This is a genomic window from Flavobacterium salmonis (genome assembly GCF_903819435.1).
Lineage (GTDB): Bacteria > Bacteroidota > Bacteroidia > Flavobacteriales > Flavobacteriaceae > Flavobacterium > Flavobacterium chungangense.
Window position 1 is genome coordinate 346,029 of record NZ_CAIJDP010000060.1, and the last position, 230,686, is coordinate 576,714.

The window sequence follows — 230,686 nt, forward strand, 5'->3', positions numbered from 1 at the left end:
TTACGTCAAAAATTAGACAGCTATTTAGAAGGAAGCGATAAATACACCAAGGCTTCTTCCGGGAAATGTACGTATACTTTCGATTCTACTTTAAACAGAACTTTCAATCGTGGTTATACCGATTATTTCGTAAATGAAAGACACAGCTCAATTGGTTCCTGGGAAAGTCCAAAATCAAAAGGGCAATATATTGGTAAATTAATCCGAACTGTCGGAAACGCTTACGAAATCGAAAATGGTGAATTGCTAAACAATGGTGACGGACTTTGTTTCATCAACGAGAACAACGAAGCGGACGGAATTTATGTAAACAAAGCAGAGAACGGAAAAGTATATCCAAACGTTCTAAAAGAAATTGAAGACGGGACTTTTATTTACCGTAACAACGATATTGCTTTCATCAAAATTGTTGAAAGAGAAGACAGCGCCATCCGTAAAATCGGAACTACTTTATTGCTTACTGAAAATGAAAACGGTTTTGAATTAATTGCAACCGACGAAGATGGAAATGTAAGTACCGTAAAATTAGAGCACGCAAAAGAGCAGACTAAAACCGGTGAATCAATCGAAGAAAACATTAAAACTCAATTGGCAAAAACGGGTTTTACACCTTACAGCGCCGATGAAATCAATGTAATGTTCACTCAAAACTGGTTCCTTCCTATTTCAAAAATCAACGAAATGCGAAGAAATGTTTTCGATCAGTTATCAGAAATTCGTCTGGCAAATTACGTTCGCGAAGAACACCAACTGGTAAAAACGTCACATCCGTATCCGGAAACCAAACTGGATTTTATGTACAACGTTTCAAACAAAACCGCTCGTAAATTCTACGAACGCCACGGTGTTACCGAAATTGAAAAAGCATTCGAATTACAATGGGATCCGGGAAAATCCCGTGTAATGACCACAAAATATTGCATCAAATACGAATTAAAAAAATGTCCGATACACCAAAAAGATATTGTAGGTGTTAAGGTAAAAGAGCCATTAGTTTTAAAACAGGGCGAGTTAGAATACAAACTAAAATTTAACTGTAAGCCCTGCGAAATGGAAATCTGGGAAAAAGATGCTGAATTTGAGATTGAAGAAGACCATTTTCATTAATATACAAACCGATACTTTTTAAAAGAAGTATCGGTTTTTTATTTTGGACGTGTCCCTTCGGGTCGGGCTTTCCGCTACAATCTTTTGTTCCATTTCATTACACAAAAGGATTTCCACTACAATCCCTCACGCAAACGGGTTTACAAGAACTTTTACGTTTATAATTTCATTTCGTACTACCCACAATCTTGTCATTTCGAGGAACGAGAAATCTTCACTTGGAACTCTACAAAGATTGGCGACATTCTGTACGGAGCTACTTGCGGAGATTTCTCGTTCCTCGAAATGACAAACGTATGGTTACTTTATCTAAAACTTAAATTCACAGTTAAATTAAATCCGCCAAATCTGTAAAATCTGCGTGAGAATAATTTCCATTTTATTTATCTTTACTTTCAAAATAAATTTAAATGGAATCAAAAAACAACATTCAAAAATACTCAATAATTGCAGGTATTTTTGTGAGCGCTTTTTTTCCACTTTTAATATTTCGTGAAAGTCTTTTCATCGATTTATGTATTCAGATATGTGACTTCGGTCTGTTTTGGAATCCTATATTTTGGGGCCTTATGTTTCCACTATTTATTATTTTTCTTTTTTGGAACACCACAAAAAAAATCAGTTTTTCATTAAATAAAATAACTTATTTTCAAGCTTGTTCTCAATTTTCTTTTAGAATAAGCCTAAAACTTATTATAGCTTTTTTTACCATTTATATAATCGGGAAATTTATAAATGGATTTTCTGCTCCTTTGCAATCTCAATTTTTAGATCAAATTGTATTTTCATTATTGATGATTTTGTTTTTATCATTCATTTTAATGATTCTAACTTTTTTGAGCAGTTTAATACTTATTAAAGCAAGCCAAAATACCCAAACTTTAAATCAAACAAAATGAAAATATTACTCCTCGGTTCAGGCGAATTAGGTAAAGAATTTGTCATTGCCGCGCAACGAATCGGACAAACTATAATCGCTGTTGACAGCTACGAAAATGCCCCGGCAATGCAGCTTGCACACGGTTTTGAAGTCATCAATATGCTTGACGGTGAAGCGCTTGACCGAATTGTAGCCAAACACAAACCGGATTTCATTGTTCCCGAAATAGAAGCCATTCGTACCGAACGTTTTTATGATTACGAAAAGCAAGGGATTACCGTTGTTCCTTCGGCGAAAGCGGCAAACTTTACCATGAATCGTAAAGCAATCCGGGATTTGGCTGCAAAAGAACTTGGATTAAAAACCGCTAAATATCAATACGCAACTTCTGCCGAAGAACTGCAAAAAGCTGTTCAGGAAGTTGGAATTCCGTGTGTGGTAAAACCTTTAATGTCTTCATCCGGAAAAGGACAATCGACTATAAAATCTCAGGAAGATATTTTAAAAGCATGGGAATATGCCGTTGCTGGTTCACGTGGCGATGTAATTGAAGTTATTGTAGAAGCTTTTGTAGATTTCCATTCTGAAATTACCCTTTTAACGATTACTCAAAATAATAATCCAACTCTATTCTGTTCGCCAATTGGCCACAGACAGGAAAGAGGAGATTATCAGGAAAGCTGGCAGCCTGCTAAGATTTCAGAAAAAGATTTGTATGAAGCGCAGGATATGGCCGAAAAAATTACAGAAGCCCTTGGCGGAGCAGGACTTTTTGGTGTTGAATTTTTTCTGACGAATGAAGGCGTTTATTTCTCGGAACTTTCACCTCGCCCGCATGACACGGGAATGGTAACTTTAGCAGGAACACAAAATTTCAACGAATTCGAATTGCATTTACGAGCCATTTTAAGTCTTCCAATTTTCGAAATCACTTTAGAAAAAGCCGGAGCAAGCGCTGTAATTTTAGCATCCGAAGATTCTACTAATCCAACTTTTAGCGGAATCGAAAAAGTAGCAGCTTTACCGAAAACCGATTTCAGAATTTTCGGAAAACCAACTTCAAGACCTTATCGAAGAATGGGTGTAGTTTTAAGTCACGATACACTTTCAACTCCAATAAACGAAGTAACAGAACGTGCCAAAGAAACAGCAAAATTAATAACTGTAAATTCTTAACTATGAAAAATATATTATTGGCGACATTCCTTTTCATTGGAATTGCTGTTCAGGCTCAAAGTAAAAAGAAATTTGACAAACCAACCATTGTAGAAGCTTCCTGCGGTGAATGTCAATTTGGAATGAAAGGCAAAAGCTGTGATTTAGCAGTTCGCATTGACGGAAAAAGCTATTTTGTGGATGGAACAACGATTCACGATCACGGAGATGCGCATTCAGAAAAAGGTTTTTGCAATGCGATCAGCAAAGCTGCTGTTACCGGAGAAATAGTGGGTGACAGATTTAAAGCAACTTCATTTAAGCTAATAGAAGATAAAAAATAATGGCATTGATTCTTGAAAATATTGCCAAACATGTTTCACTGACTCAGGAAGAACAGGAACTTTTTTTATCTAAATTAGAAACGAACACTTACAAAGCCAAAACGATTTTACTGAACGCCGGAGAAGTCTGCAAACATTCGTATTTTGTCAATTCGGGAATTTTAAGAAGCTTCAATATCAACGATAATATTGTAGAACATGTGCTTTCCTTTGCTTGCGAAGGCTGGTGGATGAGTGATATGTATAGTTATTTTTCGCAAAAACCGGGACAGCTTTTTATTGAAGTTCTGGAAGAGGCAGAAGTGGTTTCTTTGTCCAAAGAAAATCAGGAGCAATTGTATCTTGAAATTCCGAAACTGGAACGTTTTTTCAGGATTTTAATTGAAAACTCATTAGTTGCCAATCAGCAACGATTAATGGATAATTTGAGTTTACCTGCCGAAGAGCGTTTTGAGAAATTTTGTTCGAAATATGGAACATTGGTTCATAAAGTGCCTCAAAAACAAATTGCTTCCTTTATTGGGGTTACGCCTGAGTTTTTCAGTAAAATGAAAGCAAGGCTTTTAAAAAAGTAAGCGCTATATTATTGATAAAATATATTTCAGGGCTTTTAAATTAAGTGCAAATGGGACATACATTCATAATTAATCGTCAAAAAAAGACAGAAAAAGCTCTGTTTTCAAGGCAAGTTAGCTCTGAAAAGTAAAACGCCAATTTAAATTCTTTTAATCACTAAAAAAATCGATGTTTGAGTGTGATTAAAAGTAATTATACAACGGTTTTTTTTATTGATTTTTATAACAGAAAGACTTCTTAGATAGGAAGAAGCCTTTCTGTTTAAATCTGTTTTATCTTATTTTTTTATCAATTTAATCGTTTCAACCTGATTGTTATCATAGGTTATTTTCAACAAATAAACTCCATTTGGGGAGCTATTTAAATTCAAATTGGTATTTCCAAAATTAATATTTTCCGATTTAATAATTTTTCCATTCAAATCATATACTACAATAGCGGCACGAGCATCATTATTTAAAGAGAATAGACCATTTGAAGGGTTAGGATAGACTGTTGTTTTTGATGAAAATTCAAAATGATTGTTATTTAAATTAGTCGAGCAGGTATTTCCTGTTGTCACAATGCTGGTTGCAGTCCAGTTTGAGGTATTTCCTATAAGTTCAAAACCATCTAACATTCCTGTATAGGCATTGCTGCTGGCATCTGCGACTGTGGTTACTGTTGAATTGTTTCTATTATCAAGACCTTGGTTAAATTGGTAATACGCTAATAAATTAGTTTGTCCTGGCCCTAGTTCGCAATTTTTATTATTTTGAATTTCAGTTTGAGTCAAAGCTTTGTTCCAAACACGAACCTCATCCATTTGTCCCTTAAAAATTTCTCCATAGCCATTATATCCTAATATCATTGGTGCCACGCTTGTTGGCAAAGTATAATTGGATGGGGTTGGTGTGGTACCAACATTTACTCCATCAACATACAGTGTTACAGAGGTGCCATCAAACACCATCGCTACATGTTGCCATGTGTTTGGTATAACTGTTCCTCCTGTAACTACGTAACTACCAAAACCAATAAAACAATTAAATTCACCATTAACGGTACGTAAATCAAATTGAGTAGAAGATCCGTTACCATGATTGGAAACAATAGTTTCTACATTTGAATCCCTAGTTGTTTTAATCCATGCCTCAACGGTTAATTTATTGGTATTACTCAATACTGTAGAAATACCAGTGTCGCAGTTTACTTTGTCATCTATTCCATCAAAATCCAATGCTGATGCATTAAGATTTACCTCAATAGCCGTTCTTAAGCTTTCGCAACCTGAAACCGTTTGAGAGACATAATAGATGCCGCCGGTTATTGGAGATGAATTTGCTAAAGTTGTGCTTCCTGTAGAAGCTGCATACCATTTTAAGTCGGTTCCAGTTGCGGCAATGTTGGCAACCGTAGCGTCTTTATTAAAAGTTTGTGGACTAATAGCTGTAGGTGCCGAAGTTGTATTTATCATTACAACAACTGCATTTCTTGGACTTTCGCAGCTACCAATAGTTTGCGAAACATAATAGGTTGTTCCTGATGTCAATGCAGTTGTGGCACCCAATTCGTTTAACGATTCCAATGAAGAATACCATTTGATACCCATTCCTGTAGCCGTTAAATCAGCAATTGTAGCCGCCGTACAAAAAAATTGCGGACTTGTAACCGACAATTGTGCCGGACTCATTGTTCCGGTAACTACGCCTCCTGGTGTAACCCAGTTTGAGGAAGATCCAGTTAAGGCAAATCCGCTTAACGTACCGGTATTATCATTTCCACTGGTATCAATCAGGGTAGTAATTGCTGTATTATTTGCAGCATGAATACCTTGGTTGCACTTGTAATAAGCCACCAATCCTACTTGTCCTGCAGGAAGTTCCCCATTCATATTGTTTTGAATTTCACATTCAGGTAATACTCTGTTCCAGATACGTACTTCGTCTAATTTACCTCCAAGTAAATTTGCAGTATCAAATGTACCAAGTCGTACAGCGTTTCCGCCAGTAAAAGGAGGTACAGAGGTATTGCTTGCTACTAAAACACCATTTTTATACATTTTCATTGTGGTGGTTGCAGCATCATAAGTCAAAGCAACGTGATACCATGTATTAGCTGCAATTGGAGTTGGGTCCTGCACTGCATTCCAGATACCATTGTGTCCTGCCGACAATCTGTTTCCATAATTTGCAGAGGGATACAGTGCGTGTTGCCCATCTGAGCCTCCCGAAATAAGATTGTTTTGGAGACTTAAATCTGATAAATAAAACCAGGCTTCTTTGGTATATGTTGCAGGCATTATATCCCCCAGTTCCACATAATCATTGACACCATCAAAAGACAATGCACTTGCTGAAACCTGTCCTCTCGAAAAACTTGTGGTCAGCACAATGGCAAACAAAAGTATTTGATTTCTTAATAGAGTAATTTTTCTCATAGTTTTTCTTTAAAATGTTAGATTACAAAATTCTGGCAAATCCAAACGAATTCACGCAAGGGGAAACCCCTGAATTATTTATTTATAATTCAAATACTAATTCAAATAGATACATTTGTAAAAAAAACAATAAGGTTATGTCTAAAACCAATTATTTATTTCATGCTTTTCTTATTGCAATTTTTTTGCTTGTTTTTTCTTGTCAGAAGAATGAAACGAATGAAGTTTTATTTCAAAAAGAAGAACCAGTAAAGGAAGATGCCACAAAAACCTGGTTGCATAAAGTGGAGCATTACAAGAAGGACAAAAATTATTTATCGGTTTTTCACAACTATTACAACGACAAAATAAAAGAAAAAAAATATTTGGAAGCAGCCGAAGTTTTAGATTTCGCCTGTGTATATCTTGCAGATTCTTATGACTTTAATGATCAGTTTATGACTAAAGTCAAAGAATTTGACACCAGATACAGACACAAAGTCCCTGAATTAAAAACCACTTTTGTAGATGCTTATCTTGCCAATTATTATTTCGACAAGTATAATTTAAAAAAGGCATGTGAGTACTTTAAAAAGATTACGACATTAGAGCCTGACGACTATAATAGCTGTTACAATATTGCCAGAGCTTACTACGATTTATCTTATATTTATTATATTATGGGGAAGCAAAATTTAAGTCTGCTTGCCAATCAGAAATCTTTTGAATATTTCAGCAAAATAGATAATCCTAAAGGTTTGGCTTTTGTTTATTCGAATTACGCTAATATATACACTGCCATTGGTGATAAAAAAAGAGCTATTCAAAATGCGGACAAAGCAATACAAGCGTATAAAAAAATTGACAATACCTATAATGTCTATATCGGTTTGATTAATAAAATTTCGATATATGAATATTTAAAGGACAAACGTGAAAGGCCATTAATCGATTCTGTTTATCAGGCTTTTATTAGCAGTAACGATGAAAGTAAAATATTAAAAATAAAAATATTTGATTTTAAGGCAGAAAATTTAATTCATGAAAACAGGTTATTAGAAGCCAAAAAGATACTGAACGATTTAAAACCTGTTGTTGAAGAAATAGATTCTGATGATTTAACTCAGGAATACAAATTAACATCTGCATTGTATGAGATAAAAAAGAATCCAAATTATTCCAATTTTGCAGATATAAAAAAAACATTACCCACTTTAATCAGCAATCAGCAATATGAAAAAGTCAATATGCTTTATGGAGTATTACAAAACAGTGCAATTCAAAATAAAGATTATAAAACTGCTTTAGCCTATGAAGCACAAAAGAAAATTATTGCAGATAGTATAGGAAGCATAATTACCAAGGTAAAAACAGTAGAACTTGAAAAAAAATATCAAACTGAAAAAAAAGCACAGGAATTAAAAATAAAAGAACAGACCATAACAACCAAAAATACAACAATTGCACTTTTATGTGCCAGCTTGATAGGGATATTGCTTATAAACTTTGCATTTAACCTGAAACAAAAACAAAAAAAATTAAAACTCGAAAAAGAAAATACGCAGTTATACACCAAACAACTCCTCGAAAAAACAGAAGAAGAGCGCAAACGTATTGCAAGCGACCTGCATGACAGTGTAAGTCACGAACTGCTGAGTTTAAAAAACTCCTTCGAAGAAAAAACAGAAATTACCAGTCAGAAAATTGATGCTATTATTAATGATATCCGAAGTATCAGTAGGAATTTACACCCTATAATGTTTGATAAAATAGGATTAAAAGAAAGCATTAATCAAATGACAGAACGGGCAGAATCTGTTAATAATTTCATGGTTACGGCCGAGATTGATTATCACCGTGTTTTATCTTCTTCCGATGAATTGCAAATTTACCGTATTGTGCAGGAAGCACTTTCCAATATCATAAAATATGCTGATGCAATTGCTGCTAAAATTTCTATAACGGAAAACGAAAACAGCATTATAATTGAAATTAAAGACAATGGAAAAGGATTTAATGTAGAAGAAACTTTAAACAGTAAATCTTCATTTGGCCTGCATAATATTATAGAACGAAGCAGGGCTATTGGCGGACAAGCTAATATTACATCAAATACTAACGGCACAATAATTACCATCGATATAAAGAAAGCTCAATGAGAATATTAATTGCAGATGACCATCCTTTTACCCTCTTGGGTACAAAAAGCTTTGTGGAATCTTATGGTTACAGAGTAGAAGATACCTGCTCTAACGGAATTTCGGCATTAAATTTAATTAAGTTACACTTGCCGGATATTGCTATTCTTGATATCAACATGCCGGGGTTGGATGGCCTTGATGTGGCCAAAGCAATACAGGAAAGTAAACTGAAAACCAAAATCATTTTACTGACCATGCACAAAGAAATGACCATATATAAAAAGGCAAAAGAATACGGAATTTATGGTTATATTCTAAAAGAACATGCTCAAACCGAATTAGAAAAATGTCTTCAGGAAGTAAAAAAAGGGCATCAATATATCAGTACTTTTTTGAAAGACGACCTAATAACAGATACTCCCAATGATAACAATGAACTGGCGCATCTGACATTATCTGAAAGGAAAATTATTGAACTGATCACGCAGCAAAAAACTACAAAACAAATTGCCGAGTTATTATTTTTATCTGAAAAAACGGTTGAAGGCCACCGAAGCAAAATAATCGATAAATTAGGCTTGCCTAAAGAAAAAAATGCATTACTGATTTGGGCCATGCAGAATAGTAAAAAGTAGACATCTAAACCATGAAATCTTTCATTTTAATAATTACTTTCTTTTTTATCAATTTTGGCAATCAGGAAACCGATAAGCTTATAGGCAGTTATTATTTTATCTGCGAAAATGGATATTTTACAAACCAGAATGATAAGATTATATTTAAAGATAGTACTTACGCTTTTTCAAATAAATTTATTCCATCTGGAAAAATTTCGTATGGAAACAGCATTTTATTAGACAATTTCACCAATTCTAATATCATTATCAGTATTCCAAAAAATCAAATTGAGAAAGACACCATGATTTTTTACATTCATGATAGAAATGGTTTTGTTATGAATTATTTGGATATTGCTGTCGGAAAAGGAAAATTTATAAAAATAAAATGATGCTATTTTAATCTTATAAGATCTGGAAATTCTCTCTTTTTGAAGGTTCCTAATACTTCTGAAAATAAAGATTTCTAATCCAGCCCTGATAGCAGCGACATCCTGTTGTTGCGGGGTTCGCAGCAATAGATATAGCGAATAGCAGGAGTATAGGTGTTTTGAAACTAAAATTACTGCTCCCAAAACCAGCACAATATAAATCTTAGAATCTTAGCCACTCAGACCCCAGAACCTTTCTTAATCTACATTAAGTGCGTTTCATCTATGATGGTGGTATCTTTGTACTATAAAAATAACAAATACACAAAATCATGGAAAATATAGTATTGCACAAAGCAGAAACAAGAGGAAATGCAAATCACGGATGGTTAAACGCTTATCACAGCTTTAGTTTTGCAAGCTGGTACAATCCGAACAGAATTCAGTTTGGGGCACTTCGTGTTTTGAACGATGACACGATTGCAGGCGGAATGGGATTTGGAACGCATCCACACGATAATATGGAAATCATTACTATTCCGCTTGAAGGAGATTTGGCTCACAAAGACAGTATGGGAAATACCGAAGTAATCAAAAATGGTGATATCCAGGTAATGAGTGCCGGAACCGGAATTCAGCATAGTGAGTTTAACCCAAATGCTGATCAGCAGACTAAATTGTTGCAAATCTGGTTGTTTCCAAACAAAAGAAATGTTACGCCGCGTTACCAGCAAATTACGTTGAATGTTGCAGACAGACACAATAAACTGGCTCAGGTTTTGTCTCCAAATGCAGATGATGAAGGAGTTTGGATTCATCAGGATGCCTGGTTCAACATGGGGAATTTTGACTCAGGAATTGAAACAGAATACAAAATTAAAAAAGAAGGAAACGGAGTTTATGCTTTTGTTTTAAAAGGAAATGTAACGATCAACGGTCAGGAATTAAATACTCGTGATGCTGTTGGAATTTCAGGAACAGATATTTTAAATATAAAAGCAAATACAGACGCAGAATTCTTATTGATGGACATTCCGATGAATTATTAATTCACAAAAGACAACTAATACTTTTTTCTTAGAAACGATAATTGGTCTGAAATTCAGATTATTATCGTTTCTTTTTTTACTAAACTTTTCATAATTGATGATTTTAATCTACATGAGAATTGTATTTTTAAGATAATGAAATTCAAAAAATTAAAATCACATTTTCATTTCTTAATCTAGGTTAAGTGCGTTACGCTTACTGTCTGTGTAACTTTGTCTTAACAAAATGAAATTATAATATTTAAAAAATAAAAATTATGGCAACTACAAAATGGTCAATTGACCCAACTCACTCAGAAATTGGTTTTAAAGTAAAACACATGATGTTTACCAATGTTTCAGGAAAATTTTTAACTTACGATGCAACAATTACTACTGAAGGTGATGATTTCGAAAATGCAGCAATTGAATTTTCAGGTGATATCGTTTCTATCGATACTGCCAATGCTGACAGGGACAATCACTTAAAAAGCGGTGATTTTTTTGATGCTGAAAACCATCCAAAATTAACTTTCAAAGCTTCTTCATTCAAAAAAATCAATGATGAAAAATATGAAATTACTGGAGATTTAAACATCAGAGGTGTTGCAAAAACAGTAACTTTTCCGGTAGAATTTAGCGGAATCCTGACTGATCCATGGGGAAATACAAAAGTAGGTTTAAGTATCGAAGGAAAAATTAACCGTAAAGACTGGGGTTTGAACTGGAACTCAGCTCTTGAAACCGGTGGTGTTTTGGTTGGAGAAGAAGTTAAACTGAACATTGAATTACAATTTGCTAAGCAGGCGTAATTATTATTTATTCTTTTGATTGTTTATTTTTTATTCATCATAGTCATCTGAATATTACATATTAAAAAACCCTTCCTAAACATTAGTTTAAGAAGGGTTTCATTATTTAAAACTATATTTAAATGCTAAATTTAAGCATTCGCAGTAGCTGCTTCTTTATCAATTTTACCAATTAATCCGGCTAAAACTTTTCCAGGACCAACTTCGGTAAATAAAGTAGCACCGTCAGCGATCATTTGCTGTACAGATTGCGTCCATTTTACAGGAGCTGTTAATTGAATGATCAGATTCTTTTTGATTTCGTTAGCATCTGAAACAGCACTTGCCGTTACGTTTTGATATACCGGACAAATTGGAGCTGAAAAAGTTGTCGCTTCTATAGCAGCAGCCAGTTCTTCTCTTGCCGGTTCCATCATTGGGGAGTGAAATGCGCCTCCAACAGGTAAAATTAATGCTCTTTTTGCTCCAGCTGCTTTCATTGCTTCACAAGCTTTTTCAACTGCAGAAGTTTCTCCTGAAATTACCAATTGTCCCGGACAGTTATAATTTGCCGCTACTACAATTCCGTCAATAGAAGCACAAACTTCTTCTACTACATTATCTGCTAATCCTAAAACTGCAGCCATTGTTGAAGGTGTAATTTCGCAGGCTTTTTGCATCGCCAAAGCACGTTGTGAAACTAATTTTAGTCCATCTTCAAAAGATAAAGCTCCGTTGGCAACCAAAGCTGAAAATTCGCCTAAAGAATGTCCTGCTACCATTTCCGGCTTAAAATCTTCTCCTAATGTTTTAGCTAAAATAACCGAATGTAAAAATACGGCCGGCTGTGTTACTTTTGTTTCTTTTAGTTCTTCGGCAGTGCCTTCAAACATGATATCTGTAATTCTGAAACCTAAAATTTCATTGGCTTTTTCGAATAATTCTTTCGCTAATGGGGAGGTTTCATATAAGTCTTTGCCCATTCCTGTAAACTGTGCGCCCTGACCCGGAAATACGTATGCTTTCATTTTGTGCTACATTTATTCAGTATCGTTACTTACTGAGGTTATTTTTTTTTGACTGCAAAAATAACACTTTTTTAGCTCGAATAATCCTTAAACATATAAATCCATGCTAATCTTGAAAATCGCAGATTGAAAGAAGTTAATAAGATAATGACAACTGCAATGATCGGGATAATTCTTAAATCGAATGTTTTATCGAAGAAAAACTGGGCGATACAATATGTTGCAATTCCCTGAGCTACTGTTAATCCGTAATTTACATACATCGCACCAAAGAAAAATCCAGGCTCTTTTTGAAATTTATAATTGCAATGACTGCAAGTTTCATTCATTTTTGGAAAACCGAAATTCAGGAAAATATTCTTGTCTTTAAAAACTTTTCCTTTATGACAAACAGGACATTCGTTGCTTAAAATATGAGTTAATGTACTAGACATGATATTGTTGTTTTATATTTATACAAAGGTAAATCAGATTGTATCAAAACCTTTTTTATATCTTCGCTACTTATAGCACAATAAAGACATTTTATCATGAAAAAGTATCCGGTTTATAGCGTAGAGAATTTTAGCTGCAACGATATTCATAGTGAATTTTATGTAAACACATTTAAGGAGCATTTAAAAAGCCACAGTTTTGTCGAAGAACCTCATCGGCATGATTCGTATTTGATGGTCTTTTTTACGGATGGATTCGGAATTCATGAAATCGATTTTGACCGATTTGAAATCCAAAAAGGAAGTTTATTTTTATTGCAGCCCGGTCAAATGCATCATTGGAGTTTATCTGAGGACATTGAAGGATTTGTGATTATATTTTCGCAGGAACTTTACAATTTATATTTCGGACAAAAAAAAATCAATGATTATAATTTTTATCATTCGATTCATAATCGACCTGAAATGCTTTTTGAAGCTGATGAAATACCCAAGATTTTGCCTTATTTTAAATTATTAACTGAAGAAAATAAGCAGCACAATAATTTTCAATTGGATAAAATGCTGAATTTACTGGATTGTATTCATATTGAAATTGGGCGCAAATACAGTGAAACCTATTCGCATCAAACCCATTCGTACAATATCAAAATCAATACATTCGAAAAGCTTCTGGAGCAGCATTTTAAAGAAGAAAAATCGCCTTCTTTTTATGCTGATAAATTAAATATCACCTTAAAACACCTTAACCGAATTTGCAATGAAATTTTACAAAAAACAGCCACAGAAGTCATTATGGATCGTGTAATTCTGGAAATTAAAAGAATGCTTACCGATAAAGATTTAGCTGTAAATGAAGTTGCATCGGCTATTGGCTATGATGATTACTCTTATTTTTCAAGAGTTTTCAAAAAACAAACGGGAGTTTCTCCGACGGCTTTTCGGGATTTAAAAAATAAAAAATTTCACCATATAAGTGATATAAGTTCATTTAAGTTTTGCTAATAATTTGTTTTCAAAAAGCATTTCGACTTCGCTAAATATTACAAAAAGTAAAACTTATATTTTCTTATATAACTTATATGGTTTAAAATTGCGTTAGAATTAAGCAGTAACTGGTTCTAAAATCCTGAAGTTGCTTTTAGGCGCTTCGCATAAGGAACAGCAATAGGTTTCGGCCAAATCTGTGAATAAAATACCTTTTGGAATGTTTTGACTTTCATCTCCGTATTCCGAATTGTATGTCGTTAAACATTCCTGGCATTGGTAAATGTATAATTTAGGTTTTTCTTTTTTCTGATTATTTTCGACTGTTTCAGGGATTGAGTTTCCTAAATCTTCAAAGTATTTTCTACTTAATTCAATTAAGATAGTTGGTAGTTCAAGCTTATCAATATCCTGAGAATGTACAATATACTCACGCGTATTTGGATCGAAATTCTTAGCATACAAAACATTGTAGGTATCACGAATTTTAATCGATTCCAGGTCTTTTGGCAATTCATTTTTTTCCACTACAATCGAAGTAAAATAATGTCCTTCGCGATTGTATTCAGATATTCCAAAATTTAACCCATAAGTACTAATGTCAAATTGATCCAGTGTTCTTACCAAAAAAGTTTTCAGGTTGAGTGCCCATTCCATTGCTACAGGTAAATGCCAGTTCAATTCTAAAAGCGAATGACGAACATTGATTCCTTTTTTTCCTAAAAATTTCTCCCATTCCAGTTTTCTGTCTTTTGGAATCCCTTTTATGATAAATGATTTCCATGGTGTGATACATATTTTTCCAATTTTACAATCGAAACATAAATCACACATTTCTTTCAGGAACTCCAAATCGTACAGATTATTTCTCCAATACAAGCCAAGCCAATACTGGTCAATTCCCATTCGGTTCATGCCTTCGTAATACGGAAAAGGATAAAATGGGACATTTAGAGGTTTATCAATAGTTCTGTTGTTTGTATCCAAAGCTTCACTTACGAGACTAAAAATCATATCGATTCCGAAAGATTCTTCGGTTGTAACAATACGTTCGATTTCATAGTAAAACGTTGCTATATCCCAACTGTAAATCAATACCGGATATACTTCCATACGATGCCATTTGGGTAAGCGAATGTACAAATACCAATAATCTTCATGTTCGGAAGCAATAAAATTAAGATGTCCGGTAAATAATGGAACCAACTGCTGCTTTGGATCATTGATATTGACCTTAAGTTTGGGCTGGTCTTTAAATTGTTCTAAAATATATAAAAACTTATTTCCTGTCAGCCAATTGGTATTTCTGAAAATATCTGTAGACACATAAGAAGAAACGATATTATTACCGCTCTTTTCATCGGGAAAAACAAAATGATGTTTCCCCATTTTTTCTTTATCCAAAGCTTTAAAGCCTTTTGGGAAAATAATATCCTGTCTTGAACCAAATGAAATCGAATCCAAACCCTGATCCGCAGCCATATTGACAACCTCCCTAAGTTCTCCTGGCGAAATAACACCTCCTTTTACTATTAATCTCGTTAATTCCATGTCTTTTTTAGTTTTTTTAGTTTGCTTCGCCAGTCGGCTTCAAGCCTCGAGTCAAGTTTCAGGTTTCAGGTTTTCTTAGATCGCGTTTCTAGCTTGAAACTAAAAAAATCTGAAACCTGAAACTAAAAAACACTATATTTTACATTTTGCTAAAATTTCTTTGACTTCGGTTTTACAGCTTCCACAGCCTAATCCGGCACCTGTATTTTTACATAAATCCGTAAAATTATTCACACCGCTTTTAATGGTTTCTTCAATGTTACCTGCTCCAACCTGACTGCAGGAACAAACTAATTTTCCCAATACCGGCTTGGCATTTGAACTTCCTCTAAGCAATGAGTTTCGTTTTTCTGACAATTCAATTTTGCTTTCGATCATCGTTTTAAACTCGGCAAACTCATTTTTGTCACCCATCAAAATGGCGCCGACCAATAAATCATTTTTGACTATACATTTTTTGTAATAGCGTTGTTTCAAATCGGCAAAAATTATTTCTTCATATGAATCATCGTTTTCCGGAATTTCAACATCACCAATACTGCATAGATTAATGTCTTCCAGTTTCAGGATGTTCATTAAAACAGAACCTTTGTAGTAACTGCTGATATCTCCGGCCAAAAAGTTAGCCAGAATATCCGCTTGTTCTTCTGCTGCTGATGTGATTCCGAATAACTGATTGTTGAATTCGGCTATTTCTCCAATAGCATAAATGTCCGGATTTGACGATTGTAAATACTGATTTACCTTTACTCCACGACCACAGGCAAGTCCCGTTTCTCTCGCAATTTCGATATTGGGAATAGTGCCAATGGTATATACAATAGCATTTGCGGTAATGATACGTCCACTTTTCAGGGCTATTTCAAGTTCGTTATCGTTGTCCGTTTCAAAAACAGTACTGACTTCATTATCAAAATAAATCTGAATATCACGAAGCTGCACTTCTTCGGCCAATAATTTGCTTGAAACACGATCCAACTGACGTTCCATTAAACGTGAAGCCCTTTGGATTATGGTAATTTTTACTTTTTTATGTTTTAAGGCCGCTGCTAATTCTAATCCTAACAGACCTCCACCCACGATCACTACATGTTGTTCTTCCGGAGGCAAATTGGTGTCATCAAGGTGTTTTTTTAAACGATCAGCATCTTCTTTTCGTCTCACGGTAAAACGTCCCGGCAAATGTAATTGTGCGTTTTCAGGCACAAACGGACGGCTTCCGGTAGCTAAAATCAAAGAATCAAAAGTATGTGTATCGCCTAAAGTGTCTATAATTGTTTTTTCGGCAGCATTTATTTTACCAACAGCAACACCAGCATTCATGGTAATTTTCAATTTATTTAATGCTTCACCGTCCTTCACCTTTAATAATTGTTGCCAGGAAAATTCGCCTGTCATGTATTCCGGGAGCAATACACGATTGTAAAACGGATTTATTTCATTTGAAAAAACTACAATTTCATCAGTAGAATTGAATTCACGATAATTTTGAATGAAACGGAAAGCCGCAGCTCCCGCACCCACAATTGCAATTTTCTGAAAAGGTTTTACATACTTGGTAATTGAAACTGTGGTATATTTAAAATCAGGCTCTTTTGAAATTGGATCAACTAAAGTATTGGTCAAATTATTGGTTCTGTTCAAATCATTTTCAAGCTGTTTTCCCCAGTGCATGGGCAGAAAAACCACTTTTTCCTTGATTGAATCCGTAACTTTTGCTTTTACACGAACGTCTCCGTTCTTGCTGGTTACAATTACGATATCGCCATCTTTAATATCTGCTTTAAAAGCATCAATCGGATTAATTTCTAGAACCGGACTTGGTGTATGCGTCATCAATCGCGATACTTTTCCGGTTTTTGTCATCGTATGCCATTGGTCACGAACCCTTCCTGTAGTCAAAATAAATGGAAATTGAGGAGATGGCTGTTCCGATGTATTTTCAATAGACGTTGGTAAATTAAAAATCGCTTTTTGTGATGGGGTATAGAATTTTTTATCCGTAAAAAGACGAGGCGTTCCAGGATGCCCATAATCCGGAACCGGCCACTGAAAAGTACCTTCGGTTTTTAATCGGTTATAATTTAAGAATGAAATATCAATATTAGTGTTTTTGGTCAGTGCACAATGCTCTTTGTAAATCTCTTCGGCACTATTAAAATTGAAACCGTTAAAATTCATTTTTTGAGCAAAACGAATCAGGATTTCAATATCCGGAAGTGCTTCTCCGGGAGCATTTATTCCTTTTGGCAAATACGAAATGCGACGTTCAGAGTTGGTCATCGTGCCATCTTTTTCCAGCCATCCTGCTGCGGGTAATAATAAATCGGCATATTTAGCCGTATCTGCATTATGCGAAATATCCTGAACGACAACAAATTTAGCATTTTGCAAAGCTTTTTCGATTCGACGGGAATCAGGTAAACTTACCAACGGATTGGTGCAAATGATCCAAACGGCCTTCATTTTTCCAGATTCCAAAGCCTCGAACATTTCGGTAGCAGTCAAACCCGGTTTTTCTGAAATTGCATCAACTCCCCAAAAATCTGCTACCTCTTTTCGATGTTCCGGATTGGCTAAATCTTTATGAGCGGCTAATAAATTGGCCATTCCGCCTACTTCCCGACCACCCATTGCATTAGGCTGCCCTGTTAGTGAAAAAGGGCCTGAACCCGGCTTTCCAACTTGTCCTGTTAATAAAGACAAATTCAATAAAGCGGTATTTTTATCTACTCCAACTGCACTTTGATTAAGTCCCATAGCCCACAAGGAGATAAATCCTTTTGCTTTTCCAATGGTATCAGCGGCCAGTTTAATGTCGTTAACTGAAATTCCGCATAATTTTGAAGCTTTTTCAAGTGAAGTGTTTAAAACTAAATCTTTATATTCTTTAAAATTTTCCGCATGATTTTTTACGAAGTCATGATCTACATATCCTTTTTCGATGATTCGTTTTGCCATGGCATGATATAAAATAATATCAGAACCCGGAATGATCTGTAAATGCAAATCGGCGAAAGCAGCTGTATCGGTTCTTCTCGGATCAACAACAATAATTTTTATTTTCGGATTATTTTCTTTGTGTTTTTCTAATCTTCTGAATAAAATAGGATGGCACCAGGCAGGATTTGCTCCTGTGATTAAAAAGGTATCAGCCAATTCAATATCGTCATAAGCAATTGGAACAGAATCTTCTCCAAATGTTTTTTTATACCCAACTACCGCAGAACTCATACAAAGCCTGGAATTGGTATCTATATTATTGGTTTTTAAAAAACCTTTTACTAATTTATTTACTAAATAATATTCTTCGGTTAAACACTGGCCTGAAATATAGAAACCAACACTATCAGATCCGTGTTTTTTTATGATAGAAGAAAAAACAGCTGCTGCACGATCAATAGCGGTATCCCAGCTTACACGCTCTAATGGATACGATTTGCTTCCGCGCATTTGTGGATACAAAATCCTGTCTGAAATATCATTTACCACATAATGCAAATTCATTCCTTTAGAACACAACATCCCCTTGTTTACAGGATGATCTTTGTCTCCTTCAACCATTACACCATTTTTGGGATCATTTGTAACGATTATTCCGCAGCCAACACCACAGTAGGAACAGGTAGTTTTGATTTTTGTGTTTTGCATTCTGGTTGTTTTTAAATACTATAATTATGATCTTTTAATAAGGCTCTAGATAAAGCACTTATTTAAATCTACACAAAAATAAGTATTTTTACGTATAAATACGTATTTTGTCAATTTATTTTTCTATTTTTGAATCAAAATAAATAAGGAATAGAATCGTACAGTGCTAAAGTAACTAGTGAATAGTTATTAGTGATTAATCTGAAGACATAAGATTAACATGAATAAGAAGCTAATCACTCTTCACTAATTACTATGGACTAATAGCTAATCAAATAAAAAAGGAATCCCATGAAAGAAGAATTGGCCATTTGTTATACCTGTACAAACGAGAACTGTTTTATAAAAAAACACCTGCACTTAGAGCAAATGAAGCAGTATGTTGCCAAAAAACACAGCTTCGTATGCAAAAAATCGCATCAGTTTATTATTGAAGGCGCTCCTATTCATGGACTTTATTTTATCTGTAAGGGAAAAGTAAAAACAGTCAAAACCGGCATTAACGGACGTGAGCAGATTGTTCGCTTAACCAAAAACGGAGATACAATCGGATTTCGTGGTTTTGGTACCAGCAAGCGTTATTTAATTGGCGCATACGCTCTGGAAGATACTGTTTTATGCAATTTCAGTAATGAAACGATGATGGAAATACTTCAAAATGTTCCTGAATTTACGTATGCCCTAATGTTATTTTATGCTGATGAATTAAACAAAAGTGAAAACAACATTCGAAAAATTGCACACATGAATGTTCGGGAACGCATAATTGATTTACTCTTATATATCCATCGTAAGTTTGGTCAAACCAATGGTTTAATAGAAATTGAACTTTCCCGAAAAGAAATCGCTGACTTCGCCGGAACTACTGAAGAACAGGCAATTCGCATACTCTCAAGTCTTAAAAAAGAAGCGCTTATAAAAACAGTTGGCAAAAGAATTGGCTTATTGGCGCTTCCAAAACTGCAGTCTGAAATAATGGAACATAAATATTTCTAATTAAGATCTAAGTAGTTTCTTTTTTTCAAAACATTTCTTCTTCATAAATCTCCTTTTTGAGTAGTTTCAACTATCACTTAGAAACTATTCTACGTATGTTTCTAAGGTTTTTTGCTTTTATTCTCAAAAAACACTTAGAAAAAGGTTCATTTTTTATCCAAATAAACCTTAATTTTTTTAAAACATTAGTCAAAACCTCAAAACACACCATCCGTAAAGCCTTGTTATGACTTAGTTATTTTAAATTTTCTGCGATAACACAGTAAATAAATTGATTTTAAAACGCTTTTTTTAGCTGAAAAAAAATGTTTTGATATGGCAAAAGGACACTACTTAAGTATTAGTACGTATGTAAGTTTGCTTCATACTAATCAAAACAAATAACCATGTCTACATTAACAAATCTGATATTAAAGAATCAAAACCAAAAAAAAGAAAGCCTTTTTAATACAAAACTTTCAAAAACAATTTTACTCGGAGTTGCTATTACTTGTTTAGGGAAATTTGAAGCGAAAGCACAATTTACACTTACAGGTCAGTTAAGAGACCGTGTTGAAATGCGTGCCGGACAAGGAACACTTCAGCAAAAAGGAGATAAAGCAGCCTTATTTACAAGCCAAAGAACAAGATTATCTGCAGGATATACAGGATATCGTTTTAAAATTTACACTTCATTACAGGATGTTCGTGTTTGGGGGCAGGATGCTTCTTCTATCAACAGAACAACTACTGAGGCCAATAACGGAATTTTATTGCACGAAGCCTGGGCAGAAATTTCTTTAGTAGATACCTTAAGTACTATTCAGAATTTCTCGGTAAAGGCAGGACGTCAGGAAATCTCTTATGATGATCAGAAAGTTTTAGGAAGCTTAGACTGGCTGCAGCAAGGAAGACGCCACGATGCAATCGTTTTTAAATATGCAAACAAAGGCTGGATTGCAGATGTTGGGGCAGCTTTCAATCAAAATAAAGAAAATAATACCGGAACAATTTATAACGGAACCAATTCAGCTTATGGTGCAGGAACAAACGGAATTGGAACGATGTACAAATCATTTCAATATGCCTATATAGGTAAGAAATTCTTCTTTGGTGATTTGTCTTTTCTATTCTTTAAAGATGACTTTAATAAATATACCAACGTAACAGCCGGAACACCTCCTGTAACTACAAAGGTAAACGGTGAAGGCGTTTGGAGCAGAAACACAACCGGAATTTACTATAACGTAAATGCAACCCGAAAATTAAATTTCATGGGAAGCTTCTATCATCAGGGCGGTCATGACAAGGACGGAAGGTCTTTAAGTGCCAACATGGCTTCTATCACATCAACGTATCAGGTTGGAAGAAAATTATTCATAGGGCCCGGAGTTGATTATTTATCTGGTGATGACGGAACAAAAACCGTAACTACTACTTCTGATAATAATCGTTTTGATCCACTATACGGAACGCCTCATAAATTCTGGGGAAGTATGGATTATTTTTATGCAGCCAATGGATTCGGAAAACAAGGTTTATTAAATTATTTCTTCAAAATAAAATACAATGCCAAAGACAATCTAAGCTTCAATTTAGATGTACACGGTTTTGAATCGGCAAACAAAATAACTAATGGCGCAGGCGGTAAATTAAACTCTTATTTAGGTACCGAAGTTGATTTAACGGTAAGATACAATCTAACCAAAATTATCAATTTTGAAGCGGGTTACTCTATCATGAAAGCAACAAATTCATTGGCTTCTGCACCTGTTAAAAATGTCGCCAATGCAGATTTAACACCACAATTTGCTTATGTAATGCTAAATATCAAACCAAATTTCCTTGCAAAGAAATAATTGAATAAAATAACTTTTAAAACTATTTAAAATGAAAAAAGGACTCATAAATACAAAAATGCTATTGACTTTATTATTAGTTATTATAGCTTTCTTCACAGAAATATCAGCTCAGAATGACCCTGTAAAACTAGGATTTATTCCACTAACAGACTGCTCGCCAATTGTTATGGCAAAAGAATTGGGGTTGTTTAAAAAATACGGCGTTGAAGTGGTAGTGACCAAAGAATCTTCATGGGCAAATGTTCGTGATAAAATTTTAACCGGAGAATTAGACGGAGCGCACTGTCTGTATTCAATGCCATTTTCGGTTTACACAGGGGTAGGAGGAAAAGCAGGTTCTGAAATGAAAATCGCCATGATGCTAAACGTAAATGGTCAGGCGATTACACTTTCAAAAGATTTTTGCGGAAAAGTTGGTTTCAAGCAAATGAATAAAGTAGCGCCGGTTGTAGCAGCAAAATTAAAAGCTGAGAGAGAAGTGACTTTCGCCATGACTTTTCCGGGAGGAACGCACGATTTATGGTTGCGTAACTGGATGGCAATTGCAGGTGTAAATCAAAAAACATCAAAAATCATTACGATTCCGCCTCCACAAATGGTTGCAAACATGAAAGTAGGAAACATGGATGGTTTTTGTGTTGGAGAACCTTGGGGAGGAGTTGCAGTAAAACAAGGAATTGGTTTTACACAAGTTGCATCTCAGGACATCTGGAAAGACCATCCTGAAAAAGCTTTGGTAGTAAACAAAGAATTTAGCGAAAAACGCAGAACAGATTTGGTTAAAGTAATGAAAGCTGTTTTAGAAGCCTGCATCTGGTTAGACAATCCTGCCAATCGCAAAAAAGCGGCTGCTGTAATTGGAAAGGCACCTTATGTAAACGCTCCTGCAGACGTGATCGAAAACAGATTAATGGGTAATTATGATTTAGGTTGTAATCAGGGTACTCAGGTTTACTCTAAAGATTATATGCTGTTTTACAAAGGCGGAATGGTAAATTATCCTCGTAAATCACATGCAATCTGGGCAATGGCACAATATGTACGTTTTGGGATGTTAAAAGAAGCACCAAATTACAAAGCTATTGCAGACAAACTGATTTTACAGGATTTATACGAAGAAGTTGCCAAAAGCATGAAAGTAAAAGTACCAAATGATGATATGAAACCTTTCTCTTTAACGATGGACAAAACGGTTTTTGACCCTTCAAATCCTGCAGCTTACCTAAAAGCAGTTAAATAATAAAGTTCTTTTTATTCCCGTACATAAGTTTGTTTCTTGCCACAGATTTAATGTCTTTAAAACATTATCCTTTAAGCCTACTTAAAGTTTTAATCTGTTAGAATCATTTTAGCTGTGGCAAAATTTACTTACTCGGGAATTCATAAATCTAATTTCTAAATTTAAATTACAATATCATGTCTGATAAAGATACCTTAACACTAAGTGCTGTTTCCGGTCAAGCCGAAGTTTTGACACCAGGCACTTCAAATGATTCCGTAAAAAATGACAAAATAAAATTGATTATCAGTCAATTTGCAGAAAAATTAAAATCGACTGTATTCGCAGGAATCGGAGTTCTTGTTTTTATAGGCTTTTGGAGCTTACTCAGCATTTATACCAAAGATGCCCTTCCTGGACCTTTAGCAACTTTTACCGTTTTAAAAGAAATGCTAAGCGATCCGTTTTATGATTACGGACCAAACGACAAAGGAATCGGGTTACAATTATTCAATTCAATCAAAACTGTTTTAACCGGATTTTTGCTGGGATCTTTAATAGCAATTCCAATTGGAATTCTGATGGGAGCCAGTACTATTTGCAAACAAATTTTATACCCGATAGTACAGCTTTTAAAACCGGTTTCACCATTGGCTTGGTTTCCAATTGGGCTTGTTGTTTTTAAAGATACCGGAATGGCGACTATTTTTATTGTTTTCATTACCTCATTATGGTCAACTTTAATCAACACTTCTTTTGGAGTAGCTTCGATTCCTCAGGATCATAAAAATGTAGCAAAAGCTTTTGGGTTTTCAAAAATGCGTTATTTAACCAAAATTTTAATTCCATACAGTTTGCCTCACATCATCACCGGATTGCGTTTAAGTATTAGTGTGGCCTGGCTGGTAATCGTAGCCGGAGAAATGCTTTCGGGAGGTGCCGGAATTGGATTTTTTGTATGGGACAGCTGGAATGCCCTAAGTTTAGAAAAAGTAATCTCAGCCATTATAATCATCGGAATCGTAGGGCTTCTTTTCGATAAGTTATTCACTTTTATTGAAAGTAAAGTGGCTTATAAAGCCTAGAAAAGGTTCTGAGTTTAAAAGGTTGCAGATCTCAAATCTTTCAATCATTAAATTTTTCAATCATTAAATAAAAACATCATGAGTTATTTAGAAATAAAAAATTTAGAAATATCATTCCCAACACCAAAAGGAAAATACATTGCAGTTCGGGATATTAATTTGTCTATTCAAAAGGGAGAAATAATCTCCATTATCGGACATTCAGGATGTGGAAAATCAACTATAATGAATGCCATTGGAGGAATGTTAACTCCAACGGGAGGTTCTGTTGAATTGGCTAACAAAAAAATAAAAGGACCAGGACCGGATCGCGGAATCGTTTTTCAGAACTATTCGCTTTTACCTTGGTTAACTGTCGAAGAAAATATTTTTCAGGCTGTTGATTCGGTTATGAGTATTTCTAAAAAAGAAAAACACGAAATCGTAATTGAGAACCTTAAAATGGTGAATCTTTTTGAGCACAAAGACAAATTACCAGGACAGCTTTCAGGCGGAATGAAGCAGCGTGTTGCTATTGCAAGAGCCTTCGCTATAAATCCGGGCGTATTGCTTTTGGACGAACCATTTGGTGCTTTGGATGCTTTAACAAAAGGTTCGATGCAGCTTGAAGTATTAAAGTTATGGAACTTAAACAATCGCGAAAAAACCATCGTTATGATTACACATGATATCGAAGAAGCATTGTTTTTATCAGATAGAATTGTGGTTTTAAATAACGGACCAGCCTCGACTATCCGCGAAATTGTCGAAGTACATCTGCCAAGACCAAGAAATAAAATTGAAATTGTAAAAACCCCTGAATATATCGATTTAAGAGATCGTTTATTGCACTTGTTAACAGATAAATTCTCTATTGAAGATATGGGAATGGTATATAAAAGCTAGTTCTCACTTATTTCTCAATAACATATCCTTGTAATAAATGGCATTACAAGGATTCTTTGATTAAAAAAGAAGCCAGGAAATATTTCAATAACTCAATCCCGAAACTATGACAAGTACTATTTTTGATTTCGTTGGAGACAATTCCGGCGAATGGCAAGTTACTTCAATGACAGCCTACAAAGGCAATCCTATCGAATCTGTTTCACATTTGACTAAAGTTCCTTTAGGAGATTTGAGTCAATCTGAAAAAGGAATCTGGTCTTTTAAAGGAATTATCAGCAATTTGCGTTACACTGAAAAAGAAGAAAAAGACAAATTAACTGCAATTCAGGAAGACCTTGGGAGAAAAAATGCTACCCTCGCAGCCTTTATTCCGATTCGAAAATCAGAAACCTGGTGGAATCTGGCGCAAGACGAACGCAGAAAAATAATGGAGAGTAAATCGAAGCATACCCAAACCGGAATGAAATACCTGCCTGCTATTGCCCGAAAATTATTCCACTCGAGAGATATTGGTGAGGCATTTGATTTTTTAACCTGGTTTGAATATGCTCCAGCTGATGCAGAAGCTTTTGAGGAACTTTTAGACACTTTAAGAAAAACAGAAGAATGGACCTATGTTAATCGTGAAATTGACATTCGATTAAAGAAAGTTTAGTAGAGACGCAAAATTGTGCCTCTATTTGCTATTTTAATTTTTTCCCATTATCATAGAAATTTGTTATCATTCCATTTTTATCCGATAAACATAATTCCTTTCCATTTTTCTTTCCGCCTTTGTACTCACAACTATAAACTAATTTATTTTCAGAATAGAATTCTTCTAATGTTTTATCTCCATTTTCATCAAAATAAATAGTCGAATCTATATTTCCATCAAAATCTAAACGATTTTCTTTTTTCTTTTTAAAGAATGCATTTTCGTAATAATACGTTTTTCTACTTGGAATTCCTTTCATGCTTTTATTATAGTAAGTGGTAAAAAGTACGATAATACCATCTTTATACTCTTCCTTTGCTAATAATACGTTATTAGTCCATCTATGTATTTCTACAGAACCTGTAAAAATCGAATCATCAGCCGTTTTATAAACAAGATTTTCTTTAACATAAATATCTTTAGGATTAAGTGCCGTAGTATCCTGCGAAAAACTTTGAAGACTAAAAAACAATAAAAAAAAGAATACTATTTTATGATTCATAAATTAATTTATATTAAGTGTTTAGCGCCTAATTTATTTTTTTCTCCCAACAAAACGAATCACAGAACCTTTTCCGTTATGAAACAAACCTTCGCTTAATTCAATTTCTTTTTCCTCTAATTCGATGATTTCATAATCAGAAAAATCGGACTGGATTTCTTCAATTGAGAATAAGGATTCAATATCTTTTGGACCGCCTACTTTATGATCCTTCGCCAGATATTCAAGATGTTTTTTGCTGAAGGCTTCAAAAATTATAATTCCGCCTTTGCGTAAATACTGCTGTAGTGTTTTATGAATAGCCGATTTTATTTCTGCGGGAAAATGTGCATAAATCAGAGCAATTGCATCAAATTGTTCTGTTTGATAATCAAGAGATTCTAATTCACCAACCTGATAACCAATCGTTACATTATTAGCTTCAGCCAGTTTAATTGCCTTGTTTTTTCCCTCGGCACTAATATCAAAAGCATCAGCCTTCCAGCCTATTCTGGCTGCAAAAACAGCATTTCGTCCTTCTCCTTCTGCCGGAAAAAGGATAGTTCCTGGATTTAATTTTTCCAGTTGTTCTTTTAGGTAATTATTAGGTTCCTCGCCATACGCAAATTCTTCTTTGCTGTAGCGGTCATCCCATCTTTGGGCCCAGGGGGTTGTCATGTTATTGCGTTTATTTTTATCATGCACTACTCGTTTTAGTGTTATGGCAATAAAAGTTTTGGGAGCGTTTTCATAAAATCGTATTTTTACTATTTCACAGCTAAGTTATAATTTTAAAAGTATAATCTATACGAAATGCGGATATAATATCTGACACAAAAGATGTTTTATCCGATATTTTTTTATCTTTGAGACTAAGACTTTTTAATCTAAATGGCTTTATCTTTGAGCCATTAGAAAATTGATACTCGTTATGGAACAGAAAATACATCAGGGAAGAAACGTAAAACGTTTTAGAGAAATGCTCGGCATCAAACAAGAGGCTTTGGCTTATGCTCTGGGAGATGACTGGAACCAGAAGAAAATTTCTATCCTGGAGCAGAAAGATGTTATTGAAGATGGTCTTCTTAAACAAATCTCGAATTCTTTGAAAATTCCTGTTGAAGCTTTTCAGAATTTTGATGAGGAGCAGGCTGTAAACATTATTGCTAACACTTTTCATGAAGGAGCAGTTGCTAACAATTCTGGATATATCAATTGCACTTTTAATCCGATTGATAAAATTGTGGAAATACATGAAGAGAAGCTAGCTTTATACGAGCGTATGCTGAAAGAAAAAGATGAAATGATGACAAGGCTTGAAAAGCTAATCAGTAAATAACCCCGTTGTTTTTTAAGTATTCTTTACTAACATTATTCATATCTGTGAAATACTGAGTTGCTTACTTACAACAGTTAACCATTTTTATAAAGTATATAAAATAAGTTGATACAATAAAAAAACCTCGCAAATTGCGAGGTTTTACTTTTATATACTTTATAGAGCCCCTATGTCCGCACGGAAAAAATTTCCGCGTAATCGTTGAGCATAACTGCGCGATCGGGTTGCCATATTGCAATTTCAAACTATTGGGTTTCCATTAGATAAATAGTCGACAGTTAGATAAAATATCGTTTGTCCAATCTTAACCAATAAGTTTTGTCATACCACTATTTACATCTATTTCTGCAAAATTATGTTTTCCCATAACGATAAGCAGTTTGTCTGTATTATATCCTATATATCTTATTTGAGGCTCTCCCACTTTTGGTTCTCCACAAACAGAAATTACATTGGTTTGCCATTTCAATTTGCTTCTTTTGTAGGCAGATATTGTTTGCAGGTCATTTTCAACATAATAAATAATGTTGTTTTTTTTAATTCCTCTTTTTTGTGTTTTTGCAAAATTTATTTCTGAATTTTTTGAAATTAAAGCATCATTTAATTTTTCAGCAATACCCGTTTGAGTTACAAAAAAGGTTAACATAGATAATTTTAGAAATGGTTTCATCAGGATAGAATTTGGGGTTCATAATCGGCTCAAATATAACTAATTAAAGCATATAATATGCTTTTAGTAAGTCAAAAAAAATACCCTTTTTCTGAAACAGAAAAAAGGGTAAAATATGTAAGTAAATTTCGGATAAAAACGATTTGTTTTTAGCTAAAATTCTTATATTCAGTGATAACCATAGGTAACTAATCCTTTATTCCAATTTTAAAACCTTTAATATATTCAACAGGTTTTTTTCCATCATACAGCATATTGTCAATAAATTCTGTAGTTGCAGGCTTATAGCCATCAGTTACAGGAATTTCTGCTTTTGTTAAAAATCCTTCTTCTAATAATAATTTGGCAGCAGTGTTCCAAATTTCGGGTTTATAGACCTCTTTGATTTTAGTATGATACCATTCATTTGTTTTGGGTTCTGCAATTTGTCCCCAGCGCTTCATTTGAGTCAAAAACCAAATCCCATCAGAATAATAAGGATAAGTGGCATTGTATCTAAAAAAAACATTGAAATCAGGTATAGATCTAACATCCCCTTTTTCGAATTCAAATGTTCCCAACATCGAATTATCGATTACTCTTTTTTCTCCGTCTACATAAGCCGATTTTGACAGAATACGGGTTGCTTCTTTTCTGTTCACAGGGTCATCCAGCCATTTTCCTGCTTTAATCAATGCTTTTGTAATTGCAATTGTAGTATTTGGGTATTTTTCGACAAATTCCTTCGTCATCACAAATACTTTTTCAGGATGGTTTTTCCAGATTTCCCTGCTTGTAACAACCGGCACCCCAATTCCCTGATCAACAGCCTGCTGATTCCATGGCTCTCCTACGCAATAGGCGTTTATAGTCCCTGCCAGTAATGTTTCCGGCATTTGTGGCGGTGCTGTTATATTCAACAGTACATCTCCGCCTGTCGTTCCTTTACTTCCCTGAATATTATTGTTACTATAAAATCCCGGATTAATTCCTGCGGCAGCAAGCCAATAGCGCAATTGATAGTTATGATTCGAATAAGCAGATACAACTCCAATCACAAAAGGTTTGTTTAGTTTTTTATAAAGGTTTAAAGCCGGCATAAGCGCACTTGCAGGTATTGGATGTACCGGTTTGCCATATTCCTGCGGAATACTATCCACAATTTTTGACCATACATCTTTTGAAACCGTAATAGCATTTCCGTTCAAATCCATAGAAAATGTTGTAACAAGAGCTCCTTGTCGTCCACAGCCAACTGCAGCAGCTATGGGTTGTCCGGCCAGCATCTGTGCACCATCAATTTGCTGATCTAATACTTTATCTAAAATATCTCTCCAGTTGGCCTGTACTTCCAGCTTTACATTTAAGCCTTCAGCTTCAAAAAAACCTAAATGTTTTGCAATTGCCAAAGGAGCCATATCGGTAAGTTTAATAAATCCTATTGTTACATTTGGCTTCTCAAGAACAAGTTTTTTTGTTGTTGGAGGATCGGTTAATAGAAATTTAAAAGATGTACTATTTGTATTTTTGCCTTTAAAACTAAAAACAATAAAGAGTACAATAATAAGCGTAGACAATCTGAGTAATGTAGGTTTCATACTGGCTGATTTTTGGTTAAAAAATAAATTGGCATTTACTCTAAAAAAAGAGTACTGAATTATTTCCTCAAAGAAATAATTAGCAGAAAAACGACATCAATCGTTTAGGAGATAATTTTATAAAAAAAGAGTTTTTGAAATTAATCAAAAACTCTTTTTTTAAGATTCCTTTTACAGTGGTTATAAAAAGGAGAAAAAAATAGAACACTTTTGGCTTCAGCCTAATTCAAATAACTAAATAACTAAGAATTAAAAAAAATATAAAAGTTTACTGTCTATCGATTACTTTTGACAAAACAGGTTGTTTTTCGTTCATTATTTTGGTAATTGTATAATGCATCCAAATCAAACAAATAACAGAAAGAAGAAGAATAAAAATCCAGGAGCTTGACCAGATTCCAGTTGCGGTTAATAAGTATCCAAAAATAATTGGACCAAAGAACCCTCCTAAACCACCAATCATACCTACCATACCGCCAACAACTCCAACTTCTGTCGGAAAATATTCAGGAATGTGCTTGTAAACTGCTGCTTTCCCTATTCCCCATGAAATTCCAATTAAAATTACCAATACCAAGAAAACCCACATATTGGCATCAAACTTAATTACAGTAATTCCTTTTGCAAGTAATTCTTTTTTCTTTACGGTTTGATTTTGTTCTACAACTACCTGCTGCCATGATGTACTGGTTGGAAAAATAGCACTTTCATCTGTGATTTCCTTTTTCTGAGCTACAGCAAAATCTGTTTCCCCAATTTTAATATTTTGATCAGAAACTGAAGTAATTATTCCTTTTTTAGTCGCCAAAACTCCAGGACCCGTTGTCGTAATTTCCATTTTTGGAACCATTAACAAAGCACTCAAAATAACAGAAGAACTCAACACCCAGTACATTACTTTTCGGGCTCCGTACTTATCTGACAAGTAACCTCCAAAAGCCCGGATGACACCGGATGGCAAGCTAAACATTGTAGCAAATAATCCACCCATTACCAGACTCGTTTGGTAAACGTTCATGAAATTTGGTAACAACCATTGGGAATATGCAACAAAACATCCGAAAACTAAAAAGTAATACGCTCCAAAACGCCATACACGGGCAGACTTTAAAGAGCCCAACATTTGTGAAACACTTTTTGTATTGTTTTCTATTTTTTTGTTTTCTGCGAATAACAAAAAGGCAACACCAATTACAACTAATGCAACTGCATAAATAACAGGAAGAATTTTCCAGCCGTTTTGTGGATCCTCTATAGAAAAATGATTTAATAGCGAAGGAGCTAAAAAAGTAGTAATTGCAGCTCCGGCATTCCCCATTCCGAAGATTCCTAAAGCGCGTCCCTGCCATTCTTTTGGATACCAAATTGAGGTGTATCCAACCCCTATTGCAAAACTTGTTCCTACCATTCCGAACAAAAAGCTTAATATAGCAAACATTAAAAAGCTGCTAACAAAAGGCAATAAAAATAAAGGAATAGAACACAGTAATAATAATAATGAAAATACATATTTTCCACCAAATTTATCCGTAAGAATACCCATTGGCAAACGCATCACAGAACCGGTTAATATCGGAATTCCAAGCAACCAGCCTACCTGAACAACGCTCCAGTTAAAGATTCCGTTATCTACTAAAAAAGTTACTAAAACTCCATTTAAGGTCCAACATGCAAAACACACTGTAAATGCCAATGTGTTTAAAAATAAAATTTTGTGTGATTGCGATAATGAATTTGTATTTGTCATGGTACTTATATTTTTTTTGGTAAAAATAAGTACTAAAACGTAGTTAAAAACTGCGAAAACGCAGTTTTTGAAAAATATTTACGTAATTATACGTAGTTTTTTATAATAATGAATATTCAGCAGCTTTATTAGAAAGTTCCATTAGGTTTTTTACTTTTAATTTTTTCATCAAATTAAAACGATGTACCTCTGCAGTACGTTTGCTTATATCTAAAGCTTCAGCAATTTCTTTATTGCCTTTTCCGGATAATAAAAGTGTCAAAATTTCTTTTTCTCTCTTTGTGATCATCATTTCTTCTCCAAAATTTTGTTTTGGCTCTGCAGAAAGTGATGAAGTTGTTAACTGACTTATTAAAATAGAAGAAATATCACCGCTAAAATATTTACCTCCATTGGCCACGGTATGTAAGGCTTTCAAAAATTCGTCTTTACTGGAACCTTTTAACAAATACCCGTCAGCTCCTGCTTTTATAGACTTTAATACATACTCCTCCGATTCGTGCATCGAAAGCATGATAATTTTTACGTTGTTACTATCGCTTCTAAGTTTTTCTACTACTTCGATACCGGTCAGGTTAGGCATGCGAATATCTACTATAAGTAAGTCCGGCTTATGGGCATCAACAACATCAAGTGCATCGGCACCATCAATTGCTTCACCTACAACCTCTATGTTTGCTTCATTTTCAAGTAAAGATTTAATTCCATCTCTTACAAAAACATGATCGTCTGCTAATACAACACGAATAATATCACTCATATTCTACTTAATTTTGATTCTGAACTTTTACGTATATTCATCTATAACGAACCGCTAAGATACGTAATTTTTAAATTAAGAAATTAGTTAATGTGAAAATGTATCAATTAGGTAATTAGATAATTTCATAGTGAATCAAATTTTGGTGTTCTTGAATTGTAAAATAAAAAACAGTCTAAACTTTATTATGATTTAAGAAACATACTTTTAATTGAAAATGAAAAAGTTACGCTATTAATTATATAAAATATCTATTATCACATTTTTCCAATTATCTAATTGGCGCATTTCTCTAATTGACTAATTATCTATTTTCGAAATCGGGATATTAAAAGTAATTCTAGTTCCTTCTCCCAGAATAGAGTTAATAAATACACGACCGTTGATGTATTGAATTCTTTCATTCATAAACAATAGCCCCATTCCGGACTCACTGTTTCGTTTTTTATCAACGCTTGTCTTATCAAACCCTTTTCCGTTGTCATCAATTATAATACTTAATAAAGTTTCACTGTGAGACATCTGCACAATAATATGGGTTGACTCCGCATATTTTATAGCATTATTAATGGCTTCCTGAGTCAGACGATAAATATTTATTTCAATTAAAGAATCCAGTCGCTGGTCAAAATCGGTTTTATTGTAAAACAGTATTTCTTTTCCTGTCAATTTAGAAAGCTCCTGAGTCAATTTTGCAATTGACGAAACGATTCCGTGGTCACTTAATTCGGGTGGCATCAAATTAAAAGTCGCCGTTCGAACGCCTTTAATAATATCGAGTGATAATTTTTTCAGGTATTCTATTTTCTGTGCCGATTTCTCTTTGTCATCCAGATTAATACTCTCCAGACTAAATTTCAATCCGGTTAACATCTGCCCTATTCCGTCATGAATTTCTTTGGCAATACGATTTTGCTCATTTTCCTGATTTTCAACAATTTTACTCGAAATAATCTTTTGCTGATTGATTTTTTCGGTACTGTTTTCAATGTTCAGACGTTCAACTTCGCGTTGTGCTTTTTTACGTTCAGTAATATTAAAACAGACAATTAAAAGTTCCAGTTCGTCCTTTTTAATCATTACAGGCACCATTGATAAATCCAGCCAGATTGTCTGATCTTCTCTGTTATGAATTTTAATCTCGCCCTGCCAGCCACTTCGCTGCTTCTCAAAAATAATACGGTCTATATTAAGCTGTTCCTTTTCATCAATCGTTAAGATCTGTGAAAAAGTTTTATTCGACGAAAATTTGGTATAATTTAAAAGTTTTGCGAATTTTTCACCTACGTGAATGATAGAGCCATCGGGTGCAATTCGGCAATAAAGCAAGGTATTTTCCATCGCATAATTCAGCGATTTCAACTCTTTTACAGAGTTTTCCTTGATTTCACTAATGATTTCGGTATCGTAGGCAAGTTTTAAAGCTTTCTTTTGAGAAGATAAAAGCTTAGCAATAAGCTTTTCAATTTTTTTGTTGGTAGGTCTAAAGATAAAAAAGAATTCGAGAATCAGTACCAACAATGTAAATCCGAAAATCCAATATTCAGTTTTGCGCTGTTCAGTGACTTTCTGATGTGCTTCAATATCATACTGGCTAACTATTTCATTCATTTTCGAAAGAAAAATACTTTCATTTTTCAGAATAATAGCTACCAGTTTTTGATTGGCTTCAAGATTGTTTTTTTGTTCTAAATTAAGAAGAAACAATTCTGTTGTTTCAACAACAGCTGTAAAATTAGGTTTTATTTGAAAGTATAATTCATTTAGCTTCTCGCTTTTTTCTTTTGGAAAAGCAAGACTGTCACTTCCATTTTCTAAAGCATCCTGATTAATTTTCCAAAGTGACAATAAATTTCGAAGATGGGCAATTTCCTTTTTTGGAGAAGCATCAGAAACAAAATTTAAAATTAAAACTTCCTTGGTAATTCTTTGACTCAACATCCTTTGTTTACCGGAAATATTGATAATTTTAGAATCGCTAAGCTGCTGTTTTAAGTTATATTGAATTAAAAGCTGACTTAAAATAATGGTTATGGCAATAGTCCAGAGTGCAAAAAAATACAAACGTCGTAAGTTTTTGAATGTAATTTTCTCTGCAACTTCCTGATTGCCTTTTTTCATTCGAAGATAATATTTGTTTTTAGCGGAAAATGGAATTCACTTTCGCTTATTTCATAAAATCAGATTATAATCCCAAAGATGCTTTTATCAAATTTAAGTTTTCTTCTGAGTATTTGATTTTTAAGGCTTCCTGATGTCCTTTTTCAGACATTTTATCCCAGGTTTTTTTAATGATGTTTTTAAGTTTTTCATCATCATGCTTTTCAACAAACGGCTCTAAGTAATAATCTAAGAATACCAGACAAATTACATCTTCCAGCAATTGGGTTTCGGCATCTTTTTTAAGTAATTTTTTTTCAATTAAAAAAGAAACACGGTCAATAAAGGCTTGCTCATACCCGGATCTTTCGAGAATTTCGGCAGTAGTTTTTGCGTGGAATTTTTTTAAATCTTCTCTCCATCTTAAGTATCCCACACGATCCATTGGGTAAGACTCGCGTGCCACTTTCCATCTGCAGATATGCTGTGCTTTTGAAGCAATCTGAACCTCTTCTGATGCCTCAGAACAAAACTGCATCAGTTTTTCATACATCCTGTTTGAGTATAAAAGCTCTTTTGGATATTCAGTATTTTGATCAATTTCAATATTCGGATCCTGAGCATTTTCAGCATCAATCCATTCACTTGCTTTCTGAAAAGGTGTATTCATTTTTTTTGAAAATATATTTTCAAATATACGTAATTAATCTAAAAAGCCAATGAACACTTCGTCTTCAACAATTTTAACCGGATATGTTGCAATTTTCAAATCATCATCTCCATTTAGATTAGAACCATCCACTAATGAAAAAGTTTTTTTATGCATTGGGCAGGCAATTTTAGGAATATCATTTGCAGAACCTGTCATTCCTCTTGACAAAACCATTTCCATTTTGTGCGGACAGGCATTTTGGCAAGCGTACCATTCGTTACGTCGTGCAAAATTAAAAACGGCAATTTGTTTATTTTTGTATTTGATGCAACCGCCACGGTTAGTTGGAAAATCACTCACATTACCGGCTTTGAACCATATTTTGGCATCACTTGGATGCACAGTTTCGTATTGGTTTAAAATTTCTTCCATTTTGGTTGTATTTATAAATCTGTGTTCTTATCCCTCCCTTTACAATCAAGAGAGTTTGATGGCGCAGTAAAAAAGAGGGTAAGAGGACAGCAATCGTTAATTATATTTTTTAAACTTTATTAAACACATAGGAACATAGACTTTAATTATCGGAAAAGGAACTCCAAAAGAAACTCGTTTCTCACACATAGCTATTTGTATGATAATAACAATATCTTTTTGAGTTTATAAAATCTATGTTGCTATGTGCTAAACATTAAATTTATGACCAGGCTTTTGGCATTTTTTGATCTCTTAAAGGAACGAAAGCAATATTATCATCCTTTTCATCTGAGTTTACAAAGTGACTGAAGCGTTTCAATAATCTTGGCTTTTCAAGAGCTTGTTTCCACTCACATTCGAAAGTGTTAACCAAAGTCTGCATTTCAGCTTCTAAAGTTTCACACAACCCTAAACTATCTTCAATGATTACTTCTTTCAAATAATCTAAACCTCCATCCAGTTTTTCAAGCCAGGTTGATGTTCTGATTAGCGGACCTGCAGTTCTGATGTAATACATTAAAAAGCGATCCATATATTTAATGACAGTTTCTTTATCAATTTGTTCAGCCAATAAAACAGCATGTTTTGGATTAGCCCCACCGTTTCCGCAGATGTATAAATTCCAGCCGCCTTCTACAGCGATTAAACCAAAATCTTTTCCTCTTGCCTCGGCACATTCACGAATACAAGCCGAAACACCTCCTTTTAATTTATGTGGAGAACGAATTCCTTTATATCTGTTTTCCAGTTCGATTGCAAATCCGGCACTGTCATCCATTCCGTAACGGCACCAGGCGTTTCCGACACAGCTTTTTACAGCTCTAAGTGATTTTCCGTAAGCATGGCCACTTTCAAACCCATTATCAATTAATACTTTCCAGATTTTAGGAAGATCATCTAAATGTGCTCCAAATAAGTCAACACGCTGTGCTCCTGTAATTTTTGTATATAAATCAAATTGTTTAGCAACTTGCCCAATTACGATTAATTTCTCGGCAGTTATTTCTCCACCGGCAACTCTTGGAACCACAGAATAGGTTCCGTTTCTTTGAATATTTGCCAAAAACCTATCATTTGTATCCTGAGTCGTAAGGTGTTTATTAGCCGTATCATTATAAATACTGGAGAAAATTGAGGCAATTACAGGTTTACAAACCTCACATCCATCACCTGTTCCATGATGATCAAGAACGTCATAAAAATTCTCGTACTTATTAATTTTTACTAAATCAAATAATTCCTGACGTGTATGTTGAAAGTGTTCACAAATAACATCTTTTACCTCTTTACCCATCGATTTCTGAGCTGCTTTTACTAAGTCAGAAACCATTGGCTTACAACCACCACAACCAGAAGTCGCTTTGGTCAATTTTACAACATCTGAAAAACTGGAACAGGTTTCATCTAAAATAGAACAGCAGATGGTACCTTTGGTCACATTTTCACAAGAACAAATTACAGCAGTATCAGGCAAATCCATTACTCCCATTGCTGAACCTTCTGAACCGTCTCTTGACCCTAAAATAAGATCTTCCGGATTTTTAGGCAACGCCATTGCATTGCTGTAAATCTGAAAAAGTGAATTATAATCACTTGAATCTCCCACTAAAATTCCACCCAATAAGGTTTTAGAATCTTTAGTAACATTTATTCTTTTATAAACTCCTGATAATTTATTTTCATAAATAATCGCAGTAACTTCATCATTTTCGATAAAAGGATCACCAAAACTCGCAACTTCAACACCAATTAATTTTAATTGAGTAGACATATCAATGGTTTCTCTCATGGTTTTAGAACCATTTAAGATTTGTTCTGCAGCAACATCGGCCATTTCGTAACCCGGAGCAACCAGTCCGTAAATCATTTGATTGTATAAAGCTGCTTCACCAATTGCATAAATAGAAGGATCTGATGTTTGCATCTGATTGTTAACCACAACTCCTCCACGCAAACCAACTTCAAGTCCCGAAACTCTAGCCAGTTCATCACGCGGTTTAATTCCGGCAGATATAACCAACATGTCAACTTTTAACAATTCATCATCGGCAAACATCATTCCCGTTATACATTCTTTCCCGTCAATATATTGTGTTGCTTTATTAAGATGTATCCCAATATTGAGCTCCTCGATTTTAGACTGCAACATATCACTTGCCCCTTTATCCAGCTGTCTTGGCATCAGGCGCGGAGCAAATTCTACAACATGTGGATTCAATCCTAAATCACGAACCGCTTTTGCAGCTTCAAGACCTAACAAACCTCCGCCTAATACAGCCGCTTCAGTAGCGCCTTTTTGTTTTATTTTTTTGGCATACGCCATAATTGCATCTAAATCCTCAATAGTACGATATACAAAAACACCTTCTTTTTCTACTCCGTCAATTGGCGGTACAAAAGCAGAAGATCCTGTTGCAAGCACTAAGTAGTCATACTTATGCGTTTTTTCTAAATGTGTATGAATCGTTTTTTCTTCTCTGTTGATATCAGTAATTAACTCCGAAGTATTTAAAGTAATATTATTATCTGCATACCAATTACTTGTTGATAATGACAAGTCATCTGCTGTTTTGCCTCCAAAGTATTCACTTAAGTGAACACGATCATAAGCGCGTCTTGGCTCTTCTCCAAATACGGTAATCTGATAATTCTCCTGCCCCGGTTTTGCTATAAATTTTTCACAGAATTTATACCCAACCATCCCGTTTCCAACTACTATTACTTTAATCATGATTTCTTTAATTAAGTATTACTACGCAAATATAAGTATTTATACTTATATTAAATACTTATATACGTAAATTTTTTATTAAATAGAACTCTTCTAAATACGTAGTTTACCTCATTACCTATAAGTACTAAGGAATTACGATTTATACATATTTTCATAAATTATTTTATCTGTACTATTTTACTTAAATTTAAAAACAAACTAACATATTACTTATCAAAGATTTGCACACAAAAAGCCTTTTCTAAACTTTACAACCTAAATTACTTTATATGAAAAAGTACTTAATTTTATTTATCACATTCTCTCTTGTATATAGTTGCAAATCCGTTAATTCAAAAAACACAAATTCGAATAATTCCTCAGAAAACACCTCCGAAGAAGATAGTACTAGCTATTTTAAGGCAACCGGAAACGAGCCTTTCTGGGGATTAAAAATTGGAAAGAAAAAAATTGTTTTTACATCATTAATACAAGGAAAAGAAAATCTAAGTTTCTCATCTACTAAACCAATCAGAGGAATGGGTGCGAATATAAAATCATACAAAGCCAGCAATGCAAACTCAAGTATTACAATTTCAATTCAGCACACAGACTGCCAGAATTCAATGTCAGGAGCAATTTCTCCTTATAAAGTTTCTATTGAAATTAAGAATAACACTGAGGCCAATTATCAAAAAATAGAAGGCTGCGGAAAATACATTACCGATTACCGCTTGCACGACATCTGGGTTTTAGAAGAATTAAACGGATACAAAGTCTTTGTGGCAGATTTTCAAAAAGAATTACACAGAATAGAAATTCATGCTGAAGAGAACAGATTTATGGGCTTTGGAGGCTGTAATTCAATTACCGGAAGCTTATTTTTCGAAAATGATTTACTTAGATTCAGCAATATAACTTCTACTTTAATGGCTTGCTCCGAAAATAACAAAGAAGATAAATTCGTAAAAGCACTTCAAAACAGCACTACTTATTCAATTAAAAACAACCGATTAACCCTTTCCAACCCATCAGGAAAACTTTTAGTTTTTAGGAAAGTAGATTAATTTCAAACAAAAACCCAAATCATCAAGACTGACAATTTGGGTTTCATTTGATTGTTAAATCTTAAAATTATTTGTTCAAAAATTCTAAAACTGAATCTGTAATAAATTTAATTTGCTCATCATCAAGTTCAGTGTGCATTGGCAACGCAATTACTTCTTTCACTAATTGATTTGTTACCATAAATTGTTCTTCTTTATATCGAGAACTAGTATAAGCTTTCTGGCTGTGCAATGGAATTGGATAATAAATCGCACATGGAATTCCTTTATCCTGCAAATGCGCTAATAACCCATCTCGTTTTCCATTTAGAATTCTTATCACATACTGATGAAAAACGTGGCAATCACAGCTTTCACAAATCGTTGGCGACCAAATATCTGAACTTACACTTAGAGCCAAACTATACTTTCTTGCTGCGTCTTGTCGTGCTTTATTGTATGCATCTAAATTGGGTAATTTAGCCTTCAAGACACCTGCCTGTATGCTATCTAAACGTGAGTTTACGCCTACTACATCATGATGATATCTTTCATACATACCATGATTTACGATACCTCGCAAGATGTGCGCCAATTTATCATCATTAGTAAAAATTGCACCTCCATCTCCATAACAACCTAAGTTTTTAGAAGGGAAAAAAGAAGTTGCGCCCACATGTCCAATTGTTCCTAATTTCTTTTTTGAACCATCTTTAGACTTGTAATCTGCACCAATTGCTTGAGCATTATCTTCAATAACATACAAATTATATTCAGCTGCTATCTCCATAATCGCATCCATATTGGCCGCACGGCCAAATAAATGCACAGGAACAATCGCCTTGGTTTTTGGTGTAATCGCTTTTCTAATTCCGTCAAGCGAAATATTCATATTATTCATATCAACATCAACCAAAACCGGAGTCAATTGCAGTAAAGCAATAACCTCAACAGTTGCAGCAAAAGTAAAATCTGCCGTGATTACCTCATCGCCTGGCTTTAAATCTAACCCCATCATAGCAATTTGCAATGCATCGGTTCCATTGGCACATGGAATTACATGTTTTACTCCCAGATAATCTTCAAGATTTTTTTGAAACTCATGAACCAATGGTCCATTTATATAAGTATTTGTATCTAAAACTTCCTGAATAGAAGCATCAACAGTAGTTTTTATTTTCTCGTATTGACCCTTTAAGTCAACCATTTGAATTTTTTTCATTTATCTTTCTTATTTAAATCTGAAGATTCGGATTTGCATCAAAATCTTTAAAACGAAAAGCAAAAATAGTTATTTAATACCTTCAAACAATGAAAAATAATCGAAAGAAACGTATTTTTGCCACAAAAATAAACAGATGCTTTTTCTATACAATTTAGTCGTTTCAATTACTGGTTTTTTTCTTAAAATAGTAGCCCTTATCAGTCCGAAAATTAAGCTTTTTGTAGATGGACGAAAAAATGTTTTTACTATTTTAGAAGAAAAAATAAAACCTGAAGATAAAACAATTTGGTTTCATTCGGCTTCATTGGGAGAGTACGAGCAAGGACTTCCGGTTATCGAAAAAATTAAAGAAAGATATCCAACACATAAAATCATTGTTACCTTTTTTTCTCCTTCAGGCTATGAAGTACGTAAAAACAATAATGTCGCTGATGTCACTATTTATCTTCCTCTCGATACAAAAAATAATGCAAAACAGTTTTTAAAATTAGTTCATCCTGAATTGGTCTTTTTTATTAAATATGAATTTTGGCTTAACTATTTAAAAGAGCTGGAAAAATTAAAAACCCCTACCTATTTAATTTCAGGTATTTTTAGAGATAACCAAATGTTCTTTAAATGGTATGGTGGATTTTACAGAAAGGCATTGAAAACTTTTACTTATTTTTTTGTTCAGAATGAGAACTCAAAACAAAAAATTGGATCTATAGGATTTCAAAACGTAATTGTTGCAGGCGACACCCGATTTGATCGTGTAAACGCAATTTTAGAGAGAGATAATTCACTTGAATTTATTGAAACTTTCAAAAACAATCAACCAACAATAGTTATTGGAAGTTCCTGGCCAAAAGACGAGGTGTTATTAGCTGAATACATCAACGAGGCTCCTGAAAATGTAAAATTTATTATTGCCCCTCACAATATAAAAACTGAACAAATCGAAAATCTAAAAAATGCGATTACAAAAAAAACAGTTTTGTTCTCTGAAAAAGAAAACAAAATCTTAACAGATTACACTGTTTTCATAATTAACACCGTTGGCTTACTAACTAAAATTTACAGCTACGGAACTATAGCGTACGTAGGAGGTGGTTTTGGAAATCCCGGCATTCACAACATATTAGAACCCGCAACCTTTGGAATTCCAATTGTTATTGGACCTAACTATTCTAAATTTGCCGAAGCCATTGAATTAGTAAAACTTGGAGGCTGCACAACAATCTCGAATACAGAAAACCTAAAACATGCCTTTAATCAGTTGCTCTCAGACAACAATTTTCTGGAAGAAAAAGGAAAAATTTGCCAATCCTACATTCAAAACAACAAAGGAGCAACAAATACTATCATAAAAGCCATTTCACAGAAACAAACTAACTAACAAATTTCATGTTTTTAAGATTTAAATGTTATAAAAACTTTCCAAAACAGCTCACATCACTTTTTTTTCAATATAGAATTATCAATCAAAAGCAAAACAAACCACAAACAAACAATTCAAAATAGCCAAATGTTTTTCGAATATTTAATAAAAAATAAAATTCACCAAAAATACAACAATACAGCGCGATTTATTAGTTTTGGCACACTAATTGATAAATAACAACATCGAGGAACAAAGGAAAATATTTTAAAAAAAAAAAAAAAAAAAATTTTACATATTAAAAAATTTATATCTTTGCCTCGAATTAATAATTAACCTTTTATAATAAAGTAAGATGAAAAAAGTATTTTTAAGTTTAGCTGTTGTTGCTGTTTTAACTGTTGTATCTTGTAAAAAAGCTGACGCTGCTGCTGAAGCTCCTGCTGTAGATTCTGCTGCTGTAACTGTTGATTCTGCTGCTGCTGTAGTTGATTCTGCTGCTGCAACTGTTGACTCTGCTGCTGCTAAAGTTGATTCTGCTGCTGCTAAAGTAGAAGAAGTAAAAAAATAATTAGAACCTAGTTCTAAAAATTTTAAAACCATCGTTGAGATGGTTTTTTTTATGATTAAATTCTAATCACAAAAAAAAGCGTTTGTTATTGCAAACGCTTTTTTTTACAACACTCCCCCTTCAGCTACCATTTCGTCATCAAAAATCAAATCATTTGAAGAGAAGTCCAAAATCTCTGCTTTCGAAGCATACAAAATAATTTCTTTTATTCCTTTCTGCAAAAGCAATTCAGTCGTGTATTTACGACTCATCGCAAACTGAACCTCACCCAACATTAGTTTAAAGAAATACTTTCCACCTGAGCCCTTAAATTTTAAAAATTTAGCATGCTCCACATTCAACTTAAATCTCTCAATATCTTCCTCACATTCAAATTTCAACTCATAACTTGAACTTGTAAAAATTACTTTTCCTTTTCTGGAAGTAAACACAAATTTATATTCATCATTAAACCTTCTACTAATTACGAAAGCACCCATTTTGATTGTTGATTGTTGATTACTGATTGTTGATTGTTGATTGTTGATTGTTGATTGTTGATTGTTGATTGTTGATTGTTGATTGTTGATTGTTGATTGTTGAAATAAATTTACTACGCAAATTTACACACAACACCCCCAGATTTACACCATAAAAAAAGCCTCTTCAAAAAAGAAGAGGCTTTAGTACTCAGAGCGGGACTTGAACCCGCACGAACATTGCTGTTCACTGGATTTTAAGTCCAGCGTGTCTACCAATTTCACCATCCGAGCAATTAAGCTTTTAATGTTTTTATTTAGCTAATTTTTAAAAAAAAGCAAACACAACACCATTTAAATATATGGTTTTGAGCGAAAAACGGGGCTCGAACCCGCGACCTCGACCTTGGCAAGGTCGCGCTCTACCAACTGAGCTATTTTCGCGTTTCAAATTTTATTAAGAACTCGCAATACTTATTCTGTATTGCGAGTGCAAATTTAGGACATTTATTCAATTAAACAAGCCTTTTTTGAAAAAAAATTAAACTTATTTTATAACTTTCTGATAACCTAAACTTTAAATATAAAATTTATTTCTTAATCAGCATTCGCTTAATTTCATTCAGCTTCATTAATGCTTCAACCGGGGTAATTGCATTTATATCAAGACTCATAATCTCTTCTTTTATCTCTTCCAGCAAAGGATCATCCAGATTAAAGAAACTCATCTGCATTTCATCATTTGCAGATTTGATTCCGTTTAATGCATCACTGGAATGATTTTTCTCCAGTTTCTTAAGCAGTTTTTGAGCCTTTGAAATAACCAGCTGTGGCATTCCGGCCATTTTCGCTACATGAATACCAAAGCTATGGGCACTTCCTCCTTTTACGAGTTTACGGATAAAAAGAACGGTATCTTTTAATTCTTTTACCGCCACATTATAATTTTGGATTCTTGGCAACGATTCTGTCATTTCATTTAATTCATGATAATGGGTAGCAAACAATGTTTTTGCCCTGCCCGGATGTTCATGCAAAAATTCAGCAATAGCCCATGCAATCGAAATTCCGTCATATGTACTCGTCCCACGCCCGATTTCATCTAACAAAACCAGACTTCTGTCTGAAATATTGTTTAGGATTGAAGCAGTTTCGTTCATTTCAACCATGAAAGTCGATTCGCCCATCGAAATATTATCCGAAGCTCCTACTCGGGTAAAGATTTTATCTACAATACCCATCCTCACGCTGTCTGCCGGTACAAAACTCCCCATTTGAGCCAGAAGCACAATTAAGGCAGTTTGTCTCAAAATTGCCGACTTACCCGACATGTTAGGACCGGTAATCATGATGATTTGCTGCACATCCCTGTCTAAATAAACATCATTTGCGATATAAGGAGTCCCAACAGGCAATTGCTTCTCAATAACAGGATGCCTTCCGTTTTTAATATCCAATTCGAAGGTTTCATCAATTTCTGGGCATACATATTGATTTTCGACCGCCAACTGGGTAAAGGAACACAAACAATCCAATTGAGCCACCAAACTTGCATTCATCTGAACCGGCTTGATATAAGTTGCAATCCAGGCTACTAATTGTTCAAAAAGATCGGATTCAATTTTATGAATTTTTTCTTCAGCCCCTAAAATTTTGGTTTCGTATTCTTTTAATTCTTCAGTAATGTAGCGTTCTGCATTTACCAGCGTTTGTTTACGAATCCACTCTTCCGGTACTTTATCTTTGTGTGTATTTCGAACTTCGATATAATAACCAAAAACATTATTGAAAGAAATTTTCAAAGAAGAAATTCCGGTTCTTTCTGATTCCCTTCTTTCAATTCCCTCCAAAAACTCTTTTCCTGAAGTTGAAATAGCACGAAGTTCATCTAATTCTTCGCTGATTCCTTTTGCAATCGCATTACCTTTTGCAATCGCAACGGGAGCGTCCTGATTCAAGGTAACTTTAATCTTCTCTCTTAGCAAATCGCAGGCATGTAAACTATCCCCAATAATTTTAACCGCTTCTTGTGGACTTTGCAATGCCAAAGTTTTAATTGGAATAATAGCATCCAGAGATTCTTTCAAATAAACAATTTCACGAGGTGAAACTTTTCCGGCTGCGATTTTAGAAATCAAACGTTCTAAGTCTGAAATTTGCTTAATTTGATATTGAATATTATGCAAAACTTCAGGATTTGATTTCAAATACGAAACCACATCATGACGTCCTTTTATTTTATTAGCATCTTTTAAAGGTAAAGCCAGCCAACGCTTCAACAAACGCCCACCCATTGGCGAAAGCGTTCTGTCAATTACATCCAAAAGCGTTACAGCATTTGGGTTATAGCTGTGATATAATTCTAAGTTTCTGATTGTAAAACGATCCATCCAGACGTAAGCATCCTCAGCAATACGCTGAATTGCCGTAATATGCTGTACACGATTGTGCTGAGTCTCTGACAGGTAATACAAAATCGCTCCAGAAGCAATAATTCCTTCTTTTAGCTCTTCAACTCCAAAACCTTTTAAAGAAACAGTCTGAAAATGCTTTGTCAGAGTTTCTAAAGCATAATCTTCCTTATAAATCCAGTCTTCCAGATAAAAACTATGAAAGTCATCTCCAAAAGCGCTTTTAAAATCGCCTTTGTTATTTTTAGGAACCAGAACTTCGCTCGGGTTAAAATTCTGCAATAACTTATCAATATATTCTGCATTTCCCTGAGCTGTTAAAAACTCTCCTGTAGAAACATCCAAAAAGGAGATCCCGATATTTTTATTGGCAAAATAAACCGATGCCAAAAAGTTATTGGTTTTGGATTGTAAAACTTCATCATTTAAAGAAACCCCTGGAGTAACAAGCTCTGTAACCCCACGCTTAACAATTGTTTTGGTCATTTTTGGGTCTTCAAGCTGGTCACAAATTGCAACACGAAGTCCGGCTTTAACCAATTTTGGCAAATACGTATTAATAGAATGATGCGGAAAACCCGCCAAAGCTGTTTCGGTTTCAGAACCAGCACCTCTTTTGGTTAATGTTATCCCGAGAATTTTAGATGCCCTGATGGCGTCTTCTCCAAAGGTTTCGTAAAAATCCCCTACTCTGAAAAGCAAACATGCATCAGGATATTTCCTCTTGATTTCGTTGTACTGTTTCATCAAAGGTGTTTCTTTCACCACTTTCTCTTTCGCTGCCAAATTATTGTGTTTTAAAAATGAAAATTACGACAGCGAATTTATAATATTTTAGCGGCATATCGAAGGCCATCAAAAATTAAAATATTTTAAGGAATTTTTAAGTTGACATTTAAGAATTTTACATAGATTTGTTCATCATTAAAACAAAGACTCTTAAAAGATGAAAAAAATAATTTTATTCGCTATGTTGGCTGTAGTTGGAATTACAGCTTCTAATGCTCAAAGTACTAAAAAAGCTGCTACAGCTAAAGTTGCTAAAGTTCAGGGAGCCGGAATGGTTTTTGAAAACGAAACAATTGATTACGGAACTATCGCTCACAATGCTGATGGTAATCGTCAGTTTGTTTTTGTAAACAACGGAACAAAGCCATTAATTATTACTAACACTCAGGGATCTTGTGGTTGTACTGTACCAACAACACCTAAAGAACCAATTGCTCCGGGAGCTAAAGGTGTTATTGGTGTAAAATATGCTACTGACAGAATTGGTGCATTTACAAAAACGGTAACTGTTACTTCTAATGCTGAAGGACAACCTACAAAAACATTAACTATTAAAGGTACTGTTTTACCGGATCCGGCAAAAAGCTAATCTGAAAACAATAAAATAATCGAAAAAGCTTCCTTATCTTTGGAAGCTTTTTTTATGACCATAATTCAACCCGAATGAGAAAACTTGAAAATAGTGAACTGGACCGAAAATCGATTGATGATTTTAAAAAATCAGATAAAACTCCTTTAATTTTAGTATTAGACGATATTCGCAGCCTACACAATATAGGATCTGTATTTAGAACTGCCGATGCTTTTTTGGTAGAAAAAATTATCTTGTGCGGCATCACAGCTACGCCTCCTAATAAAGAAATTCATAAAACAGCTCTTGGCGCTACTGAAACCGTTTCCTGGGAACATCAGGAAAATGTTTTGGAAGTTATTGAAAACCTTAAAAAAGAAAACGTATTAACCCTCGCTATTGAACAAGTAGAGAGCGCTATTTTTCTTCAGGATTTTAAAGTTGAAAAAAATCAAAAATATGCATTGGTTTTTGGAAATGAAGTATATGGCGTTGCTCAGGAAGCAGTAGCTATTTGTGATGGCTGTATTGAAATTCCGCAATTGGGCACTAAACATTCTTTGAATATCGCCGTTAGTGCAGGGATAGTAGTTTGGGATTTGTTTTCCAAGTTAAACTGGTCAGAAAACCATTCAAAATCATAATTCTTAAAGAATACTCACATATTTAACATTAAAATAAAAATATCTTTTTTTTATTATTATAAAATCGATATTTTTATAGGATGAAAAATATCAATTTCTTAAAAATATCAATTTTATTATATATTTTAAGTTTTGTTCAGACTTACGCAACTGAGAAAAAAACTGTTGATAGGAACTTAATTACTTTTAAAAATGACACTTTGAAATCAAATAAAAAAAGTCATTCCAAAACAGTTTTTACAATTGATCCTCCTGTAATTAAAGCTCATGGAAACCAACTATATTGCCCTCAAAACACTATCAATATTGTAACCGGAATCACTATTAGCCATGATCCTGCAGAAACAGGAACTCAAGCAGTTTATATTCAGATTTCTTCAGGATATTCTAATGGTTTTGATAAACTTGAACTTTCTAACCCTGCATTGCACCCTTCAATTACAACAAGTTGGGATGTTACTGCCGGAAAATTAAAATTATCAAGTCCAACAGGAATCGATGTTTCATACTCCAATTTTGAGTCTGCGATTAGAGATGTTGTTTTTTCAAACTCTTCTGCTACTGCCTCCGGAACCAAAACTTTTTCTATCACTATTGGTCAGGCAAATTATTTACCATCAACCGGACATTTTTATCAATTTATCTCTAACGTTGGCATTACCTGGACACAGGCAAAAGCAGCCGCAGAAAACAGTACCTATTATGGTCTGAAGGGCTATCTGGCCACTATTTCAGCAAGAGATGAAGCAAAATTATCAGGTGAACAAGCCTCAGGAGCCGGCTGGATTGGCGGAAGTGATGCTGAAACAGAAAACATCTGGAAATGGGTCACAGGCCCCGAAGGACTCGCAAATAATGGAAATGGAACAATTTTTTGGAATGGTCTTTCTAACGGCACCACTCCTAACTTTGCTTTTTGGAACAACAACGAACCAAACCAGTTGGGAGATGAAGATTATGCACATATCACAGCTACAGGGATTGGAATTCCGGGTTCTTGGAATGATTTATCCGATACAGGATCACTATTTCCAGGAGATGATTATCAGCCAAAAGGATATATTGTTGAGTATGGAGGAATGCCCGGAGAATTACCTTTAGAAATTGCTGCCAGCACCCAAATTACAATTCCCGAAGCTATAATAACTTCTCCAAAACCAATTTGCGACTCAGGAATCTTTGTTTTAAAAGCGATCTCGAATGCCGGAACGATTAACTGGTATGATGCAGCTGTAGGAGGCAATTTATTGGGTACCGGAAATACATATACGACTCCAACAATAAACACTACAACAACTTATTATGCTGATGCTGGCTGCGAAATAAATCGAAAAGCAGTAGTTGCTACTGTTAATAAAACTCCGGATACTCCAACTGTATATTCCCCCGTTTACAGGTGCGGAGCAGGAACTGTAACATTACAAGCAGCTTCAAATATGGGAGTTATTAATTGGTTTACAACTTCAACAGGCGGAACGAGTGTTTATACAGGAAATAATTTTACTACACCTGGTATTTCAGCAAATACAACTTATTATACTGAAGCTTCAGATAGTGGGTGTACTTCAAATCGTACTCCTGTAAATATAATAGTATATACTCCTCCTGTTGTTAGTGACGAAGAAATTATTTTATGCGAAAACCAAACTGTTATGTTAGATTCTAAATTGAGTGGAATGTTTTATAAATGGTCAACAGGAGAAACGACACAAACTATTTCTGTTTCAACTCCAGGAAGTTATAGCGTAGAAGTAACCAGTCCGAATCCTGAAAACTGTACCAGTAAAAAAACTATAACTGTTATTGAATATAAAAAGCCAATCATTAAAAATATTAATGTTAACAAAACAACTATTACTATCAATCTAAATAATGCATCAGATTATTTTGAATACTCTGTTGATGGGATAAATTATCAAACTTCAAATACTTTTTATGATGTGGCCGGTGGTTTGCAAACCGCCTATGTAAAAGCAAAAGATAATTTGTGCAGCATTAATGAAACAACTCAGCATTTTATTGTATTGATTATTCCGGCATTTTTCACTCCTAATAACGATTTTCAAAATGATTTCTGGGAAGTAACCGGAATGGAGAATTATTCTCAGGCACAAGTCACTATTTTTGATCAGTACGGAAAATTATTAGCACAATTAAGCGGATCAAAATTGAGTTGGGACGGCACTTTCAACAAAGCTCCTCTTCCTTCTTCGGATTATTGGTATGTATTAAAAATTGACGATACAACCCCTCTTTTTAAAGGCCATTTTTCTTTGAAGAGATAATTTTAATTAGAAAATTTTTCAATTAGAAAATGAGATAATTATTCAGGCAAAAAAGATAAAATTCACACTTGTTAGAAAGTAAAGCCTTTAAAAGTTTTCTCATTATCAGATTGAAACATTATCTAATTACCTTTTGAATTTGATTCAATATAAAAAGATAATCTTCATGTTTCCTGACAAAATCGCGATCTGAAACATCAATGATCAAAACGTTCAGATCTGTTTGAGATTTAATATACTCTAAGTACCCGTTATTGATTTTATCTAAATATTCAGCCGAGATATTTTGCTCATAACTTCGGCCGCGCTTTTTTATGTTCTGAAGCAGTCTGGTTGTGTTTTGATATAAATAAACATACAGATCCGGCTTTGGCATTTCTTTATAAATGATATCAAACAAGTTTCGATACAAACGGTATTCATCTTCGGCAAGCGTAATTTTTGCAAAAATCAGGGATTTAAAAATATGATAATCGGCAATCACAAAATCTTTAAACAAATCAAATTGTGCCAAATCATCCGATAATTGCTGATAACGATCAGCAAGAAAAGACATTTCTAACGGAAAAGCATACCGGTTTTGATCCTTATAAAATTTTGGTAAAAAAGGATTATCTGCAAAACGTTCCAAAACGGTTTTTGCATTAAAATCTTCAGCAATTTTCTGTACCAAAGTAGTTTTTCCTGCACCAATATTTCCTTCAAAAGCAATATAATTAAACCGCTCAAGCGGAATTTCATCCAATGGATTTTTTAAGTCCTGAACCACAGTACAAATACTATCATCCGGTGTTATTGCAATTAATTCAGAAACAGTTTTATGAAGAACCGGGTGTTTCCAGTTTAATTTTAAATCCTGCATGGGCAGCAAAACAAAATTTCGGTTTTGCATTAATGGATGCGGAACCCGAAGCTTATCCGATTCGATAATTTCATCATCAAAAACAATCAAATCAATATCGATAATTCGGGATTGGTAGCCTTGCTGATCAGAACGGATACGCCCTAATTGTTTTTCTACTTTTAAAACCTGACTGAGTATTTTTTGTGCAGAGGAAGAACTGTGCAAAAGCAAAGCACAATTATAAAAAGCATCACTTTCGAATCCCCAGGCAGGCGTTTCGTACAATTTTGAAACCCGGATTACGGTTCCCACTTCCTGATGTATTAAATCAATACAGCTTTCGATATTTTCTAGCCGATTGCCCTGATTGCTGCCTATTGATAAAATGACCTGATGCTGTGATTTCATAATTAATGCAAATTAACTAAAACTATTTTAGAATTAACAATATATTTGTGTAGTGCCATGTTTGTTCAATTGAAAATTTATCCATAAAAGTTGTAACAAAGCAGCCCCTTTTACTACTTATTTAAAAAAAGTATTTTATGAAATTTCTAGGAAATGTAATTGCCACAGTTGTTGGTATTTTTGTTTTTATTATGTTATTCTTTTTTGGAATAATCCTAATAGGAACTATTTTTGGAAGCGAGGACACTGTTACAGTCAAAGCCGATTCAGTTATTGAATTAGATTTAAAAGAAATCAATAATGACTATGCCGGAAAATTTAAAGATCCATGGGTAACGCAATTCTCCAAAGATGGAAAAATTGGTTTAACTGATGTAATTAATGCTATTGAAGCGGCAAAAACAGACGACAAAATTAAAGGAATCTCTATATTAAATGATGAATCTTCTTTAGGACTGGCGCAATATAAAGATTTGAGAAATGCGTTGGAAAGCTTCAAGAAATCAGGAAAATTTGTTTGGGCTTACGCCAATACTTATTCTCAAAAAGAATATTATTTGAACTCGGTAGCAAATACTATCTATTTGAATCCTGCCGGAGATCTTGATTTTAAAGGACTTTCTTCTGAAGTAATGTTTTTTAAAGATTTTCAGGAAAAATCAGGTATCCATATGGAAGTGATTCGTCACGGAAAATACAAAAGTGCCGTTGAACCTTTCCTTGAAAACAAAATGAGCGATGCTAACAGAGAACAAATTACTGCTCTTTTAAATTCTATATGGTCAACTGTAGTAGCCGATATTTCAAAAAGCCGAAATATTCCGATTACCAAATTAAACGAAATTGCAGACGGCTTGTTAGCCAGAACACCCGAAATGGCAAAAAATGCACATCTGGTTGACATTATAGCTTATGAAGATGTCTATCACAATGCCATAAAAAAAGCTTTAAAAGTGACCGGTGATGATGATTATAATAAAATCTCGATTTTAGATTACACTCAAAATAACGTAACCACAGCTTTAACTAATACTGCAACCGATCAAATTGCAATTATTTACGCTCAGGGCGAAATTGGCAGCGGTGAAGGTGATGTTAATCAAATTGGTGAAGGTTCCATGAGACGTTCACTTCAGGAAGCCAGAAAAAATGAGGATGTAAAAGCTATTGTGCTAAGAGTAGACAGTCCTGGAGGAAGCGCACTTACTTCTGATTTGATCTGGAGAGAAATTGAGATTACCAAAAAAGTAAAACCTGTTGTGGTCTCAATGGGTAATTATGCTGCATCCGGAGGTTATTATATCGCTTGCAATGCCAATAAAATTTTTGCCGAAAAAAATACAATCACGGGTTCTATTGGTGTTTTTGGTGTTTTACCAAATTTTAGCCCTTTGGCAAACAAATTAGGAATTAATACCGAACAGGTAAAAACACATGAAAACTCAGCAAATTATAGTCCGTTTGTACCGGTTGACGAAAAATTCAAAGCTTTTACACTGGAAAGTGTTGAGCACATTTACAACACTTTTGTAACACACGTTGCCGAAGGCCGAAAAATGACTTTTGCACAAGTAGATGCCATTGCACAGGGAAGAGTCTGGTCTGGGACTGAAGCTCTAAAAATTGGTTTAGTAGACCAAATTGGAGGGCTGAATGATGCTATTGCTGAAGCAGCCAAAATAGCAAAAGTAAAATCATACAGTACAGAGAATTATCCTGAATACGAGAAAGATTTCAATGACCTTTTATCAGGTCTTCCATTCGCTCAGTCAAAAGAAACTTTCATAAAAGAAGAAATTGGTGAAGAAAATTATTTGCTTATCGAACACATCAAAAGACTTCAAAAACTTAAAGGAGCTCAGGCCATAATGCCCTACACCATCAACATCAAATAATTTCAGAATATGAATAAAATAATTCTTCTTCTAACCGTTTTTATACTAAGTTTTGTTAATGCTCAGGACAAAAAAGAAATCACTTTTAAGGAATCTCCAATTGTATTAAAAATAAATACAGATCAGCTTTTTGGAACATTAACGACTCCTGACCTAACAAAAAAATATCCCGTAGCATTACTAATTTCAGGTTCAGGGCCAACAGACAGAAATGGGAACAATCCGATGATGAAAAACAATTCATTAAAAATGCTTGCCGAAAGTCTTGCAAAAAACGGAATTGCATCATTACGCTATGATAAAAGAGGGATTGGAGAAAGCAAAGCTTCGGCAATTTCAGAACAGACACTGGTATTTGAAAATTATACCGAAGATGCTAAAAGCTGGATTAATTTACTAAAACAAGACAAACGTTTTTCTGAGGTAATTATCATTGGACATAGTGAAGGTTCATTAATAGGAATGATAGCCGGAGCAAAAGCAAACAAATTCATTTCGATTGCAGGTCCCGGAGAATCTGCTGATATATTAATAAAAACACAAATCGGATCCAAATCAAACAAACAACTCAACGATTTGACGTTTCCAATTATTGATTCGCTGAAAAGCGGTAATACAGTAAAAAAAGTTGACCCGATGCTGAATTCTCTCTTCAGAGCCAGCATTCAGCCTTATTTAATTTCATGGTTTAAATACAATCCACAAACAGAAATTAAAAAATTAAATGTCCCTATTTTGATTATTCAGGGAAATAAGGATTTACAAGTAACCGTCAAAGATGCCGAACTTTTATCCCAGGCCAGCAAAAATGCCGAACTTTTGATTGTCGAGAAAATGAACCATGTTCTGAAAAATATCGAAGGCGATACTCAGGCAAACATGGAAAGCTATAACAATGAAAGCTTACCTGTTTCAGAAGTCATGACCAATAAGATTATTTCTTTTATCAAAAAGTAATCAAAATCATAAAACCATAAAGTATCCGTTTGAATCTATATTCAGACGGATATTTTTTTATCCCTAAAAATCAAGTATGTTTCTGAATATGTTTGAGAAAAGTTTATCTTTAAACTCAATCAAAAAAACTATTTTTGCACTAAGAGCCTGTTTAAAATTTATTTATTGGCTTTTTTATGATGATTTTCGGCTACAACTTCGTTAAATTTTCATACAATAGCGCTGCTATTCTATAAAAATTTGCCTTATTTCGCTCAAAAATCATTCAAAAATAAATCTCAAAAATAAATTTTAAACAAGCTCTAAGTCAATTATATAATTAAACCTCAAATTCTATTTATATGCTTAAGAAAATTCTAAAAATCACCGGAATTATACTCGTAGTTTTTATTGCGGCTTTATTTGCGATTCCCTACTTTTTTAAAGATCAGATTAAAGCTAAAATTGCTGAAGCCATCAACGAAAGTGTAGATGCAAAAGTAAGTTTTGCAGATGCTGATTTAAGTTTATTTAAAAATTTCCCAAATGCAAATGTTTCGATTGAGAAATTAGTGATCATCAACAAAGCTCCATTTGAAGGAGATACTTTAGTTTCCTTAGGTGAATTAGATTTAAAGATGAGTATCAAGGAACTTTTTAAAGGAAAAGAAGAACCGATGAGCATCGAGGGAATCAGTTCTCAAAATGGTCTGATTAATATTATTTTCAACAAAGACGGAATCGGAAACTTTGATATTGCTTTAAAAGATAAAAAAGAAACCCAGAAAGATGATAAAAAAAGTGATCCACTTTCTTTAAAAATTCAGAATTATAAAATTGAAAATTTCACTTTCAGATATATCGATCAGGGTTCAAAAATAAAAATGGTAATTGATAGTTTAAATCACGAAGGGACCGGTGATTTCACCAATTCGAATCTTGACCTGACTACAAAATCCACTGCTAAAGTTTCTTTGGACATGGATAAAATGAATTATCTTAAAGATGTAAAACTGACTTTAGATGCTGTTTTAGGAATTGATTTAGCCAAAAGCAAGTATACTTTTAAAGAGAATAAAGCCCTGATCAATCAATTGCCTTTAGAATTTGACGGATTTATTCAGATGGTAGAAGCTGGACAGATTTATGACTTGAAATTCAAAACTCCTACCTCATCTTTTACTAATTTCTTAGGATTAATTCCTTCAGCCTATGCATCAAGTTTAGATGGCGTAAAAACAACCGGAGATTTTACTATTGTTGGTTTTGCAAAAGGAGAATTAACAGAAACAACAGTTCCTAAATTCAATATTGCAATCGCATCAAACAATGCTTCTTTTCAATATCCAAACTTACCAAAATCGGTTCAGAGTATTGTAATTGATACTAAAATCATCAATGAAACCGGTATTTTGAATGATACCTACGTTAATCTTGACAAACTTTCTTTCAAAATAGATCAGGATGTTTTTAGTGCCAAAGCAAATATTAAAAATATAACGGTAAATCCTATTGTTGATGCCGCTTTAAAAGGAACTATCAATTTGGCGAATCTTTCAAAGGCCTATCCTGTTAAATTAGATAAGCCACTGGCAGGAATCTTAAAAGCTGATGTTACGACTAATTTTGATATGGCATCTGTAGAGAACAGCCAGTATCAAAACATTAAAAATGCAGGAACGATAAGTTTGTCAGGATTCAAATATACTGATGAGAACAATAAATCAATGAACATCAGCACGGCTTTGGTTGAGTTTAATCCGAGCAGAATTAACCTAAAGCAGTTTAATGCTACCACCGGAAAAAGTGATATTGCCATTAATGGAATTTTAGAAAATTTCTACGGTTTTATGTTCAAAAAACAAGAGCTGAAAGGAAACTTCAATATGAGTTCAAACCAGTTGGCTGTTGACGATTTTATGACTTCAGGAGAGCCTGCAAAAACTACAACCACAAATGGTGAAGCTAAAGCTGAAACAAAAACGGCTGGAAAGCCTGCAGATGCAATGAAGATTCCAGCATTTTTAAATTGTACTTTAAACGCAAAAGCAAATACCGTTTTGTATGATAATTTAAAATTGACTGCGGTTTCAGGAAAACTAATCATCAAGGATGAAAAAGCCACTTTAGAAAACTTTAAAACATCAATTTTTGGGGGATCAATCGGATTGACAGGTACGGTTTCTACAAAAGCAAAAGTTCCTACTTTTGATATGAATTTAGGTTTTAACCAGGTTGATATTGCCCAGACTTTTACGCAATTGGATATGATGAAAAAAATTGCACCCATCGCAGGAATAATCAACGGAAAATTAAATTCGACTATTAAATTAAACGGAAATCTGGATGCCAAAGAATTAACTCCTGATTTAAAATCACTTTCCGGGGATTTACTGGGGCAATTACTTTCGACTACGGTAAATGCAAAAAATTCGACTTTGTTGAACAGTTTGAGTTCTAATGTTAAATTTATTGACGTAAATAAACTAAACTTAAATGATTTAAAAATGGCATTGACTTTTGATGACGGGAAAGTAAATATCAAACCATTTGACATAAAATACCAGGACATTAAAATTAACGTTGGCGGAGCTCATGGGTTTGATCAGACGATGAGTTACAATATAAAAATGGATGTACCGGCAAAGTATTTAGGCACTGAAGCAAATGCTTTTCTCTCTAAGTTATCTCCTGCAGATGCTGCTAAATTAGAAAACATTCCAATTTCAGGTATGATAACCGGAAACTTCTCAAAACCTAAGGTTGCCATAGATACCAAAACGGCCATAAATAATCTTACCTCTCAGGTAGTTAAGCAACAAAAAGAAAAGCTAACCAAACAAGGCGCTACAGCCCTTACGGATTTACTGAACAAAAACAGCAAATCAAAAGATACAACAAAGACGGCTACTGATAAGGCGAAAACTAATGAAGAAGTTAAAACTAAAGCAAGTGACTTACTGAATGGCTTGTTTAAGAAGAAAAAATAACACAAAAAGAAAGGTCAATCTGTTTAGATTGACCTTTCTTTTTAAATCGCTTTATAATAGATGGCTGATTTTCCGTTATTTAAAATTGTATCAAAAACTCTAAAATAATCTTGTTTCGAAAAATTATTTATATCAACTCCAATACTATTATTATCGTATGGTTCATATTTCTTTAATTTTGAAACAGAAAACAGCCCCACTGTTGGCGTTAGAACCGCACTGGACAAATGCATGATTCCACTGTCGGCACCTATAAACAAATCGGCGTTAGCTATAACAGCGCCAATTTCCCGAATATGCTTACTATAAAATGTAGGTGCTTTAAAACCAATTTGAGAAACATTTTCTATTGGTAAAATCTCTATAATATTATAATTTTTATATTCAGCTTTTAAATTGGCATAAAAATCTTCCCACCAGGATTCCGATAAACATTTTGCTCCTGTTGCATAAGTAAAAATACAAATTGTTTTGTTCATGTTTTCTACCAAATTTTCCAATGTTTTCTTACCAGCTGCAATTTCATGAGAATTCAGTTTAAGATCTAAAGGTGCAATAGTACTATCTTTTTTCTCAAATCCTAATTTGGTCAAATAATCCCGAAAGTGATAAATTGGATATTTGGCAATATGAGCATAATCGCCAGAATATAAATTGGCAGAAAAAGGTAAATCGCCAAAAAACTTAAATTTAGAATTAGAAAACTTGGTTGCCAATCGACCAGAAGAAGAGCCGTGATCTACATTTATGGCAATGTCGTATTTGTACTTTTTTAAGGAAATCCAAACACTAAAATATTTTAATAAATTGCTAAAAGGCTTTTTAGGCAATTCTATTATTCTGGATATCTGACCATAATTTTGAAAAATGACAGGTGATAAAGAACCTTTTACAAACAAATCGATTTTACAATTTGGAAACGTCTCTTCTAATTCCTGAACAAAAGGAGTAATCAACAATAGATTCCCTAATCTGGCATTTGGTCTGCAAATCAACACTCTCTTGACATCGTTTCTATTAACCAAAGTAATCCCTTGTTCAGTGTTTGATCTTCCAATATTCTTAGTCAGATTATGCATAAGGCTACGTCTGACAACATTTACTTTACTTAAAATTCCCATTTTATAACTAATTAAGCTGATTTGTAATTTAAAAATGAATTCTTCTTGTAATCTGTTACAAAACTAATTCGTATATATTTTTAAAATTAAAATCTCTCAATAAGTAATTATTATAAAATTGTAATGAAATGTTTCATTTTTCACATGTTAATATTTTAAATATCAATAAATTAAAACACAAAAGCTTTGAGAAATCCCAAAGCTTTTGTGTTTTAATTTATATTTTAAATCATCTGTTAAACTGAAATAGTAACTAAATATCCTTCAGATCCCCTGACATTAAAAACAGTACCGTTTTCAAAAATTAAATATTGCCCTTTAATTCCAACAAGCTTTCCTTGAAACGATGGAGTTTTGTCCAAATTTAAGCTTGCTACTTTTACAGGATAATCTAAAACAGGGTAATGTAAATCGTACACATCATTCTTTTGACTGTAAAAATATTCCTGAGCTTCTGCCGGAATTAAACTTTCTATTTTCACTTTTTCGGCAATCAAATCGAAAGTTTGAGTTGGGTTTTGAAGCATTTTTCTCCAATTAGTTTTATCTGTGTAGAAACTTTTTAAAGCGACTTCAGTAATACCAGCCAGATACCTGTTAGGAACCTCAACTATTGAAATTGCCTGACTTGCCCCCTGATCTATCCATCTGGTTGGCACCTGAGTTTTACGTGTTACACCCACTTTTATTTCACTAGCTACAGCAAAATAAACAACATGAGGCTGCAATTGTACTTTTTGTTCATACTCCAGGTCACGATCAGCGATTCCTAAATGTGCCGTACTCAGTTCAGGTCTCATAATCCAGTCTCCAACGGCAGGACTAGAGTAAAAACAATCATAGCAAAATCCCTGACGAAATATTTTTTTCTTTTTGCTGCAATTCAAACATTGATACCCTTCAAAACTGATTTCTATTTCGCTATTCAATAATTGGTTCATATGTAGAAAACTATCTTCAAAAACCAGATAATATTGAATTGGATTTCCAAATTCAGTTTGCATTTTTGTAAGTACACCTTGATATTGCATTTGAGATTGTAGTGTTTAAATTGTAGTGTTTGGATTTTTGTTTCCTTTTTTAAATTAAATTCAAGAAAGGGAATCTTTGTTGCAAATAAATTGTTTTTTATAAAAAAACACTATTTTTGATACAACGACAAAGTTAGTATTTGTATATCGATATTCAAATTTTAAATCTCCGGCTTTTGCGAGAGGCATTAATCCGAAATCTAAAATTATGAATTTAAAATCTAAATTTCTTCATGGCTCTATCCATAATAAATTCTTTTGCTTCCTGGGTGCTTAAACAAAGGATACACCAAATAGAACTCTTTTTAAAATACCCAAACGAAGTTCAGGAAGAACTGCTGCATAATTTATTGACGGCTTCAGAAAACACAATTATTGGGAAGCAATATGATTTTGCATCAATCAACTCTTATAAAACTTTTGCAGAAAGAGTTCCGGTTTCAGGTTATGAAGAATTACAGCCCCTAATCGAACGTACACGTCAGGGAGAGCAGGGTGTTTTTTGGGAGACTCCTATAAAATGGTTTGCCAAATCCAGCGGAACAACCAATGCCAAAAGTAAATTTATCCCCGTAAGCAATGAAGCTCTGGAAAACTGTCATTATAAAGGCAGTAAAGATTTGCTTTGTATGTATTTGAATAATAACGAAGATTCAGAATTGTTTGTCGGAAAAAGTCTTCGCTTGGGCGGAAGTTCCCAGATTTACGAAAACAACAATACCTACTTTGGTGATTTATCCGCGATTTTAATTGAAAACATGCCTATTTGGGCCGAATTCAGCAGTACGCCAAGCAATAAAATCTCCTTGATGACCGAATGGGAAAGCAAAATTGCAGCGATTATCAACGAAACCAAAAATGAAAACGTAACCAGTTTTGCCGGTGTTCCTTCGTGGATGTTAGTTTTAATGAACAGGGTTTTAGAACATACAGGAAAATCAAATTTATTAGAACTCTGGCCAAACCTTGAGGTTTATTTTCACGGAGGTGTAAGTTTCTCTCCCTATAAAGAACAATACAAAAATATATTGCCGAGCAAAGATTTTAAATACTACGAAATCTACAATGCCTCTGAAGGGTTTTTCGCAATTCAGGACTTGAATAATTCCAGCGATTTATTATTGATGCTCGATTACGGAATTTTCTACGAATTTATCCCGATGGATACTTTTGATACACCAAACCAAAAAGTAATTCGTTTAGCCGATGTTGAGCTGAATAAAAATTACGCAATTGTTATTACGACCAATTCAGGATTGTGGCGTTATTTAATTGGTGACACGATTCGTTTTACTTCACTAAACCCATACAGAATCAAGGTTACGGGAAGAACCAAACATCATATTAATGTTTTTGGTGAAGAATTAATGGTTGAAAATACCGATCAGGCGATTGCCAAAGCCTGCGAAATCACCCAAACCGAAGTTATTGATTATACAGTTGCTCCAATTTTTATGCAGGACAAAGAAAAAGGAGCCCACGAATGGATGATTGAGTTCAAGAAAAAACCGGCAGATGTTGGACTTTTCCAAAAGGTTTTAGATGAAACTTTACAGACCTTAAACTCTGATTACGAAGCCAAACGCTACAACAATATGACGTTAAATCCTTTGGTAATTAATGTCGCCAGGGAAAATTTATTTTACGATTGGCTGAAGGAACGTGATAAATTGGGCGGACAGCATAAGATTCCGAGGCTTTCGAATCAGAGGGATTATCTGGAGCAGTTGAAGGGAATGTAAACTCTTGAATTGACAAAATGAATCCTAACACAAACAAAATGAACAAAATTTATTTTCAGATATTATTTTTCTTAGCATTAACAGGTTCCCCATCAATCAACGGCCAAAATTATGCAGTTCGGTTAGATAGTTTAAACATGTTTGATTCTCAAAGAAACAGGAAAATTCCAATTGCATTTTTCCTGCCAAAAACAGATACGAAAATCAATAATCAACAAATTGTCATTTTCAGTCATGGCTATTATCAAAATAAGGCACATTCAAATCTTAAATATTCTTACCTAACCCATTTTCTTGCTTCAAAAGGGTATTTCGTAGTTAGTATTCAACACGAATTACCCACAGACAGCTTAATTCCTTCCTCCGGAATTCCTCAAGTTGTAAGACGCCCATTTTGGGAAAGTGGTGCTAAAAATATTTTGTTTGTAATAAATGAATTAAAAAAAACAAATCCTGAATTAGATTTCAAACACATAACGCTGATTGGCCATTCTAACGGTGGTGATATGACTGCTTTATTTTCACAGGAACATCCAAATATTGTTAGTAAGATAATTACTCTGGATAATAGAAGAATGGCATTACCAAGAACGAATAAACCGAAAATTTATTCCTTGCGCTCCAGTGATCAACCAGCAGATGAGGGTGTTTTGCCAACAATAGAAGAACAAAAAAAGTTTGCCATAAAAATTATAAAACTTTCAAATACAATTCACAATAACATGGACAATCGCGCAAATGAAGAACAGCGAGAAGAAATAAATAACTATGTGTTAGCTTTCTTAAAAGATTAAACGAATAGCCCAGTGCGCTTTTTTACAGGAAATGCCCATAAAAAAACCTTAGCTCAAATTTATGACTAAGGTTTGTTTTTATTTTGATTGTCGAGTTACTTACGGAGATTCCTCATTGTTCGGAATGACAGAAATGGCGTGAGAAAATTCAGGATGAATTACATCATATCAATATATCGGTCGTGATATCCTAGTAAATATAAAACACCATCAAGACCTAAACTCGAAATCGAATTTGAGGCGCTTTCTTTTACTTTTGGTTTGGCATGGAAAGCAATTCCAAGGCCTGCTAAATTAATCATTGGTAAATCGTTTGCTCCGTCCCCAACTGCTATGGTCTGGTTGATGTGGATTCCTTCTTTTTCGGCAATGGCAGTCAGGTATTCTGCTTTCTTGATACCATCTACGATATCGCCTATATATTTACCGGTTAGTTTACCATCTTTAATTTCTAACTGATTGGCGTGAACATAATCGATTCCCAGCTCTTTTTGCAGGTATTCTCCAAAATAGGTAAATCCTCCTGATAGAATCGCAGTTTTATAACCATAGTATTTTAAAGCTTTCATTAAACGGTGTGCTCCTTTTGTGATGGGCAGGTTTTCAGCTACTTTTTGCAAAACGTCTTCGCTCAAACCTTCCAGCAAAGCCATACGTTTTTTGAAACTTTCATTGAAATCAATTTCGCCGTTCATAGCAGATTCGGTAATCGCTCTTACCTGCTCTCCTACTCCGTTTAGTTCAGCCAGCTCATCGATTACTTCGGTCTGGATTAATGTAGAATCCATGTCGAAGCAAACCAAACGTCTGTTTCGTCTGTAAATATTATCTTCCTGAAACGAAATATCAACATCCAGTGTTCTGGAAATTGCCATAAAATTAGCAGTCATTTCGATCTTGTTTACAATATCGCCGGTAACGGATAACTGGATGCAGGAACGTGGATACTCTTCTTTTTCAACAACAGAAGTTCTTCCCGTCAATCTAATGATAGAATTGATGTTCAGGTTTTGATCTGTCATTATTTTAGTCACAGCTGCCAATTGTACGGCGGTTAATTTTTCTCCTAAAATATTAATGATATAACGCTGATTGGATTGTGATTTTACCCAGGTTTCGTAATCTTCGACAGAAATAGGAATAAATTTAACCTTTACTTCCAATTCATAGGCTTTGAACAGCAAATCTTTTAAAACAGGTCCGGAAGTTGAACCAGCTTCAATTTCGAACAAAATCCCTAGAGATAATGTATCGTGAATATCAGCCTGACCTATGTCTAAAATCACGGCATCATAAGCTGCTAATACTGTGGTTAAACCAGCTGTAACTCCCGGTTTGTCGTGTCCTGAAACTTTTAATAAAATAATTTCTTTATCTTCTGTCGCCATTTTATCTTTATTGATTTTAAGAAGCGACAAAAATCGGCAATCTATTGTTTATAAAAAAGGATATTGTTTGTTTTTTTGAATACAAAAAGCACATTCCGAATGTGCTTTCTATATTAATTTAACAATTATGTTTCGATACTGAAATTACATAACTTTTTTAATTTCCGGGTTGCGGTTCTTCAAGACTAATCATCCAGTTTACTCCAAACTTATCTTTGAGCATCCCAAAATAAGAACTCCAAAAGGTTTTTTCCAATGGCATATCTACCCTTCCGCCAGCCGAAAGTCCGCTAAAAATTTTGTCTGCTTCTTCTGTGGTTTCTGTGCCGATTGATATTGAAAAATTATCTCCAAAACCTACATCTCCATATTTGGGATGACTGTCACTTCCCATCAAGATCGTATCTCCAATTGGAAGCGAAATATGCATAATCCGGTTTGAATCTTCCTCAGAAAGTGCTTCTGCACCTTCTTCTTCAGGTGCATCTTTATATTTTCCAACATATTGAAATTCTCCTCCAAAAACGGATTTGTAAAACAGAAATGCTTCTTCGCAATTTCCATTAAACATTAAATAAGTTGTTACTGATTTTACCATGATTTGATATTTTTATCGTTATTTATTTCTATTACTTATTGCAATTTGATATTGACATTGCAATTGATATTTACTTTTCTGCAAGTTCTTTTACCGTTTCCAGGCCTTTTGGAAATGCATCTTTAAAATAATCAATATGCTTTTCGATTAAATCAACCTGAGAAACCAGATCTGTAAATTCGTCATCGGGAATTAATCGATAGGTTTCCATGTAACCACTCCATTTTTCTGTTTCCTCATTAAGAGGCAATTCCTTAAAATCTTTTATCTCTCCAATATGTTTGAAAGCCATATATTCATTCGGAATTTTCTTTTCTATAATACTATTCATTCCTTCTCCCCCGGGAGACATGAAATGTATTTTATCACCCTCATTCCAATCGCTTACTGCATAGGAACCTTCACAAAAAGCACTTGTCCATTCTTTATACGTTTCATCCTCCCATAAAACAGACCAGATTTTTTCCGGCGAAGCTTTGATTCTGATTTTAAATTCTAATATTTCCATAATTATGATAATTTACTAAAATCCATAAATAAGACATTCCAACGATGGCCATCTAAATCTGAAAAACCGCAACCGTACATCCAGCCCTGACTTTCTGCCGGAGCCCCAAAAACAGTTCCTCCTGCATCCTGTACTTTTTGGGCCAGTTCATCCACTTCTTCACGGCTCTCAGCATCAATCGAAATCAAAATCTCAGAACTGGCATTAGTATCTGTAATACTGTTTTGCGAAAAGCTTTCAAAAATTGATTCTTCAAAAAGCATCACTACAAAATGCCCCTCACCCACCACCATACAAGTCGAAGTTGGGGTATCGTGCTGCTCATTAAACGAAAAACCTATTTTCCAGAAAAAATCTTTCGCTTTTGCTACATCCTTTACAGGAAGATTCAACCATATTTGTTTTGTCATTTTTTTTGAATTTTGTTGGTTAGATATTTATTTATTTTTTACCATATAAGTGATATAAGTTCATTTAACTTTGGGCTTTAGTTTTACAATTGCCATCCTGAGCGGAGTCGAAGGCTTATGAAAACGAGGGCTTCGACTCCGCTCAGCCTGACATTGAGTTTTTAAATGTTTTTTTAAACATATAATTTAAGCTAATCTTTGAACCTTTTCCAGCTCTAGCTTTGAATGTAATTAGCTTCTGCGTAATTTTTAAAATTATCCAGAATGGCCTGCCATCCTCCGCGCTGCATTTCTTCGGGATTTTCTGTTTCTGGATCAAAACTCTCTATTATTTCTACGCCGTTTGGTGTTTCATTGAAACTAATTTCAACCTTTCTTCCATCGGCCATAATGTATTCAATGGATTCATTTTGTTTTACCAAAGTATATTCTCCTCCAAAGTCAAAACTCATACTGCCGTCTTTTGCCGCCATAGTCGATTTGAATTTGCCACCTTCTCTCAAATCATTTTCTGCGTAAGGTGTATGCCAGTCCGGAGATGCGAAACTCCATTTTATAATATGTTCCGGTGAAGTCCAAAACTCCCAAATCTTTTGTATTGAAGAATTTATTGTTGCTTTTACTGTAATCATTGTAGTTCTCTGTTTTAAAATTTTACTTATTTTTCGTTGGTTTTATCCATTCGTTTATAATTTTCTCCAACTCGTCTTTTCCTTTTTTAATCTCCTGACTATTTTTAAAAGTTATGACTGCCCTGTCGTTTTCTTTCCATACTAACATTTTACTTTTATTGGCAATCAATCTGTCTTTTGGCTGCTCCTGTTTTTTTGCTCCTCTGTGAAAAATCAGTTGCACTTTTGTTGTCATGGGCTGAATTCTCATTGTAATTCTGTCTTCATTTTCAAAGCAATAGTTTGGTGCATTCCATTTAATATTTTCAGTCAGATTTTTATTTGATACTAAAATGTGATCTCTCAATTCCTCAATTTCTTTTCTGAACGGATGATTTAGTTCGTTCAGAAATTCAGTTACTTCGCGGCTTTTATTTGATTGTTTTGTCATTTAATTAGCTTCGGTATACTTTTTAAAATTATCAATAACCCCTTGGCAAAATTGTTTTTGCTCACTTGCAGGATGGGTCTTTTCAGGTTCAAATATTTCTGTAATTTTCACCTTATCACCCTGGCTTTCAAACTGAACACTTCCCGTTCTGTTACCAACAAGCTGATATTCAATAACTAAAAATTTATCCACTTTAGTATAAATTCCTTCGTAATCAAAAGAAATACTTCCATCTTTTGTCGCCATTGTATACTTGAATTTACCTCCGTCCTTAACATCATTTTCTACAGCTGGCGTATACCAGTCATCAGTAGGATTATTCCATTTCTGAATATGTTTTGGAATCGTCCAGAATTCCCAAACTTTCTCGATTGCCGCATTAACACTGGTTTGTACCGTTATCATATGAATATCCAAATTAAATGATTAGCCTTCTTGCGGAATCTGGCTTTCATCCATAAAGAAAATCTCCCAGTGATGTCCGTCTAAATCAAAAAAATCTCTTTGATACATCCAGCCATAATCTTTAGCTTCATTGTGTAGTTTACCGCCAGCTTTAACAACAGCCGTAATAATTTCATCAACTTTTTCTCTACTTTCAACAGAAATAGCAGCAATCATTTCTGTGCTTGCCATTGTATTACAAATTTCTTTTTGAGTAAATGTTTTAAAAAATTCTTCTAACAAAAGCATTGCAAATATATTTTCACCAATTATCAGGCAGGTTCCTTTTTGATTTGTAAATTTTGGGTCAAACGAAAAACCCAATTGTGTAAAAAATGATATCGACTTATTTAAATCTTTTACAGGAAGATTTAAGAAAATTTTTGTTTCCATATTTATAAAATTACAAATTATCTGACACAAATTTAAAATTTCAAAACCAGTTTTAAACGACAATAAAAGTCAACTTTAGGGTCATTTAAGACAAAATCCATATCTTAGTACTACTGTAAAAGCTAAAATTATGAGTAAGAAATTAGGGCTAATTTTGGGGTATGACTACAAATTACTGAGTGTAGCTGCCATTCTGGAAGTTTTTGAAACTGCCAATAAACTGAACACAGAAGCTGAAAAACCTTTTGAAATCATGGTTTTCCAGTCGGCTGAACAAATCAATGAAAAAAAATTATTTGGGTATGAAGTCAATTCTATCGAAACATTTAATAAAAGTTTAGACCTGATTTTAATTCCTGCTTTTACTACCGAAAATATGGGTGAGATGATTGCCAAAAACTGTAATTTCATTCCGTGGCTACAAAAGCATCACCAATCGGGAACTGAACTGGCCAGTTTTTGCACCGGTGCATTTTTGTTTGCCGCTTCAGGTTTACTGAATGAAAAACTCGCCACCACACATGTCGATGCCTGCAGCGCGTTTACAAAGGCTTTTCCTTTAGTAAAATTAAAACCCGAAGAAACACTTACTGCAGATGGCAGTTTGTACACCAGCGGCGGATCGACCTCAACTTTTCATTTATTGATTTTGTTGGTTCAGAAATATTGCGGAAACGAAATCGCCGTACAGATTGCTAAAATATTTTCAATCGACTTAAACCGATACAAACAAAGCTATTTCAGCACTTTCAGGCCCAATCATTTACATAATGACAGTTTAGTGGCACGATTGCAGCAGAAGATTGAAAACGAATACAGTACAATTGAAACCTTAGAAGAAATCACCAAAGATATTCCTACCAGCACCCGAAACATGACACGGCGATTCAAACAAGTCACCGGCATCCCGCCCATTGAATATCTTCAAAATATACGGGTCGAAAGTTCAAAAAAATATCTCGAACAAACGCAGCTTTCGATTTCTGAGATCATCGAAAAAACCGGTTATAATGACCCTAAAGCTTTTAGAAAAGTATTTTATAAAATGGTAGGCATGAAACCCATTGAATATCGGGAGAAGTTTAGGGTTCGGTAATTTTTTTATTAGCAGAAGTTTCATTTTCAAAATTACCTCTCGTCCTGCTCTGCGCTATATCTCTGCCTGCGAACCCCGCAGCCAGAGGATATCGCTTCGATCAGGGCTAAAAAGAAAATTTAGTTTTCAAAACTTAAACCTCTTAAATGATTAGGATTTTATAACCCACATCAAAACTTTTTTATGCTGTTTTAGTATTTCATCGATTTCCTTCATACTTTCATTAGAAACAGCCGGACAGCCCCAGCCTTCAGGAGTTCCCTCTGGATAAACTTCATTCTCAGGAATAGCTTCCCAGGAATGCAGGACTATAGCACGTTTTGCCGAATTTGAGTTCGATTTATCTTTCCCCTGCAAGACATAATTTACTTTAATCCCCCATTGACTTACGCCTCGGTTCAATATGACATATTTACCTGTAGACGAGCAATGCGAATCGAATTCATTACTGATTACCGGATTTTCTTTGGACTCTGTTCCGCCCCAACGATTATCAGCACAACCATGACTTACCATATACGATTTTACAACAGCATTTTTATTGAAATCATAAATAAAAAAGCGCTTTAAACCTGAATGTACGCCTAAATCAATCAGAATAAATTTGTCCAGATTCAGGTTATTCAACTTACAATATTGCTTTGCTTCTTTGTAATAATTGTCATAATTAATTTCAAATCTTGGCTTTTCTTTTGAAACTATTTCGCTTGTCAGTTCATTTTCAGAAACAGTCATTACTTTATTTTCTTTATTACAAGAAAATCCGAAGACACAAAACAGTACGAAGATTAAATAATTTTTAATTATAGTTTTCATCCTGACAAATAACTTGGTTATTAAAAAAAGCATTAAACATTTTAAATTCCCCCAAATATGAATCTTGAAAACTAATATCATCTATAATGTTATTCATTATTCCTTCAGGGAATTTGGTATATGACAGCTTTTCTTCTATGATTTTTTCAATATCTAAAGCTAAATCTTTGATTTTTCTACAATCTTGATTTTCTTTTTCCAATTCTTCAAGCCTTGATTTTGAAATAAAGATTTGATTAGTATGAATTGTAGTTTTAACTACATAATAAGGAATTAAAATACTCATATACAAAGTGATTGAACAAAGTTCACCATCTTCAACAACAGTCAAAAGAAATGTATAACACCGATCCTGCAAATCCAGTCTGGAAAAATCCTCAAAGTCTTTCAAAACCAAATCTTTACCAAATTCTTCTTTAATAGTATTTCGTGTTTTTTGACTTTCATCAGAATCAAAAAAATCTATTATTGATTGTAGTCTTTTATATTCTGAAGTTTCTAAGTACAATTCTTGCTGATTCCATGGACATATATTTTTAGGATAATATAAATATGCCAAACTTTTTAAAACTTCAGTTATCATATCTTAATAGTAAAAGATTATAAAAACCAAATATATTCTTTTGTAACAAAGAAAGAAAAGTATTGCTTAAGTATTTCGATATAAAAAAACCTGCTCAAATAAACGAACAGGTTTTAGAAAAATAGTATTTTAAATTATGAAGCAATTTCCATACGCTTCAATAAATTTTTACTCAGCGTATGCTCTGCATAATCTTTATCTATTGATAAAACTTTATCGTCAGAACTTGGCAATTCATACATAGCATCAGTTAAAATTGCTTCACATAACGAACGCAATCCTCGTGCGCCTAATTTATATTCTAATGCTTTGTCTACAATAAAATCTAAAGCTTCATCTGTAATACTAAATTCCACTTCATCCATTAAAAACAACTTCTGATATTGTTTTACCAATGCGTTTTTAGGCTGCGTTAAAATGGCTCTTAATGTTTCTCTGTCTAAAGGATCCATGTGCGTTAAAACCGGTAAACGACCTATAATCTCCGGAATCAATCCAAAGTCTTTAATGTCTTTCGGAATAATGTATTGCAGTAAATTATCTTTGTCTATGTTGTCAGCATTTTTAGACGTCGAGTACCCAACAGCCTGACGATTGAGACGTTTAGAGATAATGCGTTCAACTCCATCAAAAGCTCCTGCTGCAATAAACAGGATATTTTGAGTATTCACCTCAACAAATTTCTGATCAGGATGCTTACGGCCACCTTTTGGCGGTACATTCACAACGGTCCCTTCTAATAATTTAAGTAAAGCCTGCTGCACACCTTCTCCCGAAACGTCTCGTGTTATAGACGGATTGTCGCTTTTTCGGGCGATTTTATCAATTTCGTCAATAAATACGATTCCTCTTTCGGCTTTGGTTACATCATAATCAGCAGCTTGCAGTAAACGAGTCAAAATACTTTCAACATCTTCTCCTACGTAACCTGCTTCTGTAAGCACAGTTGCATCAACGATTGCTAAAGGAACGTCCAGCATTTTTGCAATGGTTTTTGCTACTAATGTTTTTCCTGTTCCTGTCTGCCCCACCATTATGATGTTACTTTTTTCAATCTCTACTTCATCGTCTAATTGCTGCTGCATTAAACGTTTGTAGTGATTGTAAACCGCCACTGACATCACTTTTTTCGTCTGATCCTGACCGATAACGTATTGATCTAAGAAAGCTCTAATCTCTTTTGGTTTCTTTAAAATTAGATCCCCAACCAATTTTGAGCTCCCGCTTGATTTTAATTCTTCTAAAACAATTCCGTGTGCCTGTTCAATACATTTATCACAAATGTGTGCATTAATCCCCGCAATTAATAAATTAGTTTCTGGCTTTTTTCTTCCACAAAACGAACATTCTAATACTACTTTTGCCATTCTATATAAGTTACTAAGCTGCAAAGATACTAAGTTTCTGAGATTTTGTTATTTAAAGCTCAAAAACTTAGTATCTTATTACATCTTATAAATTTTGTTTCAAGTTTTTAAGTTTCAGATTAACTAAAGAAATCTGAAACCTGAAACTAATTTTTAGCTTCTTCTCAATACTTCATCAATCATACCATATTCTTTAGCTTCATCGGCTTTCATCCAGTAATCACGCTCACTGTCTTTATGTACTTTATCAAAAGTCTGACCGGAATGCTGTGAAATAATATGATATAATTCATCTTTCAATTTCAACATTTCGCGTAAGTTGATTTCCATATCTGTTGCAACACCTTGCGCTCCTCCTGAAGGCTGGTGAATCATAACTCTTGAATGTGGCAATGCAGAACGTTTTCCTGCAGCTCCTGCACATAATAAAACAGCACCCATTGACGCTGCCATACCTGTACAAATTGTAGCCACATCCGGTTTAATGTACTGCATGGTATCATAAATCCCTAAACCTGCGTAAACGCTTCCTCCCGGAGAGTTTAAATAAATCTGAATATCTTTTGAAGCATCAGCACTTTCTAAGAAAAGTAATTGTGCTTGAACGATATTAGCGATTTGATCGTCAATACCTGTTCCTAAAAAGATAATCCTGTCCATCATTAATCTGGAAAAAACATCTAATTGAGAAATATTCAACTGACGCTCTTCTATAATATATGGAGTCATATTAGTTGGGTTCATTGCCGCTATGATTTTGTCATAGTACATTGCGTTTACTCCCTGGTGCTTTGTAGCAAATTTTTTGAATTCTTTACCGTAGTTCATATTTTTAGTTTAAAAGTTTGAAAGTCTAAAGTCTGAAAATGACTTTAAACGAATCAAACAAAGTTCATACCTTTTTATAAATGATGTCAATTTGTCTTCTTTTTATATTTCATAAGTTTTGAAATTTATGAAATAAAAATTTAAACCATAAGCTTAAAATTTAAAAAAAGAGCGTCAAAAATCATCTTTTTGACGCTCAAATATAACTATTTTTTATCTTTCAATATCTGGAATAAAATCTTAAAGTTAGAAATAAACTAATAAATCTCTACTTCACAACTTTTGACTTTACAACTTTTACTTTCGACTAAATTTATTCTCCGTAAGACGCAGCAATAAATTCATCATAAGTAACTTCTTTTGTTGTTGGATTTGCTTTTTCTTTAAACAAATCTAACAATTTAGCTGCTACAACCTGCTCAGAAAGTCTTTTTACTTCTTCCTGGTTAGATAAAACTCTGGCTACAATTCCTTCTACTTCTTCAGTAGTTGGATTTGTCTGTCCAAACTGAGCCATTTGCTGTCTGATTGCGTTTGATGTAAAAGCTTTCAAATCTTCAAATGTAATTTGGATATTGCTTTGAGCCATTGCTTTTCCTTCAATCAATTGAAAACGTAAACCTTTTTCAGATCTTGTGTATTCAAGTTCAGCTTCTTCTGCAGAAAGTTTTTTCTCTCCAACAGTCTGCAACCATTTCTTTAGGAATTCAGCCGGCAAATCGAATTTTGTGTTTTCGATTAAGAAATCCTGAACGTCCAATAATAATTTTTGATCAGCCTGCTGTGCGAATTGAGCTTCTGCATCTTCTTTAATTTTAGCTTTCAAATCTTCAAGAGAAGCTACTTTTCCTTCACCAAAAAGTTTGTCAAATAACTCCTGGTTCAATTCTGCTGGCTCAGAAACATTAATTGCTTCGATTGTAAAAGTTACATCAACTGCTAAATCATGTACATTATCGTGACCTACTTTTAAGTAATCCATTAATTGGTGATCATCTTCAAATAAGCCTTTTGTATTTACAGTAACTACATCCCCAACTTCTTTACCGATAAACAAATCAGCTGTTTTTTTATCTTTGAAAACTGACAATGATAAAGTTGTTTTGTTTTCAATTCCGTTCTCTACATTTGCGAAAGTTCCTGTAACATCAGAATCTGCAGTAACTTTTTCAACAGGGTTTGCTTTTCCAAATTGTTTTTGGATACGCTCAACTTGTCCGTCGATTAGTTTATCATCAGCAGTAACGATATATTTTACGATATTGTTTTTAGCTTCTAAATCAATTTCGAAATTTGGCGCTAAACCAATTTCGTATTCAAAAGTTAACTCTTCAGCATCCCAGTCGAAGTTTTCATTTTCTTTAGCAATAGGAGTACCCAAAAGATTTAATCTTTCAGACTGAATAAAACGCTCTAAAGCCAAATCAACTACTTTTTTAATTTCTTCTTGCTTAATACCTTTTCCGTATTGTTTTTCAACAAGATCTTTAGGCACCTGTCCTTTTCTAAATCCTTTAACTTGTGCCAAAGGCAATTTTTCGTTTATTCTTTTTGCTACCTGACCTTTGTAATCCATATGAACAACGTTCAATACAATTGTCTCGTTTACAGCGTCTATTGCTACTCTTTTAATATCCATCTTCTTCTTTAATTTACATAATAAAATTGGGTTGCAAAATTATAAAATTTTTGCAACCCAACCAAGTTTTTAATGTATTGTATTTGAAGCGTTTTTAGAGTACTTCGCATTTTTATTTTTTATCGTCTCCTAATATTTTATAAGTTATAGATTGCAGTACAGACAAAATAACACTGAAAATTAATGCTGTCAAAAACGAATCGACTGCAAAACCTCCAACTATTTTGGTACACAACAAAATAATAACAGCATTGATAACGAGTAAAAACAAACCAAGAGTCACAACTGTCACAGGAAGAGTCAGGAGAACCAAAATTGGTTTTATAAACATATTCAGCAGTCCTAAAACTACTGCAACAATTACGGCGGTAGCAAAACTGGCAACGTGAACCCCGGACAAAAGGTTTGATAACAATACAACCAAAGCTGCAGTAACGAAGAGTCTAAGTAATAATTTCATGGTTTTTTCTGGTTTAAAAATTCAATTAAAAGTTTTAAAATTATTAAATTAAGATTTCAAAAATGCACTAGTGAGCTCAAAAAACATTTTAGGGTTTTCAGCATGAAGCCAATGTCCTGCATTAGGAATCGTCTCTATTTTTAAATCCGGAAAATGTTCCAAAATATGATCAATATCCGTATCTAAAACATAACCTGAATTTCCGCCACGAATGAACAAAGCCGGCTTATCAAAAACCAAACCTTCCGCCAAAGGCTTTCCTATAGCATCCAGATTATTATTAAAAACCTGAAGATTAAACCTGAAAGCCAATTGACCAGGCTCTTTCCAATATAAATTTTTCAATAAAAACTGACGTGTTCCAAAATCAGGAACGTATTGTGCTACAATTTCTTCAACATCATTTCGGCTTGGCTTTACAGAAAAATCAACAGCATTTAATCCCGCTAAAATATCCTGATGATGTTGTTTGTAGAATTTTGGTCCAATATCGGCTACAATCAATTTATCAACCAAATCCGGATGCGTAGTCGCGAAAAGCATTGCTACTTTTCCGCCCATTGAATGCCCGAGAATATCAATATTTGACAATTGATTTGCCTGACAATATTCGAACACATCCTGAACCATGGCTTCATAACTCCATTCATCCGAATGAAAACTGCGTCCATGATTCCTTAAATCTAAAATATGAACCTGAAATCCGGCTTCTACATATTGTCCGGCAAGTGTTTTCCAGTTATCTGACATTCCGAGAAAACCATGCATAATAACAAATGGTTTTCCTTCGCCTTCTATTTTTGAATACAGCATACTTATGTTTTTTAAACTTCTTACAAAGGTAAAAAAGTTATTTTATTAACAGAAGGATAATAATTATGGTAAAATTATTTTATTAGAAAAAAGTTTACATTTTTAAGATTAAGCGTACATAATAAATAATTCAAAATTGTATATTCGCACTTTTAAAAATTAAATTTGATTTAAACTTATTAATTAAAAACATCCCATGATTAAAAAATTATTTTTATTATCAGTAATTGTTTCTCAACTAACAATCTCATGTTCTAGTGATGATGATCAAAAAAGTACAAGTGACCAAAGTTTAGCTGAACAAATTGCGAATATTGTTAAACAGCCATATTCTAAATTAACACCTAGTGAACAAAAGGTGAAGTTAGAAGTCGAAGCTAACGAAATGCTTGTTCAATTAGATAAGACTAAAAAATTAAATGCAATAGATGCTATTGAAAATTTAAGCAGACTATTAGACATTAATTCTGTTGATGTTTTCGGTGGAAAAAATGGTAATGAAGTTGAAGACATCCTAAATATTTCAGGTATATATGGTATTTATACATGGAATAATACTCAAAAAATATGGGTAAAAACTGCTTCATCAACAGAATTAAAATTTGTTTTCCCTGCAAAAGAATCATTAACTGCAAATAATGCAACTTTATCTGTAAAAAGTACATCTTCTGATATAAAAGTAAATATTACTGATACATACGGAAGCCAGTTTTATAATTTTGAAACTGGACAATACGAAGTTATTACGGATGATGTAAATGATCAAATCTTTTTACCTTCATCAGCTGATGCCTTTCTGGCAATTGACAATACTACCGTAGCTACATTTACGCAAACTGCAAAATATTCTAACGGAAAAGAAGTTCCTGATGAATTTGCGTATAAAATGGCATTAAACGAAGGTTATACTTGGGAAATGAGTGGTACAAAAGCTACTGAAAACACTTCAAAAGCCAACCTTACTTACAACGGAAAAAATTTACTTTCGTTCAATGCAGGTAGCACTGCAAGCATTGATGCATTATTAAACGATGATGAATTGACTCAATATAGAGGAAAAGCGAATGGATTAGTGCAGATTTTAGACAATTTTGTTATTGTTGCTGATATGGATTTGGCTACTGCCGCATCAGATGAAGCTGCTTTAGAAAATACCGTAAAATATCCAGATTATCCAGACTATGATAATCCTAAAGCTGATTTTAAAGCATTTTATACAGCTGTAAATACTTACAGACAAAAAAATTCTGAAGGAAGTGCAGCCAATTTCAGTAAAAATTCTAAACTTATCTTAGTTTCTAAAAAAGATGGTACTAAAATAGCTGACATTGTTTTACATTCTGAAAAATCAACTGATTCTCACACATTCAACCTGCCTAAATGGATGACAAGTAATGGAGGATATTGGTCATGGGAGAGTGAAGAAGGCGAGCCGTTTACAGAAGAATACTATAATGAGGTTTATTATTTAAAATTCAGCGATAAAACCGAAGTAGAAATGGGAGCTTATTTCTCTACAGGATTTGAAAATTTTGAAGCTAAATTTGAAGATTTTATAAAAGCTTTTGAAAAAAAATAATTTTTCAAAAAAATTAACAAAGCCGATTTGAACTACTTCAAATCGGCTTTGTTTTTTTGGGAGGTGTTCTTACAATTATCGTACTCTGCCCATATCCAGCCCAAATACCTATTCCTCCTTTTATATTTGATTTTAAACTTGTATTGGATGGATAAATTGGATTTTTGCTGTTGACAATTTCATTTTGCCAGCTATTCCAGAAATCCAGTGCCTCTTTGCTTTGAGTTCTTAATTTTACATAAATTAAATCTCCATCGGCAAAATAAGGCGTGAACTTTGTTTTCGGAAAAAGTAAAATTCCTCTGTTTATTTGCATTGAAACCGCTGATTCGCTAAAGTTTTTATCTTCTAAATTGCCATAAAATGCAGGAACAAAAATGGATTCTTCTGTATCAATTTTTGTAGCAAGCTGATAATAGTTTTTCTCTTCTAAAGGATCATCAAATTTTACAAAAATATAACCCGTTGTATCTGTTGCGTTCTTTTTTATATACTCAGCACTTTTAAGCGCAACGGTTTTAGGTATTATTGTTACGGCCTCGACAACACGGCTTAAATATTCTATTTTTAACGAATATTGCTTTCCTGCTTCTCCTTTTAAAGTCGATCCAAAATACATAAATGGTGGCACTCTGTTTTTGTCATTTTTAACTCTTAAAACCTCAGAAGTCTTACCATCAGAAATCGTAATTTTTGCAGATCGAATGACATGATTTAAAACATTGGTAGAATCAATTACATCTGTAACCGGAATACTAGTCGAAAGCATAACCTGAGCATAATCTCCTTCTTCTACCCAGCCTTCAACTACAATTCTGGATTCGACACTTGCCTGTTCGCTAAAATTATCCTGAGAACAACTTACTATTATTAAAGTAAAAAGAAATAATATATGTTTTTTCATCTTTTTAGAATTTAAATCTCCAGCTTATTGAAGGCAATATTCGATACAAAACTTTTTTATCCTGCTTTACCACTACACTATTTTTATCTTCCTTAACCTGAACATCCAAAACAACATAAATTGGATTATCAATATTGAATGTATTATAAATGGAAAAATTCAAAGCACTTTCTTTTTTATTTGTTTTAAAGAAAAAATAATTCAACGAAAGATCTGTACGAATGTAATTTGGCATTTGTGCATTATTGTATTCTGAATATTCTTTGACAGGATTATTGTTGATAAAATACCATGAAGTTGGCATTGTAAATCGATTTCCAGAACTAAATATTTGAGTAACACCAAAATTCCACTTTGCATTTAAATCATAAATTCCGACTAATGACAGATTGTGGCGTCTGTCGTATTTGGCAAAATAAGTTTTTCCATTATTTAGCTCGTCAAAATTCCTGTCAGACCAACTTAATGTATAACTTAGCCAGCCTGTAAATTTTCCGTTATTTTTTCGCAACATAAATTCCAAACCATAAGCTTTACCTTTTCCAACTAATAAATCATTTTTTAAAGTTGTAATTTCATTAAACTGAGTTATACCGTATGGGTATTCGAGTAAATCTTTCATAGAACGATAAAATCCTCCAAAAGAAGAAACAAGATTTTTAGAAATATTTTGATTTGAACCTACAGAAAACTCATCTGAAGATTGCGGTTTTATTCCATCTGAACTCGCAATCCAAAAATCCGTAGGAATACCAACACTTGAAGTCGTTATTAAGCTAAGATATTGATATTGTTTGTTATAAGATCCGTAAAAGGAAAAATTTTCGTTTGCCAGATAATTTAATAAAATGCGAGGCTGAAAATGCAAATAAGAACTTTGCGATCCTGATGTGTAATAATTTATTCTTAGTCCTAATTCTGCATTTAATTGATCTGTAAACTTTGGTTTAAAAGTAGTGAAAACAGCCACTTCATTAGCGTTGATTATGCTATTTTGAGTCTTATTAGAATTGGAAAAATTTTCAATATTAATTTTTTGAGGCTGTAAATTATGATAACTATATTGCAAACCAGATTCAACAGGAATATTTTTGATTGAGTAACGAAATGAATTTGTAAAGCCAAAATCTTTTACAGATGAAGAAACTCCAAATTGAATTGTCGCCTGTTTCATACTCAGATCATTAGAATAATGACTAAAATAAACAGCGTTTGACATACTTGTTTTAGAAGAAAGCGTTGTCATTAAAGCTGGAGAAACTGTAAAATTGCTCCACTTCAAATGAGTTTTTAAGGACAAATTATCGTCATTAATTTTTAATTTGTCACCACTCACAAAAGCATCAACAGAAAATAAATTGTTTTTAGAAAACTGAGATATAAAAGTAATATTTCCATCTGAAAAACCATACTTCATATCCTCGACATCATTATTTTTTGAAAATGAATTTACTAACGGAGTAATAATTTCATCGATATAAGTTTTTCTTCCCGATAAATAAATTCCGGATTTTTCAGTAATCGGCAAAGCCAAAGTTAATTGCGAAGCCAAAACGCCAACGTTTCCCTGAATCGAAAATTCGGAAGGTATTTTTTTATTCGAAAGCAATAATGTTGTAGAACTCAAACGTCCGCCATATTTTGCATTAGAACTTGATTTATCAAACTCTACTTCCTTAATATGATCTGTATTATAAAAAGGAAAAACGCCTAATAAATGCGACATCCCATAGACGGTTGTACCATTATATAAGATAGCATTATGCCCCGGATCTCCTCCTCGTACATACAAATATCCATTAGCATCTCCCGAATTTTGAACCCCTGGAGTAAGCTGTAAAATTTTTATAATATCTGTGGTCCCCAAAACAGTTGGTAACGAAGACAACTCTTTTAAGTTGAAAGATAGTTTACCTCCTGATAAAGTTGATATCCCGTTTTTTTTATCATTGGCAATAATCACTTCTTTTAAAAGCGAAATATCTTTTTCTAAAATAATGGAGATTAAAGTATCTTTTGCAAGATCAATCGTTACGACTTTATTAAGATAACCCAATTGATTAATTGTAACGATAACCTTACCCAAAGAAATATTTTTTGAAAAATTTCCAAGTGTATCAGTTAGTAATGAATCGTTTTGATTATTTGTTTTAAAAGAAACACTGGCACCTATTAAACTTTCATTTTCAGAAGATTTAATATTTCCTGTTATATTCGCCTGAGATTGCGCAAATAAACTGGAAAAACAGAGCAAACAAAAAACAAAAATAGATTTCGACACTAGCTTTTAATATGAAAAATGCGAAAGTAAACAATTATAACCCAATTATGTCAGGTTATAATTGTTTTAATTTTAACTTATTTCAATTTATTCAGATACATATTAACCACATTATCCAAACCAAGATATAGCGCTTCCGAAATTAAAGCATGGCCAATAGAGACTTCTAATAATCCCGGAATATTTTGTTTAAAAAACTGAATATTATCCAGACTTAAATCATGTCCTGCATTAATACCCAAACTTAATTCATTTGCTAACTCTGCAGCTTTCACGTAAGTATCGATTCCGTTTTTATTTCCTAAATCATATTGATGCGCAAAAGCTTCTGTGTATAATTCGATTCTGTCAGTACCTGTTTTTTTTGCACCTTCTATGATTTCCAAAACCGGATCAACAAAAATTGAAGTTCGAATCCCGTTTCTTTGAAATTCCTGAATAACCTCGGTTAAATACGTCTGATTTTTTATAGTATCCCAACCGGCAGACGAGGTAATGGCACCAATTGCATCGGGAACCAATGTTACCTGATCCGGTTTGCATTCCAATACCAAATCAATAAAATTATGTTGTGGATTTCCTTCAATATTATATTCTGTTGTAACAATTGCTTTTAAATCCCGAGCATCCTGATAACGAATATGGCGCTCATCCGGACGTGGATGTATGGTGATTCCCTGACCACCAAAATTCTGAATATCTGTGGCAACTTTTAATAAATCAGGAACATCCCCCCCGCGAGCATTTCTCAGAGTAGCAATTTTATTAATATTTACACTTAACTTTGTCATATAAATAGATTATTAATTCTAGTAACATTATATTTGTAAAGACAAAAATACAAAGTAAAACGTAGCGTTTTTTGCTATTTTTTGATTATTTTGCATCAAATATCTTCAAACCACTTATGACAGAAATTACCAACTATATCACAAACGATTTTAGAGCAATCGACAGTCAGGAAACGATAGCATCAGTTCAGGATTTTTTTGCTGAATTAAGTTTTTCTCATTTCCCGGTTTTAGAAAACGGAACCTTTATAGGAAGCATTGCTTCTGATGATATTGAAACTTTTGATCTTGATAAGAAAATTATTGACTACAAATATACATTAGAGCGATTTTTCGCCAGAAAATCAATGATTTGGCTGGATGTTTTAGAGATTTTCGCCAAAAACCATACTAATGTTATTCCGGTACTTGATGAAAACAATTCTTATATTGGATATTATGAAATGGAAGATATCATGAAATTTTTTCAGGAGACCCCATTTTTAAAAGAACAAGGAGGGATCATTATTGTTCAAAAAGGCCTTTTAGATTATTCTATGGCTCAGGTAACGCAAATTGTAGAAAGCAATAATGGTAAAATCCTGGGTTGCTTTATATCCGAAGCCGATTTAGAAAATGTTCACATTACAATAAAAATTGGCGTTGGACCAATGAACGAAATCATTCAGACTTTTAGAAGATACAATTACGAAATTATTTCAGAACATCAGGAAGATACCTATATTAACAGTTTAAAAGAGCGTTCTGACTATTTAGACAAATACCTTAATATATAATCCTTAATACGGCAATCAGAAAATGAGTCAATAGATTTTCGCATTAGCACATTATCTAGTTTTCTCATTATGTAATTCAAAAAAATGAAAGTAGCAATTTACGGACAATATTATCAAAACAGTACCGAACCCATTATCAAGGATATTTTTGTGTTTTTTAACAACAATAATGTCGAAATGGTCATTGAAGAAAACTTTCTTAACATGCTTTATGAGAAACAATTAATAAAAAAAGAATACAAAACTTTCTCTGCAAAAACAAAACTTGATAACAGCTTCGAAATGCTGCTCAGCATTGGTGGCGATGGAACTATTTTAAGAGCAGCGAGTCTGGCTCGTAATTCAGGAGTACCAATTTTAGGAATCAATGCCGGAAGATTAGGTTTTTTGGCTACGGTGCCAAAAGAGAGTATTGATAGCTTCTTACAGTTTGTAATTGATAAAAATTACACCATCTCTGAAAGAACCTTATTAAGCCTTACCTGCGATCCTAAAAATGATGCTATCGAAGATGATTTAAATTTCGCCATGAACGAAGTCACCGTTAGCCGAAAAGATACGACTTCGATGATTACAGTCGAAACCTATTTAAATAACGAATATTTAAACTCTTATTGGGCAGACGGACTTATTCTTTCAACACCAACGGGATCAACAGGTTACTCACTCAGTTGCGGCGGACCAATATTAACTCCTGATGTAAAAAGTCTGGTAATTACACCAATAGCACCACATAATTTAAACGCAAGACCATTAGTCATTCCTGATGATACCGAAATTAAACTTCGTGTTTCCGGAAGAGAAGACCAATATTTAGTTTCTCTGGATTCCAGAATTGCATCCATTAAAAATGAATCTGTTTTAACCATTAAAAAAACAGATTTCAAAATTAAAATGGTTGAAATTCCGGGAGAAACTTTCTTAAAAACACTCAGGAAAAAATTACTATGGGGAGAAGATAAAAGAAATTAAACTCTTTTGCGAATTCCGACTATACGATATGAGTACTTTTTTTCGTTTTGCACATATGTAATGTTCATTAAATGTCTCAAAATCATAAGGTAAATCTAAAAAAAGACACATTTAACTAAAGGAACGTTGATTAGTAGTGATAATTATTATATTTGCACGCAATTTTTAATTAAATGAAGAAAATTTTTAATTTATTGTTATGTTTTTTCCCCTTTATTACGCTGAATGCTCAAATTAATGAGATTGGTGTTTTTTTAGGCGGAAGCAACTTCGTAGGAGACGTTGGAAGAACCACTTATATTGCTCCTGAAAATTTTGCTTTTGGGATATTATACAAATGGAACAAAAGTCCACGCCATTCTTATCGCTTTTCTTATACCCAATCAACGGTAACTGGTAATGATTCAAAATCAGAAGAATCAAGTCGAAACAAAAGAGGTTTCAACTTTAAAAATAACGTAAAAGAACTTTCTGCCGGGTTAGAATTCAATTTCTTCGACTTTAATTTACATGACTTAGACACCAAAATTACACCTTATATATTTTCAGGTATCAATTATTTTAGATATGATGAATTATATATAGAAAATGGAATAACTGAAAAAGACAAAGCATCCGGTTCTTTTGCTATACCTATAATATTAGGAATAAAATCAAACATTAGCCGTCATTTTGTTTTAGCAGCTGAAATTGGAGCACGATATACTCTTACAGACAACATAGATGGAAGCAATCCTGAAAATGATTCCTTTACTAATAATCGTTTTGGTAATTTAAATAATAATGACTGGTATGTTTTTACGGGAGTAACATTGACATATACCTTTGGACAAAAACCTTGCTATTGCGCAGAATAAAATGAATTTATTAGAATCCATAGATAAAACAAACTTACCCCAACATCTTGCCATTATTATGGACGGAAATGGTCGTTGGGCAAAACAACAAGGCTTTCTTCGTGCTTTTGGTCATGAAAATGGCACCAAATCAGTCAAAGAAACCATTAAAACATGTGCTAAACTTGGTATTGGGTTTCTAACTTTATATGCTTTTTCTACAGAAAACTGGAATCGCCCAAAATTAGAAGTACAAGCATTGATGAAAATACTTGTAAATTCATTAAGAAAAGAGCTTACTACTTTACAAGAAAACAATATCAAACTTAATGCTATTGGAAATCTTGATAAGTTACCAAAATCTGCTCAAAAAGAATTATTGGATGTCATCGATAAAACAAAAAACAACACCCGTTTAACACTAACTTTAGCCTTAAGTTACGGATCAAGAGAAGAATTAGTAAATGCCGTAAGAATCATCAGTGATAAAGTTAAAAATAATATAATTTCATTAGACACTATTGACGATTCAATTATAAATGAGCATCTTTACACGCAAAATTTACCTGACGTAGATTTATTAATACGAACAAGTGGAGAACACAGAATAAGTAATTTTCTGCTATGGCAAATTGCCTATGCAGAATTATATTTTACTGAGGTACTCTGGCCAGACTTTAAAGAACAACATTTATATGAGGCTATCATTAGTTATCAAAAAAGAGAACGTAGATTTGGAAAAACCAGTGAACAAATTAAATAATATTTTAGTGTTAAAAAAAAGAATACAAATAGTACTTACCCTGTTTATTTTGGGTAGTTTTTCTCAAATTAAAGCACAAGAAAGAATTCCTTTTGATCAGGGAAAAAAATACATTCTTGCAAAAGTCTCTGTTGTTGGTAAAATAAGCTTCAATGAACAAACCGTTGTAACATTTTCAGGTCTGCAAAAAGGTCAGGAAATCACTGTTCCTGGTGAAGAAATTAGTGGTGCAATCAAAAAATTAGGAAAACTTGGTCTTTTTGATGAAATAACTTTTTACGTAAATAAGGTAGAAAATGACAGTATCTATTTAGACTTAAATATAGTTGAGCTTCCGAAATTAAATGAAGTAAAATTTGTTGGTATTAAAAAGAGTAAAGTCGAAGGATTAATAAAAGATAACAATCTGACAAAGAGCAAGATTGTAAATGAAAATTTAATCACTACTACAAAAAATTACATCGAAAACAAATACAAAAAAGAAGGATTTTATAGAACAAAAGTTACTATTACAACTACTCCTGACACTACTGCAGGCAACAATGTTAATATGCTCGTTCGTGTAGACAAAGGAGATAAGGTTAAGATTAGCAGTATAGACTTCATAGGCAACAAACAATTCACAGACAGTAAGTTGAGAAGCGCTATGAAAGATACCAAACAAAGAAATATCCTTCGTGTACTGAAAGCTTCAAAATTTATTCCTGAAAAATACAAGACTGACTTAGAAAAAGTTATTGCAACCTATAAAGAAAAAGGATATCGTGATGCACGTATTATATATGACTCTGTCACCTATAATAAAGAAAAGAACATGCTTGCCATTAAAATTAATTTAGAAGAAGGAAACAAATATTACTTCGGAAATATTAAATTTTTAGGAAATACCGTTTATTCTGATCAACAACTTAATCGTTATTTAGGAATCAAAAAAGGAGAAACATACAACGGAGTTTTATTAGAAAAAAGAATCGCAGATAAGACTAAACCAGATGGTGAGGACATTACTAACTTATACCAAAACAATGGATATTTGTTTTCAAATATTAATGCTGTTGAGGTAAAAACTGCTAATGACACCATTGATTTTGAAATTAGGATTACAGAAGGACCAATTGCTTATTTCAACAAAATATCAGTCGTTGGAAACGATAAAACAAACGATCGTGTTATTTATCGTGAACTAAGAACAAAACCTGGTGAAAAATATAGTAAAGAACTATTAGTAAGAACCATTCGTGAAATAGGACAATTAGGATTTTTTGATCCTGAAGCAATTGATCCTAAATTTAAAAATGTAGATGCCGCATCAGGAACAGTAGATATCGAATACAATTTGGTTGAAAAAGGTTCTAGCCAAGTAGAGTTACAAGGTGGTTATGGTGGTGGAGGTTTCATAGGAACCTTAGGATTATCTTTTAATAACTTTTCGGCAAGAAACCTGTTTAATAAGGAAGCTTACAAACCTTTGCCTATGGGAGATGGCCAAAAAGTATCCCTTCGTTTACAAGGAAGTACCTATTTCCAAACTTATAGTGTATCATTTTCAGAACCTTGGTTTGGAGGAAAAAAACCAGTACAATTTAGTTCATCTATTTCATATAGTAAACAATTTAATTACAGCTATGGTCGTAATGTAGATAAAAGCCAAAGCTTTAACATCCTGACTTTACAGCTTGGACTTGCTAAAAGGCTGAGTGTACCAGATGATTATTTCGTATTATCTCAATCTGTAAGTTACCAACATTATGATTTGAATAATTATTTCACAGGACTTTTTACTTTTGGTAATGGAACTTCAAGAAATTTAGCCTATACAATTGGTCTTACGAGAAGTAATAAAGGAGTGAATCCTATATTTCCGACATATGGTTCAGAATTTAGCGTTTCAGCAAAAATAACACCTCCTTATTCATTGTTTAATGGTATAGATTATTCATCATTAGGAGAAAAAGAAGAATATAAACGAAAAACTACTGCCGATCAAACAGATGCTACTGGCCAAGTTACAATTCCTAAAAACAGTTATTTAGATTCTGCTGGAAATGTAGTAAGTACTCCAGAGGAAGCAGCAGCTGATCCTGCAAAAGTAGATCAGGAAAAATACAACTGGCTTGAATATTATAAAATTAAATTTAAAGCAGATTGGTATAATAAAGTATATGGAAAATTAGTTTTAAGAACATTAACTGAATTTGGTTTCATGGGAGCCTATAATGCAGATAGAGGTGTTGTACCTTTTGAACGTTTTTATTTAGGTGGAGACGGTATGGCTAACTATTCTATGGATGGCAGGGAAACAGTTGGATTAAGAGGATATGAGAACAACTCTTTGACTCCAATTATTACTGACAAAACAGATTCCAGATATGGACAGCAAGTAGGAGCAACCATTTATAACAAATTCTCAATGGAATTACGTTATCCTATTACATTAAAACCATCAGCATCTATTTATGCTTTAACGTTTTTAGAAGCAGGTGCATCATATGATGGATTTAAAAATTATAACCCATTTGATTTGTATCGTTCAGCCGGTTTTGGACTACGTGTATTTATGCCAGCATTTGGATTATTGGGTATTGATTTTGGTTATGGTTTTGATGCTCAGCCAGGTGAAACCAAAGCTCATGGTCAGGAAATTCACTTTATTATTGGACAACAATTTTAAAAAGATGATATTTGGTTAAAATTTAGACAAAAACCTATCGTATGAGAAAACAATTTTTATTTATATTTTTAGCTTTGATTGCAGCAAACACAAATGAGGCACAAACAAGATCGACTAGAATTGGCTATATCGATATGGAATATATTTTAGAAAATGTTTCAGATTACAAAGAATCTAAATCTCAATTAGAGTTAAAAGCGACTAAATGGAAGCAGGAAATCGAAATTAAAAAATTAGAAATAAACAAATTAAAAGAAAACCTTAAAACCGAAAAAGCATTACTTACAAAAGAACTTATTGAGGAAAGGGAAACCGAAATTAAATTTCTTGAAAATGAAATGCTGGAATACCAACAAAAGCAATTTGGAGTTGACGGAAATTTAATGCGTCAAAAAGCAGCTTTGGCAAAACCAATCCAAGATCAGGTCTTTACCGCAGTTCAGGATATTGCAGAAGCAAAAAATTACGATTTTATTTTTGACAAATCATCTGATTTGACTATGCTTTTTTCAGCAAAAAGATTTGATATAAGTGACCAGGTTATACGTATTTTAAATAGAACAGAAAAGAGAGAACAACTCACTAAAAAACAATTAAAAGAGCAAGAGGCCAAAGAAAACATTGAAAACGAGATTGACGAAAATCCGGCAATGGCAGATAGACAGAAGGCTTTAGATGCAAGAAAAGCAGCAAGGGAAAAATTAGTTCAGGATAGAAAATTAGAACAAGAAGCTAAAAGAAAAGAATACGAAGATAAAAGAAATGCTATAGCAGCTGAAAAGGCAGCCAAAAAAAATGGCACGGTTTCTGAAACTGCTAATACAACAGGAACAGCAAAAACTGACACAACAGCTAAACCTGCAACAACAACTCCAGCTGAAGCGACAACAACTACTGAGCCTGCAGTTAATAAGGCAGAAGAAAGACAGAAACTTTACGAACAGCGTAAAAAAGAGTTAGAAGAAAAAAAGAAGAAAATTTTAGAAGAAAGAGAAGCGGCTAAAAAAGCTAAAGAAGCCGAGGCACAAAAAACAAATACGACCAATAATTAATTAATATTTTAAAATGATGAAACAAATCAAAACTTTACTAATTGCTGCAGTGCTTATTTTGACTGCAAACAATACAATGAATGCGCAGGCTAAAACGGCCCATGTTGATGTTAGCGAGATTATGTCGAAAATGCCAGCCATGCTTGATGCTCAAACTCAATTACAAAAATTAAGTGGAACATACGATGCTGAATACAAAAAAATGATTGAAGAGTATCAGACAAAAATTAAAAAGTATGAACAAGAAGCTGCTACTGCTACTGAAGCAGTAAATGCTGAACGCTCTAAAGAAGTTCAGGATATGCAAAAGAGAATTGGTGATTACAGAGACAATGCTCAAAAAGAATTGCAACAAAAAGAAACTGATATCGTAAAACCTTTAATGGAAAAAGTAAGAGCTTCAATCCAAAAAGTTGGAAAAGCTAAAGGTTTCCAATACGTATTAGACGGTTCAACACTTTTATTGGCAGATGGTCCAAACATTACTGCTGATGTTAAAAAAGATTTAGGATTCTAAGAAACAAATTTGTTATTACAAAAATGGCTCAACTTAAGTTGAGCCATTTTTGTTTTTATAATTTTATTTTACGCCTCCATTAATCGTAAAACCATCCATATTTGACCTTATACGATCAAAACTGAAAATCCTTTACCAAATTAGATAAATTGTTTCTGTTAGACAAAAAAGTGCCTGCTCTTAGTCTGCAAAAATTGGAATTTTTTATTTTTTAAAATCTGGTTTTGAAATTGAAAAATATGAACCTAAAAAAGACTCACATTCGATTAATTTTCTAATTTATTTAACTTAAAATCCAATAAAAAGTACGAATTTAGATTCTCAAAAAATATTACTTTATTTTATGACGAACAATAATCCTATAGGCGTTTTTGATTCCGGAATTGGAGGAACTTCAATATGGAGCGCTATTCACGAATTACTTCCGAACGAAAAAACCATATATTTAGCAGATAGTAAAAATGCTCCTTATGGTCAAAAAACCAAAGAAGAAATTGTTGCTTTAAGTAGAAAAAACGTAGATTTTTTAATTGAGAACAACTGTAAATTAATTGTTGTAGCCTGCAATACAGCTACTACAAATGCCATTCAGGAACTTCGTGCGGAATATGACATCCCTTTTATAGGAATTGAACCTGCCATAAAACCTGCTGCACATAATTCTAAAACACAGGTTATAGGCATTTTAGCCACTAAAGGAACCCTGAATAGTGAGTTGTTTAACAAGACTGCTGAAATGTTTCATGACACAAAAATCATAGAGCAAGTTGGTTATGGATTGGTTCAGCTTATCGAAGACGGCAATCTGAATTCTCCGGAAATGACCCGGTTATTAGAGACTTATTTACAGCCTATGATTGAAGCCAATATTGATTATTTGGTTTTAGGATGTAGTCATTATCCATATTTAATTTCACAAATTAAAAAAATTCTTCCCGAACACATTCAAATCATAGATTCAGGGGAAGCAGTAGCCAGGCAGACCAAAAATATTTTGCGTGAAAAAGTAGGTTTTTCTAATGCTGAAAAAAGTGAACCTGTGTTTTATATCAATTCAGGTCCGGCTGTTTTAAAATCAATTTTAAATAATAAATACAACGTGATCCAAAAGGATTTTTAAGCTAATTATTCTATTTTTCGTTTAACGAACCAAATTCCGTCTAATGATAAATTAAGCGATAATTTATGATAATTTTCCTTTATCAACCCATCGCCAATCTTGCCTTTTTGTCCGTATGAATACGAAATATTAAGAGCCGAAAAAGTATTGTCGACAGGTAAAGTAACTCCAATAGAAATTGCAGCATTATTGACTCTTTTCCCATCAACTTCGAGATAACCTGTGTCAAAATTCACCCCAGTTCCATATTGAACTCTATCCCAATAACTTCTAATATCTTTATTTTTTCTAAAACTAAACCCCAAGGCAAAGCGATCTTGGTTTACAAAATCACCATATAATTCTGATTGGTTTGTATCGCTCCAAAGACTTTTTTCGTAATCAAGAGTCATAATTAAATTGTTTTTGAATCGTTTGCTGATTCCAAAACCAATTTCTAAAGGCATATAATAATCATCGGCATCAGAAGCTACATCAGATTCTATAACGCTTTCATTTGAATTGCTTATATTTTCTACAGTCTGAACTTTAGATGCTTTTATTTGACTTGGCACTTTAAAAGTCGAAGCAATAGTAAAAGTAGAGTCAATTTTATATTGAGCTCCTAAAGTTGCACGTAAACCGCTATAATCTGTTTTTTTATTGATTGTTGTTAATGAATTTGAAATTAGATAACTTCTTTCATCTGTAGTATTTCCAAAAAGCACAGTTCCCGTCACTCCCATTGCTAATTTTTTACTTAAACGATAACCGTATGAAAAATCAAAATTATTTAATCCACCAGATCCCTCTGCGTTCAAAGTATAATATTCCGAAGTATTTGAAATAGGCAATTTTAAATCTGAAATTTTGAATGAAGCACTCGAATATGGGCGCAAAGCAATACTAAAAGCAGATTTTTTAGTTATCGGGAATGCAAAAGCAATATGCGAAAACTGAAAATTATTACGCTTTTCTGTTTTAGAACTACTCTGAAAGGTTGTTCCAATCGCTTTTCCTCCAATTTCAAACATAAAATGATTGAGTGGCACATAACCTAATGAAGCGGGATTGAGGTTGTTAATAAAAGTATCTGATGGAAGTGCAATTCCGGAAGAGCCAATTGAAGGAATTGAACCATAATCTGCTTCATATATACTTCCTAAACCATATAATGAATAAGGAGAACTGGAAATACTTTGCGAAAATGAGGTTACATACATTAAAATGAAGCAACTTAAAAAGGCGATTTTATTTTTCATTTAATAAGAGAGGTAATAAATTTTCAATTGAATTTTATTATTCACATGCTTTTGATCACCTAATACAAGCCTGTTTACGCCTTTATTAATATTTGGCAAAACAAAAACCAGCGATGATCTGGAATCTGATTGTTTAAGCATTTCTTTCTGCAAAAAATTCCCAAGTGATAATGAGTATTGTACATTTTCATTAAACTCATCACTTTCCTTGTTTAGCGTAGCGTATAGCGCGGTACCTGAGGAGCTATTTAAAGTACTGCTAATCCTGTTTAATTTATCTGCAACATATACCCGCAATGAATCAGCCAAAGGATACTTTTCAGAATACGTATTATTAACTGGTTTTACAATCAATTGGGCATCAACAATTGCACCTTTATCTGATATGTACTTAAGCTGTTTTATGTTTGGAAAATCAATTCGGCAAGCCAAACCGGTTCCAGACTGAATATAACTTTGATTATTGGTCAGCAAACTGGACAACTTACTGTTTGAAGCTGGCAAATTCTGAATTAAAGTACCGGTTTTATCCAGCGAAATGGCATTGAATTGTTTAGTAGGATCCAAAAAAGTAAAATCTTTAATATACGACGTTTCGGTATCGCTTAAACTTTTAGAGTAATAAAGCCGTACTTTGCTGGTTAAAGCAAATCCAATTACACTTGAAGAATTTTCAGTTGACGGAACAAGTACGAACCCTTTCAAATATTCTGTAAAACTGTCAAAATCTGTAATCTCTCTTTGCTTAAATTTTTGAAAAAGTGCCTGTCCAAAAGCAACATCCATTTTAATATTGATCGAATCTTTTTCCAGTGGTCTGGGCTTATAGGAAATGGTTCCTAAACTCTCCGGACTATAATTTAAAGATGAATTATTATAAAAAGAATCATCGTCCGTATTCGGTTTCACTTTCTGAATTAATCGATGAATATTAAATGTTTGTACTTTGGTTGTATCTCCATAATAATAATTATCATATTTTAAAATCATGGAAATAGAATCGAAAACATAATTTGTTGCTTCTGTATCAGATGAACTACTGGCTAAACTATACGAATCTGAAGCCAATTGAAAATAACTGTTTGATTTTACCTTACCAAAAAGAGGATCATCATAGTTTCCAACCAAAATTTTGCTTTGATTAGACGTAATAAGAGAATCGAAATTTATGGTCGCCATTTCGACCGTTACAGTATCGATTAAAATTACCTTGTTGTTTACTGCCAGATAATCAGATCCAACTACGAATTCCCCTGCATCTGTATCTGTGCCACATGAAACTATTGCGAAGCCAAAAAACAACATCAATATAAACTTATACATAATCCAATTTTTTGAACAAATATAAAAGGCACATTTCTGGAGAACACTATAACATATACAATTCAGCATTTTTAGCCTATAGATAGTACAAAATCATCTACAACGGGTTTTAAAAGATCAATACCCTATTGAGCCTTAAAAATTGCCATTTCGTCTACCAAAAACAACCATACATATATCTTCTTTTTTTTAAGACAGGCTGCCCATTACTTTTGGACTAATTAAAGAAGTAATGAAAATAAAGGTTTTAGTTTGGTTGGTGTTTTTAGTTTGTACTTTAAGTATTAAGGCACAACAAAATCTTTGTGTCGATTTTAATTTAAAGAATGAACCAACAGAAGAAATTACTTTTAATGAAGTAAATAGCGTTATATCTGTTTCCAAAAAATTAAACGATAAAAATGAAATTACAAATAAACTGGAATACACAAATCTTACAATTAAATACGACGCCAGGGCTTATGAATCTTTTGAAAATCTGAATCAGTTTAATCGAATTCAAAACGAATTTAAAATTTCACATAAAGTTTCTGATGCTACCAAATTAAATTTAGTCATTACACCAACAATTAATTTTCAACAAAATTTGGGTATTTCAGATGCAAGTGTTTTAGGAAGTTTTCAATTGAATCAACAATTAAATTCAAAAATAGCTTTAAACATTGGTTTTGAGAGATCAACAGTTTTCGGTTCACCCAAATTCATACCTACAATATCATTTTCTGGAAAAATAAACAATCAAAGCAGCTTAATAATAGGCTTTCCGGATTCTAAACTTACTTATTCTAATAATGAACGAAACCAATTTAGTTTGAGTAATAGCTATAATGGTAGTTTTTACAATCTGGATGAATCTGTTGGTTTATACACTACGGCAGCAAAAATAAGCACTTCCCAAATGACAACTGCACTAGAATATGAAAGGAATATGGATAAAAACTGGTTCATAAATTTTAAAGCTGGTTATGACTTCGACAAAAAATATAATCTTTTGGACGAAAACAATCATAAATTATATGATTTTAATACCGGCAACGGTTACATTTTAAGCATTGGGATCAAATACAAACAATAAATAAATTTAAACACTATGAATAATTTAAAAAAAGGAATATTATTCGCGGCACTATTTTCAAGTCTGTTTTTTATAGGCTGCAGTAATGATGACGAAGATGATGAATTAGTAGGAAACTGGATTAAAAAATCATCATTTGATGGGCCGGCTCGATCTAGTGCAACCAGTTTTATTATTGGAGATTATGCTTATATTGCTACTGGGTATACTGGAGACGAATATTTAAAAGATTTATGGGCCTACAACTCAAATGGAGATTATTGGGAACAAAAAGCTGATTTTACCGGAATTGGAAGAAGTTCTGCTTCTAGTTTTACATTAAACGAAAAAGGATACGTTGGTCTTGGGTATGATGGAACAAACAAACTGAAAGATTTTTATCAATACGATCCAAGCAGCAATTCATGGACACAAAAAACTGATTTTACAGGATCGGCACGTTATGGAGCAGTGGGTTTTCAGGTGGGTGGAAAAGCTTATTTTGGAACAGGTTATGATGGAAATTATTTAAAAGATTTTTATCAATATGATGATTCTGCTAATACGTGGACACTTGTTAGCGGTTTTAGCGGAAATAAAAGACGTAATGCAACAGTGTTTGTTATAAATGACAAAGCCTATTTAGGAACTGGTGTAAATAACAGTGTTAATCAGGTAGATTTTTGGGAGTTTAACCCCGCAACTGATGTTTGGACCAGACTTCGAGATATTGATCAGGATGATGATGATGATTACAGCTGGAATAATGACTATGCTATAACCCGATCAAATGCATCCAGTTTCAGCTTAAACGGATTAGGATACGTTGTAGGAGGTGAAGGTATTAAAACTGTATGGGAATATAATCCTTCTACTGACTTATGGGAAGAAAGAACTGCACTCGAAGGAGCTGCCAGAACTGATGCCGTAGGTTTTGCAATTAACAATAGAGGTTTTTTAATGTTAGGAAGAATTGGCTCAACGTATTTCGATGATGCCTGGGAATTCAAACCGTTAGAAGAACAAAATGACGATGATAATTAATGCCCCAAATTTAAAATTCTTCCGGAGAATATTCCGGAAGAATTTGCTTTTTATTCTATTTTTCCTGCAGTTGACAGCTTGTACAGAAAAAGAAACTTTGCACGTTGAATCTATAAAAACCGCATCCGGCTGGGGATATACAATTTCGCATAAAGATAAAATTCTAATCAAGCAAACCATTATTCCGGTTATTAGCGAGGTCAAAAGTTTTAGTTCAGAGGAAGATGCTTTAAAAGTGGCTGATTTAGTAGTAAAAAAGCTCAATCAAAATACATCACCATCGGTAACCAAAAATGATTTAATTTTATTAAAAATAAAAATGTAAATGAATATCGGTGCCCTTAAAAATACAAATTCAAATAAAATTTTATTCCATGTTACGATATGGACTTTCTTTATATTGACATCACTGATTCAATTTTATGAAAGCCCATTTAGAATCAACAATGATTTCTATGTACAATGGGGAACGGGAATTATTTTGTTTTATCTGAACTATTTTTATCTGGTGCCTGTTTTACTTTTAGAAAAAAAATACTGGCTCTTTTTTGTCTTTGTAATTGTATTAATTGTATTCTTTATGTTTATACGAATCAATTATTTTTTTCCTGAGTTTAATCATTTGCGGCCTCAAAAGATGATGTTCCCCAGAATGATGCCCGATGAAGCCAAAATGTTTGTTCGGGACGGTAGGATTCGTTCGCATAAGCAACCTCTTTTTTTTAAAATAGGCCCATCCTTTTTTTATCTTCTAATTACAGCCATTAGTACAATTATTAGAACCTTAACGGAATTTTATCAAAACCAACAAAACAAATTAATAGCCGAAACACATAGAACAAACACTGAATTGAATTATTTACGAAAACAAACTAATCCACATTTTCTCTTTAACTCTCTTAACAGTATCTATTCTTTGGCTCACAAAAAATCTGATTTGGTCCCTGATGCCATCGTGACATTATCTGAATTAATGCGCTATATGCTGTATGAAACAGATAATAAAACGGTGGCTTTAGAAAAAGAAATAAATTATATTCAGAATTATATTGAATTACAAAAATTGAGGCTCAACAATATTGAAGCCATAGTTATAAACGTTCATGGCGATACTAAAAATAAATTCATTGAACCTTTGTTATTAATTTCATTTATTGAAAATGCCTTTAAATACGGAACAGATTATAAAGGAGCTGCTCATGTAAAGATCAAAATTTTTATTCTAGAGAATAATCTAGATTTCTGGGTTGAAAACACTATCGAAAGCTATGAAAAAGATCCTGAAAATTCAGGCATCGGATTAGTAAATATCAAAAGCAGATTAGATTTGTTATATCCTAACGCACACGAATTGACGATAAAAGAAGATAAGCAATATTATCATGTACATCTACATTTAAAACTAGATAAAATTCAAACTGACATTCATTAAAATCAATACCAAACAAAGCTAGTTAATTTAATATTTTAACTAAATTTTAAATTGTAAATCTTTCATTTAAAGCTACTTTTGACTTGACCAATTTATTAAAATTTAAATCGAAACAGATGAGATGTGTAATTATTGATGACGAACCTTTAGCAGTCGATTTGTTAAAAGATTTTGTTAGCAAAGTTGAATCATTAGAATTAATCACCACTTTCAACAATGCCATTGATGCCGTGTCTTTTATTAATCAAAATAATGTCGATTTAATTTTTCTCGATATTCAGATGCCTCATTTCTCAGGGATTGAATTTTTAAATACCATTGAAAAAAAACCTTTAGTTATTTTTACAACGGCTTATTCTGATTATGCTGTTGAAGGTTTTAACCTTGGTGCAGTTGATTACCTGGTAAAACCAATTCCGTTTCATCGCTTTTTAAAATCTGTAGTTAGGGCACAACAAATTTTAATTCCACCAACAGTTCAGGCTATTTCGGAAAGTACAACAGTCCCTGAATTAGAGCAGGATTTTATGTTCGTGAGAGCCGAATATGAAAATGTAAAAATGAATTTTTCGGATATATTATTTATCGAAGGATTGAAAGATTATGTCAAAATCTACACTACAGATAACAAATTCACTCTGACACTCATCAGCTTGATAAAATTAGAAAATCTACTGTTCAGCAAAGGTTTTTCAAGAATTCACAGGTCATACATCATCAACATCAAGCATGTAAAATCAATACAAAAAAATAAGGTTTTGATTAGCGACAAACGCATTCCGATTAGTGAAAGCTATAAAAATGCTTTTTTCGAAAGAATCAATTTATAAATTCAATCTTCGTTTTTAAACCAGCCTGAATACATCACATAATTATTTGAAATACGCTCGATTTCGCCTGCAAAATCTGACTGATCAATATCTTTCACTTTTTTGGCAGGAACACCGGCGTAAATACTTCCTGAAGTTACCACTGTGTTTTGTGTTAAAACTGCCCCGGCTGCAATAATCGAATTACTTTCGACAACACAATTATCCATTACGATAGCTCCCATTCCAATCAACACATTGTCATGAATAGTACAGCCATGTACAATCGCATTGTGTCCTATTGAGACGTTATTACCAATAATTGTCGGATGTTTTTTATAGGTACAATGAATAATAGCACCATCCTGAATATTGACCTTATTCCCAATTTTAATAAAATTTACATCGCCACGAATCACAGCATTGAACCAAACACTACATGAATCACCAAAAATAACATCGCCAACAATAGTGGCATTTTCCGCAACATAACAATCATCAGGAATTATGGGAGACTTCCCGTTTACAGCTTTTATTAACATGATATTCTAAATTTAATTAACCGCAGGACATTTACAATCGTATCGTTCTCTGGTACAAAACAAATTAATCCCAAGAGTAATCTGATGATAACCGCCTGTATCAAATTTTACATCGCCTGTAACGTTTGAATATGTATAGGCAAACATGAATTTTTTATAATTAAGACCAATTATAGGTGTTATATACTGTAATTTTTGATTATTGGCTCCGCTTCCTGCGCTGTATCTTGCTCCGTCAAAACTTCTTCTGTAAGACAATGCAGCCCATAAACTCCCAAAATCCATATTTTTATAAGCTTTCAAATTCAGATCAATAGACTTTTCTTTCGTTTTATCAAAAAATTGAAATAAAATAGAAGGCTCCCAGGTAATATTTTCTGTTTTTCCAAAAACGTATCCTGCGCTAAAAAGAAATTTTCTCAAATTATCACTTTCATAATCAGTATATAATTGCCTTCTGGTTTCAATAAGTCCTTGAACAGTCGCGTGAGCATAAAAATCCAAAAAATTATACGAAGCTCCTACATCAACATTGAAGTAAGAATCTGTTTGAACTGATCCGAAAACAATTGGGTCAAAGACGCCTCCAAATGCAGTTTCATCCAACTGACTCTGAATAAAACCTCCGCTAATACCAAAAGAAAGCTGGTTTAAATCCAGTTCACTTCTTGAAAACATAATATGATGGGCATACGTAAGTTTGACCCCCTTTTGCGAATGATAACCATTTTTATCATTAAAAACGATAATACCAGCACCTGACCTTTCACCAACTCTACCATTAAAACTTAAGGTTTGCAAAGAGGGTGAATCATCCTGACCAAACCATTGTTTTCTGGCAGTCAATCTTATTTTGGCACAATTTGCTGCGCCAGCCATAGAGGGGTGAATCAAGTAATAATTATCAGACAAATAATCAGAGTATACCGGAATCCCTTCTTGCGAATAGGAATAAAGAGAAGTGATTATAAAAACAAATAAGATTCTGATTCTCAATTTCGTATAAGTCAACATATTAGATGCTTTTTAAATTTAACAAGATTGATTACAAAAAGAATCTTAATTATTTTATTAAAAAATCAAATATAGCCATTAGTAGAAAATAACTTTATTAAATTTACAAAAAATATACAGACATGGTAAAAATCACTATAAAAGAAACTCAAAATCCGACGATCATAAAATTCGAATTTGAAGATTTTATAACTCAGAATCAAAATTTTGAATTCAAAAATATCGATGAAGCAAAATCATCCCCTTTAGCTCAACAATTATTTTATCTTCCATTCGTAAAAACAGTTTATATTTCAGGGAATTTTATTGCTGTAGAAAGATTCAGTATTGTAGAATGGGAGGATGTTCAGGATGCTGTTGCTGAACAAATTGAAGCTTTTGTTAATAACGGCGGTAGCATCATAAACATAGATGAAAACAAGTCTAAAAAACAACCGATAACTGTTTATGGGGAAACAACTCCAAATCCGGCTGCCTTAAAATTTGTAGTAAGCAGAATGCTGACTAAAAATGCTGTTGAATACAAAAATATAGACCAGACAACTTCTTCTCCATTAGCAAAAGAATTATTTAAGTTTCCATATGTGAAAGAAGTTTTTATTGATGAAAATTACATTTCGGTTACTAAATACGACATCAATGACTGGCAGGAAATTACTCTTGAACTAAGAACTTTCATCAAACAGTTTATTGAAAATGGAGGAACAGTTTTAGACGAAAGTTTAATTGAAACTTCTACTAAAAATGATATTACAAAAGATGAAGCTTTTGATAAATTAGACGTAACATCACAACAAATAATTAACATTCTGGAAGAATATGTAAAGCCGGCTGTTGCAGCAGATGGAGGAAATATTGCTTTTGATTCGTATAATGAAAATGACAAAGTTGTAAAAGTGATTTTACAGGGTGCCTGCAGTGGTTGTCCATCCTCTACATTTACTTTAAAAAGTGGTATCGAAAATATGCTAAAAAGCATGTTGAATGATGAAAAAATTACTGTTGAAGCTTTAAATGCTTAAAAAACAAATTAATTTATATTTAAAAGCGTCATTTATGGCGCTTTTTTAAGCTCCATACTTAACTTATTTTCAGTAATTTATCAAAGAAACCTATATATTTAAGCAAAATAGTTAATATTGCATTTAACTTATTAATTTTATGAAACATGGGACTATCATCGTTTTTAAGAAATTTACTCGGCAAATCTAAGAATTCCTCTGTCGCCCTCAGTACTCAAACACAAAATGCCAATACAGAAACCGAAGAAACGACTGCAACTTCATATATTGAAAAAGCAGAAACTTTTTTCGAGGAAACTTTTACTAAAATTAAAGAAACCTCAGAACCTATATTCGAAGAGGCTGAGGAATTTACTGATCAGGCAAAAGATATCCTAAGTCAATATGTAGAAAAAACGACAGACTCTCTAAATGACATTATTGATTCCGTAAAAGAGAGTGTAGAAACTGAAAATACTCAACCAATAGCTTATGATACAGTAGTAGACATTAGCGAAAAAACAATAACAGAAAATGACTAATAACTGTTATATCTTATAAGAATTAAGACTTTTTTTCAACAGTAAATCTTTATATTTGCAAAATTAATATACCTTCTCTTTCAGAAGGTTTTTTTTATCTAAAAACATGGATGTTAACCCAGATCAACTCAGTAATTACGCAACGCGATTTATTGATTTATTAATTGATTATTCACCGAAATTAATTTCTGCTTTTTTAATTTTATTTATTGGCTTATACGCCATCAGATTGACAAACAGAATCATTAGAAACATAATGATTAAAAGAAATTTAGACCCCACTTTATCTAAGTTTCTTGCTGACATATTGCTATGGGCTTTACGAATTTTATTATTCGTAACCGTTATTTCAAATCTGGGAGTACCAACTTCATCATTTGTTGCTATTTTAGGAGCAATGGGTTTAGCTGTGGGCTTATCATTACAAGGTTCACTTTCAAACTTTGCCGGCGGAATGCTGATTATCCTTTTCAAGCCTTTCAAGGTAGGAGATACTATTGAAGCACAAGGCATTGTTGCTACAGTAGCAGAAATTCAAATTTTTGTTACAAAATTAATAACGGGAAACAACCAAACTGTTTTTATTCCAAATGGAGCATTATCCAATGGAAATATTATTAATTATTCAATGCAGGGTGAGCGTAAAGCTGATTTAACTTTTGCCGTTTCTTATGACTCTGATATCAAAAAAACAAAGGATATTTTGTTAGACGTGTTAATTAAAAACCCTAAAGTTCTTAAAACTCCGGCACCTGAAGTTTTTGTAAAGAACTTAACGGCAAGTTCTATAGAATTCGCAGTTCGTCCATGGGCAAAAAACGAAAACTACGGAGCTGTTTTTTCTGAAACTTTGGAGAATTGCAAAACAGCATTAGATGAAGCAGGTATTGCAATTCAACCTTATACGCTGCAGAAATAAAAAATACTTATTGTTTTTTTGAAGGAGTAATCATAAAATCTTTTAAATAATAAGGTTCAAAATAAGCGACATCTACAGTGTCGCTTTTTTGATACTTATCATAACTGATTTTACTCATTGCTGCAGCCGAAGGATATTTAATATCTTCTAAAAATATGAAATTTTCATTCGTCAAAACTAACTTGCATTTTTCTGCACAGTCACCAACAAAATAAATTGTTTCAGTAAAATCCTTAAACGAATTTTCATCAATAACTTCTGCAAGTATTCGTCTTTCAATTTCTAAGTCAGCATTATAAATTGCGCTGTAAACCTCCATTCTTCTGGCATCCAGCATTGAAATTATTTTCCCTTCAGTAACTTTAGCCTGAGATGCTAAAGTTTGCAAAGTATCTACTGCAATCAATGGGATGTTTAATGCAAAACATAATCCTTTTGCTGCCGAAACCCCTATTCGCAGACCGGTATAAGACCCAGGCCCCTGACTTACGGCAACTGCTGCTAAATCATGAACTAAAATTCCCGTTTCAACGATTATTTCTTCTATAAAAACATGTAATTTTTCAGCATGTGAATAGCCTTCTTCTGCAATTTCTTTGCATATAATGGTTTCACCATTTTTAGCAATGGATACAGAACAATTTTTGGTGGCGGTTTCTATATTGAGAATAAAAGACAATGTAATAAGTGTTTTTATTAAAAAATCATCTGAAAATTAAAGTTGCAAAAATAAAGGTTAATAACCAAAATAACAGAAATGCTACACATAAATTTGCTAATAAAAAGCCTAAATATATAATAAGTCTTTTTTGTACTGCAAAATATCTAAACTCATCATTATAATATTTTGTCTTATAAACACTGTAATGCACCCATATCAAATATATAACTACGAAAGTAAAAGCCCCAAGCAAACTGAAAAGGATTTCTGCCGGAACTCCATGCAATGCAATGATCATACTATTGATTTACTTTTTTGGAACTTCAGCTTTTTTAAGTTTTACCTTATCTCCGGAATTTAATTCTTTAGAAACGGTCGTATAAGGACCTGTAATAACAACATCACCAGATTTCAATCCAGACATTATCTCGATATTGGTATCATCCTGAATACCTGTTTTTATAATTCTGATTTTTGCTTTATCCCCGACTTTTACGAAAACACATTCGAATCTTTTATCACTTTTAGGTGTAATCTTTTTATCTTCATTGGGATGATCCTCAACTTTAAAATCTTTTACAGCTGTTGTATCTGATTTTACTACAACAGAGCTAATTGGCACTGCCAAAACATTAGTTTTCGTTTTTGTAATAATATCAACAGTTGCTGTCATTCCGGGTCTGAATGGTGAATATGATGCAGGCTTACCTTCCAGCAGATCCAGGTAAGATTCTTTTAAAATCCTAACCTTTACCTTAAAATTAGTCACCTGATCTGAAGTTAAAGTGGTACTTGCAGAATTCGAAATACTTGTTACAGTACCTTTAAATTTTTTCTTTAGATAAGCATCAACTTCTACATTTGCTTCATCACCTATTTTTATTTTTACAATATCATTTTCATTTACATCTACTTCAACTTCCATGTTGTTAAGATTAGCCACTCTTAAAAGTTCTGTTCCGGCCATCTGCTGCGTTCCCAGAACACGTTCACCCAACTCTACATTTAATACTGAAATAGTTCCGTCTGCCGGAGCATAAATTGTGGTACGACCTAAATTATCTTTTGCCTCATTTACTGATGCAGAAGCACTTTGAACATTATAATACGAACTTTGTCTAGTCGCTTTAGCAACTTCAAATGAAGCGATAGCCTTGTCCCAGTCAGATTTCGAAATAACACCTTTATCATACAAGGTTTTATTTCGCTCATAATTCGCTTTTGCTTCTTTAAAACTAGCTTCTGATTGAGTTAAGCCAGCCTTGGTTCCGGATAAATTTGAAACAGAACGATTATAACTTGACGTATATAAATCCGGATTTATTTTTACCAGCAAATCACCTTTTTTTACAACCTGACCTTCTTTTACGTTTAACAAAATAATCTCCCCTGAAACTTCCGGAGATATTTTAACTTCTATTTCAGGTTGAATTTTTCCTGTAGCTGAAACTGTTTCAATAATAGTTGAAGCTATTACTTTTGATGTTTCTACTTCTTTGCCTTCGTCCTTATTTCCTATTACTCCCGATTTTGAAAGTACTAGTAAAGCAGTAATAATAACTATTGCACCACCGACTAAGAAATAAATTGTTTTTTTTGACATACTAAATTATTTTTGAATAACCGGAACTATTGGAATACCAAAGTAGAACTCAAGTATTTTTATTTTGAACATGTAATCATATTTTGTTCTGATAAGATCAGATTGCGCGGTGGTCAATAATGTCTGCGCCTGAGTGAAATCAAATGAATTCATTAAACCAACATCGTATTTTTCTTTCGCATAATTATAGGATTGTTGTCTTGCTTCTAATGTCACAGTCGAAGATTCATAAGCATTTAATGCTCCTTTTGCATCTGTAAAAGCTGTGTAAACATTACGTTGCAAATCTAAACTTTTTTGCTCTAAATCTATTTTAGATTTTTCTAAACTTACTTTATTACGCTCAACATTATTTCGTACTGAAAAACCGTTGAAAATTGGAACATTTAACTGGAAACCAAAGTTATGCCCTTTATTATCACTAAATTGTCTAAATACTGGATCAGGACCTGTAGTATAGGGAATGTTATTTTCGTCCAATTTAACCTGATCACTATAACCTGCTCTTGTATTAAAACCATAAAAACCTGAAAGTGTGGGTTGATAAGCTCCTTTTGCAATGACAACGTTTTTTTCAGCAATTTCCAGATTTGTTTGTGCTATTTTTAAATCTGTTCTTATTTCTTTCGCCTTATTATAAATATCAACTGGATTTTGCAATAAGATTCCATTTTCATCCTTAACATTTGTATCATCAATAACATCAAAATCCGTAAAATCTTTCAATTGTAACAACTGAGCCAAACTTAATTTAGAAATTAACAAAGCATTTTCTGCAACAATAATATTTTGTTTGTCAGTTGCAACTGTAGCCTTTAAATCAAATAAATCTCCGCGGGGTATGGTTCCGGCGTTAACCATTTCTTCAGAACGCGTAAAACGTTTTTCATCAATCGCTAATTGTTCTTTTCTTACTTTTAAATTCTCTTTATTAAAAAGAATTTCCAAAAACGCATTGGCTACATTCAATGAGACATCTTCCTGCATCTTAAGTAATTGATATCGAGATGCTATAATAGAAAGCTTTGTTCTTCTATAAATATTTTGATTTTGCAAACCTTTGTAGATATCTACACCAGCACTGACTCCTAATTGTGTATACTGTGTCGTTTCTGTAGTATTAGCATTGGTAATCGGATTGGTATTACGACCAATATTCCACGAATGTTGAGCATTTCCGCTTACAGAAGGCAGATAATTTCCAAAAGCATCTTTTTTATCTATTGCTGCGTTTTTAACATCTAACTCAGATAGTTTTATGGTGATATTATTATCTAATGCATATCGCACACATTCTTCCAGTGTCCATTGTTTTGTTTGTGCCTGAGCTGATAATCCAAGCCCAAATAACAAGGCAAAAACAAGATTATTATATTTATTTATTTTCATATATTTCGAATGAAAGCAGAGTAAAGATACCATGCAAATTTAACATTTTATAAACCCAAAAATCTTTTACAAAATCAAATTATTTTTTTTCGCCTTCTCCTTCACTAATCAATCCCTGATTCCAGATTTTAATTTTATCAGAAGATTTAATCCCGCTCTTAACCTGAACATAAATTCCATCACTAACTCCTAAAACCAAATTTTTACGTTGAAATTTTTGAGCAGTAGTCTCTACTTCTACATATGGTTTTTGCGTTTTTTTGTCAAATTGAACCAATGATTCTTTGATAGCCAAAACCTTGTCTGCCTTTTCCAAAATAATTGAAGCATTTGCACTTAAACCAGCTCTGATAAAAGTAGCATCTCTATTTTCTAAAGAAGCTTTAATCTCAAATTGAATCGCTCCGTTTTCAGTTACTCCTTTGGGAGCTATATAAGTTAAAACTGCATTAAATTTTTTATTTTCTATGGCTCCGACTGTAATTTCGATTGCCATTTTTTCTTTTATTTTTCCAACTTCAGATTCATCTATCTTTCCAATAAAAATCATTCTTCCAACATCTGCAACACTTGCTATAGTCGTTCCTTCATTAAAATTATTACTCTCAATAACCTGATTCCCTACTTTCACCGGTACGTCTAAAATCATTCCGTTAACTGTAGAACGAATAAGTGTATTGGCATAATTTCCTAATGATGCAGTTGTTCCTGTTTTTACAATATCTAGGTTTTGTTTTGCAGACAAATAATTTTGTTTAGCCTGCTTATAAGCCAATTGTGCTGCGTCAAAATCATTAGCCGAAATTACATCTTTATCAAATAAGGTCTTTTGTCTTTGGTATATCTTCTCCTGATTATCTAAAGCAATTTTAGCTGTCTGAACCTGATTTTGAGTACTGCTTACGTTAGATACATTGGCAACAACCTTAATTTTTGCAATCATATCTCCGGCTTTAATTTTTTCTCCGGCTTTAATATAGACTGCTTCAATAATACCTGAGATATTTGGTTTGATCAGAACTTCTTCATCAGGCTGAATATTTCCGGTAGCAATAGTATTTTTTACAATCGTTTTAATTTCAGCTTTTTCTGTTTTAAAAACAATTGGTGATTCCTGGTTTTTAGCATACAAATAATATAAAGCGCCAAAAAAGATAATGGTAATAAGAACTAAAATAGTTATAGTTATTCCTTTTTTCATTTGTTTTTATTTAATCGATTATTTTGATTTATAATTTTATTCTGTTCTTAATGCATCAACGGGCTTTACTTTTATTGCAATCTGAGCCGGAATAAAACCCGCTAATAGCCCTGACCCCACTAATATTAGTAAAGCAACAAATACAACTCCTAAGTCTACACTTGGGTTTGCAAACATGGTATTGCTGTTTGGAGGCATTGAATCTAATGCCATGTTTAAAAGCGCAATGATTCCGGTCGCTACGGCTATCCCAAACATGCCTGAAATGATTGTTAAAAATATGGCTTCTGATAAAATCTGTCCTCTAACTGCTGCCGGAGTAGCACCCAAAGCTCTCCGAATTCCAATTTCTTTCGTACGTTCTTTAACAACAATAAGCATAATATTTGAAATACCGATTACACCGGAAATCAACACCAAAGTTCCTACAAAATAAGCAATGATTTTTAAAATATTAAAAAGACTTTGCACTTTATTAAACTGTTCGTATAAATCAAAATTCCCAACTGCTCTTTCATCAGCAGGATTAACCGAGTGAAGTGCTTTTATTTTTTCTAAAATCTGTGGTTTTAAAGCCGTAATAGATGTTTCATCTTTGGCTGTAAGCGCCATCCATCCTACCTTATCTCCATAATTAAAAGCTTGCTGAAAAGTTGTAAACGGGACAAAAATATTTTTTTGTTCCTGCTCAGCATTTCCTCCTTGTTGTTTAGAGTTATATACCCCAACGACCATAAAATTAATGCCGTTGATTTTTACATATGTCCCAACAGCTTCTTCTTCTTTTCCATAAAGCTCAGTAATAACACCTTTTCCAATTACCGCTACTTTTCTTCTTTCAAGTATGTCTTGTTGATTTATAAAACGCCCTTTTGTGATATCCATTGGTTGCTGCTTTATCAATTCAGGATAATCACCATAAATGGTAAATGCAGAAGTTTTTGTCCCTCTAACTACATTGTTTGTCCCATTAAAATCACCCAATTGATTTCGGGGAGAAACATATAATAAATCCGGAAAAGCTGCTTTTAAAGATGCAACATCACTATTTCTAAAATCATAACGACGTACTTTTGGTAAGCCCTTATATGCTTTTGATGTTGTCTGACTCCACATAAACATAGTGTTTGTAGCTATTCCGTCAAAACCTTTTTTTACCCCATTTTCCAATCCATTTCCTGCAGCAAGTAATATTACTAAAATAAATATACCCCAAAACACACCAAATGCAGTTAAGACTGTTCTAAAAACATTGGCTGTTAAAGCCTGTAAAATCTCATCCCAATTATCTTTGCTAAACATAGTTATTCGTCTCTAAGTGCTACAATAGGTTTTATTTTTGCAGCTCTGTATGCCGGGAAAAAACCTGCCATGGCTCCTGCAAATACAAGTAAAACAAGTGTTGTTAGAGCTACACTAAAATCGACTTCAGGATTTCTGAAATATTCGCTCTGAACCATTGGCCCAACAAATTCCAGCAATAACAAACTAGCCAATAGTCCGGAAAAGCCGGCAATAGTGGTGATAAAAATAGATTCATGAAGTATCATAGAAATAATAGAAAAAGGTGATGCTCCTAACGCTTTTCTGATTCCAATTTCTTTAGTTCTTTCTTTTACAATGATAAGCATAATATTACTTACCCCAACAACACCGGCAATAATAGTACAAATACCAACCCACCAAAAGAACAATCTGATGTAAAGATTTAAATCATAAAATTGTTTTGCTTCTTCAACAGAATTATAAACTCCTATAGCACTATCGTCATTTGGAGCAATAATGTTTTTAGCTTTTAATAACCTTTTGACATCTTCGGTAAATTTTTTTGACTGTGCCAAAGCTTCATCATAATTGGCTTTCTTATTCAAAACAAACTGCATACCGGTTATTTTATCACCTGCACCAAAAGCACGCTGATTAGTGGTCATAGGCATATAAATCCTGGATTCTTCTCTTTCTCCGGAAGGATCTGTAAAAACTCCAATTACTTTAAAATTTATATTATTGACTAAAATCTCTTTTCCTATTGGATCTTTCTCTTTAAACAAATCCTGCTTAACCTTCAAACCAATGGCAACTACTTTCTCATTATTTTTCATATCACTATTGTTAATGAAACGTCCCTTAATAATAGTACCATTTTCAAGAGACAAATAATCCGGGCTAATACCTCTAAACTGATAATTTCCGGATTCTTTTCCATAACTCACAATACCTCCCCACGTATTACGAACAGATGATTTTTTATCAATCTCCTCATCAAATTTTTTAACAGGAAGATCATAATCACTGTTTCTTAACTGAATTTGCCTGCCTGGATTTAATCCTTTGTATTCTTTGGTTGTGACATTTGACCAAACTTCAATAATTCCTTTAGCATCATTCTCGAATTGCTTTTCAATTCCATTTTGAAGACCTTTTCCGGCACCAAGCAAAATCACTAAAATAAAAATTCCAGAAGCCACAGAAATTCCGGTAAGAAATGTTCTTAACCTGTTTTTGGAGATTGCTTCAAAGATTTCCTGCCAACGTTCAATATTAAACATAAGATGATGCTCTAACTTGTTCTACCTTTTTATCGTCAATAATTAATCCGTCTTTCAGGACTACATTTCTTTTGCACATAGCGGCAATATCAGGCTCATGAGTAACAATTAAAATAGTTTTTCCTTCATCATTAATTCCCTGTATAAGTTCCATAACCTCATAAGAAGTTTTAGTATCTAAAGCTCCTGTTGGCTCATCTGCCAATAAAACTTTCGGATTTGATGCCAATGCCCTTGCAATAGCAACACGTTGTTTTTGACCTCCTGAAAGCTCATTTGGTAAATGATGCGAATGAGACCCCAGTCCTACTTTCTCCAAATATTTCATTGCAATATCGTAGCGTTCTTTTCTTTTTATTCCTTGATAATACAACGGCATAGCTACATTATCAAGAGCAGTCTTATAATTTATTAAATTGAAAGATTGAAAAACAAATCCCAGAAATTTATTCCGATATTTTGATGCTATTGTTTCGTTAAGATTTTTTATCGGAGTTTTATCTAATATGTAACTTCCTGAATCTGCCTCATCCAGAATTCCTAAAATATTAAGAAGTGTAGATTTTCCTGAACCAGAAGATCCCATTATGGCAACAAGTTCTCCTTCTTCTATATTAAAATTTATCCCTTTTAACACATGCAATTCTGAACTTCCCATTTTATAGGATTTATGCAAATCTTTGATTTCAATCATAATACCGCTGAATTTTAAGACAATAATAACATTTTAATTACGTATTTTATGGTAATAAAAAGTTAATAAATTTTATCTGACTTTTAGAATAAGACTACATAATTGACTAATTGTTACACTTTTTTCAAAGAATATAAAAGTTTTCTTAATTTTGCCACACTAAAAACCTTCACATGAAATTTCTTTCTTTTTCAGTTCTTTGTATAACCTTAACATTGTTGGCTAGCTGCTCTACATCTAAAAAACTGGCCACATTAAAACCTGAACCGGATGATGCTAGTCCGTTAATTTATGACACTAATCCATCTTTTATTAATTTACCGATCACTGTAAAATTAAAAGATATTGAAAATCAAACCAACACACTTTTGAACGGATTGATTTTCGAAGATAATAATATTGAGGATGATGACATCGAAATAAAAATCTGGAAACAGGCTCCAATCAAAATTCAAAACGATCCGGCAAACGCAGATAAAAAGATAAAAACCATATTGCCTTTAAAAGCAAATATTAAATACCGAATTGGAACTAAGAAATTAGGAGTCGAACTTTACGACACACGTGAATTCAACTTGAATGGCGTAATTACTTTGTCAAGTGAAGCCAACTTAACAAACTGGAAACTAAACACAAAAACAGAATTTAAATCTCTTGACTGGAACGAAAGTCCAACCATGACTGTTTTTGGAAAAAACATGCCTATCACTTATTTAGTAAATCCGGCAATTTCTATTTTTAAATCAAAAATTGAAAAAAGTATAGATTCGGCAATCGAAGAATCAATGGATTTTAAGCCAAATGTTTTATCAGCTTTAGAAAAAATCTGCACGCCTTTGAAAATGAACGAAACTTATGAAAGCTGGCTTCGAATTGTTCCGGTAGAAGTATATTCGACTAATGTAAAACTCAAAAACGATTTGTTTTTACTGAATATGGGAATGAAGTGCAATATGGAAACTTTGATTGGAAAACAACCTGAATCTAAGTTTAATAGCTCTAAAATTGTTTTGAAACCGATAGCCAAAATTCCAAATCAAATTACAACTAATATCGCTGCTATATCAAGTTATGTTGAGGCTTCAAAAATAATGACTAAAAATTTTGCGGGACAGGAATTTGGAACCGGAAGTAAAAAAGTTACCGTAAAAAACGTTGAAATTTGGCATAAAGACGGAAAAATGGTAATTGCTCTTGAGGTTTTAGGATATGTAAACGGAACCATTTATTTAAACGGTTTTCCCCAATATAACCCACAGACTAAAGAAATTTATTTCGATAAACTGGATTATGTTTTAGATACGAAAAGTAAATTAATGCGAACAGCAAACTGGCTTGCTCAAGGTTATATCCTGAAAAAAATGGAAGAAAACTGCAGATATTCAATACAGCCTAATTTAGAAGAAGGTAAAAAAAGTATGACCGCTTATCTTAAAAATTACTCCCCAATGCCAGGTGTTTTTATTAACGGAAAAATGGAAGATATACAGTTTGACAAAATACAATTAACCAATCAGGCCATTATAGCATTTATCAAAATCAACGGAACAGTGAATGCCTCTGTTGATGGATTAAAATAAAAAAAGACCGAATTCATTCGGTCTTTTTGCTTTTTGATTGATACATTCTATAAATTAAAAATCCAATTATAGCTACAAGCAAATACGGAATTACCATTAAATAAACGATTCCATCATTTACTGCCTCAGCTTTTTTAATGTTTGATTCTCCCGAAAGAGCAGCACGACACATTGCACATTGAGCATTTGCAGTGAGAGAAAAGAATATAGAAAATAGAATATAGAAATATTTCTTTGAGACCAAACTCGCAGCTATACTTCTATACGCTATTCTATTTTCTTTATTCGTTATTCTATTTTGTATGTTAAGCATAATAAGGAGAAATCATTAAATAAACAATTACGCCTGTTACAGCAACATATAACCAAAGTGGAAATGTTATTCTGGCAATTTTTCTATGCCTGTCAAAACGTTGCCCAAGAGCCCTCACATAACTAATTAAGACCAACGGAATAATAGCAACCGATAATATAATATGAGTTCCTAAAATAAAGTAATACAAAAATCTAACAGTTCCCACTTTCGCTTTTTCTACAGCATCAACAATTCCATCATGATTTAGGTCTCCCAATTTTACCGACTCAGCCGTCATATGATACGCTACATACATGACCAGAAAAGCCAGTGATAAAGCAATAGCAAAAGTCATTAAACGCTGATGGAGCTTTTGTTTACCATTTTTAATTGCTATTACTGCCAAAACTAAAACCACAGCAGTAATGCCATTTGTAGTGGCATAAATTGGGGGTAAAAACGAAAGAGGCTCAACATTAATTCCGAAGTCTTTTAATTTAACGGCAAATAAAATACCTACTACAGTTGGAATTAAAATAGAAACTATAGTTATAATTTTATTGAATTTTTTTTCTAATGAATGCTCTTCCATCTTATTCTTCTAATAATATTTTAATATCTTGCTGAATGTCTCTAACGCCTTTTTTATCCAGGCCGTCATAATATAAAATTGGATTTCCGAAATCGTCCTTACGACAACGAATATTCCCGTCTTTATCAATTAATGCAAATAATCCGGAATGTTCAAAACCACCATTTACTTTCACATTCTCTCCCGCATACAAATTAAATCCTTTATTGGATAAATCCATGATAGTTGTTTTATCTCCGGTAAGAAAATTCCATGTAGATGATTTAACACCTAATAGCTCTCTATGCTCTTTTAAAACTTTTACAGTATCATGAGTTGGATCAATCGTAATAGAAACGATTCCAAAGTTAGGATTCCCAAAAAAAGTTTTTTCAATCTCTAGCATACTCAGATTCATTTTTGGGCAGATCGATGGACACGTAGTAAAGAAAAACTCTAATACATAAACTTTACCTTTATAAGTCTCATTTGAAATTTTAATATTGTCCTGATTAGTTAATTCAAACTTAGGAGCGGCTCCAATTTTTACTAATTTTGTATCTGCTTTTGAAGTTTTCTGATCTACATTATCCAAGCGGTCCCCTTTTATGACTTCGCCATTTTTTATCCTGTCTACAATTTTAGGTACTGCATAAATTCCGAAAATTAAAATGATAAACGAAATTCCGATATAAGATTTATTTTTAAACATACAGTTCTAATTTATAATTGTTTAGTAGCATTATGATTTTTTTTAAGAGCTGCACGGTATTCGTACAAAATTATTTTAAAATCATCCAGCATTTCGTTGCTTAATTCAGACGGATGAAAAGTACTATAACCTTCTTTATATTCCTCTTTTTTGTCTTTGTTATCCCCTTTTCTGCCTCTAAGATTTCTTTCTTTATCAACAATAAAAACATTAGGTGTTCCCAGATTTTGATCTAGTTTACCTTTTAAATGTAATTGATTATAAAAAGCTTCAATTTGAGCAGGAGGAGCAAAAATAAAATTCCACCCTTTAACATCCGTAAAAGGTTTAAGTGCATCAACCACTTTTTGAGCATCCTTTTCCGTACCTATTGGACAAACTATTACAAATTGAAGATCTTCAAAACCATAATAGCGTTTGTAAATTTTTTCATTTAAATTAAAATAATTTCCCCGGTTGCTTAAAATATCAGATCCTGAAAATCCTAAAACAGTAATTTTTTTATTAAGAGAAACTTTTTTATTATCTAAAGATTTCCAATTTCCAAAATCAGCAATTTTTGGAGTAATTACAGGAAGTGTAGTAAAACTATTCACGCCAGAAGCAAAAAACAAATAGGCAACAATTGGCAATACAAAAAGCGAAAAAAGAACTATATTTTTTTTCATTGTTACAATGGAAGTTAATGAGGTACAAAAATAAAAAAAGCTCCGTTAAACGGAGCTTCTTTTCGAATTAATATCATGTTAAAAATTCCATTTAATAGTAGAATCTTTAAAAACCCCATAAATATAATTTCCTTCTGTTAAGAGAATAAACAATAAATATAAAACAAGGAAGATAACCGGTGAAACAACAGACCATCTAAGGCTGCTTTTTTCACCTTCCATATGCATAAATGCCCATACAATATAATATGCTTTGAAAATTGTAAGGATATAGAAAATCCAGTTTAACAAGTTCAAACCAACAAAATGATTAAATTCTAATGATTCAGGTTTTAAAATACCCAAAATAACTTCTACTGTAGTTACTACTGATAGTAATGCAAAAACAAACCAGATTCTTTTTGTATTTGATACGTGCTCGTGTGACATAATAATTAAAATCTAAAATTAAACTAAGTAGAAAACTGTAAATACAAATACCCAAACCAGATCGACAAAGTGCCAGTATAAACCAACTTTCTCTACCATTTCATAGCTTCTTCTTTTCTCGTAAGTACCTAATAACACATTAAAGAAAATAATGATATTAATAATAACTCCCGAAAATACGTGGAATCCGTGGAATCCTGTGATGAAGAAAAAGAAATCAGCAAATAATTTACTTCCGTATTCGTTTCTTGTCAGGTTTGCTCCTTCTACTACATATTTTGCAGTACCTAAACGAGACTCAGACTCTACCCTTGTCAGTACTGTTTTCTTCTTTTTATCAGTAAGCTGTTCTGTTCTGATTAATAATTCAGGATGTGCTTTAAAACCAGCCTGAACTTCAGCAACAGTATATGTTGGTTGTGTTTCAGCATCTTCAACAAACCAGGTTGCGTGGCTTCTTGTCAAAGCCTCTCTTTGCTCTGGTAATTTTACTGCAAAATCAGCCAAAGCTACTCTTTTACCGCTTGCATCAACAAACTGTAATAAACTTCCTCCAGCAGTTTCAACCGCACCATATTCTCCTTTTATGAAGTTTTTCCATTCCCAGGCCTGAGAACCAACGAAAATTAAACCTCCAATAATAGTTAAGAACATATATACAGCAACTTTTGTTTTCTTTAATTGGTGACCTGCATCAACAGCCAAAACCATTGTTACAGATGAAAAAATCAAAATAAAAGTCATTAAGGCTACGTAATACATCGGAGCCGAAACACCGTGCATAAACGGAAAGTGAGTAAACACCTCATCAGCCAAAGGCCAGGTTTCAATAAATTTAAATCTTGAAAAACCATAAGCAGCCAGGAATCCAGAGAATGTTAAGGCATCTGATACGATAAAAAACCACATCATCATTTTACCATAACTTGCTCCTAATGGCTGGATATGCTCTCCGCCTCCCCAAGTTTTTTCGTCGTTATTTGCAGTAGTAACTGTCGCTTCCATAAAAGATATTCGTTAAAAAGTTCCCAAATTTACGTTTTTTTCTTATTTAAAGAAATATAAAAATAAAAATAATAATACCCACAATAAGTCCAGAAAGTGCCAATACATTGCACCTAGTTCTATACCAAGAGTTTGACTCGGATTGTATTTTTGTTTAAAATGATTATAAATTATAATTAAAAGTGAAATTAATCCGCCTGCCAAGTGCAAGAGGTGCATAAGAGCAATAACATAAAGAAAAGTTGTAGTAATCGAACTACCTTGTCCTGTCATATAATACCCGCTTTCGATAATTTGTCCAAAGCCTCTGAACTGTAAAATTACAAAAGCAATTCCCAAAGCAAATGTTGCTAAAAGAAATGCAGAAGTCGCACTTCTATTTCCTTTTTCAATTGCTTTTTTAGCTAAATAAAAAGTAACGCTACAACCAATAATAACCAATGTACTCCAATAAAAGGCAGTTGGCATCTGAAAATCCTTCAACCAGTCTGCTCTTGATTTACTAACTACAAAAGCACTTGTTAATCCGGCAAACATCATTGTCATACTTACCATTGCGAACAATAAAATCAACTTTGCCGACTTTGATTTTTGCAGTTGTTCTTCACTTATTTTCATTGTAATTTCCATAACTATCTTAAAAATTTATCTACTATATATACAATCTGTAATAAAGAAATATAAGAAACACTAACTAACATTAATGTTCTGGCAGCCTTAGAAGTCCGCAGCTGATATAATCGCACCGCATAAAACAACATCCATAATCCCAATAAAAAAACCACAACTGCCGCGATAGGTGTAATAAACAATTGCCCTGTATAGCCTAAAACCGGCAATAAAGAAGCTATGATTAACCATATCGTATATAGCATTACCTGCAAAGCTGTTCCTTTATCTTTTTTTCCTGTTGGAAGCATAAAGATTCCAGCCCTTTCATAATCTTCATACAAAAACCAGCCAATAGCCCAAAAATGCGGAAATTGCCAGAAGAACTGAATTAAAAACAATGTACCGGCTTCTATTCCAAATTCTCCTGTTGCTGCCACCCATCCTAACATAAATGGAATTGCGCCCGGAAAAGCTCCCACAAAAACAGATAATGAAGTTACCGTTTTTAAAGGCGTATAAAGACTTGTGTACAAAAATATAGATATTGCAGCAAACATTGCCGACTTTGCATTTATTGTATACAACAATACAACACCAATAATTGTCAATAAACTTGCTACAAACAAAGCTACTTTTGGAGTCATGCGCCCTGAAGGAACCGGACGATTTTTGGTACGCTCCATTAAAGAATCAATATCTTTTTCGATTACCTGATTAAAAGCATTTGAAGCCCCGACCATACAGTAACCTCCAACCATCAACGCAACTAAAACGCTCCATTGAAAAGGATTCTCACTATTTACACCTAACAAATATCCCGCAATCGAAGAAAACAAAACACTAATTGCTAAACCAGCTTTGGTAATCTCTTTGAAATCCAGAAATATTGATTTAAGTGAAATTGTATTTTTAGTAGCGTTCAATACCGTAATTGTTTGTGTATTTTTTTAAGTGGTGCAAATGTACAAATTAGATTATAGAATTTTGACCTATAAAATTAGATTTTTCTAATAAAACCTTTATAAAGTAAGGTCTTTTAAATCTTTAACACAATTTCCTCGAAAAATCTTATTAAATGTTAGTAATCAAAATACCAATTAAATACATCTGAACGCAGTCCTAAAGTAAACCAGGTTGTATTTTGTGAAAAAGTAGCTGCAGTATTCTGCATTGGATCAAAATTCCTGTAAATAAAACTTCCGAAAAGTTTTAAATTAGTCATAGGGTTTATAAGATATCCTCCTTGAATATCAGCGATAAAAATGTTGGTTTTATTACCCTGACCTACTTTTACACCAGAATCATACGGGCGATTTTCTTCATAACTTTTATAGATATTCCCCCCATAATTATAACCATCTTCTGTTGTATCAAAATCAAACCCTCTTTTTCCAATTGTTAGCTTCGCATCAGCATAATAACGGCCTTTGTGGTAACGTGCTATTGCAATTAATTCATTAAAATTACCGCCCCATTGATGACCAAGACTTTGATTATTATGACCGTAATTTGTTATTACCGCACTATGAGAATACACATACGGACGCACATGATTATACTCTAACTGCATTAGCAAATCTTTTACTTTAAAAGCGTTAAAATATTTAGCCCCTATTTGGTAACCAAATTTGTTTTTCCAACTATTATCTCCCCCTTTTACATCTCCAAATGAAAATTCATCGATTAAAAACTGCCCATACAAATTAATCTGATTACTCCATTTGTATTTAGATGTAAACCCTAAAAGAGCATTTCCACTTTTTGATGACGAAGCGAACTCAACAGAACGATAAAAAATAATTGGATTAACAAAATTCACATCAAAACCTCTATTATTACTATCTGTCCAAACTACAGATTCAAAAAAACCTAAATTCAATTTATTTGAAACGTTCCAACTCAAATAATGGTTGGCCATATATTTTGATGCATACGTTTTATCTACCGTAACACCTGGACGAACATCTTTGAGCCACATATATGTATTGGTATATTTTATTTTCCAAAACGTAGTATTAATTTTTAAATAAGGATATGGACTTGCTCCGTCACTTTCTAACAATGACCGATACCCATCACCAATAAAATTTCTTCCATAGCCCAATTGAAAATCGAAAAATTTACTTGGAGTATAGGTTATATTCGCCTCGGCCAAAGGAAAATCATAAGAATCTGTTTTAAATTTTTTCGCAATACCCATACCTGGAATTATAGCAGGATTCCCTCCCGAAGGTTTTAAAGAGTTCGCATAATCGTTAAAATAACCGGCAAATCTTCCCTGACTTTCAAAAATTGTAGTTGTAAAATTGATTTGCTTTCCTACACCTCCTCTAAAATTAATAGCTCTGGTATTTACATAGGTAGAACCATCATAGTCCGAAGCCTTACCCATTTGCAAATCAACAATAGGATTCAAAGCTAACCAATAATCTTCACCCTGAATCTGAACCATATTTTCATTCCACCATTTTCTTCCTAGCCAGCCTGAAGTTTTCTTTTGAAGCGATTCGTTTACCGCTTTTAAATTATAATATTTTGAAACTTCAGCATACGTATAGGGCTTAGATGCAGTATGATTATTACTGCCAACCTGATTCATTGCTCCATCAAATTGCGCATAATAACTATGAGAAAGGGGAATATTCAAATGACTTTGGAATTCCGGGTTGTTGTATTTTTTATACACAATACTATCCAATTCTGTCATTGGCTTTTGTATTGGCTTTAAAATTTCTGCAGCAGCCAATGCCTCAGCTGCGATTTGCTCTGAACTTTTTAATGGCAAATCTATTGAAATAGTATATTTAGAATAGGTTGCAACACCATTATATGTGGAAGGTTTGATTTTAGGAAACTTACTAAAAACACGTTTAGCCTCTTTAACTAAATCATCATTTACTGCATTGATATAAATCACTTTAAAAGAACCATCTGCATCAACTTCAAACAACACTTTAACTTCACCTTTATAATTTGTCTGTTTTAAATTCTCAGGAATTTCAAAGTTCTCATAAACAAAATCCTGAACTTCTTTGTAAAAACAATTTTCTAATTGTTTAGATACCAAATTTTCGCAATTAGGAAAAACAGGAAGCTGCTCAGCTGCAAAACCCGCCTTTACAGAAGATTGGTTTGTTTCCTGAGCTAAAACAACAAATGATGATAATGCCAGACACAAAGTTAAAAAACTTTTATTCAAAATATTTTTGATTTTCATTAGTATTGATTTGTGGTATTCTCTCCATTTACAATTGCTTTAGCAGATGAAGTTCCGATACGTTTAACTCCTAAACGAATCATTTCTATTGCTTCCTCATATGACTTAACACCTCCGGCAGCTTTTATTGGTAACGGTGAAGCATTTTCTAACATCATAATTATTGCAGAAATAGTTGCACCATTTGGAGAATTATCCTTAGTTTTATAAAAACCAGTTGATGATTTTACAAAAACTGAAGCATATTCTTCCTCTTTAAAATTAGAAATAACAATTTTTTTTATCAAAGAAGAAAGCTGAATAATTTCTTTTTCATTCAATGCTGCCACTTCTATAATCCATTTAACAGTTTTATTATTTGCTAATCCTATTTGCGTGGCTATTAAAATCTCTTGTTTTATTAATTGAACATCTCCGTTTTTAAACGCTTCGTAATTACAAACAAAATCAAGATCATCTGCACCATTCGCTATTGCTTCATTTGCTTCCCTGATTTTTGTTTCAATATCAGATTTGCCTTCAGGAAAATCTATAACAGTACCAACATCAAGATTAGAATTGGCTTTTAAAATCATTTCTTTAGCTAAAGCCACATATTCCGGCCGAACCATAACCAGTTTAAAACCTTCGACGATAGCTTCAGCAATTACATTTTTAACCACAATCTCATTTTCTGTTTCCGAAAGACCGGTTTGAGAGGCGGTTTTTAAGTAAGTGGAATCTAAATACTGGTTAACATTCATGATTTTAAAATTACAAGAATTGCAACAAAAATACATTTAAAATTCAAAAAAATGACATACTTTTTTAAGCTTGCCTTATTGAAAATAAAAAAACCCACCGAAGTGGGAATTAATATTTTATATTTTATCGATTTGCTTTTTAAAAGCTATTGCCGCAAAAACAGCCGCTGTAGCTCCAATTGCATTACCTAAAATATCCGTTACATCTGCTGCTCTTGTTTTAGTAAAAACACCTTGCAATATTTCGATGGTTATTCCAAAAAAAACTGAAAATATAAACGAAATCAAATACACTTTATAATCATCTGTTGTCTTTCCTTTGAATTCTTTTTTAAAAAACAAGATCCACGAAATTGTAAATCCAAAATGGAAACAAAAATGCACTATTTTATCGATACTGGGAAAACTTACTGCCGGAATATTACTTGAGTCTGTAAGACAAAAATAGGTAATGATTCCTGAGCAAACTATAGCCCACAATAAAAGCAATTGTTTAGGCACCTATCAGTTGTTTGTATGCTTCATCTGATAACAATGAGTCAATCTCTGCAGCGTTAGCAATTTTTATTTTAATCATCCATCCGGCTCCGTATGGATCCGAATTTACGCTTTCAGGTGTGCTTTCTAAATCTTCATTAAAAGCAATGATTTCTCCAGTTAAAGGCAAAAACAAATCAGAAACTGTTTTTACAGCTTCAACAGTTCCAAAAACTTCATCTTTATCTAATGTCTGATCTAAAGTTTCTACTTCAACATACACAATATCCCCTAATTCTTTTTGAGCAAAATGAGTAATTCCTACTGTTGCAACATCTCCTTCGATGCTAACCCATTCGTGATCTTTTGTATACTTTAAATTTGCTGGTATGCTCATAATACTATGTTTGAAAATTGATAATTTAATTTTAAAGCAACAAATGTAACAATCTTCTAATGAAAATTAGTTTATAATCACAAAATTAATTTCCGAAATTATATCGAATTGTAAATCCTGAACGAATATTAGTTAACGGAAATGATGTAGAAATTACTGCTTTCGAAAAGGAGTGATCATAATAGAATATGGCGGTAAGATTCTTGCTGAATGCATAATCAGCAGTAAGTTTTAATGACCATATATTTTGACCGGCTGCCAATTGATTATTGTCATAATCCAAATATCGAACCAGAGTCTGGTTATTTCTATAAGAGAAATCTGCTTTGATATTAATATCACTTTTTATAATTCCGGTAGGATTATCTGCTAAAGTGGATGAAAAAATAACATCTTTAAAGCGATATCCTAAACCAACAACATACTCAATACCTTTTACTTCTGTCAATAAATTATTATCAAAACTCATTGATAAAGCTCTGTCTTTTTTAACTTCCGTAAGCACTCTTAAAGATCCTTTTAATTCAAAATCAACACGAACCAACGGACTAAACTGTTCAACCAAATTCACATTTGACATGATCGTCTTATTGAAGAAATTACCATTTACATCCGTGCCATCTGGATTTTCATTATAATCAAAATTTGATCTGAATTGATTAATTGTGTAGGAAGCTCTGTAATTATGCTGCAAAGAAAAGCGTTTAAACCTGTCTTTGAAATATTTGTAACGCATCAATCCATTATATTTTATACTCCAGTTTGGAATAGGAAAATTTCTAAAAATTCCTGTAGAAGTTTTTGAGGCATCCGTTCCAGAATAAGCAGCTAAGAAAGCAGGCAATAAAACAGCCTGATTACTTTTTCCAAATCCAATTGGATATCCTGCATTTGCTGTATAGAGATCTCTCTTACTTTTTTCAGGATCGCTATTCGGATCTGTAGAAGGTGCTGGAATTGGGTTTGCAGCGTCACCATATCTCGGAATGGCATCAGCTCCATAATAATCTCCTGCCAAACGATTTGCTATAATCAAACGATTACTTCTAAAATCATCAAAAGCTGCTGATACATTTTCATCACTTGCCGAAAATGCTGTTTTGATTAATACAGTTGAAATTGAAAACATTCCATATGTATAAGGCGACAGAGATTCATATTGACCATTGGTAACGCTATACTGTTCTGAAGAATTTTCAGAATAGGATCTGTCCATGGTTAAATCTATTTTTAAATCCGGAAACAAATCAAGATTAGCCGTTATCTTTAGTGCCTTAGTATTTACTTGGGTGAAATTTTGATTGAACTTATCCGAAGTGGTCAGCCAACCGTTTTTAGCAGATTCATAACGTACGTCATCCTGACTTCCAAAAATAAAACCTAAACTTGGCTTAGACGTTCCTAAAAATCCAATACTTGGTGTATAGCCGGGTAAAACGGTACCACTATTCTCTGTATAATTTACCTGAATATTTTTTACACTCGTTAAAACACCAATCAACCCATCATAAAAAGGTCTGCTCGTTGCAACTGTTTTATTAGTATTTACTATTTTCTCTCCAGGTTTTGGAACTGCTGTAGTTTTTGGCTTAGCAGCCTTTTTTACTCCTGGTGTTAATCCTAAATACTTGTACAACGTTGTCATATTAAAAGTTGTATTTAGCGTATTTGAATTTGCATTTTGAATCGTATTTCCTAGATTATTGACTGTAATCGATCCATCAGGATTTTCTACTTCAAGTCCAGACATAGCAGATGAAGAACGTTGCCAGTTATAATCAGCGGTATAGGAATAATTTGCTTTTACAAAACTAAAAATCGGTAATTTATTGATTGGGATATCATAATTTAAGATTAATTGCTGTGTATGTTGATTTGGTATTCCAATATTAAAATAATCATCCCAAAAATTAAAATCGTCTTTTGGGGTATTATCATCATTCAGATAATTTTTGACAATATTGTTTGATGAAGCTGTATAGTTTAGCCTTAAAGATTTAGTCAGATTAAATGCAAATCCATATTGATAATTATACGCAAAGTTTCTTCTGTAAAGAGTTTCTAAGCCAATTCCCGGCACATCTTGTACCTGCCTGAATTGTTGGCTATTGCTCTGTCTTATTATATTTGTATTGAATGAAATATTAGAAGGCAGGTAATTAAAATTAAAATCACTTAACAGTTTCCAATACTCGCTTTTTTTCATGAATTTAGTCTGTTTAAAAGGCACTACTTCTTTTGGCTGAAACGTATAAGCATAGTTTACAGATGAATTTGACAGTTGGTCTTGATATTCCTCTATTTCATAATCATGACGCTCCACCTGATTGTAGGATTGAGAAAAAGTAAAATTCTCTACATCATAAACATGTGGTTTTTGCTCTTGGGATCTGTCTTTTCTAACGCCAATAAAATTAATGCTTTTTCGCTTGGTATAATCTATTGCTCTATTTTTGTAAATATCTTTTTGAGTCTGATCTGTTGTTTCGTTTAACAACTGTTCCAATTTAATGTCCTGGTTAAAAGGATCATATTCCGGTGTGATTATTTCTTCTCCTATTGCATAATTAAATGGAAGATTTATACCCCATTTCGGCGGTAATAATTTTCCTAAGTTCAAATTCGTAACAATATTATACTGCTGGATATCTTCACGATCCCTTTCATTTGCTCCTTCTTCAATAGATCCAAAACCAATGGTGCTTTTTCGCCCTGTTGCCGAAACTGTAGCAAAATCAGCCATGTTGGTATCAATACTTAAAATTGCTGCCATTCCGCCTTTATTATCCATATCAGATAATCGAAGTTCATTAAACCAAACCTCTCCTTTTATCTTCTTTTCATTAGCATTACCAATATCACCACTGTTATCATTTTTAACTCCTACCATTAAATTTCGGACTAAACCAAAATTAGGATTACCTTTTATCCCCAGTTTTAATTTACTGTCACCATCACCTCCTTCTAAAATTAAATCAGGATCATTATCCGGATAATAGATTCCGTTGATATCGCGCTTAGGAGAGTTCATGTCAACACTCATTCCCTTAATTTTCATTTTAGTCAATAGAGCAAGAGCTAAATTCATTTCGTTTTCTGCCGGCCAGACCAAATCCGGATTTATATCCGTAGGACCGTTTTCAATAAATTGAGTTGCTTTTAATGGTATTTCAATCTGATAAAAGTTTTCTGTAAAATCATTTCCAAAACGAATAAATGCAACCATTTCATTATCATCAAGAACAACCTCTCCTTTTAATGATTCAGCGTGAAGAAACATCTTCAGTTTTTTGTACTGACGCATATCAAGACTTACATTTTTAAAAGCAGCCCTTGAATCCTGTCCTTCCAAACCGTTCCCTGATACACGTAATGCTAATGACTGTTCATTTTGATTAATTACAGTATTATTATTAAACAGCTGTTCCCTTTGAACATTTGGTGGCATAACATAATTTACCGGAGATTTTGTACTGTTTTCCTGAATATTAACTGCCTGTACTTCAAAAACAGTTCCGTCATCCTTCGGGTTTGTATCAGCTACATCCAGAGTACCATCAAACCTTCTCCATTCACCTCTAACCAAATCCAATGCCCCAAAACGTACCGTAATCTGATCGTTAAATCCAGTCATAAACATTCTCATAAAACGGATAGATCTAAAATCTGAAATACTTCCAATTCTATTTTTATATTCTGAGACCGGTATTTTAAACTGAATCCATCTTGCTGTAGTAGTTGTACCATTAGGCAATGGAACATCATTTACTATCCTATCATCAGTAATATAATTTTGTCCAACAGCCATACCTGGCTTCATATCTATGCTATACTCATAATAAGCATTAATGGTATTCATGGTATTGTCACGATTAATATCTTCGACATCAGGCAGTGTTGTAGATGCTCTGTTAGCATTGTTTATGTCTACAGCGGAGTTTCCTTCAACGCCATTGTATTTTTTATAACGGTCCAGAACGCCTCCGTCTGAATTTAAAAAATAAGTATAATTATCTGCTGCAGGATCTTCTGCTGCTGAATAGTTAGTATAAACTGTAGATTCTTTAGAATCTGGCAAACCATCCAAACCTACATCCTGATTAGTCCTGTTTCCTGCATTATTATCAAAAGCATAAATTAGTGATTGAGAAGCAGGAACATCCCCCCAAATTGGCTTAGGTGTAACTAGTATCTGATCAGGTCCCAATCCGTTTTCATATTGCTTTCTTCCGTCTTTTAAAACATCTTCTGAAATCTCTCCTAAGTTAAAATAAATTTTACCCGTATTGGAAGGCTGGACTGCGCCATTTCCTTCATAATAAGGATCCAACATCCAAAACTGGATAAACTCGACATTGCTTTGCTCAAAATTGGTTGAATTTAAAGAACGCATAATTCCACCAAAATTACCATTTACCGGATCTGTCCCAAAATCTGGATTATTGTTATAAGGCCCTCTCTCTGAAGGATAATAACTCAAATCAAGTGTATTAATTACCTGTAATTGTCCTTGAGCGATATCAGTATTAGGATATAATTCTTTGCTGTAAATTCTTCTGGTAGTATTTAAAGACAAATCGTCATTTGATATTCCGGATGGTTTTTGAGTATAAAAAATTGGATCTATAGAATACCATGCCAGTTTAGCCCTTTTATACCCATAGTCCAAATTAGTGTTTGAAGCTCCAAAAGTATTATCATTTGAATCATTAATAAATGGTGTTGAAGCTAAACTCCAGGCATAAGCAGATCGCATGTCAATGGTTGACTGTGAACCCTCAAAATCATCCACATATATTGTTGCCTCTCCTTCAAAATCGCTTGCTTTTGGTGCATCGGGTTTTAAGAAAGCTACTTCCCCTCTTATCGAAAGGCTTGAAGGAACATCTGTATCTATGTTAGGTAGTTTATTTACTAATCTTGTAAAAAACGGAATTTCAGTTGAATAATTTCCATTAAATCCAAAAATCGTATTATTTACAGATTCCTGACCATAACTCGATTTTTGAGTAAACGGTTTTTCGGTCATTTTTAAATACGTACCACCAATAACAAATTTATCAGAAATTTTATGTTCAATATTGATTCCCATAAACCTTCTGGTCTGTTGACCGAAGACCGAATTATTCTCTAACGAAACCTCTATTGGTGTATTGGACGCCTGTAAAGATGCATCTAAAATCTGCACTCTTCCTAACTGATAATCGACACTATAATCAATTCCTTCAACCAAAACTCTTCCTCCAGCGGTAACGACTACTGAACCTTGCGGAACGTTAAAAGCACCAATAGGAATTCCATCGCTGCCTGATGATTTATATTTTCCTCTTAATAAAAACTTGTTTTTATCGCTGTCCTGTAAAGCACCTGACTGTGTTGTCTTATACATGCTTTGAAACACATATTTCTTTTGATTCGCGTTATAAGTAGAAGGTATGTCATAATTTTCTCCCGCTGTTCCCGTATTTAATTTATCAAATAGTAACTTTCCAAAAGGCTCTTTGGTAGTAAAAATAATACGTCCGTTTTGAGCATCAAAAGTGATTCCCTGAAGATAATCGAAGAAACCGTCACCTCCGGCTTGCGGATCGTTATTGTAATTTAATTTATCTAAATTAAAAACTTTCAATAACGGCGTATCTGTAACAGGAAAAGTTGTTGGGAAAGTAGTTCCGTCAACCGGCTTAATGTAATTGATAGGCGAAGGATCTGTGTAAAGAATATTGAATCTAAAATCATCCTGTTTTATCTGATAAGCACCCGGTATTTGATAGATATTTTTCATCATCAAATTCCATACTGGATTATTAACATTTGTCAAACTGCTTTTCAGCATTTTCAAAATCAAACTTTGAGTAATAACAGCCTGATTATTATTCTGAGCACTTCCTGTTACAACTGTCCCATCAACCCCGTCACTACCAAACTCTCCTACCTGATATATCTCTCCACCAACAGTATATTCATAAGCAACTGCTAAAATTTCATCATTAGCCAAGCGCTGCTGTAAGGAAATATAACCTAACTGAGGATTAAATGTATATTCTGTAGACGTTAGCTTTCTTGCGTTTTCTAATACCGAATAATCTCTACCTTCAGTAATATTAGGGTCGTCCGGGTTATTAAAACCATTTTTTGCTGTTACAATTTCTCTAATATTCTGATTCAAATATCCTCCGTTACCAATAGCTGCCGGATCATATTTGTTATTACCATTATCGGTTGGTGAATCTATAGGCTTGACAAAAAGATTTGCGGATGTTGTCACTACAATTTCATTGTCAGGAATTCCTGTGATTTGAGCTTCTCCTAAATCCTGAAGTGCAATAACATTTCGCAAGTTATTGCTTGTTGTACTCACACGATTTTGCTTGTTTGTTACCCAAATCTCCAACCTTGTAATCTGAACCTTGCTATCAATAAAAGGATAATTTCTTAATGAAGCATCATATTTATTTCTAAAATATTGTGATAAAAAGAAGTGCCTGTCGTTATCATAATCCAGTGCATACAAATCAAAATTCTGAATTGTTCCACCTCCTTCAGCTACTATACTTTTTGTTTGTGACTTTTGCTCAGAAAAAACTCCCGTAAAGGTTGTTTTTCCAAATTGCAATTGTGCTTTAACACCAAACAAACTCTGCGCTCCACGAATCAAAGTGCTATTTAATGGCATGCTAACATTACCAACTTCTACTTTTTGCACAATATCGTCTTCTGTGGGCGTATAGGCAAGTTTGAATAAGTTTTGGAATGCAAATGTAGATTGAGTGTCATAGTTGGCATTTACCTCTAATCTGGTCCCTACTTTTCCCATCAGACTCATACTAATTCTTTGATCAAAATCAAAAGTGAGGCTTGATCTGTTTCTTGGAGAAAATGACGGATTGTCTTGCTTACTATATCGCAATCCCAAATCCATTTCAACTGAACCAGTAGGCTTTACATCAATTGTATTACTCCCAAAAATAGATTCAAAAAAGCTCGAGTTAACATAATATCTTGGCAATAAATCTTTTTTAGCTTCTTCGCTCCCGGCTTTTTTACCATCAACAGCAATCATTTTTTTTCTAAAATAATCTCTTCTTGATTCTTTTAGAAGTAAATCTTCGTATTCTTTTGGAGTTAAAACAAGAGGATAATTAATCGAAAAACCATCTACTGTACTCGAATAAATATACCGATCTGTGATAGGGTCATATCTGTATGCAGTAAGTATACTTGGAGGATTCTCAAGCTCTAATTTACCTACAGAAAATCCTGTTTTTGTAGTATCCTGAATTGTTGGATTTACCTGAGCATGCAAAGCATTGCCACAAAATAAAACCAGTAAAAAAAGTAAAATTTTACGCATACAATTCAAGTCTTAATAGTAATTTATAACGTTTTTAAAGCCTTTTTGATAATAGTTTCTACAGAAGCTTCCGGATCTTCTTTTATAATCTTCTCGACAACTTTTTCCGATGTTTTTCTAACAAAACCTAAAACTTCTAAAGCAGATAACGCTTCATCTCGATTTGTATTGTTTTGAACTACAGAAACTTCATCCAGATCATATAACTTTAAGACTTTTTCTTTCAAATCCAATATTACTCTTTGGGCTGTTTTATTACCAATTCCTTTAATAGACTGAATTACTCCAACATCTCCTGATGCAATAGCATTTATAATTTGTCTTGGTTCTATCGAAGACAACATGGTTCTGGCAATATTAGCCCCGATACCCGAAACTGATATTAACATTCTAAATATTTCTCTTTCGGATTTTTCGACAAAACCGTATAATGTATGCGCATCTTCCTTGATTAAAAGATGCGTATACAATTTTACAAAATCAGTATTTGGAATTAGAGAAAAAGTATGCAAAGAGATATTTACCTGATATCCAACCCCTGCACAATCAATCACAACCTCTGTTGGATTTTTCTCCACTAATTTTCCTTGCAAATGTGCTATCATAGTATTTTTTGTGATGCCAAATATAATAAAATTAAGACAATATTAACAACGGCTTGCGCCTTCAGCTATTTAGTTAGTTTGTTTTTCTTTAATTCTTTTTCCTGAGCATCAATAACTGCAATAGCCGCCATATTAACCATCTCTTCAACACTTGCTCCCAACTGGAAAATATGAACAGGCTTGCCCATACCCATCATAATTGGACCTATAGAATTTACTTTATACAATTCTTTTAACAGCTTATAAGTAATATTTGCTGACTCGAGATTAGGAAAAATGAGGGTATTTACTTTTTTTCCAGCTAATTTGGAAAAAGGAAATTTTTCCTGAAGCATTTCCGGATTTAGGGCAAAATCAGCCTGAATTTCTCCATCCACAACCATATCAGGATAATTTTTATGTAGATAAGCAACGGCATCTCTAACTTTTGACGCATTCTGATGAGTTGAAGATCCAAAATTTGAATAAGAAACCATTGCAATAACAGGCTCTATACCAAACATTTTTGCTGTTTTGGCAGTCATAATTGCAATATTTATTAAATCTTCTGAAGTTGGATTAATATTAATAGCAGTATCAGATAAAAACATTGGCCCACGTGATGTAAGCATCATATTGGCGGTTGCAACAAATGAAGCACCCTGTGCTTTGTCAATTAATTGCAACATTGGTTTCAACACACTCGGATAACTTCTTGAATAACCAGTTACTACTGCATCGGCCTCTCCTTCATTTACCATCATTGCTGCAAAGTAATTTCTTTCACGCATAAATCTCTGAGCATCCAGCGAAGAAACACCTCTTCTTTCTCTTGTTTCCCAATATGAGTTTGCAAATCTGTTACGTCTTTCCTCTTCTTCATTTGTTTTAGGGTCAATAATTTCAACATCAGCGTCAAAACCTAACTCTTTCTTAAGTTCTAAAATGATTTCTTTATTCCCTAATAGAATAGGAAAACCAACACCCTCTTCATATACAATCTGTGCTGCTTTTAAAACATTTAAATGTTCTGCTTCGGCAAAAACAACTCGTTTTGGATCCATTTTGGCGCGATTAGTAATTAAACGCACCATTTTATTATCATTCCCTAAACGTTCTAACAGTTTTTCTTCATAAGCAGACCAATCTGTGATCGGGTTTTTAGCAACGCCTGATTCTATCGCTGCTTTTGCTACAGCGGGTGCAACAATTGCAATCAATCTTGGATCAAATGGTTTTGGAATAATATATTCACGGCCGAAACCTAACTTTGTTGCGCCGTAAGCTACGTTAACCTGTTCCGGTACAGATTGTTTTGCTAATGAAGCCAGCGCTTTTACAGCTGCCATTTTCATTGCTTCATTGATTTTTGTAGCTCTGACATCCAAGGCTCCTCTAAAAATGTAAGGAAAACCTAAAACATTATTTACCTGATTAGGAAAATCTGAACGCCCTGTAGCCATGATAACATCCTTACGGGTTTCTACTGCTAAATTATAATCTATTTCAGGATTTGGATTTGCCATCGCAAACACAATTGGGCTTTCGGCCATTGACAATAACATCTCAGCCGATAAAATATTTCCTGAAGATAATCCTATGAAAACGTCTGCATCTTTTACAGCTTCTGCCAAATCAATTTTAGCGCCATCCACAGCATATTTCAATTGCAATTCTGAAAGCGAAGGATTATCTTTTGTTAAAAGCCCTTTACTGTTGAACATTAAAACATTCTCCACTTTAACGCCCAGCAAAACATATAAATCTGTACAAGCTATCGCAGCTGATCCAGCACCGGAAACTACAACTTTTACATCTTCGGCTTTTTTGCCTGCTAATTCTAATGCATTAATTAAAGCTGCCGAAGAAATAATAGCTGTTCCATGCTGATCATCATGCATTACCGGAATATCTAACTCTTCTATCAGTCGTCTTTCTATTTCAAAAGATTCCGGAGCTTTAATATCTTCCAGATTAATCCCTCCAAAAGTGGGAGCAATATTTTTTACAGTCTGAATAAATTCTTCAACATCTTTTGTTCCAATTTCAATATCAAAAACATCAATATCAGAGAAAATTTTAAACAGCAGACCTTTTCCTTCCATTACTGGTTTTCCTGCTTCGGGACCTATATCTCCAAGACCTAAAACAGCTGTACCATTTGAAATTACGGCTACTAAATTTCCTTTTGCTGTATATTTATAAACGTCATCAATGTTTGCCGCGATTTCCAGACATGGCTCTGCTACCCCTGGAGAATAAGCAAGAGATAAGTCTCTTTGGGTTGCATATTTTTTAGTGGGAACTACTTGAATTTTTCCTGGAGTCGGTTCTGCATGATACAATAACGCTTCTCTTCTTTTAGTCTCTTTATTCATTCGTCTTCGCTTTTTATTTTGCCTTACAAAGATATAAGACTTGGTTTAAATCAATCTGTTTTTGAACATTCTTTTCCCTAAAAATATTGGATTACTACAAAAAAAATAGCCCAATGTAATTTGGACTATTTATAAGTTTATTTTATAAATCGTTATTGCGAAATATAAGAATTTAAGTGATTAATCGTATCCTTTTGTAATTCAATAATGGCCTTTACGACATCACTGATCGAAATAATACCTACAACAATTTCGTCTTCTAAAACCGGCAGGTGTCTTATTCTTTTTGTACTCATGAGTTCCATACAGTCTTCTAAATTATCTGAAAGTTTTACCGTAAAAACAGTACTTTCCATAATCTCATCAACTAAAGTTTCTTTTGAAGATTTATCTTTTAAAACAATTTTTCGCGCATAATCCCGCTCAGACAATATCCCTTTTAGTTCAAAGTCATCGATAATCAGAATAGCGCCTATATTTTTTTCGCCCATCACTTTCAATGCTTCATAAACAGTTGTAGTCGAACCTACAGAATAAACATTTTTCCCTTTTGCGTTTAATATTTGATTTACAGTCATATCTGAAATATTTTAGGACTATAAAGTTAAAAAAAATAGAATACAAAAAACACCTTCTTCTGTTTTTTAACACATAATCAATTCATATATAATGAAATACAAAACATTTAACCTTCAAAAATATTCTCATAAAGAAAAATAATGATTCATGGCTTTTATTATAAAAGCACAACCTTACTTCTGACAAAACAATTAAATAAAATATTATTCTAAAAACTTTATATTCCTCTTTAAACCATCAAACTTGGTTCTTTTTATAGGAGAGTTTTTAAAAACAACACGAAAAGTTTCTTCTGTAATTTCTATCCAATCTTTTTTGGAAAACGAAAGCAGCTCACGATTGGGATTAAACAATGGCTCTGAATGTGATTTTGAAAACCGGTTCCAGGGACAAACATCCTGACAGGTATCACAACCAAACATCCATTCGTCAAATTTACCCTTCATTTCATAAGGTATATTTTCTTTAAGTTCAATAGTGTAATAAGATATACATTTACCACCGTCAATTACATGGGGTTCTACTATGGCTTGTGTAGGACAAGCATCGATGCAAGCAGTGCAAGAGCCACAATGATCTGTCGTTGCATAATCATATTCCAAATCCAAATCAAGTATCAGTTCAGCAATAAAATAAAAAGAACCTACTTTTTGAGTAATCAAATTACCACTTTTACCAATCCAGCCCAAACCACTTTTGGCTGCCCAAGCCCTATCCAGCACAGGTGCAGAATCGACAAAAGCCCGACCCGAAACATCGCCAATTTTTTCCTGAATAGAAAACAGAAACTCTTTTAATTTTTCTTTAATTACAAAATGATAATCCTGGCCGTAGGCATACTTTGAAATTTTAAAGCTATCCTGACTTTGAGTTTCAGCTGGGTAGTAATTTAATAAAAGTGAAACAACACTTTTTGCGTCATCAACTAGTAAAGTTGGGTCTAACCGTTTATCAAAATGGTTTTCCATATAAGCCATTTGACCGTGATGGTTTTTGTTTAACCATTTTTCAAGTCGGGGTGCTTCTTCTTCTAGAAAACCAGCTTTAGAAATCCCACAAGAAAGAAAACCTAATCTTTTAGCTTCTGATTTTATAAATTTCGAATATGTCTCTTTAGCATTAATACTCATCTTTTCAAGAATAAAACTTCAACCCCAACAGGCTTTAATGTTATCAAAGGGTTAAACTTGACTTCGTCAGCATTCGATACGATTCTATTTTTTTTCACGATATGAGCAATGGTCAGACACATTTCATAGATAGCAAAACCGGCTCCAATACACATTCTTGGTCCTGCGCCAAAAGGATAAAAATATTGCATTGAAATTTTCTTTTGTTCACCCAAAAAACGCTCGGGATCAAAGCTATCCGGATTATCCCAATACTTGGGATTTCGATGTAACGCATAAAATGAAACACCAATTAAGGTCTCCTTTTTAATATTGTAGCCAGCTAATGTATCGTCTTTTACATTCTGCCTGTCAGTAATCCATGCTGGAGGATATAAACGCATTGCTTCATTTAGGACAGCATTAGTATATGTCATTTTCTGAAGCTGTTCAACAACATTATCCGTCTGGAATTCAATTTCTAAAATTTCATCTAGTATTTTTTGTTGAACTTTTGAATGTCGTCCTAAAAGGTATAAAGCAAATGTTAAAGCATTGGCAGTAGTTTCGTGTCCGGCGATAAATAAGATTTTAATTTCATCTATGAGTTGGGCAATTGACATTGGCTCTCCGGTATCTTCATATCTGGTTTCCATTAACATGTTGAGCAAATCATTATATTCTTCATTTGAAGAATTTCTTATATCAATAATTTCTTTGATGATATTATTGTTTTCTAAAGCAAGCTGTTCGTGCTTTTTCACCTGCCCACTTAATGAAAACCACCAAGCTTTATGAGGCAGTCTTATTTCATTAACCAAAAAGTTCTGAACTTCTTCAATAATAAATTTTATTCGATCTAATTTTTCTTCAGAAATGGAAAATTGAAATAGCGATTTAGCGACAACATTAAATGCCAACTTACTCATTACAGGAAAAAGATCAATTGGCTTTCCTTCTTCCAAACTATTCAGTTCCAAAACAATTGTTTGATTCATATTCTCAACCAATTGATTCATTTTTTGTTTATGAAAAGCAGGCTGAATAAGTCTTCTTTGTTTTAACCAAAAGTCTCCATCAACTGTCAATAATCCTTTTCCTAAATATTTAGAAAGATAAACGGACTGAAATTTAGATTTATGGTAATTTTTTTGATTTTTCTGTAATATATATTGTGCAACTTCATTATCCCTTGACAATATGATATGCTTTGACAATCCTATCTTAATTGAAAAAGAATCACCAAATTTTTCGAAATATTTTTTATGATAAGGTATCGGATTCCTTCTAACGCCTTCAGCATCCAATAGAAATCTTCCTAATGAAATTTTATGAGGATAATTATATTTTTTACTCTCAGACATTAATATAGCTATTAAAACAATCCGCCTTGAATATTCGTATTGATCTTACCTAAATGTTTATAAGCTTTATCAGTGACCTCACGTCCGCGTGGCGTACGCATAATAAAACCTTCCTGAATTAAAAAGGGTTCATATACTTCTTCGATTGTTTCACTGCTTTCAGAAACAGCTGTTGCCAAAGTCGAAAGACCAACAGGTCCTCCCTTAAATTTATTAATAATTGTTAACAGTATCTTGTTGTCCATTTCGTCAAGACCATGTGCATCAACATTAAGCGCTTTTAGAGCATAACGAGCAATTTCAAGATCAATAGTCCCATTGCCTTTTATCTGAGCAAAATCGCGTACTCTTCGCAATAATGCATTAGCAATACGAGGTGTACCACGACTGCGACCAGCTATTTCAATAGCAGCATCTAAAGAAATTGGCATTTTAAGTATAGAGGAACTCCTTTCAACAATAGTCGTCAAAAGTTCGGTTGTATAATATTGTAAACGTGACGAAATTCCAAAACGAGCACGCATTGGAGCCGTTAATAATCCGGAACGAGTAGTAGCTCCAATTAAGGTAAAAGGATTTAAATTGATTTGAACCGTTCTGGCATTTGGTCCTGATTCTATCATAATATCAATTTTGAAATCCTCCATTGCTGAATATAGATATTCTTCAACAATTGGACTTAAGCGATGAATTTCATCAATAAATAAAACATCTCTTTCGTCAAGATTCGTTAGTAACCCTGCTAAGTCACCCGGTTTATCGAGAACCGGCCCCGAAGTAATTTTAATTCCAACTTCAAGTTCATTTGCTAAAATATTGGCTAACGTAGTTTTACCTAATCCCGGAGGACCATGAAAGAGAGTATGATCGAGTGCTTCACCACGCTGATTAGCTGCAGCAACAAAAATCTTTAAGTTTTCTAAAACTTGGTCTTGTCCGGCAAAATCATCAAATGATAGTGGACGCAATCTTTTTTCAAGATCTAACTCTTCTGGGTTATATCCTTTTGTGGTAGGATCAAGGTTTTCATTCATCTTACAAAGATATAGAAACTAATGAGTTTCTAAAACAAGATTTTTTAATGAATCGTAAACAAAAAAAAGACTGCCATTTCGGACAGTCTTTTTTTGAATTATTTTATTAGTGATGTAAAACTTCTTCACCTTCTTTCATTGGTACATTTTGCGGTACAAAATCTACATCATGATTTGGATTACTATAGTCATATGGCCAACGGTATACATGTGGAATTTCGCCTGGCCAGTTACCATGGATATGCTCAACTGGGGTAGTCCACTCAAGAGTTGTAGATTTCCATGGATTCTGAACAGCTTTCTTACCGTAGAAAATACTACTAAAGAAATTGTATAAGAATACTAATTGGAAGGCTCCACCAATCAAAGCAAACATTGTAATTAAAACATTCACATTTTGCAAATCATCAAATAATGGAAAGTTTGTATTTGTATAATAACGTCTTGGCAAACCGGCTAATCCTATAAAGTGCATTGGAAAGAAAACACCATAAGCACAAACAGCTGTTACCCAAAAGTGAATATAACCTAAATTTTTGTTTAACATTCTTCCATACATTTTAGGAAACCAATGATAAATACCGGCAAACATTCCATAAAGAGCAGAAATACCCATTACTAAGTGAAAGTGAGCAATTACGAAGTAAGTATCGTGAACATTAATATCTAAAGTACTATCTCCTAAAATGATTCCTGTTAACCCACCAGTGATGAATGTAGAAACCATTCCAATGGAAAATAACATCGCTGGATTAAACTGTAAGTTACCTTTCCATAAAGTTGTAATCCAGTTGAAAGCTTTTACAGCAGATGGAATTGCAATCAATAAAGTTGTAAAAGTAAACACAGATCCTAAGAAAGGATTCATTCCCGAAAGGAACATATGGTGCCCCCAAACAATTGTAGATAAAAACGCAATTGCAAGAACTGACATAATCATAGCTCTGTATCCGAAAATAGGTTTACGAGAATTCGTAGCCATAATTTCAGAAACAAGACCCATTGCTGGTAAGATTACAATGTAAACCTCAGGGTGCCCTAAGAACCAGAATAAGTGTTCAAACAATACAGGTGAACCGCCTTGATAATGTAAAACCTCTCCTGCAATATAAATATCAGAAAGGAAGAATGAAGTACCAAAACTTCTATCAAAAATCAATAATAAAGCAGCAGATAATAATACAGGAAATGAAATAACACCAATAATAGCTGTTACGAAAAATGTCCAGATAGTAAGAGGAAGTCTGGTCATAGACATTCCCTTAGTTCTTAAATTAATTACAGTTACAATGTAATTTAAAGATCCCATTAATGAAGATGCAATAAATATAGCCATTGAAACTAACCATAAAGTCATACCTGCACCTGATCCTGGAATCGCTTGTGGCAAAGCACTTAATGGTGGATAAATTGTCCAACCTGCAGAAGCTGGTCCAGCTTCAACAAATAACGATGACAACATAATTACGGCCGAAAGAAAAAACAACCAATATGAAATCATATTCATAAATCCGGAAGCCATATCTCTTGCACCAATTTGAAGCGGAATAAGTAAGTTACTAAAAGTACCACTTAATCCGGCCGTTAGTACAAAGAATACCATAATAGTACCATGAATAGTAACTAAAGCTAAATAAATATCATTTGCCATTACACCATCAGGTGCAAATTTATCACCTAATAAAACATTAAATATTTTAAAAGACTCTTCTGGCCAAGCCAATTGCATTCTAAAAAGCAAGGACATTCCGATACCAATTACTCCCATGATAATACCTGTAATCAGGTATTGCTTAGCAATCATTTTGTGATCAATACTAAAAATGTATTTAGTAATGAAAGTGTCTTTATGATGATGTTCGTGCTCGTGATGATCGTGTCCGTGATCGTGATCGTGCGCTTCTGCTGACATATATGTATACTTTAAATTTTCTTAATAAATATTATTATTTCATAGCAACTTTAGCTACAACAGCTTTAACAGTATCAATTACTGCTTTAACAGTATCTTTAGCAGTGCTATCTTTAGTTGATTCAACTCCACCTTCTGCCGGTTTCTCTGCTGCAGCTGCAGCTTTAATATCCTCAGTCAAAGTAGTTTTTTCGCTTAACCATTTTTTATAATCTTCAGGAGAATCTACAACAACCTTCATTTGCATATTGTAATGAGAAGCTCCACAAATTTTATTACATAATAATAAATAGTCAAATGTATAAGGGTCTAATGCTGTACCTCCCTTAGCAATAAGTTCAGCACTCTTCTGCGCTCTAAGCTTATTGATATTTGCAACTTTTTCAACCATAAAAGGAAGCTCTCTATATTCAGAAGTTGTATAAGTTGGAATAAAAGCAAACTCAGTTACCATACCTGGCACACAGTTCATTTGAGCTCTAAAATGAGGAAAATAAGCTGAGTGTAGTACATCTTGAGAACGCATTTTGAAATGTACCTTTTTTCCTTTTGGAATATGCAATTCGCTAACTACAATATCATCCTGAGCATTAGGATCTGACATATCAACTCCTAAAGTATTAACTCCTTCAATTAAACGAACGTTTGCTTTTCCTAAAACATTATCCTGTCCAGCGTAACGTGCTGTCCATTTAAATTGTTGAGCATATAATTCAATTTCTATTACATCTTCATCTTTATCAACAAACATAATATTGTTCCAAGCGTACAATCCATAAAGAATTAGAACCGCTAAAACAACAGATGGAATAATACTCCAAATTGCTTCTAATTTATTACTATCAGCAAAAAATAATGCTTTTTTATCCTTATTCCCTTTATATTTAAAAGAAAACCAGTATAATAATCCTTGAGTAATAACTTGCACACTAAAAATCAATACCCAAGTAATATTCATTAAACTATCTACTAAAATACCATGCTCTGAAGCTGGCGTATGCAGTGCTAAATTACCCCATTTTAGTAAACCATAAATCGTAAAGATATAAATGAAAGCCAAAAAGCCAAACATAATATATCCCTGAATATTATTATCATTATCTGATGCAACTTGCGAATCGTCCGAAGAAGATCCTACTTGAGTAAGATCAAATATCTTGGTCAATTGCCATAATGCAACTGCTAATAAAACTAAAACTACAATTACCAACAAACTTGTCATCTGTTTATTTCTTTAAATATTAATAATGAAAATGTTTACTTTCTTCGATGAAAGGATTTCTTTTTGCCAATAAAGGAGATTTGCTTAGTGCAGTAAACACTACAAAAATAAATAGCCCTAAGAAGAAAAGAATAGATGCAATTTCAGAAACTCCAATAAACCATCTGTCACCAACTGTACCAGGCATAATCATATTAAAAAAGTCAACATAGTGCCCCAATAAAATAACAATACCAGCCATTACAATAACCCAGTTTAGACGTTTAAAATCAGTATTAACCAAAATTAATACAGGGAAAACAAAATTCATAACTACAGCACCAAAGAAAGGAAGGTTGTATAATTGAATTCTTGTTATAAAATATGTAACCTCTTCAGGAATATTTGCGTACCAGATCAACATAAATTGAGAGAACCATAAATAAGTCCAAAATATACTAATTCCGAACATAAATTTAGCTAAATCATGAATATGACTTGTATTTACAAATTCTAAATACCCTTTAGATTTCAAGTAAATAGTTACTAAAGCGATTGTAGTAATACCGCTTACAAAGAAAGAAGCAAATACATACCACCCAAATAAAGTACTGAACCAGTGTGGATCAAAAGACATAATCCAATCCCAAGACATAATAGACTCAGAAACTATGAAGAATACTAAAAATCCAGCTGTTTGTTTGAAATTCTTTTTATAATTTAAATCATCATTCGCTTCATCCTGAGCTAAACAATTTTTTCTAGTAATATAGCGGTACAAATTCCATCCTCCTAAAAACACAGCCGCTCTAGCTATCCAGAAAGGAAAGTTTAAATAACCTGACTTACCTGCAATAATTGCATCATAATGCTCACTTTTTGGATCTGTTACTCCTTCTCCTAACCATACAAAAATATGATTAAAATGAAGTCCGCACAAAATTAGTATAACAAAGAAAATAAGAGAACCAACAGGCAAATAAGCTGTTATTCCCTGCATAACTCTAAACAATACAGGAGACCAGCCAGCTTGAGCAACATGTTGGATAGCATAAAATGCCAAAACGCCCATAGAAAGCAACAAAAAGAAAATACATGCAACATACAAAGCAGACCATGGCTTGTTTTGTAATTGGTGCAGAACGTGTTCTGCGTGTGCTTTAGGATCATGTTCATGAGAAACTTCCTCATGTTTTTGATCTTTTATTTCATGTTTAGCAACATTAGCTTCTGCAACTGTACTCTCGTGTGCTTCTTCAGTTTTTACTTCATTAGCGACTTCTTCTTTTGCAACAACTGAATCTTTATGTGCAATAACTGAGTCTGCATTTACAGCTACTTCAGCATGTGCATCTTTAGCCTCTTCATGATGAACAACTTCCGGTTTTTCCTCATGGTGAGCTGCTTCAGCGGATTCTTCATGATGTGCTGCAGCGGCTTCACCATGTCCTCCACCGTGCTCAGATGCTTCTTTTTTAAGAAGAGTTTCTACGTCTTCAATATTTTTAGGAGCGTTTAAAAAACCATATCCAATCCCTAATATACCAACGGCCATTAAGATGAAAGAAAACGTTTTTAATTTACTTGAAAATGTGTACATATCTATTACGATCAGTTTGTTCAACAATTATAATTGGCTTTTTAGTTTTAGAACATAGTCAGCAACTAACCAACGTTCGTGGGCACTTAATTGATTTGCATGAGAACCCATCGCGTTTAAACCATAAGTTTCAACATGAAAGATACTTCCTTCAGTGATAACCCTGTCTTTATAACTAGGTACTCCAAGAAATTTCTCTCTTTCAACTAATTTACCTTTACCGTTTCCAGAAGCACCATGGCAACTTATACAGTAAATTTCAAAAAGCTCTTTTCCTTTTTCAGAACTTCTCTCTTCCTGAGTCAAAGGTGATTTTAAATTAGCTTTAGCCAATTCATAACCAGCAGTTGAATTTTCATACTCATAAGGTTCAAAACCTCTATTGATAGTTCCTTCTACAGGAAGCTGCCCTTCTTTTCCACCTTTAAATACAGAAGCCTCAGAATAAGTTTCGTATCCTACAGATTCATACATATTAGGGAAATACTGATAGTTTGGCGCCGAATTATTGTGGCAAGATGAAACTAAAATAGTTATACCAACTAAAAGTGTTATTTTATATATCCTTTTCATAGCTACAATTAATTCTTTTCAATTACTTTAACTTCAACAGCTCCTGTACTTTCGAAAAAAGAAACAAGTTCTGATTCGTTATCATTTACAGCAACTTCCATTAAAAAATGGTCATCTGTTGTTCTTACATCCGGGTTTTCAGCTTCTTTGAATGGCCATAATCTACTTCTCATATAAAAAGTAATAACCATTAAGTGGGCAGCAAAAAATACAGTCATCTCAAACATAATAGGCACAAAAGATGGCATATTCTGAATAAAACTAAAACTTGGTTTTCCACCAATGTCCTGTGGCCAGTCATGAATCATAATATAACTCATCATAAATGTTGCAACAGAAATACCAACACATCCATAAAGAAAAGCACAAATTGCCAATCTTGTTGGTGGTAAACCCATCGCTTTATCCAATCCGTGAACTGGGAATGGAGTAAAAACCTCTTCAATATGATGGTGTGCAGCTCTGGTTTTCTTTACTGCATCCATCAAAATATCATCGTCATTATAAATGGCGTATATTACTTTATTACTCATGGTGTGAATCTTTATTTTCTGCTCTTTCTCTAATGTAATTATCTCCAGTTCCTTTCAAAATTGTTTTAACCTCTGCCTGAGCAATTACAGGGAATGTTCTAGAGTATAATAAAAACAATACGAAGAAGAAACCAATTGTTCCAATGAAAATTCCAATATCAACAAATGTTGGTGAAAACATTGTCCAAGAAGATGGAAGGTAATCTCTATGTAAAGAAGTAACGATAATTACGAATCTTTCAAACCACATTCCGATGTTTACTACAATCGAAATAATAAATGAAAACATAATACTCGTTCTTAGTTTTTTGAACCACATAAATTGTGGAGAAAAAACGTTACAAGTCATCATTGCCCAATATGCCCACCAATAAGGTCCGGTTGCTCTGTTTAAGAACGCATATTGCTCATATTCAACACCAGAATACCAAGCTACAAATAATTCAGTGATATAGGCAACACCAACAATAGAACCAGTAATCATAATAATGATATTCATCAATTCAATATGCTGAAGTGTAATATATGCTTCAAGGTTAGAAACTTTTCTCATAACGATCAACAAGGTATTTACCATTGCAAATCCTGAGAATACCGCTCCTGCAACGAAGTAAGGAGGAAAAATTGTTGTATGCCATCCCGGAATTACAGAAGTAGCAAAGTCCATCGATACAATCGTGTGCACGGAAAGTACAAGTGGAGTAGCCAAACCTGCAAGAACTAAAGATACTTCCTCAAAACGTTGCCAGTCTTTTGCTCTACCGCTCCATCCAAAACTTAAGATAGAATAAATTCTTTTTGTAAAAGGTGTAACCGCTCTATCACGTAGCATTGCAAAATCAGGTAATAAACCAGTCCACCAGAAAACTAATGATACTGAAAGATACGTTGAAATCGCGAATACATCCCAAAGTAATGGCGAGTTAAAGTTTACCCAAAGAGATCCAAATTGATTTGGAATAGGTAAAACCCAGTACGCTAACCATGGACGCCCCATGTGAATAATTGGAAATAAACCTGCCTGAACTACTGAGAAAATAGTCATTGCTTCTGCAGAACGGTTAATTGCCATTCTCCAACGCTGACGGAAAAGTAATAATACTGCAGAAATCAAAGTTCCTGCGTGACCAATACCAACCCACCAAACGAAGTTCGTGATATCCCAAGCCCAACCAACTGTTTTATTTAATCCCCATGTTCCGATACCGGTAGATACGGTGTAAATTATACAGCCTAATCCCCAAAGGAAGGCTATTAATGCGATTGAAAATACAATCCACCAATGTTTGTTTGCAGGACCTTCAACAGGTGCAGCTACATCTACTGTTACATCGTGATAAGATTTATCACCTATAACTAAAGGTTTTCTAATGGGTGCTTCGTAATGAGACGACATAATCCTTTATATTGTTTCTTAATTAATAATTTTTTGTACTAGGTATTTCTAACTTTAACATGGTAAACCACATTAGGTTTTGTTCCAACATGCTCTAATAAGTGATATGATCTTTCGTCAGCAGCCAATTTAGCCACTTTACTATCTTTATCATTAACATCTCCAAATATCATTGCTCCAGAAGAACAAGCGTTAGAACAAGCTGTCTGGAATTCTCCATCAGCAACTGGGCGTCCTTCATTTTTCGCTTTTAATTTTGTAGCTTGTGTCATTTGGATACACATAGAACATTTTTCCATAACACCGCGAGAACGAACGTTTACGTCTGGGTTTAATACCATACGACCTAAATCATCATTCATGTGATAATCAAATTCACTGTTTTTGTTGTATAAGAACCAGTTGAAACGACGTACTTTATAAGGACAGTTGTTTGCACAATAACGTGTACCAACACATCTGTTGTATGCCATATGGTTTTGACCTTCACGACCGTGAGATGTAGCAGCAACCGGACAAACTGTCTCACATGGTGCGTGATTACAGTGCTGACACATAACTGGCTGGAAAGCTACTTGTGGATTTTCACCTGCTTTTTCCATTTCATTAAATGTAGATAATGAACTAGATAAACCTGCGATATTCTCTTTTCTTTCGTTGTCACCTTCAAAAGTACTTTCAGAAGAATAGTACCTGTCAATACGCAACCAGTGCATATCACGGCTTCTTCTTACCTCTGCTTTACCTACAACAGGTACGTTGTTCTCAGCGTGACAAGCAATAACACATGCCCCACAACCAGTACAAGCGTTTAAGTCAATTGACAGGTTAAAGTGATGTCCTGTAGAACGATCAAATGATTCCCATAAATCTACTGTAGTGGCTTTAACTTCCTGGTGATCCAAAGATACCATTGGTTGTTCATTCCAATGCTCTGCATCTTCTTCATTAAAAATCTTAAGAGTAGTTTCTTTAATAATATCTCCTCTACCCATTAATGTTTTCTGTCCCTGAACACAAGCAAACTCATGCTCTCCTCCTGCTTTCGCAATAGATACAGATTGAACACTATTGAAATTTTTATATAATGAGTAAGCATTTAAACCTACTACCATTTCTTCTTTCAAAGCCGCTTTACGACCGTAACCTACAGCTAAACCTACTGTACCAACAGCCTGACCTGGCTGAATTATTACTGGAACATTTTCTAACTTAACTCCATCAACTGTAATAGTTGCATAACTTCCGTTTAAACCTCCGTTTGCAACAATTGGGTTTGAAAAATCAAACTTTTTGGCATCAGCACTAGAAACTGTTAAATAATTATCCCAAGAAACTCTTGTAATCGGATCCGGAAATTCTTGCAACCAAGGATTATTAGCTTGCTGCCCGTCACCCATACCTGTTTTAGTATACAATACTAATTCAAAATCACCAGTAGATTTTGATTTAGATAATGTTGCCGCAGCAGAAGAATAGTCATATGACCCTCCTGTTAATACACTAGAACCTATTACAAAAACCCCATCATGCAATACTTTATTCCAAGAAGTACCCACAATAATACCAGCTGAATTAGCTTTGATATAATCATAGAAAGTTCCAGGAATTCCGTTTAATGATAGTAAAATATCTTGGATTTGTTTTGTATTGAAAATAGGACGTATAGTTGGCTGAGTCAAACTATAAGTTCCTTTTGTAATCACAACATCTCCCCAAGATTCCAAATAATGAGGAGCTGGAGCAGCAATTGTAGTAAGCGAAGCAGTTTCATCTTCTTTTAGAGAAAATGCAACTGAAGTTTTTACTTTCTTTAATCCCGCTTCAAATGAAGCAGCTTCTGCTAAAGTATAAACCGGATTAACTCCACTCATGATCAAAGTGTGAACACTTCCAGCATTCATATCCTTTAATAACTGAGCAACAGCAGCATTCGAACCTTTTCTAATTTGTCTTGTTCCAGCAGTACTAAAAGCTTCACTAGCCAACACTTGATTGATAGCTAAAACTAATAATTGAGCATTTTTATCTTCAAGTCCAGATACTAAAACTCCTTTAGAACCAGCAGCTTTAAGTTGTTGAGCAGCTTTCACTACTTCAGCTTTAAACGACCCGTCTAAAGAAACAGAGACATTAGCACCTGTAACAATATTATATATTTGAACTAAAGCCTGCTTTTGATTCGCGATAGTCATCGGAATACGCTTATCAGCAGCAGCTCCAGATAAAGTCATATTTGATTCAAACTGAAAATGACGAGACATTTTTCCGTTTTGAGGAATACGTCCTTTAGCATAACCAGAGTCGTATCCACCACCTTGCCAGTCTCCTAAGAAATCAGCCCCAACAGAAACAATTAAAGAAGCTTTAGAAAAATCATAATCAACTAAAGCTCTTTCTCCATAAACAGTCTCAAATGCATCTAATGCTTCAGAAGAAGAAACAGCATCATAAACAACGTGTTTAGCATTTGGATTTTTAGCAATAAATTCACCAATTAATTTCTCAGTTGATGGACTTGCCAAAGTATTAGTCAACAATACAACCTGCCCACCTTTTGCTTTTGCATCAGCAAGACTAGATTTAATTTTTAAATCAACAGCAGACCAGCTACTATCTTTTCCTTCCAATTTAGGCTCTTTCAAACGCATGCTATCATATAAAGATAAAATAGACGCATGAATCCTAGCATTGGCTGAAAACTTAGCTCCAGAAATAGTATTGTTATCAATTTTAATTGGACGACCCTCACGAGTTTTCACTAAAAGGTTAGCAAAATCAAAACCATCAAAAACTGTAGTTGCATAATAATCAGCAACACCAGGAATGATTTGTTCCGGTTGCAACACATAAGGGATAGACTTGTGAACAGGACCTTCGCATGCAGCAAGAGTTACGGCTGCAGTACTAAATCCTACGTACTTTAAAAAGTCACGACGTGAAGTTCCAGATGTAGCTAAAGCATCTGCATTTCCTAAAAATTCATCAGTAGGAATTTCTTCAACAAATTCGTTATTTCTAAGCGCCTCAACAATAGAACTATTTTCTAGTTCTTCAACACTTTTCCAGTATTTTTTGTTTGATGACATTGTATATAAATATTAAAATCTTAATAATTCGATTAATAGTGGCATTTACCGCATTCTAAACCTCCCATTTGCGCTGCAGTCAATTTCTCTACACCGTATTTTTTAGAAAGTTCAGCATGAATTTTATCATAATATGCATTTCCTTCCATCTTAACATCAGTTTTTCTATGGCAATCAACACACCATCCCATTGTTAATTTAGAATATTGCTTCATGATTTCAAACTCCTCAACAGGACCGTGACAAGTTTGACATTCAACACCTGCAACATTTACGTGTTGTGAGTGATTGAAATACACGAAATCAGGTAAATTATGAATACGAACCCATTTAACAGGCTGTGTTTTTCCAGTATAAGCTTGTTTTGTCTTATCCCATCCAACAGCATCGTATAATTTTTGAATTTGAGCATCATAGAACGCTTTACTGTACTCAGGCGTCGCAGTAGTCTCAGCAACCTCAGAAATATTTTTATGACAGTTCATACAAACATTCAAAGAAGGAATACCCGCATTTTTACTTACACGAGCAGCTGAGTGACAATATTTACAATTGATCTCATTATCGCCAGCGTGAATTTTGTGAGAGTAGTGAATTGGCTGAATTGGCTCGTAGTTTTGATCTACACCAACTTGCATCAAGAATCCGTACACAAAGTAACCACTAGCTAAAAGCAGGAATATAGAAGTAACTAATACTAAAAATTGATTTTTAGCAAATGCTTTCCAAATTGGAGTTCTAGCCTCTTTAGGCCCAACTACAATTCCATTGCTACTTGCAACTTTAGTTAATACTTTGTTCACCATGAACAACATAACAACTAAAATAGCCATTACTAAAGCAAGAGCTCCCAAAATAATATTATTAGATATCCCTCCTCCTTCAACTTTTCCCCCAGGAGGAACAGTCCCAGGAGTACCAGCAGCCGGCTCAGCTTTAACTTCAGAAGTATAAGCTATAATATTATCAATATCACCTTCAGACAATTGAGGAAAAGAAGTCATTACAGACTTGTTATTTTCTTCAAAAAGCTTAACAGCAACTGCATCTCCTGATTTAATCATATCAGAACTATTATGCACCCACTTGTAAATCCAAGCCATGTCATGTTTACCAGCAACCCCTCTTAAAGCAGGACCAGTAGATTTAGCATCTAATTTGTGACATGCAGCGCAATTTGCATTAAAAAGTTCTTTCCCTTTTACCGGATCACCACTTCCAGATGCAGCAGCCGGAGCAGCCGCAGCTTCAGTTGCCGCAGGAGTTGCAGCCGGATCTTGAGCAAATGAAGTTAGGGAGAAAATCAGGGTTAGCGATAAGCTAAGCAGCAATTTTCTTGAGATCGAATTATGGTTACCCACCTTTTTCATATAGTATAATAATTATCTACTAATTTTTGGTATGGTTTTTTCTGTATTAAATAAGCAAAAACCGAATACCCTCTTTTAAAACTTGGACAAAAATACAATTTAAGTACTATTCTCAAAACCTTAAAATAGTCTTAAATATCAATTTATATCAATTCTAAATAATAAGAACATTTCACAGATAAACTTTAAATATTACTTTTGTATAAAAACCATCACATTATGAGAATTTTAACCCCTTCAAAAAAGATTTTACTATCAATATCCATGTTTGGTTTAACCTATAATATTAATGCTCAAGACCAAAACATTACCTTAAATCAAGACTCTAAATTTGAGCAATTATTGAATGATAAGCGTAAAATTAACACGACAATTAGTACCAACGAAACATACAAAATTCAAATTTTCAGTGGCAAAAGCGAGGAAGCAAAAAAAACATTATCGAATTTTAAAAGAGAATTCAACTCAATTGACGGCACTATAATTTTCAATACTCCCAACTATAAAGTTATAGTTGGAAATTTCAAAACCAGAATTGAAGCTGAACGAAATTTGGAAGAAATTAAAAAAAAATACAAAAGCGTTTTCCTTGTTAAACCAAATAAATAGAATTCAAAAAAACTAAAAAAGGATTACTTTTTAAGTAATACTTTTTTTTGCGTATTCAAGGTAAGTCTAACCATCAATATAAGTAGATTTCAGCATCAAATTTTCTTAATTTTTCTTTATATATAAAGCATACTCCTTTTCGACATTAAACTCAAATAATAACTTTATATCATGATACCATGATTGCTTTATAAACTTTCGAATGTTAATTTCATTCTTGCATTTACATGTTAAAATTATTTTTTAAACTTTTCTAATAGACAATTTTTACAGCAGACATAACCATAGATCATAGCACCTTAATTAAAAATTTTAGCTTAGTAAGTTGTTACTTTTAAACAATATTCATCCTCTATCTAAATAACACATAAATAGTACTAATATTTTTTTAGCTACATTTTAAAACTCGCACTATTTTTTTTATCCACATTATCTCAAAGTTTATTTTTGAAGAAATTAAAAACTAATCAAGAAACAACGAGCATTTAATGTGATTTTACACAAAGTGATATCAACTTCCCTATATCCAATAATATTTAATTTCAAATTCTTTAAAGCCACTATTTTGAGAAGACCAGCTTTCATTGATTTACTAATAATTTCTCACTCCCTAAACAACCTATCAATCCTAATACATATTGCTTTATTACTTAAAAAATCAAAAAAATATTATACAACTAACATTATGCTTTGGAGCGTATTCGATATGCATGTGAACATGGTCTGAACTAACACCCCCTTTTAAAATTTCAATTCCTTCAGCTTGACAGATTTTGATCAAGATATCACGGCAACGCTTTTGAATATCTCCTTTCAAAATTTTAAACTTATATTTAGTAACCCAAACAACATGAAATGTTAATCAGCTTACTGCGTGCGAACCTTTCCTTAGATCTGTACTCATAATCTAATGATAAAGATTTTTTCGCATTACTAAAGTACTTTAATAAATTGAAGGGGGTTACCCGCCAATAAGACCAATAAAAAAGTCCCAATTTTCATTGGGACTTTTTTATTATTAAATTTTATTTCAATTTCTTTTTGATTGCTACTTCATGGTAAGCTTCAATAACATCTCTTTCTTCGATGTCGTTGTAACCTTTAATCTGAATACCACAATCATAACCTTTAGACACTTCTTTCACATCATCTTTAAAACGTTTCAAGGCTACAAGTTCACCTGTATGCACTACTACTCCTTCTCTGATAACTCTAATCTTAGAAGTTCTCATAATCTTACCATCCATTACCATACAACCAGCAATTGAACCCACTTTAGAAATTTTGAAAATCTCACGAATTTCAGCAGTCCCTAAGATTTCTTCTTTCATCTCTGGAGCTAACATTCCTTCCATCGCATCTTTCAAGTCATCGATAGCAGCATAAATAATAGAATAGTAACGAATATCAATTTCTTCTTTATCAGCCAGCTGTCTTGCATTTCCTGCAGGACGAACGTTAAATCCGATAATAATCGCATCAGAAGCCGAAGCCAACATAACGTCAGTCTCAGTAATTGCTCCAACACCTTTATGAATAATATTAATTTGAACTTCTTCTGTAGAAAGTTTTGAGAACGAATCTGATAATGCTTCAACAGATCCATCAACGTCTCCTTTAAGGATCACATTCAATTCTTTAAACTGACCAAGCGCAATACGACGACCAATTTCGTCAAGCGTAATATGTCTTTGTGTACGTACTGATTGTTCACGCATCAATTGAGAACGTTTTGATGCAATTTGTTTTGCTTCTTTTTCGTCTTCAAAAACGTTAAACTTATCACCCGCAGTGGCCGCACCATCTAAACCTAATACTGATACCGGTGTTGAAGGTCCTGCCTCTTTTACGATATGCCCACGTTCGTCATGCATAGCTTTAATCTTACCATGATGCTTACCTGCTAACATATAGTCTCCAACTTTTAAAGTTCCATGTTGAACTAAGATTGTAGAAACATATCCTTTTCCTTTATCTAAGAAAGCCTCAACTACAGTTCCCTGTGCTGCTTTATTTGGATTCGATTTTAAATCTAAAATTTCAGCCTCTAATAAAACTTTTTCCAATAATTCTTTTACCCCTGTTCCCACTTTTGCAGAAATATCATGTGACTGAATTTTTCCACCCCAATCTTCAACAAGTAAATTCATCCCAGCCAAACGCTCTTTGATTTTCTCAACATTCGCATTTGGCTTATCAATTTTATTGATTGCAAATATAATTGGCACTCCTGCAGCTTGTGCGTGAGAGATTGCCTCTTTTGTTTGTGGCATGATATCATCATCCGCCGCTACAACAATAATTGCGATATCGGTAACCTGAGCTCCACGTGCACGCATAGCGGTAAACGCCTCGTGACCCGGTGTATCTAAGAATGCGATCTTTTGACCATTATCCAAAGTTACTCCATAAGCTCCAATATGCTGTGTAATTCCACCCGACTCACCAGCGATAACATTTTCTTTACGAATATAATCCAGTAAAGATGTTTTACCGTGATCGACGTGCCCCATTACAGTAACAATCGGTGCTCTAACTACTAAATCTTCTTCTTTATCTTCAACTACTTCAATCGCATCTTCGATATCAACTGTAATAAACTCAACTTCGTAACCAAATTCATCAGCTACAATAGTTAATGTTTCAGCATCTAAACGCTGGTTCATGGTAACCATGATTCCAAGTGACATACAAGTTCCAATTACCTTGGTAATAGGCACATCCATCATGATTGCAATTTCACCTACGGTAACAAACTCAGTAACTTTAATAGTTTTACTTCCTTCATCAAGTGCTCTTTGCTCTTCATCAGATTTCTGACGGTGCGTATCTCTTTTATCTCTTCTATATTTAGCAGCTTTTGATTTACCACCTTTCCCTTGAAGTTTTTCAAGAGTTTCTCTAATTTGGTTTTTTACTTCCTCTTCAGTAGGCTCTACTTTAGCTACAATAGCAGGGCGATTTCCTTTTACAAAACCAGGTCTCGCACTTCTGTTAGCATTAAAACCTCCTCCTGTTCCACCCGCATTTGGTGTTATTTTGTTAGGATTTGGAGTTCCTGGCGCATTACCTGTTGCAGGTCTTGGTGTACCAGGAGTACCTGGTTTAGGAACAATCCTCTTACGCTTATTTTTATTAGCATTATTGTTTGCTCCAGGAGCACCCGGTTTATTTGGTGTTATCTTTGGATCCTCTTTCTTTTTCTTCGGTTTGTTGAATTGAGACAAATCAATTGTTTGTCCTGTAAGAGTCGTTCCTGATAATTTTTGATATTGTGTAGTGATAATCTCTTCTGCAGTTTCTGGATCAGTTGCAACAACTGGTTCTTTAGCTGTTTTAGAAACATCAACTTTTACTTCTTTTTTCTCAGTAATAATAGGTTTTTCTACCTTTTTCTCTTCAGAAACTACAGCATCAGAAACTGGCTCTGACTGTACAGTCTCTTTCTGAACTGGTTTTTCTGTTTGAACAGGAGGAGTAACGACAGCTTTTGGTTCCTCAACTTTAGCAGTCTCTTCGGGTACCGAAACAGCAGCAGGTTTTTTGGGGTTCAAATCAATTTTACCAACCTGAACAGGGCCTGTTACAACAGCTCTCGCTTTTATAATCTCTTGCTGTTTTAGGCGTTCCTCATCTTGTCTGCGTTTGTCTTCAATTTCTTTCTCACGCTCTACACGAAGTGCTTCTTTTTCTTTTCTTTTTTCTTCTCCAACTTCTTTAGAAGCTTCCTTATTCCCCTTATCGCCCGCAAATTGGCTTTGTAGGATATTAAATTCGCTATCAGAAATTTTTGCATTCGGATTTGCATCAATAGCAATTCCCTTATCTTTTAGATAATCAACAGCCCTTTCTAACGAAATATTTAATTCCCTTAAAACCTTGTTTATTCTTATTACTCTCTCTTCAGACATATAACCTTTTTATTATTACCTTTTTCGTTGTGTTGTTAGAGCAGATACAACTAGCTATCAAACTCTTCTTTTAGTATTTTCATAACATCAAGAATTGTTTCCTCTTCTAAATCTGTTCTCCTTACTAAATCTTCTACTTCTTGTTTTAAAATACTTTTTGCAGTATCTAAACCTATTTTAGCAAATTCTTCTATTACCCAACCTTCAATTTCATCTGAAAACTCTGTTAATTCAACATCATCTTCATCTGCAGTTGCACCGGCAACATCTCCTTCACGAATTACATCTAATTCGTAACCCGTTAACTGACCCGCCAATTTAATATTATGACCTCCTCTACCAATTGCTTTAGAAACTTCTTCTAATTTCAAGAAAACTTCAGCTCTTTTGTTTTCTTCATCAATTTTGATCGAAGAAACTTTAGCAGGACTCAATGCTCTTGTAATGAACAATTGAATATTATTTGTGTAGTTAATTACATCAATGTTTTCGTTTCCTAACTCACGAACAATTCCATGAATACGAGATCCCTTCATACCAACACAAGCTCCAACCGGATCGATTCTGTCATCATAAGAATCTACCGCTACTTTTGCTTTTTCACCAGGAATACGAACTACATTTTTAACTGTAATCAATCCGTCGAACACTTCCGGAATTTCTTGTTCAAATAATTTTTCTAAAAACTTCTCAGAAGTTCTAGACATAATAATTTGAGGTTTATTACCTTTTAATTCAACGCTTTCAATGATTCCACGAACGTTATCTCCTTTACGGAAAAAGTCAGATGGAATTTGTTTTTCCTTTGGAAGCACAATTTCATTTCCTTCATCATCAACTAAGATAACTACTCTAGGACGTACGTGATGCACTTCTGCAGTATAAATATCACCAATAATATCTTTAAATTGCTTGTAAAGATTAGTATTATCGTGTTCGTGAATTTTAGATATTAAGTTTTGACGCAAAGCCAAAATAGCTCTTCTTCCTAAATCAATTAATTTAACTTCTTCAGAAACTTCTTCTCCAATTTCAAAATCCGCTTCAATCATTCTTGCTTCAGTCAAAGTAATTTCTTCATTTTCAAAATCAAGATCTTCGTCAGCAACAATTACTCTTCTTCTCCATATCTCCATATCTCCTTTGTCAGGATTTATAATGATATCAAAGTTATCATCAGAACCGTATTTTTTCTTTAGTGCATTTCTAAACACGTCTTCTAAAATTGCCATAAGCGTTACACGATCAATAAGTTTATTATCTTTAAACTCTGAGAATGAATCGATTAATGCTAAATTTTCCATGCGAATTCTTTAATTAAAATGTTACTGTAACAATTGCCTCTTTAATTTCTGTATAAGGTATTTGTTGCTCTTTTTGAACTGTTTCTTTTCCTTTTCCTACTTTTTTCGGTTCTCTTGCTTCCCAAGACAAAATTATAAAAACATCGTTAGCTTCTACTAATTCTGCTTCAATTTTTTCACTATTTGTAGTAACAATCAATGTTCTACCAATATTTTTTATATATTGTCTTGTAAATTTCAATGGCGAACCTACTCCAACAGATGCAACTTCAAGAGAAAAATCCTGTTCTTCACGATCCAGATTATTCTCAATTGCACGACTAATATCGATACAATCCTGAAGTGCTACTCCATTATCCCCATCTAAACCTACACTAATTTTAAAAGAATCAGAAATACTTAAATCAATCAAAAAGACTGATGGCTTTTCTAAAAGAGCCTCTGTAATTAATGTGTTTACTTTTTCTTTAAATGTCATAATTTTATAAAAAGAGGGGACACTTAGTCCCCTCATTATTTAGATTTTAATAAATAACGGTGCAAATATAGTGTTTTTTTTATAAATCAAATAATTAGATTGGTCTAATAATATTCCTTATCTTTATAAGAGCATTAAATAACGGATTATTCAATAATTTAACCTCAAAAAATTATGAAACGAATTTTAGTCCCTACTGACTTCTCAGAACATGCAGAAGACGCCTTAAAAGTTGCAGCACAAATAGCACACAAACACAATTCAGAAATCATCCTGCTTCATATGTTGGAATTACCAAGCCAAATGAATGACGCAATTACCGGCGGAGCAAGTATTCCCGAAACAATGTTATTTATGAGAAAAGCCAATGAGATGTTGGATAAAATTACTGAAAAACCTTATCTTCAAGGCCTTACTGTAACTGAAATCTTAAAAATTGACAAAACATTCCATGGAATTTCTCAAGTCAGCAAAGAAAACGACATTGATTTAATCATAATGGGATCACATGGTTCTTCAGGTGTTGAGGAATTACTAATTGGATCTAATACTGAAAAAGTAGTTCGAAATTCTGATATTCCCGTTTTGGTTATTAAAAAAGATATTTCAAATTTTAACGCATCTACTATTGTTTTTGCTTCAGATTTCACAGAAGAATCCAAAAAACCTTTTAAAAAACTATTAAACTTCACAGAATTCTTTGATTCAAAAATATACTTAGTTACTATTTGCACACCAAATAGCTTCAAACCAACTCATATTATTGAAAAAGCGATGAAAGATTTTGTAAACGAATTTAACCTTACTAATTATTCGACTCACATATATAATGACACCAATATTGAAAAAGGAATTATTAATTTTTCAAATAGCATTAATGCAGACATTATCGGAATGTGTACACATGGAAGAACAGGCTTCGCTCACTTCTTTAACGGCAGTATTAGCGAAGGCTTGGTAAATCATGCAGCAAGACCTGTTATAACATTTAAAATTTAAAAAACAAATAAAAAAAGAAAACCATTTTAAAATTAAAATGGTTTTCTTTTTTTATTTAGATTTTCTGGTCGACTCTCTTTCTTTCAATTTTGTTTTAATAACAATTGTTTCATAATCAGAAGTCTCTCCTTCACTTTCTTCAAGTCTTGAAATTAATCGTTTAGCCGCAACTTCTCCAATTTCAATTCCGTGCTGACTAACTGTTGTTAAACTTGGAGATAAACGCCTTGATGCCAAAATTCCGTCTGCAAAACCAATTATCGAAATATCTTCAGGCACTTTATACCCTTTTTTCAAACTTACTCTTAAAGCAGCAACTGAATCATTTTCATCCAAAGCAAAAATTCCGTCAATTTTATGATCAAAAATCGCTTCAATTTTACTTTTCATATCATCTTCTGAATTAGTACGAAGAATTATCTTTTCGTTTACCGGAATATTATTATCCTTTAAGGCTTTTAAATACCCATCAGCCCTCAGTTTTCCTACACTCAAATTGTCTACCGAAGAAATCAAGGCTATATTTTTACATCCTAAATTAATTAAATGCTTCGTAGAATTTAAAGCTGAATCAAAATCATCAACCACAACTTTATCACATTCAACCCCGTCAGCAATTCGATCAAACATTACAATTGGAGTTCCGTCATTAATGATTTCAGAAAAATGACTATACTCTTCTAAATTTTGTGCCTCTTGCGAAACAGAAAGAATGAATCCGTCAATAGTTCCATTGCTCAGCATTTCAAGCGTATGAATCTCCTTCTCTAATGATTCATTTGAAATACAAGTAATTACATTATATCCTTTTTTATCAGCTACTTTTTCAATACCACTAAAAACTTTTGCAAAAAAAGAGTTTAAAATATTAGGTATAATTACACCAATTGTTTTGGTCTTACGATTCTTTAAGTTCAAACCAATAACATTAGGCTTATAATTTTTGAGTTTAGCATACTCCTTAATTTTAACCTTTGTTTGCTCACTAATTTCAGGACTATCATTTAATGCCTTAGAAACTGTCGATACAGAAACACCAAGTTCTTTTGCTATTTGTTTTAGAGTTGCTTTAGCTTTCATTCGATTGAATTTTTATGTAATTAATACAAATATAATAGAATTGCCTAAAATAAAACAAAAAAGCCCTACCACTTATTAAAATTATCAAGGTCTTTCCCAAAACTAACATACAAAACAATTAGGCTGCTCTAAACTTTACTTCATAAAAACTTTAACCTGATAAACATTTTTAAAAAAAATAAAAAAATTAGCTCATCTAAACATAAATATTATAATCAATATTTTTATCGTTTTAATTTCAAAACTGACCCCCTGATTTTCAGTAGATAAAATAATCTTTTCAGGTATTTGGATTTAAAATAATTAATTGTACTTTTGCATCCCCTTTATTGGGGATGGAATGTTTAATTAAAATAATATTATGGACGCATTAAGCTACAAAACAGTTTCAGCAAACAAAGGCACTGTAACTAAAGAGTGGATTGTTGTTGACGCTGATGGTCATAACTTAGGACGTCTTGCTTCAAAGGTTGCGATGATCTTAAGAGGTAAGTACAAGCCAAGTTACACACCACACGTTGACTGTGGAGATAACGTAATTGTTATCAACTCAGAAAAAATTAACCTTACAGGTACAAAAATGAATGACAAAATTTACATGCGTCATACAGGTTACCCAGGAGGACAAAGAACTTTAACTGCTAAAGTATTGCAATCTAAAAACCCTGCATTATTAGTAGAAAAAGCTGTAAAAGGAATGTTACCTAAAAACAAATTAGGAGCTGAACTTTTTAGAAATCTAAATGTTGTTGTAGGTGCTGAGCATACTCACGGAGCTCAAAAACCTAGAACTGTTAACCTTAACGATCTTAAGTAATGGGAGTTATTCACAAAATCGGTAGAAGAAAAACCGCTGTTGCACGTGTTTATGTTTCTGAAGGAACAGGACAAATCACTGTAAACAAAAAAGAATTCGCAACTTACTTTCCTACTGCAACTTTACAGTACAAAGTTTTACAACCGCTTTCTATGACAGAAAACGCAAGTAACTTTGACGTAAAAGTAAACGTTTACGGAGGTGGTTCAACTGGTCAGGCAGAAGCTGTAAGAATGGCATTAGCACGCGTTATGTGTGAAGTAAATGCTGAAAACAGAGCTATCTTAAAACCAGAAGGTTTATTAACAAGAGATCCAAGAATGGTTGAACGTAAGAAATTCGGTCAGAAGAAAGCTCGTAAGAGATTCCAATTCTCTAAACGTTAATATTACCTGTCTTGTTCAATTAGGACAAGACATGATCAATTATTTATTGAAATTAAAAAACACAGTTGTTGTTGCTCTCCTATCGAGGTAGGAAATAGTTTAGCATCTAAATGTATAAAGCCTGGGAAACCGCCATTTATGCATTGCTAATCAACAGAACGTAAACTAGTACAAAAATGGCAAACAAAATAGAAGTAAAAGACTTACTAGAAGCAGGTGTTCACTTTGGACACATGACTAGAAAATGGGATCCAAACATGGCCCCTTACATTTATATGGAGCGTAATGGTATTCACATTATCAATCTATATAAAACTGCAGCAAAAATTGAAGAAGCTAATGAAGCTTTGAAAAAAATCGCTGCATCAGGTAGAAAAATCTTATTCGTAGCTACCAAAAAACAAGCAAAAGACATCGTTGCTGAAAAAGCAAAGGCTGCAAACATGCCTTACATCACTGAAAGATGGCCTGGTGGAATGCTAACTAACTTTGTAACTATCAGAAAGGCAGTTAAAAAAATGTCTTCTATTGATAAAATGAAGAAAGATGGTACTTTCATGACACTTTCTAAAAAAGAGCGTTTACAAGTTGATCGTCTTCGTGCTAAATTAGAAAAAAACTTAGGTTCAATCGCTGACATGTCAAGACTACCAGCTGCATTGTTCGTAGTAGATATCAAAGCTGAACACATCGCAATAAAAGAAGCACAAAAATTAAACATTCCAGTTTTCGCAATGGTTGATACGAATTCTGACCCAAGAGAGGTTGATTACGTAATTCCAGCAAATGATGATGCTTCTAAATCAATTGACAAAATTTTATCTTTAGTAACTGCTGCCGTAATCGAAGGTCTTTCTGACAGAGGTTCTGAAAAAGAAACTGAAGTATTTACAGAAGAAGTTGCTGCTGAAGCTGCTCCTGCTGTAGAGACTGCACCAGCAACTGAAGAATAAATCAAATTTTAAATTCCAAATTTTAAATTCCAAATTCCAAATACAAAATTAAAAACGTTATGTTGATAATTTAATAAAATTGGAGTCTGGGATTTAGAAAATGGAATTTTTACTTTTAACATTAAAATTCAAAATATTATGGCAACAATTACTGCTGCAGACGTAAATAAATTAAGACAATCTACAGGTGCCGGAATGATGGACTGTAAAAAAGCTTTAGTTGAAGCTGATGGAGATTTCGATAAAGCTATACAAGTTCTTAGAGAAAAAGGACAAAAAGTTGCTGCTAACCGTTCTGACCGTGAGTCTTCTGAAGGAGCTGCTGTTTCTTTTGTTAATGATGACAAAACTAAAGGAGCTATCATCACTTTAAACTGTGAGACAGATTTCGTAGGTAAAAACGAAGCTTTCGTAACTTTAGCTAAAGATTTAGTTGAAAGAGCTATTAACTTCTCTACTAAAGAAGAATTTTTAGCTTCAGACTTCAACGGAATTACTGTTGCTGAGAAATTAATCGAGCAAACTGGTGTTATCGGTGAAAAAATCGAAATCGGTGGTTTTGAAATTTTAGAAGGTGCTTTCGTTGGATCTTATGTTCACGTTAACAAAATTGCTGCTTTAACTGCAATTTCTGCTGCAATTCCTAACGCAGACGTTTTAACTAAAGATGTTTCTATGCAAGTTGCTTCTATGGGAGCTGATACATTATCTTACAAAGATTTTGATCCTGCTTTCGTTGAATCTGAACTTGCTGCTCGTATTGCTGTAATCGAAAAGGATAATGAAGAAGCAAAACGTTTAGGAAAAACTTTAAAAAATGTTCCTAAATATATTTCTTTCTCTCAATTAACTGAAGAAGTTTTAAAACAAGCTGAAGAAGATGCTAAAGCTGAATTAAAAGCTGAAGGTAAACCAGAACAAATTTGGGATAAAATTATTCCAGGAAAAGTTCAACGTTTCATCTCTGACAATACTACTTTAGATCAAGAGAAAGCTTTATTGGATCAAAACTTCATCAAAGATGACAGTAAAAAAGTTGGTGATTATGTTAAAGGATTCAATGTTGAAATTACAGGTTTCAAAAGAGTTACTTTAGGTTAATCTAAAATATTTTAAAATACAAAAGAGCGATTTGGAAATTTTCAAATCGCTCTTTTTTTTTATCATTTATTTTTCATCGTAGATTCTCGCACAACAACCGTTGTTTTTAGCTCAACTGTCTTGGGCTCAAACACTCTCACCTCTTTACGACAAACTATCTCTTCCAATAACAAATTAAAAGCCTCTACTCCCATCTCATAATTGGGTTGATCAACAGTACTTAATTTTGGGGTAATTACCTGCGATACAAACCAATTACTAAAACCAATTACCGCAAATTGATTGGGCACTTGAATACCTTTCTCATTAAAATGCGCCAAAACACCTACTGCAACCAAATCTGTAATAACAAAAATCCCATCAATCCCCTTGTCTTCTTCTTCTAGAATTTGTTTAGCAAATTCAACACCTTGCTCAAAAGTGATGCTTTGACAAGGATAAACCAATGCAGGATCAAAAGAAATTCCATTTTTTTCTAAAGCTTTTTTGTACCCCAAAAAACGATCAATAGCATTTTGAGGATTTTCAAGCCCCCGAATATGAGCAATTCTTTTGCACCCCATGTCAATTAAATGCTGCACCGCATCCATAGCTGCTTTTTGGTCATTAATAATAACTTTTGAACTAGGGATCAATTTAGAAATTTTATCAAACTGGACAAAAGGAATTTCTTTTTTAAGAATATCTTTGATATGAACATCGTCATTAGATTCATTAGAAAGCGACATGAGAATCCCATCTACTCTTTTATTAATCAAAAGTGCTACTTGCTTTTTTTCTAATTCTAAAGATTCATTAGACTGAAGAATAATTACCAAATAACCATTTTTCTCCGCTTCAGCAATAATACCATTTACAACGCCTGAAAAAAAATGATGTACTACTTCAGGTATAATAAGACCAATTGTTTTTGATTCTTTAGTCCTCAAATTCACGGCAAAACTATTGGGCGTATAATCAAGCTCTTTAGCCAAAGCAACAACAGCTTTCTTAGTTTTATCACTAACATCTGGATAATTTTTTAATGCTTTCGAAACAGTGGTAATAGATATACCTAAAGCTGAAGCTATTTCTTTTAAAGTAGTTTCTCTCATTAAACAAATATCGCAAAAAAAAACTAGTCAAATCGAAAACGTTTTCGGAAAAATCGAAAACGTTTTCGTACAAAAAAAGAATTTTATTTTTTATGATAAAATATACATTTGATAAAAAATGACTAAATAAATTACTAACTAAACAAATAAACCAACATGAAAACAAAAAATTCATTATTTAAAAAAATAGGAATAATTATAACATTATTACTATTTAACATCACTTTTTCTCAAAATTCAACTTTATCAGGAACTGTTACTGATGCAACAGGAGCTGGAATTCCGGGAGTAAATATTACAATAAAAAATTCTGACAAAGCAACCGCTACAGACTTTGATGGAAAATATGTTTTTACAAATCTAAGAAACGAAACAGTAACTATTATTGCTACTTACATCGGATACAAAACAACTGAAATGACCATTCAAATAAATGGCAATACTATTCAAAACATTTCATTAGTTGAAGATGCAAATGTTTTAGACGATGTAGTAGTTACTGGAGTAGTAAACCCTAAAACCAAAATCAAATCCAGCGTTTCAATCACTACCCTAGGAACAGAGCAGATTACACAATCAGCACCAAGATCAACTGCTGAGATCTTCAGAACCATTCCTGGTATTCGTTCTGAATCTTCTGGAGGTGAAGGAAATTCAAATATCTCTGTACGTGGTGTGCCAATTTCTTCAGGTGGTTCTAAATATCTACAACTTCAAGAAGATGGACTTCCAGTATTATTATTTGGTGATATTGCATTTGCAACAGCAGATATCTTTACACGATTTGACGGAAACATAGCTAAAATTGAAGCCATTCGTGGTGGATCAGCATCTACTTTATCTTCAAATTCACCAGGTGGAATTATCAACTTTATCAGTAAAACTGGTAAAACTGAAGGAGGTAACATTAGTACATCATTTGGATTAGACTACGGAAATTTTAGAACCGATTTAGATTATGGATCAAAAATTGGAGACGGATTGTATTTTCATGTAGGTGGTTTTTTCAGAACTGGTGAAGGAGTAAGAAAAACAGGATTCAACAGCAATAATGGAGGCCAAGTAAAATTCAACATTACTAAAGAATTTGAGAATGGTTCTATTACAGTCTATGCTAAATTCTTAAATGACAGAGCCGTAGCTTATATGCCTATGCCAGTAGCTGTTTCAGGCACAAATGCTGACCCAAATTGGAAAAGTGTTGATGGCTATGATGCTACAACTGGTGCCTTACAATCTATTTATTTGACTCATAGTGTTGGGTTGGGACCTGACGGAAATGTGCGCAGAGAAGCTGTGTCTAACGGAATGCATCCTGTTTCAAAATCAATTGGTGCAAATGTTTCCTTTAATTTAGAAAACAATTGGAAAATTACCGATAACATTAGATTCTCATCTAATTCAGGCGGATTTATTGCTCCTTTCCCAGCCGAGTTAGGAACAGCATCTTCTATTGCAGCATCTTTTGGAGCTGGATCAACTTTAAGCTATGCTGATAATGGAGCTGCTTTTAACAATCCAAATGGTTTAGTAGCAAGAATTCACATGTTTGACACTCAATTAAACAATATGGGGAATTTCATGAACGATCTCCGTTTGACGAAAAAATTCGATAAAATAGGCATTACAGCCGGTCTCTTTAAATCCATGCAAAATGTATCTATGTCATGGTTATGGAATTCCTACCTTCAAGAAGTTTCAGATGATAACCCTCGTTTAATTAATGTTAATGATGCTGGCGGAAATTCTTTATCTGAAAATGGATTATATGCTTATGGAACACCTGCCTGGGGGAATTTAGCCCGAAATTATGATACGCAATACAATGTTTCTGCCCCTTATGTTAATATATCTGTTGATGCAACTGAAAATTTATCATTTGAAGGAGGTTTACGTTATGACAAAGGAAAAGTAACAGGTTCATTTGCAGGAGGTGTCTCTACTACTTATGATATTAATAATGATGGTGAAATTTCTGTACCGGAACAAAATGTATTTGCAATTGACAATGCTAATCCAACAGCTGTAAACTATGATTACGATTATTATTCTTATACTTTAGGAGCAAACTTACTTTTAGCAAGCAGACAATCTGTATTTGCCAGAATAAGCAGAGGTGCTTCAGCTAAAGCGGACAGAATTTTATTTAGTGGATTAGATTATTTAGACGGAAATAAAATCAATGCTTTAGACTTTTTAACTCAGGCAGAAATTGGGTTCAAACAAAAATTCGACAAAGGATATGTTTATGCTACAGCATTTCATTCTAAAACAGATGAACAAGGTGGTTTTGAAGCAACTTCAAACAGTATCATTAAAAACAATTACAAATCTATGGGTGTAGAGTTAGAAACTGCTTATAATGTTACTGATAATTTAGATGTAAGAGGTTCATTAACGTACACAAAAGCAGAAATTACTTCAGGTGATAACAATGGTAATCAACCAAGAAGACAACCTAAATTAATGTACAGTTTTTTACCAACTTATAAATTCATGGATAATAAAAACACACTTGGTTTAAGTTTCATCGGTCAAACTAAAGCGTATGCACAAGACTCAAATCAATTAGTTATGAATGGATTTGTAATTGTAAATGGATTTGTAGAAGTAGGCATTGCAAAAGGATTATCATTAAATCTTTCTGGAAACAACCTTTTAGACACCTTAGCGATTACCGAAGCCGAAGAAGGAAACATTACTGAGAACACAGTAAATTATGTTAGAGCAAGATCAATGACAGGAAGATCAATTTCAATGGCACTATCATACAAATTTTAATTAGTTGGTTCATAAATTTAGTTGGTTAACAATTCCTGTACTTTTATCGTACAGGAATTGATTTTAAAACTTAAAAAAGCAATCATGACATTCTCTAAACCCAAGCTTAATTTTTGGCAAATTATCAATATGAATGTCGGCTTTTTTGGCATCCAATATAGTTTTGGTTTGCAACAAAGTGCCGTAAATCCTATTTATGATTTTCTACACGCCAGTCCAGATCAAATTCCGCTATTAAATTTAGCAGGACCACTAACAGGACTATTGATTCAACCGATAATTGGAGCAATGAGCGACAAAACCTGGCATCCAAGATGGGGACGCAGAAAACCATATTTTTTTATTGGTGCTATTATTTGTAGCATTGCCTTATTTCTTTTTCCATTTAGTAGTTCATTATGGATGGCGGCTGGTTTGCTTTGGATTTTAGATGTTGGTAACAATACCGCCATGGAACCGTATCGTGCTTTTATAGCCGACACGCTCAATGAAGATCAGCAACCAATCGGGTTTCAGGCACAAAGTTTTTTTACCGGGTTTGGACAATTTTTATCCTACATTTCGCTATTTCTTTTCCCAATTATTTTTATTGGCTATACGGGGCAATTACCTAACTGGATCTATGCCTCTTTCTTTTTAGGAGCAGTGCTTTCAGTAACATCAATTTGGTGGAGTATGAAGAAAACAAAAGAGATTCCGCCAACTGCTGCAGAGATTGAAAAGATGAAATCAGAGCCGTTGAATGTCTTTTCACCTTTTGTCGATATCTATCATGCTGTATTAGAAATGCCAAAAGTAATGTGGCAACTCTTTTTAGTGTATTTATTCCAATGGTATGCTTTAATGTGTTTTTGGCAAAACAATTCAAAAAGTATTGCGCTATCCGTTTGGAACACTACTCCATCTGATAAAATGGGTTATGAAAAAGCTGTAGAATGGATGGGATTGATTGGTGCATTTGGATTTATTGTAACCTTTTCGGTAGCTTTTTATTTGGCAAAACTGGCAAAAAAGCACAGTCCTAAAATGGTGCATTTTATTTGTCTTCTTTTTGGAGCTATTTCTTTTTTATTCTTTCCGGTCATTCAAAATCAGTATCTATTTTTTGCAGTAATAATTGGTTACGGGATTGCCTGGGCGAGCATGATGGGAATTCCTTATCTCATGGTGGTTTCCAATATTCCCAAAGAACGCTACGGAGTTTATATGGGAATCATTAACATGATGATTGTAATTCCAATGATCATTCAAAATGTTTCCTTTGGGTTTGTATTAAAATATTTTCTAAATAATGATCCCCGTTTAGCCATAACTTTTGCAGGTACATTATTACTATTGGGCTCCCTAAGTACATTATTAATTAAAGTAAAAAAACAGTAATATTATGAGTACTGATAGCAATTATACAAAAGCAATTGAATTATTACACAATTCCTCCTCATCTGAAGGTTTTTTAGCAAGTGCGCAAAACATTTCAAATTACAAAAGAGTCTGGGCACGGGATGGTGTAATCTGCGGATTAGCTGCTTTAGCATCAGGAGACAATAACTTGATTGAAACTTTCAGAAAAACGCTGGAAACACTGGCAAAAAACCAACATGACAACGGTACGATACCTTCTAACGTTATGACAAACGACAACAGTACCGAAGTGAGTTACGGTGGCTTAGCAGGAAGAGTCGATGCTGTCTCATGGTTTATTATTGGAATTTGTCAATATGCATTTTACCAAAAAGACCCTTCCTTTGTTGAAAATCACAAAAAAAACATTGAGCAATGTTTAAGTCAGATGGAAGCCTGGGAATTCAACAACAAACACTTGATGTATGTTCCGCTTTCAGGAAACTGGGCTGATGAGTACATTACTGACGGCTATGTTTTATACGATCAGCTGTTGCGTATTTGGGCACTGAGATCCTATAATTATTTTGTGAAAAAAAATGCAATCACTTCTAAAATTGAAAAAATAACACAACAAATTGAAATAAATTTTATCCCCAATTCTCAGGGAGAAAAATACCATGAAAGAGCCTATTATGAACTTCACTTTGATGATTACATGCCATGTTCCTTTTCCCCGGCAGGATACAAAACACAATTTGATGCATTTGCAAATGCACTGGCGTTGCTTTTAAACATTGGTCCGGTTTCGTTTCAGGAAAAAATAATTCAGTATGCTGAGAAAATAAGAAATCAAAGACCATTAAAATTAGTCCCTGCCTTTTGGCCTCCTATTGAGGAAACAGATAGCGACTGGAATTTATTAAAAAACAATTTCAAATATGAATTCAGAAATTACCCCAATGAGTTTCATAACGGAGGCAGCTGGCCAATGGTTAATGGATTTTATGGTTTAGCATTACTCGCCAAAGAACAAAAAGAGGAAGCTAAAAAGCTTCTAAACGCAATAAATACAGCAAATCAAAAAGAGGACTTTAGCTTTTACGAAAACTTTAATACCCAAACCGAAAAACCAAATGGAGTTCCATTTTGTACGTGGAGTGCAGCAGCAGCCGTTTTGTTAAATCAGGGTATTACGACAAATTTCAAATTACTTGTTTAAAATGAAAAAGACAATCGACATTATATGTATCGGAGAATTACTCATTGACTTTATTGGCTATGAACTAAACACTCCTATTTCTAAAACAGAAAATTACGGCCGTTTTTTAGGTGGTTCGCCCACGAATGTAAGTATATATGGCTCAAAATTAGGATTAAAGACAGCCTTAGTCGCCAGTTGTGGCAACGATGGATTAGGGCATTTCATGTTAGAAAAATTAAACGAAAACCAGGTTATCACTACCTGCATACATAAAATTGATGACCAGTCTTCATCTGTTATTTTTGTCTCTAAATCAAATGAAACACCCGAATTTATTCCATACAGGCAAGCAGATTATCATATAACCGAAGCGCAGCTTCCGGATAGCTTACTTCAACAGTCTAAAATTTTTCATACCACTTGTTTTGCACTCAGTAAAAATCCGGCTCGTGAAACAATTTTGAAAAAAGCTAAAAAAGCAAATCAACTGGGTTTGCAAACCAGTATTGATCTTAATTATTCAGACAAAATATGGCCTGAGAGAGCCGAGGCCAAAGAGATTATCAAAGAATATTTAAGTACAAACCCGTTAATGAAATTAAGTGATGATGATTGTTTTCGATGGTTTAATGAAATCAAAAGTGACGATTACATTTTTGATTATTTTCAGAAACAGGGTGCATCCACTATTTGCTTAACAAAAGGAAAAAACGGAGTAGTGATATTTGATTCAAAATTAGGAATCATTACTAAAAAAGCCAATTTAGTCGAAAATATAAAAGACACTACAGGTGCCGGTGATGCATTCTGGACTGGCTTTTTGTATAGCAAACTAAAAGGGAAAGAACTACCGGAATGCATAAATACAGCCCAGGAACTTGCAGGTATTAAATTACAAAATATTGGAGAATTGCCTAATAACGTACAACTTAGAGAATTTTAACAAAAACGGTCCGTATTTTCATTCGGACCGTTTTTATTTTTGACAATTTATACTTTACTTTTTACCAATAAGAGGAAAATTTCTGGCTCGCATTAAAGCATCTGACTTAGGAGCTCTCCCTCTAAAGTTTTCATAAGCTTTTTCCTGATCAATAGTATTTCCTACACTAAAAACAGTATCATAAAGTCTTTTAGCTATTTCTTTATCGTAAGCTCCTTTTCCTTCAGTAAAAGCCTCCCACGCATCAGCATTGATGACATCTGCCCATAAATAACTATAATATCCCGCAGAATAACCATCTCCTGAAAAAATATGCCCGAATTGCGGAATGCGGTGACGCATTACAATTTCTGACGGCATATGAAGTGCATCTAACGTTTCTTTTTCAAATTTATGAGGATCGATAGTTGTTGTAGCTAAATGCAGTTTCATATCTATTAAAGAACTTGAAATCGTCTCTACAGTAGCAAATCCTTCACCAAAATTAGCCGCTTTTTCAATTCTGTCTACTAAAGCCTTAGGCAATGGCTGATTTGTTTTATAGTGCAATGCAAATTTATTCAATACTTCAGGAGTAGCCAACCAATGTTCTAACAATTGAGATGGAAATTCAACGTAGTCTCTTGCCACAGCTGTTCCTGCTAAACTTGGATAGGTTACATTTGAACATAATCCGTGAAGCGCATGGCCAAATTCATGAAATAAAGTCGAAGCATCATCCCATGAAATTAAAATTGGCTCGTTTTCAGCTCCTTTTATAAAATTACAATTATTCGATACAATTGTCAGTACATCACCATCTAATCTTTGTTGATTACGATATGCATTCATCCAGGCACCAGAACGCTTTCCCGCACGAGCATACGGATCAAAATACCATAACCCAACTATTTTACCTGTAGTTTTATTACTTACTTCCCAAACACGTACATCAGGATGATAAACAGGTACATTTGTAATTTGTTTGAAATTTAAATGAAATAATTCACCGGCAACCCAAAACATACCTTCTCGCAGATTTTCTAACTGCAAATAAGGCTTAACCTCATTTTGATCCAAATCATATTTTGCTTTTCTGACTTTTTCAGCATAATAACGGTAATCCCATGGCTGAATTTTGAATTTGCCTCCTTCAGCATCTACGATTTTCTGCATTTCAGCAACATCCTGATGTACTTTTTCTACATCCGGTTCCCAAACTGACATCATTAAATCCAACGTTTTTTGAGGATCTTTTGCCATTTTATTTGATAAACTCCAGTGAGCAAAAGTTGGAAAACCAAGTAGTTTTGCTTTTTGAGTTCTTAATTCTAAAATAGAAACCAAGGTTGTATTATTATCATTAGCGTTTCCGTTATCTCCTCTTTTTACGAAAATATCGAATGCTTTTTCTCTTAAATCTCTGCGAGTAGAAAAAGTCAAAAACGGCTCAATTGAAGAACGTGTGTTCGCTACACATCCTAAAGCATCTATTTTTCTTTCTTTTGCTTCAGCAATAGCGGCATTTTTTACTTCATTTGGCAAACCGTCAAAATCAGCTTCTGTTTTCAGTGCTACGTATTGATTTTGCTCTTCTGCTAATAAATTTTGACTAAAACGGGTAAAAAGCGATGCGAGTTCTTTGTTTGTTGCCGCTACTTTCTCTTTATCCTGATCGTTTAATTTTGCTCCCTGACGAACAAGATTGGTATAATACAACCAAATTAAACGCTGTTGTTCACTAGTTAATTTTTTACTTTCTTTAGCATTGTAAAGCGTTTCAACTCTTGTAAATAATTTTTTATTCTGATTAATTTTGTCACTAAACTCAGAAAATTTAGGTGACATTTCTCTGTCGATAGCACTAAATTCAGTACTGCTTAAATTCGATCTGTAAATCCCATAAACAGTAGAAACCTGATCCATCGTTTTTCCCGAACGCTCTAAGGCCGCAATTGTATTATCAAAAGTCGGTGCTTTTGGATTATTGGCAATGGCATCAATTTCATTTAATTTTTCCTGAATAGCAAATTCAATTGCCTGTTTAAAATCCGAAACCTTGTATTCATTAAAAGCTGGTACACCTCCGTAAGGTCCTGTCCATTTTTTAAGCAAAGGATTATCTCCTTTGTTTTGTGCATTTATCGCAAAAAAAGCTGTTCCCATGAGAAAAATTGATATTAATTTTTTCATATTGTTATTTTGAATTAGTAATACTTCAAAAGTATCCAAAATTTACCAATCCGAAGTGATTTTTAACATCCGCAAAAATCCTTTTAGTTTTAAGAAATCAATTCTATTAAAGATAGAAAAAATTAAATGCATAAACAATTTGCCCTTATTCTATTCTATATTTGTTTATCAAAACCATTAAACCTATCCCATTGAAAAAATTACTTTTTATTTTATTATTGACAACTTCATTTGTTCAGGCTCAAAACAAAAGCTTATTTTGGGAAATATCCGGCAACGGATTAAGCAAAAACTCTTACTTATATGGCACAATGCATGTTAATGATAAAGTCTCTTTTCATTTGTCTGACTCCTTTTTCAAAAATCTTTTAGGTTCTGATATTGTCGCTAATGAGAGCAATCCCGAGACTTGGACTGATCTGAATAGCCTGATGAAAAACGATAATAATTATAATCTGTATACCAAATTTTATACAGAATTCTATTTATTGCCAACAACAAAAGAGGATATAAAAACCATTTTTAATAATGATAATGCTCGCTTTTTCAGAAGCATGCTGTCTGGTGTAGAAGGAGAACAAGCCGATTTTCAAGAAAATACAGTCTTAGATATGTTTATATTTCAAACCGGTAAAAAATACAAAAAAAGAATTGTGGGTCTGGAAAATGCAAAAGAATCCATGCTTTCTATTCTTCAGATAGCTGATGAAGATGCAAAACCAAAAGAAGAGAATAAAGTCGCCTTAACAAAAATTCTAAAAAACAGAAACCCGACAGAGGTTCTTAAGGAGTACTACAGAGAAAAAGATATTGTGATGCTGGATTCTATCTATAAATTGATGTTTTCAAAAAAAGCCCACGATGCGCTTATTGTAAACCGCAATAAAATCATGACCAACAGTATTGATTCTATTGCCAAAACAGGAAGTTTATTTTCTGCTGTAGGAGCAGCACATCTGGCAGGAAATGATGGCATTATTGAGCTTTTAAGACTCAAAGGCTACACAGTAAAACCCATAATAGACATTTTTACGGATAATGGGAAAAATCAGAAAAAGACAATTGAAGCCTATTTTCCCAACCCTAATTTTGTTTCTTCGAATACAAGGGACAAAATGGTGCAAATGCCATTATACAAAACTACAATAGAAGAAAATGAAATTTTAGAATCTCCGGATTTTACTAATGGCGGCGCTGTAACAATTAAAAGAATTCCATTAAATTATTTCCTGAAAAGTGATGACATTCGATACAACGCTAAGTCATTGGACAGTTTGTTTTTCGAAAAAATAGCCGGAGATATTATTGAGAAAAAATATTTTGAACAAACGAATTATTCAGGATATGATATAAAAAATATTACTAAAACGGGCAATAGCCAGCACTCAAAATTTTACATAACTCCATTAGAAATTATTTCTGTTTCTATGACAGGTCCTGCAAATTATGTTCGTCAATATGAAAATGAAGTTTTTGATAATATAAAGATAAAACCTTTTAAAAATGAATGGGAGAAGATAAAAGCGGTAAAAGGCGGATTTGAAATAGAAGTTCCTTTTTTTAATTCTGTTTTTGGAAATAGTGTCGAAAAAGGAACCAATGTTGATATTCAGGGATATGATAATCAGGAAAAAGGGTATTATTTTTTAAAGGAAAAAACGTTAAACGACACTCATATATTAGAAAATTCCGAGTACGAACAAAAACAGATCCATTACCAGTTTTATTTACAGCATAATCAGGATTCTACGAACACTCATTATAATAAAATCGATAACTCTTTTGTTTCTTCGGCTAAAATTGGAGAAAGAAATCTAAAATTAAAAACATTAGTTGCGGGAAATAAATATTATTTACTGGGAACGGTAAATGCATCAGAGACAAATACAAACCGATTCTTTAATTCGTTTTTGATCAAACCTTTTGATTATAAATCAAAAACAAAAATATTAATCGATTCCACCGCAAATTATACAATAGAAATTCCTGAAAAAGAAAATGAAAATTTGTTTTTAAAACTAAATGCAAAAAAATATGAAGCAAAAAATGCTTTTAGAGAAGTGAATCAATTTCAGGTTTTCAACTCCGAAACCGGTAAAAAAATAAATCTTCAATATTACAAATACCACAAATATGAACGTAACTTACCCATTGATTCTATCCAAAATAAGCTTAAAAAAGAGTTCTTAAAACAATTTGAAAGTAACTATGACGAAGATTATTATGATCAAGATGAAGATGAAGCATACGCAAATACAAATTCATTATTAAAAACTGAATTATATGAAAAGAAAGGGTTTTCAAAATCACTTTGGGATAAAATACTGTCTGACAAAAAAGATAAGTATGAATTCATAAGTGAAAACACCACTTTTAACAAAGAAGAAAACAGTTATATTATCAATGCTTTAGTGTCTAAACCTGATGCGGTTCAGGCTATTAAATACAAGGCTCTTTATAAAAACAATACTTATTACTTACTAAGCACGCTGGTAGAAAAAAACTACAAAAACGATGATTCATTCATAGAAAAGACTTTTAATTCTCTGGCTTTAGCAAAAAACATAAAAAATGAAGCTAATGAAGACAAGGTGAAGCTTTTTATAGAAGATGCCAAAAGCGAAAAAGATACCATTCGTTATTCTGCTCTAAAATCAATAAACAATCTGGACATTACAAAAGATGATTTTGAAAACATTACTAATTTCATAAACACTTTTAATTTTAAAGAAAATGAAGCAGATGCTATTGCTGCACTTGTAGAAAAATTAGGTGAGATAAATGATAACAGAGTGATTCCTTTTCTTGAAAATTATTATAAAAAAGAATCAACCAAAACTGATGTACAGATTAGTATTCTAAAAAGCATTGCACTTCAAAAATCAAAAGCAGGATACAAAAAAATAAATGAATTGCTAGAATATGATTTGCCTGTTTCAGATAATCAATACGAAATAACAAGTCTTTTTTATTTCTTTCAAAGTGACCCCGAAAACAGTAAGGAATTATTTCCTGAAATTTTTCAGTATTACAGCATAAAAGAATATAATAAACCCATCATTGATTTCTGCAATTTACTATTGGAAAAGAAATTAATATCTGTCAATAAAATAAAAGCATTCAAAAAAATAATCCTCACCAACACAAAACTCGAATACAAAAGAGTTGCAAGCTGGAATCAAAAAAACAAGGTAAATGATGATGCTTTAGAATCCGAAGAGCTAATCGACTACACTGAGCCTACAGAGTCATTAGCTGATTTAATAAATTATACCAATTTAATATACAATTATGCTGACGACAATGCTGTAAAAGAAATCATTAAAAAAATAAAAAAACTTGATATTCCGGAATTAAATATAGAATTAGCCAGATTAGGAATCATTCATAACAAATTAAGCAATTCAGAAATTGAAGCGTTTTTGAAAAACCCCAAAACACAATTTGCAACCATCAATTTGTTGTTAAATCAAAATAAAAAAGACCAAATAAATTTTACAGAGGAAGAAATTTCGAAATCTGCAGTTGTAAATTTTCAAAATTTATCTAAAAATGATTCTATTTCCTTATTAGAAAACAAAATAATTGAAAAGAACAATCACGAAATTTCATTTTATTTTTATGAAATCAAAAGAAAAAGCAATGAAATTGAATTACAAAAAAAACAATTGTATACAATAGCCTTCATAAACGAAAATAAAAAAATAAACCCATTGGCTTTTAAAGCATTCAATATGATTTTTATAAATGATGAAGATGAACTAGAAAAAAAGTATGAGATGATTATTAATGAATTCTTAAATGTAAATCATCCGAGAGCAAGCTTTGAAAAAGAAAAAACAACAAACGAAATAATTCTTGATGAAGGATATTAAATTAATTTCACTTAAATAAGTAACTTTGATAATCTGAATCTATATAATAAGTTTATGTTTAAAACCAAAAAAGAGATCGTTTTTGTAATTCTGGCAGGAATTTTTATAACTAATGCTGTTGTAGCTGAGCTTATTGGAGGAAAATTAATTCAGATTGGACCATTCGTAATGAGCATCGGGATTTTACCCTGGCCAATTGTTTTTCTAACCACAGATCTAATCAATGAATATTTTGGCGAAAAAGGCGTTAAAAAACTTTCTTTCATAACAGCCTGCTTAATAGCTTATGCCTTTCTAATATTATTTATGGCTATAGTAATTCCCGCTGCAAAAGGAATAAGTCCGGTAAATGATGAACAATTTCAAGCAGTTTTTGGGCAAAGTATGTGGATTATTGTCGGTAGTTTAATAGCCTTTATGGTATCTCAATTAATAGACGTTTGGATATTTTGGTTTTTTAAAAGAAAAACCGGAGAAAAAAAAATATGGCTTAGAGCAACCGGATCAACAGTAATTTCACAGTTATTTGACTCTTTTATAGTACTTGGAATCGCTTTTTGGCTTCCGGGAAAAATTGATTTTGACACTTACATTTCTTCAGGATTAACGGGTTATGTTTTTAAACTTTCAGTTGCCGTGTTACTAACTCCCTTAATTTATCTTGGACATCATTTGATTAAAAAATATCTGGAAAAGGACGAAAACAAAAATGTTCCAAATTAATAACAATGGTTACACAAAATCCTCTAAGATGCAGCTGGTGCACTTCCAGCGATTTATATAAAAAATACCATGACGAAGAATGGGGCGTTCCCGTTTACGATGACCCTACTCTATTCGAATTTTTAATTCTTGAAACTTTTCAGGCTGGATTAAGCTGGATAACCATTTTAAACAAAAGAGAAAATTTCAGAATCGCTTTTGATCATTTTGACTATAAAAAAATTGCCGATTATTCTGAAGAAAAAATCGAAGAATTACTGCAGAATACCGGAATAATCCGAAATAAACTGAAGATAAAAGCGGCCGTTTCAAACGCACAGGCATTTATAAAAGTTCAGTATGAATTTGGAAGTTTCTCAGAATATATCTGGAAATTTACTAACGGAAAACCAATCATAAACCATCCAAAAACCTCAAAAGACGTTCCCGCTACTACTCCGCTTTCTGACGAAATCAGTAAAGATTTAAAAAAAAGAGGCTTTAAATTTGTAGGCTCAACAGTAGTTTACGCACACATGCAAGCCACCGGAATGGTCAATGATCACGCCGAAGATTGCTGGACAAGAACAAAATAAAACATCAAAATTTTCAGTTTACATAAACAACATGAAACCTGAAACTTGAAACTTTTTTAAACTTTCAAACAAAAAAAACCTATATTTGCTTCACACTTTAGGGGTGTCTGCATCGCGCAGGCTGAGATTTTACCCTCTGAACCTGATCTAGTTCATACTAGCGTAGGGAAAAGTAAGATGACTTCTTCACGCATTTTTATGCGAAATTGTAGCCATTCCTAACGTGTCACTATACACTAAATTCAAAAGGAATGGAACTAAAAATCAACCAACAAATCAAACAATTCAATGCTGAATCGCTTAGCGTTCAATCATTGCTCGATCTCGAAATTCCAAACAAACAAAACGGAATCGCCGTTGCCATTAACAATACCGTTGTTCCAAAAATAAACTGGAGTCAACACTTTGTATCCGAAACTGACGAAATCCTGATTATTTCTGCCACTCAGGGAGGATAATTAGGCTGCACGAACGGGCTATCCATTACAAGTCCGCAGTCGTCAACCACAAAAACATAGTCATAAAAAAGCTTCCGCTGGTCGCTTTTTTACTCCTTGTTTTTTACGGTTTTCTCCTTTACGGGCTTTACACTTCTATCCCTGGCAGAAAACGGCTAAGAGAAATTTAAATTTTCAATCAAAATAACAATAGTAATTCAAATCTAAAAAGAATGAATCAGGAAGAACAAATATCCAGAACTCCATTTCCGAACTCTAAGAAAATATACATAAATGGTGAAATTCATCCCATAAAAGTCGCCATGCGCGAGGTAATTCTAAGCGATACGAAACTTTCAAATGGCGGAATTGAAAAAAATCCACCCGTAACCGTTTACGATACTTCAGGACCTTACACTGACCCAAATATTGAAATCGACATTCGAAAAGGGCTTCCGCGACTGCGTGAAAATTGGATTTTAGAACGAAACGATGTCGAAATCCTAAACGAAATAACCTCAGATTACGGACAAACCCGTCTAAAAGACGAAAGCCTTAATCATCTGCGTTTTGAATATTTACATCAGCCAAAACGTGCAAAAAAAGGCGCAAACGTAACACAATTGTATTACGCCAAACAAGGTGTCATCACTCCTGAAATGGAATATATTGCGATTCGTGAAAACCAAAGAATCGAACTTTTAAATGAACAAACCAAAGCGATGCAATGTCAGCACCACGGTCACAGTTTTGGTGCCAATACCCCAAAAAGCAAAATCACACCCGAATTTGTACGCTCAGAAGTTGCCTGTGGAAGAGCCATTATCCCAAACAACATCAATCATCCTGAAAGCGAACCTATGATTGTGGGACGTAACTTTTTGGTAAAAATAAATGCCAATATTGGCAACAGTGCCGTGACTTCCAGCATCGAAGAAGAAGTTGAAAAGGCAGTTTGGGCCTGCCGTTGGGGAGCTGACACGATAATGGATTTATCAACAGGGAAAAACATTCACGAAACCAGAGAATGGATTATTCGTAATTCGCCGGTTCCAATTGGTACTGTACCGATTTATCAGGCTTTGGAAAAAGTAAAAGGAATTGCTGAAGATTTAACCTGGGAGGTATTTCGCGATACATTAATTGAACAAGCAGAACAAGGTGTTTCGTATTTTACAATTCATGCAGGTGTTTTATTGCGTTACATTCATCTGACTGCTGATCGCGTTACCGGAATCGTTTCCCGTGGCGGATCGATTATGGCAAAATGGTGTTTATTTCATCATAAAGAAAACTTTTTATACACCCATTTCGAGGAAATCTGCGAAATCATGAAACAGTATGATGTCGCTTTTTCTCTTGGTGACGGTTTACGTCCTGGCTCGATTGCAGATGCTAATGATGCAGCTCAATTTGCCGAATTGGAAACGCTGGGAGAATTGACAAAAATTGCATGGAAACATGATGTGCAGGTTTTTATTGAAGGCCCCGGACACGTTCCGATGCACATGATTAAGGAAAATATGGATAAGCAATTAGAACATTGCCATGAAGCTCCGTTTTACACTCTTGGACCATTGACAACTGATATTGCACCGGGTTACGACCATATTACATCAGCAATTGGAGCTGCCATGATTGGTTGGTACGGCTGTGCGATGTTATGTTATGTTACACCTAAAGAGCATCTTGGCTTGCCCAACAAAAAAGACGTTAAAGATGGTGTTATCACTTATAAAATTTCCGCACATGCCGCTGATTTGGCAAAAGGGCATCCGGGAGCACAATATCGCGACAATGCCTTAAGTAAAGCGCGTTTTGAATTCCGCTGGGAAGATCAGTTTAATTTGTCATTAGATCCGGATACTGCAAGAGAATTTCATGATGAAACACTTCCTGCTGATGGTGCAAAAGTCGCCCATTTCTGTTCGATGTGCGGACCAAAATTCTGCTCTATGAAAATATCTCAGGAGATTCGTGATGTGGCTGCCGCCGAAAAAGGGATGCAGGAGAAATCAGAAGAATTTATTGAACAAGGGAAAGAGATTTACATATAATGTGAGATGATATTTGTAAAATGTGAAAAGAATTCATTTTCACATTTTACATCTCACAGAAAACATTTTACGAAATATGATTGTAATTACAAATCCTTCTGCTGTTGCAGATGAAATAGGGATTATTGATTCTTTATTTGAGGAAGGATTGTCTTTGCTTCATATTCGGAAACCTAATTTTTCAGAAGTAGAAACAGCAAAATTTATTCATCAGATAAAACATCAATATCGGGAAAATCTGGTTTTGCATCATCATCATCAAATTGCAGCTGACTTTGGGATTAACAGAATTCATTTTTCAGAAACAGAAAGAAAAAAAATGATCAATTTTACTGAGCTATCTGATTTCGTCTTGTCAACTTCAACGCATTCGATTGAAGATTTCAATGCTTTGAAAAACATTTTTGAATATGCTTTTTTGAGTCCTGTATTTCCTAGTATTTCAAAGAAAAATTACAGTTCACAAACCAATCTTTTTGAAGCAATAAAACAGAGAGAAAATTTTAATACCAAAATAGTTGCTTTAGGCGGAATTTATTCGGGTAATATTGAGCAGCCTCTTCAAAATGGTTTTGATAATATTGCTCTTTTAGGTACCATCTGGAATAGTCCCAATCCAATCAAAAATTTTAAACTATGTCAAAAAATCGTCCTTTCGCTCTCAGCATAGCAGGTTTAGATCCTTCGGGAGGAGCCGGAATTTTAGCCGATACTAAAACTTTTGAACAGCATCAGGTACAGGGATTAGCTATAAGTACAGCAAATACAATTCAAACCGACTGTAAATTCTACGAAATTGAATGGACATCACTTGATTTTGTATTACGCTCTATAAAAAAGTTATTCAAAAACTATTCAATAAAATCGGTTAAAATTGGCATTGTTCCTTCCTTTTTTTATTTAAATGAAGTTGTTTCCTTAATTAAAAAATTAAATCCGAGTACAGTTATTGTTTGGGATACTGTATTAAAATCCTCGACGGAATTTGAGTTTTTAACAATTGAAAACCAAGCAGATTTACAAAAAACATTGTCAAAAATTGATTTAATAACACCCAATTATGAGGAAATACTTCAGCTTTATCCCAATTTTATTTCTGAAAAACTTTGGGTAAAAAATGAACTTCCAACTGCTATTTTATTGAAAGGCGGTCACAATCACACAGCTTTGGGCACTGATTATTTATTTCTGAAAAGCAATCTGATAGAACTCTCGCCCACTAAGATTAATTTCCAACCAAAACATGGATCAGGCTGTGTTCTGTCTTCAGCAATTGCTGCAAATTTAGCTTTGGGTTATGACTTAAAAACCTCATGTTTAGAAGCTAAAGTATATATCGAAAAGTATTTAAATTCCTCATCAACTCTAATTGGCCATCATAATGTTTAACAAATTACAATATATCTCACAAGGCGAAACGGCCGAAAAGCAATTATACAACATTCATCAGGCTCTGGATGCAGGCTGTGACTGGATACAAATGCGATTCAAGAATCAAACTCCTGAAAAACGATTTGTTTTAGCTGAAGCAGTAAAAGTTTTATGCGAAGAATACCTGGCAAATTTCATTGTTAATGATGATGTTATACTCGCCCAGAAAATTGGAGCAGATGGTGTGCATTTAGGTCTAACAGATATGAGTATTCCAGGAGCAAGAGCTATTTTAGGAAACAGAAAAATTATTGGTGCAACCGCAAATACTTTTGAAGATGTCCTCATCCAGTCTAAAAACGGCTGCGATTATATTGGCTTAGGGCCTTTTCAGTTTACGGAAACTAAAGAAAAATTAAGCCCGATTTTAGGTGCTGAAGGTTATGTTTCAATTCTGAATAAAATGAAAACTCAAAACATTTTGACACCCGTTTATGCGATTGGCGGAATCACTTTAGAAAACATAGAAATTCTTGTAAAAACAGGTATTCATGGCATTGCCGTTTCCGGAATGATCACAAAAAGTCCTGAAAAACAAAAACTGGTTCAACAACTTAACGACAAATTATATGCAAACGTCATTATTTAAAATTGGAGATAAAATCCTTACCTCTCGTTTATTTTTGGGAACAGGAAAATTCGGTTCAAACCTGCAAATGGAAGAAGCCATTTTAGCTTCTGAAAGCGAATTGGTAACAGTCGCCTTAAAACGCATTGATCTCGAAACAGATACTGATGCTATTTTATCGCATTTACAGCATCCCAACATCAATTTATTACCCAATACATCAGGTGCCAGAAATGCAAAAGAGGCTGTTTTTGCTTCGCAATTAGCACGTGAAGCCCTCGAAACCAAATGGGTTAAACTTGAAATTCATCCAGATCCAAAATATCTAATGCCTGATCCGATTGAGACTTTAAAAGCTACAGAAGAGCTTGCAAAACTTGGTTTTTTTGTTTTGCCTTATATTCATGCCGATCCTGTTTTATGCAAACATTTAGAGAATGCAGGAACAGCGGCTGTCATGCCTTTAGGTTCACCAATTGGAAGCAACAAAGGTTTAAAAACAATTGATTTTTTAGAAATTATTATCGACCAAAGTAATGTTCCTGTAATTGTAGATGCCGGAATAGGCGCTCCATCTGATGCTGCAAAAGCTATGGAAATTGGTGCAGATGCCGTTTTAGTTAATACTGCAATTGCTGTCGCCGGTAATCCGAAACTAATGGCAGAAGCTTTTAAAGAAGCTGTAATCGCCGGAAGAAAAGCATTTGAGGCTAAAGTCGCTAATCAGCAAAATTATGCAGTTGCTTCTAGTCCGTTGACTGCTTTTTTATATGACTAAAACAATACAATGAAAACATTCAAATCTGTTTTTGAAAATTATGATTGGGAAACCATTCAATCTAAAATATATCAGACCTCATCAAAAGATGTTGCGTATTCCTTGTCCAAAACCAAACGTAATCTTGATGATTTTTTAGTTCTGATTTCTCCAGCAGCACAAAATTATTTAGAGCAAATGGCACAGGAATGCCATGAAATTACTAAAAAACGTTTTGGCAAAACCATTCAAATGTATGCTCCTCTTTATTTAAGTAACGAATGTCAAAATATCTGTACGTATTGCGGTTTTAGTTTAGATAATAAAATCAAGCGAAAAACACTTTTAGACTCTGAGATAAAACTCGAAGTTGAGGCCTTGAAAAATCTTGGTTTTGATCATGTTTTATTGGTTACTGGTGAAGCTAATTACACTGTCAATATTAATTACTTTCTGAATGCAATTGATTTAATCAGAGAGCAATTTTCTATTATTTCTGTAGAAGTTCAGCCTCTTTCTACTGAAGAATACCAACGTTTGCATGAAGCAGGGGTTTATTCTGTTTTGGTTTATCAGGAAACATATCATCAGGAAGTATACAAAAAATATCATACAAAAGGTAAAAAATCCAATTTTGATTTCAGGCTTGAAACTCCTGACCGAATTGGAACTGCCGGAATTCATAAAATTGGTTTGGGCGTTTTATTAGGTTTGGAAGATTGGCGTACAGATAGTTTTTTTAATGCATTACATCTTGATTATCTTCAAAAGAAATATTGGCAGACCAAGTATTCAGTTTCATTTCCGAGACTTCGCCCTGCTGAAGGCATTATCGAACCCAATTTTATTATGGATGATAAAGATCTGACACAGTTAATCTGCGCTTATCGTTTATGGAATGAAGATCTTGAAATTTCTATTTCGACTCGTGAAAACGAAAAATTCAGAAACAATATTATTCCGATTGGCGTAACAAGCATGAGCGCAGGATCTAAAACCAATCCCGGGGGGTATGTTGTTGACCCTCAATCGCTGGAACAATTTGAAATTAGTGACGAACGTTCTGCAAGAGAAATTGCCGAAGTCATTACTAAAAAAGGTTATGAACCTGTTTGGAAAGATTGGGATAAAAATTTTAGTCCGAAAGTCGAAAGTCATAAAGTCTAAAAGCATCTAATCGACTCTTTTCAGTTATTTTATTTTCACATCTTTTTATCCCAAATTTAACTTTCAACTTTAGACTTACAAATAATGAGTATCATACAAGAATTTTTACGTTATAACCGACAAACGATTCTTCCTGAAATTGGCGATGAAGGTCAGGAAAAACTCAAAAAGGCACGGGTTTTAGTAATTGGTGCAGGCGGTTTAGGCTGTCCAATCCTACAATATATAGCAACGGCCGGAGTAGGCTTTGTTGGAATAATGGATTTTGATATTATCGAAATTCACAATTTACATCGACAAATTTTATATACTGAGAACGAAATTGGCCAGGAAAAAGCTATTGTAGCCAAAAATGTTATTTCGAAACTGAATCCTTTAATAATAGTTGAAGCAATTCGTGAAAAATTAACACCTGAAAATGCATCAAAAATTATCCAGCAATATGATATTGTGGTTGATGGCTCTGATAATTTTACGACTCGTTATTTGATAAACGATACTTGTGTTGAACTTCAAAAACCTTTAGTTTATGGAAGTATTTTAAAATTCGAAGGACAAGTAGCTGTTTTTAACCATAACGGAAGTAAAAATCTACGTGATTTATTTCCTGAAATGCCAAATCCAAAAGATGTTCCGAATTGCAACCTCAACGGAGTTTTAGGAACTTTACCCGGAATTATTGGTACGATGATGGCACACGAAACACTAAAATTAATTTTGGAATTACCAACCTTAAAAAATGAACTGGTACTTTTTAATACTTTGAATTATAGCTTTACAAAATTGTATTTTTAGTAAACAACTTCATCGCCAACCTGAATTATTCCGGGATTCAAACCAACAATGTTGATTCCGAATAAAACAGAATTATTAACATTTCTATATTTACTCAAAGTTTTTAGAGGTTCTTTTTTTACAACACCATTCTGCGGATCATTGTTAACCATAATACATCTTCCGCAGGGTTTTACATTTTTAAACTGAATTTTTCCAATTTTAAACTGCTCAAAATTATCTTCCTCGTGAGGGGTTTGAGTACTAATAACAATATTAGGACGAAATCTTTTTACAGTTATTTTTTCTTCTAATTTATTATTCAAAAAATCCAAACTTTTTGTCCCGATTAGTAAATATGGATAAGCATCTGCAAAACTCACATTATATGTTTCTTTTGACCTTGAACTTTCATGTTTGCGATCTCCTGCTTTAATGATTTTTACCAATTTGCATCCAAATCCTAAATGCTCGCTAAACCATTTTGAAGTCGTCTTATTTACTTCGAAAACAAAACTTTTATCATCCCACACTTTTGTATAAATCTGATCTTCTAAGTGTTCACTGATTGAAAATTCATGTTCATGACCCTGAAAAGTAATCGTGATTTTTCCGTTTGAGATTTCAGGATAAAACTGGCTCAAAACAGGATATTCTCTTTGAGTTATAAGTTGATTATCTGTGTCAATGAGCATCCATCTTCGATCATTTTCAAAACCCATTTCTTCAGCAAAAGCTTGCTGACAGCTAATTCCGGCAAGGCTTTTTATCGGATAAATATAAATTTCTTTTACAATGTAAACAGCACTCATTTATTTACTTTTTAAAATAGACATAAAATCGTCACGATCAATTTCGCGGCATCCTAAACTCTCTAAATGGGGATTATAAACCTGACAGTCTAATAACTTATACTTTTCTGTTTTTAAATAATTCGCCAAAACTATAAAAGCTACTTTAGAAGCATTTGAAACTTTAGAAAACATACTTTCACCACAGAAAACATGGCCCAAATCGATTCCGTATAAACCTCCAACTAAAATATCATCCTGCCAAACCTCTACCGATTTTGCAATTCCTTCTTTGTTTAATTTGCAATAGGCATCGATCATTTCGTTTGAAATCCACGTTCCGGTTTGTCCATCACGTTTTATCTTTTGGCAATTTGAAATAACATCTGCAAAGTTCTGATTAAAAGTAACTTTAAACTGATTTCGCTTCAAAATAGTACGCATACTTTTTGAAACAACCAATTCATCTAAAAACAAAACCATTCTTGGATCAGGAGACCACCACAGAATGGGTTCACCTTCATTGAACCATGGAAAAATTCCGCTTTTGTAAGCTAACTGTAATCTTTCCGAATTTAAATCTCCGCCAATTGCCAGAATACCATCTTTATCAGCTTCAGAAACCGGTGGAAAAAATAAATCTTTATCTACGTAATACATTTTAAAAAATCAATTTCAATAACAATAGCAATTTCAAACTTCCATAATCTTTCTTTGTGAAGTTACTTGTGCTATTTCTCATTTTAGTCGAAATGACAAAACTAACTCAAAAATAAAATTCCAAATCCCAAATACACATTCATGATTTGGAATTTGGAATTTAATTATTAGTATTTAACCTTTTTTAGAAAGGTAAATCGTCCGGTTCGTCTTCGTTTAAATTTGTTGCCGGAGCAAAAGCTTCTGCAGCTGGCATTGGAGGCGTTTGCCCAGGACCTTCAGGTGCTAATCTTTCAATTCTCCAACCTTGAATACTATTGAAATATCTGGTTTCTCCTTGTGGATTAACCCATTCTCTTCCTCTTAAATTGATAGAAACTTTCACAGCCTCACCTTGCTTGTAGCTGCTTAATAAATCGCATTTATCTTGTGTAAATTCGACTAAAATATGCTGTGGATACTGCTCATCTGTAGTCACGACCAATTCTCTTTTTTTGAATGACGCACTAACCTGCTGTTCCGGATTAACTACTTTTACTTTTCCTATAACTTCCATCTTCTTCTATATTAATTTATTATTTCGTTTCTTATTTCTTTGCTAAAAGCACTTTCCAAGCCGATTCAACATCGTCATTATTCAGGTATTTTTTGGCTTCTAAATGTATTTTTTCCTGATCATCGGAGCTTAAAACTCCCTTAACAGAAAAATTTTCTTTCACAAATATACTAACTTCTTCTGTTGTAGGCAAGGCTTCAATATTGCCTAATTTTCCAAGATCATTTCCGTTGAAAACAGGGCTTTCCCTGATGAAACCTGGAATTACATCCACACCAACACCTAAAGTTGTCAGTGGTTTTTGTACTTCAAAAAGTCCCTGATTCGATCTTGAATACCAATTATTTCCTAATCTTGAAACCAAATCTATTTTATGCTGATCAATGACTCCGTTTGCATCTAAAACGGATTCGTGAATATGAATTTTTACCACTTCACAAAGAATCAGGTTTCCTGCTCCTCCTTCTGATCCCAGCGGAATAATCTGCGTGACTTTGCATTCAAACTGTACCGGAGATTCCTTTACGCGATACGGTTTTACCAAATCTGAAGGAATTTGTGTTAATCCTGCTTTTATAAATTCGTTTACTCCCTCGCCATATTCTGTACTGGCTAATGATGTTTGCTGAACCAAATCATAATTGACCACATTAATTACGACTTCACGAGTAGCTTCGGCATTGATCAAGGTGTGTTTAATCGTATTATCACGTACACGTCTTGAAGGCGAAAAAACCAAAATTGGCGGGTTGGCACTAAACACATTAAAAAAACTAAAAGGCGATAAATTCGGAATTCCTTTTGCGCTAATTGTACTGGCAAAAGCAATTGGTCTCGGGCCAATAGCACTTTGCAGGTAGCCTTGCAATTTTGCTGTTGGTATCTCTTTTGGATTAATGCTAATCATATTCTTTGTTTTTTAACTGAATCCCGTTTCAGCAAATACAAAAGTATAGAAATCGTTTCTGCCAAAGAAATAGTTTTAGGCTTAAAAACAAAAATCTTTAAACATTCACAAAATATTAAATGTGTTTATTTCGTTATATTTATAGCTCAAAAATTACCCTATGCATTTTTCTGAAAGCAGAAATACGACACGTTGGATTATTATTTTTATTTCCTTTTCAATCATTTCACTGATACTTTGGAATACCTATACCTTTTTTCAAATATTCAAAAACGAAGAGCGATTGAAAATGAATATTTTGGCCAATGCGCAAAAAACCATTATCAACGCGGATGAATATACTGACCTTGATTTGCCTCTGGAAATCACAAACAGTAATTCTTCAGTACCGGTAATGTTGGTGATGTACGACAAAGTGATTAATTCCAAGAATGTTCCTGATGAAATCCTAAATGATAAAGAAAAATTTAAGTCCTATTTAAATAAATTAAAAAATGAAAATGAGCCTATTATTTTTGAATACGCTCCGGGAAAACACCAACAATTGTATTACGGAAATTCGGCATTACTTAATAAACTTAAATATTACCCGATTGCTCTATTATTGATTATTTTTTTGTTTGCCGCTTTAATTTATAATTTCTACAGAAGTACCAAAATAGCTACTCAAAATAAACTTTGGGCAGGAATGGCTAAGGAAACTGCTCATCAAATTGGAACTCCTCTTTCTTCTTTAATTGGTTGGGTCGAAATATTAAAAACTGAAGAAATTGATCAGACAATCACATCTGAAATTGAAAAAGATGTTGAACGTTTGCAGACAATTACTGATCGTTTCTCTAAAATTGGTTCTGTTCCTGTTCTTGAAAACCATGATGTTGTTCAAGAAACCTTACAAACTTTTGAGTATTTACAATCACGTTTTTCAAAACAGGTTACCTTTTCGTATCAAACTCCGGGTAAACCTATTTTTGCATTAATTAATCCAATACTTCATAGCTGGACTATTGAAAATCTGGTAAAAAATGCCATTGATGCCATGAAAGGAAAGGGAACTTTAGATCTCCAAATTGAGCAGGACAATCATCATGTAAAAATAAACATAAAGGATTCCGGAACCGGAATTTCTAAAAAACAATTCAAAACTATTTTTGAACCCGGATTTACAACAAAAAAACGCGGCTGGGGATTAGGACTTTCTTTAACCAAAAGAATCGTTGAAGAATATCACAGTGGAAAAATTAAGGTTTTACATTCTGAAATTGGCAAAGGAACTACGTTTCAGATTTCATTAAATAAAAAAGTGCAGTGAACTGCACTTTTTAAATTTTTATTTCTTTCTATATTACAAATTTGCCTGAATCCTTTTTGCCAAAGCTTCAAATTCATCTTTAGAAAGTGAAACTTTATTCACAAAGCGCATTTCATCCATTTCATTTAGCGGAATAAGATGTACGTGCGCATGAGGAACTTCTAAACCAACAACTGCAATACCCACTCTTTTGCAGGGAACTGTTTTTTCTAAAGCAATTGCAATCTTCTTAGAAAATTTCATTAGACCCAGATACAATTCATCCTCTATGTCAAAAATCTTATCTATTTCTTGTTTTGGTATACAAAGAGTGTGTCCTTTTGCATTTGGATTTACATCTAAAAATGCAAGAAAATTATCGTCTTCGGCAATTTTGTAGGCCGGAATTTCTCCGTTGACTATTTTTGTGAATATGGAACTCATTGTTTTAGGTTTAATCTCTGGAAATTTCAAGGATTTCAAATTTCAAAACACCATTTGGTACTGTAATTTCAGCTACTTCTCCAACAGATTTCCCAAGTAAACCTTTTCCGATAGGAGATGTCACTGAAATTTTGCCGGTTTTTAAATCAGCTTCACTTTCTGCAACAAGCGTATATTTCATTTCCATTCCGTTGCTTTGATTTTTGATTTTTACATTCGATAAAACCAATGCTTTCGAAACATCTAATTGTGATTCATCAATTAATCGGGCATTAGAATACACTTCTTCGAGTTTAGAAATTCTCATTTCCAACAAACCTTGTGCTTCTTTTGCTGCATCATATTCGGCATTTTCAGATAAATCTCCCTTATCTCTTGCTTCTGCTATATCCTGAGATGCTTTTGGACGCATCACACTTTTTAAGTGTTCCAACTCCTCTTTTAATTTTTTTAACCCTTCTGCTGTATAATAAGATACTTTACTCATAACTTCATCGTTTATATAAATACAAAAAATCCCATCAGGACGGGATTTTTCTTATTACAAATATACTATTATTTTTTACAGTACATAATTATATGTTAATGATATAGAATTCAAAAGCAAATAAATTATTTTTGTCTCACTAATTCCCTTTAAAACAATGAAAAAACTCTCGCTTTTTATACTATTTGTTTCTGTACTTTTTTCGTGTAGTGATAATGATATAAATAATAAAAACCCTTATATTCCAAAATATCCTGTAAATTTTACAATAGATATGAACTTACCGGCTTACTCTAATCTAAAATATGTCAGTAACGGCGTTATTATTTCAAGCTATGGTGCGAAAGGGGTTATTATCTTTAATGCCGGAAGCGGGTATAATGCTTTTGATGCAGCGTGTCCTAATCAGGCCTTAACTTCTTGTACTGCTATGACTATTAGCGGTATTAATGCAGTTTGTTCCTGTGATGATTCAGAATACAGCTTGTTTACAGGTTTAGGCGGAAAAGAATATCCTCTGATACAGTATCGTGTTGAAGTAAGCGGAACTATAATTCATGTTTATAACTAAAATATAAAAGCCTGAAAGTTTTAAATTTTCAGGCTTTTATATTTTAGTTTTTTAAAATTTCAATGTCAATCCGACTAAGAAGTTAGTTCCTGCCTGCGGATAATAACCTACACCCTCCATAGTCTTAACTGCCGGAGGATTAGAGTAATCATCATCGAAGGTGTAGAAAAACCCATTACTTTCGTACTTTAAATTAAAGATATTATTAACTAAAGCCGATATCATTATTGATTTGAAAACTTTATTTGTTTTGAATTCAAACGATGCATTAAAATCATTTACAAAATAACTGTCCAGCTTTGAAAGTTCCGAATCTATATTCCCCATAAATTGTTCACCCACAAATTTAGATAATAACGATAATTGCAAGCTTTTAACTGGCATAAAAGTCAAACGATTCCCGGCAATTATATTAGGAGAAAAAGCGATATTGGTTTCTCTCAAATTTTGCAAAACACCATCTCTTGTAAAATAAAAGTCTTTATTTTTGTTTTGACTTAAAGTAACATTAGGCTGTAAAAACCATTTTTCTGAAAGCTTTAGTGTTGCATCAATCTCAATTCCTGCTCTGTAACTGTCACCACTATTGGCACGAAGAGGAGAACCGACATCGTTTAATTCTCCCGTTAAAACCAACTGGTCTTTGTATCCCATATAATAGAAATTGGTATTGAGTTGAAAGTTGTCTGAATTGAATCTCCATCCTAACTCAAAATCATTTAATTTTTCCGGTCTTACATTTCCGCCTTCATAATCGTCTCTATTTGGTTCGCGATTAGCTCTTGCATAAGAGAAATACAATGTGTTTTTTGCATTGATTTGAAAGTTGAAACCTGCTTTAGGATTAAAGACATTGAATTTATCATCTACTAATCCTGTATCAGAACTATTGGCTTTGTAAGTCACTCTTCTGTATTGTAAATCTCCATAGAAACTTAATTTGTCTGTTAACTGATAATTTGCTTTTGCAAAAATATTCCCATCCTTTTTTGTTGAAAAATCATTATAATAAATATCTCCTTGTTCACTTTGGGTTGCATATCTTGCCCAGATTATTTTTCCAAAATGATCCCCTTCATATTTGTTCCAGCCTCCACCAAAGATAATATCCAGCTTTTCTTCTTTGTATTTTACTGAAAAGGTGGTTCCATAAAAATCATTGTCCAGCCATTTTTGTCGAATTAAATCAGTTGAATTTACTTGTTTCCCATCAACTGTTATTGGAGTAAATCCTAAAAAATCAAATGAGGTTTCGTTACTAAACAATACATTTTGAAAATACCAATCATCTGCATATTCTTCATAATAACCTTTTCCTTTTGTGTAATGAAAAGCCAAATTGGTGCTCCATTTGTCCGAAAATGATTCACTCCAATGCAGCTGATAATGATCCTGCTGGTAATTATCAGTTTGATTTTCATAAAAACCTTCGGAAACACCTGTGTCATTGTATTTTTGACCTATCGAATTAAAAGTTCTGTCCTTTTTTAAAGTTACGGCATCAATTCCGTTCCAGGATTGATATGTCTTTTCAGTTCCGCCAAAAACCAATGCTTTAATTAAAGTTGTTTTACCAACATAGGTTCCCTGTAAAAAATACGATTTTAAATCAGAACTTGCTCTGTCAACGTATCCATCAGATTTAATAGTTGATAAACGTCCGGCCAATTCAAAATGATCGTTTAGCAAACCTGTGCTGAATTTCACAGTATTTTTATTCGAATTAAAACTTCCATAAGAACTTGAGATTTCACCATTTGCTTTTGTAGCATAATTATCTGTCAGCATGTTCAAACTGGCGCCAAAAGCGCCCGAACCATTTGTTGATGTTCCAACACCACGCTGCAATTGCAGACTTTCTACCGATGAAGCAAAATCGGGCATGTTTACCCAAAATGTTCCCTGACTTTCGGCATCGTTATATGGAATTCCGTTTATGGTAATATTCACTCTTGTAGCATCGCTTCCACGTACACGAATTCCTGTGTAGCCCATTCCGTTTCCGGCATCAGAAGTCGTTACTACTGATGGCAGATAGTTCATCAAAATTGGAATATCCTGACCCAGATTTCTGGTTTTTATGTCTTTTTTGTCTAGATTACTAAAACTCACCGGCGTTTTTGTAGTGACACGAACTGCCGAAACCAATACATTATCCAATTGATTAACTTTGGTTGAATCCTGCTCCTGTGCGATAGAAAAAAGAGAATAGAAAAAAGAGAATAGAAAAAAGAAAAAAGACTTGTAATTTGTCAATTTTTGGCTTTTAAAAACTTTGCAGCTTTGAGACTTTGCAGCTTTGAGACTTAAATAGGTTTTCATCCGTAAATAATTACGAATAAAAGGGGGAATTATTCTTTTGGTTAAATTAATAAATGTGTTCCCGACAAAATATAATGCAAACTAAAATTGTCGTTTTTTCCCTTAGCAACATTACTTGCTCAGGTTCTTTGGGTATGATCTCAGCTCGTTATTTAGAGCACCCCTTTGAGACGGTGCAAATGTAATATTAAAATATTTAAAACTCCAAAAAAGAAATTCCAAATTCCAAAACGACCGAGAAAGAATGTTTTTGGAATTTAATCCAATTTTGGTTTCTTTCGTGATTGTTTTATTTCAGAAATATTTTTCTTGTCCTTAATTCTCTTTTTAATCACCGATTTAGGAATTTTAGTTTCCTTTCGAACCTTAGGAACAAATAATCCCTTTTTGATGATTTCTACAAATCGTTTCGTAACAATCTCTTTATTTTTAAACTGGCTTCGGTCTTCATCACAATTTAAGATTAGAATATTTTCAGAAGTTAATCTTGTCGATATATTCTCTTTTAAAAGTATTTTTTCATCATCGGATAAAGCCTGAGAATCATTCAAATTAAAAGTCAGTACAATTTTTGAGGAAACTTTATTTACGTTTTGGCCACCTGCCCCACTGCTTCTTATGGCTTTAAAGCTTAATTCTGATATGATTTTTTCTAAATCCATTATTGTGGTTGATGTGCTGGCTTTAATAAATCATTTACCGTTTTAACCGGATTAAAAGTAATCAACGGAACCGCAACAAAAATAGTTAGCCAGTTTGACATTCCACCGTTCCATAATCCCGGTAACTCATAATTTTTAACTATTTTACCTTCGGCGCTTTTTTCTACAATGAATCCTGTATTATGATCTACAAAATCTGCCAGATTAAACTGCTCTCCTTTGTAATTTTTAGTCCCGCAAACTAAATCCACCGGGTTAAAATGGGTTGCATCCTCTAAAATTGATTTTTGTTTTTTGTTGGTTAAATCAACTTGTGAACTTTCTACAATTTGCAGTGAAACATCTCCTTTGTCATTTCTGATCCAAAAAGGCCCTCCACCTGCTTCACCTTCATTTTTAACCATTCCACAAACCCGAATTGGTCTGTCGAGAAGTTCTTTTATTTTACTTATTTTATTTTCATAAGTAAACTTATTAAAATCGTTAGTCATTTCGATGCTGAGATTTTGCATTAAAAACTCAACTATCTTGTCAATATCCTCTTCTTTAATCTGCTCCTTTTCTATAGCATTCAAATAGCCAAAAACTTTTTGTTGTGTTGCTATTAAAACTCCTGCCAGCCCTTTTTTACAGAGTGTCGTTTTATCAATATTATTCTGGATAACATTGTCTATGTTTTTTATGAAAATAATATCCGCATCAATTTTATTAAGATTTTCAATCAATGCTCCGTGTCCTCCAGGCCTAAAAATGAATGATCCTGTTTGACTTCTGAAAACATTATCCTTTACATCAACCGCAATAGAGTCTGTACGTTTGTTTTGGTAAGAGAAACTAATATTGATTTGAGTACCTGATTCTGACTCGATTTTTTCTTTTACTTCTGCAATAGCTTTTTCAAATAGTTCCTGATGTGCTTCTGAAACTGTAAAATGTAAATTAGAAGTATTATTTGTCGCAGCATAATGCACACATTCGTTTAAATGTTCTTCTATTGGATTTGCAATATGCGTTTTATATTTATGGAAAGGCAACACCGCTTTTGGTTTATTTGCAAAATCAAAATAATCAGGAGATAATAATATTTTTATGAAATAATAATTTTTATAATCCCTGTCTAAAGTATCAAAATTGGGATAAATTACTTTTAGTTGTTTATAAACGGCATCAAAAAAAGGAAACTTATCCATTGCAACAATAAAAATAGACAAATCTTTATCTTTTTTTCTATTAATATAAGAGTTAATTGTTTCTTTTTCGATATCATAAGTATTCAAAAAAGCAATTAAAAATTTAAACATCCGGGTTGCTGCACCTGAAGCGGGAATAAATTTACATATTTTAAAATTCTCCTTATGAATATCAAAAAAACTTGCTTTTTCTTCAAAATCAGCAGTTGACAAACTTAAAATTCCGTTATCCAATGTTGCTGGACTTATTAAATTGCTTTTAGAAATCCCTTTTTTAAAAATATTAAGTTGTTTTAGTATTTTTTCGAAAGGTATTCCATGATTATAAATTTCCACAAAATCAGCAGATGAAAACCCTCTTTTTTTAGCAATTGTCAGATTATCGATAATCGCAGTCGCTTTTACTAAACGACTTTCTCTATCACCGGAAATAGTAATAAATGGCTTTTTATTATCAATTAAAGTTTGCTTAAAGACAGAAAAAACAGTTTCTCTTTTATTTGGATTGTCGCGAATATCGTCTTTTTCCCAGGGAACATCAATATCTGTCAGAAAAAATAAATCGTACTCATGTGCTAAGGCAGCTTCATTTAAAAGTGGATTACAGGCACCATAATAGACCTCAGAAAAGACTTTGGTCACCATTAAATTAGTATCGCAAAACAGATATTTTTGAGCAGTTTCCAGTTTTTCATTTTCTAATGCTACTTGTCCATACGCAATTGGCATCATATCTCCTTCAGTACAAATCTGCTTATTTTCTCCCCATTTTATCTGCAAATAATCACGTGCGAACTCAGGAACCCACTCCGTTTCATAATAATCCGCGAGCTGTTTTGCCAATGTGGTTTTCCCTGTGCTTTCAGGTCCAAATAAGGCAATTTTTATAATATTTGTTTTTTGCTGTCTAAGATTTTTCTCCATTCTAAATAAGCTGAAATAGCTAAAATTGTAAAAATTAAATACTGAAGTGACAACATTCCTAATCCTCTGTAGGCATAAAGTGGCACAACAATAATATCACCAATAATCCAAAGTGTCCAGTTTTCGATTTTTTTCTTGGCCATATACCACATTCCGGCAAAAAATATTCCTGACGAAATCATATCGACATAGTTGTCATTTTTAATCTCATAATCAAAATATTTATAAATACCGAAAACTACAAAAATGGTTACAAAAAACAATAAAATTCCTATGATTTTTTCATTATCATTTGTTCTTGTAATGGGTAAATTATCTTCAACAGTTCCTCCCTTTGCCCAAACATACCATCCATAAATACTCATAATAGAAAAATATCCGTTGATAATCATATCCCCAATATAACCGGCAACATACAACAGATAAACCGAAATTACAGTCGCTATTAAGCCAGTTGGATATACCCAGATATTCTCTTTTTTTGCAAACCAAACACTCAATATTCCGCAGACAAACACCAAAAACTCTAAAGCGATATGCCATAGCGGTGCATTTTTATAACTGTCTAAAAAAAAATCAATCATCTTGATTAGTATCTGGTTGTTTATAGTTCAAAAAAATGGCTATTGTTTTCGAAAGCAGTTCCAATTACGACTAAATCTGCACCCGCATTATAAGCATTTTGAATTCCTTCTAAATTTACGATTCCTCCACCAACAATTATAGGTATTTGGATATTTTGGGCAATTAGCTGAATCATTTCCAAGGGCACTGCATTCTTTGCTCCGCTTCCGGCTTCTAAATAGATTAATTTATTCCCTAACATTTCTCCGGCCTGGGCTGTTGCCAAAACTAAATCAAAATCTTTTCGATTAAGGGGTTTTGTTTTACTAACACGTGCTACTGCTGTTTCATTCCCGCTCTCAATTAAAATATAACCTGTTGAAATTACTTCAAGATTGGTTTTTTTGAGAATAGGTGCTGCCTGAACCTGATATTCTATTAAATAATCAGGATTTCTGCCAGACAATAATGACAGAAACAAAATAGCATCAGCCTGAGGTGAAATCTGCGAAGGATCTCCCGGAAATATAATAACGGGCAAGTTTGTTTTTTGTTTTAACTGTCTAATTAAATCTTCTAAAATTGTAGCCTGAACAATGCTGCCTCCTACAAAAATATGGGTTGCGGGAGACTGGTTTATTTTATCTAATAAATGATTTAAATTTTTCCATACAATTTTATCAGGATCTAAAAGAATAGCCAGTAATTTCTGCCCCTCTTTTTTAGCCTTCAAAATTTGTTTGTGTATGTTGAGTAATTTTTGCTGCATAACAGCCGTAAAAGTAAAAGTTTTTTAATGCAGAAGAACTATTTGAATGAATTATATTTGTGTAATGGCGTTAGTTCAACAAATGAAACAATTATGATTACAGCTGAATTATTAGAAAAATATGGTGCTCTGAAGAAATTCTTCAATAAAAACGAAGTCATTTTTGACGAAGGAAATCTACCTGCTTATTATTATCAAATTATTTCAGGCGAAATAAAAATGAGTAATTATAATGATGATGGACGAGAGTTCATTCAGGGAATATTTTATAAAGAACAATCTTTTGGAGAACCTCCGTTGTTCCTGAATCAAAAATACCCTGCCAATGCTATTGCAGTTGAAAACAGCGAAATTTTTCTTCTTTCAAAGTCAAACTTCTGGAAACTTCTGGAAGAAAACTCAAAAATCAGCATTAAAATAATCGAAAATCTGGCACAGCGACTGTATTATAAATCGGTTATGGCTGCTGAAATCTCTACCCAGGAACCAGAGCACAGAGTTTTGAAATTAATCGATCATGGTATCGCTTATTTCAATTTTCAAAAAGATAAAAATGGCTATCTCATCAATTTCACCAGACAGCAAATTGGAGATCTAACAGGTTTACGTGTCGAAACCATCATCAGAACCATAAAAGCACTGGAGAAAAAAGGCGAATTGAAAATTATAAACAGAAAAGTATACCGATAAAAAAGTTTTCGTTTTATGATTTAAGTCATAAAATGCAGCGGTATTGTGCATGTACCTTTGTTGATATAAAAAACTCAATATCATGACACTATATCAAACAACATTCGACATTTTCAATAAAAACTATATGGGTTCTGCTGCAATGGCAGTAATTGGACAAAGCTGTTTAGGAGGTGCTGCAGCTATGTATGTTTTGGCTAACGGAACTTCAATTCCGCAAATGATTCAATTGGCTATAGTTGTTTTAGCTTGTATCTTTGTAAATACTTCAATTTTGGCTCAAATGAAACACAAAGTTGTTTTTAATCTTTTAATTCTGAGTTCAATTTTAAGTGTATTATTTATTTTAATAAACACCCTTTTTCTGTGAAAAAACAAATAGAAGATAGAAATGACATTACTCTTTTAGTGCATCAGTTCTATTCTAAAATAAGAGCCGATTCAGCAATCGGCTTTTATTTTAATGATATAATAAAAGACTGGGACGCACATCTCGAAAAGCTGACTGATTTCTGGGAGATGAATTTATTTGGAGTAAAAAAATATAATGGGAATCCGCTGGCTGTCCATAATGAAGTTGATGCTCATTTTGATGGCAGAATTACCTCTAATGAATTTGGGATCTGGCTAAATCACTGGTTTCAGACCATTGATGAATATTTTGAAGGCGAAAATGCTGATACTCTCAAAAGACGCGCCAGAAAAATGAGCACTTTTTTGTATATGAGTATGTTTGAAAATCGAAAAAAAGGAAATTAAGCTTAAATAACTCAAGACAAAGTATGTCATTTCGACGTAAGGAGAAATCACACTAGAAGCTCCACAAAGCATGACTCCAATCTTTGTCGAATCCCGCATGTGATTTCTCCTTACGTCGAAATGACAGAATTGTGGTTATTCTTAAATATGCTAAGATTGGAATTTGTGATTTTTATATTGAATTTTCACTTTTCAAAAGCATAAACCAAAGTAAACTTACCCTCAAAATTATCAGATTCTATTTCCTGATAATGAACGTTAAAATCTTTTATCAAATTATCAAAATGAAGACTTGCCTGAGTGTGAGATTCCTCTAAAGAAAAATCATCAACCAAAATATGATCTTTAAAACTGATTCCTTTTTCATTTCTGATTTTAAAGATTGCTTCTTTGGCTCCCCAGATTACAGTAAGTTTTTTTATATACTCTTCTGTAGACAAGACATCTAAATAATCCCATTCATAATCGGTAAATTTATCTGCAATTCTCTGAATTTTTTCCCGCTGTAACTCCATATCAATTCCAACCGTTTCGTGACTAATAATTATTGCCGCAAAATGATAGGAATGTGTTATAGAAATATAATTATGACAATCGAAATACGGTTTTCCGAATTCGTCATAATGCAAATCTTTATCTCTAAAACCCATTTCCTGAATCAGCATACGAACGCTCAAGAAGGCGCGTTGATGCATTTGAGATTTCATTCCATCCAGTCTCCTCTGCGTTTTCTCTTTTAAAACTACTTTGCTTTTTAGTTCATCAAAAGATTCGGTGATTTCCCAAATTAAAATTCGGGTGTTTTCATTGCATTGTATGGTCTGAAATAGAGGCATTCTTTTTTAAAATTATGAATTATAAATAATTTTCTTTGAAACAAAACTTCTTATTGACTGCCTGTTCTTTCTAGCCCTGATGGGAACGGCATCCTTTTGTGGCGGCGTTCGCCATAAAAGATATAGTGAACAGCAGGATTAGCTTCTAAAAAACATTAATCAACTAATACACTAAAGATTAACAAATTAAACATTTCACAAATCTTACTGAAAGTAGTAAAAATAAAAAGCTATTCCTTAAATTTGCAAAAATTTTACAATTACAAATATACTATAAATGAGTACAACGACTACGCCTTATGTGGCTTTCAAAGTAAAAGACATTTCTCTGGCTGCCTGGGGAAGAAAAGAAATCGAACTGGCTGAGGCTGAAATGCCAGGTTTAATGGCACTTCGTGCTGAATACAAAGACGAACAACCTCTTAAAGGTGCTCGTATCGCCGGATGTTTACACATGACGATTCAAACTGCTGTTTTGATCGAAACTTTAATTGCTCTTGGTGCAGAGGTTACCTGGTCATCTTGTAACATTTTCTCTACTCAGGATCAGGCTGCTGCTGCTATTGCTGCTGCGGGAATTCAGGTTTATGCATGGAAAGGTCTTGATGAGCAATCATTTGACTGGTGTATTGAGCAGACTTTATTCTTTGGTGAAGACAGAAAACCATTGAACATGATTTTGGATGATGGCGGAGATTTAACGAATATGGTTATTGACCGTTTCCCAGAATTGGTTCCTGGAATCAAAGGATTGTCTGAAGAAACTACAACTGGTGTTCACAGATTATACGAAAGAGTAAAAGCAGGAACGCTGCCAATGCCTGCAATCAACATTAACGACTCAGTAACTAAATCTAAATTTGATAACAAATACGGTTGTAAAGAATCGGCAGTTGATGCGGTTCGTCGTGCAACTGACTTGATGTTAGCTGGAAAAAGAGTTATCGTTTGCGGATACGGTGACGTTGGAAAAGGAACTGCTGCTTCTTTTAGAGGTGCAGGATCTATTGTAACTGTTACTGAAATTGACCCAATTTGTGCTTTACAAGCTGCAATGGACGGTTATGAAGTTAAAAAATTAAACACTGTAATTGCTAATGCTGATATCATCATTACCACTACAGGAAACAAAGATATCGTTCTTGGAGAGCACTTCGAGCAAATGAAAGACAAAACTGTTGTTTGTAACATCGGACACTTTGATAACGAAATTGATATGGCATGGTTAAACAAAAACCACGGTGCATCTAAAATCGAAATCAAACCTCAGGTTGACAAATATACTATCGCTGGAAAAGATATCATCATTTTGGCTGAAGGTCGTTTAGTAAACCTAGGTTGTGCTACAGGTCACCCAAGTTTTGTAATGAGTAACTCATTTACAAATCAAACTTTGGCACAAATCGAATTATGGAACAACAGTGCTGCTTACAACAATGACGTTTATATGTTACCAAAACATTTAGATGAAAAAGTTGCTGCTTTACACTTAGCTAAATTAGGCGTTGAACTTGAGGTTCTTCGTGACGATCAGGCTGCTTACATTGGTGTTGATGTTAAAGGCCCGTTCAAGCCGGAGTATTACAGATACTAGATTAGTGAATAGTCATTAGTAAATAGTGATTAGACAGCTTTCAAAATAACTCAAAACCCTTGCAGAAATGTGAGGGTTTTTTACTTTTGTAGGTCTATTTCAAAATATAAGTTTCTTTTTGAAAACAAAACCAAATTATGAGATTACACCTAATTACATTAATAATATTATTGCCACTTTTTGTAACTGCACAAAATTTCAATCCGCCAAAATACACACCTCCAACACAAAATGAGATGTTTCCGTGGATGTATGATCGTCCAAAACCGCAGAAAGTAGAAATCGTAAAACCTTATTCCCGAAATAGCATTGAAAACGCAGAAGCCAAATTAGCAAAAGAAGAACGAAAATTAAAAAAACTAGGCAATAAAGTATGGGATATAGAAGCTGATTTAAAAATCAAAATCAAAAATTTACAGCATCTGGAAAATACACCACAGAATAGTAATGACTCCAATCGCCAAAAAAACATTGAAAAATGTAAAAAAGAAATAAATGAATCTCAAGACAAACTAAATAATGCAAAAATTGAACTGGAGTTAAGTTCAAAAAGAGCAGAAGAGCTTGAAAAAGCTGTGGAAGATGCTAAATTTATAAGAACAGAATACTAAACTTGAACATAAAAAAAGCATTACTCCTTTTAATGACCGTATCTTTAGGATTCTGCGTTACGATATCTAAAAAAACAGAAAATATTTCTATTTCAAGCAACTATCCATGGCTACAATCAAAATTTTTTAAATATTAATTCCTACAAACATTCTAAATTTGACCACAATATTTCTCTGGATTTTGGAGTAAAATTTTCTCCTAATAAAAATAAACGTCGTTAATTACTACAGTGATTTTATGCGTTCAAATATTTTTATTTTCAAAAGCTCAACTTATATTTACTGTATATCCTTTTTTTAAATGAAACAAATTATTTTCTTTATTATTTTCCTGTTTATAAATTGTAAATCATTTGCACAAAACAAGGACATCTGGACTGCATTTTGGGACAAAGACACAACCCATATTGGCTTTAAAGATCAAAAAGGCACGATTAAAATTAAACCAAAATTTATGGGAATGACCACAGCTCATAAATTTGAAAATATTATTGCAGTAACAGAGGAGTATAATAACAGTTGGAAAAGTTATTATTTAACCAAAACTGGAAAAATAGTTGGCCTCGACAGTTTATATGTTTTTGACAATAGCCCAGACTGCGAAAATGAAGGCTTTATTCGTTTTAGAGATCCCAAAACAGACAAAATGGGAATGTATAACGGTGATGGAAAAATTGTAATTCCCGCTGATTATAGCAATTTAACCAAAGTTAAAAACGGAATGTTGATTGCCTTAAAAGATGCTAAAAAAGAAATCGATGGTGAGCATTTTTTCTGGACTGGAGGGAAAGAATTTCTAATTAATACCAACAATAAAATTCTGATTGAAAATTTTCCTTATAATGATGAACTGAATTTCTATTCTTTAGAAAAATCAAAAGAAAAAGGCAAAGATGAAACAAGAGAATATTTCTTGAGTGTCGAAGGCCAATATTATTCTTTCAACAATTATGAAAAAGAATTTACATATTGGCTCAAGAACACTTTACTTTCAGATTTATCCAAAACTAATTTAGAAAAACATTCTTTTGACAAAATCATCTATTGGAAAGAATCAAACGGGTGGATTAGTGAATCAAAAATTAAATTTATAAATCAGAATTATACTTATTTAAAGTTAAAACTTCAGGAACTGAAAAATCCAAAGACAGATTATTTTGTCTCTTCCAACGGACTCAATCAGTTTATTTTTGAATCAAGTGAATACGCTTTATATTTCAACAATTGCAATGAATCGAAAGAATGGCAATATCCAGTCAAAAGCATTGTAATTAATCCAAAAAACAAAACCGATCACGGACAAGATCATTTTGAATTTCTCCGAACTGAAAATGGATATAAATTAACAAGTGTTTCTGCTGCGAAAGATAATCTTAAATGATTTTTAGTCTTTAATTTTAATATTCAAGCGCATTCATCTCAAGCTACAAAGACGCAAAACTTAAATTTTCACTAATATTTGCAGGGTTACTTACAAAGGCTCTCCCTTCATCAAATTGACGAAAAAGCTTTAGCCTTTGCTACTTTGCAGGCAAAAAACAACGTACTTTGCATACACACTTTAGAACACTTCATTAAAAACAGAGCAAGTTTCGGATTTTATTCCTTGTAAAACCAATCGATATTTGTATTCTAAACTGAAGAAGATGAACACACAGGAAAACATCAATTATAATCGTATTGCCGAAGCTATAGATTATATCAAAACAAACTTTAAAGATCAGCCAAATCTTGATGATGTTGCTCAGAAAATAAATTTGAGCCCATTTCACTTTCAGAGACTTTTTAGCGAATGGGCAGGCACAAGTCCGAAGAAATTTTTGCAGTATACAAGTCTCGAACACGCCAAAAAGTTATTAAAAAAAAATCAGGCAACCATTTCTGAAACCGCTTTTGAAACCGGACTATCCGGAACAAGCCGTTTACATGATTTATTTATAAATATTGAAGGAATGACACCGGCAGAATACAAAAATGGCGGAAAAAATCTAAACATTAATTATAGTTTTGCCGAAAGTCCGTTTGGCAATATTATTGTAGCTTCTACAGAAAAAGGTATTTGCTTTATGGCTTTTGCCGAGAGTGAAGCATTAGGTTTTGAAAATTTAAATCACAAATTCCCAAATGCTGTATTTAATAGAAAACTAGATCTAATTCAGCAAAATGCGTTGTTCATTTTTCAAAACGACTGGAGCCAGTTATCTGAAATCAAACTGCATTTAAAAGGAACTGATTTCCAGTTAAAAGTTTGGGAAACGCTGCTAAAAATCCCAATGGGACAGCTTTCTACTTATATTTCTATTGCCCAGCAAATCGAAAAACCAAATGCTTCACGTGCTGTCGGAACTGCAATTGGCAGCAATCCTGTAGCCTTTTTAATTCCATGCCATCGTGTGATTCAATCTTCTGGAATCTTTGGGGGCTATATGTGGGGAAATACCAGAAAAACAGCTATTATTGGCTGGGAAGGCGCACAGATAAACCCTTAATAAATTCATATACATATATTTTAGAAACACACTGTAGTGCGTATAATGAATGTTTCGTAATCATTGCTGTTGACAATCTATACGTAGACACACCGTAGCGTGTCTTAACAATAAAATGAAATTCAAATACCAAAAAACTTCTTTATGCCAAATATACAATCAAAAATTGCTTCTCAAAACTGGGAAAGCATCACTGAATCTATGCACAAAAATGGCTTTGCAATTCTTGCAAACATTCTGAGTAATAAAGAATCCCAAGCTTTAAAAATGAATTATTCAAACCCAGATTTATATCGAAAAACGGTTGTTATGAAACGCTATCGATTTGGTTTGGGAGAGTACAAATATTTCAATTATCCGCTACCTGATTTGATTCAAAATATTCGAACTTCGATTTATTCAAAACTTGCTCCGATTGCTAATTCCTGGATGAAAGTTTTGAATATTAATACCGTTTTCCCTCTTACGCATCAGGAACTATTAAAACAATGTCATGACAATAATCAATTAAAAGCAACCGTTTTAATTCTAAAATATGGGAAAAGTGGTTTCAATACTTTGCATCAGGATTTATATGGCGATGTTTATTTTCCAATGCAAATTGTACTTTTTCTAAATGAACCTGATGAAGATTTTACCGGTGGTGAATTTGTTTTGACGCAGCAAACACCGAGAGCACAATCAAAAGCCATTGTTTTAAAACCTAAAAAGGGAGATATTTTGATTTTTACTACTAATTTCAGACCTGTAAAAGGCACAAAAGGATATTATCGTGTGAACATGAAACATGGTGTGAGTGAGATTCATTCTGGTCAAAGATATACATTAGGCATTATATTTCATGATGCACTTTCTTAAATCATAAATCTATGATATATCCTGTACAGATACACTTCAATACATCTCTACGACAAAAACACCTATAAAACTATAATGATACGACATTGTAAAATTTCAGATATCGATCTTCGAAATAAAATTAAAAAAGGCGAAATTTGCTTTGGTGGAAACCGAAAATTAAAAATCTACGGAACTCTAAAATGTTCTTCGGGAAAAAGAATGAAACGTGAGAATCGTGTTTTCTTTTTATCTGAAAATGAAGCTAAAGAAAACGGTTTCAGACCATGCGGGCATTGTATGAAAACCAATTATCAAAACTGGAAAATGGACTTATTTAATCCCCAGACAGATGAAAATACGAATTTGCTTCCGAAAGATGGAACGGTGAATTATTATGGAAAATTGTTTTCGAAATCCGAATCTGATTTTTATCGTGATACATTTCTGAACAGCATTGAATGGAAAAATGACGAAGCCATTATCTTCGGAAAATTAATTTTGACTAAAAGAAAAGTAGCCTGGTACGGCGATCAGGAATTTGAATACACGTATTCTAATACTACAAAAAAAGCTTTGACCTGGACTGCTGAACTTTTAGAATTAAAGAAAATCATTGAAGAAAAAACTGGAGAAACTTTCAATTCCTGCCTCTTGAATTTATATCATTCTGGTGAAGAAGGAATGGCATGGCACAGCGATGCTGAAAAAGATTTAAAGAAAAACGGTGCGATTGGCTCGGTAAGCTTTGGAGCAGAACGTAAGTTTGCTTTTAAACATAAAGAAACCAAAGAAACGGTTTCTTTAATTTTAGAACATGGTAGTGTATTGGTTATGAAAGATGAAACTCAAACACATTGGCTACACCGTCTTCCTCCAACAAAAACTACTTCAAAACCAAGGGTAAATCTAACTTTTCGAACAATTGTTGGGTAGCTTAAATTTGAATTTTAGTATTAATGCATTAAAAAGTAAAACTTAATGACAAAGAAATCTTTTTATTTACTTCTTTTTTGCTCGTAACATTCTCATACAAACAAAACTAATTTTTTAATTTTCGATCAGACCTTAAATTTTAAATCTAATTTAAGGTCTTAATTTAATCCCTATATTAAAGAAAATCCAAAGTTCTTTCTAACGCCATACCACGTGATCCTTTAATCAATATGGTACTTTTTACTTTAAATTTATTATCTCTTAAGTATTCGGAAAAATCTTCAAAAGTTTCAAAAAAATAAAGATTTTCTTTAGAAATACGATTTTCATAAAATGATTTTCCAATCAAATAACAAACAGATTTATCCTGACCTTCCAAAGAATCAACAATAACTTTATGCTCGTGCTGACTTTCACTTCCAAGCTCAAACATGTCGCCTAAAATCATCACTTTATTTTGATTATCTAATTGTAAAAAATTAGTTATCGCCACAGCCATACTACTCGGGTTAGCATTATAGGCATCCAGAATAATTTCAAATGATTCTTTTTTTAATAACTGGGATCGATTATTGGTTGGAGTATAATTTTCAATTGCAGTTTTAATATCTCTGTCGTCAACTTTAAAATGATTTCCGATAGCAACTGCCGCATTAATATTATTGGCGTTATAAAGTCCAATCAAATTAGATTTTACAAAAAAATCATCATAATTAATCTCAACAAACGGATTTGCCTGAATCTCCTGAACGCTAATATCAGCAAGATTATTCTGCAGACCAAATGTGAATAATTTGATTTTTTTTGATTTTTCAACCTGAATAGGATCATCCAAATTAACAAAAGCCAATTTGTCGTTTTCAAATAAATATTTATACATCTCACTTTTTCCTTCAATCACACCTTCAACACCTCCAAAACCTTCTAAGTGAGCCTTTCCAAAATTTGTAATATAACCATAATCAGGCTGGGCTATTGAACATAAAAACTCAATTTCTTTTTTATGATTAGCTCCCATCTCTACAATTCCAATCTCAGTTTCACTTGTAAAAGATAATAAGGTCAACGGAACTCCAATATGATTATTTAAGTTTCCGACTGTTGCTTTTGTCTTATATTTTTGCGCCAAAACAACATTTATAAGTTCTTTTGTCGTTGTTTTACCATTACTTCCTGTCAATGCAACAATAGGAATTTTTAAATATTGTCTATGAAATTTTGCTAACTCCTGTAAAGTTTCTAAACTATTTTCTACCAGAATTGTCCTCTCGTCAATTATATATGACGGATTATCAATTATTACATACAAAGCCTCACGTTCAAGTGCTTCCTTAGCAAAAGTATTAGCATCAAAATTTTCTCCTTTGATAGCAAAAAAAATAGAATCTTTTTCAATTTTACGAGTATCAATTGAAAGAGATTTACATTTTAAAAATAAGTTATGAATTTCTTTAATATTCATTTTATAAGCAATTATTTAGATTATAAAAATAGAAAAAAACAATAAAAAAATTCCAAATTCCTTACTGAACGCAGCTTTGGAATTTGGAATTTTTTTATTTTGGAATTTCTAAAATTTAATTCCTTGGTGATTTTCTTCTTTCAGTTTTAGCACCTACTCTAGACATTGCACATCTGAATCCGATGTAGTCAGTTGCCATATCCTGAGGGAAGTATCTTCTTTGGGCAGGATCTAACCAGTAAGCTCTGTCTCTCCAAGAACCTCCTTTATAAACTCTTGCGTTATCGTTTATCAAAGTTGTTCTTTTACTTGAATTGTCATATTTTCTCACCATATTACCTAAACTATCTGTAGTAACATTGTGTATTGGAGAATTGTACATAGCTACTTTAGTACTGTCACCTGATTCAGAATCACCAAAGTCATAATATCTTGAAGATTGTTTATCACCATCTCTATAATTGATGTTATCACTTTTGCTGAAATTTTGTCTCAAATAAGTCTCATTTTCATCAACAGGAACACGAGCTATTTCTCCAGGTAAATTTGTAGCAACTACTTTACCATTGCTTAAAGTTTGGTATTTGATATTATCTTTTGTGATAATTTCTAACTTACCATCTTTACCAATTTTATTTTTAGCATATTGATTTCCTCTATAGTAGTTAAAATCATTTGCTTCGTTATCGATTATTGGTCTGTAAACATCGGCAACCCATTCTGCTACGTTACCAGCCATATCATATAAACCGAAATCATTTGCAGGATAACTTTTTACATTATTTGTAATATCTGCACCATCATCTGACCATCCGGCGATTCCACCGTAGTCACCATTTCCTTGTTTAAAGTTGGCCAATTGATCTCCTCTGTTTTTACGTTTTGCTGAACGAGTATAATCTCCAGACCAAGGGTATTTCTTTTGTCCTTTGTAAATATTATATTCTCTTTGTCCAACATCTGCAGCTGCTGCATATTCCCATTCAGCTTCTGTAGGAAGTCTGTATTCTGGCAAAATAACACCTGAAGAACGTTGTGCATAAACATTTTTTTGTTCTTCTACAGTACCATCTTTACCTTTTTTAGGTCTTCTTCCATTAGGGCTTTTCTTTAGAACTATTTCTTCATTTCCTCCATAAGAAGTAGATGGAGATGCAAGATAAGCTTCTGTATTAAACAAACTTTCAGCACTAACATCTTGTGTTTTGGCACCTCTTTTAATATATCTTTCTTTTTCTAAAACAGCTTCGTTAACACGGTCAGTTCTCCATTTACTAAATTCAACTGCCTGAATCCAATTAACACCAACTACCGGATAGTTAGCATATGCAGGATGTCTTAGATAATTATTTGTCATCGTCTCGTTGTATCCTAAACGATTTCTCCATACCAAAGTATCTGGTGATGCACCTGCATAAATATTTTTATAGGTTTCTTCTGTTGGTGGAAAAACTTTTTTCAGCCACTCAAGGTATTCCAAATACATACCATTGGTTACTTCTGTTTCATCCATGTAAAATGACTGAACGTGTTGTTGAGTTGGGGTGTTATTCCAATCATGCATAACATCATCCTGTACTTTACCCATAGTAAATGTACCTCCTTCAACGAAAACTAAACCAGGTCCAGCCTGTTGTTTTTTTCCTGCATTTCTAGCAGCCGTTCCATTTTGACTGTCAACGTCCCAACCTGTTGCTCTTGAAGCTCGGCTTGAACTTGATTTTTTGCTACAACTAGCCGTGCCCAACATCAATACTATTGACATCATTACTTGCAAGGCTACAATTTTGTTTACTTTCATACTCATTCTTAGGTGATAAATTTAGGTGCTGCAATATAATAATTAACATTTAATTAGCAACATGTGTTCTAATAATTTTATTTAGCTGTTTTTTACCAGAAAATAACCTATAGTTTCGAAACGCAAAAATATACTTTTTATTATTACTATAACATTAAATACTATATTTTTACTTACTAAAATATTTAAAAATTAATTTCGTTTTCTTTAGCTATGAAACAAACCCTACTTTTATATCTTTTTTTAGCTCCTTTTTTTGTGTTTTCCCAGAAAAACGGTAGCCTCACAATAGATTGGCAAAATAAAAAAGAAATGAGTTTTGGGGATTTCAAAACAACAATACCTTACTTTACGGGTAATAATTTTCGATACGACCTTACTAAAAAAAACATATCATTATTGTTTAAGCCTAATTATTCGGATTATTCAAGCAGCAATGACGTTCAAATCACCAACATTGTTTACGAATCTGTTTCAGTTACAGATTTAGGCGATTTATCATTAATAAACATCCCCAAGCAACCAAACGAGACTCTTCTAATTGCTACTTCCCGGGATGAAAAACAAGGTTTCATATCTTTATCCCCGATTATATCTGAAGGAAATGGTTTTAAAAGAATCAAATCTTTCTCTTATTCAATAATAACCGGCAATTCTTCAAAAAGTAACAACTCTGCTTCAACTTTAAAATCAAATAGTATTTCAAATTCGGTTTTATCCTCTGGCGACTGGTATCGTTTTTATATTGAAAAATCAGGTGTCTATAAAATTTCAAAATCTTTTTTACAAAGCCTTGGTTTTGATGCAGGCAAAAGTGATCCTAAAAAAATTAAAATTTATGGAAATGGAGGAAGAATGCTTCCTTTATCTAATAACACTTATTATCCTGAAGATTTAATCGAAAATTCAATTCAGGTTATAGGCGAAAACGACGGCAGTTTTAATAACGAAGATTACATTCTTTTTTATGCTGAAGGAGTTAACAACTGGAATACTGAAAGCCAAACCAATATTAACTTATACGACACTAAATCTTATTATTATATTACCACACAGGGAGGTGACGGGAAAAGAATTTCAAATATGATCCTTCCTACCGGAAACAGTACTTTAGAATTAAACACTTTCGACGACCATCAATTTCACGAAATCGACAAAATCAACATTGTAAACACTGGACGACAATGGTTTGGCGAATCTTTCGAAATTAATCAGGAACAGGAGTTTGAATTTAATTTTCCAAATATTGAAACTTCGACCCCTGTGAAAATAGAGGTTTTGACAGCTTCTGCCGCATTTACAAATACTTCTTTTGATATTTCTGCAAACGGTCAAAGCATTGGAAACATATCCTTTAGTTCACTTAACTCCGGCTCTGAATCGAAATTTGACCCTGGAAATCTACCCGGAAACACAAGCTTTACCGGATCTGAAAATGTAAAAATAAAACTCACCTATAATAATAATGGAGTACCGGGCTCTAAAGGATACCTTGATTATATTAATTTAACAGCAAAAAGGAAATTAACAGGTTACGGCAAGCAGTTCCAATTTCAATATGATCTGGCAGGCTCAACAACCGGCATTGTAAATTATAATGTTTCAAACACTTCAAGCATTTCACAAATTTGGGATATTACAGACCTATATAATGTATCAAAAATTGAAAACAGTAATTTGAACAATTTAAGCTTCAAAGCTTCTTTAGGCGAAATTCGAAAATATATAGCAATTGATCCGGCAGATTATTATACTCCTTCAAGAGAAGGACAATCAAAAATTGCAAATCAAAACTTAAAAGGAACACTTTTAAAAAATTCTCAAAACAACTTTCAAGATGTTGATTATTTAATCATCACACCAAAATCGCTGCTTTCACAAGCTGAAAAATTAGCTAATTTTCATAGAACTTATTCAAAATTAAATGTAAAAACTGTTACACTTGAAAATATCTATCAGGAATTTTCTTCAGGGAAACAAGACGTTGCAGCAATAAGAAACTGCATAAGATATGTTTACAGAAACGCTTCATCTACAGACAAAAGAGTACGATATATAAATCTATTTGGCGATGCCTCATTCGATTACAAAAACCGCATTTCTAACAACAACAACATTGTACCTATCTATCATGCACTAAACAGCGAGACTGTTGCAGAACGTTCATTTGCATCTGATGATTTTTATGGACTAATGGATGACAGCGAAGGAAATATAACCAGCTACGCATTTGGAATTGATATTGCAGTAGGAAGAATGCTTGTCTCCAACAACACCCAGGCTGAGGAAATGGTTAATAAAGTTTTAGAATACCACAATGCCAAGTCATATGGCAACTGGCGAAATAATTTTGTTTTAATTAGTGATGATTCTGACAAAGCTTCGGATGCTACATTACAATCACGTCAAAACACTTTAGCAGATAAAATTGCTGTCGAGAAACCTTTTTTCAATATTGACAAAATTTTTCTGGACTCCTATACAGAAGAAGCATCCGCAGGAGGTTCAAGGTATCCAAAAGCAAGATCAGATTTTTTTAATGCTTTTGAAAAAGGCGCATTGATTTTTAACTATTTAGGTCATGGTGGAGAAGACGGGCTATCTAGTGAAAGAATTTGGGAAAAATCAGATAGTCAAAATTTAAGCAATCAATACAAATATCCTTTATTTATAACTATTACCTGTGAGTTCTCACGCTTTGATGACCCAACACATCCAACAGCTGGAGAGTATACTTTTTGGAATCCAAAAGGTGGCGCAATTGCATTAGTAACAACTATCCGCTCAATCTTACAATACAATGCCGAAAATTTTAACGACATCTTAGCAAAAAACCTCTTGTCTTACGGAGCTAATCAATACACATCTATCGCCGATGCACTTCGAGTTTCGAAAAATGAAACCCCAAGTACTTCGAGTAATGTTGTTTTGTACTTAGGAGATCCTGCAATAATGCTAGCCATTCCTAAACCCAAAATTAACTTAACAAAAGTAAATGACATAGCCGTTTCCGGAGCTATTGAAGATTTTAAATCTTTAGCAAAAATTAAAATATCAGGTGAAATTACTGATGAAAATAACAATATTCTAAGCAACTATAATGGAGAACTTTCGACTGCTATTTTTGACAAATTAATCACAAACACCACATTAAACAATAATGGCTCTAGCCCTCCGATACAGTTTAAAACCCAGGGCGAAACTATTTTTAGAGGAAATGCTTCTGTTATAAATGGGCAGTTTGAATTTAGTTTTGTAGTTCCAAGAGACATACGAATCCCTGTTAATAATGGCAGAATTAGCTTTTATTCAAAAAAAAGCGATGTTTTAGAAAACCAATCAGGCTATAATGACATTATAAAAATTGGAGGAATTAACGAAAATGCTCCTCAGGACAATATTAGTCCAAAAGTTCAGTTATATATGAACGATGAAACTTTTGTGTCTGGAGGAATTACAAATAACTCCCCTTTCCTTTTAGCGCTTCTTGAAGACGAAAATGGAATCAATACAGCAAGTGGAATTGGGCATGATATTATTGCTATTTTAGATGGAGATGTTAGTAATCCTTATATTTTGAATGATTATTATCAAACAAAATTAGATGATTACACTAATGGAAACTTACGTTTCCCATTACGTAATTTAAGTACTGGAATACACACTATCAGTTTTACCGCATGGGATGTTTACAACAATCCGGTAACAAGTGAAATACAATTTATAGTCGTTGGTGACGAATCACTTACATTGACTCACGTTCTTAATTATCCAAATCCTTTTTCTACCTATACTCAATTTTGGTTTTCTCATAATAAACCTTATGAGCCTTTAGATGTTCAGGTACAGGTAATGACTATAACAGGAAAAATAGTCTGGACAAAAAATCAAATTATAACTACTGAAGGTTTTTTATCTAGAGAAATTACCTGGGACGGAAAAGACGATTTTGGAGATAAAATTGGAAAAGGAGTTTATATTTATAAGCTCACAGTTAAATCCAGTTTAACAAATAAAAAAGCAGAAAAGTATGAAAAACTTGTTATTCTATAATATATATTTGCACAACCAACAACATAAACTAACACCTTACTTAATATAAATGAAAAAAATATCCCCTTTATTATTATTTTATTTTATTATTATATCGTTTGCCAACGCACAAACCAGAACAATTACAACAGGAGTTCCTTTTTTACAAGTTGCAGCAGACGCAAGAGCTGCCGGTCTTGGAGACCAGGGAGTTGCAACATCTGCAGATGTATTCTCTCAACAATGGAATCCTGCAAAATATGCTTTTTCGATTGACAAACAAGGATTCTCTGTGAGTTACACTCCTTATTTAACTGATTTGGTAAATGACATTTCATTAAGTCAGGTAACTTACTACAACAAAATCAACGAACGAAGTGCTTTTGCCGGAAGCATTCGCTATTTCAGTATTGGCGATATCGAATTAAGAGAAACCCAAAATGACCCCGGCAACGTTGTTAAACCTGCAGAATTTGCCATTGACGGCTCCTATTCCTTAAAATTAAGTGAAATGTTCTCGATGGCAGTTGGCGCCAGATTTATTAATTCAAATTTAGGAATTACAACTGGAGGACAAAGCTTGTCTGCAGCAAAATCATTTGCCTTTGATGTTGCCGGATTTTACCAATCAGAAGAATTTGCCTATAGAGATTTTAACGGAAGATGGAGAGCCGGTTTTAATTTTCAGAATCTTGGACCAAAAATTAATTATGATTTGAGCGAAGAAACCAACGGAGCAGGATCTAACTTTTTACCAGCAAATTTAAGATTAGGTGGTGGTTTTGATTTTATATTAGATGATTACAACAAAGTAGCCGTAAGTGTTGAATTTACAAAATTATTGGTTCCTACTTCTCAAATACCCGTTCCTACTCCAGCCACCGACCTAAATGGTGATGGTGACACATTAGATCCGGGAGAAGGAGCAAGTGATGGTGTGCAGGAAGCCAATAATAAATATAATTCTATTGGTTGGGTGCCGGGAATTTTCAAATCTTTTAGCGATGCCCCAGACGGTTTCAGTGAAGAAGTAAAAGAAATCACCTATAGTTTAGCCGGAGAATATACTTATCAGGATTCCTTTTCGATGCGTGCCGGATATTATCACCAAAGTCCTGAAAAAGGTGCTGTACAATTTTTCTCATTAGGCGCCGGATTCAAATACAATGTCGTAAAAGTGGATGTTTCGTACTTATTCTCTGCTTCGAAAGTTAAAAATCCGTTAGAAAACACACTTCGCTTCTCATTAACCTTTAATTTTGGTGAAAAATACGAAGAGTATTAATTAAATAAGAAAATAAAAAATAACAGATCCAAATTCCTAGAAATAGAAGTTTGGATTTTTTTTCCCTTAAAAAAAAATGAAAGAAATCAGCATAACATCATCATTTTTAGTTTTTGACACCTTAGAAGAATTACCAAATGATATTCAAAATTTAATGAATCAGGCTGTAGCCATTCGCAAAAAAGCGTATGCACCTTACTCCAAATTTAGAGTTGGCGCTGCATTATTATTGGATAATGGCGAAATTGTTTTAGGATCAAATCAGGAAAATGCAGCCTATCCATCAGGTTTATGTGCAGAACGTGTCGCTATTTTTCATGCGGGAAGCGTTTATCCGGAAGCTAAAATTTTAAAAATGGCCATTACGGCAGCTTCAGATACAAACCAAACACAAGCTCCTATACCCCCATGCGGCTCATGCAGACAATCAATCGCAGAATATGAAATCAAACAGGATACCCCTATAGAAATCTATTTTATGGGAGAAATAGGTACAATTTATCAGTCAGCATCCCTCAAAAATCTCCTTCCTTTCATGTTTGACAAAAAGTTTTTATAAAAAAAACAAAAAAAGCCAAAAAGTACCTTTTAAATTTTAGTTCTTAAATCTAATGTCTTATTTTTGCATCCCGACCATTCGGGCGCAAATTTGTGGGAGGAAACTATTTTTGCGTTATAGGTTAACAATTGATAACACAAAAAACAACTTTAGCAAAAGAAAGAATTCAGATGAAAGAAGTTACAAAAGAGGTTTACTTAAAGTGGTATGAAGACATGCTACTTTGGAGAAAGTTTGAAGACAAACTTGCAGCATTATACATCCAACAAAAAGTCAGAGGATTTCTTCACCTCTACAATGGTCAGGAAGCAGTATTGGCGGGAGCTTTACATGCTATGGATTTGACTAAAGACAAAATGATTACTGCATACAGAAATCACGTTCAGCCAATAGGCATGGGAGTTGATCCAAGGCGAGTTATGGCTGAACTTTTAGGAAAAGCAACCGGAACTTCTAAAGGTATGGGAGGTTCTATGCACATTTTCTCAAAAGAACACCGTTTTTACGGAGGTCACGGAATCGTAGGTGGACAAATTCCTGTAGGAGCTGGTTTAGCTTTTGCTGATAAATATTTTGAAACAGGCGGTGTAACCATGACTTACTTTGGTGACGGAGCTGCAAGACAAGGTTCATTACACGAAGCTTTCAACATGGCTATGTTATGGAAATTACCAGTTGTATTTATCGTTGAAAACAATGGTTATGCAATGGGAACTTCTGTCGAAAGAACTGCAAACCACACTGATATCTGGAAACTTGGTTTAGGATACGAAATGCCTTGCGGACCAGTTGACGGAATGAATCCTGTGAAAGTTGCTGAAGCAATGACAGAAGCAATCGAAAGAGCACGTCGTGGAGACGGACCAACTTTCCTTGAAATGAAAACGTACCGTTACAGAGGACACTCAATGTCTGACGCACAATTATACCGATCTAAAGAAGAAGTGGAAGAATATAGAAAAATTGACCCAATTACTCAGGTTCTTGATGTAATTATGGATCAAAAATATGCTACCGAGGAAGAAATTGAAGTAATTGACCAAAGAGTAAAAGATTTGGTTGAAGAATGTGTGAAATTCGCTGAAGAATCTCCATATCCTGAATTGCAACAATTATACGATGTAGTATACGCACAAGAAGACTATCCATTTACACCTCATAAACTATAACATATATTATGGCTATAAAAGTAACAATGCCTCGTTTGAGCGATACTATGACGGAAGGAACGGTAGCGACTTGGTTAAAAAAAGTAGGCGACAAAGTTAGCGAAGGAGACATCCTTGCTGAAATTGAAACAGACAAAGCAACAATGGAGTTCGAATCTTTTAACGAAGGAACTCTTTTACATATTGGAATACAAGCTGGAGAAACTGCTCCGGTTGATTCATTATTAGCAATCATCGGTAATGAAGGAGAAGATATTTCTGCTCTTTTAGCTGGTGGTGATGCTCCTGCTGCCGAAGCTCCAAAAGTGGACGCTGCACCAGCTGCTGAAACAAAAACTGAAGCTGCACCTGCAAAAGCCGCAGCTGAATTGCCAAAAGGTGTTGTAGTAGTAACTATGCCACGTTTAAGCGATACTATGACTGAAGGAACAGTTGCAACCTGGTTGAAAAAAGTAGGTGATGCTGTTGCCGAAGGTGATATTTTAGCAGAAATTGAAACTGACAAAGCTACTATGGAGTTTGAGTCTTTCAATGCCGGAACATTATTATACATCGGAATTCAGGAAGGAAATACAGCTCCTGTTGACAGCTTATTAGCTATCATTGGGCCAGCTGGAACTGACATTTCAGGAATTGCTGAAGGTTTTACTGCCGGAGGTGCTGCACCTGCAAATGCTCCTGCTACAGAGGAAACAAAAGCTGCTCCTGTTGCTGAAAAAGCTAAGGAAGCTGTTGCAGAAACTTCAAACGGAAGAGTTATTGCTTCGCCATTGGCTAAGAAAATTGCTTCTGACAAAGGAATTCAATTATCACAAGTTAAAGGTTCCGGAGAAAATGGGCGTATCGTAAAAAGCGACATCGAAAACTTTACTCCATCTGCACAAAAACAAGCTACTTCTGCACCAGCTGCAAAACAAGAAGCTTCTGCTCCTGCTGCTCCAAAAGTATTTGTTCCTGCGGGAGAAGTTTACACAGAAGAGATCAAAAACTCTCAAATGCGTAAAATTATCGCAAAACGTTTGGCAGAATCATTATTTACTGCCCCTCACTACAATTTAGTGATTGAGGTAAGTATGGACGAAGCAATGGGTGCAAGAGCAACAATCAATACAGTTCCTGATACAAAAGTATCTTTTAACGATATGGTAATCAAAGCTTGTGCTTTAGCTTTGAAAAAACATCCAAAAATCAATTCTCAATGGAAAGAAGATGCGATCATCATCAATCACCATGTTAATATTGGCGTTGCTGTTGCTGTTGAAGATGGTTTAGTTGTTCCTGTATTGCGATTTACAGATGCTATGAGTTTATCTCAAATTGGCGCTTCTGTTAGAGATCTTGCCGGAAGAGCTAAAAACAAAAAATTAGGGCCTCAGGAAATGGAAGGAAGTACTTTTACAGTATCTAACCTTGGAATGTTTGGTATCACTGAATTTAATTCAATTATCAACCAGCCAAACTCTGCAATTCTTTCTGTAGGTGCAATTGTTGAGAAACCAGTAGTTAAAAATGGTCAGATTGTAGTTGGAAACACAATGATGTTATCATTAGCTTGTGACCACAGAACAATTGACGGTGCTACCGGAGCTCAGTTCTTACAAACATTAAAACAATACATCGAAAGCCCGGTTACAATGTTGGCCTAATTCTTTGTTAATTTTATATTTAAATCCCGTTTTGTTGATTCAAAACGGGATTTTTTGTTTAATTTTCATCCTCAAAATTCAATTCTTCACAATATGAAAAAACTAATTCTTTTAGCCTTATTTCTGACAACTATTGCCTGTCAAAAAAAAGAGCAAACCGAAAAAACAACAGTTGTTGCCGATGAACACAGTTATTCTAAACCAGAACTTGCTGTTGTCAAACATCTTGATCTTGACATTAAAGTTGATTTTGACACACAAACTATTTCAGGAAAAGCTTCCTGGTTAATTGACAACATTAGCAAAGGAAATGAAATCATTTTTGACGAAAACACTTTAAATATTACAAAAGTAACTCTGGGTGATGATGAAAAAGAAACCAAATTTGAACTTGGAAAAGAAGAAGAGTTTCATGGAAAACCGCTTCATATTACAATTGAACCCAATACAACCAAAGTAAATATTTACTACAGCACAACTAAAGACGCTGTAGCTTTACAATGGCTGAAACCAGAACAAACTGCAGATAAAAAGAAACCTTTTTTATTCTCTCAGGGAGAAAGTGTTTGGTCTCGCACTTGGATTCCTTGTCAGGATTCGCCAGGAATTCGTTTTACTTATAATGCTAAAGTTACGGTACCTAAAGATTTATTAGCCGTTATGAGTGCTTTAAATCCGCAGAAGAAAAATGATACGGGGGTCTATACTTTTAAACAAGACAAAGCAATTCCGTCTTATTTAATGGCAATTGCTGTTGGAGATATTGAATTTCAATCGATCGACAACAGAACCGGAGTTTACGCAGAACCATCAATGCTTAAAAAATCAGCTTGGGAATTTGCTGAACTCGGAAAAATGGTTGTCGCTGCCGAAAAACTATATGGCCCATATCGCTGGGGACGTTATGATGTTTTGGTCTTGCCTCCAAGTTTCCCGTATGGCGGAATGGAAAATCCGAACTTAACTTTTTTAACTCCTGGCGTAATTGCAGGAGATCGTTCACTAACAAGTTTATTAGCACATGAATTAGGCCACAGCTGGAGCGGAAATTTAGTCACCAACGCAACCTGGGATGATATTTGGCTAAACGAAGGTTTTACCACTTATGTAGAACACCGCATTGGAGAGGCTATTTTCGGGAAGAAAGAATTTGAAATGCAAAACGTTATCACCAACAAAGAATTAACTGATAATGTCGCAGAATATGGCGATACAAGTCCGGACACAAGATTAAAAGTTAGTCTGACCGGAAGAAATCCTGATGATGGTATAAGCATGATTCCTTACGTGAAAGGATATGCTTTTTTAAGAGTTATTGAAAATGCTGTGGGACGTGAAAAATTCGATCCGTTTATCAAAAACTATTTCGATGCTCATGGATTCAAATCCATTACAACAGAGGATTTCGTTAAATATATTAACGAAAATCTTATCAAAGGAGACAAAGCTTTAGCAGATAAAATCAAACTGGAAGACTGGATTTATAAACCTGGTATCCCATCAAACATTGTTCCTGTAAGCTCTTCCGATTTTGATGCAATCGATAAAATCCAAAAAAACTGGAGAGAAACTGGCGTTACAGGTTTGAGCAAAAAAATCACGACAACTGCAGAAAAACAACACTTTATAGATCATCTTCCGGCTGACATTACAGCAAAAGAAATGGAAGCCATTGATAAAGAATTCAACTTTACAAAAAGCGGAAATTTCATTATCAAGCGTCAATGGTTCGTTCAGGCAATTCGCCATCAATATAAAGCTGCAAATCCTGCAATTGAACAATTTTTAATTGGAATCAGCAGAACCGGATCTGTAATGATGCTTTACAAAGAAATGGTTAAAACTCCGGAAGGAAAAGTTTGGGCAAAAGAAGTTTTTGAGAAAGCAAAATCTGGTTATCATGCTACAACTATTCAGGCGGTTGAAGATGTTTTGAAATAAACTTTTCATGAATATAATTTTATAATAGGTTGTTCTTTTGAGGGCAACCTATTTTTTTAGCGCAATATTTGTGATTTCGAGTAACGAGAAATCTTCGCAAGTAACTCCGTAAAGAGAATCCAATCTTTGTCGAGCTTCTCACGAAGATTTCTCGTTCCTCGAAATGACAAAATTGCGGAAGAGCTTTACGACGAACTTTGACAAAGCTTACTACACGTAAAGTTTGTCATTCCTGACAGAACAAACGAAAATACTCTTATGAAAATGACTGCCCTAGCCCCGATAGCAGTGAAATCCTTTTGTGGCGGGGTTCGCCACAAAAGATTGCAACGGATAGCGGGATTAGCTCCTAAAAAATTCTTTTTTCCATAGACAATCGAAATGATAAAATCACGCTGTTTTACTCAAAATAAAGAGAGGGAAAATTGTCCATCACATAGCGTACATTCTCCATGTTCTAAAATCTGTAATCGTCGCACCTTTGTAATGTCAAAAGACAATAACAAATAATAAACAATTAAAAATCAAATAAAATGACACGATTAACAGCATTAAACCCGGAAGAAGTAACAGGAAAAACTAAAGATTTGTTCAACGCCGTACAAGCGAAATTAGGAGGTGTTCCGAACATGATGAGAACAATGGGGAACTCTCCTGCAGTTTTGGAAGGATATCTGAATTTAAGCGGCGCTTTGAGCCATGGAAAATTAAGTGCGAAAACTGGCGAATTGATTGCTCTGGCCGTTTCAGAAAGCAATTCATGTGATTACTGTTTAGCAGCTCATACTTTTATTGGAGAAAAATTAGTAAAAGCAGATCCGGCAGTTTTAAAAGCAGCAAGATCAGGAAATTCTACAAACTCTAAAACAGAAGCTATTTTACAATTAGCTAAAACATTAATCAGTAAAAATGGTCTCGTAAATGATGAAGATGTAAATAAAGCTAAAAATGCAGGAGTTGCAGATGCTGAAATTGTTGAAACCATTGCTCACGTAGCTTTGAACGTTCTAACAAACTATTTTAACAACGTTGCCAATACTGAAATTGATTTTACTACAGTTTCAAATTTAGAATTGCAAAAATAATCCAACACAAAAACAATTTATAAAGATAGTTATGAATTCTTTTCATGGCTATCTTTATATTTTAAAACCGCACTTTATGAATTCTCAAAATGTTTCTACTTTAATAAATCCACAGACCGGAAATTTAGCTTTCAAAATTCTTTCATTTGAGGACAACGTTCATTTTGATCATTTACAGCGCAATAATTATTACTCTTTAATTTGGGTGACCAAAGGAAAAGGGAAAGTCAAAGCCAATTTTACAGAACATCATTTTGAAGAAAACTCTCTCCTTGCCTTTTCGCCGTATCAACCTTTCATGCTTTGTGTAAGCGAACCAATTGAAGGAATTGCGATTCACTTTCACCCTGATTTTTATTGTATCCACATGCACCAAAAAGAAGTTTCCTGCAATGGCGTTTTATTCAACAATATTTACCAGCCACCTTATGTGAAGGTAACAGAACAAGCTACGCATACTTTTAAAATGGTTTTGGAACAAATGAAAGCTGAGATTAAAAATGCAGAATTAGCACAATATGAATTGCTGATTTCATATTTAAAAATCTTCTTAATTACAGCTTCAAGATTAAAAACCGAACAATTAGAAGAAATGAATGCTGTTCCTAATACAAAAGAACCTTTGATTCTACAAAATCTGAAAGATGCTATTGAACTGAATTTTAAAACAAAACATTCTGCCGGAAATTATGCTGATTTACTGAATATTTCTACAAAGGCATTAGCCAAATTATCCAAAAATTATTTCAATAAAACACTAACCGATTTAATTTCGGAGAGAATTATTATAGAAGCCAAAAGAGAATTATACCTGACTAGTAAAACAGTCAAAGAAATTGCCTACGAATTAGGTTACGACGACGAGCATTATTTTAGTCGTTTCTTTAAAACGAATGCAGATGTTTCACCTCAAATTTATCGTGAAACCGTTGGGTTTGGAAAAATGCAGGCTTAATTTTATTTTTAGACTCAATCCATAATTCATTTTGCCTTATATTTTGTACTTTTTAAAGTAGGATTAGCAACAGGCTTGCCATAAAATTATTCCTCTTTAATACATTTGATCGAAAAACCATATCGCTTAAAAACACTGTCTCTTCTTACATCTGCAAAAGCCTGAAACATTCTGTCACTCCAATTGTAAAATTCAAAACTTCCATTTGTAGTCCAATAATATCCGTTAGATTTAAGCATATAAAAAGCTCCCTTCTCGTCCCGATATCCGCCCGGCAATGCATTAAAACCAGTTGCATTATTTCCGACCGCATTAGACGGCAACCAATGTGTGTTCCCTTTTTCTTTCAAAAAAATCCCTATTGAATTGGAATTAATAAAAGACTCCAGTTCCCTTAAATCTTCTTCTGTTGGAATCCTCCAGCCTTTTGGTGCAATTCGTCTGATATCTTTCAGGCAATTGTAATTGTATAAAAATCCATACTCTTTTACAAAAGCAATATCATTATTATAGAAAGAATAACCGGCTTGTTCTATCTTTTTCCAATCTTTATTACTTGTGATTTTTTTAATCGAATCTCCATTATTAAACCGGGTGACTTTAAGGTTTTCTACCATCCAGGTCTGCTTTCCAATCTTCGTTGTATGATATATGTTACCATCTAAATCTTCTACTGTTTCAGCATTTTTACAAGAAAAAAAAGAAAAGAAAAAAAGAAGAACAGCTATTTTGTAAATATCTTTAATTTGTGTCATTATCAATTATTCTAGAGCATTTTAAACATCTTTATTTCTTTATTGGTTTCATAAAATATAAAACAATCCTGTTCTAAATTTTTTAAAAGAAATCCGTTTTTCTTTATTACAAGCGATTCCGGTACTTTTTTTACAATATCTGTTCTTCCCGCAGGTTTTACGGACACACAAAAATGCACTCCTTCAGGTTTTATATTCTCAATTGAAAAGGGAGAAATCCAATATAAATAATCCTTGTGTGAAGATAAAATAATTCCTAATTTTAATTGATTACCATCCTTTATCAACACAGCATAATCAAGTATTTGGTCATTATTAATATCCGTATAACATTCATTTGGAATCATATTGCGATCATAAAAATCCCAAAACAGATTAGAATATTCTTCTTTTTTTATCATTTCAAGCTTTGGGAATTTTTGCTGAAAATCATTTTTTACCTTTTGAGGAATTGTAAAAAGATTATTTTGTTGCGGAATAGACCTTTCAAAATCCCTAATACGTTCTTTAGAAGAATCTTTACATCCGTAAAAAGATAATAGAAAAATAAAAAAAACAAATCGGCTTATTGATCCATTCATAGAAAGAAATTTATAATAAAAGCGATGTAAAAAAATCACATCGCTTTGTTTTTTAAACTATAACATTACCACGTTCCGTTCACAGCCGTATAAGTCTGACCATTTACCTTCGTACTGCAATTCGTTGCATTTTGATGCTGAACATTAGGATTTCCATTACTTACCGTACCTGCCAGAACCTTAGTATTACTGGCATTTTGCAATAAAATCCCCTGAATGGCTGTATTGGCAATATCTACAGTATTTACTGTACATCCATTGCTGCCCGTAACACTAAAGAAACCGCGTCCGCTACCTCGGGAATATACTTTAGCACAAACTACATTTGGTCCGTTATTATTGGCGCAACGAAAAGTCGCATAACCTGTAACTGAACCTGTTGTACTGTTATTGGTTCCTGTAACCGTACCCACTGTACCATTTTTGGATTGATTGAGTAATACTCCACAAGCCGCATTATTGCTGGAAGTCACGTTGCCAATAGAAAACCCGTCAACACCGTAGGTTTCAATAGAATTATCTCCGCCAGTAATATTAATAGTTCCGCTGATAGTCAAATTGCTGGTTGCAGCTGTACTGTTATCAACCCTGATTCCTAATCCTAAATCAGCCTGAGGCACACCAATATTCATGGTAATATTACTGATATTCATAACCGTACATCCTTTAAACCAAATACCATAGCGTGGTTTTCCCGAAACCTTAAGATTTTTCACTTCAATATTTGTTTTTCTGTCTGCCCAAACAGGAATAACCAAAGCATCGCCACTATTGGCATTGAAAGTATTATTTGCAAAATCCAGCCCGGTATAACTGGCCATATTTACATATTTCAGAGATCCGCCAGTTGATCCCGACGCACCTGAAACACGAACGGTTACCCACTCTTTTGTATCTCTCCCTGAAGTAAGATTGTTAATTGCAGCCTGAATAGCAGCTACATAATCAGAACCAGTGTATTTGGTTACACCATTTACTTTAGCAACATAGGCGCCTGTTGAACCGGTTACTTCACCAGATAAATCGCCTCCTTTTGCAGTTGAAACCTGATAAGTTTCATTTTGTGCCACAGCTTCAGCTTCAGCATTTGTTTCTTCACTGTCACTTGTACAGCCTGCAAAAAAACTTAAACCAACGAATAACACTGAGGCAAAAAACTGCCTCTTAAACATTTCTTTTTTCATAATAAATTTTGGTTGATAGTTAATACGGTCAGTAAATTATTACTATTTACACCAAAAACTATCCTGTACAATCTTGCTTACAAAAAATACAAATATTTAAATATCAAATACATAAAAATATTCTTTAAAATTAACAACTATATTGAATTGCAGATTTAAAAAAAGAATAGAGAAATTAATCTTTTTTATTCTTGGCTTCTATCCATTTTGCCATGTATTTAGTACTCTTCAGCGTATGATGCTGAAGCAGATTTCCCATAAAATTATGCAGACGATGATTTTCAGAATCAATCAATAATAAACTAACTATATCAATTAATTTATTTGAATATTTATTTTTTTGATAGCATTCATTAATAATTGCAACACCATTTTTTTGTGATTGTTTCCAAGTATTTTCTTCCCCGTATAATAAAACTGCCTGTTTTGCAAACTTCGCAATATCATTTTCTATAAAACCATTCCAGGGTAAATTGGCATGCATGGCTTCTGAACCAATACTTGTTGTAACACTTGGGGTTCCGCATTGCATCGCTTCTAATAATTTTCCTTTTAATCCGGCTCCGAAACGAATTGGCGCCAAAACCACTCTGGCTCTTTTCACAACTTCATTTGCATCTGCTGCCCTTCCCATAATAAAAAAACCATCTTTAGGCTGATGCAATTGCAGGACTTTATGCGAAGGATAAGCTCCGTAAACTTCTAAAACAGCTTCCGGAAATTGTTTTTTTATTAATGGCCAAATAACTTCTTTTAAGTATTGAACCGTATTCCAATTCGGTTCATGAAGAAAATTTCCGATGAAAACAAAATGCTGACGATCTTCAAAAGAAGGTAATTTTAAAAGATCTTCTTCCTTTATTTCCTCCACTAAAAAAGGAAGATAAAACAATATTTCTGAATCTATTTTGAAAACATTATTTAAAACTTCCATTTCAAATTCTGAAATCATCAAAGATAAATCGCATCTTAAAATACTGGCAATTTCTCGCTTTGCCACTTCCTCAGATAACAAATCGTTCAGTTCAAAAGTTCTGTTTTCTTTGAAGGCTTTTTGGCGCGCTGTTCTTAAACAATGTAAATCCTCAGTATCTAATAATCTAATGGCTTGGGGACAATTTTCAGTCACACGCCAGCCAAATTGTTCTTCAATCATAAAACGGTCAAATAAAACAACATCAGGATTTAGTTCGATTATAAAATCATCAAAACTGGAGCTATTCAATTCTATACTTCGCTTTTCAACTCCAAATTCTGTCAAATCAATCATAAAATCACTATGTAAAGCCGGACTTGCAAATGTAATTTCAAAACCATTTTCTTTGAAAATAGAAATCAATTGCATCATTCTTCCGCCTGCTGCAGAAGAATTGGGTTCTGGCCAGACAAAACCAATTATTAAAAGTTTTTTTGTTTGATTCATTTTGATTCTTTGAACTACAAAATAATGCATTTTTACGCTTAATTACACGATATTTCCTGATTTTAGCTGATAAAAAAGAACTAATTTTGCAAAATATAAATCTGCAAAAATTATGTTAGGATTAAAATTAGCCACAGATCCACGCTGGGTGAATATCGTCGAATCAAATATCGAAGAAATTTTAACGGATCATGCCTGGTGTGAGCAGAAAGCAGCATCTAATGCGATTAGTTTAGTTACGTACAATTCTGAATTAGAAGAACTTGTAACAGAAATGCTTGTAATTGCGAGAGAAGAACTGGAGCATTTACAAATGGTGCATGACATAATTAAAAAAAGAGGGCTGACTTTGGGACGCGAAAGAAAAGATCATTATGTAAATGAGCTCTTTAAATTCATGAAAAAAGATGGCAGCCGTAAAGACGCACTTTGTGATCGCTTGTTATTTTCGGCTATGATAGAGGCCAGAAGCTGTGAACGTTTTAAGGTACTTTCAGAAAATATAAAAGACGAAGAACTGGCTAAATTTTATCGCGACCTGATGATTTCTGAAGCGGGTCATTACACCACATTTTTAGGATTCGCCAGAAAATATGCTGACAATGTTGATGTCGACAAACGATGGGCAGCATGGATCGAATACGAAGGTTCCATTATTACCAATTATGGAAAAAATGAAACAGTACACGGATAAATCACTGTACTTTTCTCATTTTTAAACTATACACAATACAATAATACTAACATTTTTGTTATGTCAAAAAACAAAACCAAATCCATTTTATTTAAAATTGCAAAATATTCAGGAATTACCTTTTTTGTAGTTTTAGGATTGTTGTTTATTACACCTATCATTTTCGCTGATAAAATTAAAGAGCAAATCAAAAAAACTGCTAACGAAAAACTTAGTGCAGAACTTAATTATTCAGATGTTTCGCTTTCCTTTTTTCATCATTTTCCTTCGTTAACTTTAACTTTAAATGATTTAAACCTGAACGGATCATCACCTTATGCAACCGAAAAATTCATTACTGCCAAAGAAGTTTCTTTTGGAATTAACGTTGCCAGTCTGATCTTTAGCAAAGCGGTAAAAATTGATCAGATTTATTTATCGGATTCGTTTATTAATGTAAAAGTTAATAAAAAAGGAGAAGCAAATTACAATATTTACAAATCTTCTTCGCAACAGGAAAAATCAAAAGACAGCTCAGATACTGCCTTAAAATTAGAAAGAATTGAAATATTAAACAGTAAAATAATTTATGATGACCAATCGACCAAAGTGCATTTTGATGCTTTAGGGTTCAATTACTTAGGCAAAGGCGATTTAAACAAAGCGGTTTTCGATTTGTATTCGAAAGCTAAAATTGAAAAACTAAATATTGTTTATGAAGATGAACCTTATTTAATGAACAAAAAGATCGATGCTGATTTGATTACGAAAGTTAATGTAAATTCCCTGTCTTTTTATTTTCAGCAAAACAACCTGAAAATTAATCAGCTTTTGGTTGATTTTAAAGGAAATTTTGACTTTTTGAAAGATGGCTACAATATGGATTTTGTTATCAAATCTGACAACAGTGATTTGTATGATGTTTTTACTGCCTTTCCTCCAAAATACATTAGCTGGCTTTCTAAAACCGAATTAAAAGGAAACACCAATTTACTTTTTACACTTAAAGGAAATTATATAGCCTCTCAAAAAATTGCCCCGGATTTAAATTTAGATGTAAAAATAGACAACGGATTTGTGAATTATGACAAAAGCGCCTTTCCGGTTTCAAACTTAAATTTAGACATTAAGACAAAAGTTCCATCTTTGAATCCGGATCTTTTAATTGTTGATGCAAAAAATCTATCCTTAAACATTAATAAGGATTACCTAAAATCAAAATTCTATATAAAAGGAGCAAACACTCCTGACATAAATGGCGATTTTAAAGCCAAAATTGATCTTGACAAATTAAGCAGAGCTTTAGGAATTCCTGGCATTACATTAAAAGGTGCATTGACCGGAGACATTAAAACCAACGGAAAATTTGATAAAAAAAACAGATTATTCCCTACTACCAAAGGCCTGATCGAATTGAACAATGGATATATAAAAACAAAATATTATCCAAATCCGATTACCAATATCATGGTAAAAACCTCAATTGACAATCAAAAAGGAACTTTTGATGATTTAAAAGTAAAAATAAAACCTGCTCAATTTACCTTTGAAGGAAAACCTATTTTTATGTCGGCAGATTTAAGCAATTTTGATGATTTGAATTATGATGTAAAAGCAAAAGGAGAACTAAACATTAGCAAAATATATAACGTTTTTTCGCAAAAAGGACTTGATCTGGATGGCTTTATAAAGGCAGATTTAGTTTTAAAAGGAAAACAAAGTGATGCCACAAAAGGAAATTACAGCAAGCTTCAGAATAAAGGGACTCTTGAATTACGAAACATTGGAATTGCATCTGAACATCTTCCTAAAAAATTCATCATTAAGGAAGGTATTTTTAAAATCAATCAGGATAAAATGTCTTTCAATAACTTTTTGGCCGCTTACGGAGAATCAGATTTTAAGATGAATGGCTATTTACAAAACGTTTTTAATTATGCCACTACCAAAACCGGAGTTCTAAAAGGTTCATTTACAGTTTCGGCACGATATATTAATGTAGACGAATTTATGTCGAATACTGCTGCAATTACTTCTCCAGCGCCAACTAAAACAGAAGCTTCAACTACTCAGGTTAGCCAAACCGGAGTTATCATTATTCCTACGAATTTGAATTTACAATTGATGGCAAATGCCCAAAAAGTATATTATGACAAACTAATTCTTCAAAATGCCAGTGGAAATTTAAAAATGAATAAAGGCAAACTGAGCATGCAAAACACAGGTTTTAATTTAATAGGCTGCAAAGTCGTCATGAATGGCAATTATCAGTCTGTAACTTCTCAAAAAGCCAATTTCGATTACAACATAAAAGCTTCGGATTTTGATATTAAAAAAGCTTATAACGAAATTGATGTTTTCAGAAAAATGGCCAGTGCAGCCGAAAAAGCACAGGGAATTGTGTCTTTGGATTACCAACTAAAGGGACGCCTTAACGGAAACATGGAACCCGTTTATCCATCATTAGTTGGAGGAGGAACTCTTTCTGTAAAAGATATAAAAATAAGAGGATTGAAAATGTTTAATGCAGTGAGCAAAAAAACAAATTCTGAATCAATGAAAAACCCTGATGTTTCTAAAGTAGACATTAAAACTACGATCAAAAACAACATCATGACTGTAGAACGTTTTAAATTTAAGTTTGCGGGCTTCAGGCCACGAATCGAAGGAACAACAAGTTTAGACGGAAAACTTAATTTAAAAATGCGTTTAGGATTACCTCCATTAGGTATATTTGGAATTCCACTCACTGTTACAGGAACTCAAAATAATCCAAAAGTAAAAGTGGGCCGCAATACGGAAGATCTTGAGGAAACTAAAGATATTGAGCAATAGAATCTAAACCTGCTTTTTTTGAGCAGGTTTTTCTTTTTATTAAATTATATTTATAGTTTTGGTTTTGAATAACAAACAAACAGACAACCATGAATCAGTCAAAAAGAGGAGAATTTTATGGTCAGACTAACAAAACTATTTCTCTTGAAGGAATAACGCTCACAGATACTGTATATACCCACCCTAAAGTCGACTGGCACTATCATGAGCATGCTTATTTTACATTTATCCTGCAGGGAAATGTTATAGAAGGAAATAAAAAAGAAGTTTATAATTGTTCCCCCGGAAGTGTTCTGTTTCACAACTGGCAGGAATCTCATTATAACATCAAACCAGATGGTTTTACCAGAGGTTTTCATCTTGAAATTGAAAAAAAATGGCTTGATGATTTGACAATAAACAGCAATAATTTGCAAGGAAGTACCTCGATCCTGAATCCGGACATCAAACTTTTGATGTATAAAATATTCCGGGCAACTAAAATTGATGATATCCAATCTGATCTTTCTACACAAACTTTATTGATCGAAATACTGTCAAAACTAAATGGTGATTCTCAATCCGTTTTACATAAAAATCCGAAATGGGTTTTAATGATTAACGAAATTCTTCATGATCAATTCACAGAAACTATAACGCTCGATTATTTGTCAAAAATACTAAACATACATCCTATTCATCTTTCACGGGATTTTTCAAAATATTTTAATTGCAATTTGGGTGAATATATCCGGAAATTAAAAATAGAGAAAGCATTGTCTTTAATTGGTTTGCAAAATAAATCTTTGACCGAAATAGCTTATGAGTGTGGCTTTTCTGACCAAAGTCATCTTACACGATCATTCAAAGAAGTTAACGGTTTAAATCCTTCTCAGCATAAAAAATTGCTTTTCAAAAAATAAGTAAAATGTTAATTCTGTACAATTTTTTGAATTTGTTGCGCCGTAGTTTTACATTTTAACATTTATAAAAATCACATGATAAAACAAATCTTTTTATTATCAATACTATTCTTCAATAACATTGTTTCTGCACAAAATAATAATCTGATAAAAACCGATGGAATAACGACTAAAGTACATAAACGTAATATTAGCAAAATTACCTTTATGAATGGAAATATTCCTTTAGATCAATATACCGAATCTGATTTTCTCAAATCATTCGAATTAAAACGCAAATCAGACTTAAACATCAGAGTTTTCATGGATAATTCTGTTACGAATTACTTACATCAATTAAACCCTAATTTACCTGCAGAAAAGCTTTTACAAACAGGGAACCTCCAATTTTCGTTTTATATTGACAACAAGTTTATTTATAAAGAAAATATTAATTTCGGATGCAATTTCGGATCAGCGGGAAACAAAAATACTTCAACGACATTTAGGGTTCCACTTACCAACTCAAAAGGAGAAGACTGGTGGGCAATGTACATGTGGGACAGATTTAAAGATAACGGCGGAGAAAAAGCTTTGACTGAAGGTACGCATAAACTAAAAATAGAAATTCGGCCTTATCTTAAAAATGATATTACTAACGAAAGTAAAACGGGAGATCTAATAGCAAAAGGTGAAATCCAGCTTATTATAAAAACACCAAAATTAACAGCAAAACAAATTGAAGTTCAGCCTATATTACCAAACAGCGATTGGGAAGTTTCGAATTTTCCTTTTGACAAAAAAAAGATCGAAAAGCTTAATACTGATATTGCAAATTATAGTTTGAAAGAGATAACAAGTGTAGTTGTCGTTTATAATAAAAAGCTGTTAGTTGAAGAGTATTTTAATGATGCAAACAGAAATACTTTACATGACACCCGTTCAGCAGGAAAATCTTTTGCGTCAACATTAATGGGAATTGCCATAAACGATGGTTATATTAAAAATGAGAATCAAGCTTTAAACAAATTCTATGACTTAAATAAATTTGCAAATTACGGAACAAAAAAAGATAGTGTAAAAATAAAAGACTTGCTAACCATGAGCTCTGCATTTGAAGGCTCTGATATAGATGGAGATTCGCCAGGAAACGAAGAAAACATGTATCCTAAAGATAACTGGGTAAAATTCGCTTTAGACTTACCCATGGATAAATCCAAAACCAATGGTGGAAAATGGGATTACTTTACAGCCGGAACAGTTTTATTAGGCGATATTATAAATAAATCTGTTCCTAATGGATTAGAAAAATATGCTAATGAAAAACTTTTCAAACCATTAAACATCACTAATTACCAATGGCAATTTACTCCGCAAAAAGTGCCTAATACCGCAGGAAGCCTGCAAATGACATCTCTTGATTATGCAAAATATGCTCAATTGTACAAAAACAAAGGCGATTGGAATGGCAAACAAATTCTTTCTCCAGACTGGGTTAAAAAAACTTTAACTCATCAAATTCAAATTCCTGAAAGAGAAAATCAATTCTATGGTTATTTGTTTTGGAATAAGACTTTTACTTTTGACGGTAAATACTACGAAACGTATTATTGCGCTGGTAATGGAGGAAATGAGTTTATAATCTTCAACGATCTTCCTATTGTAATTATTATCACTTCAAAAGCTTACAATAAACCTTATGGACACGCTCAGGCTGATAAAATTGTACTTGATTATGTACTCCCTTCTATAATAAAAGAATAAAATTTACTTTTTTATTTATTCAAGCCGATAATTTCAATTTATAGAAAACAAAAAACCCGATCTTTTCAGAACGGGTTTTCTATAATAATTTATCTAATGATTATGCTTCGAATGGAAGGATAGATACATAAGACTTGTTATCTCTTTTCTTTTGGAACTTAACAACTCCATCAACTTTAGCATGTAAAGTATGATCTTTACTGATGTAAACGTTTTCACCTGGATTATGTTTTGAACCTCTTTGTCTAACGATGATGTTCCCAGCAATAGCAGCCTGACCACCAAAAATCTTAACGCCTAAACGTTTTGATTCTGATTCTCTACCATTCTTCGAACTACCGACACCTTTCTTGTGAGCCATGACGTATGAGTTTAAATATTGTTATTATTCTTCTTTAGCTTCTTTTTTTGCTTTTGGAGCTGCTGCTTTTTTTGCTTTTGGAGCTGCTTCAGCTTCAGTAGCCGGAGCTTCTTCTGCTACAACTGCTTTTTTAGCTGCTGCTTTTTTAGTTCCGCCTGCTGCAGTAATACCTTCAATTACAATTTGAGTAAGATATTGTCTGTGACCATTTCTCTTTTTGTATCCTTTTCTTCTTTTCTTTTTGAAAACGATAACTTTATCTCCTTTTAAGTGTTGTAACACTTTAGCTTCTACTGAAGCACCTTCTATAGCTGGGGCGCCTAAAGTTACGTTTCCGTTATCATCAACTAAAAGAACTTTGTCAAAAGAAACTTTTGAACCTTCTTCGTTAGTTAAACGGTTAACATAAACCTTTAAGTCTTTGCTTACTTTAAATTGTTGCCCTGCTATCTCTACGATTGCATACATACCAAATTGATTTATTGATTTTTAAGGTTGCAAATATACAATTAATAATTTACTGTGCAATCTCTTATTTCAAAAATATTTTTCACTCTTTAAAGTCTGCTTTTCAAGGCGTTTCATCGCTTTTTCAAAATGATTCAGAAGGAAAAGATTGTTAAAATACATCCAAAATAAATACCTGTTCTTAATTGATAACTAAAAAAACTTATTTTTGATGTAACATAAATCAACTCTTGAATACCTACACTTATTAGGTAATATAAATTATTAATCTTTATGAAAAAATCAATAATGATGTTAAGTGCTGCAATAATGCTCGGCGGAGTAGCTCATGCCCAAAAAGTAGCTTTCGAAGAATACAATTTAGACAATGGTATGCATGTTATTCTGCACAACGATCCCTCTGCCCCTGTTGTTATTACCTCTGTAATGTATCATGTAGGATCAAAAGACGAACGCCCTGACCGAACGGGATTTGCACATTTCTTCGAACATTTATTATTTGAAGGTACCGAAAACATAAAACGCGGCGAATGGATGAAAATCGTTACCGCAAATGGAGGTGTAAACAACGCCAATACATCAGACGACAGAACTTATTATTATGAAGTTTTTCCATCAAACAGTTTAGAATTAGGACTATGGATGGAATCAGAACGCCTAATGCACCCAATTATTAATAAAATTGGTGTTGATACTCAAAATGAAGTGGTTAAAGAGGAAAAAAGAATGCGTTACGACAATCAGCCTTATGGAAACATTTTGCCTGAGGTTAAAAAACACATGTTCAAGAATCATCCGTACCGATGGACAACCATTGGCTCTATGCAAGATCTTGATGCTGCCACTCTGGAAGAATTTCAGGCTTTTAATAAAAAATTCTACACTCCAAATAATGCTGTTTTGGTTGTTGCCGGAGATTTCGACAAAACTAAAACCAAAGAATGGATTCAGAAATACTTTGGACCAATTCCGAAAGGAGAAGTGTTGAAAAAACAAACTTATACAGAAGAACCAATTACACAAACCATAACCGCAACTTACGAAGATCCGAATATTCAGATTCCAATGGTGGTTGCTTCCTATAGAACTCCATCAATGAAAACCAGAGATGCGAGGGTTTTAGATTTAATTTCTTCTTATTTAAGTGACGGAAAAAGTTCTAAACTATACAAAAAAATAGTGGATGACAAAAAAATGGCACTTCAAATTGGAGCTGTTGGTTTTAGCCAGGAAGATTACGGAATGTATATTTTGTACGGCTTACCGATGGGAACTTACACTACAGCTGACATCTTAAAAGAAATGGACGAAGAAATCGTAAAAATCCAAACCGATTTGATTTCTGAGAAAGACTATCAAAAATTACAAAATAAATTTGACAATAATTTTGTCAATGCAAATGCAAGTGTCGAAGGTATTGCAGAAAACCTGGCTTCTTTTTATTTACTTTATGGTGATGTAAATCTTATCAATACTGAAATCGACTTATACCATTCTATCACCAGAGAAGAAATCAGAGAAGTCGCTAAAAAGTATTTAAATCCTAATCAGCGTTTAATTTTAGATTATGTTCCTTCAAAAAAAGCTCAAAACTAAGCCCCGAATCATGAAAAAAATACATACAATTTTAATCCTTTTATTCCTTACCGGAATTATGCAAGCACAAGATCGTCCACAACCCAAACCAGGAAATTCACCAGTAGTCAATATCAAAAAACCGCAAACTTTTGTTTTGGCAAACGGCATGAAAGTTTTGGTCGTTGAAAATCATAAATTACCAAGAGTAAGTTTTAATCTTACACTGGACAACGCTCCTTTCACCGAAGGAAATAAAAAAGGCGTTGATGAACTAACCAGCAGTCTGATTGGAAACGGTACAAAAAAAACAACCAAAGAAGCGTTTAACGAAGAAATTGACTTTTACGGAGCAAACATCAATTTTTCATCACAGGGAGCTTCTGCAAGTGCTCTTTCAAAATACTCAGGACGCATCTTAGAACTTTTAGCAGAAGGTGCTTTACAGCCAAATTTTACTCAGGATGAATTTGATAAAGAAAAAGCAAAAATGCTGGAAGGACTTAAAGCCGATGAAAAAAGTGTTCCTGCCATTGCCAGTCGAGTTGTAGATGTTTTGGCTTTTGGAAAAAATCATCCTTCCGGAGAATTTGTTTCTGAAGAAACCCTGAAAAACGTTACACTTTCTGATGTTCAGGAAAATTACAACACCTATTTTGTTCCAGAAAACGCCTATTTAGTTGTAATTGGAGATGTTAAATTGAAAGATACAAAAGCTGCTGTAGAAAAACTTTTTGGCAAATGGAAAAAACAAGCAGCACCAAAAAATACGTATCCAAATCCGGAGAATGTGTCCAGACTTCAAATTGATTTTGTAGATGTTCCAAATGCGGTTCAGTCTGAAATTTCATTGGTCAATACTGTAAATCTAAAAATGAGTGACCCTGATTTTTTCCCTGCAGTAATTGCAAATCAAATTTTAGGAGGTGATTTCAACAGCTACCTTAATATGAATCTACGAGAGCAGCATGCCTGGACATATGGTGCAAGTTCAAACATTGGAAGCGGAAAATATGTATCCAAATTCAAAGCTTCGTCTGCAGTCAGAAATGCCGTTACAGACAGTGCTGTTGTGCAATTTGTAAAAGAAATTAAACGAATCAGAACTGAAAAAGTTTCTGAAGACGTATTGAAAAACGTAAAAGCCGGGTATATTGGGCGTTTTGTAATGCAGGTTGAAAAACCTCAGGCTGTTGCGCGTTATGCCTTAAACATTGAAACAGAAAAACTTCCTGCAGATTTCTACGAAAAATACATTCAGACCATCAACAATGTTACAATTGATGATATTAATCGTGTATCGAATAAATATTTCCAAATCGACAATATGAGAATTGTAATTGTTGGTAAAGGATCCGAAGTACTTACTGGTTTAGAAAAACTTGAAATTCCAATTTCATATTATGATAAATACGGAAATCCTGTAGACAAGCCTGTTACCAAAAAAGAAGCTCCGGCAGGAATTACCGCAAAAAACATTTTTGACAATTATATCAAAGCAATTGGCGGAGAGAAAGCTGTTTCTGCGGTAAAAACATTATTCATGAACGGAACAACTACAATTCCTCAGGCACCAAGTCCTTTAAGTTTTGTTTCAAAATTAGATTCGAGAGGAAAAATGATGGTTTCTCTTTCTATGGGAAGTATGGCTTTGATGAAACAAGTTGTAAACGAAAAAGGAGCTTATGTAGAGCAGCAAGGGCAACGTAAAAATTTAGAAGGCACAGATTTAGCCGAAATGAAAGCTAATGCAGCTCCTTTTGAAGAGTTACAATTGAGCAAAAGAACGGATTTAACCGTAAGCGGAATCGAGCAAATAAATAGTAATGACGCTTACTCCATAAAAGACGGGAAAACAATTTACTTTTATGATGTAAAATCAGGGTTAAAAGTAGCCGAAACCAAAATAAAAGAACAAAGCGGCCAATCGACTACACAAACAACATACTTTAATGATTACAAAGAAGTAAAAGGTGTAAAAGTTCCTTTTAACTTAATACAAAATGCAGGTTTTGAATTAGATATTAAAATGTCTGATATTAAAATCAATGAAGGAGTTACTGAGAAGGATTTTCTTTAAAAAGGTTCTGAGTTGCTAAGGCACTGAGATTCTAAGATTCTTTTTAACACAAAGGCTGTCAACTACGACAGCCTTTGTTATTTGTATTTTGTCAGGCTGAGCGGAGCCGAAGCCCTTTCCAATTGGGACGCCCTTCGGCTTCGCTCAGGGTGACATGACAACAACATTTTCACATTTCACAAAAACCATTTCACAACCAAAAGTTACTTCTTCGCAGACAAATAAACTCCAATCAAAATAACAAAAGCTCCAAAAAACTGAATTGGAGTGAGCATTTCGTTATCCAACAAACCCCAAAAGAAAGCTACTATCGGAATCAAATAAGTTACAGAAGTTGCAAATACAGGCGAAGACATTTGTATTAATTTAAAGAACAAAACATTAGCGATCCCTGTACCTAAAACTCCCAAAATCATTACAAATAAAACGGAATGCTGTGTGGCGTCCAGATTTATTCTTTGTGTAAAATCTGTTGTACTTAAAATAATTAAAGCTGGTAAAAGCAATACTGCAAAATTTCCTGTGGTAATGCTCAACGAATTCAAATCGGATAAATATCTCTTGATCAGATTTACATTAATAGCATAACACAACGTTGCGATTACTACCAAAATTAAATAATAATAATTTTGTCCTGTATTACTAGATGCGCCATTCAAAACCAGTAACAAACAGCCAATCAGTCCGATAAAAACACCTAAAACCTGGCGTTTTTGAAACTGAATTCCAAAAAATATAATTCCTAAAACCAATGTATTTAAAGGCGTGAGCGAATTCAAAATAGCCACAATCGAGCTATCAACCTGAGTTTCGGCAATGGCAAAAAAGAATGCAGGAATGAATGTTCCAAAGAATGAAGTCAGGGCAACAAATTTCCATTGACGCAGGGAAATTTTCTTTAAACTCGAAAAACCGACTATAAGCAGAAACACGGCAGCAAAAATAATTCGGAGGGAACCTACCTGAATTGCCGTTAAACCTAGTAATCCCTTTTTGATTAGAATAAATGAACTTCCCCAAATTAGCGAAAGCAGCAATAAATAAAACCACTTTAATTGTTTTGCATCCATAAATCATATTTTACTACAAATTTGTAATAATTTTAGGAACTGACCTTTGCTTTTTTATTAATTTTGCAACAAACATATTGACAAACTAAAATTATATATAATGAAATTTGCAAAAATAATAGCCTCGTTAGCCATTGCAGGCTTAGTATTGGTAAGCTGTAAAAAAGAAGAAGACAAAAGTCTGACAGTTGCAAAAGGAGAAAAAACAGAAACTGCAAAAGAACACAAACCAATCGCTGCAGAAAATGTACAGACAGCAAGTTTTACAATTGAAGGAATGACTTGTGCGATGGGATGCGCTAAAACTATCGAAGAAGAATTAGCAAATCTTGACGGTGTTGAAAAAGCCGAAGTAGATTTCGATAAAAAAACAGCAACCGTAACTTTTGACAAAACAGTTCAAAATCCTGAATCTTTAACAAAAGTTGTTCAGGAAACCGGAGACGGAAAAACATATAAAGTTTTGAATTTTAAATCGTAATTAAGACGATTATCTAATTCTGATAATAAACAATTTTAGACAGTATTAAACTCAGGTTTACTACTGTCTTTTTTTTCTGAATTATATTTCAATTACATTTTAACTGCATAATCTTCTTGAGAATAGCGGTAAAAAAATCATCAATTTACACTACATATAAAAAGAATGAATCTTAAGTTTAGTCACATAGATATTTTAGTTAATGACCTTGAATCAGCCTGCAGTTATTACGCAAAAACACTTGGTGCTGAGATCTCAAAAAAATTTACATGGGAAAGAGATGAACTTCATGTCACATATACTGTTG

The 230,686-nt window shown here is 33.5% G+C and carries 199 protein-coding genes, 2 tRNA genes, 2 pseudogenes and 1 riboswitch (2 of these 204 only partly in view); of the genes and pseudogenes, 97 read left to right on the forward strand and 106 right to left on the reverse strand.

Features of this window, described 5'->3' with window-relative positions; all coding sequences use genetic code 11:
* From FLACHUCJ7_RS06260 to FLACHUCJ7_RS06280, 5 genes are all read left to right on the forward strand, one after another.
* Positions 1-1,107: the 3' portion of a peptidase U32 family protein gene (locus FLACHUCJ7_RS06260; protein WP_078227971.1), read on the forward strand. Its footprint begins 762 nt before the window's first position; only the last 1,107 of its 1,869 coding nucleotides appear in the window; its start codon lies off the left edge, out of view; it ends in the stop codon at positions 1,105-1,107.
* A gap of 410 nt (positions 1,108-1,517) precedes the next feature.
* Positions 1,518-2,006 (forward strand): hypothetical protein, encoded by a 489-nt coding sequence (locus tag FLACHUCJ7_RS06265; RefSeq protein WP_180908310.1) that lies wholly within the window; start codon positions 1,518-1,520, stop codon positions 2,004-2,006.
* Positions 2,003-3,163: a formate-dependent phosphoribosylglycinamide formyltransferase gene (purT, locus tag FLACHUCJ7_RS06270; protein ID WP_180908311.1), complete on the forward strand. Its 1,161-nt coding sequence runs from the start codon at positions 2,003-2,005 to the stop codon at positions 3,161-3,163. The genes FLACHUCJ7_RS06265 and purT overlap by 4 nt, the downstream gene beginning before the upstream one ends.
* Positions 3,164-3,165: 2 nt before the next feature.
* Complete coding sequence (locus FLACHUCJ7_RS06275) at positions 3,166-3,486, forward strand: DUF6370 family protein (protein ID WP_078227364.1); 321 nt, start codon at positions 3,166-3,168, stop codon at positions 3,484-3,486.
* A complete protein-coding gene (locus FLACHUCJ7_RS06280) occupies positions 3,486-4,061 on the forward strand; it encodes a Crp/Fnr family transcriptional regulator (RefSeq protein WP_078227363.1) in 576 nt (191 codons plus the stop codon). The genes FLACHUCJ7_RS06275 and FLACHUCJ7_RS06280 overlap by 1 nt, the downstream gene beginning before the upstream one ends.
* Before the next feature lie 278 nt (positions 4,062-4,339).
* Here the strand turns inward: FLACHUCJ7_RS06280 and FLACHUCJ7_RS06285 are convergent, their stop codons facing one another.
* Positions 4,340-6,481, reverse strand: a complete 2,142-nt coding sequence (locus FLACHUCJ7_RS06285; protein WP_180908312.1) for a LamG-like jellyroll fold domain-containing protein — start codon at positions 6,479-6,481, stop codon at positions 4,340-4,342.
* A gap of 14 nt (positions 6,482-6,495) precedes the next feature.
* Between FLACHUCJ7_RS06285 and FLACHUCJ7_RS06290 the strand changes: the two genes are divergently transcribed.
* The 5 genes from FLACHUCJ7_RS06290 (at position 6,496) to FLACHUCJ7_RS06310 (ending at position 11,429) form a co-directional block, all read left to right on the forward strand.
* Complete coding sequence (locus FLACHUCJ7_RS06290; RefSeq protein WP_180908313.1) at positions 6,496-8,619, forward strand: tetratricopeptide repeat-containing sensor histidine kinase; 2,124 nt, start codon at positions 6,496-6,498, stop codon at positions 8,617-8,619.
* On the forward strand, positions 8,616-9,236 hold the full coding sequence (locus tag FLACHUCJ7_RS06295; protein ID WP_180908314.1) for a response regulator: 621 nt from the start codon (positions 8,616-8,618) through the stop codon (positions 9,234-9,236). Before FLACHUCJ7_RS06290 ends, FLACHUCJ7_RS06295 begins: the two co-directional genes overlap by 4 nt.
* An 11-nt stretch (positions 9,237-9,247) precedes the next feature.
* The gene (locus tag FLACHUCJ7_RS06300) at positions 9,248-9,610 is read left to right on the forward strand and encodes a hypothetical protein (RefSeq protein ID WP_180908315.1); all 363 of its coding nucleotides are present in this window, start codon (positions 9,248-9,250) and stop codon (positions 9,608-9,610) included.
* Between the two features lie 311 nt (positions 9,611-9,921).
* Positions 9,922-10,638 carry a pirin family protein gene (locus FLACHUCJ7_RS06305; protein WP_180908316.1) on the forward strand — a complete coding sequence of 239 codons (717 nt, stop codon included), beginning with the start codon at positions 9,922-9,924 and terminating at the stop codon, positions 10,636-10,638.
* A gap of 257 nt (positions 10,639-10,895) precedes the next feature.
* Positions 10,896-11,429, forward strand: coding sequence for a YceI family protein (locus FLACHUCJ7_RS06310; protein WP_180908317.1), 534 nt, complete (start codon positions 10,896-10,898; stop codon positions 11,427-11,429).
* Positions 11,430-11,560: 131 nt separating this feature from the next.
* Here the strand turns inward: FLACHUCJ7_RS06310 and fabD are convergent, their stop codons facing one another.
* A complete protein-coding gene (fabD, locus tag FLACHUCJ7_RS06315; RefSeq protein WP_180908318.1) occupies positions 11,561-12,436 on the reverse strand; it encodes an ACP S-malonyltransferase in 876 nt (291 codons plus the stop codon).
* A 71-nt stretch (positions 12,437-12,507) separates the two neighbouring features.
* On the reverse strand, positions 12,508-12,870 hold the full coding sequence (locus tag FLACHUCJ7_RS06320) for a DUF983 domain-containing protein (protein WP_180908319.1): 363 nt from the start codon (positions 12,868-12,870) through the stop codon (positions 12,508-12,510).
* Between the two features lie 96 nt (positions 12,871-12,966).
* Here FLACHUCJ7_RS06320 and FLACHUCJ7_RS06325 point away from each other — a divergent pair, with 96 nt between their 5' ends.
* Entirely contained in the window at positions 12,967-13,875 is a 909-nt protein-coding gene (locus tag FLACHUCJ7_RS06325; protein ID WP_180908320.1) for an AraC family transcriptional regulator, read from the forward strand.
* A 99-nt stretch (positions 13,876-13,974) separates the two neighbouring features.
* On the opposite strand, the gene FLACHUCJ7_RS06330 is transcribed toward FLACHUCJ7_RS06325, so the two are convergent.
* Together FLACHUCJ7_RS06330 and FLACHUCJ7_RS06335 are read right to left on the reverse strand one after the other, a co-directional pair.
* Positions 13,975-15,408, reverse strand: a complete 1,434-nt coding sequence (locus FLACHUCJ7_RS06330) for a rubredoxin (protein ID WP_180908321.1) — start codon at positions 15,406-15,408, stop codon at positions 13,975-13,977.
* Between the two features lie 132 nt (positions 15,409-15,540).
* Complete coding sequence (locus FLACHUCJ7_RS06335; protein WP_180908322.1) at positions 15,541-19,059, reverse strand: nitrate reductase; 3,519 nt, start codon at positions 19,057-19,059, stop codon at positions 15,541-15,543.
* 291 nt (positions 19,060-19,350) lie between these two features.
* On the opposite strand from FLACHUCJ7_RS06335, the gene FLACHUCJ7_RS06340 reads away from it, so the two are divergent.
* From FLACHUCJ7_RS06340 to FLACHUCJ7_RS06365, 6 genes are all read left to right on the forward strand, one after another.
* Complete coding sequence (locus FLACHUCJ7_RS06340) at positions 19,351-20,055, forward strand: Crp/Fnr family transcriptional regulator (protein ID WP_180908323.1); 705 nt, start codon at positions 19,351-19,353, stop codon at positions 20,053-20,055.
* Positions 20,056-20,441: 386 nt separating this feature from the next.
* The gene (locus FLACHUCJ7_RS06345) at positions 20,442-21,893 is read left to right on the forward strand and encodes an alginate export family protein (protein WP_180908324.1); all 1,452 of its coding nucleotides are present in this window, start codon (positions 20,442-20,444) and stop codon (positions 21,891-21,893) included.
* 31 nt (positions 21,894-21,924) lie between these two features.
* Complete coding sequence (locus tag FLACHUCJ7_RS06350; RefSeq protein WP_180908325.1) at positions 21,925-23,136, forward strand: CmpA/NrtA family ABC transporter substrate-binding protein; 1,212 nt, start codon at positions 21,925-21,927, stop codon at positions 23,134-23,136.
* A gap of 176 nt (positions 23,137-23,312) precedes the next feature.
* The gene (ntrB, locus tag FLACHUCJ7_RS06355; protein ID WP_180908326.1) at positions 23,313-24,200 is read left to right on the forward strand and encodes a nitrate ABC transporter permease; all 888 of its coding nucleotides are present in this window, start codon (positions 23,313-23,315) and stop codon (positions 24,198-24,200) included.
* 78 nt (positions 24,201-24,278) lie between these two features.
* Positions 24,279-25,085: an ABC transporter ATP-binding protein gene (locus tag FLACHUCJ7_RS06360; RefSeq protein ID WP_180908327.1), complete on the forward strand. Its 807-nt coding sequence runs from the start codon at positions 24,279-24,281 to the stop codon at positions 25,083-25,085.
* A 106-nt stretch (positions 25,086-25,191) separates the two neighbouring features.
* Positions 25,192-25,743 (forward strand): chlorite dismutase family protein, encoded by a 552-nt coding sequence (locus FLACHUCJ7_RS06365; protein WP_180908328.1) that lies wholly within the window; start codon positions 25,192-25,194, stop codon positions 25,741-25,743.
* Between the two features lie 28 nt (positions 25,744-25,771).
* Here the strand turns inward: FLACHUCJ7_RS06365 and FLACHUCJ7_RS06370 are convergent, their stop codons facing one another.
* Positions 25,772-26,287, reverse strand: coding sequence for a hypothetical protein (locus FLACHUCJ7_RS06370; RefSeq protein WP_180908329.1), 516 nt, complete (start codon positions 26,285-26,287; stop codon positions 25,772-25,774).
* Positions 26,288-26,320: 33 nt separating this feature from the next.
* Entirely contained in the window at positions 26,321-26,944 is a 624-nt protein-coding gene (locus FLACHUCJ7_RS06375) for a class I SAM-dependent methyltransferase (protein WP_180908330.1), read from the reverse strand.
* Between the two features lie 253 nt (positions 26,945-27,197).
* Between FLACHUCJ7_RS06375 and FLACHUCJ7_RS06380 the strand changes: the two genes are divergently transcribed.
* Positions 27,198-27,605: a helix-turn-helix domain-containing protein gene (locus FLACHUCJ7_RS06380; RefSeq protein ID WP_180908331.1), complete on the forward strand. Its 408-nt coding sequence runs from the start codon at positions 27,198-27,200 to the stop codon at positions 27,603-27,605.
* A 304-nt stretch (positions 27,606-27,909) separates the two neighbouring features.
* On the opposite strand, the gene FLACHUCJ7_RS06385 is transcribed toward FLACHUCJ7_RS06380, so the two are convergent.
* From FLACHUCJ7_RS06385 to nirB, 8 genes are all read right to left on the reverse strand, one after another.
* Positions 27,910-28,275 (reverse strand): hypothetical protein, encoded by a 366-nt coding sequence (locus tag FLACHUCJ7_RS06385; protein ID WP_180908332.1) that lies wholly within the window; start codon positions 28,273-28,275, stop codon positions 27,910-27,912.
* 188 nt (positions 28,276-28,463) lie between these two features.
* On the reverse strand, positions 28,464-29,852 hold the full coding sequence (locus FLACHUCJ7_RS06390; RefSeq protein ID WP_078227333.1) for a CmpA/NrtA family ABC transporter substrate-binding protein: 1,389 nt from the start codon (positions 29,850-29,852) through the stop codon (positions 28,464-28,466).
* Positions 29,853-30,120: 268 nt separating this feature from the next.
* A complete protein-coding gene (locus FLACHUCJ7_RS06395; protein WP_180908333.1) occupies positions 30,121-31,599 on the reverse strand; it encodes an MFS transporter in 1,479 nt (492 codons plus the stop codon).
* Positions 31,600-31,699: 100 nt separating this feature from the next.
* A complete protein-coding gene (locus FLACHUCJ7_RS06400) occupies positions 31,700-32,359 on the reverse strand; it encodes a response regulator transcription factor (RefSeq protein ID WP_078227331.1) in 660 nt (219 codons plus the stop codon).
* Between the two features lie 300 nt (positions 32,360-32,659).
* On the reverse strand, positions 32,660-34,480 hold the full coding sequence (locus FLACHUCJ7_RS06405; RefSeq protein ID WP_180908334.1) for a PAS domain-containing sensor histidine kinase: 1,821 nt from the start codon (positions 34,478-34,480) through the stop codon (positions 32,660-32,662).
* A 64-nt stretch (positions 34,481-34,544) separates the two neighbouring features.
* Positions 34,545-35,129 (reverse strand): DUF4202 domain-containing protein, encoded by a 585-nt coding sequence (locus FLACHUCJ7_RS06410; protein ID WP_180908335.1) that lies wholly within the window; start codon positions 35,127-35,129, stop codon positions 34,545-34,547.
* A gap of 33 nt (positions 35,130-35,162) precedes the next feature.
* On the reverse strand, positions 35,163-35,543 hold the full coding sequence (gene nirD / locus FLACHUCJ7_RS06415) for a nitrite reductase small subunit NirD (protein ID WP_031454507.1): 381 nt from the start codon (positions 35,541-35,543) through the stop codon (positions 35,163-35,165).
* 262 nt (positions 35,544-35,805) lie between these two features.
* Positions 35,806-38,316: a nitrite reductase large subunit NirB gene (gene nirB / locus FLACHUCJ7_RS06420; RefSeq protein WP_180908336.1), complete on the reverse strand. Its 2,511-nt coding sequence runs from the start codon at positions 38,314-38,316 to the stop codon at positions 35,806-35,808.
* A gap of 272 nt (positions 38,317-38,588) precedes the next feature.
* Between nirB and FLACHUCJ7_RS06425 the strand changes: the two genes are divergently transcribed.
* The gene (locus FLACHUCJ7_RS06425; protein ID WP_180908337.1) at positions 38,589-39,365 is read left to right on the forward strand and encodes an META domain-containing protein; all 777 of its coding nucleotides are present in this window, start codon (positions 38,589-38,591) and stop codon (positions 39,363-39,365) included.
* A 67-nt stretch (positions 39,366-39,432) separates the two neighbouring features.
* On the opposite strand, the gene FLACHUCJ7_RS06430 is transcribed toward FLACHUCJ7_RS06425, so the two are convergent.
* Positions 39,433-40,566, reverse strand: a complete 1,134-nt coding sequence (locus FLACHUCJ7_RS06430; protein WP_078227326.1) for a DegT/DnrJ/EryC1/StrS family aminotransferase — start codon at positions 40,564-40,566, stop codon at positions 39,433-39,435.
* A gap of 136 nt (positions 40,567-40,702) precedes the next feature.
* Here FLACHUCJ7_RS06430 and FLACHUCJ7_RS06435 point away from each other — a divergent pair, with 136 nt between their 5' ends.
* Positions 40,703-41,947, forward strand: a complete 1,245-nt coding sequence (locus tag FLACHUCJ7_RS06435) for a 3-deoxy-D-manno-octulosonic acid transferase (RefSeq protein WP_180908338.1) — start codon at positions 40,703-40,705, stop codon at positions 41,945-41,947.
* 337 nt (positions 41,948-42,284) lie between these two features.
* Positions 42,285-42,500 carry a PG1828 family lipoprotein gene (locus FLACHUCJ7_RS06440; RefSeq protein ID WP_031454501.1) on the forward strand — a complete coding sequence of 72 codons (216 nt, stop codon included), beginning with the start codon at positions 42,285-42,287 and terminating at the stop codon, positions 42,498-42,500.
* 104 nt (positions 42,501-42,604) lie between these two features.
* Here FLACHUCJ7_RS06440 and FLACHUCJ7_RS06445 read toward each other — a convergent pair whose 3' ends face one another.
* The 4 genes from FLACHUCJ7_RS06445 to mutS all read right to left on the reverse strand — a co-directional run bounded on the left by FLACHUCJ7_RS06445 (position 42,605) and on the right by mutS (position 46,155).
* Entirely contained in the window at positions 42,605-42,979 is a 375-nt protein-coding gene (locus FLACHUCJ7_RS06445; protein WP_078227323.1) for a YegP family protein, read from the reverse strand.
* Between the two features lie 187 nt (positions 42,980-43,166).
* Positions 43,167-43,252, reverse strand: a tRNA-Leu gene (locus FLACHUCJ7_RS06450).
* Between the two features lie 77 nt (positions 43,253-43,329).
* Positions 43,330-43,402, reverse strand: a tRNA-Gly gene (locus FLACHUCJ7_RS06455).
* 146 nt (positions 43,403-43,548) lie between these two features.
* Positions 43,549-46,155, reverse strand: a complete 2,607-nt coding sequence (gene mutS / locus FLACHUCJ7_RS06460) for a DNA mismatch repair protein MutS (protein ID WP_180908339.1) — start codon at positions 46,153-46,155, stop codon at positions 43,549-43,551.
* A 160-nt stretch (positions 46,156-46,315) separates the two neighbouring features.
* On the opposite strand from mutS, the gene FLACHUCJ7_RS06465 reads away from it, so the two are divergent.
* From FLACHUCJ7_RS06465 to FLACHUCJ7_RS06475, 3 genes are all read left to right on the forward strand, one after another.
* Positions 46,316-46,747 carry a DUF1573 domain-containing protein gene (locus FLACHUCJ7_RS06465; protein WP_031454498.1) on the forward strand — a complete coding sequence of 144 codons (432 nt, stop codon included), beginning with the start codon at positions 46,316-46,318 and terminating at the stop codon, positions 46,745-46,747.
* Between the two features lie 74 nt (positions 46,748-46,821).
* Positions 46,822-47,373 (forward strand): RNA methyltransferase, encoded by a 552-nt coding sequence (locus FLACHUCJ7_RS06470; protein ID WP_180908340.1) that lies wholly within the window; start codon positions 46,822-46,824, stop codon positions 47,371-47,373.
* A 200-nt stretch (positions 47,374-47,573) separates the two neighbouring features.
* Complete coding sequence (locus FLACHUCJ7_RS06475) at positions 47,574-49,658, forward strand: Ig-like domain-containing protein (protein WP_230408800.1); 2,085 nt, start codon at positions 47,574-47,576, stop codon at positions 49,656-49,658.
* Positions 49,659-49,776: 118 nt separating this feature from the next.
* On the opposite strand, the gene folK is transcribed toward FLACHUCJ7_RS06475, so the two are convergent.
* Positions 49,777-50,910 (reverse strand): 2-amino-4-hydroxy-6-hydroxymethyldihydropteridine diphosphokinase, encoded by a 1,134-nt coding sequence (gene folK / locus FLACHUCJ7_RS06480; RefSeq protein WP_180908342.1) that lies wholly within the window; start codon positions 50,908-50,910, stop codon positions 49,777-49,779.
* A 137-nt stretch (positions 50,911-51,047) separates the two neighbouring features.
* Here folK and sppA point away from each other — a divergent pair, with 137 nt between their 5' ends.
* From sppA to FLACHUCJ7_RS06495, 3 genes are all read left to right on the forward strand, one after another.
* Complete coding sequence (sppA, locus tag FLACHUCJ7_RS06485) at positions 51,048-52,805, forward strand: signal peptide peptidase SppA (protein WP_180908343.1); 1,758 nt, start codon at positions 51,048-51,050, stop codon at positions 52,803-52,805.
* Positions 52,806-52,814: 9 nt separating this feature from the next.
* The gene (locus FLACHUCJ7_RS06490; RefSeq protein ID WP_180908344.1) at positions 52,815-53,762 is read left to right on the forward strand and encodes an alpha/beta hydrolase family protein; all 948 of its coding nucleotides are present in this window, start codon (positions 52,815-52,817) and stop codon (positions 53,760-53,762) included.
* A 341-nt stretch (positions 53,763-54,103) separates the two neighbouring features.
* Positions 54,104-56,731, forward strand: a complete 2,628-nt coding sequence (locus FLACHUCJ7_RS06495; protein ID WP_180908345.1) for an AsmA-like C-terminal region-containing protein — start codon at positions 54,104-54,106, stop codon at positions 56,729-56,731.
* A gap of 41 nt (positions 56,732-56,772) precedes the next feature.
* Here the strand turns inward: FLACHUCJ7_RS06495 and FLACHUCJ7_RS06500 are convergent, their stop codons facing one another.
* The gene (locus FLACHUCJ7_RS06500; protein WP_180908346.1) at positions 56,773-57,852 is read right to left on the reverse strand and encodes a glycosyltransferase family 9 protein; all 1,080 of its coding nucleotides are present in this window, start codon (positions 57,850-57,852) and stop codon (positions 56,773-56,775) included.
* A 236-nt stretch (positions 57,853-58,088) separates the two neighbouring features.
* The gene (locus tag FLACHUCJ7_RS06505; RefSeq protein ID WP_180908347.1) at positions 58,089-58,883 is read right to left on the reverse strand and encodes a DUF2797 domain-containing protein; all 795 of its coding nucleotides are present in this window, start codon (positions 58,881-58,883) and stop codon (positions 58,089-58,091) included.
* 233 nt (positions 58,884-59,116) lie between these two features.
* Between FLACHUCJ7_RS06505 and FLACHUCJ7_RS06510 the strand changes: the two genes are divergently transcribed.
* Entirely contained in the window at positions 59,117-60,625 is a 1,509-nt protein-coding gene (locus FLACHUCJ7_RS06510; protein WP_078227312.1) for a GH3 auxin-responsive promoter family protein, read from the forward strand.
* A gap of 38 nt (positions 60,626-60,663) precedes the next feature.
* Positions 60,664-61,419: an alpha/beta hydrolase family protein gene (locus FLACHUCJ7_RS06515; protein WP_180908348.1), complete on the forward strand. Its 756-nt coding sequence runs from the start codon at positions 60,664-60,666 to the stop codon at positions 61,417-61,419.
* Positions 61,420-61,577: 158 nt separating this feature from the next.
* On the opposite strand, the gene serB is transcribed toward FLACHUCJ7_RS06515, so the two are convergent.
* The 8 genes from serB to FLACHUCJ7_RS06555 form a co-directional block, all read right to left on the reverse strand.
* On the reverse strand, positions 61,578-62,807 hold the full coding sequence (gene serB / locus FLACHUCJ7_RS06520; protein ID WP_031454487.1) for a phosphoserine phosphatase SerB: 1,230 nt from the start codon (positions 62,805-62,807) through the stop codon (positions 61,578-61,580).
* Positions 62,808-62,964: 157 nt separating this feature from the next.
* Positions 62,965-63,405, reverse strand: a complete 441-nt coding sequence (locus FLACHUCJ7_RS06525) for a VOC family protein (protein ID WP_180908349.1) — start codon at positions 63,403-63,405, stop codon at positions 62,965-62,967.
* A 70-nt stretch (positions 63,406-63,475) separates the two neighbouring features.
* A complete protein-coding gene (locus FLACHUCJ7_RS06530; RefSeq protein WP_180908350.1) occupies positions 63,476-63,913 on the reverse strand; it encodes an SRPBCC family protein in 438 nt (145 codons plus the stop codon).
* A gap of 2 nt (positions 63,914-63,915) precedes the next feature.
* Positions 63,916-64,323: a VOC family protein gene (locus FLACHUCJ7_RS06535; protein WP_180908351.1), complete on the reverse strand. Its 408-nt coding sequence runs from the start codon at positions 64,321-64,323 to the stop codon at positions 63,916-63,918.
* A 215-nt stretch (positions 64,324-64,538) separates the two neighbouring features.
* Complete coding sequence (locus FLACHUCJ7_RS06540) at positions 64,539-64,955, reverse strand: SRPBCC family protein (RefSeq protein ID WP_180908352.1); 417 nt, start codon at positions 64,953-64,955, stop codon at positions 64,539-64,541.
* 22 nt (positions 64,956-64,977) lie between these two features.
* On the reverse strand, positions 64,978-65,385 hold the full coding sequence (locus FLACHUCJ7_RS06545) for a DUF1801 domain-containing protein (RefSeq protein ID WP_180908353.1): 408 nt from the start codon (positions 65,383-65,385) through the stop codon (positions 64,978-64,980).
* Positions 65,386-65,790: an SRPBCC domain-containing protein gene (locus FLACHUCJ7_RS06550; RefSeq protein ID WP_180908354.1), complete on the reverse strand. Its 405-nt coding sequence runs from the start codon at positions 65,788-65,790 to the stop codon at positions 65,386-65,388.
* Between the two features lie 21 nt (positions 65,791-65,811).
* Positions 65,812-66,222, reverse strand: a complete 411-nt coding sequence (locus tag FLACHUCJ7_RS06555) for a VOC family protein (RefSeq protein ID WP_078227304.1) — start codon at positions 66,220-66,222, stop codon at positions 65,812-65,814.
* Between the two features lie 130 nt (positions 66,223-66,352).
* Here FLACHUCJ7_RS06555 and FLACHUCJ7_RS06560 point away from each other — a divergent pair, with 130 nt between their 5' ends.
* A complete protein-coding gene (locus FLACHUCJ7_RS06560) occupies positions 66,353-67,318 on the forward strand; it encodes a GlxA family transcriptional regulator (RefSeq protein WP_180908355.1) in 966 nt (321 codons plus the stop codon).
* A 150-nt stretch (positions 67,319-67,468) separates the two neighbouring features.
* Here FLACHUCJ7_RS06560 and FLACHUCJ7_RS06565 read toward each other — a convergent pair whose 3' ends face one another.
* The 7 genes from FLACHUCJ7_RS06565 to FLACHUCJ7_RS06595 all read right to left on the reverse strand — a co-directional run bounded on the left by FLACHUCJ7_RS06565 (position 67,469) and on the right by FLACHUCJ7_RS06595 (position 73,824).
* Positions 67,469-68,134 (reverse strand): murein L,D-transpeptidase catalytic domain-containing protein, encoded by a 666-nt coding sequence (locus FLACHUCJ7_RS06565; protein ID WP_180908356.1) that lies wholly within the window; start codon positions 68,132-68,134, stop codon positions 67,469-67,471.
* On the reverse strand, positions 68,118-68,717 hold the full coding sequence (locus tag FLACHUCJ7_RS06570; RefSeq protein WP_180908357.1) for a hypothetical protein: 600 nt from the start codon (positions 68,715-68,717) through the stop codon (positions 68,118-68,120). Before FLACHUCJ7_RS06570 ends, FLACHUCJ7_RS06565 begins: the two co-directional genes overlap by 17 nt.
* Before the next feature lie 134 nt (positions 68,718-68,851).
* Complete coding sequence (gene clpX / locus FLACHUCJ7_RS06575; protein WP_180908358.1) at positions 68,852-70,084, reverse strand: ATP-dependent Clp protease ATP-binding subunit ClpX; 1,233 nt, start codon at positions 70,082-70,084, stop codon at positions 68,852-68,854.
* 153 nt (positions 70,085-70,237) lie between these two features.
* A complete protein-coding gene (clpP, locus tag FLACHUCJ7_RS06580) occupies positions 70,238-70,912 on the reverse strand; it encodes an ATP-dependent Clp endopeptidase proteolytic subunit ClpP (RefSeq protein ID WP_078227299.1) in 675 nt (224 codons plus the stop codon).
* Between the two features lie 313 nt (positions 70,913-71,225).
* Positions 71,226-72,551, reverse strand: a complete 1,326-nt coding sequence (locus FLACHUCJ7_RS06585) for a trigger factor (protein WP_180908359.1) — start codon at positions 72,549-72,551, stop codon at positions 71,226-71,228.
* A 112-nt stretch (positions 72,552-72,663) separates the two neighbouring features.
* The gene (locus FLACHUCJ7_RS06590; RefSeq protein WP_031454474.1) at positions 72,664-73,011 is read right to left on the reverse strand and encodes a phage holin family protein; all 348 of its coding nucleotides are present in this window, start codon (positions 73,009-73,011) and stop codon (positions 72,664-72,666) included.
* A 48-nt stretch (positions 73,012-73,059) separates the two neighbouring features.
* Positions 73,060-73,824, reverse strand: a complete 765-nt coding sequence (locus tag FLACHUCJ7_RS06595; protein WP_180908360.1) for an alpha/beta fold hydrolase — start codon at positions 73,822-73,824, stop codon at positions 73,060-73,062.
* Between the two features lie 196 nt (positions 73,825-74,020).
* Between FLACHUCJ7_RS06595 and FLACHUCJ7_RS06600 the strand changes: the two genes are divergently transcribed.
* Complete coding sequence (locus FLACHUCJ7_RS06600; RefSeq protein ID WP_180908361.1) at positions 74,021-75,403, forward strand: hypothetical protein; 1,383 nt, start codon at positions 74,021-74,023, stop codon at positions 75,401-75,403.
* 37 nt (positions 75,404-75,440) lie between these two features.
* Here the strand turns inward: FLACHUCJ7_RS06600 and FLACHUCJ7_RS06605 are convergent, their stop codons facing one another.
* The 3 genes from FLACHUCJ7_RS06605 to FLACHUCJ7_RS06615 all read right to left on the reverse strand — a co-directional run bounded on the left by FLACHUCJ7_RS06605 (position 75,441) and on the right by FLACHUCJ7_RS06615 (position 79,379).
* Entirely contained in the window at positions 75,441-76,307 is an 867-nt protein-coding gene (locus FLACHUCJ7_RS06605) for a DUF4249 domain-containing protein (protein WP_180908362.1), read from the reverse strand.
* Between the two features lie 4 nt (positions 76,308-76,311).
* Complete coding sequence (locus FLACHUCJ7_RS06610) at positions 76,312-78,588, reverse strand: TonB-dependent receptor (protein WP_180908363.1); 2,277 nt, start codon at positions 78,586-78,588, stop codon at positions 76,312-76,314.
* Between the two features lie 77 nt (positions 78,589-78,665).
* Entirely contained in the window at positions 78,666-79,379 is a 714-nt protein-coding gene (locus tag FLACHUCJ7_RS06615; protein WP_180908364.1) for a pyridoxine 5'-phosphate synthase, read from the reverse strand.
* 116 nt (positions 79,380-79,495) lie between these two features.
* Here FLACHUCJ7_RS06615 and FLACHUCJ7_RS06620 point away from each other — a divergent pair, with 116 nt between their 5' ends.
* The 8 genes from FLACHUCJ7_RS06620 to murI all read left to right on the forward strand — a co-directional run bounded on the left by FLACHUCJ7_RS06620 (position 79,496) and on the right by murI (position 88,086).
* Positions 79,496-80,155, forward strand: coding sequence for a CBS domain-containing protein (locus FLACHUCJ7_RS06620; protein ID WP_078227295.1), 660 nt, complete (start codon positions 79,496-79,498; stop codon positions 80,153-80,155).
* 84 nt (positions 80,156-80,239) lie between these two features.
* On the forward strand, positions 80,240-81,127 hold the full coding sequence (locus FLACHUCJ7_RS06625) for an NAD kinase (protein WP_031454470.1): 888 nt from the start codon (positions 80,240-80,242) through the stop codon (positions 81,125-81,127).
* Between the two features lie 173 nt (positions 81,128-81,300).
* Complete coding sequence (gene porG, locus FLACHUCJ7_RS06630; protein ID WP_078227294.1) at positions 81,301-81,984, forward strand: type IX secretion system protein PorG; 684 nt, start codon at positions 81,301-81,303, stop codon at positions 81,982-81,984.
* Position 81,985: 1 nt separating this feature from the next.
* Positions 81,986-82,726, forward strand: coding sequence for an isoprenyl transferase (locus FLACHUCJ7_RS06635; protein ID WP_180908365.1), 741 nt, complete (start codon positions 81,986-81,988; stop codon positions 82,724-82,726).
* On the forward strand, positions 82,659-85,397 hold the full coding sequence (locus FLACHUCJ7_RS06640; RefSeq protein ID WP_078227292.1) for a BamA/OMP85 family outer membrane protein: 2,739 nt from the start codon (positions 82,659-82,661) through the stop codon (positions 85,395-85,397). The genes FLACHUCJ7_RS06635 and FLACHUCJ7_RS06640 overlap by 68 nt, the downstream gene beginning before the upstream one ends.
* Before the next feature lie 41 nt (positions 85,398-85,438).
* Positions 85,439-86,449, forward strand: a complete 1,011-nt coding sequence (locus FLACHUCJ7_RS06645) for an OmpH family outer membrane protein (RefSeq protein ID WP_180908366.1) — start codon at positions 85,439-85,441, stop codon at positions 86,447-86,449.
* 13 nt (positions 86,450-86,462) lie between these two features.
* Positions 86,463-86,966: an OmpH family outer membrane protein gene (locus FLACHUCJ7_RS06650; RefSeq protein ID WP_180908367.1), complete on the forward strand. Its 504-nt coding sequence runs from the start codon at positions 86,463-86,465 to the stop codon at positions 86,964-86,966.
* A gap of 343 nt (positions 86,967-87,309) precedes the next feature.
* On the forward strand, positions 87,310-88,086 hold the full coding sequence (gene murI, locus FLACHUCJ7_RS06655) for a glutamate racemase (RefSeq protein WP_031454464.1): 777 nt from the start codon (positions 87,310-87,312) through the stop codon (positions 88,084-88,086).
* A 5-nt stretch (positions 88,087-88,091) separates the two neighbouring features.
* On the opposite strand, the gene FLACHUCJ7_RS06660 is transcribed toward murI, so the two are convergent.
* Both FLACHUCJ7_RS06660 and FLACHUCJ7_RS06665 read right to left on the reverse strand, forming a co-directional pair.
* Positions 88,092-89,327 (reverse strand): PorV/PorQ family protein, encoded by a 1,236-nt coding sequence (locus FLACHUCJ7_RS06660; protein ID WP_078227289.1) that lies wholly within the window; start codon positions 89,325-89,327, stop codon positions 88,092-88,094.
* The gene (locus FLACHUCJ7_RS06665) at positions 89,328-90,650 is read right to left on the reverse strand and encodes a DUF4270 family protein (RefSeq protein ID WP_031454462.1); all 1,323 of its coding nucleotides are present in this window, start codon (positions 90,648-90,650) and stop codon (positions 89,328-89,330) included.
* Between the two features lie 232 nt (positions 90,651-90,882).
* Here FLACHUCJ7_RS06665 and FLACHUCJ7_RS06670 point away from each other — a divergent pair, with 232 nt between their 5' ends.
* The 5 genes from FLACHUCJ7_RS06670 to FLACHUCJ7_RS06690 all read left to right on the forward strand — a co-directional run bounded on the left by FLACHUCJ7_RS06670 (position 90,883) and on the right by FLACHUCJ7_RS06690 (position 95,010).
* The gene (locus FLACHUCJ7_RS06670; protein WP_078227287.1) at positions 90,883-91,725 is read left to right on the forward strand and encodes a DUF6268 family outer membrane beta-barrel protein; all 843 of its coding nucleotides are present in this window, start codon (positions 90,883-90,885) and stop codon (positions 91,723-91,725) included.
* A gap of 15 nt (positions 91,726-91,740) precedes the next feature.
* Positions 91,741-92,748 carry a Kelch repeat-containing protein gene (locus tag FLACHUCJ7_RS06675; protein WP_031454460.1) on the forward strand — a complete coding sequence of 336 codons (1,008 nt, stop codon included), beginning with the start codon at positions 91,741-91,743 and terminating at the stop codon, positions 92,746-92,748.
* 70 nt (positions 92,749-92,818) lie between these two features.
* Positions 92,819-93,073 carry a DUF4907 domain-containing protein gene (locus FLACHUCJ7_RS06680; RefSeq protein WP_223255418.1) on the forward strand — a complete coding sequence of 85 codons (255 nt, stop codon included), beginning with the start codon at positions 92,819-92,821 and terminating at the stop codon, positions 93,071-93,073.
* Positions 93,074-94,180 carry a sensor histidine kinase gene (locus FLACHUCJ7_RS06685; protein WP_078227285.1) on the forward strand — a complete coding sequence of 369 codons (1,107 nt, stop codon included), beginning with the start codon at positions 93,074-93,076 and terminating at the stop codon, positions 94,178-94,180.
* 116 nt (positions 94,181-94,296) lie between these two features.
* Positions 94,297-95,010 (forward strand): LytR/AlgR family response regulator transcription factor, encoded by a 714-nt coding sequence (locus tag FLACHUCJ7_RS06690; RefSeq protein ID WP_078227284.1) that lies wholly within the window; start codon positions 94,297-94,299, stop codon positions 95,008-95,010.
* A gap of 2 nt (positions 95,011-95,012) precedes the next feature.
* On the opposite strand, the gene FLACHUCJ7_RS06695 is transcribed toward FLACHUCJ7_RS06690, so the two are convergent.
* Positions 95,013-95,531, reverse strand: a complete 519-nt coding sequence (locus FLACHUCJ7_RS06695; protein WP_078227283.1) for a gamma carbonic anhydrase family protein — start codon at positions 95,529-95,531, stop codon at positions 95,013-95,015.
* 12 nt (positions 95,532-95,543) lie between these two features.
* Positions 95,544-96,545 (reverse strand): PorP/SprF family type IX secretion system membrane protein, encoded by a 1,002-nt coding sequence (locus tag FLACHUCJ7_RS06700; RefSeq protein WP_180908368.1) that lies wholly within the window; start codon positions 96,543-96,545, stop codon positions 95,544-95,546.
* A 122-nt stretch (positions 96,546-96,667) separates the two neighbouring features.
* Here FLACHUCJ7_RS06700 and FLACHUCJ7_RS06705 point away from each other — a divergent pair, with 122 nt between their 5' ends.
* From FLACHUCJ7_RS06705 to FLACHUCJ7_RS06715, 3 genes are all read left to right on the forward strand, one after another.
* On the forward strand, positions 96,668-97,567 hold the full coding sequence (locus FLACHUCJ7_RS06705) for a NifU family protein (RefSeq protein WP_180908369.1): 900 nt from the start codon (positions 96,668-96,670) through the stop codon (positions 97,565-97,567).
* Positions 97,568-97,713: 146 nt separating this feature from the next.
* Positions 97,714-98,088, forward strand: a complete 375-nt coding sequence (locus FLACHUCJ7_RS06710) for a YtxH domain-containing protein (protein WP_078227280.1) — start codon at positions 97,714-97,716, stop codon at positions 98,086-98,088.
* A 106-nt stretch (positions 98,089-98,194) separates the two neighbouring features.
* Complete coding sequence (locus FLACHUCJ7_RS06715; RefSeq protein ID WP_180908370.1) at positions 98,195-99,007, forward strand: mechanosensitive ion channel family protein; 813 nt, start codon at positions 98,195-98,197, stop codon at positions 99,005-99,007.
* Between the two features lie 7 nt (positions 99,008-99,014).
* On the opposite strand, the gene tsaB is transcribed toward FLACHUCJ7_RS06715, so the two are convergent.
* The 7 genes from tsaB to FLACHUCJ7_RS06750 all read right to left on the reverse strand — a co-directional run bounded on the left by tsaB (position 99,015) and on the right by FLACHUCJ7_RS06750 (position 107,104).
* A complete protein-coding gene (tsaB, locus tag FLACHUCJ7_RS06720; protein WP_078227278.1) occupies positions 99,015-99,686 on the reverse strand; it encodes a tRNA (adenosine(37)-N6)-threonylcarbamoyltransferase complex dimerization subunit type 1 TsaB in 672 nt (223 codons plus the stop codon).
* A gap of 289 nt (positions 99,687-99,975) precedes the next feature.
* On the reverse strand, positions 99,976-101,271 hold the full coding sequence (locus FLACHUCJ7_RS06725; RefSeq protein ID WP_180908371.1) for an efflux RND transporter periplasmic adaptor subunit: 1,296 nt from the start codon (positions 101,269-101,271) through the stop codon (positions 99,976-99,978).
* Between the two features lie 6 nt (positions 101,272-101,277).
* A complete protein-coding gene (locus tag FLACHUCJ7_RS06730; RefSeq protein WP_180908372.1) occupies positions 101,278-102,660 on the reverse strand; it encodes a TolC family protein in 1,383 nt (460 codons plus the stop codon).
* 79 nt (positions 102,661-102,739) lie between these two features.
* Complete coding sequence (locus FLACHUCJ7_RS06735; protein ID WP_078227274.1) at positions 102,740-103,861, reverse strand: efflux RND transporter periplasmic adaptor subunit; 1,122 nt, start codon at positions 103,859-103,861, stop codon at positions 102,740-102,742.
* 36 nt (positions 103,862-103,897) lie between these two features.
* Positions 103,898-105,163 (reverse strand): ABC transporter permease, encoded by a 1,266-nt coding sequence (locus tag FLACHUCJ7_RS06740; RefSeq protein ID WP_031454446.1) that lies wholly within the window; start codon positions 105,161-105,163, stop codon positions 103,898-103,900.
* 2 nt (positions 105,164-105,165) lie between these two features.
* Positions 105,166-106,410, reverse strand: coding sequence for an ABC transporter permease (locus FLACHUCJ7_RS06745; protein WP_031454445.1), 1,245 nt, complete (start codon positions 106,408-106,410; stop codon positions 105,166-105,168).
* Positions 106,403-107,104: an ABC transporter ATP-binding protein gene (locus FLACHUCJ7_RS06750; RefSeq protein ID WP_031454444.1), complete on the reverse strand. Its 702-nt coding sequence runs from the start codon at positions 107,102-107,104 to the stop codon at positions 106,403-106,405. Before FLACHUCJ7_RS06750 ends, FLACHUCJ7_RS06745 begins: the two co-directional genes overlap by 8 nt.
* Before the next feature lie 173 nt (positions 107,105-107,277).
* Here FLACHUCJ7_RS06750 and FLACHUCJ7_RS06755 point away from each other — a divergent pair, with 173 nt between their 5' ends.
* Positions 107,278-108,684, forward strand: a complete 1,407-nt coding sequence (locus FLACHUCJ7_RS06755; RefSeq protein ID WP_180908373.1) for a DUF4403 family protein — start codon at positions 107,278-107,280, stop codon at positions 108,682-108,684.
* Positions 108,685-108,989: 305 nt separating this feature from the next.
* Here the strand turns inward: FLACHUCJ7_RS06755 and FLACHUCJ7_RS06760 are convergent, their stop codons facing one another.
* The 26 genes from FLACHUCJ7_RS06760 to FLACHUCJ7_RS06885 all read right to left on the reverse strand — a co-directional run bounded on the left by FLACHUCJ7_RS06760 (position 108,990) and on the right by FLACHUCJ7_RS06885 (position 143,886).
* Positions 108,990-109,571 (reverse strand): DUF420 domain-containing protein, encoded by a 582-nt coding sequence (locus FLACHUCJ7_RS06760; RefSeq protein ID WP_078227270.1) that lies wholly within the window; start codon positions 109,569-109,571, stop codon positions 108,990-108,992.
* Between the two features lies 1 nt (position 109,572).
* Positions 109,573-110,262 carry an SCO family protein gene (locus FLACHUCJ7_RS06765; protein ID WP_078227269.1) on the reverse strand — a complete coding sequence of 230 codons (690 nt, stop codon included), beginning with the start codon at positions 110,260-110,262 and terminating at the stop codon, positions 109,573-109,575.
* Positions 110,263-110,273: 11 nt separating this feature from the next.
* Positions 110,274-110,930: a hypothetical protein gene (locus FLACHUCJ7_RS06770; RefSeq protein WP_180908374.1), complete on the reverse strand. Its 657-nt coding sequence runs from the start codon at positions 110,928-110,930 to the stop codon at positions 110,274-110,276.
* Positions 110,931-111,008: 78 nt separating this feature from the next.
* Complete coding sequence (locus FLACHUCJ7_RS06775; protein WP_031454438.1) at positions 111,009-111,359, reverse strand: cytochrome C oxidase subunit IV family protein; 351 nt, start codon at positions 111,357-111,359, stop codon at positions 111,009-111,011.
* Positions 111,360-111,377: 18 nt separating this feature from the next.
* Complete coding sequence (locus FLACHUCJ7_RS06780; protein WP_078227267.1) at positions 111,378-112,364, reverse strand: cytochrome c oxidase subunit 3; 987 nt, start codon at positions 112,362-112,364, stop codon at positions 111,378-111,380.
* Between the two features lie 42 nt (positions 112,365-112,406).
* Positions 112,407-112,994 carry a cytochrome c oxidase subunit 3 gene (locus FLACHUCJ7_RS06785; protein ID WP_180908375.1) on the reverse strand — a complete coding sequence of 196 codons (588 nt, stop codon included), beginning with the start codon at positions 112,992-112,994 and terminating at the stop codon, positions 112,407-112,409.
* A gap of 2 nt (positions 112,995-112,996) precedes the next feature.
* Positions 112,997-113,899 (reverse strand): heme o synthase, encoded by a 903-nt coding sequence (cyoE, locus tag FLACHUCJ7_RS06790; RefSeq protein WP_180908376.1) that lies wholly within the window; start codon positions 113,897-113,899, stop codon positions 112,997-112,999.
* A gap of 155 nt (positions 113,900-114,054) precedes the next feature.
* Positions 114,055-116,193 (reverse strand): energy transducer TonB, encoded by a 2,139-nt coding sequence (locus tag FLACHUCJ7_RS06795; RefSeq protein WP_180908377.1) that lies wholly within the window; start codon positions 116,191-116,193, stop codon positions 114,055-114,057.
* Positions 116,193-116,936 (reverse strand): deoxyribose-phosphate aldolase, encoded by a 744-nt coding sequence (deoC, locus tag FLACHUCJ7_RS06800; RefSeq protein ID WP_180908378.1) that lies wholly within the window; start codon positions 116,934-116,936, stop codon positions 116,193-116,195. Before deoC ends, FLACHUCJ7_RS06795 begins: the two co-directional genes overlap by 1 nt.
* A gap of 117 nt (positions 116,937-117,053) precedes the next feature.
* Positions 117,054-117,437, reverse strand: a complete 384-nt coding sequence (locus FLACHUCJ7_RS06805; protein WP_078227263.1) for a VanZ family protein — start codon at positions 117,435-117,437, stop codon at positions 117,054-117,056.
* Entirely contained in the window at positions 117,430-117,810 is a 381-nt protein-coding gene (gcvH, locus tag FLACHUCJ7_RS06810) for a glycine cleavage system protein GcvH (RefSeq protein WP_078227262.1), read from the reverse strand. The genes FLACHUCJ7_RS06805 and gcvH overlap by 8 nt, the downstream gene beginning before the upstream one ends.
* A gap of 85 nt (positions 117,811-117,895) precedes the next feature.
* A complete protein-coding gene (gene sov / locus FLACHUCJ7_RS06815; protein ID WP_078227261.1) occupies positions 117,896-125,164 on the reverse strand; it encodes a T9SS outer membrane translocon Sov/SprA in 7,269 nt (2,422 codons plus the stop codon).
* A 23-nt stretch (positions 125,165-125,187) separates the two neighbouring features.
* Positions 125,188-125,769 carry a Holliday junction branch migration protein RuvA gene (gene ruvA / locus FLACHUCJ7_RS06820; RefSeq protein WP_031454429.1) on the reverse strand — a complete coding sequence of 194 codons (582 nt, stop codon included), beginning with the start codon at positions 125,767-125,769 and terminating at the stop codon, positions 125,188-125,190.
* 65 nt (positions 125,770-125,834) lie between these two features.
* Entirely contained in the window at positions 125,835-128,126 is a 2,292-nt protein-coding gene (locus FLACHUCJ7_RS06825) for an NADP-dependent malic enzyme (protein ID WP_180908379.1), read from the reverse strand.
* Between the two features lie 152 nt (positions 128,127-128,278).
* Entirely contained in the window at positions 128,279-128,704 is a 426-nt protein-coding gene (locus FLACHUCJ7_RS06830) for a CBS domain-containing protein (protein ID WP_031454427.1), read from the reverse strand.
* Between the two features lie 204 nt (positions 128,705-128,908).
* Positions 128,909-129,835, reverse strand: a complete 927-nt coding sequence (gene queG / locus FLACHUCJ7_RS06835) for a tRNA epoxyqueuosine(34) reductase QueG (protein WP_180908380.1) — start codon at positions 129,833-129,835, stop codon at positions 128,909-128,911.
* Complete coding sequence (locus FLACHUCJ7_RS06840; protein WP_180908381.1) at positions 129,832-131,178, reverse strand: cytochrome P450; 1,347 nt, start codon at positions 131,176-131,178, stop codon at positions 129,832-129,834. Before FLACHUCJ7_RS06840 ends, queG begins: the two co-directional genes overlap by 4 nt.
* Before the next feature lie 11 nt (positions 131,179-131,189).
* Positions 131,190-132,212, reverse strand: coding sequence for a Holliday junction branch migration DNA helicase RuvB (gene ruvB, locus FLACHUCJ7_RS06845; RefSeq protein ID WP_072970540.1), 1,023 nt, complete (start codon positions 132,210-132,212; stop codon positions 131,190-131,192).
* A gap of 106 nt (positions 132,213-132,318) precedes the next feature.
* Positions 132,319-134,124 carry a cytochrome c oxidase subunit I gene (locus FLACHUCJ7_RS06850; protein WP_031454423.1) on the reverse strand — a complete coding sequence of 602 codons (1,806 nt, stop codon included), beginning with the start codon at positions 134,122-134,124 and terminating at the stop codon, positions 132,319-132,321.
* A 34-nt stretch (positions 134,125-134,158) separates the two neighbouring features.
* Positions 134,159-135,346: a cytochrome c oxidase subunit II gene (locus tag FLACHUCJ7_RS06855; protein WP_180908382.1), complete on the reverse strand. Its 1,188-nt coding sequence runs from the start codon at positions 135,344-135,346 to the stop codon at positions 134,159-134,161.
* A gap of 19 nt (positions 135,347-135,365) precedes the next feature.
* A complete protein-coding gene (locus FLACHUCJ7_RS06860; protein ID WP_180908383.1) occupies positions 135,366-136,925 on the reverse strand; it encodes a quinol:cytochrome C oxidoreductase in 1,560 nt (519 codons plus the stop codon).
* 27 nt (positions 136,926-136,952) lie between these two features.
* Positions 136,953-137,498 carry a c-type cytochrome gene (locus FLACHUCJ7_RS06865; protein ID WP_078227254.1) on the reverse strand — a complete coding sequence of 182 codons (546 nt, stop codon included), beginning with the start codon at positions 137,496-137,498 and terminating at the stop codon, positions 136,953-136,955.
* Positions 137,499-137,506: 8 nt separating this feature from the next.
* The gene (locus FLACHUCJ7_RS06870; protein WP_078227253.1) at positions 137,507-138,031 is read right to left on the reverse strand and encodes a DUF3341 domain-containing protein; all 525 of its coding nucleotides are present in this window, start codon (positions 138,029-138,031) and stop codon (positions 137,507-137,509) included.
* A complete protein-coding gene (nrfD, locus tag FLACHUCJ7_RS06875) occupies positions 138,024-139,427 on the reverse strand; it encodes an NrfD/PsrC family molybdoenzyme membrane anchor subunit (protein ID WP_031454418.1) in 1,404 nt (467 codons plus the stop codon). Before nrfD ends, FLACHUCJ7_RS06870 begins: the two co-directional genes overlap by 8 nt.
* Positions 139,428-139,465: 38 nt before the next feature.
* Complete coding sequence (locus FLACHUCJ7_RS06880) at positions 139,466-142,516, reverse strand: TAT-variant-translocated molybdopterin oxidoreductase (protein ID WP_180908384.1); 3,051 nt, start codon at positions 142,514-142,516, stop codon at positions 139,466-139,468.
* A gap of 32 nt (positions 142,517-142,548) precedes the next feature.
* The gene (locus FLACHUCJ7_RS06885; protein WP_180908385.1) at positions 142,549-143,886 is read right to left on the reverse strand and encodes a c-type cytochrome; all 1,338 of its coding nucleotides are present in this window, start codon (positions 143,884-143,886) and stop codon (positions 142,549-142,551) included.
* A gap of 219 nt (positions 143,887-144,105) precedes the next feature.
* Between FLACHUCJ7_RS06885 and FLACHUCJ7_RS06890 the strand changes: the two genes are divergently transcribed.
* The gene (locus FLACHUCJ7_RS06890) at positions 144,106-144,495 is read left to right on the forward strand and encodes an SPOR domain-containing protein (RefSeq protein WP_180908386.1); all 390 of its coding nucleotides are present in this window, start codon (positions 144,106-144,108) and stop codon (positions 144,493-144,495) included.
* 667 nt (positions 144,496-145,162) lie between these two features.
* Here FLACHUCJ7_RS06890 and tnpA read toward each other — a convergent pair.
* From tnpA to rimP, 4 genes and pseudogenes are all read right to left on the reverse strand, one after another.
* A pseudogene (gene tnpA, locus FLACHUCJ7_RS25310) lies at positions 145,163-145,399 on the reverse strand (IS200/IS605 family transposase); the annotation flags it as partial.
* A gap of 121 nt (positions 145,400-145,520) precedes the next feature.
* The gene (gene infB / locus FLACHUCJ7_RS06900; RefSeq protein WP_078227249.1) at positions 145,521-148,406 is read right to left on the reverse strand and encodes a translation initiation factor IF-2; all 2,886 of its coding nucleotides are present in this window, start codon (positions 148,404-148,406) and stop codon (positions 145,521-145,523) included.
* A gap of 50 nt (positions 148,407-148,456) precedes the next feature.
* Positions 148,457-149,710 (reverse strand): transcription termination factor NusA, encoded by a 1,254-nt coding sequence (nusA, locus tag FLACHUCJ7_RS06905; RefSeq protein ID WP_017498147.1) that lies wholly within the window; start codon positions 149,708-149,710, stop codon positions 148,457-148,459.
* A 13-nt stretch (positions 149,711-149,723) separates the two neighbouring features.
* Positions 149,724-150,188, reverse strand: coding sequence for a ribosome assembly cofactor RimP (gene rimP / locus FLACHUCJ7_RS06910; protein WP_180908387.1), 465 nt, complete (start codon positions 150,186-150,188; stop codon positions 149,724-149,726).
* Positions 150,189-150,362: 174 nt separating this feature from the next.
* Here rimP and FLACHUCJ7_RS06915 point away from each other — a divergent pair, with 174 nt between their 5' ends.
* A complete protein-coding gene (locus tag FLACHUCJ7_RS06915; protein WP_180908388.1) occupies positions 150,363-151,187 on the forward strand; it encodes a universal stress protein in 825 nt (274 codons plus the stop codon).
* 51 nt (positions 151,188-151,238) lie between these two features.
* Here the strand turns inward: FLACHUCJ7_RS06915 and FLACHUCJ7_RS06920 are convergent, their stop codons facing one another.
* A complete protein-coding gene (locus FLACHUCJ7_RS06920; RefSeq protein WP_180908389.1) occupies positions 151,239-152,267 on the reverse strand; it encodes a LacI family DNA-binding transcriptional regulator in 1,029 nt (342 codons plus the stop codon).
* Between the two features lie 361 nt (positions 152,268-152,628).
* Between FLACHUCJ7_RS06920 and rplM the strand changes: the two genes are divergently transcribed.
* The 4 genes from rplM to tsf all read left to right on the forward strand — a co-directional run bounded on the left by rplM (position 152,629) and on the right by tsf (position 155,524).
* Positions 152,629-153,084 (forward strand): 50S ribosomal protein L13, encoded by a 456-nt coding sequence (gene rplM / locus FLACHUCJ7_RS06925; RefSeq protein WP_031454410.1) that lies wholly within the window; start codon positions 152,629-152,631, stop codon positions 153,082-153,084.
* Positions 153,084-153,470 carry a 30S ribosomal protein S9 gene (rpsI, locus tag FLACHUCJ7_RS06930; RefSeq protein WP_078227245.1) on the forward strand — a complete coding sequence of 129 codons (387 nt, stop codon included), beginning with the start codon at positions 153,084-153,086 and terminating at the stop codon, positions 153,468-153,470. The genes rplM and rpsI overlap by 1 nt, the downstream gene beginning before the upstream one ends.
* Positions 153,471-153,646: 176 nt before the next feature.
* Complete coding sequence (gene rpsB, locus FLACHUCJ7_RS06935) at positions 153,647-154,423, forward strand: 30S ribosomal protein S2 (protein ID WP_180908390.1); 777 nt, start codon at positions 153,647-153,649, stop codon at positions 154,421-154,423.
* Between the two features lie 138 nt (positions 154,424-154,561).
* Entirely contained in the window at positions 154,562-155,524 is a 963-nt protein-coding gene (tsf, locus tag FLACHUCJ7_RS06940; RefSeq protein WP_078227243.1) for a translation elongation factor Ts, read from the forward strand.
* Positions 155,525-155,586: 62 nt separating this feature from the next.
* Here the strand turns inward: tsf and FLACHUCJ7_RS06945 are convergent, their stop codons facing one another.
* Positions 155,587-156,618 (reverse strand): LacI family DNA-binding transcriptional regulator, encoded by a 1,032-nt coding sequence (locus FLACHUCJ7_RS06945; RefSeq protein ID WP_180908391.1) that lies wholly within the window; start codon positions 156,616-156,618, stop codon positions 155,587-155,589.
* Between the two features lie 156 nt (positions 156,619-156,774).
* Between FLACHUCJ7_RS06945 and FLACHUCJ7_RS06950 the strand changes: the two genes are divergently transcribed.
* The 4 genes from FLACHUCJ7_RS06950 (at position 156,775) to FLACHUCJ7_RS06965 (ending at position 162,887) form a co-directional block, all read left to right on the forward strand.
* Positions 156,775-159,399: a TonB-dependent receptor domain-containing protein gene (locus FLACHUCJ7_RS06950; protein ID WP_180908392.1), complete on the forward strand. Its 2,625-nt coding sequence runs from the start codon at positions 156,775-156,777 to the stop codon at positions 159,397-159,399.
* 84 nt (positions 159,400-159,483) lie between these two features.
* On the forward strand, positions 159,484-160,779 hold the full coding sequence (locus tag FLACHUCJ7_RS06955; protein ID WP_180908393.1) for an MFS transporter: 1,296 nt from the start codon (positions 159,484-159,486) through the stop codon (positions 160,777-160,779).
* Between the two features lie 4 nt (positions 160,780-160,783).
* Complete coding sequence (locus tag FLACHUCJ7_RS06960; protein WP_078227233.1) at positions 160,784-161,962, forward strand: glycoside hydrolase 100 family protein; 1,179 nt, start codon at positions 160,784-160,786, stop codon at positions 161,960-161,962.
* Between the two features lies 1 nt (position 161,963).
* A complete protein-coding gene (locus FLACHUCJ7_RS06965; RefSeq protein WP_180908394.1) occupies positions 161,964-162,887 on the forward strand; it encodes a carbohydrate kinase family protein in 924 nt (307 codons plus the stop codon).
* Between the two features lie 54 nt (positions 162,888-162,941).
* On the opposite strand, the gene FLACHUCJ7_RS06970 is transcribed toward FLACHUCJ7_RS06965, so the two are convergent.
* On the reverse strand, positions 162,942-165,059 hold the full coding sequence (locus FLACHUCJ7_RS06970) for a M3 family metallopeptidase (RefSeq protein WP_180908395.1): 2,118 nt from the start codon (positions 165,057-165,059) through the stop codon (positions 162,942-162,944).
* A 191-nt stretch (positions 165,060-165,250) separates the two neighbouring features.
* On the opposite strand from FLACHUCJ7_RS06970, the gene FLACHUCJ7_RS06975 reads away from it, so the two are divergent.
* From FLACHUCJ7_RS06975 to FLACHUCJ7_RS07025, 11 genes are all read left to right on the forward strand, one after another.
* Positions 165,251-168,934, forward strand: coding sequence for a TraB/GumN family protein (locus tag FLACHUCJ7_RS06975; protein ID WP_180908396.1), 3,684 nt, complete (start codon positions 165,251-165,253; stop codon positions 168,932-168,934).
* A 54-nt stretch (positions 168,935-168,988) separates the two neighbouring features.
* Complete coding sequence (locus FLACHUCJ7_RS06980) at positions 168,989-169,657, forward strand: queuosine precursor transporter (protein ID WP_078227231.1); 669 nt, start codon at positions 168,989-168,991, stop codon at positions 169,655-169,657.
* A gap of 5 nt (positions 169,658-169,662) precedes the next feature.
* Positions 169,663-170,232 carry a DNA-3-methyladenine glycosylase I gene (locus FLACHUCJ7_RS06985; RefSeq protein WP_180908397.1) on the forward strand — a complete coding sequence of 190 codons (570 nt, stop codon included), beginning with the start codon at positions 169,663-169,665 and terminating at the stop codon, positions 170,230-170,232.
* 89 nt (positions 170,233-170,321) lie between these two features.
* Positions 170,322-170,418, forward strand: a riboswitch (TPP riboswitch).
* A 65-nt stretch (positions 170,419-170,483) separates the two neighbouring features.
* Positions 170,484-170,690, forward strand: a complete 207-nt coding sequence (thiS, locus tag FLACHUCJ7_RS06990) for a sulfur carrier protein ThiS (protein ID WP_078227229.1) — start codon at positions 170,484-170,486, stop codon at positions 170,688-170,690.
* 212 nt (positions 170,691-170,902) lie between these two features.
* A complete protein-coding gene (thiC, locus tag FLACHUCJ7_RS06995; RefSeq protein ID WP_180908398.1) occupies positions 170,903-172,726 on the forward strand; it encodes a phosphomethylpyrimidine synthase ThiC in 1,824 nt (607 codons plus the stop codon).
* Positions 172,727-172,802: 76 nt separating this feature from the next.
* The gene (locus FLACHUCJ7_RS07000; protein WP_180908454.1) at positions 172,803-173,396 is read left to right on the forward strand and encodes a thiamine phosphate synthase; all 594 of its coding nucleotides are present in this window, start codon (positions 172,803-172,805) and stop codon (positions 173,394-173,396) included.
* The gene (locus FLACHUCJ7_RS07005) at positions 173,363-174,115 is read left to right on the forward strand and encodes a hydroxymethylpyrimidine/phosphomethylpyrimidine kinase (RefSeq protein ID WP_180908399.1); all 753 of its coding nucleotides are present in this window, start codon (positions 173,363-173,365) and stop codon (positions 174,113-174,115) included. Before FLACHUCJ7_RS07000 ends, FLACHUCJ7_RS07005 begins: the two co-directional genes overlap by 34 nt.
* Positions 174,108-174,746: a thiamine phosphate synthase gene (locus FLACHUCJ7_RS07010; protein ID WP_180908400.1), complete on the forward strand. Its 639-nt coding sequence runs from the start codon at positions 174,108-174,110 to the stop codon at positions 174,744-174,746. The genes FLACHUCJ7_RS07005 and FLACHUCJ7_RS07010 overlap by 8 nt, the downstream gene beginning before the upstream one ends.
* The gene (locus FLACHUCJ7_RS07015; RefSeq protein WP_180908401.1) at positions 174,727-175,503 is read left to right on the forward strand and encodes a thiazole synthase; all 777 of its coding nucleotides are present in this window, start codon (positions 174,727-174,729) and stop codon (positions 175,501-175,503) included. The genes FLACHUCJ7_RS07010 and FLACHUCJ7_RS07015 overlap by 20 nt, the downstream gene beginning before the upstream one ends.
* Before the next feature lie 9 nt (positions 175,504-175,512).
* The gene (gene thiH, locus FLACHUCJ7_RS07020) at positions 175,513-176,649 is read left to right on the forward strand and encodes a 2-iminoacetate synthase ThiH (protein WP_078227223.1); all 1,137 of its coding nucleotides are present in this window, start codon (positions 175,513-175,515) and stop codon (positions 176,647-176,649) included.
* A gap of 84 nt (positions 176,650-176,733) precedes the next feature.
* A complete protein-coding gene (locus tag FLACHUCJ7_RS07025; RefSeq protein WP_180908402.1) occupies positions 176,734-177,444 on the forward strand; it encodes a HesA/MoeB/ThiF family protein in 711 nt (236 codons plus the stop codon).
* Here FLACHUCJ7_RS07025 and FLACHUCJ7_RS07030 read toward each other — a convergent pair.
* The 4 genes from FLACHUCJ7_RS07030 to FLACHUCJ7_RS07045 all read right to left on the reverse strand — a co-directional run bounded on the left by FLACHUCJ7_RS07030 (position 177,441) and on the right by FLACHUCJ7_RS07045 (position 180,337).
* Positions 177,441-178,235 (reverse strand): MOSC domain-containing protein, encoded by a 795-nt coding sequence (locus FLACHUCJ7_RS07030; RefSeq protein WP_180908403.1) that lies wholly within the window; start codon positions 178,233-178,235, stop codon positions 177,441-177,443. The two genes, FLACHUCJ7_RS07025 and FLACHUCJ7_RS07030, sit on opposite strands and share 4 nt — an antisense overlap.
* Entirely contained in the window at positions 178,236-178,874 is a 639-nt protein-coding gene (gene aat, locus FLACHUCJ7_RS07035; protein WP_078227220.1) for a leucyl/phenylalanyl-tRNA--protein transferase, read from the reverse strand. It abuts the gene before it with no gap.
* Positions 178,875-179,058: 184 nt separating this feature from the next.
* On the reverse strand, positions 179,059-179,430 hold the full coding sequence (locus FLACHUCJ7_RS07040) for a DUF3127 domain-containing protein (RefSeq protein WP_031454386.1): 372 nt from the start codon (positions 179,428-179,430) through the stop codon (positions 179,059-179,061).
* Between the two features lie 31 nt (positions 179,431-179,461).
* Complete coding sequence (locus tag FLACHUCJ7_RS07045) at positions 179,462-180,337, reverse strand: flavin reductase family protein (RefSeq protein WP_180908404.1); 876 nt, start codon at positions 180,335-180,337, stop codon at positions 179,462-179,464.
* A gap of 160 nt (positions 180,338-180,497) precedes the next feature.
* Here FLACHUCJ7_RS07045 and FLACHUCJ7_RS07050 point away from each other — a divergent pair, with 160 nt between their 5' ends.
* Positions 180,498-181,649, forward strand: coding sequence for a sensor histidine kinase (locus tag FLACHUCJ7_RS07050; protein ID WP_078227217.1), 1,152 nt, complete (start codon positions 180,498-180,500; stop codon positions 181,647-181,649).
* Positions 181,650-181,682: 33 nt separating this feature from the next.
* Here FLACHUCJ7_RS07050 and FLACHUCJ7_RS07055 read toward each other — a convergent pair whose 3' ends face one another.
* Positions 181,683-182,072, reverse strand: coding sequence for an HIT family protein (locus FLACHUCJ7_RS07055; RefSeq protein ID WP_078227964.1), 390 nt, complete (start codon positions 182,070-182,072; stop codon positions 181,683-181,685).
* 10 nt (positions 182,073-182,082) lie between these two features.
* Positions 182,083-182,559 carry a transcription elongation factor GreA gene (gene greA / locus FLACHUCJ7_RS07060; RefSeq protein ID WP_031454382.1) on the reverse strand — a complete coding sequence of 159 codons (477 nt, stop codon included), beginning with the start codon at positions 182,557-182,559 and terminating at the stop codon, positions 182,083-182,085.
* 157 nt (positions 182,560-182,716) lie between these two features.
* Here greA and FLACHUCJ7_RS07065 point away from each other — a divergent pair, with 157 nt between their 5' ends.
* Positions 182,717-183,130 (forward strand): Rieske (2Fe-2S) protein, encoded by a 414-nt coding sequence (locus tag FLACHUCJ7_RS07065; protein WP_180908405.1) that lies wholly within the window; start codon positions 182,717-182,719, stop codon positions 183,128-183,130.
* A 51-nt stretch (positions 183,131-183,181) separates the two neighbouring features.
* On the opposite strand, the gene FLACHUCJ7_RS07070 is transcribed toward FLACHUCJ7_RS07065, so the two are convergent.
* From FLACHUCJ7_RS07070 to FLACHUCJ7_RS07090, 5 genes are all read right to left on the reverse strand, one after another.
* A complete protein-coding gene (locus tag FLACHUCJ7_RS07070; protein ID WP_180908406.1) occupies positions 183,182-185,452 on the reverse strand; it encodes a TonB-dependent receptor in 2,271 nt (756 codons plus the stop codon).
* A 257-nt stretch (positions 185,453-185,709) separates the two neighbouring features.
* Positions 185,710-186,114 (reverse strand): alternative ribosome rescue aminoacyl-tRNA hydrolase ArfB, encoded by a 405-nt coding sequence (gene arfB / locus FLACHUCJ7_RS07075; protein ID WP_078227214.1) that lies wholly within the window; start codon positions 186,112-186,114, stop codon positions 185,710-185,712.
* Positions 186,114-188,228, reverse strand: coding sequence for a DUF4301 family protein (locus FLACHUCJ7_RS07080; RefSeq protein ID WP_180908407.1), 2,115 nt, complete (start codon positions 188,226-188,228; stop codon positions 186,114-186,116). Before FLACHUCJ7_RS07080 ends, arfB begins: the two co-directional genes overlap by 1 nt.
* Positions 188,189-188,812 carry a nicotinamide riboside transporter PnuC gene (pnuC, locus tag FLACHUCJ7_RS07085; protein ID WP_180908408.1) on the reverse strand — a complete coding sequence of 208 codons (624 nt, stop codon included), beginning with the start codon at positions 188,810-188,812 and terminating at the stop codon, positions 188,189-188,191. Before pnuC ends, FLACHUCJ7_RS07080 begins: the two co-directional genes overlap by 40 nt.
* 20 nt (positions 188,813-188,832) lie before the next feature.
* Positions 188,833-189,561, reverse strand: coding sequence for a geranylgeranylglyceryl/heptaprenylglyceryl phosphate synthase (locus FLACHUCJ7_RS07090; protein WP_180908409.1), 729 nt, complete (start codon positions 189,559-189,561; stop codon positions 188,833-188,835).
* A gap of 93 nt (positions 189,562-189,654) precedes the next feature.
* On the opposite strand from FLACHUCJ7_RS07090, the gene FLACHUCJ7_RS07095 reads away from it, so the two are divergent.
* The 3 genes from FLACHUCJ7_RS07095 to FLACHUCJ7_RS07105 all read left to right on the forward strand — a co-directional run bounded on the left by FLACHUCJ7_RS07095 (position 189,655) and on the right by FLACHUCJ7_RS07105 (position 191,010).
* Positions 189,655-190,251, forward strand: a complete 597-nt coding sequence (locus tag FLACHUCJ7_RS07095) for a Crp/Fnr family transcriptional regulator (protein ID WP_078227963.1) — start codon at positions 189,655-189,657, stop codon at positions 190,249-190,251.
* Positions 190,252-190,333: 82 nt separating this feature from the next.
* Positions 190,334-190,621 (forward strand): hypothetical protein, encoded by a 288-nt coding sequence (locus FLACHUCJ7_RS07100; RefSeq protein WP_078227210.1) that lies wholly within the window; start codon positions 190,334-190,336, stop codon positions 190,619-190,621.
* Positions 190,618-191,010 (forward strand): group III truncated hemoglobin, encoded by a 393-nt coding sequence (locus FLACHUCJ7_RS07105; RefSeq protein ID WP_180908410.1) that lies wholly within the window; start codon positions 190,618-190,620, stop codon positions 191,008-191,010. The genes FLACHUCJ7_RS07100 and FLACHUCJ7_RS07105 overlap by 4 nt, the downstream gene beginning before the upstream one ends.
* A gap of 185 nt (positions 191,011-191,195) precedes the next feature.
* On the opposite strand, the gene FLACHUCJ7_RS07110 is transcribed toward FLACHUCJ7_RS07105, so the two are convergent.
* Positions 191,196-191,846: a 4'-phosphopantetheinyl transferase family protein gene (locus FLACHUCJ7_RS07110; RefSeq protein WP_180908411.1), complete on the reverse strand. Its 651-nt coding sequence runs from the start codon at positions 191,844-191,846 to the stop codon at positions 191,196-191,198.
* Positions 191,847-192,123: 277 nt separating this feature from the next.
* Between FLACHUCJ7_RS07110 and ahcY the strand changes: the two genes are divergently transcribed.
* The 7 genes and pseudogenes from ahcY to FLACHUCJ7_RS07145 all read left to right on the forward strand — a co-directional run bounded on the left by ahcY (position 192,124) and on the right by FLACHUCJ7_RS07145 (position 198,313).
* Positions 192,124-193,440 carry an adenosylhomocysteinase gene (gene ahcY, locus FLACHUCJ7_RS07115; RefSeq protein WP_078227207.1) on the forward strand — a complete coding sequence of 439 codons (1,317 nt, stop codon included), beginning with the start codon at positions 192,124-192,126 and terminating at the stop codon, positions 193,438-193,440.
* A gap of 137 nt (positions 193,441-193,577) precedes the next feature.
* Positions 193,578-194,051, forward strand: coding sequence for a hypothetical protein (locus tag FLACHUCJ7_RS07120; protein ID WP_078227206.1), 474 nt, complete (start codon positions 193,578-193,580; stop codon positions 194,049-194,051).
* A gap of 301 nt (positions 194,052-194,352) precedes the next feature.
* The gene (locus tag FLACHUCJ7_RS07125; RefSeq protein ID WP_180908412.1) at positions 194,353-195,432 is read left to right on the forward strand and encodes a WG repeat-containing protein; all 1,080 of its coding nucleotides are present in this window, start codon (positions 194,353-194,355) and stop codon (positions 195,430-195,432) included.
* A 265-nt stretch (positions 195,433-195,697) separates the two neighbouring features.
* Positions 195,698-196,540 (forward strand): bifunctional helix-turn-helix domain-containing protein/methylated-DNA--[protein]-cysteine S-methyltransferase, encoded by an 843-nt coding sequence (locus tag FLACHUCJ7_RS07130; protein ID WP_180908413.1) that lies wholly within the window; start codon positions 195,698-195,700, stop codon positions 196,538-196,540.
* Between the two features lie 144 nt (positions 196,541-196,684).
* On the forward strand, positions 196,685-197,398 hold the full coding sequence (locus FLACHUCJ7_RS07135; protein ID WP_078227203.1) for a 2OG-Fe(II) oxygenase: 714 nt from the start codon (positions 196,685-196,687) through the stop codon (positions 197,396-197,398).
* A 75-nt stretch (positions 197,399-197,473) separates the two neighbouring features.
* Positions 197,474-197,665: pseudogene (locus FLACHUCJ7_RS25530) on the forward strand (Ada metal-binding domain-containing protein); the annotation flags it as partial.
* Between the two features lie 39 nt (positions 197,666-197,704).
* Positions 197,705-198,313, forward strand: coding sequence for an alpha-ketoglutarate-dependent dioxygenase AlkB family protein (locus FLACHUCJ7_RS07145; RefSeq protein WP_219634070.1), 609 nt, complete (start codon positions 197,705-197,707; stop codon positions 198,311-198,313).
* Positions 198,314-198,488: 175 nt separating this feature from the next.
* Here FLACHUCJ7_RS07145 and FLACHUCJ7_RS07150 read toward each other — a convergent pair whose 3' ends face one another.
* On the reverse strand, positions 198,489-199,775 hold the full coding sequence (locus FLACHUCJ7_RS07150; RefSeq protein ID WP_180908415.1) for a UDP-N-acetylmuramoyl-tripeptide--D-alanyl-D-alanine ligase: 1,287 nt from the start codon (positions 199,773-199,775) through the stop codon (positions 198,489-198,491).
* A gap of 115 nt (positions 199,776-199,890) precedes the next feature.
* Positions 199,891-201,576 carry a gliding motility lipoprotein GldJ gene (gene gldJ, locus FLACHUCJ7_RS07155; protein WP_031454364.1) on the reverse strand — a complete coding sequence of 562 codons (1,686 nt, stop codon included), beginning with the start codon at positions 201,574-201,576 and terminating at the stop codon, positions 199,891-199,893.
* 213 nt (positions 201,577-201,789) lie between these two features.
* Here gldJ and porU point away from each other — a divergent pair, with 213 nt between their 5' ends.
* From porU to FLACHUCJ7_RS07195, 8 genes are all read left to right on the forward strand, one after another.
* Positions 201,790-205,629, forward strand: a complete 3,840-nt coding sequence (gene porU, locus FLACHUCJ7_RS07160) for a type IX secretion system sortase PorU (protein WP_180908416.1) — start codon at positions 201,790-201,792, stop codon at positions 205,627-205,629.
* A gap of 49 nt (positions 205,630-205,678) precedes the next feature.
* Positions 205,679-206,893: a type IX secretion system outer membrane channel protein PorV gene (porV, locus tag FLACHUCJ7_RS07165; RefSeq protein WP_180908417.1), complete on the forward strand. Its 1,215-nt coding sequence runs from the start codon at positions 205,679-205,681 to the stop codon at positions 206,891-206,893.
* A gap of 76 nt (positions 206,894-206,969) precedes the next feature.
* Positions 206,970-207,452: a cytidine deaminase gene (gene cdd, locus FLACHUCJ7_RS07170; RefSeq protein ID WP_078227199.1), complete on the forward strand. Its 483-nt coding sequence runs from the start codon at positions 206,970-206,972 to the stop codon at positions 207,450-207,452.
* A 170-nt stretch (positions 207,453-207,622) separates the two neighbouring features.
* Positions 207,623-208,621 (forward strand): pyruvate dehydrogenase (acetyl-transferring) E1 component subunit alpha, encoded by a 999-nt coding sequence (pdhA, locus tag FLACHUCJ7_RS07175; protein ID WP_078227962.1) that lies wholly within the window; start codon positions 207,623-207,625, stop codon positions 208,619-208,621.
* Between the two features lie 8 nt (positions 208,622-208,629).
* Positions 208,630-210,267, forward strand: coding sequence for a pyruvate dehydrogenase complex dihydrolipoamide acetyltransferase (locus FLACHUCJ7_RS07180; protein WP_078227198.1), 1,638 nt, complete (start codon positions 208,630-208,632; stop codon positions 210,265-210,267).
* Positions 210,268-210,360: 93 nt separating this feature from the next.
* A complete protein-coding gene (locus tag FLACHUCJ7_RS07185; protein ID WP_180908418.1) occupies positions 210,361-212,208 on the forward strand; it encodes a hydrolase/aminopeptidase in 1,848 nt (615 codons plus the stop codon).
* A gap of 533 nt (positions 212,209-212,741) precedes the next feature.
* Complete coding sequence (locus FLACHUCJ7_RS07190; protein ID WP_180908419.1) at positions 212,742-213,293, forward strand: carboxymuconolactone decarboxylase family protein; 552 nt, start codon at positions 212,742-212,744, stop codon at positions 213,291-213,293.
* A 76-nt stretch (positions 213,294-213,369) separates the two neighbouring features.
* Positions 213,370-214,248: a helix-turn-helix domain-containing protein gene (locus FLACHUCJ7_RS07195; protein ID WP_180908420.1), complete on the forward strand. Its 879-nt coding sequence runs from the start codon at positions 213,370-213,372 to the stop codon at positions 214,246-214,248.
* An 86-nt stretch (positions 214,249-214,334) separates the two neighbouring features.
* On the opposite strand, the gene FLACHUCJ7_RS07200 is transcribed toward FLACHUCJ7_RS07195, so the two are convergent.
* From FLACHUCJ7_RS07200 to FLACHUCJ7_RS07215, 4 genes are all read right to left on the reverse strand, one after another.
* Positions 214,335-215,003, reverse strand: coding sequence for a fibrobacter succinogenes major paralogous domain-containing protein (locus FLACHUCJ7_RS07200; protein ID WP_180908421.1), 669 nt, complete (start codon positions 215,001-215,003; stop codon positions 214,335-214,337).
* A gap of 11 nt (positions 215,004-215,014) precedes the next feature.
* Positions 215,015-215,584 carry a hypothetical protein gene (locus FLACHUCJ7_RS07205; protein ID WP_180908422.1) on the reverse strand — a complete coding sequence of 190 codons (570 nt, stop codon included), beginning with the start codon at positions 215,582-215,584 and terminating at the stop codon, positions 215,015-215,017.
* Between the two features lie 65 nt (positions 215,585-215,649).
* On the reverse strand, positions 215,650-216,768 hold the full coding sequence (locus FLACHUCJ7_RS07210; protein ID WP_180908423.1) for a hypothetical protein: 1,119 nt from the start codon (positions 216,766-216,768) through the stop codon (positions 215,650-215,652).
* Between the two features lie 175 nt (positions 216,769-216,943).
* Positions 216,944-218,191, reverse strand: coding sequence for a glycosyltransferase (locus FLACHUCJ7_RS07215; RefSeq protein ID WP_180908424.1), 1,248 nt, complete (start codon positions 218,189-218,191; stop codon positions 216,944-216,946).
* Positions 218,192-218,303: 112 nt separating this feature from the next.
* On the opposite strand from FLACHUCJ7_RS07215, the gene miaE reads away from it, so the two are divergent.
* From miaE to FLACHUCJ7_RS07235, 4 genes are all read left to right on the forward strand, one after another.
* Entirely contained in the window at positions 218,304-218,885 is a 582-nt protein-coding gene (gene miaE, locus FLACHUCJ7_RS07220) for a tRNA-(ms[2]io[6]A)-hydroxylase (RefSeq protein WP_180908425.1), read from the forward strand.
* Positions 218,886-218,945: 60 nt separating this feature from the next.
* Positions 218,946-221,699, forward strand: coding sequence for an AsmA family protein (locus FLACHUCJ7_RS07225; RefSeq protein WP_180908426.1), 2,754 nt, complete (start codon positions 218,946-218,948; stop codon positions 221,697-221,699).
* Between the two features lie 89 nt (positions 221,700-221,788).
* Complete coding sequence (locus FLACHUCJ7_RS07230) at positions 221,789-222,601, forward strand: helix-turn-helix domain-containing protein (protein WP_180908427.1); 813 nt, start codon at positions 221,789-221,791, stop codon at positions 222,599-222,601.
* A gap of 75 nt (positions 222,602-222,676) precedes the next feature.
* Positions 222,677-224,344 (forward strand): serine hydrolase domain-containing protein, encoded by a 1,668-nt coding sequence (locus FLACHUCJ7_RS07235; protein WP_180908428.1) that lies wholly within the window; start codon positions 222,677-222,679, stop codon positions 224,342-224,344.
* Positions 224,345-224,444: 100 nt separating this feature from the next.
* Here FLACHUCJ7_RS07235 and rpmA read toward each other — a convergent pair whose 3' ends face one another.
* Together rpmA and rplU are read right to left on the reverse strand one after the other, a co-directional pair.
* Complete coding sequence (rpmA, locus tag FLACHUCJ7_RS07240) at positions 224,445-224,705, reverse strand: 50S ribosomal protein L27 (RefSeq protein ID WP_025539465.1); 261 nt, start codon at positions 224,703-224,705, stop codon at positions 224,445-224,447.
* 24 nt (positions 224,706-224,729) lie between these two features.
* Positions 224,730-225,173 carry a 50S ribosomal protein L21 gene (gene rplU, locus FLACHUCJ7_RS07245; RefSeq protein WP_180908429.1) on the reverse strand — a complete coding sequence of 148 codons (444 nt, stop codon included), beginning with the start codon at positions 225,171-225,173 and terminating at the stop codon, positions 224,730-224,732.
* Positions 225,174-225,446: 273 nt separating this feature from the next.
* Here rplU and FLACHUCJ7_RS07250 point away from each other — a divergent pair, with 273 nt between their 5' ends.
* Together FLACHUCJ7_RS07250 and FLACHUCJ7_RS07255 are read left to right on the forward strand one after the other, a co-directional pair.
* Positions 225,447-226,769 (forward strand): M16 family metallopeptidase, encoded by a 1,323-nt coding sequence (locus FLACHUCJ7_RS07250; protein ID WP_180908430.1) that lies wholly within the window; start codon positions 225,447-225,449, stop codon positions 226,767-226,769.
* 10 nt (positions 226,770-226,779) lie between these two features.
* On the forward strand, positions 226,780-228,828 hold the full coding sequence (locus tag FLACHUCJ7_RS07255) for an insulinase family protein (protein WP_180908431.1): 2,049 nt from the start codon (positions 226,780-226,782) through the stop codon (positions 228,826-228,828).
* 203 nt (positions 228,829-229,031) lie between these two features.
* Here FLACHUCJ7_RS07255 and FLACHUCJ7_RS07260 read toward each other — a convergent pair whose 3' ends face one another.
* A complete protein-coding gene (locus FLACHUCJ7_RS07260) occupies positions 229,032-229,898 on the reverse strand; it encodes a DMT family transporter (RefSeq protein WP_078227185.1) in 867 nt (288 codons plus the stop codon).
* A 100-nt stretch (positions 229,899-229,998) separates the two neighbouring features.
* On the opposite strand from FLACHUCJ7_RS07260, the gene FLACHUCJ7_RS07265 reads away from it, so the two are divergent.
* Together FLACHUCJ7_RS07265 and FLACHUCJ7_RS07270 are read left to right on the forward strand one after the other, a co-directional pair.
* Positions 229,999-230,379, forward strand: a complete 381-nt coding sequence (locus tag FLACHUCJ7_RS07265; protein ID WP_180908432.1) for a heavy-metal-associated domain-containing protein — start codon at positions 229,999-230,001, stop codon at positions 230,377-230,379.
* A gap of 165 nt (positions 230,380-230,544) precedes the next feature.
* Positions 230,545-230,686 carry the 5' end (the start) of a VOC family protein gene (locus FLACHUCJ7_RS07270; RefSeq protein WP_180908433.1) on the forward strand. The gene runs 320 nt beyond the window's last position, so 142 of the gene's 462 nt are visible here — the first part of the coding sequence; the start codon lies at positions 230,545-230,547; its stop codon lies off the right edge, out of view.

Coding starts and splice junctions, on each gene's coding strand:
- FLACHUCJ7_RS06265 (WP_180908310.1), top strand. CDS start 1,518: ATGGAATCAAAAAACAACATTCAAAAATACTCAATAATTGCAGGTATT.
- purT (WP_180908311.1), top strand. CDS start 2,003: ATGAAAATATTACTCCTCGGTTCAGGCGAATTAGGTAAAGAATTTGTC.
- FLACHUCJ7_RS06275 (WP_078227364.1), top strand. CDS start 3,166: ATGAAAAATATATTATTGGCGACATTCCTTTTCATTGGAATTGCTGTT.
- FLACHUCJ7_RS06280 (WP_078227363.1), top strand. CDS start 3,486: ATGGCATTGATTCTTGAAAATATTGCCAAACATGTTTCACTGACTCAG.
- FLACHUCJ7_RS06285 (WP_180908312.1), bottom strand. CDS start 6,481: ATGAGAAAAATTACTCTATTAAGAAATCAAATACTTTTGTTTGCCATT.
- FLACHUCJ7_RS06290 (WP_180908313.1), top strand. CDS start 6,496: ATGTTAGATTACAAAATTCTGGCAAATCCAAACGAATTCACGCAAGGG.
- FLACHUCJ7_RS06295 (WP_180908314.1), top strand. CDS start 8,616: ATGAGAATATTAATTGCAGATGACCATCCTTTTACCCTCTTGGGTACA.
- FLACHUCJ7_RS06300 (WP_180908315.1), top strand. CDS start 9,248: ATGAAATCTTTCATTTTAATAATTACTTTCTTTTTTATCAATTTTGGC.
- FLACHUCJ7_RS06305 (WP_180908316.1), top strand. CDS start 9,922: ATGGAAAATATAGTATTGCACAAAGCAGAAACAAGAGGAAATGCAAAT.
- FLACHUCJ7_RS06310 (WP_180908317.1), top strand. CDS start 10,896: ATGGCAACTACAAAATGGTCAATTGACCCAACTCACTCAGAAATTGGT.
- fabD (WP_180908318.1), bottom strand. CDS start 12,436: ATGAAAGCATACGTATTTCCGGGTCAGGGCGCACAGTTTACAGGAATG.
- FLACHUCJ7_RS06320 (WP_180908319.1), bottom strand. CDS start 12,870: ATGTCTAGTACATTAACTCATATTTTAAGCAACGAATGTCCTGTTTGT.
- FLACHUCJ7_RS06325 (WP_180908320.1), top strand. CDS start 12,967: ATGAAAAAGTATCCGGTTTATAGCGTAGAGAATTTTAGCTGCAACGAT.
- FLACHUCJ7_RS06330 (WP_180908321.1), bottom strand. CDS start 15,408: ATGGAATTAACGAGATTAATAGTAAAAGGAGGTGTTATTTCGCCAGGA.
- FLACHUCJ7_RS06335 (WP_180908322.1), bottom strand. CDS start 19,059: ATGCAAAACACAAAAATCAAAACTACCTGTTCCTACTGTGGTGTTGGC.
- FLACHUCJ7_RS06340 (WP_180908323.1), top strand. CDS start 19,351: ATGAAAGAAGAATTGGCCATTTGTTATACCTGTACAAACGAGAACTGT.
- FLACHUCJ7_RS06345 (WP_180908324.1), top strand. CDS start 20,442: ATGTCTACATTAACAAATCTGATATTAAAGAATCAAAACCAAAAAAAA.
- FLACHUCJ7_RS06350 (WP_180908325.1), top strand. CDS start 21,925: ATGAAAAAAGGACTCATAAATACAAAAATGCTATTGACTTTATTATTA.
- ntrB (WP_180908326.1), top strand. CDS start 23,313: ATGTCTGATAAAGATACCTTAACACTAAGTGCTGTTTCCGGTCAAGCC.
- FLACHUCJ7_RS06360 (WP_180908327.1), top strand. CDS start 24,279: ATGAGTTATTTAGAAATAAAAAATTTAGAAATATCATTCCCAACACCA.
- FLACHUCJ7_RS06365 (WP_180908328.1), top strand. CDS start 25,192: ATGACAAGTACTATTTTTGATTTCGTTGGAGACAATTCCGGCGAATGG.
- FLACHUCJ7_RS06370 (WP_180908329.1), bottom strand. CDS start 26,287: ATGAATCATAAAATAGTATTCTTTTTTTTATTGTTTTTTAGTCTTCAA.
- FLACHUCJ7_RS06375 (WP_180908330.1), bottom strand. CDS start 26,944: ATGACAACCCCCTGGGCCCAAAGATGGGATGACCGCTACAGCAAAGAA.
- FLACHUCJ7_RS06380 (WP_180908331.1), top strand. CDS start 27,198: ATGGAACAGAAAATACATCAGGGAAGAAACGTAAAACGTTTTAGAGAA.
- FLACHUCJ7_RS06385 (WP_180908332.1), bottom strand. CDS start 28,275: ATGAAACCATTTCTAAAATTATCTATGTTAACCTTTTTTGTAACTCAA.
- FLACHUCJ7_RS06390 (WP_078227333.1), bottom strand. CDS start 29,852: ATGAAACCTACATTACTCAGATTGTCTACGCTTATTATTGTACTCTTT.
- FLACHUCJ7_RS06395 (WP_180908333.1), bottom strand. CDS start 31,599: ATGACAAATACAAATTCATTATCGCAATCACACAAAATTTTATTTTTA.
- FLACHUCJ7_RS06400 (WP_078227331.1), bottom strand. CDS start 32,359: ATGAGTGATATTATTCGTGTTGTATTAGCAGACGATCATGTTTTTGTA.
- FLACHUCJ7_RS06405 (WP_180908334.1), bottom strand. CDS start 34,480: ATGAAAAAAGGCAATCAGGAAGTTGCAGAGAAAATTACATTCAAAAAC.
- FLACHUCJ7_RS06410 (WP_180908335.1), bottom strand. CDS start 35,129: ATGAATACACCTTTTCAGAAAGCAAGTGAATGGATTGATGCTGAAAAT.
- nirD (WP_031454507.1), bottom strand. CDS start 35,543: ATGGAAGAAATTTTAAACCAATACGAAACTGTGCATCCAAGTGATGCC.
- nirB (WP_180908336.1), bottom strand. CDS start 38,316: ATGATTAAAGTAATAGTAGTTGGAAACGGGATGGTTGGGTATAAATTC.
- FLACHUCJ7_RS06425 (WP_180908337.1), top strand. CDS start 38,589: ATGAAAAAGTACTTAATTTTATTTATCACATTCTCTCTTGTATATAGT.
- FLACHUCJ7_RS06430 (WP_078227326.1), bottom strand. CDS start 40,566: ATGAAAAAAATTCAAATGGTTGACTTAAAGGGTCAATACGAGAAAATA.
- FLACHUCJ7_RS06435 (WP_180908338.1), top strand. CDS start 40,703: ATGCTTTTTCTATACAATTTAGTCGTTTCAATTACTGGTTTTTTTCTT.
- FLACHUCJ7_RS06440 (WP_031454501.1), top strand. CDS start 42,285: ATGAAAAAAGTATTTTTAAGTTTAGCTGTTGTTGCTGTTTTAACTGTT.
- FLACHUCJ7_RS06445 (WP_078227323.1), bottom strand. CDS start 42,979: ATGGGTGCTTTCGTAATTAGTAGAAGGTTTAATGATGAATATAAATTT.
- FLACHUCJ7_RS06465 (WP_031454498.1), top strand. CDS start 46,316: ATGAAAAAAATAATTTTATTCGCTATGTTGGCTGTAGTTGGAATTACA.
- FLACHUCJ7_RS06470 (WP_180908340.1), top strand. CDS start 46,822: ATGAGAAAACTTGAAAATAGTGAACTGGACCGAAAATCGATTGATGAT.
- folK (WP_180908342.1), bottom strand. CDS start 50,910: ATGAAATCACAGCATCAGGTCATTTTATCAATAGGCAGCAATCAGGGC.
- sppA (WP_180908343.1), top strand. CDS start 51,048: ATGAAATTTCTAGGAAATGTAATTGCCACAGTTGTTGGTATTTTTGTT.
- FLACHUCJ7_RS06490 (WP_180908344.1), top strand. CDS start 52,815: ATGAATAAAATAATTCTTCTTCTAACCGTTTTTATACTAAGTTTTGTT.
- FLACHUCJ7_RS06495 (WP_180908345.1), top strand. CDS start 54,104: ATGCTTAAGAAAATTCTAAAAATCACCGGAATTATACTCGTAGTTTTT.
- FLACHUCJ7_RS06500 (WP_180908346.1), bottom strand. CDS start 57,852: ATGGGAATTTTAAGTAAAGTAAATGTTGTCAGACGTAGCCTTATGCAT.
- FLACHUCJ7_RS06505 (WP_180908347.1), bottom strand. CDS start 58,883: ATGCAATATCAAGGTGTACTTACAAAAATGCAAACTGAATTTGGAAAT.
- FLACHUCJ7_RS06510 (WP_078227312.1), top strand. CDS start 59,117: ATGGCTCTATCCATAATAAATTCTTTTGCTTCCTGGGTGCTTAAACAA.
- FLACHUCJ7_RS06515 (WP_180908348.1), top strand. CDS start 60,664: ATGAACAAAATTTATTTTCAGATATTATTTTTCTTAGCATTAACAGGT.
- serB (WP_031454487.1), bottom strand. CDS start 62,807: ATGGCGACAGAAGATAAAGAAATTATTTTATTAAAAGTTTCAGGACAC.
- FLACHUCJ7_RS06525 (WP_180908349.1), bottom strand. CDS start 63,405: ATGGTAAAATCAGTAACAACTTATTTAATGTTTAATGGAAATTGCGAA.
- FLACHUCJ7_RS06530 (WP_180908350.1), bottom strand. CDS start 63,913: ATGGAAATATTAGAATTTAAAATCAGAATCAAAGCTTCGCCGGAAAAA.
- FLACHUCJ7_RS06535 (WP_180908351.1), bottom strand. CDS start 64,323: ATGACAAAACAAATATGGTTGAATCTTCCTGTAAAGGATGTAGCAAAA.
- FLACHUCJ7_RS06540 (WP_180908352.1), bottom strand. CDS start 64,955: ATGATTACAGTAAAAGCAACAATAAATTCTTCAATACAAAAGATTTGG.
- FLACHUCJ7_RS06545 (WP_180908353.1), bottom strand. CDS start 65,385: ATGACAAAACAATCAAATAAAAGCCGCGAAGTAACTGAATTTCTGAAC.
- FLACHUCJ7_RS06550 (WP_180908354.1), bottom strand. CDS start 65,790: ATGATAACGGTACAAACCAGTGTTAATGCGGCAATCGAGAAAGTTTGG.
- FLACHUCJ7_RS06555 (WP_078227304.1), bottom strand. CDS start 66,222: ATGGAAACAAAAATTTTCTTAAATCTTCCTGTAAAAGATTTAAATAAG.
- FLACHUCJ7_RS06560 (WP_180908355.1), top strand. CDS start 66,353: ATGAGTAAGAAATTAGGGCTAATTTTGGGGTATGACTACAAATTACTG.
- FLACHUCJ7_RS06565 (WP_180908356.1), bottom strand. CDS start 68,134: ATGAAAACTATAATTAAAAATTATTTAATCTTCGTACTGTTTTGTGTC.
- FLACHUCJ7_RS06570 (WP_180908357.1), bottom strand. CDS start 68,717: ATGATAACTGAAGTTTTAAAAAGTTTGGCATATTTATATTATCCTAAA.
- clpX (WP_180908358.1), bottom strand. CDS start 70,084: ATGGCAAAAGTAGTATTAGAATGTTCGTTTTGTGGAAGAAAAAAGCCA.
- clpP (WP_078227299.1), bottom strand. CDS start 70,912: ATGAACTACGGTAAAGAATTCAAAAAATTTGCTACAAAGCACCAGGGA.
- FLACHUCJ7_RS06585 (WP_180908359.1), bottom strand. CDS start 72,551: ATGGATATTAAAAGAGTAGCAATAGACGCTGTAAACGAGACAATTGTA.
- FLACHUCJ7_RS06590 (WP_031454474.1), bottom strand. CDS start 73,011: ATGAAATTATTACTTAGACTCTTCGTTACTGCAGCTTTGGTTGTATTG.
- FLACHUCJ7_RS06595 (WP_180908360.1), bottom strand. CDS start 73,824: ATGCTGTATTCAAAAATAGAAGGCGAAGGAAAACCATTTGTTATTATG.
- FLACHUCJ7_RS06600 (WP_180908361.1), top strand. CDS start 74,021: ATGATTAAAAAATTATTTTTATTATCAGTAATTGTTTCTCAACTAACA.
- FLACHUCJ7_RS06605 (WP_180908362.1), bottom strand. CDS start 76,307: ATGAAAAAACATATATTATTTCTTTTTACTTTAATAATAGTAAGTTGT.
- FLACHUCJ7_RS06615 (WP_180908364.1), bottom strand. CDS start 79,379: ATGACAAAGTTAAGTGTAAATATTAATAAAATTGCTACTCTGAGAAAT.
- FLACHUCJ7_RS06620 (WP_078227295.1), top strand. CDS start 79,496: ATGACAGAAATTACCAACTATATCACAAACGATTTTAGAGCAATCGAC.
- FLACHUCJ7_RS06625 (WP_031454470.1), top strand. CDS start 80,240: ATGAAAGTAGCAATTTACGGACAATATTATCAAAACAGTACCGAACCC.
- porG (WP_078227294.1), top strand. CDS start 81,301: ATGAAGAAAATTTTTAATTTATTGTTATGTTTTTTCCCCTTTATTACG.
- FLACHUCJ7_RS06635 (WP_180908365.1), top strand. CDS start 81,986: ATGAATTTATTAGAATCCATAGATAAAACAAACTTACCCCAACATCTT.
- FLACHUCJ7_RS06640 (WP_078227292.1), top strand. CDS start 82,659: ATGAGGCTATCATTAGTTATCAAAAAAGAGAACGTAGATTTGGAAAAA.
- FLACHUCJ7_RS06645 (WP_180908366.1), top strand. CDS start 85,439: ATGAGAAAACAATTTTTATTTATATTTTTAGCTTTGATTGCAGCAAAC.
- FLACHUCJ7_RS06650 (WP_180908367.1), top strand. CDS start 86,463: ATGATGAAACAAATCAAAACTTTACTAATTGCTGCAGTGCTTATTTTG.
- murI (WP_031454464.1), top strand. CDS start 87,310: ATGACGAACAATAATCCTATAGGCGTTTTTGATTCCGGAATTGGAGGA.
- FLACHUCJ7_RS06660 (WP_078227289.1), bottom strand. CDS start 89,327: ATGAAAAATAAAATCGCCTTTTTAAGTTGCTTCATTTTAATGTATGTA.
- FLACHUCJ7_RS06665 (WP_031454462.1), bottom strand. CDS start 90,650: ATGTATAAGTTTATATTGATGTTGTTTTTTGGCTTCGCAATAGTTTCA.
- FLACHUCJ7_RS06670 (WP_078227287.1), top strand. CDS start 90,883: ATGAAAATAAAGGTTTTAGTTTGGTTGGTGTTTTTAGTTTGTACTTTA.
- FLACHUCJ7_RS06675 (WP_031454460.1), top strand. CDS start 91,741: ATGAATAATTTAAAAAAAGGAATATTATTCGCGGCACTATTTTCAAGT.
- FLACHUCJ7_RS06685 (WP_078227285.1), top strand. CDS start 93,074: ATGAATATCGGTGCCCTTAAAAATACAAATTCAAATAAAATTTTATTC.
- FLACHUCJ7_RS06690 (WP_078227284.1), top strand. CDS start 94,297: ATGAGATGTGTAATTATTGATGACGAACCTTTAGCAGTCGATTTGTTA.
- FLACHUCJ7_RS06695 (WP_078227283.1), bottom strand. CDS start 95,531: ATGTTAATAAAAGCTGTAAACGGGAAGTCTCCCATAATTCCTGATGAT.
- FLACHUCJ7_RS06700 (WP_180908368.1), bottom strand. CDS start 96,545: ATGTTGACTTATACGAAATTGAGAATCAGAATCTTATTTGTTTTTATA.
- FLACHUCJ7_RS06705 (WP_180908369.1), top strand. CDS start 96,668: ATGGTAAAAATCACTATAAAAGAAACTCAAAATCCGACGATCATAAAA.
- FLACHUCJ7_RS06710 (WP_078227280.1), top strand. CDS start 97,714: ATGGGACTATCATCGTTTTTAAGAAATTTACTCGGCAAATCTAAGAAT.
- FLACHUCJ7_RS06715 (WP_180908370.1), top strand. CDS start 98,195: ATGGATGTTAACCCAGATCAACTCAGTAATTACGCAACGCGATTTATT.
- FLACHUCJ7_RS06725 (WP_180908371.1), bottom strand. CDS start 101,271: ATGTCAAAAAAAACAATTTATTTCTTAGTCGGTGGTGCAATAGTTATT.
- FLACHUCJ7_RS06730 (WP_180908372.1), bottom strand. CDS start 102,660: ATGAAAATAAATAAATATAATAATCTTGTTTTTGCCTTGTTATTTGGG.
- FLACHUCJ7_RS06735 (WP_078227274.1), bottom strand. CDS start 103,861: ATGAAAAAAGGAATAACTATAACTATTTTAGTTCTTATTACCATTATC.
- FLACHUCJ7_RS06740 (WP_031454446.1), bottom strand. CDS start 105,163: ATGTTTAGCAAAGATAATTGGGATGAGATTTTACAGGCTTTAACAGCC.
- FLACHUCJ7_RS06745 (WP_031454445.1), bottom strand. CDS start 106,410: ATGTTTAATATTGAACGTTGGCAGGAAATCTTTGAAGCAATCTCCAAA.
- FLACHUCJ7_RS06750 (WP_031454444.1), bottom strand. CDS start 107,104: ATGATTGAAATCAAAGATTTGCATAAATCCTATAAAATGGGAAGTTCA.
- FLACHUCJ7_RS06755 (WP_180908373.1), top strand. CDS start 107,278: ATGAAATTTCTTTCTTTTTCAGTTCTTTGTATAACCTTAACATTGTTG.
- FLACHUCJ7_RS06760 (WP_078227270.1), bottom strand. CDS start 109,571: ATGGAAGAGCATTCATTAGAAAAAAAATTCAATAAAATTATAACTATA.
- FLACHUCJ7_RS06765 (WP_078227269.1), bottom strand. CDS start 110,262: ATGTTTAAAAATAAATCTTATATCGGAATTTCGTTTATCATTTTAATT.
- FLACHUCJ7_RS06770 (WP_180908374.1), bottom strand. CDS start 110,930: ATGAAAAAAAATATAGTTCTTTTTTCGCTTTTTGTATTGCCAATTGTT.
- FLACHUCJ7_RS06775 (WP_031454438.1), bottom strand. CDS start 111,359: ATGTCACACGAGCACGTATCAAATACAAAAAGAATCTGGTTTGTTTTT.
- FLACHUCJ7_RS06780 (WP_078227267.1), bottom strand. CDS start 112,364: ATGGAAGCGACAGTTACTACTGCAAATAACGACGAAAAAACTTGGGGA.
- FLACHUCJ7_RS06785 (WP_180908375.1), bottom strand. CDS start 112,994: ATGGAAATTACAATGAAAATAAGTGAAGAACAACTGCAAAAATCAAAG.
- FLACHUCJ7_RS06795 (WP_180908377.1), bottom strand. CDS start 116,193: ATGAAAATCAAAAATATTTTGAATAAAAGTTTTTTAACTTTGTGTCTG.
- deoC (WP_180908378.1), bottom strand. CDS start 116,936: ATGAATGTTAACCAGTATTTAGATTCCACTTACTTAAAAACCGCCTCT.
- gcvH (WP_078227262.1), bottom strand. CDS start 117,810: ATGAGCATACCAGCAAATTTAAAGTATACAAAAGATCACGAATGGGTT.
- sov (WP_078227261.1), bottom strand. CDS start 125,164: ATGCGTAAAATTTTACTTTTTTTACTGGTTTTATTTTGTGGCAATGCT.
- ruvA (WP_031454429.1), bottom strand. CDS start 125,769: ATGATAGCACATTTGCAAGGAAAATTAGTGGAGAAAAATCCAACAGAG.
- FLACHUCJ7_RS06825 (WP_180908379.1), bottom strand. CDS start 128,126: ATGAATAAAGAGACTAAAAGAAGAGAAGCGTTATTGTATCATGCAGAA.
- FLACHUCJ7_RS06830 (WP_031454427.1), bottom strand. CDS start 128,704: ATGACTGTAAATCAAATATTAAACGCAAAAGGGAAAAATGTTTATTCT.
- queG (WP_180908380.1), bottom strand. CDS start 129,835: ATGAGTATTAATGCTAAAGAGACATATTCGAAATTTATAAAATCAGAA.
- FLACHUCJ7_RS06840 (WP_180908381.1), bottom strand. CDS start 131,178: ATGTCTGAGAGTAAAAAATATAATTATCCTCATAAAATTTCATTAGGA.
- ruvB (WP_072970540.1), bottom strand. CDS start 132,212: ATGAATGAAAACCTTGATCCTACCACAAAAGGATATAACCCAGAAGAG.
- FLACHUCJ7_RS06850 (WP_031454423.1), bottom strand. CDS start 134,124: ATGTCAGCAGAAGCGCACGATCACGATCACGGACACGATCATCACGAG.
- FLACHUCJ7_RS06855 (WP_180908382.1), bottom strand. CDS start 135,346: ATGACAAGTTTGTTGGTAATTGTAGTTTTAGTTTTATTAGCAGTTGCA.
- FLACHUCJ7_RS06860 (WP_180908383.1), bottom strand. CDS start 136,925: ATGTACACATTTTCAAGTAAATTAAAAACGTTTTCTTTCATCTTAATG.
- FLACHUCJ7_RS06865 (WP_078227254.1), bottom strand. CDS start 137,498: ATGAAAAGGATATATAAAATAACACTTTTAGTTGGTATAACTATTTTA.
- FLACHUCJ7_RS06870 (WP_078227253.1), bottom strand. CDS start 138,031: ATGAGTAATAAAGTAATATACGCCATTTATAATGACGATGATATTTTG.
- nrfD (WP_031454418.1), bottom strand. CDS start 139,427: ATGTCGTCTCATTACGAAGCACCCATTAGAAAACCTTTAGTTATAGGT.
- FLACHUCJ7_RS06880 (WP_180908384.1), bottom strand. CDS start 142,516: ATGTCATCAAACAAAAAATACTGGAAAAGTGTTGAAGAACTAGAAAAT.
- FLACHUCJ7_RS06885 (WP_180908385.1), bottom strand. CDS start 143,886: ATGAAAAAGGTGGGTAACCATAATTCGATCTCAAGAAAATTGCTGCTT.
- FLACHUCJ7_RS06890 (WP_180908386.1), top strand. CDS start 144,106: ATGAGAATTTTAACCCCTTCAAAAAAGATTTTACTATCAATATCCATG.
- infB (WP_078227249.1), bottom strand. CDS start 148,406: ATGTCTGAAGAGAGAGTAATAAGAATAAACAAGGTTTTAAGGGAATTA.
- nusA (WP_017498147.1), bottom strand. CDS start 149,710: ATGGAAAATTTAGCATTAATCGATTCATTCTCAGAGTTTAAAGATAAT.
- rimP (WP_180908387.1), bottom strand. CDS start 150,188: ATGACATTTAAAGAAAAAGTAAACACATTAATTACAGAGGCTCTTTTA.
- FLACHUCJ7_RS06915 (WP_180908388.1), top strand. CDS start 150,363: ATGAAACGAATTTTAGTCCCTACTGACTTCTCAGAACATGCAGAAGAC.
- FLACHUCJ7_RS06920 (WP_180908389.1), bottom strand. CDS start 152,267: ATGAAAGCTAAAGCAACTCTAAAACAAATAGCAAAAGAACTTGGTGTT.
- rplM (WP_031454410.1), top strand. CDS start 152,629: ATGGACGCATTAAGCTACAAAACAGTTTCAGCAAACAAAGGCACTGTA.
- rpsI (WP_078227245.1), top strand. CDS start 153,084: ATGGGAGTTATTCACAAAATCGGTAGAAGAAAAACCGCTGTTGCACGT.
- rpsB (WP_180908390.1), top strand. CDS start 153,647: ATGGCAAACAAAATAGAAGTAAAAGACTTACTAGAAGCAGGTGTTCAC.
- tsf (WP_078227243.1), top strand. CDS start 154,562: ATGGCAACAATTACTGCTGCAGACGTAAATAAATTAAGACAATCTACA.
- FLACHUCJ7_RS06945 (WP_180908391.1), bottom strand. CDS start 156,618: ATGAGAGAAACTACTTTAAAAGAAATAGCTTCAGCTTTAGGTATATCT.
- FLACHUCJ7_RS06950 (WP_180908392.1), top strand. CDS start 156,775: ATGAAAACAAAAAATTCATTATTTAAAAAAATAGGAATAATTATAACA.
- FLACHUCJ7_RS06955 (WP_180908393.1), top strand. CDS start 159,484: ATGACATTCTCTAAACCCAAGCTTAATTTTTGGCAAATTATCAATATG.
- FLACHUCJ7_RS06960 (WP_078227233.1), top strand. CDS start 160,784: ATGAGTACTGATAGCAATTATACAAAAGCAATTGAATTATTACACAAT.
- FLACHUCJ7_RS06965 (WP_180908394.1), top strand. CDS start 161,964: ATGAAAAAGACAATCGACATTATATGTATCGGAGAATTACTCATTGAC.
- FLACHUCJ7_RS06970 (WP_180908395.1), bottom strand. CDS start 165,059: ATGAAAAAATTAATATCAATTTTTCTCATGGGAACAGCTTTTTTTGCG.
- FLACHUCJ7_RS06980 (WP_078227231.1), top strand. CDS start 168,989: ATGTTTAAAACCAAAAAAGAGATCGTTTTTGTAATTCTGGCAGGAATT.
- FLACHUCJ7_RS06985 (WP_180908397.1), top strand. CDS start 169,663: ATGGTTACACAAAATCCTCTAAGATGCAGCTGGTGCACTTCCAGCGAT.
- thiS (WP_078227229.1), top strand. CDS start 170,484: ATGGAACTAAAAATCAACCAACAAATCAAACAATTCAATGCTGAATCG.
- thiC (WP_180908398.1), top strand. CDS start 170,903: ATGAATCAGGAAGAACAAATATCCAGAACTCCATTTCCGAACTCTAAG.
- FLACHUCJ7_RS07000 (WP_180908454.1), top strand. CDS start 172,803: ATGATTGTAATTACAAATCCTTCTGCTGTTGCAGATGAAATAGGGATT.
- FLACHUCJ7_RS07005 (WP_180908399.1), top strand. CDS start 173,363: ATGTCAAAAAATCGTCCTTTCGCTCTCAGCATAGCAGGTTTAGATCCT.
- FLACHUCJ7_RS07010 (WP_180908400.1), top strand. CDS start 174,108: ATGTTTAACAAATTACAATATATCTCACAAGGCGAAACGGCCGAAAAG.
- FLACHUCJ7_RS07015 (WP_180908401.1), top strand. CDS start 174,727: ATGCAAACGTCATTATTTAAAATTGGAGATAAAATCCTTACCTCTCGT.
- thiH (WP_078227223.1), top strand. CDS start 175,513: ATGAAAACATTCAAATCTGTTTTTGAAAATTATGATTGGGAAACCATT.
- FLACHUCJ7_RS07025 (WP_180908402.1), top strand. CDS start 176,734: ATGAGTATCATACAAGAATTTTTACGTTATAACCGACAAACGATTCTT.
- FLACHUCJ7_RS07030 (WP_180908403.1), bottom strand. CDS start 178,235: ATGAGTGCTGTTTACATTGTAAAAGAAATTTATATTTATCCGATAAAA.
- aat (WP_078227220.1), bottom strand. CDS start 178,874: ATGTATTACGTAGATAAAGATTTATTTTTTCCACCGGTTTCTGAAGCT.
- FLACHUCJ7_RS07040 (WP_031454386.1), bottom strand. CDS start 179,430: ATGGAAGTTATAGGAAAAGTAAAAGTAGTTAATCCGGAACAGCAGGTT.
- FLACHUCJ7_RS07045 (WP_180908404.1), bottom strand. CDS start 180,337: ATGATTAGCATTAATCCAAAAGAGATACCAACAGCAAAATTGCAAGGC.
- FLACHUCJ7_RS07050 (WP_078227217.1), top strand. CDS start 180,498: ATGCATTTTTCTGAAAGCAGAAATACGACACGTTGGATTATTATTTTT.
- FLACHUCJ7_RS07055 (WP_078227964.1), bottom strand. CDS start 182,072: ATGAGTTCCATATTCACAAAAATAGTCAACGGAGAAATTCCGGCCTAC.
- greA (WP_031454382.1), bottom strand. CDS start 182,559: ATGAGTAAAGTATCTTATTATACAGCAGAAGGGTTAAAAAAATTAAAA.
- FLACHUCJ7_RS07065 (WP_180908405.1), top strand. CDS start 182,717: ATGAAAAAACTCTCGCTTTTTATACTATTTGTTTCTGTACTTTTTTCG.
- FLACHUCJ7_RS07070 (WP_180908406.1), bottom strand. CDS start 185,452: ATGAAAACCTATTTAAGTCTCAAAGCTGCAAAGTCTCAAAGCTGCAAA.
- arfB (WP_078227214.1), bottom strand. CDS start 186,114: ATGGATTTAGAAAAAATCATATCAGAATTAAGCTTTAAAGCCATAAGA.
- FLACHUCJ7_RS07080 (WP_180908407.1), bottom strand. CDS start 188,228: ATGGAGAAAAATCTTAGACAGCAAAAAACAAATATTATAAAAATTGCC.
- pnuC (WP_180908408.1), bottom strand. CDS start 188,812: ATGATTGATTTTTTTTTAGACAGTTATAAAAATGCACCGCTATGGCAT.
- FLACHUCJ7_RS07090 (WP_180908409.1), bottom strand. CDS start 189,561: ATGCAGCAAAAATTACTCAACATACACAAACAAATTTTGAAGGCTAAA.
- FLACHUCJ7_RS07095 (WP_078227963.1), top strand. CDS start 189,655: ATGATTACAGCTGAATTATTAGAAAAATATGGTGCTCTGAAGAAATTC.
- FLACHUCJ7_RS07100 (WP_078227210.1), top strand. CDS start 190,334: ATGACACTATATCAAACAACATTCGACATTTTCAATAAAAACTATATG.
- FLACHUCJ7_RS07110 (WP_180908411.1), bottom strand. CDS start 191,846: ATGCCTCTATTTCAGACCATACAATGCAATGAAAACACCCGAATTTTA.
- ahcY (WP_078227207.1), top strand. CDS start 192,124: ATGAGTACAACGACTACGCCTTATGTGGCTTTCAAAGTAAAAGACATT.
- FLACHUCJ7_RS07120 (WP_078227206.1), top strand. CDS start 193,578: ATGAGATTACACCTAATTACATTAATAATATTATTGCCACTTTTTGTA.
- FLACHUCJ7_RS07125 (WP_180908412.1), top strand. CDS start 194,353: ATGAAACAAATTATTTTCTTTATTATTTTCCTGTTTATAAATTGTAAA.
- FLACHUCJ7_RS07130 (WP_180908413.1), top strand. CDS start 195,698: ATGAACACACAGGAAAACATCAATTATAATCGTATTGCCGAAGCTATA.
- FLACHUCJ7_RS07135 (WP_078227203.1), top strand. CDS start 196,685: ATGCCAAATATACAATCAAAAATTGCTTCTCAAAACTGGGAAAGCATC.
- FLACHUCJ7_RS07145 (WP_219634070.1), top strand. CDS start 197,705: ATGGACTTATTTAATCCCCAGACAGATGAAAATACGAATTTGCTTCCG.
- FLACHUCJ7_RS07150 (WP_180908415.1), bottom strand. CDS start 199,775: ATGAATATTAAAGAAATTCATAACTTATTTTTAAAATGTAAATCTCTT.
- gldJ (WP_031454364.1), bottom strand. CDS start 201,576: ATGAAAGTAAACAAAATTGTAGCCTTGCAAGTAATGATGTCAATAGTA.
- porU (WP_180908416.1), top strand. CDS start 201,790: ATGAAACAAACCCTACTTTTATATCTTTTTTTAGCTCCTTTTTTTGTG.
- porV (WP_180908417.1), top strand. CDS start 205,679: ATGAAAAAAATATCCCCTTTATTATTATTTTATTTTATTATTATATCG.
- cdd (WP_078227199.1), top strand. CDS start 206,970: ATGAAAGAAATCAGCATAACATCATCATTTTTAGTTTTTGACACCTTA.
- pdhA (WP_078227962.1), top strand. CDS start 207,623: ATGAAAGAAGTTACAAAAGAGGTTTACTTAAAGTGGTATGAAGACATG.
- FLACHUCJ7_RS07180 (WP_078227198.1), top strand. CDS start 208,630: ATGGCTATAAAAGTAACAATGCCTCGTTTGAGCGATACTATGACGGAA.
- FLACHUCJ7_RS07185 (WP_180908418.1), top strand. CDS start 210,361: ATGAAAAAACTAATTCTTTTAGCCTTATTTCTGACAACTATTGCCTGT.
- FLACHUCJ7_RS07190 (WP_180908419.1), top strand. CDS start 212,742: ATGACACGATTAACAGCATTAAACCCGGAAGAAGTAACAGGAAAAACT.
- FLACHUCJ7_RS07195 (WP_180908420.1), top strand. CDS start 213,370: ATGAATTCTCAAAATGTTTCTACTTTAATAAATCCACAGACCGGAAAT.
- FLACHUCJ7_RS07200 (WP_180908421.1), bottom strand. CDS start 215,003: ATGACACAAATTAAAGATATTTACAAAATAGCTGTTCTTCTTTTTTTC.
- FLACHUCJ7_RS07205 (WP_180908422.1), bottom strand. CDS start 215,584: ATGAATGGATCAATAAGCCGATTTGTTTTTTTTATTTTTCTATTATCT.
- FLACHUCJ7_RS07210 (WP_180908423.1), bottom strand. CDS start 216,768: ATGAAAAAAGAAATGTTTAAGAGGCAGTTTTTTGCCTCAGTGTTATTC.
- FLACHUCJ7_RS07215 (WP_180908424.1), bottom strand. CDS start 218,191: ATGAATCAAACAAAAAAACTTTTAATAATTGGTTTTGTCTGGCCAGAA.
- miaE (WP_180908425.1), top strand. CDS start 218,304: ATGTTAGGATTAAAATTAGCCACAGATCCACGCTGGGTGAATATCGTC.
- FLACHUCJ7_RS07225 (WP_180908426.1), top strand. CDS start 218,946: ATGTCAAAAAACAAAACCAAATCCATTTTATTTAAAATTGCAAAATAT.
- FLACHUCJ7_RS07230 (WP_180908427.1), top strand. CDS start 221,789: ATGAATCAGTCAAAAAGAGGAGAATTTTATGGTCAGACTAACAAAACT.
- FLACHUCJ7_RS07235 (WP_180908428.1), top strand. CDS start 222,677: ATGATAAAACAAATCTTTTTATTATCAATACTATTCTTCAATAACATT.
- rpmA (WP_025539465.1), bottom strand. CDS start 224,705: ATGGCTCACAAGAAAGGTGTCGGTAGTTCGAAGAATGGTAGAGAATCA.
- rplU (WP_180908429.1), bottom strand. CDS start 225,173: ATGTATGCAATCGTAGAGATAGCAGGGCAACAATTTAAAGTAAGCAAA.
- FLACHUCJ7_RS07250 (WP_180908430.1), top strand. CDS start 225,447: ATGAAAAAATCAATAATGATGTTAAGTGCTGCAATAATGCTCGGCGGA.
- FLACHUCJ7_RS07255 (WP_180908431.1), top strand. CDS start 226,780: ATGAAAAAAATACATACAATTTTAATCCTTTTATTCCTTACCGGAATT.
- FLACHUCJ7_RS07260 (WP_078227185.1), bottom strand. CDS start 229,898: ATGGATGCAAAACAATTAAAGTGGTTTTATTTATTGCTGCTTTCGCTA.
- FLACHUCJ7_RS07265 (WP_180908432.1), top strand. CDS start 229,999: ATGAAATTTGCAAAAATAATAGCCTCGTTAGCCATTGCAGGCTTAGTA.